Source organism: Actinomycetospora aurantiaca (assembly GCF_037401875.1).
GTDB classification, from domain to species: Bacteria; Actinomycetota; Actinomycetes; order Mycobacteriales; family Pseudonocardiaceae; genus Actinomycetospora; species Actinomycetospora aurantiaca.
The window spans coordinates 1-225,165 of the sequence record NZ_JBBEGN010000006.1; the positions used below are offsets into that span (position 1 = coordinate 1).

The 225,165-nt window shown below is 75.0% G+C and carries 219 protein-coding genes and 1 tRNA gene (1 of these 220 only partly in view); 113 read left to right on the plus strand and 107 right to left on the minus strand.

Annotated elements, in window-relative coordinates; genetic code table 11:
* Positions 1-86: 86 nt before the first annotated feature.
* Together WCD74_RS13830 and WCD74_RS13835 are read right to left on the minus strand one after the other, a co-directional pair.
* On the minus strand, positions 87-407 hold the full coding sequence (locus tag WCD74_RS13830) for a carboxymuconolactone decarboxylase family protein (RefSeq protein WP_337695427.1): 321 nt from the start codon (positions 405-407) through the stop codon (positions 87-89).
* Positions 407-838: a pyridoxamine 5'-phosphate oxidase family protein gene (locus tag WCD74_RS13835; protein ID WP_337695428.1), complete on the minus strand. Its 432-nt coding sequence runs from the start codon at positions 836-838 to the stop codon at positions 407-409. The genes WCD74_RS13830 and WCD74_RS13835 overlap by 1 nt, the downstream gene beginning before the upstream one ends.
* Positions 839-897: 59 nt before the next feature.
* On the opposite strand from WCD74_RS13835, the gene WCD74_RS13840 reads away from it, so the two are divergent.
* On the plus strand, positions 898-1,881 hold the full coding sequence (locus WCD74_RS13840; RefSeq protein WP_337695429.1) for a GlxA family transcriptional regulator: 984 nt from the start codon (positions 898-900) through the stop codon (positions 1,879-1,881).
* Between the two features lie 87 nt (positions 1,882-1,968).
* Here WCD74_RS13840 and WCD74_RS13845 read toward each other — a convergent pair whose 3' ends face one another.
* The 4 genes from WCD74_RS13845 to WCD74_RS13860 all read right to left on the minus strand — a co-directional run bounded on the left by WCD74_RS13845 (position 1,969) and on the right by WCD74_RS13860 (position 5,675).
* Positions 1,969-2,814 carry a 3,4-dihydroxy-2-butanone-4-phosphate synthase gene (locus tag WCD74_RS13845; protein WP_337695430.1) on the minus strand — a complete coding sequence of 282 codons (846 nt, stop codon included), beginning with the start codon at positions 2,812-2,814 and terminating at the stop codon, positions 1,969-1,971.
* A 43-nt stretch (positions 2,815-2,857) separates the two neighbouring features.
* Complete coding sequence (locus WCD74_RS13850; protein WP_337695431.1) at positions 2,858-3,424, minus strand: flavin reductase family protein; 567 nt, start codon at positions 3,422-3,424, stop codon at positions 2,858-2,860.
* A gap of 47 nt (positions 3,425-3,471) precedes the next feature.
* Positions 3,472-4,500, minus strand: coding sequence for an LLM class flavin-dependent oxidoreductase (locus WCD74_RS13855; protein ID WP_337695432.1), 1,029 nt, complete (start codon positions 4,498-4,500; stop codon positions 3,472-3,474).
* Between the two features lie 251 nt (positions 4,501-4,751).
* Entirely contained in the window at positions 4,752-5,675 is a 924-nt protein-coding gene (locus WCD74_RS13860; protein ID WP_337695433.1) for a type 1 glutamine amidotransferase domain-containing protein, read from the minus strand.
* Here WCD74_RS13860 and WCD74_RS13865 point away from each other — a divergent pair.
* The 3 genes from WCD74_RS13865 to WCD74_RS13875 all read left to right on the plus strand — a co-directional run bounded on the left by WCD74_RS13865 (position 5,674) and on the right by WCD74_RS13875 (position 8,962).
* Positions 5,674-6,978: an alpha-hydroxy acid oxidase gene (locus tag WCD74_RS13865; RefSeq protein WP_337695434.1), complete on the plus strand. Its 1,305-nt coding sequence runs from the start codon at positions 5,674-5,676 to the stop codon at positions 6,976-6,978. The genes WCD74_RS13860 and WCD74_RS13865 overlap by 2 nt on opposite strands.
* Positions 6,979-7,034: 56 nt before the next feature.
* Positions 7,035-7,751, plus strand: a complete 717-nt coding sequence (locus tag WCD74_RS13870) for a GntR family transcriptional regulator (RefSeq protein ID WP_337695721.1) — start codon at positions 7,035-7,037, stop codon at positions 7,749-7,751.
* Between the two features lie 362 nt (positions 7,752-8,113).
* On the plus strand, positions 8,114-8,962 hold the full coding sequence (locus WCD74_RS13875; protein ID WP_337695436.1) for a fumarylacetoacetate hydrolase family protein: 849 nt from the start codon (positions 8,114-8,116) through the stop codon (positions 8,960-8,962).
* A gap of 254 nt (positions 8,963-9,216) precedes the next feature.
* Here WCD74_RS13875 and WCD74_RS13880 read toward each other — a convergent pair whose 3' ends face one another.
* The 4 genes from WCD74_RS13880 to WCD74_RS13895 form a co-directional block, all read right to left on the minus strand.
* Complete coding sequence (locus WCD74_RS13880; protein ID WP_337695437.1) at positions 9,217-9,933, minus strand: hypothetical protein; 717 nt, start codon at positions 9,931-9,933, stop codon at positions 9,217-9,219.
* A 62-nt stretch (positions 9,934-9,995) separates the two neighbouring features.
* Complete coding sequence (locus WCD74_RS13885) at positions 9,996-10,145, minus strand: hypothetical protein (RefSeq protein ID WP_337695438.1); 150 nt, start codon at positions 10,143-10,145, stop codon at positions 9,996-9,998.
* Positions 10,146-10,255: 110 nt separating this feature from the next.
* On the minus strand, positions 10,256-10,384 hold the full coding sequence (locus WCD74_RS13890) for a hypothetical protein (RefSeq protein WP_337695440.1): 129 nt from the start codon (positions 10,382-10,384) through the stop codon (positions 10,256-10,258).
* 176 nt (positions 10,385-10,560) lie between these two features.
* Positions 10,561-10,917: a winged helix-turn-helix transcriptional regulator gene (locus WCD74_RS13895; protein WP_337695441.1), complete on the minus strand. Its 357-nt coding sequence runs from the start codon at positions 10,915-10,917 to the stop codon at positions 10,561-10,563.
* Positions 10,918-10,983: 66 nt separating this feature from the next.
* Here WCD74_RS13895 and wrbA point away from each other — a divergent pair, with 66 nt between their 5' ends.
* From wrbA to WCD74_RS13910, 3 genes are read left to right on the plus strand one after another with little or no spacing between them, the layout of a single operon-like run.
* Positions 10,984-11,616, plus strand: coding sequence for an NAD(P)H:quinone oxidoreductase (gene wrbA / locus WCD74_RS13900; protein ID WP_337695442.1), 633 nt, complete (start codon positions 10,984-10,986; stop codon positions 11,614-11,616).
* A 15-nt stretch (positions 11,617-11,631) separates the two neighbouring features.
* Complete coding sequence (locus WCD74_RS13905; protein WP_337695443.1) at positions 11,632-12,855, plus strand: CynX/NimT family MFS transporter; 1,224 nt, start codon at positions 11,632-11,634, stop codon at positions 12,853-12,855.
* Positions 12,852-13,862 carry a glutathione S-transferase C-terminal domain-containing protein gene (locus WCD74_RS13910; RefSeq protein WP_337695444.1) on the plus strand — a complete coding sequence of 337 codons (1,011 nt, stop codon included), beginning with the start codon at positions 12,852-12,854 and terminating at the stop codon, positions 13,860-13,862. Before WCD74_RS13905 ends, WCD74_RS13910 begins: the two co-directional genes overlap by 4 nt.
* A gap of 86 nt (positions 13,863-13,948) precedes the next feature.
* Here the strand turns inward: WCD74_RS13910 and WCD74_RS13915 are convergent, their stop codons facing one another.
* From WCD74_RS13915 to WCD74_RS13940, 6 genes are all read right to left on the minus strand, one after another.
* Entirely contained in the window at positions 13,949-14,503 is a 555-nt protein-coding gene (locus WCD74_RS13915; protein WP_337695445.1) for a hypothetical protein, read from the minus strand.
* Between the two features lie 348 nt (positions 14,504-14,851).
* On the minus strand, positions 14,852-15,439 hold the full coding sequence (gene pth / locus WCD74_RS13920; protein ID WP_337695446.1) for an aminoacyl-tRNA hydrolase: 588 nt from the start codon (positions 15,437-15,439) through the stop codon (positions 14,852-14,854).
* A gap of 2 nt (positions 15,440-15,441) precedes the next feature.
* Positions 15,442-16,134, minus strand: a complete 693-nt coding sequence (locus WCD74_RS13925) for a 50S ribosomal protein L25/general stress protein Ctc (RefSeq protein WP_337695447.1) — start codon at positions 16,132-16,134, stop codon at positions 15,442-15,444.
* Positions 16,135-16,275: 141 nt separating this feature from the next.
* Positions 16,276-17,256 (minus strand): ribose-phosphate diphosphokinase, encoded by a 981-nt coding sequence (locus tag WCD74_RS13930; protein ID WP_337695448.1) that lies wholly within the window; start codon positions 17,254-17,256, stop codon positions 16,276-16,278.
* A gap of 2 nt (positions 17,257-17,258) precedes the next feature.
* On the minus strand, positions 17,259-18,728 hold the full coding sequence (gene glmU, locus WCD74_RS13935) for a bifunctional UDP-N-acetylglucosamine diphosphorylase/glucosamine-1-phosphate N-acetyltransferase GlmU (RefSeq protein WP_337695450.1): 1,470 nt from the start codon (positions 18,726-18,728) through the stop codon (positions 17,259-17,261).
* 108 nt (positions 18,729-18,836) lie between these two features.
* Positions 18,837-20,612 carry a diguanylate cyclase gene (locus tag WCD74_RS13940; protein WP_337695451.1) on the minus strand — a complete coding sequence of 592 codons (1,776 nt, stop codon included), beginning with the start codon at positions 20,610-20,612 and terminating at the stop codon, positions 18,837-18,839.
* A gap of 166 nt (positions 20,613-20,778) precedes the next feature.
* Between WCD74_RS13940 and WCD74_RS13945 the strand changes: the two genes are divergently transcribed.
* Entirely contained in the window at positions 20,779-21,489 is a 711-nt protein-coding gene (locus WCD74_RS13945) for a phosphatase PAP2 family protein (RefSeq protein ID WP_337695452.1), read from the plus strand.
* 7 nt (positions 21,490-21,496) lie between these two features.
* On the opposite strand, the gene WCD74_RS13950 is transcribed toward WCD74_RS13945, so the two are convergent.
* From WCD74_RS13950 to WCD74_RS13970, 5 genes are all read right to left on the minus strand, one after another.
* Complete coding sequence (locus WCD74_RS13950) at positions 21,497-21,955, minus strand: ATP-binding protein (protein ID WP_337695453.1); 459 nt, start codon at positions 21,953-21,955, stop codon at positions 21,497-21,499.
* An 87-nt stretch (positions 21,956-22,042) separates the two neighbouring features.
* Positions 22,043-22,240: a hypothetical protein gene (locus WCD74_RS13955; protein ID WP_337695454.1), complete on the minus strand. Its 198-nt coding sequence runs from the start codon at positions 22,238-22,240 to the stop codon at positions 22,043-22,045.
* A gap of 86 nt (positions 22,241-22,326) precedes the next feature.
* Positions 22,327-22,815 carry a MarR family winged helix-turn-helix transcriptional regulator gene (locus tag WCD74_RS13960; RefSeq protein WP_337695455.1) on the minus strand — a complete coding sequence of 163 codons (489 nt, stop codon included), beginning with the start codon at positions 22,813-22,815 and terminating at the stop codon, positions 22,327-22,329.
* A 43-nt stretch (positions 22,816-22,858) separates the two neighbouring features.
* Complete coding sequence (locus WCD74_RS13965; RefSeq protein ID WP_337695456.1) at positions 22,859-23,272, minus strand: NUDIX domain-containing protein; 414 nt, start codon at positions 23,270-23,272, stop codon at positions 22,859-22,861.
* Positions 23,273-23,295: 23 nt separating this feature from the next.
* Positions 23,296-23,366: transfer RNA gene (locus WCD74_RS13970), tRNA-Gln, on the minus strand.
* 159 nt (positions 23,367-23,525) lie between these two features.
* Here WCD74_RS13970 and WCD74_RS13975 point away from each other — a divergent pair.
* From WCD74_RS13975 to WCD74_RS14000, 6 genes are all read left to right on the plus strand, one after another.
* The gene (locus tag WCD74_RS13975; RefSeq protein WP_337695457.1) at positions 23,526-24,530 is read left to right on the plus strand and encodes an LCP family protein; all 1,005 of its coding nucleotides are present in this window, start codon (positions 23,526-23,528) and stop codon (positions 24,528-24,530) included.
* Between the two features lie 494 nt (positions 24,531-25,024).
* Positions 25,025-26,551, plus strand: a complete 1,527-nt coding sequence (locus tag WCD74_RS13980) for a sugar transferase (protein WP_337695459.1) — start codon at positions 25,025-25,027, stop codon at positions 26,549-26,551.
* On the plus strand, positions 26,551-27,807 hold the full coding sequence (locus WCD74_RS13985; protein ID WP_337695460.1) for a class I SAM-dependent methyltransferase: 1,257 nt from the start codon (positions 26,551-26,553) through the stop codon (positions 27,805-27,807). Before WCD74_RS13980 ends, WCD74_RS13985 begins: the two co-directional genes overlap by 1 nt.
* Before the next feature lie 18 nt (positions 27,808-27,825).
* Positions 27,826-28,653: a sugar phosphate nucleotidyltransferase gene (locus WCD74_RS13990; protein WP_337695461.1), complete on the plus strand. Its 828-nt coding sequence runs from the start codon at positions 27,826-27,828 to the stop codon at positions 28,651-28,653.
* Positions 28,654-28,657: 4 nt separating this feature from the next.
* Entirely contained in the window at positions 28,658-29,299 is a 642-nt protein-coding gene (locus tag WCD74_RS13995) for a PIG-L deacetylase family protein (RefSeq protein WP_337695722.1), read from the plus strand.
* A gap of 25 nt (positions 29,300-29,324) precedes the next feature.
* Positions 29,325-30,350: an NAD-dependent epimerase/dehydratase family protein gene (locus tag WCD74_RS14000; RefSeq protein ID WP_337695462.1), complete on the plus strand. Its 1,026-nt coding sequence runs from the start codon at positions 29,325-29,327 to the stop codon at positions 30,348-30,350.
* A gap of 66 nt (positions 30,351-30,416) precedes the next feature.
* On the opposite strand, the gene WCD74_RS14005 is transcribed toward WCD74_RS14000, so the two are convergent.
* The gene (locus WCD74_RS14005) at positions 30,417-30,956 is read right to left on the minus strand and encodes a dTDP-4-dehydrorhamnose 3,5-epimerase family protein (protein ID WP_337695463.1); all 540 of its coding nucleotides are present in this window, start codon (positions 30,954-30,956) and stop codon (positions 30,417-30,419) included.
* Between the two features lie 48 nt (positions 30,957-31,004).
* Between WCD74_RS14005 and WCD74_RS14010 the strand changes: the two genes are divergently transcribed.
* From WCD74_RS14010 to WCD74_RS14020, 3 genes are all read left to right on the plus strand, one after another.
* Positions 31,005-32,201 carry a class I SAM-dependent methyltransferase gene (locus WCD74_RS14010; RefSeq protein WP_337695464.1) on the plus strand — a complete coding sequence of 399 codons (1,197 nt, stop codon included), beginning with the start codon at positions 31,005-31,007 and terminating at the stop codon, positions 32,199-32,201.
* A gap of 209 nt (positions 32,202-32,410) precedes the next feature.
* Positions 32,411-34,684 (plus strand): O-antigen ligase family protein, encoded by a 2,274-nt coding sequence (locus WCD74_RS14015; protein WP_337695465.1) that lies wholly within the window; start codon positions 32,411-32,413, stop codon positions 34,682-34,684.
* An 8-nt stretch (positions 34,685-34,692) separates the two neighbouring features.
* Positions 34,693-36,933, plus strand: coding sequence for a Wzz/FepE/Etk N-terminal domain-containing protein (locus WCD74_RS14020; protein WP_337695466.1), 2,241 nt, complete (start codon positions 34,693-34,695; stop codon positions 36,931-36,933).
* A gap of 488 nt (positions 36,934-37,421) precedes the next feature.
* Here the strand turns inward: WCD74_RS14020 and WCD74_RS14025 are convergent, their stop codons facing one another.
* From WCD74_RS14025 to WCD74_RS14035, 3 genes are read right to left on the minus strand one after another with little or no spacing between them, the layout of a single operon-like run.
* On the minus strand, positions 37,422-38,483 hold the full coding sequence (locus WCD74_RS14025; protein ID WP_337695467.1) for a glycosyltransferase: 1,062 nt from the start codon (positions 38,481-38,483) through the stop codon (positions 37,422-37,424).
* On the minus strand, positions 38,480-40,462 hold the full coding sequence (locus WCD74_RS14030) for a glycosyltransferase (RefSeq protein ID WP_337695468.1): 1,983 nt from the start codon (positions 40,460-40,462) through the stop codon (positions 38,480-38,482). The genes WCD74_RS14025 and WCD74_RS14030 overlap by 4 nt, the downstream gene beginning before the upstream one ends.
* Positions 40,463-40,508: 46 nt before the next feature.
* Positions 40,509-42,299 carry a flippase gene (locus tag WCD74_RS14035; RefSeq protein WP_337695469.1) on the minus strand — a complete coding sequence of 597 codons (1,791 nt, stop codon included), beginning with the start codon at positions 42,297-42,299 and terminating at the stop codon, positions 40,509-40,511.
* A 120-nt stretch (positions 42,300-42,419) separates the two neighbouring features.
* Here WCD74_RS14035 and galE point away from each other — a divergent pair, with 120 nt between their 5' ends.
* Positions 42,420-43,370 (plus strand): UDP-glucose 4-epimerase GalE, encoded by a 951-nt coding sequence (gene galE / locus WCD74_RS14040; protein WP_337695470.1) that lies wholly within the window; start codon positions 42,420-42,422, stop codon positions 43,368-43,370.
* 42 nt (positions 43,371-43,412) lie between these two features.
* On the opposite strand, the gene WCD74_RS14045 is transcribed toward galE, so the two are convergent.
* Genes WCD74_RS14045 through WCD74_RS14055 form a run of 3 tightly spaced genes read right to left on the minus strand, consistent with a single transcriptional unit; the run spans position 43,413 to position 46,428 of the window.
* Positions 43,413-44,075, minus strand: coding sequence for a hypothetical protein (locus WCD74_RS14045; RefSeq protein WP_337695471.1), 663 nt, complete (start codon positions 44,073-44,075; stop codon positions 43,413-43,415).
* Between the two features lie 26 nt (positions 44,076-44,101).
* Positions 44,102-45,226, minus strand: coding sequence for a glycosyltransferase family 4 protein (locus tag WCD74_RS14050; RefSeq protein ID WP_337695472.1), 1,125 nt, complete (start codon positions 45,224-45,226; stop codon positions 44,102-44,104).
* Positions 45,223-46,428 carry a glycosyltransferase family 4 protein gene (locus WCD74_RS14055; RefSeq protein ID WP_337695473.1) on the minus strand — a complete coding sequence of 402 codons (1,206 nt, stop codon included), beginning with the start codon at positions 46,426-46,428 and terminating at the stop codon, positions 45,223-45,225. Before WCD74_RS14055 ends, WCD74_RS14050 begins: the two co-directional genes overlap by 4 nt.
* 249 nt (positions 46,429-46,677) lie before the next feature.
* On the opposite strand from WCD74_RS14055, the gene WCD74_RS14060 reads away from it, so the two are divergent.
* The gene (locus WCD74_RS14060; RefSeq protein ID WP_337695474.1) at positions 46,678-47,736 is read left to right on the plus strand and encodes a glycosyltransferase family 4 protein; all 1,059 of its coding nucleotides are present in this window, start codon (positions 46,678-46,680) and stop codon (positions 47,734-47,736) included.
* 22 nt (positions 47,737-47,758) lie between these two features.
* Here the strand turns inward: WCD74_RS14060 and WCD74_RS14065 are convergent, their stop codons facing one another.
* Positions 47,759-48,706 carry an aminotransferase class IV gene (locus WCD74_RS14065; protein ID WP_337695475.1) on the minus strand — a complete coding sequence of 316 codons (948 nt, stop codon included), beginning with the start codon at positions 48,704-48,706 and terminating at the stop codon, positions 47,759-47,761.
* 189 nt (positions 48,707-48,895) lie between these two features.
* Between WCD74_RS14065 and WCD74_RS14070 the strand changes: the two genes are divergently transcribed.
* Positions 48,896-49,789 carry a phytanoyl-CoA dioxygenase family protein gene (locus tag WCD74_RS14070; RefSeq protein WP_337695476.1) on the plus strand — a complete coding sequence of 298 codons (894 nt, stop codon included), beginning with the start codon at positions 48,896-48,898 and terminating at the stop codon, positions 49,787-49,789.
* 7 nt (positions 49,790-49,796) lie between these two features.
* Here the strand turns inward: WCD74_RS14070 and WCD74_RS14075 are convergent, their stop codons facing one another.
* Positions 49,797-51,146, minus strand: coding sequence for a glutamate-1-semialdehyde 2,1-aminomutase (locus WCD74_RS14075; protein ID WP_337695477.1), 1,350 nt, complete (start codon positions 51,144-51,146; stop codon positions 49,797-49,799).
* Between the two features lie 446 nt (positions 51,147-51,592).
* Between WCD74_RS14075 and WCD74_RS14080 the strand changes: the two genes are divergently transcribed.
* Genes WCD74_RS14080 through WCD74_RS14090 form a run of 3 tightly spaced genes read left to right on the plus strand, consistent with a single transcriptional unit; the run spans position 51,593 to position 53,815 of the window.
* Complete coding sequence (locus WCD74_RS14080) at positions 51,593-52,030, plus strand: hypothetical protein (protein ID WP_337695478.1); 438 nt, start codon at positions 51,593-51,595, stop codon at positions 52,028-52,030.
* A gap of 28 nt (positions 52,031-52,058) precedes the next feature.
* On the plus strand, positions 52,059-52,856 hold the full coding sequence (locus WCD74_RS14085) for a hypothetical protein (protein WP_337695479.1): 798 nt from the start codon (positions 52,059-52,061) through the stop codon (positions 52,854-52,856).
* 11 nt (positions 52,857-52,867) lie between these two features.
* The gene (locus WCD74_RS14090; RefSeq protein ID WP_337695480.1) at positions 52,868-53,815 is read left to right on the plus strand and encodes a polysaccharide deacetylase family protein; all 948 of its coding nucleotides are present in this window, start codon (positions 52,868-52,870) and stop codon (positions 53,813-53,815) included.
* Between the two features lie 78 nt (positions 53,816-53,893).
* Here WCD74_RS14090 and WCD74_RS14095 read toward each other — a convergent pair whose 3' ends face one another.
* From WCD74_RS14095 to WCD74_RS14120, 6 genes are all read right to left on the minus strand, one after another.
* Positions 53,894-54,874, minus strand: a complete 981-nt coding sequence (locus WCD74_RS14095; protein ID WP_337695481.1) for a hypothetical protein — start codon at positions 54,872-54,874, stop codon at positions 53,894-53,896.
* 241 nt (positions 54,875-55,115) lie between these two features.
* A complete protein-coding gene (locus WCD74_RS14100) occupies positions 55,116-56,819 on the minus strand; it encodes a glycine/sarcosine N-methyltransferase (protein ID WP_337695482.1) in 1,704 nt (567 codons plus the stop codon).
* A 239-nt stretch (positions 56,820-57,058) separates the two neighbouring features.
* The gene (locus WCD74_RS14105) at positions 57,059-58,312 is read right to left on the minus strand and encodes an OmpA family protein (protein ID WP_337695483.1); all 1,254 of its coding nucleotides are present in this window, start codon (positions 58,310-58,312) and stop codon (positions 57,059-57,061) included.
* A complete protein-coding gene (locus tag WCD74_RS14110) occupies positions 58,309-59,355 on the minus strand; it encodes a hypothetical protein (RefSeq protein WP_337695484.1) in 1,047 nt (348 codons plus the stop codon). The genes WCD74_RS14105 and WCD74_RS14110 overlap by 4 nt, the downstream gene beginning before the upstream one ends.
* Positions 59,352-60,083, minus strand: coding sequence for a hypothetical protein (locus tag WCD74_RS14115; protein WP_337695485.1), 732 nt, complete (start codon positions 60,081-60,083; stop codon positions 59,352-59,354). Before WCD74_RS14115 ends, WCD74_RS14110 begins: the two co-directional genes overlap by 4 nt.
* Positions 60,083-61,030 (minus strand): hypothetical protein, encoded by a 948-nt coding sequence (locus tag WCD74_RS14120; protein ID WP_337695486.1) that lies wholly within the window; start codon positions 61,028-61,030, stop codon positions 60,083-60,085. Before WCD74_RS14120 ends, WCD74_RS14115 begins: the two co-directional genes overlap by 1 nt.
* A gap of 306 nt (positions 61,031-61,336) precedes the next feature.
* On the opposite strand from WCD74_RS14120, the gene WCD74_RS14125 reads away from it, so the two are divergent.
* The 9 genes from WCD74_RS14125 to WCD74_RS14165 all read left to right on the plus strand — a co-directional run bounded on the left by WCD74_RS14125 (position 61,337) and on the right by WCD74_RS14165 (position 75,612).
* Positions 61,337-62,371: a glycosyltransferase gene (locus WCD74_RS14125; protein WP_337695487.1), complete on the plus strand. Its 1,035-nt coding sequence runs from the start codon at positions 61,337-61,339 to the stop codon at positions 62,369-62,371.
* Complete coding sequence (locus WCD74_RS14130; RefSeq protein ID WP_337695488.1) at positions 62,368-63,930, plus strand: glycosyltransferase family 4 protein; 1,563 nt, start codon at positions 62,368-62,370, stop codon at positions 63,928-63,930. The genes WCD74_RS14125 and WCD74_RS14130 overlap by 4 nt, the downstream gene beginning before the upstream one ends.
* Before the next feature lie 35 nt (positions 63,931-63,965).
* Positions 63,966-66,731: a glycosyltransferase family 4 protein gene (locus tag WCD74_RS14135; protein ID WP_337695489.1), complete on the plus strand. Its 2,766-nt coding sequence runs from the start codon at positions 63,966-63,968 to the stop codon at positions 66,729-66,731.
* Positions 66,728-68,965, plus strand: a complete 2,238-nt coding sequence (locus WCD74_RS14140; protein ID WP_337695490.1) for a phospholipid carrier-dependent glycosyltransferase — start codon at positions 66,728-66,730, stop codon at positions 68,963-68,965. Before WCD74_RS14135 ends, WCD74_RS14140 begins: the two co-directional genes overlap by 4 nt.
* A 20-nt stretch (positions 68,966-68,985) precedes the next feature.
* Positions 68,986-70,182, plus strand: coding sequence for an acyltransferase family protein (locus WCD74_RS14145; RefSeq protein WP_337695491.1), 1,197 nt, complete (start codon positions 68,986-68,988; stop codon positions 70,180-70,182).
* 77 nt (positions 70,183-70,259) lie between these two features.
* Positions 70,260-71,606, plus strand: a complete 1,347-nt coding sequence (locus WCD74_RS14150; RefSeq protein WP_337695492.1) for a hypothetical protein — start codon at positions 70,260-70,262, stop codon at positions 71,604-71,606.
* A 60-nt stretch (positions 71,607-71,666) separates the two neighbouring features.
* Positions 71,667-72,995, plus strand: coding sequence for a hypothetical protein (locus tag WCD74_RS14155; RefSeq protein ID WP_337695493.1), 1,329 nt, complete (start codon positions 71,667-71,669; stop codon positions 72,993-72,995).
* 82 nt (positions 72,996-73,077) lie between these two features.
* Complete coding sequence (locus tag WCD74_RS14160; RefSeq protein WP_337695494.1) at positions 73,078-74,433, plus strand: hypothetical protein; 1,356 nt, start codon at positions 73,078-73,080, stop codon at positions 74,431-74,433.
* Between the two features lie 87 nt (positions 74,434-74,520).
* Entirely contained in the window at positions 74,521-75,612 is a 1,092-nt protein-coding gene (locus WCD74_RS14165; protein ID WP_337695495.1) for a glycosyltransferase family 4 protein, read from the plus strand.
* Positions 75,613-75,623: 11 nt separating this feature from the next.
* On the opposite strand, the gene WCD74_RS14170 is transcribed toward WCD74_RS14165, so the two are convergent.
* Positions 75,624-76,217 (minus strand): hypothetical protein, encoded by a 594-nt coding sequence (locus WCD74_RS14170; RefSeq protein WP_337695496.1) that lies wholly within the window; start codon positions 76,215-76,217, stop codon positions 75,624-75,626.
* A gap of 123 nt (positions 76,218-76,340) precedes the next feature.
* Between WCD74_RS14170 and WCD74_RS14175 the strand changes: the two genes are divergently transcribed.
* Positions 76,341-77,696 carry a UDP-glucose dehydrogenase family protein gene (locus WCD74_RS14175; protein ID WP_337695497.1) on the plus strand — a complete coding sequence of 452 codons (1,356 nt, stop codon included), beginning with the start codon at positions 76,341-76,343 and terminating at the stop codon, positions 77,694-77,696.
* An 85-nt stretch (positions 77,697-77,781) separates the two neighbouring features.
* Here WCD74_RS14175 and WCD74_RS14180 read toward each other — a convergent pair whose 3' ends face one another.
* The gene (locus tag WCD74_RS14180) at positions 77,782-78,645 is read right to left on the minus strand and encodes an NAD(P)H-binding protein (protein WP_337695498.1); all 864 of its coding nucleotides are present in this window, start codon (positions 78,643-78,645) and stop codon (positions 77,782-77,784) included.
* Between the two features lie 85 nt (positions 78,646-78,730).
* Here WCD74_RS14180 and WCD74_RS14185 point away from each other — a divergent pair, with 85 nt between their 5' ends.
* The gene (locus WCD74_RS14185) at positions 78,731-79,405 is read left to right on the plus strand and encodes a TetR/AcrR family transcriptional regulator (RefSeq protein WP_337695499.1); all 675 of its coding nucleotides are present in this window, start codon (positions 78,731-78,733) and stop codon (positions 79,403-79,405) included.
* On the opposite strand, the gene WCD74_RS14190 is transcribed toward WCD74_RS14185, so the two are convergent.
* Entirely contained in the window at positions 79,397-80,104 is a 708-nt protein-coding gene (locus tag WCD74_RS14190) for a helix-turn-helix domain-containing protein (protein WP_337695500.1), read from the minus strand. The two genes, WCD74_RS14185 and WCD74_RS14190, sit on opposite strands and share 9 nt — an antisense overlap.
* A 137-nt stretch (positions 80,105-80,241) precedes the next feature.
* On the opposite strand from WCD74_RS14190, the gene WCD74_RS14195 reads away from it, so the two are divergent.
* Positions 80,242-80,691, plus strand: a complete 450-nt coding sequence (locus tag WCD74_RS14195) for a serine hydrolase (protein ID WP_337695501.1) — start codon at positions 80,242-80,244, stop codon at positions 80,689-80,691.
* A gap of 10 nt (positions 80,692-80,701) precedes the next feature.
* On the opposite strand, the gene WCD74_RS14200 is transcribed toward WCD74_RS14195, so the two are convergent.
* Both WCD74_RS14200 and WCD74_RS14205 read right to left on the minus strand, forming a co-directional pair.
* Positions 80,702-84,109: a CARDB domain-containing protein gene (locus WCD74_RS14200; RefSeq protein WP_337695502.1), complete on the minus strand. Its 3,408-nt coding sequence runs from the start codon at positions 84,107-84,109 to the stop codon at positions 80,702-80,704.
* A 141-nt stretch (positions 84,110-84,250) separates the two neighbouring features.
* Entirely contained in the window at positions 84,251-85,048 is a 798-nt protein-coding gene (locus WCD74_RS14205; protein ID WP_337695503.1) for a helix-turn-helix transcriptional regulator, read from the minus strand.
* 50 nt (positions 85,049-85,098) lie between these two features.
* On the opposite strand from WCD74_RS14205, the gene WCD74_RS14210 reads away from it, so the two are divergent.
* Positions 85,099-85,515, plus strand: a complete 417-nt coding sequence (locus WCD74_RS14210) for a DUF2000 family protein (RefSeq protein WP_337695504.1) — start codon at positions 85,099-85,101, stop codon at positions 85,513-85,515.
* Positions 85,516-85,613: 98 nt separating this feature from the next.
* On the opposite strand, the gene WCD74_RS14215 is transcribed toward WCD74_RS14210, so the two are convergent.
* Positions 85,614-86,447, minus strand: a complete 834-nt coding sequence (locus tag WCD74_RS14215) for an adenylate/guanylate cyclase domain-containing protein (protein ID WP_337695505.1) — start codon at positions 86,445-86,447, stop codon at positions 85,614-85,616.
* The gene (locus WCD74_RS14220) at positions 86,444-87,049 is read right to left on the minus strand and encodes a TetR/AcrR family transcriptional regulator (RefSeq protein ID WP_337695506.1); all 606 of its coding nucleotides are present in this window, start codon (positions 87,047-87,049) and stop codon (positions 86,444-86,446) included. The genes WCD74_RS14215 and WCD74_RS14220 overlap by 4 nt, the downstream gene beginning before the upstream one ends.
* A 136-nt stretch (positions 87,050-87,185) precedes the next feature.
* On the opposite strand from WCD74_RS14220, the gene WCD74_RS14225 reads away from it, so the two are divergent.
* The 4 genes from WCD74_RS14225 (at position 87,186) to WCD74_RS14240 (ending at position 90,611) form a co-directional block, all read left to right on the plus strand.
* A complete protein-coding gene (locus WCD74_RS14225) occupies positions 87,186-88,754 on the plus strand; it encodes a class I adenylate-forming enzyme family protein (RefSeq protein ID WP_337695507.1) in 1,569 nt (522 codons plus the stop codon).
* A 77-nt stretch (positions 88,755-88,831) separates the two neighbouring features.
* Positions 88,832-89,320 (plus strand): SRPBCC family protein, encoded by a 489-nt coding sequence (locus WCD74_RS14230; RefSeq protein WP_337695508.1) that lies wholly within the window; start codon positions 88,832-88,834, stop codon positions 89,318-89,320.
* A 26-nt stretch (positions 89,321-89,346) separates the two neighbouring features.
* Positions 89,347-90,117, plus strand: coding sequence for a DUF1990 family protein (locus WCD74_RS14235; protein WP_337695509.1), 771 nt, complete (start codon positions 89,347-89,349; stop codon positions 90,115-90,117).
* 161 nt (positions 90,118-90,278) lie between these two features.
* Positions 90,279-90,611: a hypothetical protein gene (locus WCD74_RS14240; protein ID WP_337695510.1), complete on the plus strand. Its 333-nt coding sequence runs from the start codon at positions 90,279-90,281 to the stop codon at positions 90,609-90,611.
* 1 nt (position 90,612) lies between these two features.
* On the opposite strand, the gene tatC is transcribed toward WCD74_RS14240, so the two are convergent.
* Together tatC and WCD74_RS14250 are read right to left on the minus strand one after the other, a co-directional pair.
* Positions 90,613-91,608 carry a twin-arginine translocase subunit TatC gene (tatC, locus tag WCD74_RS14245; protein ID WP_337695511.1) on the minus strand — a complete coding sequence of 332 codons (996 nt, stop codon included), beginning with the start codon at positions 91,606-91,608 and terminating at the stop codon, positions 90,613-90,615.
* 47 nt (positions 91,609-91,655) lie between these two features.
* Complete coding sequence (locus tag WCD74_RS14250) at positions 91,656-92,723, minus strand: endonuclease/exonuclease/phosphatase family protein (RefSeq protein WP_337695512.1); 1,068 nt, start codon at positions 92,721-92,723, stop codon at positions 91,656-91,658.
* A 109-nt stretch (positions 92,724-92,832) separates the two neighbouring features.
* On the opposite strand from WCD74_RS14250, the gene WCD74_RS14255 reads away from it, so the two are divergent.
* The 3 genes from WCD74_RS14255 (at position 92,833) to WCD74_RS14265 (ending at position 95,877) form a co-directional block, all read left to right on the plus strand.
* The gene (locus tag WCD74_RS14255; protein ID WP_337695513.1) at positions 92,833-93,651 is read left to right on the plus strand and encodes a hypothetical protein; all 819 of its coding nucleotides are present in this window, start codon (positions 92,833-92,835) and stop codon (positions 93,649-93,651) included.
* 163 nt (positions 93,652-93,814) lie between these two features.
* A complete protein-coding gene (locus tag WCD74_RS14260) occupies positions 93,815-94,999 on the plus strand; it encodes a hypothetical protein (RefSeq protein WP_337695514.1) in 1,185 nt (394 codons plus the stop codon).
* 47 nt (positions 95,000-95,046) lie between these two features.
* Complete coding sequence (locus WCD74_RS14265; protein ID WP_337695515.1) at positions 95,047-95,877, plus strand: SCO4651 family lipoprotein; 831 nt, start codon at positions 95,047-95,049, stop codon at positions 95,875-95,877.
* 55 nt (positions 95,878-95,932) lie between these two features.
* Here WCD74_RS14265 and WCD74_RS14270 read toward each other — a convergent pair whose 3' ends face one another.
* The 3 genes from WCD74_RS14270 to WCD74_RS14280 are packed head-to-tail and all read right to left on the minus strand — an operon-like array spanning position 95,933 to position 98,739.
* The gene (locus WCD74_RS14270) at positions 95,933-96,955 is read right to left on the minus strand and encodes an endonuclease/exonuclease/phosphatase family protein (protein WP_337695516.1); all 1,023 of its coding nucleotides are present in this window, start codon (positions 96,953-96,955) and stop codon (positions 95,933-95,935) included.
* Complete coding sequence (locus tag WCD74_RS14275; protein WP_337695517.1) at positions 96,952-98,421, minus strand: T6SS phospholipase effector Tle1-like catalytic domain-containing protein; 1,470 nt, start codon at positions 98,419-98,421, stop codon at positions 96,952-96,954. Before WCD74_RS14275 ends, WCD74_RS14270 begins: the two co-directional genes overlap by 4 nt.
* A 39-nt stretch (positions 98,422-98,460) precedes the next feature.
* A complete protein-coding gene (locus tag WCD74_RS14280; protein WP_337695518.1) occupies positions 98,461-98,739 on the minus strand; it encodes a hypothetical protein in 279 nt (92 codons plus the stop codon).
* A 176-nt stretch (positions 98,740-98,915) separates the two neighbouring features.
* Here WCD74_RS14280 and WCD74_RS14285 point away from each other — a divergent pair, with 176 nt between their 5' ends.
* Positions 98,916-100,151 (plus strand): erythromycin esterase family protein, encoded by a 1,236-nt coding sequence (locus WCD74_RS14285; RefSeq protein WP_337695519.1) that lies wholly within the window; start codon positions 98,916-98,918, stop codon positions 100,149-100,151.
* A gap of 83 nt (positions 100,152-100,234) precedes the next feature.
* Positions 100,235-101,731 carry a glucose-6-phosphate dehydrogenase gene (zwf, locus tag WCD74_RS14290; RefSeq protein WP_337695520.1) on the plus strand — a complete coding sequence of 499 codons (1,497 nt, stop codon included), beginning with the start codon at positions 100,235-100,237 and terminating at the stop codon, positions 101,729-101,731.
* Positions 101,732-101,739: 8 nt separating this feature from the next.
* Here zwf and WCD74_RS14295 read toward each other — a convergent pair whose 3' ends face one another.
* From WCD74_RS14295 to WCD74_RS14305, 3 genes are all read right to left on the minus strand, one after another.
* Positions 101,740-101,907: a hypothetical protein gene (locus WCD74_RS14295; RefSeq protein ID WP_337695521.1), complete on the minus strand. Its 168-nt coding sequence runs from the start codon at positions 101,905-101,907 to the stop codon at positions 101,740-101,742.
* A 46-nt stretch (positions 101,908-101,953) separates the two neighbouring features.
* Positions 101,954-102,265, minus strand: coding sequence for a hypothetical protein (locus WCD74_RS14300; RefSeq protein WP_337695522.1), 312 nt, complete (start codon positions 102,263-102,265; stop codon positions 101,954-101,956).
* Positions 102,266-102,449: 184 nt separating this feature from the next.
* Positions 102,450-102,653, minus strand: a complete 204-nt coding sequence (locus WCD74_RS14305) for a hypothetical protein (protein ID WP_337695523.1) — start codon at positions 102,651-102,653, stop codon at positions 102,450-102,452.
* A 287-nt stretch (positions 102,654-102,940) separates the two neighbouring features.
* Here WCD74_RS14305 and WCD74_RS14310 point away from each other — a divergent pair, with 287 nt between their 5' ends.
* Complete coding sequence (locus tag WCD74_RS14310; RefSeq protein ID WP_337695524.1) at positions 102,941-103,483, plus strand: hypothetical protein; 543 nt, start codon at positions 102,941-102,943, stop codon at positions 103,481-103,483.
* A 14-nt stretch (positions 103,484-103,497) separates the two neighbouring features.
* Here the strand turns inward: WCD74_RS14310 and WCD74_RS14315 are convergent, their stop codons facing one another.
* From WCD74_RS14315 to WCD74_RS14325, 3 genes are all read right to left on the minus strand, one after another.
* Positions 103,498-105,333 carry a hypothetical protein gene (locus tag WCD74_RS14315; protein ID WP_337695525.1) on the minus strand — a complete coding sequence of 612 codons (1,836 nt, stop codon included), beginning with the start codon at positions 105,331-105,333 and terminating at the stop codon, positions 103,498-103,500.
* A 188-nt stretch (positions 105,334-105,521) separates the two neighbouring features.
* Positions 105,522-105,677 (minus strand): hypothetical protein, encoded by a 156-nt coding sequence (locus tag WCD74_RS14320; RefSeq protein ID WP_337695526.1) that lies wholly within the window; start codon positions 105,675-105,677, stop codon positions 105,522-105,524.
* A 65-nt stretch (positions 105,678-105,742) separates the two neighbouring features.
* Complete coding sequence (locus WCD74_RS14325) at positions 105,743-106,021, minus strand: hypothetical protein (RefSeq protein ID WP_337695527.1); 279 nt, start codon at positions 106,019-106,021, stop codon at positions 105,743-105,745.
* Positions 106,022-106,318: 297 nt separating this feature from the next.
* Between WCD74_RS14325 and WCD74_RS14330 the strand changes: the two genes are divergently transcribed.
* A complete protein-coding gene (locus WCD74_RS14330) occupies positions 106,319-107,326 on the plus strand; it encodes a potassium channel family protein (protein WP_337695723.1) in 1,008 nt (335 codons plus the stop codon).
* Here WCD74_RS14330 and WCD74_RS14335 read toward each other — a convergent pair.
* Both WCD74_RS14335 and WCD74_RS14340 read right to left on the minus strand, forming a co-directional pair.
* Positions 107,295-107,630, minus strand: a complete 336-nt coding sequence (locus WCD74_RS14335) for a hypothetical protein (protein WP_337695528.1) — start codon at positions 107,628-107,630, stop codon at positions 107,295-107,297. The genes WCD74_RS14330 and WCD74_RS14335 overlap by 32 nt on opposite strands.
* A 130-nt stretch (positions 107,631-107,760) precedes the next feature.
* Complete coding sequence (locus WCD74_RS14340; RefSeq protein WP_337695529.1) at positions 107,761-107,922, minus strand: hypothetical protein; 162 nt, start codon at positions 107,920-107,922, stop codon at positions 107,761-107,763.
* A gap of 223 nt (positions 107,923-108,145) precedes the next feature.
* Here WCD74_RS14340 and WCD74_RS14345 point away from each other — a divergent pair, with 223 nt between their 5' ends.
* From WCD74_RS14345 to WCD74_RS14370, 6 genes are all read left to right on the plus strand, one after another.
* Positions 108,146-109,207, plus strand: a complete 1,062-nt coding sequence (locus tag WCD74_RS14345; protein WP_337695530.1) for an LCP family protein — start codon at positions 108,146-108,148, stop codon at positions 109,205-109,207.
* A 5-nt stretch (positions 109,208-109,212) separates the two neighbouring features.
* Positions 109,213-110,715 carry a mycofactocin dehydrogenase MftG gene (mftG, locus tag WCD74_RS14350; RefSeq protein ID WP_337695531.1) on the plus strand — a complete coding sequence of 501 codons (1,503 nt, stop codon included), beginning with the start codon at positions 109,213-109,215 and terminating at the stop codon, positions 110,713-110,715.
* A gap of 156 nt (positions 110,716-110,871) precedes the next feature.
* A complete protein-coding gene (locus WCD74_RS14355; protein ID WP_337695532.1) occupies positions 110,872-111,087 on the plus strand; it encodes a hypothetical protein in 216 nt (71 codons plus the stop codon).
* 43 nt (positions 111,088-111,130) lie between these two features.
* Positions 111,131-112,411: a PQQ-binding-like beta-propeller repeat protein gene (locus WCD74_RS14360; protein ID WP_337695533.1), complete on the plus strand. Its 1,281-nt coding sequence runs from the start codon at positions 111,131-111,133 to the stop codon at positions 112,409-112,411.
* Between the two features lie 8 nt (positions 112,412-112,419).
* Positions 112,420-112,842: an SRPBCC family protein gene (locus WCD74_RS14365; RefSeq protein ID WP_337695534.1), complete on the plus strand. Its 423-nt coding sequence runs from the start codon at positions 112,420-112,422 to the stop codon at positions 112,840-112,842.
* Between the two features lie 69 nt (positions 112,843-112,911).
* Positions 112,912-113,652: a hypothetical protein gene (locus WCD74_RS14370; protein WP_337695535.1), complete on the plus strand. Its 741-nt coding sequence runs from the start codon at positions 112,912-112,914 to the stop codon at positions 113,650-113,652.
* 12 nt (positions 113,653-113,664) lie between these two features.
* Here the strand turns inward: WCD74_RS14370 and WCD74_RS14375 are convergent, their stop codons facing one another.
* Entirely contained in the window at positions 113,665-114,123 is a 459-nt protein-coding gene (locus tag WCD74_RS14375; protein ID WP_337695536.1) for a universal stress protein, read from the minus strand.
* 182 nt (positions 114,124-114,305) lie between these two features.
* On the opposite strand from WCD74_RS14375, the gene atpF reads away from it, so the two are divergent.
* From atpF to WCD74_RS14410, 7 genes are all read left to right on the plus strand, one after another.
* Complete coding sequence (gene atpF / locus WCD74_RS14380; protein WP_337695537.1) at positions 114,306-114,812, plus strand: F0F1 ATP synthase subunit B; 507 nt, start codon at positions 114,306-114,308, stop codon at positions 114,810-114,812.
* A gap of 182 nt (positions 114,813-114,994) precedes the next feature.
* Positions 114,995-115,597, plus strand: coding sequence for a hypothetical protein (locus tag WCD74_RS14385; RefSeq protein ID WP_337695538.1), 603 nt, complete (start codon positions 114,995-114,997; stop codon positions 115,595-115,597).
* Between the two features lie 142 nt (positions 115,598-115,739).
* The gene (locus WCD74_RS14390; protein ID WP_337695539.1) at positions 115,740-116,285 is read left to right on the plus strand and encodes a hypothetical protein; all 546 of its coding nucleotides are present in this window, start codon (positions 115,740-115,742) and stop codon (positions 116,283-116,285) included.
* An 86-nt stretch (positions 116,286-116,371) separates the two neighbouring features.
* Positions 116,372-117,205 carry an arsenate reductase/protein-tyrosine-phosphatase family protein gene (locus tag WCD74_RS14395; RefSeq protein WP_337695540.1) on the plus strand — a complete coding sequence of 278 codons (834 nt, stop codon included), beginning with the start codon at positions 116,372-116,374 and terminating at the stop codon, positions 117,203-117,205.
* A gap of 144 nt (positions 117,206-117,349) precedes the next feature.
* Positions 117,350-117,802, plus strand: coding sequence for a hypothetical protein (locus WCD74_RS14400; protein WP_337695541.1), 453 nt, complete (start codon positions 117,350-117,352; stop codon positions 117,800-117,802).
* A gap of 709 nt (positions 117,803-118,511) precedes the next feature.
* On the plus strand, positions 118,512-119,279 hold the full coding sequence (locus WCD74_RS14405; protein WP_337695542.1) for an RDD family protein: 768 nt from the start codon (positions 118,512-118,514) through the stop codon (positions 119,277-119,279).
* Positions 119,280-119,490: 211 nt separating this feature from the next.
* Positions 119,491-120,105: a hypothetical protein gene (locus WCD74_RS14410; protein WP_337695543.1), complete on the plus strand. Its 615-nt coding sequence runs from the start codon at positions 119,491-119,493 to the stop codon at positions 120,103-120,105.
* A 12-nt stretch (positions 120,106-120,117) separates the two neighbouring features.
* Here the strand turns inward: WCD74_RS14410 and WCD74_RS14415 are convergent, their stop codons facing one another.
* From WCD74_RS14415 to WCD74_RS14425, 3 genes are all read right to left on the minus strand, one after another.
* Positions 120,118-121,185 carry an endonuclease/exonuclease/phosphatase family protein gene (locus WCD74_RS14415; protein WP_337695544.1) on the minus strand — a complete coding sequence of 356 codons (1,068 nt, stop codon included), beginning with the start codon at positions 121,183-121,185 and terminating at the stop codon, positions 120,118-120,120.
* A 164-nt stretch (positions 121,186-121,349) separates the two neighbouring features.
* Positions 121,350-122,534 (minus strand): PQQ-dependent sugar dehydrogenase, encoded by a 1,185-nt coding sequence (locus tag WCD74_RS14420; RefSeq protein ID WP_373696084.1) that lies wholly within the window; start codon positions 122,532-122,534, stop codon positions 121,350-121,352.
* 73 nt (positions 122,535-122,607) lie between these two features.
* Positions 122,608-122,970, minus strand: a complete 363-nt coding sequence (locus WCD74_RS14425) for a hypothetical protein (RefSeq protein WP_337695546.1) — start codon at positions 122,968-122,970, stop codon at positions 122,608-122,610.
* Positions 122,971-123,088: 118 nt separating this feature from the next.
* On the opposite strand from WCD74_RS14425, the gene WCD74_RS14430 reads away from it, so the two are divergent.
* The 4 genes from WCD74_RS14430 (at position 123,089) to WCD74_RS14445 (ending at position 133,011) form a co-directional block, all read left to right on the plus strand.
* Entirely contained in the window at positions 123,089-124,792 is a 1,704-nt protein-coding gene (locus tag WCD74_RS14430; RefSeq protein ID WP_337695547.1) for a sensor histidine kinase, read from the plus strand.
* The gene (locus tag WCD74_RS14435; RefSeq protein WP_337695548.1) at positions 124,780-125,418 is read left to right on the plus strand and encodes a response regulator; all 639 of its coding nucleotides are present in this window, start codon (positions 124,780-124,782) and stop codon (positions 125,416-125,418) included. The genes WCD74_RS14430 and WCD74_RS14435 overlap by 13 nt, the downstream gene beginning before the upstream one ends.
* Before the next feature lie 292 nt (positions 125,419-125,710).
* Positions 125,711-130,183 (plus strand): hypothetical protein, encoded by a 4,473-nt coding sequence (locus tag WCD74_RS14440; protein WP_337695549.1) that lies wholly within the window; start codon positions 125,711-125,713, stop codon positions 130,181-130,183.
* Complete coding sequence (locus WCD74_RS14445; protein ID WP_337695550.1) at positions 130,180-133,011, plus strand: FAD-binding and (Fe-S)-binding domain-containing protein; 2,832 nt, start codon at positions 130,180-130,182, stop codon at positions 133,009-133,011. The genes WCD74_RS14440 and WCD74_RS14445 overlap by 4 nt, the downstream gene beginning before the upstream one ends.
* A gap of 3 nt (positions 133,012-133,014) precedes the next feature.
* Here the strand turns inward: WCD74_RS14445 and WCD74_RS14450 are convergent, their stop codons facing one another.
* Positions 133,015-133,773 (minus strand): glutaminyl-peptide cyclotransferase, encoded by a 759-nt coding sequence (locus WCD74_RS14450; RefSeq protein WP_337695551.1) that lies wholly within the window; start codon positions 133,771-133,773, stop codon positions 133,015-133,017.
* 53 nt (positions 133,774-133,826) lie between these two features.
* On the opposite strand from WCD74_RS14450, the gene WCD74_RS14455 reads away from it, so the two are divergent.
* Positions 133,827-134,603 carry a DUF3027 domain-containing protein gene (locus WCD74_RS14455; protein ID WP_337695552.1) on the plus strand — a complete coding sequence of 259 codons (777 nt, stop codon included), beginning with the start codon at positions 133,827-133,829 and terminating at the stop codon, positions 134,601-134,603.
* Positions 134,590-137,517, plus strand: a complete 2,928-nt coding sequence (locus WCD74_RS14460; protein ID WP_337695553.1) for a sacsin N-terminal ATP-binding-like domain-containing protein — start codon at positions 134,590-134,592, stop codon at positions 137,515-137,517. Before WCD74_RS14455 ends, WCD74_RS14460 begins: the two co-directional genes overlap by 14 nt.
* On the opposite strand, the gene WCD74_RS14465 is transcribed toward WCD74_RS14460, so the two are convergent.
* Positions 137,514-137,756: a DUF2530 domain-containing protein gene (locus WCD74_RS14465; RefSeq protein ID WP_337695554.1), complete on the minus strand. Its 243-nt coding sequence runs from the start codon at positions 137,754-137,756 to the stop codon at positions 137,514-137,516. The two genes, WCD74_RS14460 and WCD74_RS14465, sit on opposite strands and share 4 nt — an antisense overlap.
* Positions 137,757-137,789: 33 nt before the next feature.
* On the opposite strand from WCD74_RS14465, the gene WCD74_RS14470 reads away from it, so the two are divergent.
* Both WCD74_RS14470 and sfnG read left to right on the plus strand, forming a co-directional pair.
* Positions 137,790-139,226, plus strand: coding sequence for an NCS2 family permease (locus WCD74_RS14470; protein ID WP_337695555.1), 1,437 nt, complete (start codon positions 137,790-137,792; stop codon positions 139,224-139,226).
* 197 nt (positions 139,227-139,423) lie between these two features.
* A complete protein-coding gene (gene sfnG / locus WCD74_RS14475; protein ID WP_337695556.1) occupies positions 139,424-140,545 on the plus strand; it encodes a dimethylsulfone monooxygenase SfnG in 1,122 nt (373 codons plus the stop codon).
* On the opposite strand, the gene WCD74_RS14480 is transcribed toward sfnG, so the two are convergent.
* Complete coding sequence (locus WCD74_RS14480) at positions 140,536-141,027, minus strand: hypothetical protein (protein WP_337695557.1); 492 nt, start codon at positions 141,025-141,027, stop codon at positions 140,536-140,538. The genes sfnG and WCD74_RS14480 overlap by 10 nt on opposite strands.
* A complete protein-coding gene (locus WCD74_RS14485) occupies positions 141,024-142,412 on the minus strand; it encodes a molybdopterin-dependent oxidoreductase (RefSeq protein ID WP_337695558.1) in 1,389 nt (462 codons plus the stop codon). Before WCD74_RS14485 ends, WCD74_RS14480 begins: the two co-directional genes overlap by 4 nt.
* A 160-nt stretch (positions 142,413-142,572) precedes the next feature.
* Here WCD74_RS14485 and WCD74_RS14490 point away from each other — a divergent pair, with 160 nt between their 5' ends.
* Together WCD74_RS14490 and WCD74_RS14495 are read left to right on the plus strand one after the other, a co-directional pair.
* Entirely contained in the window at positions 142,573-142,791 is a 219-nt protein-coding gene (locus tag WCD74_RS14490) for a dodecin (RefSeq protein WP_337695559.1), read from the plus strand.
* An 81-nt stretch (positions 142,792-142,872) separates the two neighbouring features.
* Entirely contained in the window at positions 142,873-144,111 is a 1,239-nt protein-coding gene (locus WCD74_RS14495; RefSeq protein ID WP_337695560.1) for an MFS transporter, read from the plus strand.
* Between the two features lie 82 nt (positions 144,112-144,193).
* On the opposite strand, the gene WCD74_RS14500 is transcribed toward WCD74_RS14495, so the two are convergent.
* Entirely contained in the window at positions 144,194-145,687 is a 1,494-nt protein-coding gene (locus WCD74_RS14500; protein ID WP_337695561.1) for a glutamate-cysteine ligase family protein, read from the minus strand.
* A gap of 350 nt (positions 145,688-146,037) precedes the next feature.
* Positions 146,038-146,580, minus strand: a complete 543-nt coding sequence (locus WCD74_RS14505) for a bifunctional nuclease family protein (RefSeq protein WP_337695562.1) — start codon at positions 146,578-146,580, stop codon at positions 146,038-146,040.
* A 216-nt stretch (positions 146,581-146,796) separates the two neighbouring features.
* Between WCD74_RS14505 and WCD74_RS14510 the strand changes: the two genes are divergently transcribed.
* Together WCD74_RS14510 and WCD74_RS14515 are read left to right on the plus strand one after the other, a co-directional pair.
* Complete coding sequence (locus WCD74_RS14510) at positions 146,797-147,630, plus strand: TrmH family RNA methyltransferase (RefSeq protein ID WP_337695563.1); 834 nt, start codon at positions 146,797-146,799, stop codon at positions 147,628-147,630.
* Positions 147,627-148,310, plus strand: coding sequence for a DUF2537 domain-containing protein (locus tag WCD74_RS14515; protein WP_337695564.1), 684 nt, complete (start codon positions 147,627-147,629; stop codon positions 148,308-148,310). The genes WCD74_RS14510 and WCD74_RS14515 overlap by 4 nt, the downstream gene beginning before the upstream one ends.
* On the opposite strand, the gene sepH is transcribed toward WCD74_RS14515, so the two are convergent.
* Positions 148,307-149,242: a septation protein SepH gene (gene sepH / locus WCD74_RS14520; RefSeq protein ID WP_337695565.1), complete on the minus strand. Its 936-nt coding sequence runs from the start codon at positions 149,240-149,242 to the stop codon at positions 148,307-148,309. The genes WCD74_RS14515 and sepH overlap by 4 nt on opposite strands.
* Positions 149,243-149,332: 90 nt before the next feature.
* Positions 149,333-150,460: a phosphoserine transaminase gene (gene serC / locus WCD74_RS14525; protein WP_337695566.1), complete on the minus strand. Its 1,128-nt coding sequence runs from the start codon at positions 150,458-150,460 to the stop codon at positions 149,333-149,335.
* 139 nt (positions 150,461-150,599) lie between these two features.
* Between serC and pdxH the strand changes: the two genes are divergently transcribed.
* Positions 150,600-151,247, plus strand: a complete 648-nt coding sequence (gene pdxH / locus WCD74_RS14530; protein WP_337695567.1) for a pyridoxamine 5'-phosphate oxidase — start codon at positions 150,600-150,602, stop codon at positions 151,245-151,247.
* 22 nt (positions 151,248-151,269) lie between these two features.
* Positions 151,270-152,571: an MFS transporter gene (locus WCD74_RS14535; protein ID WP_337695568.1), complete on the plus strand. Its 1,302-nt coding sequence runs from the start codon at positions 151,270-151,272 to the stop codon at positions 152,569-152,571.
* A 100-nt stretch (positions 152,572-152,671) separates the two neighbouring features.
* Here WCD74_RS14535 and WCD74_RS14540 read toward each other — a convergent pair whose 3' ends face one another.
* Genes WCD74_RS14540 through WCD74_RS14550 form a run of 3 tightly spaced genes read right to left on the minus strand, consistent with a single transcriptional unit; the run spans position 152,672 to position 155,510 of the window.
* Entirely contained in the window at positions 152,672-154,519 is a 1,848-nt protein-coding gene (locus WCD74_RS14540; protein ID WP_337695569.1) for a serine/threonine-protein kinase, read from the minus strand.
* Positions 154,519-155,304, minus strand: a complete 786-nt coding sequence (locus WCD74_RS14545; RefSeq protein WP_337695570.1) for an FHA domain-containing protein — start codon at positions 155,302-155,304, stop codon at positions 154,519-154,521. The genes WCD74_RS14540 and WCD74_RS14545 overlap by 1 nt, the downstream gene beginning before the upstream one ends.
* Entirely contained in the window at positions 155,301-155,510 is a 210-nt protein-coding gene (locus WCD74_RS14550; protein WP_337695571.1) for a hypothetical protein, read from the minus strand. Before WCD74_RS14550 ends, WCD74_RS14545 begins: the two co-directional genes overlap by 4 nt.
* A 61-nt stretch (positions 155,511-155,571) precedes the next feature.
* Here WCD74_RS14550 and WCD74_RS14555 point away from each other — a divergent pair, with 61 nt between their 5' ends.
* Positions 155,572-156,570: a sensor histidine kinase gene (locus tag WCD74_RS14555; protein WP_337695572.1), complete on the plus strand. Its 999-nt coding sequence runs from the start codon at positions 155,572-155,574 to the stop codon at positions 156,568-156,570.
* Positions 156,571-156,599: 29 nt separating this feature from the next.
* Complete coding sequence (locus WCD74_RS14560) at positions 156,600-157,742, plus strand: sensor histidine kinase (protein WP_337695573.1); 1,143 nt, start codon at positions 156,600-156,602, stop codon at positions 157,740-157,742.
* Here the strand turns inward: WCD74_RS14560 and WCD74_RS14565 are convergent.
* Complete coding sequence (locus tag WCD74_RS14565; protein ID WP_337695574.1) at positions 157,739-158,344, minus strand: response regulator transcription factor; 606 nt, start codon at positions 158,342-158,344, stop codon at positions 157,739-157,741. The genes WCD74_RS14560 and WCD74_RS14565 overlap by 4 nt on opposite strands.
* A gap of 54 nt (positions 158,345-158,398) precedes the next feature.
* On the opposite strand from WCD74_RS14565, the gene WCD74_RS14570 reads away from it, so the two are divergent.
* From WCD74_RS14570 to WCD74_RS14580, 3 genes are read left to right on the plus strand one after another with little or no spacing between them, the layout of a single operon-like run.
* Positions 158,399-158,959 carry a dihydrofolate reductase family protein gene (locus WCD74_RS14570; RefSeq protein WP_337695575.1) on the plus strand — a complete coding sequence of 187 codons (561 nt, stop codon included), beginning with the start codon at positions 158,399-158,401 and terminating at the stop codon, positions 158,957-158,959.
* Positions 158,960-158,987: 28 nt separating this feature from the next.
* Positions 158,988-159,548, plus strand: coding sequence for a dihydrofolate reductase family protein (locus WCD74_RS14575; protein WP_337695576.1), 561 nt, complete (start codon positions 158,988-158,990; stop codon positions 159,546-159,548).
* The gene (locus tag WCD74_RS14580) at positions 159,539-160,504 is read left to right on the plus strand and encodes an aminoglycoside phosphotransferase family protein (protein WP_337695577.1); all 966 of its coding nucleotides are present in this window, start codon (positions 159,539-159,541) and stop codon (positions 160,502-160,504) included. The genes WCD74_RS14575 and WCD74_RS14580 overlap by 10 nt, the downstream gene beginning before the upstream one ends.
* Here WCD74_RS14580 and WCD74_RS14585 read toward each other — a convergent pair whose 3' ends face one another.
* A complete protein-coding gene (locus WCD74_RS14585; RefSeq protein ID WP_337695578.1) occupies positions 160,505-160,930 on the minus strand; it encodes a MarR family winged helix-turn-helix transcriptional regulator in 426 nt (141 codons plus the stop codon).
* Between the two features lie 71 nt (positions 160,931-161,001).
* On the opposite strand from WCD74_RS14585, the gene WCD74_RS14590 reads away from it, so the two are divergent.
* Positions 161,002-162,780 carry an ABC transporter ATP-binding protein gene (locus WCD74_RS14590; protein WP_337695579.1) on the plus strand — a complete coding sequence of 593 codons (1,779 nt, stop codon included), beginning with the start codon at positions 161,002-161,004 and terminating at the stop codon, positions 162,778-162,780.
* 35 nt (positions 162,781-162,815) lie between these two features.
* Here the strand turns inward: WCD74_RS14590 and WCD74_RS14595 are convergent, their stop codons facing one another.
* Complete coding sequence (locus WCD74_RS14595) at positions 162,816-163,598, minus strand: alpha/beta fold hydrolase (RefSeq protein ID WP_337695580.1); 783 nt, start codon at positions 163,596-163,598, stop codon at positions 162,816-162,818.
* A gap of 231 nt (positions 163,599-163,829) precedes the next feature.
* Here WCD74_RS14595 and WCD74_RS14600 point away from each other — a divergent pair, with 231 nt between their 5' ends.
* The 4 genes from WCD74_RS14600 (at position 163,830) to WCD74_RS14615 (ending at position 168,613) form a co-directional block, all read left to right on the plus strand.
* Positions 163,830-164,717 (plus strand): aldose 1-epimerase family protein, encoded by an 888-nt coding sequence (locus WCD74_RS14600; RefSeq protein ID WP_337695581.1) that lies wholly within the window; start codon positions 163,830-163,832, stop codon positions 164,715-164,717.
* A complete protein-coding gene (locus WCD74_RS14605; RefSeq protein ID WP_337695582.1) occupies positions 164,714-165,619 on the plus strand; it encodes a carbohydrate kinase family protein in 906 nt (301 codons plus the stop codon). Before WCD74_RS14600 ends, WCD74_RS14605 begins: the two co-directional genes overlap by 4 nt.
* A gap of 202 nt (positions 165,620-165,821) precedes the next feature.
* Complete coding sequence (locus WCD74_RS14610; protein WP_337695583.1) at positions 165,822-167,126, plus strand: citrate synthase; 1,305 nt, start codon at positions 165,822-165,824, stop codon at positions 167,124-167,126.
* 104 nt (positions 167,127-167,230) lie between these two features.
* Positions 167,231-168,613, plus strand: a complete 1,383-nt coding sequence (locus WCD74_RS14615; protein WP_337695584.1) for a cryptochrome/photolyase family protein — start codon at positions 167,231-167,233, stop codon at positions 168,611-168,613.
* Here the strand turns inward: WCD74_RS14615 and WCD74_RS14620 are convergent.
* From WCD74_RS14620 to WCD74_RS14650, 7 genes are all read right to left on the minus strand, one after another.
* Positions 168,600-169,766, minus strand: coding sequence for an ABC transporter permease (locus WCD74_RS14620; RefSeq protein ID WP_337695585.1), 1,167 nt, complete (start codon positions 169,764-169,766; stop codon positions 168,600-168,602). The two genes, WCD74_RS14615 and WCD74_RS14620, sit on opposite strands and share 14 nt — an antisense overlap.
* Positions 169,763-170,674 (minus strand): ABC transporter ATP-binding protein, encoded by a 912-nt coding sequence (locus WCD74_RS14625; RefSeq protein ID WP_337695586.1) that lies wholly within the window; start codon positions 170,672-170,674, stop codon positions 169,763-169,765. The genes WCD74_RS14620 and WCD74_RS14625 overlap by 4 nt, the downstream gene beginning before the upstream one ends.
* A 569-nt stretch (positions 170,675-171,243) precedes the next feature.
* Positions 171,244-172,272, minus strand: coding sequence for a gamma-glutamylcyclotransferase family protein (locus tag WCD74_RS14630; protein ID WP_337695587.1), 1,029 nt, complete (start codon positions 172,270-172,272; stop codon positions 171,244-171,246).
* 149 nt (positions 172,273-172,421) lie between these two features.
* A complete protein-coding gene (locus WCD74_RS14635) occupies positions 172,422-173,066 on the minus strand; it encodes an MBL fold metallo-hydrolase (RefSeq protein WP_337695588.1) in 645 nt (214 codons plus the stop codon).
* A complete protein-coding gene (locus tag WCD74_RS14640; protein WP_337695589.1) occupies positions 173,066-174,154 on the minus strand; it encodes an S-(hydroxymethyl)mycothiol dehydrogenase in 1,089 nt (362 codons plus the stop codon). The genes WCD74_RS14635 and WCD74_RS14640 overlap by 1 nt, the downstream gene beginning before the upstream one ends.
* A 147-nt stretch (positions 174,155-174,301) precedes the next feature.
* Positions 174,302-175,480: an acetyl-CoA C-acetyltransferase gene (locus WCD74_RS14645; RefSeq protein WP_337695590.1), complete on the minus strand. Its 1,179-nt coding sequence runs from the start codon at positions 175,478-175,480 to the stop codon at positions 174,302-174,304.
* A 161-nt stretch (positions 175,481-175,641) separates the two neighbouring features.
* Positions 175,642-176,901: an alpha/beta fold hydrolase gene (locus WCD74_RS14650; protein WP_337695591.1), complete on the minus strand. Its 1,260-nt coding sequence runs from the start codon at positions 176,899-176,901 to the stop codon at positions 175,642-175,644.
* A 244-nt stretch (positions 176,902-177,145) separates the two neighbouring features.
* On the opposite strand from WCD74_RS14650, the gene WCD74_RS14655 reads away from it, so the two are divergent.
* Entirely contained in the window at positions 177,146-177,877 is a 732-nt protein-coding gene (locus WCD74_RS14655) for a beta-ketoacyl-ACP reductase (RefSeq protein ID WP_337695592.1), read from the plus strand.
* On the opposite strand, the gene WCD74_RS14660 is transcribed toward WCD74_RS14655, so the two are convergent.
* On the minus strand, positions 177,841-178,938 hold the full coding sequence (locus tag WCD74_RS14660; RefSeq protein ID WP_337695593.1) for an alpha/beta hydrolase: 1,098 nt from the start codon (positions 178,936-178,938) through the stop codon (positions 177,841-177,843). The two genes, WCD74_RS14655 and WCD74_RS14660, sit on opposite strands and share 37 nt — an antisense overlap.
* A gap of 498 nt (positions 178,939-179,436) precedes the next feature.
* Here WCD74_RS14660 and WCD74_RS14665 point away from each other — a divergent pair, with 498 nt between their 5' ends.
* Positions 179,437-180,045, plus strand: coding sequence for a TMEM165/GDT1 family protein (locus WCD74_RS14665; RefSeq protein WP_337695594.1), 609 nt, complete (start codon positions 179,437-179,439; stop codon positions 180,043-180,045).
* Between the two features lies 1 nt (position 180,046).
* On the opposite strand, the gene WCD74_RS14670 is transcribed toward WCD74_RS14665, so the two are convergent.
* The 4 genes from WCD74_RS14670 to WCD74_RS14685 are packed head-to-tail and all read right to left on the minus strand — an operon-like array spanning position 180,047 to position 183,082.
* Positions 180,047-180,838: a heparin lyase I family protein gene (locus WCD74_RS14670; protein WP_337695595.1), complete on the minus strand. Its 792-nt coding sequence runs from the start codon at positions 180,836-180,838 to the stop codon at positions 180,047-180,049.
* A 40-nt stretch (positions 180,839-180,878) separates the two neighbouring features.
* On the minus strand, positions 180,879-181,097 hold the full coding sequence (locus WCD74_RS14675; protein WP_337695596.1) for a three-helix bundle dimerization domain-containing protein: 219 nt from the start codon (positions 181,095-181,097) through the stop codon (positions 180,879-180,881).
* A gap of 9 nt (positions 181,098-181,106) precedes the next feature.
* Entirely contained in the window at positions 181,107-181,958 is an 852-nt protein-coding gene (locus tag WCD74_RS14680; RefSeq protein ID WP_337695597.1) for a glutamate racemase, read from the minus strand.
* A 20-nt stretch (positions 181,959-181,978) separates the two neighbouring features.
* A complete protein-coding gene (locus WCD74_RS14685; RefSeq protein ID WP_337695598.1) occupies positions 181,979-183,082 on the minus strand; it encodes an SDR family oxidoreductase in 1,104 nt (367 codons plus the stop codon).
* A gap of 101 nt (positions 183,083-183,183) precedes the next feature.
* On the opposite strand from WCD74_RS14685, the gene WCD74_RS14690 reads away from it, so the two are divergent.
* Together WCD74_RS14690 and WCD74_RS14695 are read left to right on the plus strand one after the other, a co-directional pair.
* Entirely contained in the window at positions 183,184-184,536 is a 1,353-nt protein-coding gene (locus WCD74_RS14690) for an NAD(P)/FAD-dependent oxidoreductase (RefSeq protein ID WP_337695599.1), read from the plus strand.
* Between the two features lie 11 nt (positions 184,537-184,547).
* Positions 184,548-185,417: an alpha/beta fold hydrolase gene (locus tag WCD74_RS14695; protein WP_337695600.1), complete on the plus strand. Its 870-nt coding sequence runs from the start codon at positions 184,548-184,550 to the stop codon at positions 185,415-185,417.
* Here WCD74_RS14695 and aroQ read toward each other — a convergent pair.
* On the minus strand, positions 185,404-185,826 hold the full coding sequence (gene aroQ / locus WCD74_RS14700; protein ID WP_337695601.1) for a type II 3-dehydroquinate dehydratase: 423 nt from the start codon (positions 185,824-185,826) through the stop codon (positions 185,404-185,406). The genes WCD74_RS14695 and aroQ overlap by 14 nt on opposite strands.
* A 176-nt stretch (positions 185,827-186,002) precedes the next feature.
* On the opposite strand from aroQ, the gene WCD74_RS14705 reads away from it, so the two are divergent.
* Positions 186,003-186,605 carry a response regulator transcription factor gene (locus WCD74_RS14705; protein WP_286051912.1) on the plus strand — a complete coding sequence of 201 codons (603 nt, stop codon included), beginning with the start codon at positions 186,003-186,005 and terminating at the stop codon, positions 186,603-186,605.
* A 178-nt stretch (positions 186,606-186,783) separates the two neighbouring features.
* Here WCD74_RS14705 and WCD74_RS14710 read toward each other — a convergent pair whose 3' ends face one another.
* Positions 186,784-187,017 (minus strand): hypothetical protein, encoded by a 234-nt coding sequence (locus tag WCD74_RS14710; RefSeq protein ID WP_337695602.1) that lies wholly within the window; start codon positions 187,015-187,017, stop codon positions 186,784-186,786.
* An 86-nt stretch (positions 187,018-187,103) separates the two neighbouring features.
* Between WCD74_RS14710 and WCD74_RS14715 the strand changes: the two genes are divergently transcribed.
* Together WCD74_RS14715 and WCD74_RS14720 are read left to right on the plus strand one after the other, a co-directional pair.
* Positions 187,104-188,078, plus strand: a complete 975-nt coding sequence (locus WCD74_RS14715; RefSeq protein WP_337695603.1) for a helix-turn-helix transcriptional regulator — start codon at positions 187,104-187,106, stop codon at positions 188,076-188,078.
* Between the two features lie 404 nt (positions 188,079-188,482).
* Positions 188,483-188,791, plus strand: coding sequence for a hypothetical protein (locus tag WCD74_RS14720; RefSeq protein WP_337695604.1), 309 nt, complete (start codon positions 188,483-188,485; stop codon positions 188,789-188,791).
* Here the strand turns inward: WCD74_RS14720 and WCD74_RS14725 are convergent.
* Positions 188,788-190,218, minus strand: a complete 1,431-nt coding sequence (locus tag WCD74_RS14725) for an EsaB/YukD family protein (protein ID WP_337695605.1) — start codon at positions 190,216-190,218, stop codon at positions 188,788-188,790. The genes WCD74_RS14720 and WCD74_RS14725 overlap by 4 nt on opposite strands.
* Here WCD74_RS14725 and eccCa point away from each other — a divergent pair.
* Positions 190,211-194,137 carry a type VII secretion protein EccCa gene (eccCa, locus tag WCD74_RS14730; protein WP_337695606.1) on the plus strand — a complete coding sequence of 1,309 codons (3,927 nt, stop codon included), beginning with the start codon at positions 190,211-190,213 and terminating at the stop codon, positions 194,135-194,137. The two genes, WCD74_RS14725 and eccCa, sit on opposite strands and share 8 nt — an antisense overlap.
* Positions 194,138-194,165: 28 nt before the next feature.
* Here the strand turns inward: eccCa and WCD74_RS14735 are convergent, their stop codons facing one another.
* From WCD74_RS14735 to WCD74_RS14745, 3 genes are read right to left on the minus strand one after another with little or no spacing between them, the layout of a single operon-like run.
* Complete coding sequence (locus WCD74_RS14735) at positions 194,166-194,459, minus strand: WXG100 family type VII secretion target (RefSeq protein ID WP_337695607.1); 294 nt, start codon at positions 194,457-194,459, stop codon at positions 194,166-194,168.
* Between the two features lie 12 nt (positions 194,460-194,471).
* On the minus strand, positions 194,472-194,834 hold the full coding sequence (locus WCD74_RS14740) for a WXG100 family type VII secretion target (RefSeq protein WP_337695608.1): 363 nt from the start codon (positions 194,832-194,834) through the stop codon (positions 194,472-194,474).
* Positions 194,835-194,882: 48 nt separating this feature from the next.
* The gene (locus WCD74_RS14745; RefSeq protein ID WP_337695609.1) at positions 194,883-196,172 is read right to left on the minus strand and encodes a type VII secretion protein EccB; all 1,290 of its coding nucleotides are present in this window, start codon (positions 196,170-196,172) and stop codon (positions 194,883-194,885) included.
* Between the two features lie 130 nt (positions 196,173-196,302).
* Here WCD74_RS14745 and WCD74_RS14750 point away from each other — a divergent pair, with 130 nt between their 5' ends.
* The 6 genes from WCD74_RS14750 (at position 196,303) to idi (ending at position 200,553) form a co-directional block, all read left to right on the plus strand.
* Positions 196,303-197,244 carry a methionyl-tRNA formyltransferase gene (locus WCD74_RS14750; protein WP_337695610.1) on the plus strand — a complete coding sequence of 314 codons (942 nt, stop codon included), beginning with the start codon at positions 196,303-196,305 and terminating at the stop codon, positions 197,242-197,244.
* A 110-nt stretch (positions 197,245-197,354) separates the two neighbouring features.
* Complete coding sequence (locus WCD74_RS14755; RefSeq protein WP_337695611.1) at positions 197,355-197,810, plus strand: hypothetical protein; 456 nt, start codon at positions 197,355-197,357, stop codon at positions 197,808-197,810.
* Complete coding sequence (locus tag WCD74_RS14760) at positions 197,807-198,805, plus strand: hypothetical protein (RefSeq protein WP_337695612.1); 999 nt, start codon at positions 197,807-197,809, stop codon at positions 198,803-198,805. The genes WCD74_RS14755 and WCD74_RS14760 overlap by 4 nt, the downstream gene beginning before the upstream one ends.
* Positions 198,802-199,452, plus strand: a complete 651-nt coding sequence (locus tag WCD74_RS14765; protein WP_337695613.1) for a hypothetical protein — start codon at positions 198,802-198,804, stop codon at positions 199,450-199,452. Before WCD74_RS14760 ends, WCD74_RS14765 begins: the two co-directional genes overlap by 4 nt.
* 61 nt (positions 199,453-199,513) lie before the next feature.
* Complete coding sequence (gene cynS, locus WCD74_RS14770; protein WP_337695614.1) at positions 199,514-199,969, plus strand: cyanase; 456 nt, start codon at positions 199,514-199,516, stop codon at positions 199,967-199,969.
* Between the two features lie 5 nt (positions 199,970-199,974).
* Positions 199,975-200,553 carry an isopentenyl-diphosphate Delta-isomerase gene (gene idi / locus WCD74_RS14775; protein WP_337695615.1) on the plus strand — a complete coding sequence of 193 codons (579 nt, stop codon included), beginning with the start codon at positions 199,975-199,977 and terminating at the stop codon, positions 200,551-200,553.
* On the opposite strand, the gene WCD74_RS14780 is transcribed toward idi, so the two are convergent.
* Entirely contained in the window at positions 200,550-200,969 is a 420-nt protein-coding gene (locus tag WCD74_RS14780; protein WP_337695616.1) for a VOC family protein, read from the minus strand. The genes idi and WCD74_RS14780 overlap by 4 nt on opposite strands.
* A complete protein-coding gene (locus WCD74_RS14785; RefSeq protein ID WP_337695617.1) occupies positions 200,966-201,796 on the minus strand; it encodes a helix-turn-helix domain-containing protein in 831 nt (276 codons plus the stop codon). Before WCD74_RS14785 ends, WCD74_RS14780 begins: the two co-directional genes overlap by 4 nt.
* 45 nt (positions 201,797-201,841) lie before the next feature.
* Here WCD74_RS14785 and WCD74_RS14790 point away from each other — a divergent pair, with 45 nt between their 5' ends.
* Positions 201,842-202,165 (plus strand): putative quinol monooxygenase, encoded by a 324-nt coding sequence (locus tag WCD74_RS14790; RefSeq protein ID WP_337695618.1) that lies wholly within the window; start codon positions 201,842-201,844, stop codon positions 202,163-202,165.
* Positions 202,165-203,583 (plus strand): amidase, encoded by a 1,419-nt coding sequence (locus WCD74_RS14795; RefSeq protein ID WP_337695619.1) that lies wholly within the window; start codon positions 202,165-202,167, stop codon positions 203,581-203,583. Before WCD74_RS14790 ends, WCD74_RS14795 begins: the two co-directional genes overlap by 1 nt.
* Before the next feature lie 352 nt (positions 203,584-203,935).
* Here the strand turns inward: WCD74_RS14795 and WCD74_RS14800 are convergent, their stop codons facing one another.
* On the minus strand, positions 203,936-205,396 hold the full coding sequence (locus WCD74_RS14800) for an MFS transporter (RefSeq protein ID WP_337695620.1): 1,461 nt from the start codon (positions 205,394-205,396) through the stop codon (positions 203,936-203,938).
* A gap of 78 nt (positions 205,397-205,474) precedes the next feature.
* On the opposite strand from WCD74_RS14800, the gene WCD74_RS14805 reads away from it, so the two are divergent.
* Complete coding sequence (locus WCD74_RS14805; protein WP_337695621.1) at positions 205,475-206,014, plus strand: TetR/AcrR family transcriptional regulator; 540 nt, start codon at positions 205,475-205,477, stop codon at positions 206,012-206,014.
* A 12-nt stretch (positions 206,015-206,026) separates the two neighbouring features.
* On the opposite strand, the gene WCD74_RS14810 is transcribed toward WCD74_RS14805, so the two are convergent.
* From WCD74_RS14810 to WCD74_RS14820, 3 genes are read right to left on the minus strand one after another with little or no spacing between them, the layout of a single operon-like run.
* Positions 206,027-206,821, minus strand: coding sequence for a carbohydrate ABC transporter permease (locus WCD74_RS14810; protein ID WP_337695622.1), 795 nt, complete (start codon positions 206,819-206,821; stop codon positions 206,027-206,029).
* Entirely contained in the window at positions 206,818-207,711 is an 894-nt protein-coding gene (locus tag WCD74_RS14815) for a carbohydrate ABC transporter permease (RefSeq protein WP_337695623.1), read from the minus strand. Before WCD74_RS14815 ends, WCD74_RS14810 begins: the two co-directional genes overlap by 4 nt.
* On the minus strand, positions 207,708-209,009 hold the full coding sequence (locus WCD74_RS14820; protein WP_337695624.1) for an extracellular solute-binding protein: 1,302 nt from the start codon (positions 209,007-209,009) through the stop codon (positions 207,708-207,710). Before WCD74_RS14820 ends, WCD74_RS14815 begins: the two co-directional genes overlap by 4 nt.
* A gap of 76 nt (positions 209,010-209,085) precedes the next feature.
* Here WCD74_RS14820 and WCD74_RS14825 point away from each other — a divergent pair, with 76 nt between their 5' ends.
* Positions 209,086-209,430, plus strand: a complete 345-nt coding sequence (locus WCD74_RS14825) for a DUF3040 domain-containing protein (RefSeq protein ID WP_337695625.1) — start codon at positions 209,086-209,088, stop codon at positions 209,428-209,430.
* 6 nt (positions 209,431-209,436) lie between these two features.
* Here WCD74_RS14825 and WCD74_RS14830 read toward each other — a convergent pair whose 3' ends face one another.
* The 3 genes from WCD74_RS14830 to WCD74_RS14840 are packed head-to-tail and all read right to left on the minus strand — an operon-like array spanning position 209,437 to position 211,899.
* Positions 209,437-210,315: an alpha/beta fold hydrolase gene (locus WCD74_RS14830; protein WP_337695626.1), complete on the minus strand. Its 879-nt coding sequence runs from the start codon at positions 210,313-210,315 to the stop codon at positions 209,437-209,439.
* Between the two features lie 47 nt (positions 210,316-210,362).
* Positions 210,363-210,836 (minus strand): DnaJ family domain-containing protein, encoded by a 474-nt coding sequence (locus WCD74_RS14835; RefSeq protein ID WP_337695627.1) that lies wholly within the window; start codon positions 210,834-210,836, stop codon positions 210,363-210,365.
* Between the two features lie 34 nt (positions 210,837-210,870).
* Complete coding sequence (locus WCD74_RS14840; protein ID WP_337695628.1) at positions 210,871-211,899, minus strand: hypothetical protein; 1,029 nt, start codon at positions 211,897-211,899, stop codon at positions 210,871-210,873.
* A gap of 445 nt (positions 211,900-212,344) precedes the next feature.
* Between WCD74_RS14840 and WCD74_RS14845 the strand changes: the two genes are divergently transcribed.
* The 3 genes from WCD74_RS14845 to WCD74_RS14855 all read left to right on the plus strand — a co-directional run bounded on the left by WCD74_RS14845 (position 212,345) and on the right by WCD74_RS14855 (position 214,726).
* Complete coding sequence (locus tag WCD74_RS14845) at positions 212,345-212,881, plus strand: recombinase family protein (protein WP_337695724.1); 537 nt, start codon at positions 212,345-212,347, stop codon at positions 212,879-212,881.
* Between the two features lie 73 nt (positions 212,882-212,954).
* On the plus strand, positions 212,955-213,410 hold the full coding sequence (locus WCD74_RS14850) for a MaoC family dehydratase (RefSeq protein WP_373696085.1): 456 nt from the start codon (positions 212,955-212,957) through the stop codon (positions 213,408-213,410).
* Positions 213,410-214,726: an LLM class flavin-dependent oxidoreductase gene (locus tag WCD74_RS14855; protein WP_337695630.1), complete on the plus strand. Its 1,317-nt coding sequence runs from the start codon at positions 213,410-213,412 to the stop codon at positions 214,724-214,726. The genes WCD74_RS14850 and WCD74_RS14855 overlap by 1 nt, the downstream gene beginning before the upstream one ends.
* 9 nt (positions 214,727-214,735) lie before the next feature.
* Here WCD74_RS14855 and WCD74_RS14860 read toward each other — a convergent pair whose 3' ends face one another.
* Entirely contained in the window at positions 214,736-215,422 is a 687-nt protein-coding gene (locus tag WCD74_RS14860) for an SDR family oxidoreductase (protein WP_337695631.1), read from the minus strand.
* A gap of 277 nt (positions 215,423-215,699) precedes the next feature.
* On the minus strand, positions 215,700-216,329 hold the full coding sequence (locus WCD74_RS14865; RefSeq protein ID WP_337695632.1) for a L,D-transpeptidase: 630 nt from the start codon (positions 216,327-216,329) through the stop codon (positions 215,700-215,702).
* Between the two features lie 90 nt (positions 216,330-216,419).
* Here WCD74_RS14865 and WCD74_RS14870 point away from each other — a divergent pair, with 90 nt between their 5' ends.
* Together WCD74_RS14870 and WCD74_RS14875 are read left to right on the plus strand one after the other, a co-directional pair.
* Positions 216,420-217,676, plus strand: a complete 1,257-nt coding sequence (locus WCD74_RS14870; RefSeq protein WP_337695633.1) for an NAD(P)/FAD-dependent oxidoreductase — start codon at positions 216,420-216,422, stop codon at positions 217,674-217,676.
* Entirely contained in the window at positions 217,673-218,284 is a 612-nt protein-coding gene (locus WCD74_RS14875; protein ID WP_337695634.1) for a VOC family protein, read from the plus strand. Before WCD74_RS14870 ends, WCD74_RS14875 begins: the two co-directional genes overlap by 4 nt.
* Before the next feature lie 33 nt (positions 218,285-218,317).
* On the opposite strand, the gene WCD74_RS14880 is transcribed toward WCD74_RS14875, so the two are convergent.
* Both WCD74_RS14880 and WCD74_RS14885 read right to left on the minus strand, forming a co-directional pair.
* Positions 218,318-218,698 carry a hypothetical protein gene (locus WCD74_RS14880; protein WP_337695635.1) on the minus strand — a complete coding sequence of 127 codons (381 nt, stop codon included), beginning with the start codon at positions 218,696-218,698 and terminating at the stop codon, positions 218,318-218,320.
* 12 nt (positions 218,699-218,710) lie between these two features.
* Positions 218,711-219,154 (minus strand): Lrp/AsnC family transcriptional regulator, encoded by a 444-nt coding sequence (locus tag WCD74_RS14885; protein WP_337695636.1) that lies wholly within the window; start codon positions 219,152-219,154, stop codon positions 218,711-218,713.
* Positions 219,155-219,312: 158 nt separating this feature from the next.
* On the opposite strand from WCD74_RS14885, the gene ald reads away from it, so the two are divergent.
* A complete protein-coding gene (gene ald / locus WCD74_RS14890) occupies positions 219,313-220,413 on the plus strand; it encodes an alanine dehydrogenase (protein ID WP_337695637.1) in 1,101 nt (366 codons plus the stop codon).
* Here ald and WCD74_RS14895 read toward each other — a convergent pair.
* A complete protein-coding gene (locus tag WCD74_RS14895; RefSeq protein ID WP_337695638.1) occupies positions 220,359-221,246 on the minus strand; it encodes a hypothetical protein in 888 nt (295 codons plus the stop codon). The genes ald and WCD74_RS14895 overlap by 55 nt on opposite strands.
* A 102-nt stretch (positions 221,247-221,348) precedes the next feature.
* Positions 221,349-222,440 carry a branched-chain amino acid aminotransferase gene (locus WCD74_RS14900; protein ID WP_337695639.1) on the minus strand — a complete coding sequence of 364 codons (1,092 nt, stop codon included), beginning with the start codon at positions 222,438-222,440 and terminating at the stop codon, positions 221,349-221,351.
* Between the two features lie 64 nt (positions 222,441-222,504).
* On the opposite strand from WCD74_RS14900, the gene WCD74_RS14905 reads away from it, so the two are divergent.
* From WCD74_RS14905 to WCD74_RS14925, 5 genes are all read left to right on the plus strand, one after another.
* Positions 222,505-223,065, plus strand: coding sequence for an RNA polymerase sigma factor (locus tag WCD74_RS14905; RefSeq protein WP_337695640.1), 561 nt, complete (start codon positions 222,505-222,507; stop codon positions 223,063-223,065).
* Entirely contained in the window at positions 223,062-223,640 is a 579-nt protein-coding gene (locus WCD74_RS14910) for an Asp23/Gls24 family envelope stress response protein (RefSeq protein ID WP_337695641.1), read from the plus strand. The genes WCD74_RS14905 and WCD74_RS14910 overlap by 4 nt, the downstream gene beginning before the upstream one ends.
* Positions 223,641-223,726: 86 nt before the next feature.
* Positions 223,727-224,458, plus strand: a complete 732-nt coding sequence (locus WCD74_RS14915; protein WP_337695642.1) for a pirin family protein — start codon at positions 223,727-223,729, stop codon at positions 224,456-224,458.
* A complete protein-coding gene (locus WCD74_RS14920; RefSeq protein WP_337695643.1) occupies positions 224,458-225,027 on the plus strand; it encodes a VOC family protein in 570 nt (189 codons plus the stop codon). The genes WCD74_RS14915 and WCD74_RS14920 overlap by 1 nt, the downstream gene beginning before the upstream one ends.
* Positions 225,028-225,029: 2 nt before the next feature.
* Positions 225,030-225,165: the 5' end (the start) of a MarR family winged helix-turn-helix transcriptional regulator gene (locus WCD74_RS14925; protein ID WP_337695644.1), read on the plus strand. Its footprint extends 326 nt past the window's final position; only the first 136 of its 462 coding nucleotides appear in the window; its start codon is at positions 225,030-225,032; the stop codon falls past the right edge of the window.

Sequence of the window (225,165 nt, forward strand, 5' to 3'; positions counted from 1 at the left end):
TAGTTGAGCAGGGAAGGGCGGACGTCGGTGGTCGGGAACCGTCCGTCTGGAGGACTGCCTTCATGACCGCACAGCAGGATATGCCGTCAGCTGGTGCGGCCGTCGAGGATGGCGCGCAGCTGCTTGGCCGCGGTGACCGCGCACGGCCATCCGGTGTAAAAGGCGAGGTGGGTGATGGTCTCGGTGAGTTCTTCGGCGGTGACGCCGTTGTCGAGAGCCAGGCCCAGATGCAGGTCGAGCTCGTCGGCGCGATAGAGCGCGACCAGCGCGGCCACGGTCGCCAGGCTCCGGTCGCGCTTGCTCAGTTGTGGACGTTCCCAGACGTCGGCGTAGAGCACGTCGTCGGTGAGCTCCGCGAGTTTCGGGGTGATGTCGCCGATACTGGTCCTACCCGGGGTTGCGGTCATCACGCGTCCATCCAAGGTCCGACGCCGCCGATGCGACGAATCGTTGTGCGAATGACGTAGCCGGGAGGTGGTCCCGGTGGCAGTTGATAGTCGAAATCCGGCGAGACATAGACCTTGCCGAGTCGGCTCACCAGTTCGGGCGCGCCGCCTTCGGTGACCTCGGCGGTGCCGTGAACGACGAGGTTGGGATGCATCCCGTTCGGGAGTGGGGTACCGCCGGCGAAGGAGAGGGCGATGCGCGAATCCCGGAGTAGATTGGTGATTTTCCGGTAGCGACCGAAGTGCCCGGTGATGATGGTGTCGCCATCGAGTCCGGCCCAGACGGTGCTCACCTGGGGTGACCCATCGGGATTGAGGGTGATCATGTGCGCGAGAGCTGTCCCGCTGAGGATCAGCTCTCGGGCTGAGGGGGGAAGCACGGCATTCAGCATCGTCCGCCCGGGAAGGCGGCACGAGCCGCCTGGGGGACAGATCGTGGAAGGATCGGGCCATGGAGCGGCATCGGATCGCGATCCTCGTTCGCGACGGGGTCCTGGCGATGGAGCTCGGGATCGTGCATCGCGTGTTCGGCGAGGCGCGCGACGAGCAGGGGCGGGCGTTGTACGACGTGCTGACCTGCGCGCTCAGGGCGGGCTCGGTCCGCACCGATGGCGACTTCACCGTCGAGGTCGAGCACGGACCCGAGTCGCTCGCCGAGGCATCAACGGTGATCGTGGCGGCGACCGACCACGATGCCGCCGACACTGCAGCCGTCGAGGACAGCGGGCTGGCCGACGCGCTGCGCCGCATCCGCCCGGGGACACGGCTGGCGTCCATCTGTACCGCCGCCTTCGTCCTGGCCGCGGCGGGTCTGCTCGACGGTCGACGCGTCACCACCCACTGGGCACAGGTGGAGGCGTTCCGCGAGCGCTACCCCGCCGTGTCGGTCCGGTCGGACGTGCTCTACACCGATGACGGTGAGGTCTTGACCTCGGCCGGAGTCGCCTCCGTCACGGACATGTGCCTGCACATGGTTCAGGCCGACCACGGCATCGCCGTCGGAACCGCCGTCGCTCGCCGCGTGGTGACACCCCCTCACCGTGGAGCCGATGAAGCGCAGTTCATCCAGCGACCGGTAGCCGAGCCCGGCATCGCCGGAACGGCCCGTGCGCGGCGCTGGGCGCTCGAGCACCTCGACACGGTGATCACGCTGCGCGACCTAGCGGAGCGCGAAGAGGTCAGCACCCGCACGTTGACGCGCCGTTTCCGGGAGGAGACCGGGACGTCCCCGACGCAGTGGCTGCTGGCGCGTCGACTCGATCGAGCCCGCGAACTTCTGGAGACGACCGATCTCGGCGTCGACGCCATCGCCTCCCGATGCGGATTCGGGAGTGCCGCCGCCATGCGCTTGCACATGCGCACCATCCTGCGCGTCTCCCCGTCGACCTATCGGCAGGCTTTCCAGCTCCTCCAGTCCGACGGGACGCACACCTGAGGTGACGAGAACCGCCATTCTCGAAGTCGACCGGTTGCCTGATGGGGAGCAGCCGGCCTCGCGGTCAGGACGTCGAGGATGGGTGCCTCAGCACGCGATGTCCCGGTCCCGGAGGGCGGCACGCTGCTGCTCGTCGTCGCCCCGCAGCTGCACGCGACGCACGTGGAGATCCTGGAGCATGGAGGCGACGAGGTGTGCGCGTCGCTCGTCCAGACGGGGTTCGGGGTGCCGGAGTCGGGCTGCGGTGTCGCGCAGGTAGACCGTGATGCCCGTACCGGAGGTGGCCATCTCGGCGAGTGCGGTGTCCAGCTGGGCGCGACAGGAGCACGTCAGGGCGCCGAAGACGTCGCCGGCCGGACAGTGCTGGTGCACGTGGACGGCAGGTACTCCCGCCGGGTTGGTGTTCGGACCGCGGAGGACGAGGTGCTCGGCGCCGGAGTGGCTGTCCCGGTAGCCGGTGGCGAGCAGGACACCCTGTTCGGTGGGTAGCGCGATCTCGGGTCCGCGAATCGCGAGAGGCCAGGTGCGCAGCCGCTCGGCGACGATCAGGTCGCTGCTGACGATCTCCAGACCGTGTCGCGCGGCGAGGTCGCCGGCGCTGTCCGCGCCGGACTCGTCAGTCCTGACGACCTCGGTGACGAGGGCGACCTCCCCGAGACCGGCACCGCGGACCAGGTCCACGGCGAACTCGGCGACGCCGGGGGCGGCGGCGAGAACTCCCTGGGGCGTCGCGGCGTGCACCGGGATTCCGGCACGTCGTGCCATTCTGACGTCGAAGATGCGGTGTGCGGCGAGCTGCGCGATGACATCGGCTCTCTGCGCGCTGGTGCTGGGCACGGCACCCGGCGTCGTCGGGACGGGGTTCGGTGGCTCGGTCGTCACCGGCGCTGCCAGGAAGAACTGACCTGCGGCGATGCGCGCCATGGTGGCCATCAACCGGAGGGTCGCGTGGCCTGCCCAGGAGACCAGGTACGCCTCAGTGTCGGGCGGGCCCGGTATCTCGAGGAGGACCGGCGTGCCCGTCCGCAGCGCCGACGAGACCTGCGACAGGAGCGGGAGCCGGGCAGGGAGAAGCGAGCTGGGTGAAGGAACTGCGGTGGAAGACGAGGGGACGGGCGTCGGGTAGATGGTGCACCTCCAGGACAGCGAGCAGCGCGATGAGGTGATCGCCGGCGTCGAGCTCGTCCTCGATCGCACACTCGAACCAGGCGCACGCACCGTCGATCAGGACGGCTCCCGAGGAGCGGGTCGTGACGGCCGTGCCCGCGAAGCGGTCGCCGTCTCTCGCCGAGAGACGGCGAGCCACCTGCTCGTGCTCCTCGGCCAGCACGCTGACACCCAGCCCTCGTGAGGCGCGCAGTCGTGGCCAGGTGCGCGAGGAGCGAGCTACGCAGACCGACACCAGCGGCGGGTCGAGGCTGGCCGGCGTGAACGTGCTGGCCGCCATGCCCTCCCGGAGCCCGCCGACGTCCGCGGCCAGGGCCACCAGTCCCTCGGGGCGGGCGCTGAACGCGGTGCGGAGCCCAGCAGCGTCGAGCGGCACCGCCGCAGGTTCGGGGACGGGTCGGGGAGGCATGGCGGCCGGGCCCATCAGGAAGCCGTGGACAGTGCGGCGACCGGCTCGCGCACGCCCGCCTTCTCCAGCAGCGGGACCACGTCCGCGACGAAACGCTCGATGCCGGAGATGAAGTCGACGAAGGACAGGGAGACGCCGGTGACGCCGGCCTCGCTGAGTTCGATCAAGCGCTGAGCGATCTGTTCGGCCGTTCCTACCAGGGGGTACCCGCCGTACCCGGCGCGCAGGTGGAGCTTGAACTCCTCCCACTGGTCAGGCGCCATGGCCGAGGAATTCAGCCCCAGGTAGTGGGCGGCGGCCTGGCCTGCGCTCTCGTCCACCTCGTCGACGAACACCTGCTGGCGGTAGGCCTCGGCCTCCTCGACGGTGTCGCGCTGGATCACGTAGGCGGTCGTCCAGGTGTCGACCTCCCGCCCGTAGGCCGCGGCCTCGGACCGGCGCTCCTCGACCAGCGCGCGGGTGGAGGCGAGGTCGTAGCCGGCGAGCAGGGCATATCCGGAGTCGGCGAAGCGGGCGACGAAGTCGCGGCCGGTCTTCGACCCCCCGGCGTTCATGATGGCCGGCTTGGGGAGCTGGATGGGCTTGGGCAGGGAGTAGCCACCCTCGATGGTGAAGAACTCACCGCGGAAGTCGAATTCGTCCTCCTCGAGCCAGAACCGCTCGAGCAACTCGAACCACTCGCTGGTGTAGCGGTAACGCTGGTCGTGGGGCAGGAAGGCCCCGCCGAGCATTTTGAACTCGGGTTCGAACCAGCCGTTGACGATGTTCAGGCAGGTCCGACCCCCACTGATGTGGTCGATGGTGGCGACCTGCTTGGCCGCGACCGCCGGGTGCGAGGCCTGCACGTGTGCGGTGGTGACGAGCGTGATGCGGTCCGTGACCGACGCCAGCCCGGCGGCCCAGGCGTAGGTGTCGAAATTGCGCCCGTTGAAGCCGTTGTCGCCGATCTGCTTCCACCGGGCTACGGGCACGAGTGCCTCGAACCCGGCACGGTCGGCGAGTTGGGCGATCTTCTTGGTGTAGGCCCAGGTCAGCAGCGGCACGTCGTCGGAGAGGGTCATGGCGCACCCTCGGTCGCAGTTGGGGCCGAAGAGTCCGAGCTTGAGGGGGTTGCTACCGAACAGGGCGTTGGTGGTCCGCCGATCCCGACGCTCGTCGGCGGGGGCGTGGTTGGACATGCGGAGTCCTCTCGGTGGTCGTGGGATGCCGGTGACGGCGCGCTGGCGGCCCCGCGCGGCATGATGGGCGTGCGGCTCTCGGAACCTGGGGAGAACCGAGTGCGTCGGTCGAGCGGCTATGGCGTGGCCGCGGCACGGTCGGCGACCAGGCGTCGGACGAACGCCTCGGCGTAGCGCGGCGCGTCGAGCGGGTAGCGCGCGCTCAGGAAGTGGCCGTCCTCGACCACCATCGGCTCGTCGTGGACCAGCGAGTACCCGAGAGCGCCGAAGCGGGTGTCGCCGCGCTCGATCGAGCCGGACGGCCCCACGGCCTGCCGCACCTCGGTCTCGGTGTACTTCCAGTAGGTCCGGTACCTGCGTCCCACGCGGAACCAGGTGGAGCGGAAGGCGAACTTCTCGATCGGCAGGGTCAAGGTGGTGAAGCGACGGCCCTCGATGATGCTGGCCCCGGTACGGGGGTCGATCGTGCGGGCCGGGATCAAGGAGCCGTGACAGATCGCTCCGATGAGCTTCTCCGCCTGGTGGAAGCCGAGTACGCGGTCGCGCAGAACGGCGCTGTCGAGGTACTGCCGCATGCCCTGCGCGTGGCCCCCGCCGAGGTGGACGGCGTCGTAGTCGGCGGGATCGATGTCGCGATAGGTGATGGGGGAGCGGAACGCCGGGGAACTCGACATCGCTCGGTAGGCCTCGACGGCCTCTGGGCCGGCCGGGAACCAGTTGAAGAACCCGGAGCGCAACAGGCGCTGGTCGCAGGCCGCGACGCGGCCGGTCTCGGTGGCGAAGGTGACCTCGATCCCGGCATCGACGAAGGCTCGCCAGGCGATGGACGACTCCGTGGTGTCGAACTCCCGGTCGGGTAGGGGCACCAGGACCGACGATGGACGCGATGACACAAGCTCCTCCTTGGGTGAGTGGATGCAGGTGTAGTCGGACCAGCGTGATCCAGTCAACAGCCAGTCGCACTGAACCGGGGTTGGAGCGAATGACTGGATGCAGCGAAGGTTGACGAGGCGCCGGTCTGAATGCAAGCTCCTGGTCATGGGTTCGACAGGGTTGACCGGCTCTCGGCGCATGCCGCGGGTGTCGGAGTTCGCGGATCTCCTGCGCCCCCGCCCGCTCGTCCTCGACGGGGACCGGCGGCGGTCCGCGCGGGCGGCCAGCGTCGGGGACTTCCGTGAGATGGCGCGCCGACGGGTGCCCCGAGCCGTCTTCGACTACGTCGAGGGTGGCGCCGAGTCCGAGCGGTCGCTGGCACGCGCGCGGGAGGACCTCGACTCGCTCGACTTCGTCGCACGGGTGTTGCGGGGTGTGTCCGCGGTTGACACCCACACGTCCATCCTCGGACGACCCAGCGCGCTCCCGATCGCGTTCGCCCCGACAGGATTCACCCGGGTCCTGCATCGGGACGGTGAGCTCGCGGTCGCCCGGGCGGCGGGCGCGGCGGGCGTGCCCTACGCGCTCTCGACGATGGGCACCTGCTCGGTCGAGGAGGTCGCGGAGGTGATCCCGGGCTGCCGGCGGTGGTTCCAGCTCTACCTGTGGAGCGATCGCGGACGTAGCCGGGAGCTCGTCGACCGTGCTGCTGCGGCGGGGTACGAGGCCCTCGTCCTGACGGTCGACACGCCGGTCGCGGGCCGGCGGCTGCGCGACGCCCGCAACGGCATGACGCTACCGCCGTCGCTGGGTCTGCGTACCTTCGTCGATGGCGCGCGCCACCCGCACTGGTGGTTCGACCTGCTCACGACGCGGCCGTTGACGTTCGCCTCGCTGAACTCCTGGCAGGGCACCGTCGCGGAGTTGGCCGCCACGCTGTTCGACCCGGGCGTGAACTTCGAGGACCTGGCCTGGCTGCGTGAGCAGTGGGCCGGGAAGCTGGTGGTCAAGGGAGTGCAGTCGCCCGAGGACGCAGCACGGATCGCCTCGGCCGGCGCCGACGCGATCGTGCTGAGCAACCACGGTGGACGCCAGCTCGATCGATCAGTGACCCCGATCCGTCAGTTGCCCGGCGTGCTGGGTCGACTCGAGGGCCGCTGCGAGGTGTTCGTCGACGGGGGTTTCACCTCGGGCGCCGACGTCGTGGCCGCGCTCGCACTCGGCGCGAACGGGGTCCTCGTCGGGCGGGCGTACCTCTACGGCCTCATGGCAGCCGGCGAACTGGGGGTGCGCCGCGTCGCGGACCTCCTGGGCGAGGAGATCGCCACCGCGATGACTCTGCTCGGTGCCCGCTCGATCGAGGAACTCACCCCCGACCTCGTTCGACTCGCCCCCGAGCACGACGCGGCGGCGACGCATCGTGGGTGGGCCGACCTCTCGGGGGCCGGTTTCCCCGTCCCGAGTCGTTAGTGTCGTTGGCCCGCCACCCTGAGCAACACCGAGCGAGAGGGCCCCCTGTGACCTCCATGGATGCCAGCCCGGACGGCGGCACCGACTCCCTCGCCGACGCTGCCTACGGTCTGATCAGGAACCGGGTCCTCGATGGCGACCTCGAGGTCGGGGCTCCCGTCAGCGTGCTCGCGCTCGCCACCGACCTCAAGATGAGCCGGAGCCCGGTGCGATACGCGGTCGAGCGACTGCTCTCCGAGCGGCTGCTGCGACGCGTGTCGGGGACGATCACGGTCGCCGCGCCGGACCGCTACGAACTCCTCGACTCCCTGGCAGTACGGACCCAGCTCGAAGCGCTCGCCGCGCGGCTGGCCGCCCCTCGTGTCGACGAGCAGACGCTCGCCGAACTGACGGGCATCCACGACAGATTCCGTCAGGCGGTGCAGGACAGGGACCAGGACGCGGCCCGGCGGGCCGATGCCGACTTCCATTCCGCGATCCAGGAACTCGCAGGCAACGAGTGCCTCGCCGAATCGCTCGAGCGTGTCCGCACACAGGTGATCCTCGCCGCGTACTCCACCGCGTGGATCACCAGTCGCGGACCGGCGTTATTGGAGCACGAACGGGTCCTGCGCGCGTTGCAGGATCAAGACGGGCAATCCGCGGAAATCGCGATGATTCGACACCTCAACAACCTCACCACACGCATCACCAGCGAGTGGCGGGCACAGGACACGGCCGAGGAGGCGACGGGTAGGCGTCGCGCTGCTCCTCGAGCCTCGGGAGCAAGGTAGCCAGCCACGCGCTCGTAGTGCTCGCCCGGCCCACTCGGTTCGAAAGGCGCCCTCGCGGATGCCGCCTCCCTCGGCGTCCCCGGCGCCCTCGGGCAGCTCGGTGGTGATGGCGGGGATGTTGCGTGCCGCAGCGACATCGTGGTCGACGTCTCGATCGGCTCTGGGACGCCGGCGAATTGGCTCGCCGCTGGTCGGTGACCGCCGACCCGCACCGCGAGATAGCCGGAGAACACGCCGCCCTCGAACAGGCCGTGCTCGACCCGGACCCCGACCGGGCGGCAGACCCGCTCACCGCACACCCGGGGGCACACCGCAGCCGTACTGCGCACCGAGCACCACGACACCACACGGGAAGGCTCCTGATGCACATCGGACAAATTCGCGGCCGCGCGGCACTCGTCGTCGACGACCGAGCCCTCGACATCGCCACCGCCAGCGACGGCGCTTTTCCGTCGTCCGTCGACGACCTCTACTCCCGATGGTCGGAGTTGACCCTCTGGGCGTCGAACTGCCCGCTCGGATCGGCGCAGCCGTTCAACATCGAGGACCTCGGTGCACCCGTCCGGTTCCCCCGCCAGATCATCGCCTTCGGACTGAACTACCGCGACCACGCCGCCGAAGCAGGCTTCGGGGTCCCCGACGGACTCCCGCCGGTGTTCACCAAGTTCGCCTCGGCGATCACCGGCCCGAACAGCACCGTCGCGCTACCCCAGGGCAACGTCGACTGGGAAGTCGAACTCGCCGTCGTCATCGGCGCCTCCGCCCGCCACATCACCCCGGCCCAGGCCTGGGACCACGTCGCCGGGGTCACCGTGGCGCAGGACATCTCCGAACGCGTGCTGCAGATGTCGGGACCCGCACCGCAGTTCAGCCTCGGGAAATCCCACCCGGGGTTCCTGCCGCTGGGGCCCACCCTCGTCACCCCCGACGAACTCCCCGACCGCGATGCACTGGACCTTCGTACCACCCTCAACGGCGAGACCGTGCAAGCCGGGAACACCCGCGACCTCATCGTCCCCGTCGCCGAGGGCATCGCCCGCCTCTCCGACATCCTCGAACTGTTTCCCGGCGACCTCATCCTCACCGGAACACCCGCCGGCGTCGGCATGGGCCGCACCCCGCAACGGTTCCTGGCCCCCGGCGACGAACTGATCAGCGCCATCACCGGCGTCGGGCCGATCCACCAGCACCTCGTCGCAAGCGACCGGTGACCCCCCAAGCCCAACTTCGGACTCCGGCACGTGTGCACCGCCGACGACAGAACCACCCGAGACCGTCGGCTTTCGATGGCTCCCTGATGACGACCTCTCACCAGGGCTGCGGACGTTGCGGACCGAGGAGGTCGAGCGCGTCCTCGATTGCTGGCCGCGGGGCTGCATGCGCCGCGACCTCATGGTCGACGCCGGCGCGGTGACTCGGTGGGGTATGAGTGTGCGATCGATACGCCGCTGCGGTCGACGGCCGTTCACCATGACCTCGATCGGGCTTCGATCTCGAGTCGTCGGTGGGCCTGGAGGACCGTGACCGCGCCGCCGGGCCCGAGAATTCGCGGGAGCATGCCGATGGCGCGCGGGCCGTCGGGAAGGGACAGCTTCTGCAGTGACCACTCGATGCCGTCGGCGTCGACGAGGACCGCGCCGGTGCGGTTCACGAGGTAGGGCCGTCCCTCGATGCGGAGGTGCGCGTATCCGTGTCGTGAGGTGTGCACGACGTCGTCGCGTGCCACCGGGTCGGTCGTCGAGCGGGGCTGCCAGGAGGGGTTCCGGGTCGGACGCCAGGTCCCGGCGGGGATGCCGTTCCACGCGACCTGTGCGACGTCGCGCTCGAGGTTCCAGGACAGCCCGAGGACGGCGTCGGCGGGCTCCTCCGAGGGCTGCCCACGCTCGGTGAGCAGGTCGGTGAGCGCTGCGCTCCATGCGACTCGGTCGGCGCGCACCGCACCGGTGGCGCGCAGCACGGCGACGACGATCAGGCCGAGGACGATCAGCAGCAGGGTCCACGTCCAGGAGTCGATCTGCGGGTCCTCGCGGTCGGCGAACCAGAACGCGGCGGCGATCGTGGCGGCGCCGAGGGCGGTCCCGGTGCTCCACCACAGCGCCCGGAGGGCGGCGCGTCGGTTCCGGGCGGCCTGGGCTCCATGGGTCGTGTCGGGCGGGTAGGGCGCTGAGCGGTTGGTGGACATCGTCGGCCTCCTGCTTCGTGGTGCGTCCGTAGACGGGCTCCGGGCCGCCGACGAGGCGCCGCTCAGAACCCCAGCTGCCCGTGGGCGTTGAAGCCCTTCGCGCGCACCCGGCCGTCCGGGGTGAGCAGCAGCAGATGCTGGTCCCCGTGGGCCACCATGGCGGCGCCGGCCAGGTCCGGGACGGGCGTCCAACCCCCGGGGGCCGACCTCACCAGCGCCGAGTCCCTCGTAGGTCCGCATCAGCACACTGCCGTCGGCGCAGGCGTATCCGCAGTCACCCGGGGGCCGGCCTTCGAGCCGCCCGCGCACCCACACCGACCCGTCACGGCGGCAGCCCAGGGACGTCGCCCCACGTGTCGCGGGACGCGAGGTCGCGGTCGGGCTTGTAGTACGTGCACGACGTCAGGACGACGAGCACCAGCCCGAGCAGGACGGCGAGGCGGAAGGTCATGGGCGGAAGTCTCGGACGCTCCACCGCTCGGGTCTGCCTCCTTCCCGACGACCGGTGTGTCACGGTCGCGACACTCGTCGGGCAAGGCGCCCGGTCGCTCCAGGCGGTCGGGCGCGTGGTCGAGTGCAGTCCGACTGCAGCAGGCTGATCCCGCCGCGGCGACGAGCGTCAGCCGGTCATCGCGCGGGTGGGGCGTTGTCGGGGTCGAGTTGTTCGACGTGGTCGTCGGCCCAGGTACGGAGCACGGTGAACGCGGCGAAGAAGCTGTGCCCGAAATCCGTCAGCTCGTAGGTGACGGATACCGGGACGGTGGCCTCGACGGTGCGGGCGACGAATCCGCGGCCCTCGAGGCGGCGCAGGCAGGCGGTGAGGACCTTCTGGCTCACGCCGTCGACGGCCCGCTCGAGGTCGGCGCTGCGGGTCGGGCCGTGGTCGCCCAGCTCGATCAGGACGAGCACCGACCAGCGGTCCCCGATCACGCCGATGAGTTCGTGGGTCGCGCACGCCAGGCGCGATCGGGAGGGGGTTACCACCAGGTACCGATAGCACGGGAAAGTGCGATCTTCCGAGGTCCGGCCCGGGTTCCTAGCGTCGGGGTCATGATCGACGAGAGCACCGGCGGCCCCCGCGTCGCCGTCGTCTACTACTCCTCCACCGGCACCGTGGCCGGTCTCGCGCGGGCGGTCGCCGAGGGGGTCCGAGAGGCCGGCGGCACGGTCGTGCTGCGGCGGGTCGCCGAGAGCGCGCCCGACGAGGCCGTCGCGTCGAACGAGGCGTGGGCCGCCCATCGCGCCGCGGACGCCGACGTCCCGGTCGTCGAGGTCGCGGACCTCCTGGCGGCCGATGCGGTCGTCCTCGGCACGCCGACCCGCTTCGGGAACGTCTCCTCGCAGCTCAAGGGCTTCCTCGACACCCTCGGCGGGCCGTGGTCGCGGGGCGAGCTCGCCGACAAGGTCTACTCGGTATTCGTCGCCTCCGACACCGCCCACGGCGGGCAGGAGTCGACCCTGCTCGCGCTGTACCAGACCATTCACCACTTCGGTGGGGTCCTCGTCGCGCCCGGCTACACCGACGCCGCCAAGTTCGCCGACGGCAATCCCTACGGCACCGGCCACGTCACCGACAACGGCCCGCTCGGCGAGACCTCGCTCGAGGCCGCGCGGGTGCAGGGCCGGCGGGTCGCCCGCTTCGCCCGCGCCGTCGCCGCCGTCACGCCCGCCCGGGCCGCCTGAAGGGAGCTGATCGTCATGGCGACCCCGGAGCGCTCCACCGCGACCCGTCGCCGCCCGCACGCCCCGACCACGGCCCTGCTCGTGGTCACCGTCCTGGTCACCGCGCTCAACCTGCGCCCCGCCGTCGTCGCGGTGGCTCCGCTCATCGACGAGGTCCGCGCCGACCTCGCGATCAGCGCCTCCACGGCCTCCCTGCTGACCACGCTGCCGCTGCTGTGCTTCGGGCTCGGCTCGCTGCCCGCCGCGGGGCTCGTCCGCCGCCGGGGCATGACCACCGTCCTGCTCGCAGCCACCGTGGTGCTGGTGCTGGGCATCGTCGTCCGCCTCGTGCCCTCGACCGTGGTGCTGTTCGCCGGCACCGTCGTGGCGGGCCTGGCGATCGCCCTGGGCAACGTCCTGGTCCCGGCGCTGATCAAGCGTGACTTCACCGGACCCGCCGTCGGGCGGATGCTCGGCGCGGAGACGGTGATGATCAGCCTCGGCGGCGCGATCGCGGCCGCGGCGATGGTGCCCGTGCAGCACGCCCTGGGCTGGTCGTGGCGGCCCACGCTGGCGCTGTGGGCGGTGCCCGCCGTCGTCGCGGTGGGGCTGTGGCTGGTCCTGCGCGCCCAGCGGCGCGAGGCTCCGGCGGTGGTCCCGACGACGGGTGCCCGCGGGCTCTGGGGCTCGCCGTTGGCCTGGCAGGTCACGCTGCTCATGGGGCTGCAGTCGCTGCACTTCTACGCGGTGACCACCTGGGCGCCGACGTTGTTCGTCGAGCAGGGGTACTCGCCCACCCAGGGCGGCCTGCTGCTCGCCCTCGCCGGGTTCGTCTCCCTGCCGGCGAACTACCTGACCCCCGTGCTCGCGGAGCGGCGCGCGACCCAGCACCACCTCGTCGTCGCGCTCGTGGTCCTGCTCGGCGTCGGCTACGTCGGCATCCTGCTCGCGCCCGGGTTCGCCGTGCTGTGGATGGTGCTCGTCGGACTCGGGCAGGGCGTGGGGCTCAGCCTCGGACACGCGTTCTTCGCGCTGCGCACCCGCGACCCGCAGGCCACCTCGCAGCTCTCCGGCATGGCCCAGGGAGCCGGCTACTGCATCGCGGCCCTCGGGCCGCTGGGACTCGGGCTCCTGCGCGACCTCTCGGGGAGCTGGACCGTCCCGCTGGTCGCGCTGCTCGTCATGATCGTCCCGATGGCCGTCGCCGGGTTCGGCGCCGCTCGGGACCGCACCGTCACCACCCCAGGAGCACCGGCATGAACCGCCAGGTCCACCCGGACACCCGCGCGGACGGCACCTACGCCCGCGACCAGCGCTACCTCGCCACGCGCATCACCGCCGACGGCCGCGACGGCTACCACGTCGAGCCGGGCCGGTACCGGCTCGTCGCGGCCCGGGCGTGTCCGTGGGCGAACCGGGCGATCATCGTGCGGCGCCTGCTCGGACTCGAGCCCGTCCTGTCGATGGGGCTGTGCGGGCCGGTGCACGACGAGCGGTCCTGGACCTTCGACCTCGACCCCGACGGCCTCGACCCGGTGCTGCGGATCCCTCGGCTCCGCGACGCCTACCTCGCCCGGGACCCCGCGTACGAGCGGGACATCACGGTGCCCGCGATCGTCGACGTGCCCACCGGGGCGGTGGTGACCAACGACTTCAGGCAGATGACGCTCGACCTGTCCACCGAGTGGACCGCCCACCATCGCCCCGGCGCTCCCGACCTCTGCCCCCACGAGCACCGCGACGAGATCGACGAACTCAACGAGGTGGTGTTCCGCGAGGTCAACAACGGCGTCTACCGCGCGGGCCGCGCCTCGACCCAGCGTGCCTACGAGGGGGCCTTCCGGGTCCTGTTCGACCGGCTCGACGCCCTGTCCGACCGGCTCGCGCGGCAGCGGTTCCTGCTCGGCGGCACCATCACCGAGGCCGACGTCCGGCTCTTCACCACCCTGGTGCGCTTCGACGCGGTCTACCACGACCACTTCAAGGTCAACCGGTCGACGCTGACCGCGATGCCGGTGCTCTGGGCCTACGCCCGCGACCTGTTCCAGACCCCCGGGTTCGGCGACACCGTCGACCTCGAGCAGGCCAAGGCGCACTACTACCGCACCCAGCCCGAACTCAACCCCTCCGGCATCGTCCCCGTCGGGCCGGCCGACCCCGGCTGGACCACCCCGCACCACCGCGAACAACTCGGTGGCCGGCCCTTCGGCGACGGCACCCCACCAGGACCACCGCCACCGTCCACCGAGGCACTCAGCGCTCGATAGCGCGTTCTGGAGCCCACCGCGCCGAACACCACACCGGGCGGTCAGGTCAGCGGGGGGGGGGGGCGCCGCCGAGAGCCACGGGCGGCTCAGGTGATCTGGATGTCGCCGGTGGTGAGAGTTCCGGCCAGCGTCCGGCCGGAGATCCGGACGGTGACCTGGTCGCGTCCGCCGGGCTTGTCGACCACGGTGACGGTGACGCTCGTCGGCCTCCCGGTCGCGGCGACGGCGGTGCCGGTGACGGTGGCGCCGGTCGAGGTCCGGGCGACCGACGTGAGGGTGCGGGAGGCGGCGGTGGTGTCGGCCCCGCCGCCGGAGAGCGCGAATCGTCCGGAGGTCGTCCCCGCGGTGGTCGTCCTGGCATCGACGGCGATCGAGTAGCGCTGCCCGCCGGCCGTCAGCGTTCCGCCGCCCCTGACAGCCGCCGCGGCGCCGGCGCCGGGACCGCCGGTGGGGGCGGGCGCACACAGCCGCTCGGTCGCTCCCTGCCGTGTCGCCTCGAGGAGCGCCTCGAGGACCTCGACCTGCAACAACGCCGGGGGCCAGATCTGCGCGAAGAGTCGCGCATCGTCGAGCTTGCGTTCGACCTCCGATACCTTGAGGTCGCTCTCCACGGCCTTGTCGCACGCGGCGGAGCCGGCCACGGGACGATCGTCCTGAGCTGAGGCGACGACGGGGACGCCGATCGCCACGGGGGCGGCGAGTGCCGCGCTCGACGCGGTCAGCGTCAACGCCCCTGCCAACGCGACAGCGAGCAACGACGACACACCCACGACGACCTCCGAGGAGCGGGACCAGACCCTCGCGCGGAGCGACCGGCAGACCTGTGCCCCGCCGCGTTGGGCCGAACGGGCTAGCAGTCCGTTCGGAAGGTGGTCGCTCGGCGCTGCCCGGACGTTTCCTCGACGGACCCCGATGCCAGGAATCATCACTCCGTCGGGGCTATACGACGGGTTCGACCGAGGTGGCCGGTCCGGCGAACAGGGCGATCGCTAGTGGAAGCGGTTCTGCGCCGGTTCCAGGCCGTCGGTGAGCAGCGCCTCCACGGCGTCGGCGGCGAGCTCGAGCGAGACGTCGAGCTCCTTGCGCTCGGTCGAGCCCCACCGCTTGAGGACGTAGTCCGCCGGGTCCTGCCGACCGGGCGGGCGGCCGATGCCGAACCGCACGCGCAGGTAGTCCTTCGTCCCGAGCGACTTCGAGATCGACCGCAGGCCGTTGTGGCCGCCCTCGCCGCCGCCGCGCTTGAGGCGGACGACCCCGAAGTCGAGGTCGAGGTCGTCGTGCACCACGACCAGGTCCTCGACGGGCACGGAGAAGAAGCGCAGCGCGTTCGTCACCGGCCCGCCGGAGAGGTTCATGTAGCCGCGCGGCTTGACCAGGATCGCCTTCCGGCCGACGAGACGCCCCTCGGCGACGTCCGAGCCGGTCTTGCGGTGCGCGGAGAAGCGGCCGCCGACGCGCTCGGCGAGCACGTCGGCGACCGCGAACCCCACGTTGTGCCGGGTGCCGTCGTACTCGGCCCCCGGGTTGCCCAGCCCGGCGACGAGCACGGGCCCCGCGCTCGTCGTCGGGAAGGACATCGTCAGCTCTCGTCCGAGGTCTCGTCGGAGGTCGCGCCCTCGGTGGCCTCGGCGGACGCACCGGACTCGGAGTCCTCGGCGGCCTCGTCCTCGGGGGCGTCCTCCTCGACGCCGGCACCCTCGGTGTCGATCTCCTCCTCCATGGCGTCCTCGGTCGGCGCCTCGGTGACGTTGACGACGAGGAGCTCGGGGTCGGAGAGCAGCGTGGAGCCGTCGGGCAGGCGGATGTCGCCGGCGAGGAACTGCGTGCCGATCTCGGCGTCCTCGATGACGACCGAGATCTCCTCGGGGATGTTCAGCGCGTCGGCCTCGATCGAGAGGGTGTCCTCGTTCTGGAAGACCAGCGTGCCCGAGGCGGCGTCCCCGACGGTCACGACGCGGACGTCGACGGTGACCTTCTCGCCCCGACGCACGACGACGAGGTCGACGTGCTCGATGAAGCCCTTGATCGGGTCGCGGACGACGCTCTTGGTCAGCGCCAGCTGCTCCTTGCCGACCCCGGTCACCGTCAGGACGGCGTTGCGGCCGTTCTCACGCATCACGGCGGCGAACTCGACGGTGTCGAAGGAGAGGTGGACCGGGTCCGTGCCGTGCCCGTAGAGGACGGCGGGGACGCGGCCGGACCGGCGGGTGCGGCGCGCCGCCCCCTTGCCGAACTCGGTGCGGTTCTCGGCGGCGATCTTGACGTCGGCCATGGCTCGTTGCTCCTGCGGTGGTGCGGCACGGCGGACGACGCCGGGCACCACGGCGGATCACGCCGGGATGCTCACCGCGTCGATCACGGCCGGGTGGTCCCGGCCCTCGCCGAAGTGGATCGGGGTCAGTCTACGGGTCGGTCAGGCGTTGCCGTCGAAGAGGTTCGTGACCGACCCGTCCTCGAACACCTCGCGCACCGCCCGGGCGATCAGCGGTGCGATCGAGAGCACCGTGAGCCCCGGGAACCGCTTCTCGTCCGGGATCGGCAGGGTGTTGGTGACGATCACCTCGCGGGCCCCGCAGGTGGAGAGCCGCTCGACGGCGGGGCCGGAGAGCACGCCGTGGGTGGCGGCGATGACGACGTCGGAGGCACCGTCCGCGAGCAGGGCCTCGGTGGCCTTCGCGATCGTGCCACCGGTGTCGATCATGTCGTCGACGAGGATGCAGCAGCGACCCTCGACGTCACCCACCACGCGGTTCGCGACGACCTCGTTCGGCCGGGTCTTGTCGCGGCTCTTGTGGATGAACGCCAGCGGGACGCCACCCATGGTGTCGGCCCACTTCTCCGCGACCCGCACGCGGCCGGAGTCGGGCGCGACGACCGCGAGGTCCTCGCCCGAGTAGGCGTCGCGCAGGTGCTCGGCGAGGACCTTGTTGGCCAGCAGGTGGTCGACCGGGCCGTCGAAGAAGCCCTGGATCTGGTCGGTGTGCAGGTCGATCGTCATGATCCGGTCGGCGCCCGCGGTCTTCAGCAGGTCGGCCACCAGGCGCGCCGAGATGGGCTCGCGGCCGCGGTGCTTCTTGTCCTGGCGCGCGTAGCCGTAGAACGGCACGACCGCGGTGATCCGCTTGGCCGACGCCCGCTTCAGCGCGTCGATCATGATCAGCTGCTCCATGAGCCACTGGTTGATCGGCTGCGTGTGGCTCTGCAGGACGAACGCGTCGCACCCGCGGACGGACTCCTCGAAGCGGACGAAGATCTCGCCGTTGGCGAAGTCGTACGCCGACTGCGGGGTGATCGTGACGTCGAGCTCCTTCGCGACCTGTTCGGCGAGCTCCGGGTGGGCCCGGCCGGAGAAGAGCATGAGGCTCTTCTTGGGGGTCGACGAGACTGCGCTCACGGTCACTGCTCCTCCTGGTCGCGGCCCTCGGGTGCCGCCGCCTGCGCCCGGCCGGCGGCCTCGGCCGCCGCGGTCCCGGGACGCCTGCGCTCCACCCAGCCCTCGATCGTCCGTTGCGGACCCGAGGACACCGCGAGGGCGCCCGCCGGGACGTCCTCGCGGACCACGGTGCCCGCTCCCGTGTACGCGCCGTCCCCGATGGTGACGGGCGCCACGAAGGTGTTGTCACTGCCGGTCCGGACGTGGTCGCCCACCACGCTACGGTGCTTGGCCACCCCGTCGTAGTTGACGAAGACACTCGACGCGCCGATGTTCGACTGCTCGCCGATCGTCGCGTCCCCGACGTAGGTCAGGTGCGGCACCTTCGACCCGCGGCCGATGCTCGAGTTCTTGACCTCGACGAACGTGCCGATCTTGCCGCGCTCGGCCAGCTCCACGCCGGGCCGCAGGTAGGCGAACGGCCCGACGGAGGTCTCCGGCCCGATCGAGGAGTTGCTGCCGTGGGTGCGCACCACGGTGGCGCGGGCCCCGACGGTGACGTCGGTGAGGGTGGTGTCCGGCCCGACGGTGGCGCCCTCGGCGACGGACGTGGTGCCGTGCAGCTGGGTGCCGGGCAGCAGCGTGACGTCGCGTTCGAGCCGCACGCCCACGTCGATCCAGGTGGTGCGCGGGTCGGTCACGGTCACCCCGGCGCGCATCGCGCGCTCGACGACCCGGCGGTTGAGCTCCGCACCGAGCGCCGCGAGCTGGACGCGGTCGTTCACGCCGGCGACCAGCCACGGGTCGGCGAGCTCGACGGCGCCGACGCCCAGCCCGTCGCGGTGGGCCGTGGCGACCACGTCGGTCAGGTAGAGCTCGCCCTGCGCGTTGTCGGTGCCCAGCTCGGCCAGCGCGCGGCGCAGCACGGCGAGGTCGAAGGCGTACACCCCGGAGTTGACCTCGGTGATGGCCAGCTCGTCCAGGGAGGCGTCGGACTGCTCGACGATCGCCGTCACGCCGCCCTTGTCGTCCCGGACGACGCGTCCGTAGCCGGTGGGGTCGTCCATCTCGGCGGTGAGCAGGGTGACCGCGTTGCCGGCGTCGTCGTGCTCGGCGACCAGCGCCCGCAGCGTCGTCGCGTCGAGCAGCGGGACGTCGCCGTAGGAGACCAGGACGGTGCCGGTGGCCGCGGCCGGCAGCGCGTCGACGCCGCAGGAGACCGCGTGCCCGGTGCCGCGCCGCCGGTCCTGCACCGCGGTGCGCACCTCGCGGCCGAGCTCGGCGCCGACCTGCTGGCAGTGCGTGCCGACCTCCTCGCGGCCGTGCCCGACCACGACGACGAGGTGCTCCGGGACGGCGCCGGCCGCCGCGTGCAGGGCGTGCCCGAGCAGGCTCCGGCCCCCGACGGGGTGCAGGACCTTCGGGGTGGCCGACCGCATCCGGGTGCCCTCACCCGCGGCGAGGACGACGACCGCGGTGGGGGTCGGCGGCATCGGCTTCCGGCTCCTGGGGGACGGGGGTGATCGAGGAGCTCCGGTGCACGGGCACCGGGCATCACCGAGTCTCCCACCCGGCGCGGGGCCGGGGGCGCTCAGGGGTGCTCAGCCCCCGACGACGAGGCCCTCCGCCGGGGTGTCGGTGTTCTCGTCGAGCACCACCGCGTTGCCGCCGCCGTGCTTCGCCTCGTACATGGCGCGGTCGGCCCGCGCGAGCAGCGTCCCGGGCGTGACCCCCGAGTGCACCGTCCCCGCGACCCCGACCGACAACGACACCCGGGACCCGTCGCCGACCTCGACGCCCGCCACCGCGAGCGCGGCCCGCTCCAGCGCGGCACGCGCGTCGGACTCCGAGCTCCCGGGCAGCACCACCACGAACTCGTCCCCGCCGTAGCGGGCCACCAGGTCGTCCGCCCGCAGGCAGCGCCGCAGGGTCTCCGCGACCAGGCGCAGCACCTCGTCGCCCCGCGCGTGCGAGACGCGGTCGTTGATCGTCTTGAACCGGTCCACGTCGACCATCGCGATCGCGAGGGCCGACCCGGCCCGGCTGGCGACGGTGGTGAGGTGGTCGGCCAGGGCGTCGTCCAGGGCCCGGCGGTTCGGCAGCCCCGTCAGAGGGTCGGTGCGGGCCTGGGCGGCGACCTCGCCGTGCTCGCGGCGCAGCTGCTCGTGCGCGATCCGGGTGCGCAGCGACAGGACCCGGGCCTGCTGCAGCGTCCACAGCTCGCGCTCGAGATCGGCGGTGTAGTCGCGCAGCGCCCGGCGGCCGGGGACACCGCCGAGATGGTCGGTCGCGACGTGCACCAGGTCGCGGCTGACCGCCAGCGCGAGGCCGGGCTCACCCCGTGGCCGGCGGTCGCGGACCCCCGCGAGGCCATGTGCGGCCTCGTCGGGTCGTCCCGCCCGCACGAGCGCCCGGGCGCGGGCGAGGGCGACGAGCAGGTGGTCGGCCAGCCCGACGCACGGCCGGTCGGGCGGCCCGAGGGCCTCGACGTCTCCCCGGGCGAGCGCCGCCGCCTCGGCGGGCGGGCGGAACGGCTCGCCGTGGCGCACGAGCGAGACCACCGCGCGCAGCGCCCGCCGGTGCTCGCTGCCGAGCAGGGCGGGTTCGGCGTGCAGCGCGGCGGCCCGCCGCCCGGCCTCGGCGAGCAGCGGCGCCCCGTCGCGCCCGGCCCGCGCCAGCCGCAGACCCCAGGCGGCGAGGACCCGGATGAGCTCGTGCTCGCAGCGCGCGGCGGCCAGCAGGTCGCCGTCGTCCTCGGCGATCACCCGCGCCCGGATCAGCAGCGGCTGGGCGTTCTCGTGCAGCCCCAGCGCCGCGAGGGTGGAGGCGACGAGGCGGTACGTGTCCTGGAGGTTCCCCCGGTGCTCGCGGGAGGTGGGGGCGTGGTCGACCGCGGCCTGCTCGTCGAGCCGGGTGAGCGCGCGGGTCGCCGCCGCCAGGGCCGACTCCTCGTCGTCCGCGAGCAGGGCCCGGCGGGCCAGCAGCGCCTCGGCGTCCACCGCGAACAACGTCAGCCCGTGCTCGGACACGACCGCGACGAGCTCGTCGAGGGTGCGCTCCGCCGCGTCCGTGTCGACGGCCGACGGCGCGGCCTCCGGCGCCGTCCCGCTCCCACGGACCGCGAGCAGGGCGGCCGCCGACTCGCGCAGCAGCACCGACCGCGTCGCCGGGTCCCGGCCTCGGCTGCGGTCCACGAGGTCGGCCAGGGTCGCGAGATCGGCCGCCGCTCGCACGTGCGGCACACGGGCGGCGCGCGCGCCCGTGGCGCGTGCGTGCGCGAGGACGCTCTCCCGCGGGGCGCTCTCCGGCCGGGCGAGGGTGCCCCCGCGGAGCGCGCCGCCGGGCGGGGTGCGCCCACGCTCGTCCGTCCGTGCCACCCCCGCACCCCCTCGACCCCGGCCCGACGACCCCGGTGCGGTGAAGTCCACACTCTCGGTCACGGAGCGCGGACCGGTCGTCGCTCGTTGTCACCGGGGATTCTGCACATGCGGACGCCGTCGGCCCCGTCCGGGTCCGTCGGTGCGACGAGAGAGGGGCCGGTCCATGGCGAACGGTCGCGCAGGGGTCGGCATCCGGCTGATGTCCGCCCGCGCCCGGCGGATGGTCGGGCCGGTCGTCGGGGTGGGGATCGTCGTGATCGGCGTGCTCGCGGTGCACGCCGCGGGCCGGAGCTCCCCCGGCCGGACCGACCGCGCCCTCGCGGCCCTGGTTCCGATGCACCACGGGTCGTCGGCCGCCGTGGGCGACGCCCTCGCCGCGCTCGGCGACCCGGTCCCGGTCGCGGTGCTGCTGGTGCTCGGGGCGGGCGCGGCGTGGTGGACCCGGGGCGGGCGCGGACTCGCCCTCGTCCTGGTGGCACCGGCCGCGGCCATGGTGACCACCTCGCTCGTGCTCAAGCCGATCGTCGGCCGGACCCGCGGCAACGAGCTGGCCTTCCCGAGCGGCCACACGACCGCGGTGGCGGCGCTCGCCGCGGTGGCGGCGGTGCTCGTGGTCTCCGCGGTGTCCCTGCGCGCCCGCACCCGGGCCGGCACGGTCGTCGGGCTCGGGGTCCTGGTGCTCGCCGTCGGGGTGAGCCTGGTCGGGCGCGACGTCCACGACCCCAGCGACGTCCTGGGCGCCCTCGGCGTCGTGGCGGCGGTGGTCCCGCTCGCGGCGCTGGCCGTGGACGCCTTCGCCGATCTGGCCGAGCCGGAGCGGACCATGGGCGGTCCCGACGACGAGGCCACCCGGCGGTTGCCCGCCCTGCGCTGAAGGTCCGTCAGGCCGGGGCGGCCGAGCGGTCGTGCGCCCCGGAGGGCAGCCGGCGGCGCAGGGTGACCACGGTGCCCGGCTCGCCGCGGTCGACGCTGGTCTCGGCCAGGCTCTCCATCATCGCCAGGCCGCGACCCCGCGAGGACGGTCCAGACGGCGGGTCGCGCCAGCGGCCGCGGTCGGTCACCACCACCGCGACCGTGCCGTCGCGCACCTCTGCCCGCAGCGCCATCGGCCCCGGGTCCTCGCGCGCGGCGTAGGCGTGGTCGACGACGTTCTCCAGCGCTTCGCTGGTCGCGAGCACGAGGTCGTCCGTCAGGTCGGCGAGCTCGTCCTCGGTGCCGGGCGGGGCGGCCACCTCCAGCGCCTCGCCGAGCCACCGGCGCAGCGCACGGCGAAACGCGCCGACCTGCGGCGGCGCGGCCTCGGCGGTCAGGTCGAGGTCGGGCGGGGCCTGCGGGGACACGGGTCTGTGGGCTCCCGACGGCGACGGAGGCGGGCGTGGTGACCCCGTCTCATACCCCGCCCCGGAACCCGGGAAACCGCGGCGGGCTCACGCGCCGGCGGTCCGCACCCGTTGCTCGACGGGGAGGTAGCCGGTCCGGTCGTCCAGCGGCGTGCGGACGTCGTAGCGGCACTGGTCGTGGACCACGGCCGGTCCCCACACCCACAGCCGCGGCGCCTCCCGCGGGGCCAGGCCCACCACGCGCACCATGCCCTCCGCGTCCGGGAGCACCGGATGCGCGCACACGGGGCAACGGGCGGTGGGCGACACCCGATCAGATTGCCCGCGACCGATCCCGCTGGCAAGGCCCGCGCGGGACGATCGGCGCGGGCTCAGGCGCCGGCGGCCCGCTGCTCCTGCAGCGTGGTGGCGACCCGCAGCCGCTCGGCGAGCTCGTCGAGGCGGTGGCGCAGGTCGGCGAGGTCGGACCCGTCCATCCCGGTGGCGCGCTCCACGTCGCGCTGGACGAGGCGGGCGCGGTCGTAGAGCTCGCGGCCCTCCTCGGTGCAGGCGATCTCGAGGGTCCGCTCGTCCTCCGGGCGCCGCCGACGGGTCACGCGGCCCTGCTTCTCCAGGCGCTTGAGCAGGGGCGAGAGCGTCCCGGAGTCCAGGTGCAGCTGCTCGCAGAGGAAGCCCATCGACACGGCCTCGTACTGCCAGAGCACGAGCATCACCGCGTACTGGCTGTACGTCAGCCCCAGCGCGTCCAGGCCCTGCCGGTAGCACGCCGTCATCGCCCGGGAGGCGGAGTGCAGGGCGAAGCACAGCTGCCCGTCGATCGTGAAGGGCTGCGTGCCGGTACCGGAGGCCGCGCTCGTCATCCCACCAGGGTAAACGTAAGCGGGCCGTCACGGGGCGTCCTCGTCACACCGGGTCGACCGGGAGCAGGCCGGCGCGGTCCAGGATGTCCAGCAGGTCCGTGGTCAGGGGGAGACCGGCCAGCTCCGCGCGCGTGAACCACCCGACGTCGGCGGCGTCGTCGCCCGCGCGCAGGCGACCGCCCACGGCGGTGGCCACGAAGTCGTGGATCTCGAAGAGGACGCCGTCGGGTCCGGGCCGGTCCAGGACGAGCCACTCGCGCCCGATCTCGACGACGAGGCCGGTCTCCTCGGCGACCTCGCGCGCGGCCGCCCGGGCCGGGGACTCGCCGTCCTCGACCCGTCCACCGGGCAACGTCCAGCGACCGGCCTGCGGCGCGCGGCCGCGCTGCACGAGGAGGATGCGGCCCGCCTCGTCGTGGACGACCGCACCTGCGGCCGCGACCCGGGTGGGCTCCACGAGGTCGTCCTCCCCTCGTGCTGCTCCGCCGCCTGGATTCGAACCAGGATCATCGGAACCAAAATCCGAGGTGTTGCCCTTACACCACGGCGGATGAGGGCCGACGTGGTCGGGCCCGCGCTCATGGTGACACGGCGGCCGCCGGTCTCCCGCGCGAGCCGCCCCACCCCCGACGTCACGAATCGTGACCTCACGAGACGTCATCGTTGCGTCACCCGCCGTCAGGAAGGCGCCGGGGCTCCGTCCTCGGGGCGTGACCAACACCACCGTCAGCCGGCCGGGCGCCTCCCGCGAGCGCCGCCGCCGTCGTCAGGCCCGCACCGCGCTGGTCGTGATCGCCGTCCTGGCGGTCGCGGTCGTCGTCGCCGTGCTCGCGGTGGGGACCCACGTCGTGGGCCGCACCGTGCGCTACCCGGACGTGTTCGGGCCGATCCCGGAGAGCTCGCGGCCCGCGCCGGCCGCGGACGGCGCGCAGACCTACCTGCTCGTCGGCACGGACGACGGCTCCCCGGTCCGGGCGTACTTCGGCAGCCCGATCGCCGGCTCGACGATCCAGGTCGTGCGGCTGGCGCCGGACGGGGAGAGCGCCCAGGTGGTCGGGATCAGCCGGGACACCCCGGCGCCGGTGGAGGGGGGTGCCGGAGGCACGGCGCCGCTGGGGTCGGCGCTGGCGACCGGCGGCCCGACCGGCCTCGTCCGCGCCGTCGAGGGGCTGACCGGAGTGCGGGTCGATCACTTCGCCACCGTCGACTTCCCCGGGTTCCGCGGCCTGGTCGACCGGTTCGGCGGCATCGACGTGGGCGTCGCGGCCCCGACGACGGGCGGGGCGCCGCTCGAACGCATGGACGGGGCGCAGGCGCTCGCCTACCTGCGCGCCGCCGATCTCCCGGGCGGTGAGGCCAGCCGTGTCGCCCGGGAGCAGAACGTGCTGCGCGGCCTGCTCTCCGGCGCCGCCCAGGCCTCCCCGCTGGCGCTCCCGGGCACCGTCGCGGACCTCTCGCACGTGGTCGGCTTCGACGACACCATGGGCGTGGTGTCGATCCTGCGGCTCGGCGCGGACCTGGCGACGATGCGCGGTGAGGCGATCACCTTCGTCACCGCCCCCATCGCCGGACCGGGTGCGCCGGGTGACCGCGGCCGGCCCGCGCAGCTGCTCGCGCCGTCCGCGTCGACCCTGTTCACGGCGCTGCGCGACGGCCGGGTGGGTGACTGGGTGGCGCAGAACCGGCCCTCGCAGGCGGTGACGGCGCCGCGCTGAGGCGTGACCGCGGGCGGCCGCGCTCGTTGATCCCCACCAGGAGCCGAGCCGATCTCGTGCATGACGAGACTCACGCCCGGGATCGGCGCGCAACCCGTCCGGCGCACGCGCGTCCTTCGTGGTGGAGGACCCGATCCGCCTGCCGAGGGTGGACGCCGTGCGAGGGAGGTGAGCGGGTGAGCGAGCCGGGATCGACGCGTTCGGACCCGTCCACCCCCGGACACCACCGCACGGGCGACGAGCGACGTCGGGCGACGGTGACGCGGTCGGTGGACCGCGTCCCGGCGCTGGAGAGCAGGGGCGAACGCGTGAGCGGCACCGGACTCGACGGCCGGACCGATGCGGGCGACACCGGGGAGATCCCGGCGGGCCCGGAGACGCAGCGGAGCGGAGCTCGACCCGCGACACAGGAGACGCAGCGGAGCGGAGCTCGACCCGCGACACAGGAGACGCAGCGGAGCGGAGCTCGACCCGCGACACAGGTCGGTTCGACCGTGAACGACACGAACGGCGCGGCTGCCCCCGAGCCGTTCGTCGACCCGGACCCCACCGCGCCGGGCTTCATCCGCATCTGGGACGACGAGGCCCCCGGTCAGCCGGGCAGCGTCGCCACGGCGACGAGCTGGCAGTCGAAGTTCGCGTTCTCGGTCGCGGCGAGCGACCTGCTGGTCCTCGCGTTCTGCGCGCTGCTCGGTGCCCTCGCGGGCTTCGGCGCGGGCTCCGGGACCACGGGGACGAACCCCTGGGCCCTCGCGGGCGTCTCGATGGTGCTGGTCCCGATCGCGATCGGCGCCGCGCGCGCCTGGGACCCGCGCGTGCTCGGCCAGGGCTCCGAGGAGTGGAGCCGGCTGATGCGCGCGTACGTCAGCGCGGCGATCATCCTGGCGCTGGCCGGTCTCGTGCTCGAGCGCACCGGCGTGCGGCCGTGGGTGTTCGGCATCCTGCCGGTCGCGGGGCTGCTGTCGATGGCCGGCCGCTACACGCTGCGCCGCTGGCTGCACCAGGCCCGCAAGCGGGGCCGCGGCCTGCTGCCGGTCCTCGCGATCGGCACCGAGGAGTCGGTCCGCGACCTCATCGAGCGGACCCGCCGGGTGGCCCACATCGGCTGGGTGGTCACCGGCGCCTGCACGCCCACCGGGCTCGGTGAGGACGGCCAGGGCCATGTCGCCGGTGTGCCGGTGATCGGCGACCTGGACTCGCTCCCGTCGTCGGTGCGCTCCGGGCGCTTCGGGGTCGTCGCGGTCGCGCAGACGCCGGGCTGGAGCCCGAAGCGGCTCCACCGGCTCGCCTGGGACCTCGAGGGCACCGGCTCGGAGCTCGTCGTCGACCCCGGTCTCATGGAGGTCGCCGGGCCGCGCCTGCACGTCGCCCCGGTCGACGGGCTCCCGCTGCTGCGCCTGACCGAGCCCCGCCTGTCGGGCATGACCCGGATCGGCAAGCTGCTCTTCGACCGCGCCGCGTCGAGCGCCCTGGTGCTCGCCCTCGCGCCGGTCTTCCTGCTGATCGCGCTGTTCGTCAAGCTCGACGGCGGGCCGGTGTTCTACCGGCAGACCCGCGTCGGGCTGCGCGGGAAGACGTTCCGGATGGTGAAGTTCCGCTCGATGGTCCCGGACGCGGACCGGCTGCGTGCCCAGGTGGTCGCGGGCGGTAACGACGGGTCGGGCCCGCTGTTCAAGCTCCGCCGCGATCCCCGGGTGACCCGCATCGGCTCGATGCTGCGCCGCTACTCTCTGGACGAGCTCCCGCAGCTGTTCAACGTCGTCGGGGGCTCGATGTCGCTGGTCGGGCCCCGCCCGCCGCTGCCCGGAGAGGTCGACGCCTACTCCGACGCCGCCAAGCGCAAGTTCCTGGTGCGGCCGGGCATGACGGGACTGTGGCAGGTCAGCGGCCGATCCGATCTGTCGTGGGAGGAGTCGGTCCGGTTGGACCTGCGGTACGTGGAGAACTGGTCGCCCGCCATGGACCTGGTCATCCTGTGGAAGACGGTCTCGGCCGTCTTCCGGGGTGACGGGGCCTACTGATGGGGACGCCCGCCCTGGCCTGTCGTCTGTGCGGCTCGACGGAACTGGAGAGCTTCGTCGACCTCGGGGCCACCCCGCCCTGCGAGCTGTTCCTGACGGCGGACGCGCTCGAGGCCCCCGAGCCGACGTTCCCGCTGCACCCCCGGGTGTGCCGGAACTGCCTGCTCGTGCAGCTGCCCCCGCTGATCGACCCGGACGAGACGTTCACCGAGTACGCCTACTACTCGTCGTTCTCGACGTCGTGGGTGGAGCACGCGCGGCGCTTCGTCACCGCGGCCACGGCCCGGGCCGGGCTCACGTCCGACTCACTGGTCGTCGAGGCCGCGTCGAACGACGGCTACCTGCTCCAGCACGTCGTCGCCGACGGGATGCGCGCCCTGGGCGTCGAGCCCAGCGTCAACGTGGGCCAGGCCGCGCGCGACAAGGGCGTCCCGACCGTCACGGCCTTCCTCTCGCCGGAGTCCGGCGCGGCGGTGCGGGCCGAGCACGGCCCGGCCGACCTCGTCGTCGCGAACAACGTCTACGCCCACATCCCGGACCTCGTGGGCTTCACGAAGGGCCTCCGCGCGATGGTCGCGGACGACGGGTGGGTGTCGATCGAGGTGCAGCACCTGCTGACCCTCGTGGCCCTGCGCCAGTTCGACACGATCTACCACGAGCACTTCCAGTACTACACCGTCGGCACGGCGATCCGGTCGCTCGCGTCCGGCGGGCTCGACCTGGTCGACGTGGAGCTCGTCCCCACCCACGGCGGGTCGATCCGGCTCTGGGCACGCCCGAGCGAGCTGGCCGAGCCGGCCTCGCCCGCCGTCGCGCAGGTGCTCGCCGAGGAGGCCAAGGCGGGCCTGGACACCGTCGAGGGCCACGCCGGGTTCGCCCGCGAGGTCTCGCGGATCCGCAACGACCTGATGCGGTTCCTCATCGACGCGGCCGACGCCGGCAAGACGGTCGTCGCATACGGGGCCCCGGGCAAGGGCAACACCCTGCTGAACTACTGCGGCATCCGCCCGGACCTGCTCGCCTACACCGTGGACCGGAACCCGTACAAGCACGGGCGCTACACGCCCGGCACCCGGATCCCGATCCACCCGCCGGAGCGCATCGACGCCGACCGGCCCGACTACGTGCTCGTGCTGCCGTGGAACCTCCGCGACGAGATCACCGCGCAGCTCGCGCCGGTCGCGGACTGGGGCGGCAAGCTCGTCTTCCCGATCCCGACCCTCGAGGTCGTGGAGCCCGGCAGCACCCCTGCCTGACCCGAAGGAAGTTCTGCAGTGAAGGTCGTCCTGTTCTGCGGCGGTTTCGGCATGCGCATGCGGGATGGGGACTCCGACGTCCCCAAGCCGATGCAGATGGTCGGTCCCCGCCCGCTGATCTGGCACGTGATGCGCTACTACGCCCACTTCGGGCACAAGGAGTTCATCCTGTGCCTGGGCTACGGCTCGCATCACATCAAGGACTACTTCCTCAACTACCGCGAAACCGAGTCCAACGACTTCGTGCTCCGCGAGGGCGAGGTGGAGCTCGGCGGCTCCGACATCGCCGACTGGACGATCCACTTCGTCCACACCGGCCTGGAGTCGCCGATCGGGGAGCGGCTGCGCCGGGTCCGCCACCTCGTGGCGGACGAGGAGATGTTCCTCGCCAACTACGCCGACGTCCTCACCGACGCCCCGCTCGACCAGATGGTCAAGCGGTTCGCCGACTCCGACGCCGAGGCGGCGCTGCTCGCGGTGCTGCCGCAGGCGGTGTTCCACATCGTCGAGTCCGACGACGAGGACCGGATCCACTCGATCCGCCCGGTCACCGACATGGGCGTGCGGGAGAACGGCGGCTACTTCGTGCTGCGGCCGTCGGTCATCGACCGCATCCCGGAGAACGGCGATCTGGTCGGCGACGCCTGCACCGCACTGGCCGCCGAGGGCAAGCTCATGGGCTACCCGTACGAGGGGTTCTGGCTCCCGGCGGACACGCTCAAGGAGCGCAACCAGCTCGAGGCCTCCTACCGGGCGGGCAGCCGCCCGTGGATGCTGTGGGAGAAGGAGCGGGGGCCCGACCTCCCGCCGCTGGAGAGCCTCGTCTCGCAGCAGCTGCAGTCCTGACGTGATGCAGCGGCTGGTCCCGGAGCGGCTCGACGAGATCGTCCTGCTCGGGGCGCACTGCGACGACATCCCGATCGGCGCGGGCGGCACCGTCCTGACGATCTGCCGGGCCCGACCCGGGGTCCGGGTCCGGGCGCTCGTGCTGTCCGGGGCGGGCACCGACCGGGAGGCCGAGGAACGCAAGGCCCTGGACGCCTTCTGCCCGGGCGCCGACCTCGAGGTCACCGTGCTCGACCTGCCCGACGGCCGGCTGCCCCACCACTGGCAGTGGGCCAAGGAGGCGCTGGAGTCGTTCCGGCGCACCTGTGAGCCGGACCTGGTGCTGTGCGGTCACCGCGCCGACGACCACCAGGACCACCGCGAGCTCGCCCGGCTCGTCCCGACCGTGTTCCGGGACCACCTCGCGCTCGGCTACGAGATCCTCAAGGCCGAGCCGGACCTCGCCCAGCCCCCGCTGCTGTGGCCGCTGTCGCAGGAGGCGGTCGACGACAAGATCCGCCTGCTGCACGAGCACTACCCCTCGCAGACCGGCCGGACCTGGTTCGACGACGAGGCCTTCCGCGGCCTCGCGCGGATCCGCGGCGTGCAGGCCGGTGTCCGCTACGCCGAGGGGTTCCACCCGACCCGCCTGCTGGTGGGTGTCTGACCGTCATCGATCGGAGCTGTCAACCGTGCGCGTCCTCCTGACCGGCCACCAGGGCTACCTGGGCACCCTCGCCGCCCCGATGCTCGCCGCGGCGGGCCACGAGGTGACGGGGCTGGACTCCGGCCTGTACGCCGACTCGATCCTGGGCGAGCTCGAGCAGCCCGACCCGCCGGCACTCGCCGTCGACCTGCGCGACGTGACCGTCGAGCAGCTGCAGGGCTTCGACGCCGTCATCCACCTCGCGGCGCTGTCCAACGACCCGCTCGGCTCGCTCGCCCCGCAGCACACCTACGACATCAACCACCACGCCTCGACGCGGCTGGCGCGCCTGGCCAAGGAGGCGGGCGTCGGCCGCTTCGTCTACGCGTCGACCTGCTCGGTGTACGGCGCGTCGGGCACCGACGACGTGCTCGACGAGGAGGCCCGGATGAACCCGGTGACCCCCTACGCCGAGTCCAAGGTGCGCGTCGAGGCCGACCTGGTGGACCTGGCGTCCGAGGAGTTCGTGCCGGTGTCGATGCGCAACGCGACCGCGTTCGGGTTCTCCCCGCGGCTGCGCGCCGACATCGTGCTGAACAACCTGGTGGGGCACGCCGTGCTCTCCGGGCGGATCCTCGTGATGAGCGACGGCACCCCGTGGCGCCCGCTGTGCCACGGCCGCGACATCGTCTCCGCCGCGATCGCGGCCATGGAGGCCCCGGCCGACGTCGTGCGGGCCCAGGCCTTCAACGTCGGCCGCACGGACAACAACGTGCAGGTCCGCGACATCGCCGAGGCCGTCAAGGTCGCCGTGCCCGAGGCGGAGCTGATCGTCACCGGCGAGACCGGCGGCGACCCGCGCTCCTACCGCGTGGACTTCACCAAGATCGAGAAGATGCTGCCGGAGTTCCGGTGCGCGTGGTCGGTCGCCGACGGCGCCGCGGAGCTGCTGCGCGAGTACCGCGCCCGCGGGCTCACCCAGGAGACGTTCGACCAGCGCTTCACCCGGCTCGCCGTGCTGCACGCCCGGCGGGAGGCCGGGACGCTGGACGAGACGCTGCGCCCGGTCTGAGGGTCCGACCCACCCGCGCCGTCGTGAGGGGAACCCTCACGCGGTCGGGGCGGGCGGATCTTCCCCTCACAGGCTCGCCAGCAGGTCCTTCCAGGAGCCGGCGGTGCGGTCGCGCTCGGAGATCGCGGTGACCTCGACCGGCCAGGAGATGGCCAGGTCGGGGTCGTCGTGGGCCACCCCGAGGTCCTCGCCGGGCGCGTGGGGCCGGTCGATCCGGTAGCAGACGTCGGCGTCCGTGATCGCCTGGAAGCCGTGCAGCAGCCCGGCGGGGACGTAGAGGTGGTGGAAGTCGACGTCGTCGAGCCGGAAGGACGCCACGGTGCCGAAGGTCGGCGAGTCGCGGCGGGCGTCGACGAGGACGTCGTGCACCGCCCCGTGGGCGACGCGGACGAGCTTCGCCTCGCCCGCCCCCCGGCGGCCGTGCATCCCGCGGATCGTCCCGGCCCGCGAGCGCGACTGGCTGTCCTGGGCCAGCGCACCCAGGTCCACCCCGTGCTCGGCCCCGATCGCCGCGTCGAACGTGCGGGTGAACAGCCCGCGGTCGTCCCGGTGCGGGGTGGGGACGAACACCAGGACACCGTCGATCGCGCTCGTGCGAACCTCCATGCGCCCCACCCTGTCAAAGCCGATCGACCCGTCGTCAGGAAGGACCCCATGACCCGCGAGGTCTCCGACTCTCATGGTCGAGCTCCGCTGCGCTCCGTCTCCGAGCCTGTGACCTGCCGCTGGTGCGGCTCGACCGAGGGCACGCTGGTGCTCGACCTCGGCGACCAGCCCGCCGCCGACCACTTCCCGGCCGCGGACGACCCGGGCCCCGATCCGGTGCACCCCCTGCGGATGTGGATGTGCGCCGGGTGCGGGCTCGCCAACCTGGCCGAGGACCCCACCACCCCCGAGGAGCCCCGCGGCGCCGAGCCGCAGGCGATGGTCGACCAGGCGCGGGACGCGGTCGCCCGGGTGCAGGCGGCCGGCCTGCTGAACGGTCCCGACGGCGGGTCGCGGCGCACGGTCACGGAGTTCGGCAGCCCGCACGGCGGGTCGTGGCTGGACCTGCTCGACGCCGTGGGCCTCGCGCCCGTCGCGGAGGGGGACGGCGCGGACCTCGTCATCGACTGCTTCGGGCTGATGCACGACGCGGACCAGGCCGCGGGCCTGGCGCGGCGCGCCGACGCGGTGGCCCCGGAGGGCACACTGCTGCTGCAGTTCCACACGCTCGCGGCGATCGTGGCCGACGGCGGGTGGAACGCGCTGCGGCACGGCCACTTCGCCTACTACTCGACGCCCGTGCTGGTGCGGATGCTCGCGGCCGTCGGGTTCGAGCCCACCCACGCCTTCCGGTTCGACCTCTACGGGGGCACCGTGCTCCTCGCCGCCCGGCGCACCGGGGTGGGCGGGCCGACCGACCTGCCGTCGGTCGAGCAGCTGGTGAGCGCGGAGCTGGCGGCGGGCGTGCTCGACCCGGAGGTCGTCGGGCGCCTCGAGGCGGCGACCGCCGCCAGCGCGGACGCGCTGGCCTCCCACCTCGCCGCCGCGCGCGACGCCGGACGGTCCGTCCTGGGATACGCGGCGGCCTCGCGCGCGGTGCCGCTGCTCAACCGGGCCCGGATCGGGCCGGACCTGCTGCCCGCCGTCGCGGACGGGTCGCCGGGCAAGCAGGGCCGGCGCTTCCCTGGGGTGCCGGTGCCGATCGTCGCCGTCGACGAGGTGGTGCGCCGTGGTCCCGACGAGGTGGTGCTGTTCGTGACCGACCTGCTCGACGAGATGCGCGGGCGCATCCCGGAGGTGGAGGCCGGCGGCGGGCGCTGGGTGGTCGTGGACCCGGCGGTCCGCGAGGCGGAACCACGCGCCTGAGTGAGACCCACGTCACCGCGGCCGCACCCGTCGTCGCGGCGCGGCGTCTTGCGGAGCGGTGGCCGCGATCGGCCCTGCTCAGCGGCGGGTGACCGGCGTGTCGGGGGTCGGCTCTAGACTCCCGGGGCGGAACGGCCGACGCGGCGGTGCCGACGTGTCACGTCGAGCCGACGGCCGACCGCAGACGATCGAAGGATGGGACGCGACGCATGACGGCAGTCGAGGCCCCCCGGGTGCCGGGCCCCCCGCCCGGACCGCGGGTCCCGCCGCAGCAGGCCGGCCCGCCGCCGCCCCGGCGACGCACCCCGCACCTGCGCGTCGCGGTCGCCGTCGTCGTGCTGACCACGCTGGTCGCCGGCGGCGCCACCTTCGCGGGGGTGTTCGCCTCGGTCGGCCGGTGGCAGAGCACCGCCGAGGTGGTCTTCAACAGCTCGATGCCCAACGACGAGAACATCGCCCGCGGCTCGCGCTACGTGCAGGACCGGCTGACCACCTGGGAGGCCCTCGGCGGCAGCGAGGCGGTCGCCCGCCGCGCCACCGAGCTCGGCGCCCGTCCCGGCGGCACCCCGTTCGACCCGGCGCAGGTCCAGGTCATCGCCAAGCACCTGACGGCCACCGAGATCCTCGAGGTCACCGCCACGTCGGACGACGAGGGCACGGTCTCGGCCGGCGCGGGGACCGCGGCACAGGCCCTGGCCGACGTCGTGCTGGCCAGCGAGCGCTACCCCGGCTCCACGAACTCGAAGGTGACCGCCCGGGTCGTCAGTACCGGGGGTCCGGCGGTCGACCACGGGCTCCAGGTCGCCCGGTGGTGGGGCATCATCGGCGCGGTCGCCGGGTTCGTCGTCTCGCTGCTCGCGTGCTCGCTACTGCGTCCCGGTCGCTGGTCGCGCGACCTCGCGCCGTTCACGATCCGGTCGCGGCGCCGCATGGTCGAGCTGAACCAGGCGGTGATGCACGAGGCGCTGCGCGACCTGGTCGTCACCGGCCTCCGGTCGCCGCCGGGCAAGATCGCCGTCGGTGTCGCGGCCCTCTCCGTCGCGGGCTACGGGATCACCGGGCTCGCGGTGTTCCCCCTGATCCCGGTGCTCGCCGCGGCGGTGTGGACGTGGAAGAAGGCCGACCCGCGCTGGTCGTCGGCGGCCCTGCTGTTCACCGGGATCGGCGTGTTCCCGGAGAAGGTCGACCTGGTCAAGCTCGGCCCGGTCACGCCCACCGTGCTCGAGGTGGCGCTGTTCCTCGCGTTCGTGCTCCTGCTGCGCGGCCGCGGGATCGCGCGATCGCCACGGCCGGTGTTCACCTGGCCGGTGATCGCCATCCTGGTGGCCGCCACCGTGGGCGCGGTGTCCGCGCTGGCGGTGGGCGGCGAGTTCAGCCTGATGATCGACAACTACCGGGCGCTGCTCATGGTGGCGGCGTTCTTCCCGGTGTACTTCGCCTTCGCGCGCCGCCCGCACCAGCTCATCGCGGTGCTGCTCTCGATCGCGGGCGTCTGCAGCTCGATCGTGCTCGTCGCCGCGGCGGCGGGGTGGTCGCGCCTGCTGGTCGACGAGCGCAGCTCCATCATCACCGGCTCGGACACCTCGGACGTCTCCCGCCTGTCCGGCCCGTCGCTCGACATGTGGGCGCCGCTGCTGATCCTGCTGCTCTCGGCGCTCATGCCGCGCAAGCCGCGGTGGCTGTGGGTCGGGCTGGTGCTGATCGGGATCGCCCACGAGGCCGCCAGCTTCAACCGGTCGACCTGGGCGCCGCTGGTCCTGCTGGTGGTCGCGGTCGCGGCGGTCACCCACGGTCCCAAGGGGCTCGTGCGGCGGTCCGCCGTGCTCGTCGTCGTCGGCGCCATCGGGCTCAGCGTCGCCCTCACCGGTCTCGCCGGCGGTCAGGCGAAGGCCATCGCCCTGCGCGCGACCAGCGTGGTGACCGGGCAGGCCTACGGCGAGGACAGCCTCCCGGACCGGCTCCGGGAGAACGCGGCCGCGTACGCGACCCTCGAACGCCAGCCCTGGGTGGGCGTCGGGGTCGGCCAGTACTACGGCGGGGAACTGCCGCAGTACGACAACGACCTGAGCCGCCCCTACGTCGACCCGCGGCCCTACATCCACAACCAGTACCTGCGCATCTGGCTCTACATGGGTGTGCTCGGGTTGTTCGCGTACGCCTTCGCCGGGACGCGGATCCTCTCCGCGACCCTGCTGTCCTGGCGGCGACGATCACCCGGGGCGCCCATGGTGGTGGTCGTCGGGATGGGCCTGGCCTGTCTCGCGGCGCAGTCGAGCCTGCAGACGATGCTGGTCGACCGGCCGGCCATCATCACCACGGTCGCGTTGATGGCGGCGCTCTCGGCGTTCGCCTCGTGGTCGCCGTGGCCGGTCCGTCGCCCCGACCCGCGCCGACCCGTGCCCCCACCGCGGAGCGCCCCGATGCGCCCCGCGCCGGGTCCGCCGCGACGGCCTGCCGCCCCCGCAGGCACCATGGAGGAGTGAGCTCACCGATGACCGTGACGTCAGCGCTGCGCAAGGCGTGGTGGGTGCTCGTGCTCGGGGCCGTGCTCGGCGCCGTCGTGGGGCTCGTCGTCGACCTGCGGGTGTCCGGGCAGGGGTACACCTCCTCGTCCCAGGTCCTGATCTCCGGGGGCGGGGGGCAGGACCCGGACGAGATCTACACGGCGAACCAGTACGTCAACCAGCGGATGTCGACGTACGCGGAGTTCGTGACGAGCGACCAGGTCCTCGGCCCGGCCGCCCAGCAGCTCGGCATCGCCGAACCGGACCTCGCGTCCCGCGTGACGTCGAGCACGAGCAGCGAGACGACCGTGCTCACGATCGACGTCCAGGGCGCGAGCCCGGACGACGCGGTGCGGTCCGCGCGGGCGGTCACGGAGTCGTTCACGCAGGCGGTCGGGGTCCTCGAGACGCCCGCGCCGGGGCAGCCGCCCCGCATCACCACCGACGTGACCGGCGACCCGTCCACGCCGACCCAGAGCCAGTCCAGCTCCGTGCTCCGGGTCGCGGGCGGTGCGATCGCCGGCCTGGTCCTCGTGCTGGTGGGCGTGGTCCTGTACGGGTCGCAGTTCGTGCGGCGCACGGGTGGTCGCGTCTACGCCTGGATCTCGTCCGACCCCGACGGCGCGCGGCCCCTCATGGGCCCGCCGACGGGCGCGAACCCGGCCGTCGGTCCGCCCCCGGGCTACTTCCCGCCCCCGGGCCGGCCGCTCCCGCCGCCCCCGCGGCCGGCCGCGGCCCAGCCGCCCGGTCCGGCCGTCGACCCGACGCCGACCACCCCGGTCTCCGCGGCGATGCTCGCCGAGGCCCGCGCGGCCGCCGGCGGTCCCGGCTCGGCGGAGGCCACGCACCGGGTGCAGCGCGACGGCGAGGGGTCCGGCTCGTCCACGGGAGCGGCCTCCGGGTCGTCCGAGGCGGGTGGACAGTCGGCGGCCGCGGCGTCCGGCGGTTCGACCCCGGCGAGCTCGTCGGGCACGGCCGGCTCCGGGCCGAAGCCGTCGACCCCCACGAACGGTCGTCCCGGGCCCGGGACCGGCTCGACGGGTGGTTCGCAGCCCCAGCAGTCCTCGACCCCGCCCGGGTCGGCGTCCGGCAAGCCGTCTCCCGGTGCGTCCGCGAAGCCGTCCCCCGGTGCTGCGGGGGCGGCCGCCGCCGGTGCCGCTGCGGGAGCGGTGGCCGGTGCTGCGGCGACCCGCGGGCAGGGGCCGAAGCCGGCGGGGCAGGGCGCCCCGACGCCCGGCCAGTCCTCGGGACCGGGGCAGACCCCGGGCGCGCCGAAGGCCGGTCAGAACCAGGCGGCGGGCCAGCAGGGCGCGCCGAAGCCTGCCGGTCAGGCCGTGTCGCAGGGGGCGCCGAAGCCGACGGGGCAGGGCGGCCAGCAGGCCGGGCCGCAGGGCGCGGCGAAGCCCGCAGCACAGGGCGGGCCCACGCAGTCGGGACAGGGCGGTCAGCAGGCCGGGCCGCAGGGCGCGGCCGCCAAGCCCTCGGGCCAGGGTGGCCAGCAGGCGGCCGCGAAGCCGGCGGGCCAGGGCGCGCTGGGTCAGGGTGGCCAGGCCGGTGCGAAGCCCAGCGGTCAGGGCGCACCGGGCCAGGGCAACCAGGGCAGCGGCTCGAAGCAGCCGCAGCCCCAGGGCAACCAGGGTGGCGGCTCGAAGCAGCCGCAGCCCCAGGGCAACCAGGGTGGCGGCTCGAAGCAGCCGCAGCCCCAGGGCAACCAGGGTGGCGGCCCGAAGCCGAGCCCGGGTCAGGGGCCGAAGCCCGCTCCGTCCGCGGGGGCACCGAACGGTGCTGCGGCCTCCGGCGGCACCGGCCAGAACGGTCAGTCCTCCGGCACGCCGAACGGAGCGAGCCCGAAGCCGGCGGCCGCCAACGGCGCGAAGCCGGCCACGAACGGGTCCGCGTCGAACGGCTCCGGTCCGGCGACGTCCACCCCGCCCGACGCGCCGACCAGCACGGTCAAGCGGCCGTCCTCGCCGACGCCCCGGCGCCCCTCGCCCGGCAAGCCGGTGTCGATCAAGCCGAAGGGCTCGTCGGCCGCGCCGACCGTGGCGCCGGGCGGCCATACTCCGCCGGCCCGCAATGGAGGGCTCGACGCGGACACCGTGGCGGTCGACATGCGGCGCACGGGTGGGCCGAGCCCGACTCCCCGCCCGCGCGCCAACGGCACGTCGAACCGCGTCGGTTCTGCCGCCTCCGGCGACACCGACCGTGGTGGCTCGCGCGGCACCTGATCTCGACGGAACGACCCTCGGCCCGGCTGCGGACTCCCGCGGCCGGGCCGTCGTCGTCTCCCGAGTGCTGCTGGGCCCGCCGACCCGGGTGGGTTCGCACTCGGCGCGGGACCGGGCGGTCGTCGTTCGCCGAGTGCTACCTGGGGCAGGTTCCGGGGCCGGTAGACCTGCGTGGTGTCGCATTCGGCGTGGGGCGGGACGGTCGTCGTTCGGCGAGTGCTACCTGGGGCAGGTTCTATGCCCCACGGACCTGCGTCACGTCACACTCGGCGCGGGACCGGGCGGTCATCGCTCGCCGAGTGCTGCGCGGGCCCGTAGACCTGGGTGTCGCGCTCGGCGGGTGACCGGGCGGTCGTCGTTCGCCGAGTGCTACCTGGGGCAGGTCTTGCGACCCGCCGACCTGCCCGGTGTCTCACTCGGCCAGGGGCGGCGCGGTCGTCGTTCGCCGAGTGCTACCTGGGGCAGGTTCTACGGCCCGCCGACCTGCGTCACGTCACACTCGGCGCCGGGGCCGCAGCGCGCCGGGTCCCCACGCGGGCGAAGACCCGGGTCCACGCCTCGGCGGCCCGGGCGGCGGAGAAGTGCGCCAGGTAGTGCTCGCGGGCGGCCGCGCCCAGCTCGGCGGCGACGGCCGGGACGGCGAGCCGGCCGAACACGCGTGTGAGCCCCGCGACGTCGTCCACCCCCAGCGGCGGCAGCGACGGCGGGCAGAACTCGGGCAGGCCGCCGGAGTCGGAGACGATCGTCGGGATGCCGAGCTGCATGGAGAGGACCTGCACGCCGCTCTGGGTCGCCAGCCGGTAGTGCGCGAGGGAGCCCTTCGCCCGGGCGAGGTCGGGGAGGACGTCCGCGTACGCGAAGTGCTCGCGCCGCCACTCGACGTGCTCCGGCAGCCGGACCGACTCCAGCGGGCCGTTCCCGAGCAGCAGCAACCGGTCGCCCCGGTACTCCGGCGACGCCACGTGCGCCGCCCACGCCTCCAGGGCCACGCCCACGTTCTTGTACGGCGACATCCGCCCGAGCAGCACGAAGTCCCGGCGCTCCACCGACGGCACCGGGGGCAGCGCCGCCTCCGGGACGTCCGAGGTCAGCGGCACCACGTCGACCCGCCGGCCGAACCGCGCGGACAGCACGGCCGCCACGTGGGCGCTGGGCGCCACGACGGCGGCCGCGGACCGCGTCTGGTGGTCCAGGACCGCGCGGCGGTGCCAGGGCCGTTCCTCGGTGGCGTCGTGCGGGCGGTCGTCGTGGACGACCTGCACCAGCGGCGCGAGGCGCGTCATCGGCAGCCACCGCGGGTCGTGCATCAGCTCGGAGACCACGACGTCGGGTCGGAAGCGCCGGGCCTCGGCCGTCACCCGGGCGAGCGGGGGCAGCGTGCGGGGGTCCTTGATCGCCGGGTCCAGGACCCGCTCGTCGGGCCGGGCGGCGACCTTCTCGTAGTGCTGGTCGGTGGTGACGACGAGGCACTCGTGCCCGGCTGCGGTCAGCGCGTCCACCTGCACCCGGGTGAGCGTGCGCAGCCACGGGGAGAGCCAGAGGACCCTCACAGCACGTCCGCCGGCTCCGCGGGGCCACCCGGGATCGGGCGGCCGAGCAGGCGGGCGAACGCGCGCTGGTAGGCGTCCGCCATGGCGGCGTCGGTGTAGTGCGCCAGCGCGCGCTCCCGACCCGCCTCGCCGAGGGCGGCCAGCCCGTCCCGGTCGTCCAGGGCCGTCGTCAGCGCGGCGGCCCACGCCTCGACCGTCGCGGGCGACACCACCACCCCGCCCGCGCCGTGGTCGAGCATCTCCGGGACGGTGCCGCTGGCCGACGCCATCACCGGCACCCCCCGCGTCATCGCCTCCACCATCACCAGCGGGAACGCCTCGAAGTCGCTGGGCACGCAGAGCACGTCGGTCTCCGCGAACGCCGCGGCGGGACCCGAGACCTGGCCCCACCAGCGGACCCGGTCGCGGACCGCGGACGGTGTCGCGGCCTCGAGACGCTCCCGGTCCGGGCCGTCGCCGAAGACGTCCAGCGTCCAGTCGTCGCGCCCCAGGGACTCCAGCGCCCCGATCAGCAGCAACGGGTTCTTGTACTCCAGCAGACGCGTCAGCATCGCCAGGCGCAGCGGGCCGGTCCGGGCCCGGAACGGCAGCGGCTCGGCGGCCGGGATGCCGTTCGGCGCCGCCATCACGAGACCGGTCAGCCGCTGGTGGCGGGACAGGTCAGTGTGGTGCTGGGCGGAGAGCACGATCAGCCCGTCCGCCGTGCGCAGCTGCCGGGCGATCGCCTCGGAGTAGGTGGGCCGGTCGAGCGGCGCCGGGTCGTGCGTCGCGGGCATCCACCGACGGCGCTGCCCCGCGGCGCGGCCCAGCGCCCGCCAGGCCCGGGCGAACGCCACCTCGGTGTTGGTGACCCCGCCGAGGATGATCGCGTCGTCGCCCGCGACCTCCACCGTCGGCTGCCAGAACGGCACGAAGGCCAGGCGCACCCGCGGGTCGAGCTCGGCGGTGTAGAGCCCGAGGCGCTGCAGGCACACCAGCGTCACCGGGTGCCCGCGGTCGACCAGGGCGTTGGCCAGCAGCACCCGCTGCCGCTCGGCGCCGCCCAGGGTGAGCTGGTTGGTGGTCACGACGATCCCGGGGCGCCCGGCCGCCCGCTCGGTCTGCGCGTCCCGACGACGACGGCGGGCGCTGCGCTTGGACCGCTGCACGCGGTCGAGGACCGCGGAGCCCAGCGCGAACACGGTGCCGGGTCCCCGGTTGCGGTCGTTGCCCAGCGCCATGACCTGGGCGGCGCGCAGGAGGTCGTCGCCGCGCTGGGAGGCCAGCGGGTCGTCGGTCTGGGTGCCCGCGGCCGCGTGGCGGACCTGCGGCCCGTCGTCGTCGACCAGCGTCAGCGTCCAGCCCGCGCGCCGGGCCGCCGGCTGCCACGTCGCGTCCTCGCCGTAGACGAAGAAGCGCTCGTCGAACGGGCCCAGGGCGTTCCACGCGTCGCGGGAGATGAGCAGGCAGCACCCGGCCATGTAGCCGTCGACGTCGTGCGGGGCCGACGGGTAGAGGTCCGAGAGCCGCGCCAGCCGCGGGTGCTCCCGCAGCCGCTTCGCGTAGCCGGCGGCGTTGAGCAGGTTGCGCAGCACGCTCTGCTCGCGGTGCGCCACGTCCCAGGGGAGCTCGCGGCCCTCGGGGTCGAGCACCGTGGGGGAGACCGCCGCGGCCCGGGGCCGCGCGAGGGCCGCGCGGGCCGCCGTCAGCGGGCCGATCAGCTCCGCGTCCGGGTTGAGGTGCAGCATGTCGGCGTCCGGGCACTGCGCGGCCAGCCGGTTCATCGCCGCGATGTAGCCCAGGTTGCTCTCGCAGAAGGTCCACCGGACGTCCGGCCAGGCCACTGCCAGCTCCCGCACTTCGGGCGAGCCGGAGGACGCGTTGTCCCAGACGTACACCGCCGCGTCCGGGAGGTGCTTCTCGACGCTGCGCAGCGCCCGGTCCAGCAGGTCGGCCCGACGGTAGGACACGATCAGGACCGCGAGCTCACGCACTGGCACGCCGCGATCGTGGCACGACGCCGAGAGTGACCCCGCCCGGGCCCGGTCAGCCCTTCCGGATCACCCGCATCTCCACGAACTTCCCCTGCTGGCGCATCCGGATGGTCTGCAGCGCGGCCATGTCCAGCTCCATCGTCGGCACGTCGGTGATGTCCGACAGGTCGCGTCCGCGCCCGGTGCTGCGGGTGCCCGCCGCGACGGTCGGCCGCAGCTGCGTGGTCTCCGCGTCCAGGGCGCTGCGGACCTCCGGGACCGTCCCGGCGCCCGGGAGCACCGTGGTGGCGGCGTCCAGCCCCACCCCGGCCGGGTCGATCCGCGGGTCGACCTCCGGGGCGGACGGCGCGACGCCCAGGCCCTCGTCGTCTCGGCCGGCCGCCGCCTCGGCCTCCATGCGGTCCAGGCTCTTGGGCCGCAGCGCACCGAGCAGGGCGTCGCGCATCGCCGCCGGGATGGCGCCGACCAGCAGCGCGCCCCCGACGTAGGCGATCCCGCCGGCGGCCATCGGGACGATCAGCGGCAGGTCGTAGGTCAGCCAGATGGCGCCGAGCGCGAGCAGCCCGGCCGGGACCAGGCGCGCGAGGTAGCCGAACGGCAGCGGGTGCACCCCGTGCCGGCGCAGCCGCCACTGCGAGGCCAGCACGCCGATCGTCTCGGTGACGATCAGCATGATGCCGCAGGCGACGGCGCCCAGGCGGGGGACGAGGATGATGTTCCCGACGATGTTGATGCCCAGGTTGATCGTCGACATCGTCGTTAGATAGCGCTGCTCGTGGGCGGCGATGAGGCCGTCGGAGACGATCGCGGACAGGAACGTCATCGCGACGGCGATGAAGAAGAACTGCAGCGGTGGCCCGGCGAACGCGCCCACGCCGTCCTCGCCGCCGACGACGTCGGCCATCCGTGGGGCGAGCGGCCAGCCGATCACCGCGATCGGGAAGCCGACGAGCAGCAGGAAGCGGTAGCCCTGGTCCACCGCGCGGGCGAAGCGGTCGCGGTCGGAGTTGTAGGTCTCGTTGATCGTCGAGAGGACGGAGCGCTCGAAGACCTGGGAGATCAGCGTGAGCGTGAAGGCGATCTGCAGGGCGGCGTAGTAGCCGCCGATCTGTTCGGGGGTCCCGAGGACCGACAGGATGAGGCCGTCGGCCCGCCAGTAGAGCACCGCGATGATCGAGATGATCGTGAGCGGGAAGGCCTCCTTGAGCAGGTGCCACATCTGCGGCCAGTCGACCACCCAGCGCAGCTCGGCCAGCCGCCGCGCGCCCCACCACTGGATCACCAGGCGCAGCGCCTGCGGGATGATCTGCACCGCGCACATCGCGAGCAGACCCCAGTCGAACCAGGCGACCGCCGCCGCCGTCGAGAGCGTCAGCACGCGCGAGAAGAACTCGGCGGAGGCCGCCGAGGAGTACCGCACCTTGACGTCGAACACCGGCTCGTAGCACGACGAGATCGTGGTGAAGACCAGCCCGACGGCGAGCACGCAGACCGCGGCCTGCTGCTGGAGGTCACCCCAGTAGACGCCGATCCCGGCGACCGCGGCGATGACCGCGAGCGGGACCGCGTACATCGTCGAGAAGGAGATGTTCATCCCGACGAGGCGCTCGAGGTGGCCCCCGAGGCCCGCGACGCGGCGCACGATGATCGTGCCGATGCCGAGCTCGGTGAACGCCTCGAACGTCTGGGCGAACACGACCGCCGCGGCCAGGACGCCGTAGCCGCCCTCGCCGAGGTATCGGGTGGCGATGCCGAGCGTCACCATCGACAGCGGCAGCGCGGAGAACTTGGCCAGCACCTGGATGACGACGCCGCGCGCGATCGCCGTGGACCGGGTGCTCATCGTGCGCCGATGCTACTCGCGCGGGTCCGGACGACCGCCCGGTCGCACGGCCGGGCACGGGTCCTGGCGGGTCGCTGACTAGGGTGACGCCCCGATGACTGCGACGACTCCGGTGCCGGTGTGAGCACCTGGCTGCTGACCGGCGGGGCCGGCTACATCGGCGCCCACGTGCTGCGGGCCCTGCGCGCGGCGGGTCACGACGGGGTCGTCCTGGACGACCTCTCGACGGGCCTCGCCGAGCGGCTCCCCGACGACGCCGAGCTGCTGCGCCACGACCTGCTCGACCCCGACCTGGGGAAGGTCCTGGCCGACCTCACCCGCCGTCGGGACGTCGCCGGGGTGGTGCACCTCGCGGCCAAGAAGTCCGTGCCGGAGTCGGTGGCGCTGCCGCTGACCTACTACGAGCACAACGTGGGCGGCACGGTCGCGATGCTGCGCGCCGCGACCGCCGCCGGGATCGGGCGCTTCGTGTACTCCTCGAGCGCGGCGGTGTACGGCGAGACGTCCGCCGAGCCGGTCGCCGAGGAGCACCCCACGCTGCCGACGAGCCCGTACGGCGAGACCAAGCTCGCGGGGGAGTGGGCGGTGCGGCGGCACGCCGAGGCCGAGGGCCTGTCCTGGACGGCGCTGCGCTACTTCAACGTGGCCGGTGCGGCGTCGGCGACGCTCGCCGATCGCGGCGCGACGAACCTGCTGCCGCTGGTGATGCGGGCGGTCGACACGGGGACGCCGGTCAAGGTCTTCGGCGACGACTGGCCGACCCCGGACGGCACCTGCCTGCGCGACTACGTGCACGTGGACGACCTCGCGGAGGCCCACGTCGCCGCGGCGGCGGCCCTGGAGGAGGGCCGCTCGCCGGGCGCGCTGAACGTGGGTCGCAACGAGGGCACGAGCGTGCTCGAGGTGATCCGCGCGGTCGAGGACGCCCGCGGTCGGCCGGTGCCGCACGAGATCGTCGGCCGGCGCCCCGGGGATCCGGCGCGCGTGGTGGCCGACGCGTCCCGCATCGCGACGGTGCTGGGCTGGCGGGCGAGCCGGGGCCTGGCCGAGATGTGCGCTGCGCGCTCGTGAGCACTGAGTGGGGCGATAGGCCCACTCAGTGCTCACGAGCCGTCAGGCACCCAGCGTGCCGTCGGCGCTCAGCTTCCGGTAGTAGCCCGACAGGTCCATGCGGCGCTTGGCGTTGACGGTGGACTTGCCCTCGTCGACGAACAGGCGCAGCGGGATCGCGCGGAAGTCGAAGCTCACGCGCGAGGTGTCGGTGTCGTTCGGGTAGTTGCCGTGGCGGTTGTTCACCGCGTCGAACCGGAACACCTCGCCCGGCTCGACCACGGCCGGCGAGAAGGTGTCGCTGCCCGGGCTGTCCTCGATCCACATCGAGTTCGTGCCGTAGGCGCGGGTCAGCGGCAGCCAGTAGTTCAGCGTGGCCGGCTGGTGGTTGTAGTCGGAGTCCTTGTGGAACTCGGACACGGCCACGCTGCCGGGGCGGTGCACGCGGAAGGTGGGCACCCGCTGCACCGCGAGGTCCTCACCGTACTGCGGGAGGATCCACTCGACGAGGAAGCGGTCGTAGAGGTCCCGCACCTGGTCGTACTCGCGGTAGAACAGCGAGTGGTCGTCGGAGTCCTGGTCGTGGTTGTCCACGTCCGCCCGCCGGCCCAGCTCGTGGATCTTCTCGAGGTCCGGGGTGTCGAGGATCTTCGCGACGACGGTCGGGAACGGGAACTCGATCGGGTCGTAGGTGAGCACGGTGCCGTGCTCGCTGCGGTCGGCCATCGTCGAACCTTTCCTTCTGCGGGGAGCTAGGGGGAGCGGAGTTCGCGGTAGAGGTGCACGAGCCGGTCCGCCCAGACGTCGGCGCCGAACGGCGCCACGGACTCGCGGGCGCGGGCCCCGAGCTTGACCCGCACCTCGTCGTCGGAGAGCAGCTTGTCGAGCGCCGCCGCCAGCGCGGCCGGGTCGTGGACCCCGACGACGACCCCGTTGTCGCCGTCGCGGACGAGGGTCGCCAGCCCGCCGACGGGGGTGACGACGGGGCACAGGCCCCACGCCATCCCCTCGAGGACCGACATCGGCAGCCCCTCCCACCAGCTGGGCAGCAGGAGCAGCTGCGCGTCGGTGAGGAGTTCGTCCCGCTCCTCGGGGCCGATGAAGGTGCGCACGTCGACCGTGCTCCCGAGCCCGGCGGCCGCGACCGCGCGGCGCACCGCCTCGACGTCGCCGTGGCCGGCCAGCGTCAGGTGGAGCCGGGCCCGGTGGTCGGCCTGCAGCGCCGCGACGGCCTCGATCAGGTCGAAGACGCCCTTGCGGTCGATGAACCGGCCGAGGAAGACCCCGCTGACGCGCTCGGCGTGCGGATCGCGCTCCGGGATCCGGTCGGGCAGCTCGACCGGGTTCGCGAGCACGACCACGCGCTCGTCGGGCAGGCCGAGGCGCGCGGTGTAGGTCGCGCGGGCGTCCTCGGCGAGCACGACGACGCGGTCGGCGCGCAGCATCCGGGCGACGACGGGGCGCAGCGGGCGGGGCAGCCCGTCGAACCACTCCGCGAACGCGCCCGCGTGGGTGTGCAGCACCGTCGGGACCCCGCAGGCCCGGGCCGCCGTCACGATGACGCCCTTGCGCAGGGCCGACAGGCCCTTGGCGACGTGCAGGTGCACCACGTCGACGCGGCGGCCGGCGACCAGGGCGACCGCCCGGAGGATGCCGCCGACCATGAGCCGGAGCCGGCGGGCGGGCCCGGCCTCGTCGTAGGTCGTGACCACCCGCACCGACACGTCGTCGCGCGCGCCCAGGAACCGCACGTGCAGGCGCTGGACCGACGAGATGCCCCCGGGGGTGCCCTCGGCCTGTCCGACGACGAGGACGCGCAGCGGAGCGGAGCCGGACCGTGGAGCGGAGACACGCAGCGGCGGTCGGGTCGAGGTCACCGGAGGGCGGCCGCCGGGTCGACGGTGCCGTAGGCCGCGAGGAGGGACTGTTGGGAGTGCGACCACGACAGTGCGCCGGCCACGCGCTCGCGCCCGACCTCGCCCATCTGCTTGCGGCGCACCGGGTCGTCGAGGAGGTCCGAGACCAGGGCCGCGTACTCCTCGACGTCGTTGGGTCGGGCGAACAGCGCCGCGTCGCCCGCGGAGACCCGGCTCTCGGTGAGGTCGAACGAGACCATCGGCAGGCCCATCGCCATGTACTCCATGATCTTGTTCATGGTGGACACGTCGTTGAGCGGGTTCAGCGGGTCGGGAGCGAGGCCCAGGCACGCCGTCGAGAGGTAGCGGCGCACGTCGGGGGTGTCGGCCATGCCGGTGAAGGTGACGTGGTCGTCGAGCCCGAGGCGGTGCGCCAGGTCGACCACGTCGTCGAACGCGTCGCCGCCGCCGAGGAACGCGGCGTGCCAGTCGTCGCGGCGCTCGGCGAGCCGGGCGAGGGCCCGCACCGCGTAGTCGACGCCGTCCTGCGGGCCCATCACGCCGAGGTAGACCAGCAGGTGCTCCTTGCCGTGGGCCAGCTCCGGCTCCGGCGGGACCTGCTTGAAGCGGTCCAGGGCGGGGGCGCTGCGCACGGTGAAGGCGCGCTCCCCGCGGACCCGGCCGCGGCCGACGGCCTTCGACCGGTAGCTCTCGTTGGTCGAGATGACGACGTCGGCGGTGCGGTAGGTGAGGAACTCCATGAGCCGCAGGCCCCAGTAGAGCGCGTCGCGCTTGGGCCGGAAGCGGGAGAGGTAGAGCTCGGGCACCAGGTCGTGCTGGTCGAAGACGACCTTCGTGCGCCCGCCGCTGAGCACCTTGAGCACCAGCGCGACCACGAACAGCAGGTCCGGCGGGTTGCAGAGGTGGACGACGTCGACCGGCTCGCGCCGGTGGATCGCGAACGCCAGGCGGATCGAGTGGAACAGCGCGGTCGCGTACTCCTTGAGATAGCCCTGGGGACCGCCCGACGCCGCCTGCAGCGGGTAGCGGTGGATGCGGACCCCGTCCACGGTCGCCCGGCGCTCGGTGTCCCGGTCCGTGCCCCGCGGGCAGATCACCTCGACGTCCCAGCCGTGGTCGCGCAGCGTCGTGGCCTCCTGCCAGACACGACGGTCGAACGGCACCGAGAGGTTCTCGACGAGGATGAGTGCTCTTCCGGGCAAGATCTCGTCTTCCGTCCTGTCGGGGGCCAGGGCCGGCCCGAGCGGGAACCCGTTCGGGCTCGGACCACGGTAGCGATGCTCCCCGCGCGCCCCGTCGGGTGCCCGGGGCGCACCGGTCGTGCGCCACTGGTGAGAGGACGTCCGGGAGGCCCGCGGGTTGCCGTGACGGGGCCGACGGGTCGGATCGGTACCGTGCGCACGGACCCCCGGACGGGGGAGTGCGGGTGACGAGGGAGCGCGGGAGAGAGCATGCACGTGCACGTGGAGCTGCCCGAGGAGCTCGACGTGGAGTCCTACCGGCTTCGCAACGCCCGCGGCGAGATCCCGGACCACACGCCCTACGGACTGCACCACATCGGCGACGACGGCGACGTGGTCACCTTCCGCCGCCCGGCGGGCGGTCTGCTCGCCTACGCGTCGCGCAAGGTGCGCAACCGGCTCGACGGGTACGAGGCGGTGACCGCGGTGACCGGCGCCGTCCAGCGCCGCGGCGCCGACGCGATCCTGTGCATGGACGAGCGGACCGGGGTGCCGGCCCTGTTCACCTCGCCCCGCCGCCCCGTCGTCACCGGGATCGGGTGGCTGGAGCGCCCGGACATGCTGCCGCCGGCCGAGCGGCGCGCCACCACGACGGCGCTGCGCCGCTGCGCGGGGATGTTCAGCCAGTCGCCCGGCGTCGTGCCGATCCTGCGCGAGCACTGGGGCGTCGACCCGGAGTGGGTGCACGGCGTGACGCTCGGGATCGACCCGGAGTTCTACCCCGAGCAGCCGTGGGACGGCCGCGACCCGGGCGGGGTGACCGTCACCAGCGTCGGCGACGACCGCAACCGCGACCACCCGACCCTGATCGCCGCCGTCGAGCAGGTGCGCGCGGGCGGGGTGCCGGCGTGGCTGGAGCTGGCGACGACGATCCCGGTCACGCTCGCGCCGGACGCCGGGGTGGTGCACGCCCGCCGGATGAACGCCGCGATGCGCGGGCTGTACCAGCGCTCGACGGTGGTCGCGATCGCGCTGCGCCCCAACCCGGTCGGCGCCGGTCTCACGGTCGCCCTGGAGGGCCTGGCGAGCGGGCGGCCCGTCGTCGCGACCGACAACCCCGGAATGGACCACTACGTCGACCACGGCCGCACCGGCCTGCTCGTCCCGCCCGGCGACCCGGCCGCGATGGCGGCCGCGATCGCGGAGCTGCTCTCGGACCCCGAGCGGGCCGCGGCCATGGGCGCCCAGGGGCGCAAGGACGTCGAGTCGCGGTTCACCTCCGCGCACATGGCCCGCGAGCTCGCGGCCATCGTCCGCGGCACGCTCTGACGCCGCCCCGTCGGGAGGGGCGCTACGGCGCGACGAGCGCCCGCCCGGCGTCGGTCGCGACCATCTCCACGCCCTCGACGACGTCCTCGCCGCGCATCACGCGCAGGTAGGCCGCCCGCAGCCGGGCCAGCAGGCCGTCGACCGGGAAGACGAAGCCGTCGATCTCGGAGACCAGCGTGAGCTCGGAGATCGTGCCCGCGATCCCGACCTCCTGCGCCGCGAGCAGCTCCGTGCGGTCGATCGGACGCCGGACGAGGCGGACGCCGTCACGCTCGCAGAGGCGCTCCAGGATGCGGACGGTGAGGCTGTCCAGGGCGCCCTCGGACGACGGCGGGACGACGACCTCGCCGTCGACGACCGCGAGCACGCAGGCGCCGGTGGCCTCGGCGACCCGGCCCTCGCGGTTGAGCAGGATCGCGTCGTCGTAGCCCAGGCGGCGTGCCTCGATGCGCGCCAGGCGGGCGACGACGTAGTTCGCGCTGCTCTTGACCCGGGTGGGGAGGTCGACGTCCGTGCCGCGCCGCCAGGTGGAGACGCCGAGGCGCATCGGCTCGCCGGACTCCTTCTGCTGCGTGAACGCCGTGATCACCAGCGAGGCCCGTGTCCCCTCGCCCCAGTGGCCCTCGGTGACGTAGAGCGTGGGGCGGAACCAGAGGTCGCGCTCGCGGACGAGGAGCTCGGCCGCGAGCTGCTCGAGCCGGCGCAGGAACTCGGGGTAGTCGAAAGCGACGGGGATGTGGAACAGCTTCGCGGAGCGGAGCAGGCGCTCGTAGTGCTCGCGGGGCGAGCGGATGGAGAACGTCTCGGACGCCGGGTCCCAGTAGCCCTTGACGCCCTCGAAGACCGACAGGGCCCGCGTCAGGGCCTCGGCCGAGACGTGGATGCGCACGTCGGAGTACGGCACCAGCTGACCGTCGACCGACGCCCAGGGCGGCGTCTGGAGCTGCGAGAGCGACGCGATGTGCGCCATGTGTCGTTTTCCTCCCAGGAGGTACGTTCTGGAAACCGTCCGTAGGCGAACGGTACGCGCCGTTCGCCCGGACGATCTTTCTTTCCTCCCCCACGTGAATCCGATGGCTCAACCTACGGCTACCGTGCGGCGTCTCGGTATCGGGTGGCCTTCCCTGACGGTGGGACGGCCGACGCGAAGGGGGCCCACGTGACCAACGTTCTCTCGAACCCGTCGTTCGACGACGCGACGCGGAGGGACGCCCTGTACCGGGGCGACGTCATGGTCTACGGCGCGACGCCGGCGACGCTCGCCCTGGTGCAGTTCACCCGCGAGCTGGTCGAGCAGGCGTTCGCCGGCCGCGACCCGCAGGTGGCGCAGTACGAGATGGACGTGGCCGAGTTCGCGGCGCTGCTCGCGGACCTCAAGCCGCGCTTCATCCACCACCCGCGCTGCAAGGAACTGCTGCCCGCGATCCTCGAGGAGCGCGGCTGCGACCTCGACCGCACCTACTTCGACGTGCCGCGCCTGCGCACCTCGACCTCGGACGACTACCTGACGACGGGGATCGCGTTCGCGTTCCACCCGCACCGCGACACCTGGTACTCGGCGCCGATGTGCCAGACGAACTGGTGGATGCCGGTCTACCCGGTCACCCCGGACAACGTCATGGCGTTCCACCCGAAGTACATGACCGAGGGCGTCCGGAACGGCTCGCGCCGCTACGACTACGACGAGTGGAACCGGACGAGCCGGTTCGCGGCCGCGTCCCAGATCGGCAAGGACACCCGCGACCAGCCGACGCCCGAGGAGCCGGTGGAGCTCGACCCGCAGGTCCGGGTCGTGCCGGAGGTCGGCGGGATGATGGTGTTCTCCGGCAACCAGCTGCACTCGTCGGTGCCGAACACCTCCGGGCGCACCCGGTTCTCGATCGACTTCCGCGTGGTCGACATCGACGACGTCGAGGCGCACCGCGGCTCGCGCAATGTCGACTCCGAGTGCTCCGGGACGTCCCTGCGCGACTTCCGGCGGTGCACCGACCTCGCGCCGATGCCCGAGGAGCTCGCCGCGCAGTACGACGGACGGGCCGTGGTCGGGGTCTGAGCGCTCCTCAGCGCCGCCGCGGGGCGGCGTGGGTGCGCAGGGCCGGCGCGACGGGGCGTCCCTCGAGCAGGCCCGCCGTCGAGCCGTGCTCGAGGGCCTTGCGGTAGGTCGGGAGCGCATCCGCGACGGCCTGCACGGTCTGGTCGACGTCCGCGTCGGTGTGCGCCGCGGAGACGACGAACGACTGCCCGAGCACCCCGCCGCGCAGCAGCTCGGCGAGGAAGAGGGTGCGGAACTCCTGCGAGGGGGTGCCGTCCGGGCCGCGGGTCAGGAAGACCAGGCAGTTCGGGTGGCCGGCCACGCGCAGGTGCTCCTCCAGGCCCTCGGCCTCGATGGCCGCGTTCGCACCCGCCGCCAGCCGCTCGCCGGCGTGGCGCATGGCCGCGACCGGGTCCTCGGTGCGGTAGGTGCGGACGACCGCCCGGAAGGCGGTGAGGCCCACCGTCTCCGGGCCGTTGGTGGTGGAGAGCAGGAAGACCCGCTCCGCGTCCGTGGCCAGGCCGCCGAGCTCCATCAGCTCGCGCTTCCCGGCCAGGGCGGCGACCGGGAAGCCGTTGCCCATCGCCTTGCCCCAGGTGGACAGGTCGGGCACGACGCCGTGCACCTCCTGCGCGCCGCCGGCCGCCCAGCGGAAGCCGGTGATCATCTCGTCGAAGACGAGGACGGCGCCCTCGGCGGTGCACAGGTCGCGGACGGCCTGCAGGAAGCCCGGCGCCGGGGCGACCATGCCCGTCGCGGCCTCCATGAACACGGCCGCGATCCGCCCCGGGTGGGCCGCGAACAGGGCCCGCAGCGAGTCGACGTCGTTGTAGGCGAAGCGCAGCGTCGCGTCCCGCGTGGCCGCCGGGATGCCGGCGTGCATGCCGGTGGTGCCGATGAACCAGTCGTCGACGGAGAAGAACGGCTGGTCGGCGACCGCCACCAGGTCGCGACCCGTGGCGGCCCGGGCGAGCCGCAGCGCCGCCGTCGTCGCGTCGGAGCCGTTCTTCGCGAACTTGACCATCTCCGCGCCCGCGACGGTCCCGAGGAAGTCCTCGGCCGCGTCCACCTCGAGGGTGGAGGGCCGGGTGAAGCTGATGCCGCGGTCCAGCACCCCGTGCACGGCCTCGAGGACCGGGGCGTACGCGTGACCCAGCGTGACTGCCCGCAGACCCATGCCGTACTCGACGAACTCGTTGCCGTCGGCGTCCCACACCCGGGCTCCGAGGCCCCGGTCGATGATCGGCGCCATGCCCTCGGGGTACTGGTCGTCACCGCGGGCGTAGGTGTGGGCGCCCCCCGGGACCATCGTGTGCAGACGGTTCTGCAGCTCGGTCGAACGGGTGAAGATCGGCGCGGGCCTCTCCAACGGGAGCACCTCCGTGGCGCAGTGGCGGACATCGTCGTCACGAGCCGTGGTCGGAATCAGTGGCGTCGGACGACGTCGTCCGTCACCGGATCGTTCTCGGTGGCATCCGAAGACTAGACGATTCGTCCCCGACGTCCCATCCGTCCCGAGTGGCTCGTCGCCGGACGGTCGGTGCCGGGAGCGCCCCGTCCACCCGGCCGCCCGAGCGGGGAACGGGCCTCGCGGTCCTCGGTAACGCGGGCTGTCGTGGGGTCCCTTTGTACGCTCCGTCACCGATCTCGCCGGTGGGTGGGGGTGGGTTCGGCCGCCCCGCGGGGGTCCGCCCTGATCGGCGGTGCCGCGTGAGGCCTGGTGGTCGCGGTGCCGCGACCACGTGCGGCCGGAGGGCGTACGCGCGGCCCCGGAGCAGGTCCCCCGACCGAGACTGGTCCGCCCTGCTGCTCAGAATGGTCCACATGGCGGAGCGTGGTTCCTGCGGAGCGGGCAGTGACACCGTGGCGGCGGACGGCGAGGTGGGCATGGGCTCGGTGAGTCGGATGGTGACCCTGCGGCCGGCGCCGCGTCCCGGGACGTCGGCCCCGACGTGGGCGGCGGGCCCGACGACCGGTGCCTGGCGGCCGGAGGCGACCGGGGCCGCGTCCGTGGAGTCGGTGGAGTCCCTGGAGCTCGTCGCATCGGCCGCACCCGTGCTCCCGCCCGGCGTCGAGGTGCCGTTCGAGCCGGACCCGGAGGCGGCGGCCTTCCTCAACGCCCCCCGGCGCCCGCTGAGCTTCTACGTCGCACCGTTCGGCACGCCGCCGTTCGGCAACCCGCCGCCCCGCGTGGTGCCGGGGAGCGGGTCGGCCGCGCGGGGCGGGGCGAACTGGGGCCCCGCCTACCCGGCCGGAGCCTGACACCTGCCGTCGGGAAGCATCCCGGGGTGTGACCTCCCTGGGGGGACTGGTCGACCGGTACACCGCGGCGCTGCGGATGGACGGGCCGCACCGGGCCCCGGACCGCGACGAGCGCGCGGCAGCCGACGTGCTGGCGGCCGCGATCGCGACGGGCACCGACGTCACCGCGCCCGCCGTCGCCCTCGGGTTCTCCGTGAGCGAGGTCGCCGGGCGGACGGTGCTCGCCTCGGACCCGCGGACCGAGCGCTCCTGGGGCCTGCTCGTCCTCCCGGTCGGGGAGCCGTCGGCCGTCGTCGAGGTCCCGCACCCGGGCTCGGACCTGCGGACCGAGGAGGTCGGCGTCGCCGTCCTGGAGCGCTGCGCGTCCGCGCTCTACCTGCAGGCGGGCTCGCACCGCCGCGCCGGGGCGCCACCGGACGCACGGCGCCACGGCGACTTCCCGGCCGACGTGGCGCACCGCCCGGACTCGGTGTTCGCGCGGGTCGCCGCCGGGCTGGTCGCCCGCCGCGGGCTCGCGCAGGTCCAGCTCCACGGGTTCGCCGACCGGCCCGGGTTCGACGTCGTCGCCTCCGCGGGGGCCGCCGCCGGCTCGACGCTGTTGGAGGAGACGGTGCGGCGGCTCGGGGCGGCGGGGGAGGTCGTGCGGCGGGGCGGGGAGCCGGGGTGCGACGACCTGTCGGGCGTCCTCAACACGCAGGGGCGCGATGCGGCGCGGCACGGGACCGCGTTCGTGCACGTCGAGCTGTCGCGGTCGCTGCGGCGCTCGGCGGTGCGCCGGGACCGGGCGGCGGAGGCGGTCGCCGGGGCCGTGGCGGCGGCCACCTAGCATCGGCGGCCATGGGCAACCGGCTCCTCGTGCTCGGCTGGCACAACATCGACCCGACGCCCGGCTTCCCGGACCCGCCCGGCGTCGGCCGGCTCGGGTTCGCCAAGCAGCTGCGGATGCTGTCGCGGTTCGCGAACGTGCTGCCGCTGCAGACGGCCCTGGGGCTGATGGAGGCCGGGGAGCCGTTGCCGTCGCGGGCCGTCGTGCTGACCTTCGACGACGGGTACCGGGACAACCTCGAGCTCGGGGTGCCGATGCTGGAGCGGCACGGACTGCCGGCGACGTTCTTCCTGGTGCCCGGCTTCCTGTCCGGGACGGTCGGCGCGTGGTGGGAGGACCTGTCCGCGGCGTTCGAGCGGGCGCGGGCGTCGTCGCTGCGGTTCGGGGGGACCGTGTACCCGCTGGGGTCGCCGGCCGAGCGGGAGGCCGCGCACGGCGCCGTGCGGGCGTCGCTCAAGACGCTGGACCACGCGGCCCGCGTCGCCGAGGTGGCCCGGGTGTCGGCGATGCTGGACCCGGCTCCGAGCTCCGTCGGCGAGGGCCTGTTCATGGACTGGTCCGGGGCGAAGGCGCTGCTCGCCGCCGGCCACGAGGTCGGGTCGCACACCGTCTCGCACGCGATCCTGGAGCGGGAGTCCGAGGCGGGCCAGCGGGCGGAGCTCGGTGAGTCCCGGGCGGCCCTGGAGTCCGGGCTCGGGATCACGGTGGACACGCTCGCGTTCCCCAACGGCTCGAGCGGCGACTACTCCGACGTGACCACCCGCGTCGCGGCCGACGCCGGCTACCGGTGCGCGGTCACCACCACCGCGGGCCTGGCGTCGGGGAAGGACTCGCCCTACGAGATGCGCCGTGTCGTCGTCACGCCGACCACCGACCTCCCGAGCGTCGCCGAGAAGGGCTGGCGGAAGGCCCGGGGTCTCGTCGGCCGCCGGGTGGGCGCGCTCACCGGTCGGCGGTAGCACCTCCCGGGTGCCAGCAATGCCGGGGTGTCAGCAATGCGGCCATGCTGACACTGGACGTCACATTCGTGGGCGGTATCAGCGGCGTCGGCCCGTCGGCGGCTCGCCGTAGACGACGTCCGGGTCCGGCATCCGTGAGGCGATCTCCAACCCCTTCTCGATCTCGCGGCGGACTCCCCGGGGGTCGGTCCGCCGCTCGCTCGGGCGGGTGCTGACCACGTAGACGTTGCGGTCGAAGAGACGCTGTCGCCGGCGCTTCGTCGCGAGGACCTGCTGGATCGTCGCGAAGTGCTCCTCCACCGAGTCGATCTCCCAGGCGAACCCGACCTTCCGGACGACGGCGTCCGGGACCGCGATCAGGGACAGGTCCTCGGGATCGAGGAGCGGGATGTTCCACTCCGCCGGACCGAGGCCCAGCGAGTCCCAGAACTCGAGGGCGTCGAACTCCGCGGGCGACCGCACTCCCCGTGCGACCGCGCCCAGGACGGCGCGAGGCGCGGCCGTACCTCGTCGGCAACCGGCGTCGAGCTCCTCACGGATCTCGTCCACGAGGAGGAGCCGACGCTGGACCGGCTCGGTGAGGAGTGCCGAGAGGGCGTTCTCGTTCTTGATCCGCCGGACCGTGTCGGTGAGGCACCGCACCAGGGGCGCGACGGCGAGCCCGTCCCGTTGCTGGGGCTCGGGCAGGCGCGACGTCCGCTCGATCACCGCGAACCCGGTACTGCGCACCTGCCGGGACCAGTCCACCAGGACGTGGACCGTGTCGGTCTCCTCGGCCCGGCGCATGCCGTGGAGCCGGAGGCCGCCCGGACCGGTGATCATCGCCCCCTCGCCGGCGTGGAGCAGGGCGGCGATCTGCCGCTGCCGGCGTGTCGGCGGTCCGGTCGTCAGCTTGAGGATGCCCGGCAGCATCGGCAGCCACGGCCCGTCCTCCTGACACCGCCGGTAACTCGTCCGCTGCGGCACCCCGAGCTTCTCGAGCCGGAGGACGGCGATCACGTCGTCGTCGGCCGCCTCCCGGATGGCGGCCATCTCCCGGGCCCAGTCTCCACGTCTCATGCCCCGACGATGCGACGGCGCGGCCCGCCCGGCGATCATCCGGGACGAGGCTGGGGACAGGTCGGGGTCGCGCTGCCACTGGGGACGTCCGGCAGGCGTTCGACGTAGCGATCAGAACGACGAACGGCCCATCCCGCAGGGCTGGATGCGCCTGCGGGACGGGCCGGACTCGTCGTACACGGCACTTCTGTGACGTCCAGTGTCAGCATGGCCGCACTGCTGACAGACGGGGGGAGGTGCCTCAGCGGCGGATCCGGAAGATCCCCCACGCCAGCTGGCCCGACTTCCCGCCGTTGACCCAGTTCCGCAGGCCGGTCTTCATGTTCGAGATGTACTCCTCGGAGATCTTCCCGGCGAACGCCTTCTCCGCCTTCTCGAGCTCCTGGAGCACCCGGCCGTAGTGGGTCGTGAGCTGGTCGGTGTGGTCGGTGAAGGAGCAGTCGTTGAAGCCGTGCTTCGCGAACTCCGCACGGTAGAACCCCGGCGAGCCCAGGGTGTCCAGGTGCAGGCGCGCGAGGATCGGCGTCAGGGCCGAGACGTCCGCGCCGTCGGCGGCCATCGGGTCGGTGAACACGACCTGGCCGTTCGGCACGAGGACGCGCGCGATCTCGGCGACCACGGTGGAGCGCTCGCCGGAGTGCAGGAACGCGTCCTGCGACCAGACGAGGTCGTAGGCGTTGTCTTGGATCGGCATGCTCTCGAACGAGCCGTCGACGACGTCGACGAGGCCCTCGAGTCCCTGCTCGCGGGTCTTCTCCCGGTTCCGCTCGTTCTCGACCTCGGAGAGGTTCAGGCACGTCACCTTGCAGCCGTACTTCTTCGCCAGGTGCCGGGCGGCGCCGCCGTAGCCGGCGCCCATGTCCAGGATCCGCGTCTCGGCGGTGATGCCCGCGGTCTCGGCCATCTGCTCGACGGTGCGCGCGGAGGCCGGCGCGATCGCCTCGTCGGGGGTCGCGTACAGCCCGACGTGGATGTCCTCACCGCCCCACACCTCGTGGTAGAAGGTGTCGGCGTCCGCCGAGTTGTAGTAGTCGCGGGCGGTGTGCACCGCCGTCGAGTACGACTCGGTGAGCTCGTCGTCGGTGCGGTAGGTCTTCTCGGCCACGTGGATCCAGAAGTCGGGGGTGTCCTCGCCGTAGGTGTCCTGGAAGTCGCCGTAGGTGTCGATCTTCTGGAACCCGACCTCGCGCATGAGCCGCCGCACGTAGTCCTTGCGCAGCGGGAACATGTTCAGGTGGTACACGGACCCGTCGTCGTGGAACGTGTACCGGAACCGCGCGAGACCGTCGTCGAGATACTCGGGCTCGGCGGTGACGGTGTCACCGCTGTAGTAGTACTTGTGCTTCGACGAGAATCCGTCGTCGAGGATCGAGTCGTAGTTGCGCTGATCGAGGATCAGCACGCCGTCGTGCGAGAGCATCGCGTAGAACTCGGCCAGGGCCTTGCGGCGGTCACGCTCGGAGAACAGGTGCGTGAACGAGTTGCCCAGGCAGATGATCGCGTCGTACTCGCCGTGCACGTCGCGGTTGAGCCAGCGCCAGTCGGCCTGCACGACGCGCAGCACGTGACCGCGCTCGCGGCCGTTGTGGAAGGCCCGGGCGAGCATCTCGGCGCTGCCGTCGGCCGACACGGTCTCGAATCCGGCCTCGAGCAGCTGCACGGAGTTGAAGCCGGTCCCGGTGGCCACGTCGAGGACCTTCTCGACGCCACGGGCACGGAGCTGGTCGATGAAGAACGACCCCTCGCTCGCGGCCCGTCCCTCCCAGCCAATGTAGTCGTCCCACTTGTCGACGAATCCCTTGATGTACTCGTCCTGGTAGTGGTTCGTGTCGCGCACCTCGTTCGGGTTCTCGCCGAACTCCTGGTGCACCTCCTCGGGGGAGTACGCGGCCTCGGTGTCGAGGCCAGCCGCGGTGTCGGGGCTCCGGTCTGCGGCTGTCGTCATGTAAGTGTCCTCCGGACGTCGTTCGCTGACGCTTCCGGAGAGGAGACGCTAGAGCGGTTCGACCACGATGGACACCGCACCCGGTCACGCTGCGTGTCACGAACGATTCAGTGGACCGATTCGGACGGGGCCGTACTCGTCCGATCAGCCCTGTTGGGAGGGGTCGTACGGCGCGCGACGATCAGGTTGCCGGACCGTGAAGAGATGCCGGTCACTAGCCAAGGCGCCCGGAACGTGCTTCACGCCGTCGGCTCGACGATGACCTTCCGGTTCGTCGACGCCGGCCCGGGCAGCTGCCTCCCGCCGGGCCCGACGTCGTTGACGTAGCCGGGGAACTGGCTGCCGACGCCCGTCGTCGTGATCCGGTCGGCGGCGGCCCCGAGCGAGACCAGCAGTCCCTTCACCGCCTCCGCGCGCCGCGTGGACAGGTCCACCTGCGAGTCGGGGCTGCCCGCCCGGGCGGTGGTGCCGGTCAGCGCCAGCCGCCGGGTCGGGCCCTGCTTCACGAAGTCCGCGAACGGCGCGAGGACGCCCCGCGCGGCGTTCTCGTCGCGGAACTCCGCGGTGTCCGGCCGGAAGCCGACCGACCCGTCGTCGGGAAGGGCCGTGGCCTGACCCGGGGTGATGGTGGGCGGCGGCGGCAGGGCCACCGTCGAGACCGGTGGGACGTCCGAGGGCGCCTCCCCCGACCGGGGCTCGTCGACGACCGCGACGCACGCGGCGCCGCCGGCCTCGGCGATGCCCTTCCACAGCGCGACCAGCGACGCGCGCTGCGAGGTGTCCAGGGGTCCCTGCGGCTCCGCGACGTCGCCGATCCCGGCCAGGATCACGGTGGCGCCGTTCAGCGTCGGCAGGGCGTTCGCGTCGCGCAGCGAGCCGACGACCTCCGCCACCGGCGCGGCCAGCAGGCCCTCGGTGCGGAAGTCCAGCGGGGCGACCGTCGAGAGCCCGGAGTCCACGAGCACGACGGTGCCCGGCCGCGCCCCCTGCACCGACCGGCCCGCGAGGGTCAGCGCCCCGAGCGTGTCCGCCTCCGGGGTCTGGGCCCGCAGCCCGGAGATGGCCTCGCCGAGCCCGGAGAGGAACGCGTTCTGGTCGTCCTGCGCCGCGATCGCGTTCCCGGCGTCGGTCCGGTAGGTGTCGCTGCCCGCGACGGACGGACGGCCGTCCACGTTCACGACGGTGAACTTCGGCTGCACGTCCTGGTCGGAGGCGCCGGAGACGACCGAGATCGCGGCCTGCTGCACCGCGCCCGGCAACCCCGGCTCGGGCTCGTTGGCCCGGCCGCCGACCGCGATCGCCATCGGGCCGACCGGCACGGGGCAGGACAGCGGAGCGCCGCCGCCCCCGCCGGAGGCGAAGCCCCCGGACGAGTCGTCCCCCGAGGAGCACGCCCCGAGCGCCAGGACCGCGGCCAGGCCGAGCGCGACGGCAGGGAGACGGAGCGCAGCGGAGCTCGACCGGATCGTGAGGCGGGGACCCGGACGACTCACGAGTGCTCTCCGTTCGTGGTCGGGGCACGGTGGTGCCCGTTGCTGCCGTTCCGGTGCCCGTTCACGACGGCGGGTGCGGGCGCCCGGTGCGCCGGCGGCGGGTCGTGGCGCACCGGCGGCGGTGCCGCCTCGCGGCCCGGCTCGACCGCCCGCGCCGGGGTGAACAGCGGGTACGGCGCGTTCTCGACGAGGCCGTCGGTGACCGACGGGTTCTGCTTCTTCGACGCGATGAGCGTGCGCGCGTAGTTCTGCAGCTCCACCATCTCGGCGATGACCTGCTGGCGGGCGGCCTTCCACCGGTCGTTCTCGCGGTCGCGCTCGTTCTGCTGCTGGCGCAGCGCCTCCCGGGACCGCTCCAGCTCCGCCCGGCTCGCCCGCTCCGCGGCCGTGGCGTCCTCCAGGCGCCGCTCGGCACGGCGCAGGGCGCCCGCGACCGGGTTGAACGACACGAACGTCGCCACCATCGCGGCGACGCCGCTGGCGAGGAAGAGCGCCCCGAACAGCATCGCGGGCAGCACGGCCGAGGAGTCCAGCGCGGCCGAGGACCCGGAGCCGAACCCCGATCCGCCGCCCGACCCGAAGCCGGATCCCCCGCCCGAGCCGAAGCCCGATCCCGACGACGAGCCGAACGGGTTCGACGAGGTCGACGACGGGGTGAGCAGCCGGGTGACGAACGAGGCCACGCCGAGCACGAGCCACGTCGCGAAGGCGGCCGCGGTGAGCAGCGACGACGCCCGCGGGTCGCCGCAGCGGCGGCGGGCCAGGCCCTGTCCGACGAGGTGGGCGAGGCCGACCGACGCGGCCGCGAAGCCGACGGTGCCGATGACGATCAGGAACGTCGAGCCGCGGAACACCCGGGCGAGGACGACGTAGAACGCGGCGATGTCCCCGCCGATGGCCAGGACGATGATGCCGAGCGCGAGGTAGTCCTCCCGCGACCGGTTCACCAGCATCGTGGAGTCGCGGTAGGAGCCGACGGTGCCCGGTCGGAGGCCCCGGCGCAGGGAGAACCGCGAGCGCGGGGACGACGGGGTGGTGGTCATCGGGTCTCCTGCTCGGTGACGGCGTCGTCGTCGGCGGGGGCCCGGGTGCCCGGGGCGGTGCGCACCCGCAACGGGGACGTGACCGGCTCGGGCTCGTCGGTGCCGGCCCGCCGCACGGTCAGGGCCTGGCGGGCCGCGCGGGGTCCGCGGGCGGCGCTGCGGCGGGGGTCGTCGGCCACGGTCGCGTCGTCCTCGGCGACCCCGGGAGCGACCGCGGGGCTGCGCGGGGACTCCATCAGCCGGTCGCGGGCGTCGGCGTAGTCGCTGCGGGCGACGTCCAGCGCGCGCCGGTCGCGCTCGTGGGTGGCCTCGGCGTCGGCGAGCTGCTGGCGAGCGCCGCCCACCAACCGGTCGATGACCGCGTGGTGGTCCGCGTGCTCGGAGTCGATCCGGGCCAGCCACCCCGACGCCCACGAGGCGATCAGCGGGTCGAGGGCCGCCCCGGTGCCCTCGTCGACGGCGTTCGGGAGGAGGTCGTTGACCAGGCTGCGCACCCGGCCCCGGGCCGCCGCGACGTCCGGGACGGCCTGGTTCGGGTAGGGCATCGGGCCCACCCGGTCCTCGGCGTAGACCTGGGAGAAGCGCTTCTCCTCCGGGCTGCCGGGCGCGCGCAGCCCCGGGCGAGGCGGGGTGTCGGGGGCGCCGGTGACGGCGCCCGCGCGGTGGGTCGCCGCCCGGCCGGTCGCCCCCGCATCGTCGGCCCGCCGGCGGCGCAACCACTGGAACATCAGGACTCCTCGCGCTGGCCGTCGGGCCGGTCGGGTCGGTCGGCGGGGGCGGCGCCCTGCTCGGCCGCGAACACCCAGCCCGGGATCCTCGGGTGCTGGGCGGCCAGCCACGGCCCGATGCGGTCGCCCGCCGGGTGGTGGCGCACCAGGTGGCGCTCGTAGGCCGAGATGCGGCGCATCGCGAGCGCGTGCAGGCGGCGCACCCGGGTCGCGCCGACCACCTCGCGGGCCCGGATCGCGGCGCGCACCCGCGCGAGCTCCTCGCGGGCGGCGCTGCCGGCCTGCTGCAGCCGCGTGATCTCGTCGACCATCGGGCGGCGCAGCGCCTCGTACTCGCGCGCGCGCCGGGCCCGGACGACGTCGTCGGCGGTGCGGGTCTCGCCGCCCCGGCGCAGGCCGAGCTGGCCCTCGTCGAGCAGGGCCGGCCAGGACGCGACGTCGGACCGCGCCCGCTCCCACGCCCGGTCGGTCTCGCCGATGCGCACCACGAGCGCCGCCTCGGTCTCCAGCAACGGCGCGAGCTCGACGTCGAGGCGGAGCCGTTCCCGGTGGCCGCGGGCGAGGAAGTCCTGGGCGAGCTCCTCGATGGTGGGGGTCCCGGACTCCCCGCTGGGCAGCGCGGCCCGCCCGTCGGTGCGCGCCCGCCGCCAGTCGGCGATGCGGTTCGCGACGGTGTACGGCGGCACGGCGCCCACGGAGGCGTCCGCCGCCGGGATGCGCGGGGAGGACGCGGCGGGCGGGGGACCCGCGGCGGGAGTGGCCGGGGCGTCGTGCGGACGGCGGGGCGCGGGCGGGCGCGGGGCGGGCGCCCCGATCACCGGGGTCCCGGCGGCGGGCGTGCCGGGTTCCGGAGCGCGACGGGATCCGGTACCGCTCGGGCCGCCGGTGACGGCGGGGTCGACGCGGCCCGGGCGGCCGCCGCCACCCCCGTCGACCGACCGGGTCATGGGACCTCCTGCTCGCGGCCGCGCGCGGGCCCTGCGCGGGACTCTCGGCGGGCAGTGTAGGTGGCGTCCCCGGACGGCCGAGCCGCGCGTGCCCTCCCGCCCGCGGACCCGGACTCCCGACGCGACCCGGACACGGTCGCCGACACGCCGACGATCACGTCACCCGACGGCGTGAAAGTCGCGCCCCGTCGACACGGCTCGATGCGGTGGTCCGTGGCCCTCGACCTGCGGCGTTTCTCCGTACTGCTCTGTATGGTCGCGAGGCGAAAGGGTTAATCATTGCTCTGAACGGTCGATTCTAGGGGCGTGCAGAACGTGATGGACGGCTCAGGGGACGCCCTGTCCCCGCACCCGGCGCTGCGTGGAGCGGCCGACCTCCGCCCCGCCGACCTGATGGAGACGGTACGGAGTACCGAGCTGGTGGACGTCGTCGACGACGCGGTCGTCGCGGCGGTGGCGCGGGAGGTCTCGCGCGCCACCGGGGAGCTCACCGGCCGGACCGACGTGTCCACCGCCGAGGCGGGCGCGCGCACCCCGGTCGACCTCGAGGTGATCATCCCGGCCTACAACGAGTCCGGCCGGCTCCCCGCGACGCTCGCGGCCATGACCGCGTTCCTGTCCGAGCAGCCGTGGACCTCGCGCATCGTCGTGGTGGACAACGGCAGCGTCGACGACACCGCCGCGGGGGTCCTGCACGTCACCGGCCGCGCGTGCAACGTCGCCACCGGCTGGTGCGTGGAGGCGGTGGCGATCGGCTGCTCGCAGGCGGGCAAGGGCGCTGCGGTCATCCGCGGCCTGCGGACCAGCCGGTCGCGGGTGGTCGGGTTCACCGACGCCGACCTGTCCACCCCGCTGGAGACCTTCCTGCCGGTGATGGGGGCGCTCGACCACGGCGCGGCCGCCGCGATCGCCTCCCGGCACGCACCGGGCGCCTCGATCGCGACGAAGCAGCCGCTCGGCCGGCGGCTCGGCGGCAACGCGTTCCGGATGCTGTCGCGCCCGCTGCTGCCCGGCATCCACGACACCCAGTGCGGCTTCAAGTTCTTCGACCGCGAGGCGGTGCAGAGCGCGCTGTGGAAGTGCCGCTCCACCGGCTTCGCGTTCGACGTCGAGCTGCTGCGCCACATCCGCGACGACGGCGGCCACATCGAGGAGGTGCCGGTCACCTGGACCGACACCACCGGCTCGACGCTGCGTCCGGTCCGCGACGGCCTGGCCGCGTTCACCGCGGTCGCGAAGCTGCACCGCGAGCTCAGCCGCGGCAGCGGCCCCGCCCTGCCCGGCCGCACCACCTCCCCGGCCACCGCGAACGACACCGCCACCATCGGGAGCGCCCCGTGACGACGACCCTGCCCCGGCCCGAGGAGACCCTGCCCCCGGTCCGCCTGATCCCGGTCCTCGGGCGCGCGACCGCGCAGCTCGCGGGCTGCCGCATCCTCGTGCTGAACTGGCGCGACGTCCGGCACTCGCAGGCAGGCGGCGCCGAGGCCTACGCCCACGAGATCTCGAAGCGTTGGGTCGCCGCGGGCGTGCACGTCACGTGGCTGACCGCGCGCGACGCCGGGCAGAGCGCCCGCGACGAGATCGACGGCATCGAGATCCGCCGCGCCGGCGGCACCATGGGCGTCTACCTGCGCACCGCCGCGCGCCTGCTCCGCGGCGGTCGGCGCTACGACGCCGTCGTGGACTGCCAGAACGGCATCCCGTTCTTCTCCCCGGTCTTCACCCGCAACGCCGTGCCGGTGGTCCAGGTCGTGCACCACGTCCACCAGGACCAGTTCTCGACGAGGTTCTCCGCCGGCGGGGCCCTCGTCGGCCGGCTGCTCGAGGGGCGCGTCGCGAAGCGCGTCTACCAGGGCAAGCGCACCGTCGCGGTCTCCGCGTCGACCCGCCAGGAACTGCGGCGGCGGCTGCGCTTCGACGGCCCGATCGACGTGGTGCCGAACGGCATGAACACCGCGATCTCGTCCGGCGTGCGCCGCCGGGCGGAGCGGCCGACCATCGTACTGACCAGTCGTCTCGTGCCGCACAAGCGGGTGGACCTGCTGCTGCACGCGGTGTCGGCGGCGCTCCCGGACATCCCGGACCTGCAGGTCGAGATCATCGGCGACGGCCCGGACCTGACGGCCCTGCGCCGGATGGCGGTCGAGCTCGGACTCGGCCGCGTCGTGCGCTTCCACGGCCGCCTCCCCGACGCCGAGCGCGACGCGCTGATGGAGTCCGCCTGGCTGACCACCTCCACCTCCGACGGCGAGGGCTGGGGCCTGGTCGTGCTCGAGGGCGCCGCGGCCGGCGTCCCGTGTCTCGCGATCCGCACGACCGGCATCCGCGACTCCGTCCTCGACGGCGTCACCGGGTGGCTCGTCGACGGCATCGACGATTTCGCGGCCGCCCTCCCGCGGACGATGGCCGAGCTCGCCGACCCCACCCGCGCGAACGACGTCGCCGAGGCCTGCCGCACCTGGGCGGGCTGCTTCTCCTGGGAGCGCTCGGCAGAGCTGCTCGCCGGGTCCGTGCTCTCCGAGATGCGCGCGTTCCACCGCACCCAGACCGACTCGAACCTCCCGCCCGCGGACCGGTCGGCGCTGCACCGCGCCGCCACCCGCCGCCGGGCCCGGTCGGACATGACGGTGCTCGCCCGGTTCACCCACGACGAGCCGACCGAGGCCGCCGCCACCCTGCGCCTGACCGACGAGGTCTCGATCTGCCTGGGCCGCAACCAGGTCCTCGCCCTGCTGCGCGGGTGCGACGAGGTGGACGCGCTCGGCGTCGTCGGGCGGCTGGGGGCCAAGGACCCGCACGTCCGCCTGGCCAGCCGACCCGAACTGCTCGGGGGACCGGCCATCGTCGGCATCACCTCGGGCGAGACCCTGCCCTCGGACGTCGTCCCGGCGCGATGAGGAGACGGAGCGCAGCGGAGCTCGACCCGGGGGAGATGACCGCGGCCCGGGAACGGGGCGGTCCCCGGCACGCGGCTCCGGACACCGGGCCCCTCGAGGTCGGCACCGCCGCGCTGCTCGCCACCGAGGGGGCACCGCCTCCCCCACCCACGTCCGGGAGTCGCGCCACCGGCGGGACCGCGACGATGCTCTCGGCCTCCGGCGGGCTCGTCGGGCTGCTGAGCTACGCGGTCACGCTGGTGATGGCCCACCTGCTCGACGCCGCCGCGTACACCGCGTTCGCCGCGGCCGTGGCGGTCGTCGGGACGGCCGGGGTGGCCTCGGCGGCCCTCATCCCGTTCCCGCTGGCGCACGTGGTGCGGGCCCACCCGGCCGGCGACCCCGAGCGGCGCGCCGCGACCGCCTTCGCGGTCGGGGTGTCGGTCCTGGTCGGGCTCGTCGCCGCCGTCGTGCTCGGGCTCGTCGTCGGGCCCGTGTCGGACGTGCCGACCGCGCTCGCCGCGGCGGTGTCGGGGCTGGCCCTGTTCGCGGTCGCCCCGATCTGGGGGTTCCTGCAGGGCGAGGACCGCTTCGGGCGCTACGCGGCCCTCACCGTCGGCGAGGTCGCGGTGCGGCTCGTCGCGTCGGTCGCGGCCGTCGTCGTGGGCGCCGGGGCGTGGGGCGCGGTCGGCGGGTTCGCGATCGGTGCGATCGCGATCCTCGCCGTGTCGATGACGCCGTCCACCGGCCCGTTCCGGGGCCTGTCGGTCGGTGCGGTCCGGCGCGCCCTCGCCGACCGCGCCCGGTGGGCGGAGACCGGCGGCGTGGCCGTGACCCAGGCCGTGTTGTCGGCCCTCGCCGCCGCGGACGCCGTCGTCGTGGCCCTCGCCGTCGCCGACTCGACCGCCGCGGCCGGCTACCAGGCCGTGTCGACGCTGGCCAAGGCGCCGGTGTACGTCGCGGTCGGCACGGCCCTGGTCAGCTTCCCGGTGCTGCGCGTCGCGCACGGGCGGGACCGGGAACTGCGCCTGCGCGAGGCCCTCGTCTCGTTCGTCCGACTGGTCGTCCCCGCGGCCGCGGTCGTCGCGACCGTGCCCGTGGCCCTCGTCGGGATCGTGCTGCCCGGGCGCTACCTGCCGTCGGTGGCCCTGCTGCCCGTCCTGGCGGTGCTCGGCGTCGGCCTGGGCGCGACGACGGTGCTCGCGAGCCTGCTCCTGGCCGTCCGGGCCCGCCGCGCGCTGGCCGTCTCGCTGACGATCGCCGTCGCCGCCCTGGCCGCCGGGCTCGCCCTCGGCGCCGCCGGCACGCTCGCCGGGCTCCCGCTCGTGCCCGACGACCCCGCCGGGCCGCTGGCCGCCGGCGCCGCGGCGGGCGCGCTGGTCGGCGCCGTCGCCGTGGTGGTGTGCGGGGCCGCCCACCGGCCCCGACGCGTCGCCCCCGACCCGGGCCTGGGCCGGGCGGCCGCGGTCGGCGTGCTGTACGCGGTCGTGGTGACGCTCGTCCTCGGCCTCACCCGACCGTCCGTCGCCCTGTGGCTGGTCGCCGTGGTGGTGCTCGGCGCCGGGCTGGTCGCCCTGCCGGTGCTCGGCCGTCGGGTCGCCCCGGGGCCGGACGCCGCGCTCGCGCCGCCCGACCGGGAGCGCGGCGGGCTGCACGTGCTCCACCTCGCCTTCGAGGACCCGGCGATGCCGGGGTCCGGCGGCGGCGCGCTGCGCACCGCCGAGATCGACCGCCGCCTCGCCGCCGCCGGGCACCACGTCACCGTCCTCACGGGGCGGTACCCCGGGGCGGAGGACCGCGTCGAGCGGCACGGCGCGGGCACGGTGCACTGGGTGCACCCGCACGTCGGGCGCGGCCGGACCCGGCTGACCCGCCTCGTGGCCTACATGGCGGCCGCGTTCCTCACCGCGCGGCGGGCCGGGCGCCCGCACCCCGGCGACGACGCGGGCCCGGGGCCGGTCGACCTCGTCGTCGAGGACTTCTTCGCCCCGATCTCGTCCATGGCGATCCCGCGGTGGACGCGGCGCCCCGTCGTCGGGGTGGTGCAGTGGCTCAACGCGCGGGAGAAGGCCGAGCAGTACCACGTGCCGGTGCACTGGGTGGAGCGCCTCGCGGTGCGCACGCACCGCCGGATCGTCGCGGTCTCGCACGGCGTCGGCGCCGCCACGCAGGCGCTCGCGCCCCGCGCCGAGGTCGCGGTCATCGGCAACGGCGTCGACCCGGTGGCCTTCACCGTGCCGCCGGCCCCGGTCGCCGAGCGGCGCGACGTGGTGTTCGTCGGGCGGATCGAGATCGCGCAGAAGGGCCTCGACCTGCTGCTCGAGTCCTGGGCGGCCGCGGCCGGGAGGATCGGGGGCTGCCTGCTGCTCGCGGGGACCGGCCCGGACGAGGAGGTGCTGCGCGGGCGGGCCCGCGAGCTCGGGATCGCCGACCGGGTGCGCTTCCTCGGGTGGGTCGCCGGGAAGGACAAGGCCGAGCTGGTCGCCCGCGCGCGGGTCGCGGCCGTGCCGTCGCGGTTCGAGACCTTCGGGATCGTGGCCGTCGAGGCGCTCGCCGTCGGGACCCCGGTCGTCGCCTACGACATCGACTGCCTGCGCGAGGTCGTGCCGGCCGAGGGCGGCGTCCTGGTCGGGACGCGCGACGGGTTCGACGCCGCCGCCTACGCCGAGGCGCTCGTCGAGCTGTGGCACGACGAGCCGCGCCGCGCCGTCACCGCCCGCCGCGGCCCGGAGCTGGCCCGCATCCACGACTGGGACGCGCTGGCCGCGACCCAGGACACCTTCTACCGGCGGGTGGCCGCGGAGGGCCGGGGAGGCGCGTGACCGGCAGCTCCCCCCTCGTCCCGCTGGACCGCGTGCCGTGGCGGGTCCGGACGGCGGGTCCCGACGGCCGGTGGGACCCGCCCGGCACCGCCGCCCTCCGCACGGACGGCGGCCTGCTGACGCGGCCGCCCGCGCCGGCCCGATCGGCCCACCGCCCCGACCCGCGCGGCCGGCACGGGCACCGCGCCCGCGAGAGCTACCGCGTCGAGGACTCCCGGACCGACGGCGTGCCGTCGTCGGGGGGCCGCCACGCCGCGGGCGACCCGGGGGACGGTCCGCCCGGCGAGCGCCCGCCGTCGGACGACGACGACCGGACCCCGCGCCGGGGCCGGCACCGCGCCTCGGGGGCGCACCGCCGCGCCGGGGACGCCCCGCCGGCCGCGTTCGCGCCGCCGCGGCACCGGCGCCGGCGGCTGCCCGCGGGCGCCGCCCCGCCGCTCGGCCGGCTCCTCGTCACCGCGCCCGGCCCGCAGCGGCACCGGCCCGGCGGCATCGCCGGGATCGAGTGGCGGGTCCGCGACCTGCTCGCGGTGCTGGGCACCTTCCTGCTGCTGCACCGCCCGACGGCGGGGCTGGTCCGCCGGTTCTCCCGCGAGCCGGGGGCCCCGCTGACCGCGGTGCTCTACCGCGACCGGCCGTTCGGCGGCGCGCTGCCCGGGCGCCGGCCGAGCGTGGTGTTCCTCGGCGCCTCGCTCGTCCTCGTGGCGGCGGCCGTGGTGCTGCGCGGTCTGCACCAGCACACCGCGTACGAGCTGTTCATGGACGAGGTCCAGTACGCCGACGTCGCGAACTCGTTCGTCGAGGGCAACGGGCCGCAGCTGTTCGACGCGCCGTTCTTCCTGCACCCGCCGCTGGCGTTCCTGTACTTCAGCCGGTTCATCGCCGCGGCGCAGACGAGCATGACCGTCGAGTTCGTCCTCTCGCTGCGCCCGGCCGTCCTGCTCTTCGCGGCCGCCAACACCGCGCTCGTCGTCGCCTGCGCCCGCCGGGTCACGCCGCGGTGGGCGGCCCTGGTCGCGGGGGCGTTCTACGCGCTGGACCCGTTCGTCATCCGCTTCGACACCCGCCTCATGCTCGAGGCGCCGATGCTCTTCGGGGTCCTCGCCGGGCTGCTGTGCCTGCTGCTCGCGGCCGAGTCGCCCACCGGCCGTCGCCGGTGGGTGCTGCTCGTGGCGGGCGGCCTGCTGTGGGGCCTGGCGATCACGACGAAGACCAACGCCGGGCTGATCACCGGGCTGCCGCTGCTGATCATGATGGTCTGCTCGTGGGGCCTGCGCCGCCGCGAGGCGGTCACGGTGTTCGGCTGCGAGATCGGCTTCTACCTCTGCTACGTGACGTGGACGCTCGCCACGGGCCGGTTCCTCGGGTGGGCCGACCAGACCCTCGGCGGCGTGGTCCGCGCGATCGGGCTGGTCAAGGAGACCGGCTTCCACTCCGCGAAGGCGCCGTCGTTCACCAGCCGCATCGCCGCGAACCTCACGCTCACGGGGACGTCGTACGTCCTCATCGGTGCGGCGTCGATCTTCGCGGCGTGGTTCGTGCTGATGTCCTGGCGGTCGCTGCGGGTGCGCGGCGCGCCGGGCGAGCGGTTCGCCGACCCCCGCGACCTCGGCGGCCGGGAGCGCACGCCGGGGGAGGGCGCCCTCGGGCTGATGGCCTGCTGGATCGCCGGGGTGCTGGGCGCGATCGGCTACACCGCGGGGCTCGGTGAGCTCGAGGAGCAGACGTTCTACCTGCTCGCGGTGCCGCTCTCGGTCGTGACCGGCCTGCTCGTGACGCGGGTGGTCCGCGCGCGGCGGTGGGTCGCGGTGGCGGCCTCGCTCGCGGTCGTGCTCGTGCTCGCGGGGTCCGCGGCGATCTGGTGGAGCATCCGGTCGCAGACCGACGACACGTACAGCCGCTTCTCGGCCTGGCTGTTCGCCACGGTCGACCCGAAGACCACGCACATCGCGCTCGGCGACCACACCGCGCAGTTCGTCATGCCCGGCTACGGCGTCTTCCCGCTGCGTGACGCGCAGGACCCGCGGGCGTCGAACTCGCGCTACGGCGTCGTCTCCACCCAGCTCTCCGAGCTCGGACTCGCCGACCTGACCCCGGAGACGATCGCGGAGTTCGACCGGCGCTACCCGGTGGTCTTCGTCGCGCACGGCCGCACGGCCGGCGACCTCAAGGTCTACGACTTCAGCCGGCCGCTCGACGGCTCGGCCCCGATCGGTGTCGGCCCCCAGGGCTAGGAACAAGGCTAGGAACCACGATGACTGAGCAACCCCGCCCCGCCGCGCCGACCGGGCTCATCCCGAGCCTGGTCGGCATCCGCGGCTACCTCGCGCTGATCGTCGTGGTGGTCCACCTCGCGCCCTTCGCGGTCGCCCTGGTGCCGGCGACCGAGGCCTTCTTCCTGCCCTTCTGGCACCACGGCTACGTGGTCCTGGACCTGTTCTTCGTGCTCTCGGGCTTCGTGATCAGCTCCGGGTACGCGCGGACGTTCGCGCGGTGGCCCGGGTGGCCGACCTTCGGGAAGTTCCTGTGGGCGCGGCTGTCGCGCTTCTACCCGGTGCACCTCGCGGTCCTCGCGGTGATGGTGGCCGCGGTGCTCGGGTCGCGGGCCGTCGGCCGCGAGATCCCGCACGGCGGCGACCTCACGTGGGACCTGCTGCGGCAGGTCACGCTGACCTCCGGCTGGGGCGGCGCGGACGCCCTGACGTGGAACGGCCCGGTGTGGTCGCTGTCCGCGGAGTGGGCCTGCTACCTCGTGCTGCCGGTGCTCCTGCCGCTGGTGCAGCGCCTGCGCACCCCCACCGCGGCCGTGCTCGGGTACGTCGTCGCCTGCGCGATCCCGCTGGTCTGCTACTCGTTCCTCGGGTTCGACGACGGGACGATCACCTACGGGATGCCCCTGCCCCGGGCCTTCGGGGCGTTCCTGGCCGGGTGCGCGCTCTACCAGCTCGCCGCCGTGGGCTCCCGCATCCCGCAGTGGCTGGGGCGGGTCACCGGGCCCGTCGTCGCGGTCGCGGTGCTCGCGATCGTCGTCGCCGCCTCGCTCGGGTACCCGAGCATGCTCGCGCTGCCCGTCGTCGGGCTGGTCGTGCCGGCCCTGGCCCAGCGCCACGGCCTGGTGGACCGCTTCCTGTCCACCCGCGTCTCGCTGCTCGGCGGGGAGTACAGCGTCGCGCTGTTCCTGGTGCACGTGCCGTGGATCCTCGCGGCCTCCCTCGTCGTGAACCCCCGCACCTTCCCGGGACCGGCCTGGGGCGTCGTCGGGATCCTCCTGCTCGTCGCGGGCGCCTTCGTCCTCGCGTGGCTGGCCTACGTCGTGGTGGAGCGCCCCGCGCAGCGGTGGATGCGCCGCCTCGTCCGGCGGGCCCCGGCGGCCCCGGCCCGGCCCATCGAGGAGCGGGTGGAGGAGCGGGTCGAGGCGGCCCCGAACGGCCGAACCGACACCTCTCCGTGATACGAAGAGGGCTGTAGTACCTCCGATCGAGTGACAGGCTGGGTGCCCCTCGCCCGGCCCTCGCGATCGGAGCCCCCGTGGCCCCTCACGTCCGCCCAATGCCCGGCGCGGTCGTCGCCGTCGTCCTCGGGGTCGTCGTCGCGCTGGCGGTCTCGACGGCCCTTCCGACCGGTCGGGCCCAGGCCGCCGCGGGGCCGGCGTGGGGCGTCGTGGCGTCCTCCTGCACCGCGGCCTCGGTCGCCGCCAACCGCGCCGTCGGACTCACCGTCGTCGAGGTCGAGGCGTACTGGGACCGCTACATGCCCGCGCGGGCGGGTGCGGTCGACGCCGGCTACGTCGCCGACCTCCGGGCCCGCGTCACCCGCTGCCTCGACGCCGGTCTGCGCGTCGTGCTCGGGCCGGGCATGCAGTACCCGCCCGCGTGGGTGCGGGCGCTGCCCGGCGCGGCGCTGGTCGACCAGCGGGGTCGCACGGCGGCCACCGGCGCGCTCGACACGGTCTTCTCCGCCGCCGTGCGGTCCGCGCAGGCGGACTACCTGAAGCGGCTGCTCACGGACCTGCCCGCGGCGCGGATCGAGGCGGTGCGGCTCGGGACGAGCACCGAGGGCGAGATCGGCTACCCCGGGCCGAACGCGGCGCACGACGGATTCCTGCAGAGCTGGTGGGCCTTCTCGCCCGCCGCGCAGCAGGGGACCGGGCTCGCCGCCGGCGCCGTGCGGACGCCGATGCCGGGCTGGGTCCCCGGACAGCGGACCTGGCAGGGCCGTCCCGTCACCGCGGCCGCGGCCCGGGCCTGGTTCGGGTGGTACTCCCGGTCGCTGACCTCCGCGATCAAGGGCCAGTACGACGCCCTGCGGGCCGCCCGCTTCACCGGCCAGGTCCACCTGCCGGCCCCTGGCCGGGGCGTGCTGCCGGCCGACCTGACGGCCGCCGCGAACGCGCTGCTGAACGGCACCGGCGACCGCGACGGGTCCCTCGGGCGGGGGTTGGACTACGTCGACCAGTTCCCCGTGCTGGCGCGCAGCGTCCCGAGGCTCGTCGTCGACCTCAGCGGGGTCGACGACGCGTCCGCCGTGCTCGCCCGGCGGCAGTCCCCGGCCCAGGACGCGTGCCGGTCCACCGACCCGGCGGCGAGCGTCGCCGCGGGCACCCCGGTGCACCTGTGGTCGAACCTGCGCTTCGCCCGCGCGCAGGCGACCCGGGCCGGCCTGCCCGCGGTGGGCGAGAACCCCGGACCGCCCGCGGCCCAGACCGGGGGCACCCCGGACTCCGACACCCTCGCCGAGCAGGTGCGCCGCGCGCCCGGCTACGCCCGCAGCTGCGGGCTGTCCGCCCTGCTGGTCGCGTTCGAGTGGGCGCTGGACGACCCGCGGTGGGGCGTGACCCGCGACGACTACCGCCGGGCCGTCCTGGGCGGGCCCTGATCGGGCGGTTTCCGGCGGCCTTCCCGACGACGGGGGCGTCCGGTCGGCCACGCTGGCCCGGTGAGGGCCGGTGCGGGGCGACGAGCGCCGGCCCGCGCGTTCGTCGTCGTGCTCGCCCTCGTCTCGTCGTGCGGCGCGGCGCCCGTCTCACCGGACGCGCCCGTCCCGCGGGCGGACCCCGCGTGGGGCGTCGTCGACTCGACGTGCGCCCCGGACCGGCTCGCCGCCCGCGTCCCCGGCGTCGACGTGGCCGTGGTGGAGGCGCACTGGGACCGCCTGGAGCCCACGCCCGGCGTGACGGACGCCGGCTACGCGGCCGCGCTGCGGGAGACGGTCGGGCGCTGCGCCGCCGCCGGGGTCCGGGTGGTCCTCGGCAGCGGGCTGCAGTACCCGCCGGACTGGGTGCGGGCGCTGCCGGGCGCCCTGGTGCTCGACCAGGCCGGACGGTCCCCGACGACCGGCGCCGTCGACACGGTCTTCTCGGCCGCCGTCGCCGCCGCGGCCGACGACCACCTGCGCCGGCTCGTGGGCGCCGTCGGGGTCGAGGACCTCGTCGGGGTGCGCGTCGGGACCTCCACCGCGGGCGAGCTCGGCCACCCCGGCCCGGAGGCGTCCGGCGCGGCGTTCGACAGCTGGTGGGCGTTCGGGGACGCCCCGCAGCACGGGATCGGCCTCGCCCCCGGCCAGGTGCCCGCCCCGTTGCCGGACTGGATCCCCGGGCAACGGACGTGGCAGGGCCGGGCGGTGACGCCGGACGACGCGCGGGCGTGGTTCGCCTGGTACTCCGGGGCGCTGGTCCGCGCGGTCGCCGGCCGCGCCGCCGCCCTCCGGTCCGCCGGCTACGGCGGACCGGTCCACGTCCCCGCCGCCGGGCGCGGCGTGCTGCCCCGCGACCTGGACGCGGCGGTCGCGGTGGTGCTGGACACCGCGGTGCGGGACGGGGCGTTGCGCCGCGGCCTGGACTACGTGGGCGACCTCGGGACGCTGGCGGCCACCGTGCCCGGCGCGGTCGTGGACGTCACCGGGCTCGACGACGCGACCGCGGTGCGCGCCCGGCGCCTCGACCCGCCGCAGGACCGGTGCACCCCGGGCGACGCGGAGGCGCTGGTGTCCGGGGACGCCGCCCTCGACGACTGGCCGAACCAGCGCGTCACCGTGGCGGCCGCGGCGCGGGCGGGGCTGCCGACGGCCGGGGAGAACCCCGGACCGCCCGGGCCCACGACCGGCGGGGACCCGGACTCCGACAGCGAGGCCGACCAGGTCCGGTACGCCGTGGACTACGCCCGCGGGTGCGGGCTGTCGGCCTTCCTGCTCGCCTTCGAGGACGACCTGTACACCGGCCGCAGCGGCATCACCCCGGAGGACTACCGGGCGGCGATCGGGCGCTGAGCACTGCGCCGAGTGCGTGGAATCGCTGAGCCATCCGGACGGTCGGGCCGCGAACCTGTGCCATCCGGGGCCGGACGACGCGATGTCAGGGATCGTGCTCACCCTCCTGCGTCACTCCCGTTCCCGGGCCGCCCTCGTGGTCCTGGCCCTCGTCCCCCTCCTGCTGCTCGCCCACCGCGCCCCGGCGGCCCACGCCGCGTCCGGGCCCGCGTGGGGCGTGCTGGCCTCTGGCTGCACCGCCGCCGACATCGCGGCCAACCGCGCCGCCGGCATCGGCCTCGTCGAGGTCGAGGCCTACTGGGACCGGTGGCTCCCCACCTCCGCCACCGCCGAGAACACCGACTACGTCGACGACCTCGCCGCCCGCGTCACCGCCTGCCTGGATGCCGGGATGCGGGTCGTGCTGGGGACCGGCACGCAGTACCCGCCGTCGTGGGTGCGCGGTCTGCCCGGCGCGACGCTGGTGGACCAGCGGGGGAACAGCCCGGCGACCGGCGCGGTCGACACGGTCTTCTCCGCCGCGGTGAGGGGCGCGCAGGACGACTACCTCCGCCGCATCGTCGCGGCCCTGCCGGTGTCCCGGCTCGACGGCATCCGCGTCGGCACGAGCACCGCGGGCGAGATCGGCTTCCCGGGGCCGAACGAGTCCGGCACCGGCTTCCTGCAGAGCTTCTGGGCCTTCGGGGCGGACGCGCAGCAGGGCACCGGTCTCGCGGCCGGGATGCCGCGGTCCCCGATGCCGGGCTGGATCCCCGGGACGCGGACGTGGAACGGGACGGCCGTCACCGCGGCCGCCGCACAGAACTGGTTCCTCTGGTACGAGCGCTCGCTGATGTACGCGGTCAAGGGGCAGGCCGACACCCTGCGCGGGGCGGGCTACGGCGGCGCCGTGCACGTCCCGGCGCCCGGCAAGGGCGTGCTGCCCGCGGACCTGACGGCGGCGACGAACGCCCTGCTGAACGGCACCGGCGACCGCGACGGCTCGCTGGGCCGCGGCCTGTACTACGTCGACCAGTTCCCGGTGCTGGCCGGGAACGTCGCGAGCACCGTCGTCGTGGACCTGACCGGCGTCGACGACGCCACCGCCGTGACCGCGCGGCGCCTGAGCCCCGCCCAGGACATGTGCCGGGCCGACGACGCGAGCACCAGCACCCGTCCCTCGACGCCCGTCGCGACGTGGTCGAACCTCCGGTTCGCCCGCGCCCAGGCCGCCCGGGCCGGCCTGGCCGCCGTCGGGGAGAACCCCGGCCCGCCCGCCGCGCAGACCGGGGGCACGGCCGACTCCGACTCCGAGGCCGAGCAGATCCGCCGCAGCCCCGGCTACGCCCGCGGGTGCGCGCTGGCCGCGTTCTTCCTGGCGTTCGAGGACGTGCTCGACGACCCGTCGTCGGGATCGGACCGGCAGGACTACGTCGACGCCGTCACCGGGGCGAGCTGACCCCGTGTCCCGGCCGCGGTGCACGCGATCCGGTGGTGCTCCGCCGGACCGCGCGCGGTCCCCCGGACGAGAGGGTGGAATGTCGGGATGGGCGGTTCCGGGGCCGATGCGCGTCGGCGGGTCGTCCTCTCGATCTACGACGACCTGGACAACCCGCACTACGCCGGCGGCGGCCCCGCCGTCGTGGCCCGGGTGGCGCAGCGTCTCGTGGCGGAGGGGTACGCGGTCACGGTCTACTGCGGGTCCTACCGCGGCGCCGTCTCCGGGGACCGCGGCGGCGTCCGCTACGTCCACCTGCCCGTCGGCTGGGCCGGCCCCCGTGGCGGCCAGATCCTGTTCTGGCTGCTCCTGCCGCTGGTCGCCCTCGTGGTCCGTCCGGCCGTGTGGATCGAGAGCCTCACCCCTCCGGTCTCGGCGAGCCTGGTGCCGCTGACCGCGCGCTGTCCCGTCGTCGGCCTCGTCCAGATGCTCTGCGGCGCCGACATGCAGCGGCGCTACCACCTGCCGTTCGAGGCGATCGAGCGCCGCGGGCTCGCGCTCTACCGCCACTACGTGACGCTGAACGACGTCGACGCGGACCTGGTCGCGGCGGCCGGCCCGCGCGCGACGGTGCGGGTGATCCCGAACGGGGTGGAGCTCCCCGAGCGGGCCACCCCCGCCACCGGGATGGTGCTGCTCTACCTGGGGCGCATCGACGTCGAGCAGAAGGGCCTGGACCTGCTGCTGGAGGCCCTTCCCGACGGCGGGTCGCTCGAGATCGCCGGGTCCGGCACCGCGGCCGAGGAGGCGAAGCTCGCCGCGCTGGTCGACGGCGACCCGCGGGTGCGGATGCTCGGGCGGGTGCAGGGGGCGGCCAAGGAGGCCGCCCTGGCGCGCTGCGCGGTGGTCGTCGTGCCGTCGCGCTACGAGACCTTCAGCCTGACGGCCCTCGAGGCGATGTCGCACGGCCGCCCGGTGATTCACTTCGACCTCCCGCGGCTGGCGTGGATCGGTCGCGAGGGCGGGATCGCGGTGCCCTCGTTCTCCGTGCCGCACCTGCACGACGCGATGGCCCGGATGCTGGCGGACCGGGAGGGCCGTGTCGCGATGGGGCGCGCCGCGCGACGGCACAGCCTCGGCTACGACCGCCGCATCACCGAGGAGCGCTACGTCGACCTGGTCGCCGGGCTGACCGGCTGACCCGACCGTCGTCAGCGGAGGGGGCGGACGCCGGCGCGGATGCGGCGCCGGGCCCACACCACGCCGCCGAGGTCGCGCCCGTCGTGGCGGACCGGGGCGGTCGCGGCGACCTCCGCGCCGCGGCCGAGCAGGGCGTCGACGACGTCCCAGCGGTCGTGCTCGGGCCCGTGCACGACGAGCACGAGGTCCTCCGGTGCGACGTGGACCGGGTCGTCGCCGACGCGCAGGTCGACGCGCACCGTGGGCACGCGGCACCGGGCCGCGATGCGGTCGGCCAGCGTGCGGTGCGCGTCGGGGCCGTCGGTCGCGGCGTGCCCGACCGCGAGGGTGCGTGCCATCCCGGCACGGTGCGGTGTCCCCGTCGCGGTCCTCAGGAGACCACCGAACTGCACCACGGCGGGGCGGAACGGGCCCCCGACGGCGAGTCGGCGGGCGGCCTCGACGGTGTGGTGGCAGCTCGCCTCCGTGACCATCCCGACCACGCCGTCCTCGGCCCCGCCGGGGATCGGGACCGCCGCGACCGGGCCCGGCATCCCGGCGTCGTGCCACCGGCGTTCGAGGAGGAGGGGGTCGGGCGGTCGCACCCGGGGCGAGGCGGCGGACACGGCGCGACCGTACAGACAGGACGAACCGGACACCAGGGCGTCCGCGGGGGCGCAGTCAGCCGCTCACTGACGGTGATCTGGCAGCGTGAGCGCCGGATCGATCCCGATGGAGAGGTGTCAGGGATGTTCGCACGGCGGGTCATGGTGGTGGGGACGGGCTACGTCGGGCTGACGACGGGGGCGTGCCTGGCGTCGTTGGGTCACGAGGTGGTGTGCGCCGACATCGACGAGGCGAAGGTGGAGCGCCTGCGTCGGGGTGTGGTGGACATCGTGGAGCCGGGGCTGGCGGAGCTGGTCGCGGAGCAGACCTCGGCGGGTCGGTTGTCCTTCGTGGTGGGCGCGGGGGCGGCGCTGGACGGGTTCGAGGACGGTCGGCGGGCCGAGGTGCTGTTCCTGTGCGTGCCGACGCCGATGGGCGCAGGTGGGGTGGCCGACCTGCGTGCGGTGGAGTCGGTGATCGAGGAGGTCGGGGCCGCGCTGGCGCCGGGCACGGTGGTGGTGAACAAGTCGACGGTGCCGGTGGGGACGGCGGCGCGGACCGCGGAGCTGCTGGAGCGCACCGACGTGGCGGTGGTGTCGAACCCGGAGTTCCTGCGGGAGGGGTCGGCGGTCAAGGACTTCCTGGGCCCGGACCGGATCGTGGTGGGTTCGGACAACCAGGACGCCGCGGAGCGGGTGGCGGCGCTGTACGCGCGGCTGGGGGCGCCGACGGTGCTCACCGACGCGGCGTCGGCGGAGCTGATGAAGTACGCGGCGAACTGCTTCCTGGCGATGAAGCTGTCGTACGTGAACGCGATGGCCGAGCTGTGCGAGCGGGTCGGGGCGGACATCGGGGACGTGACCGAGGGGATCGGCTACGACCGGCGGATCGGGCAGGCGTTCCTGTCGCCGGGGCCGGGCTGGGGCGGGTCGTGCCTGCCGAAGGACACGCACGCGTTGCTGCAGGTGGCGGACTCGGCGGACTTCGAGTTCCGGCTGCTGCGCGCGACGATCGACACGAACACCCGGCAGCGGCAGCGGATCGTGGACAAGGTGCGCCTGGCGGTGACCGGGAAGCGGACCGGGTCGTTGTCGCGGGTGCGGCTGGCCCTGCTGGGGCTGACGTTCAAGGCCGGCACCGACGACCTGCGGGACTCGCCGGCGTTGGCGATCGCGGCGCTGCTGCGGCAGGCCGGGGCGGAGCTGGTGGGGTTCGACCCGGCGTTCGTCGAGGGGAAGGACGGGGCGTCGGCGCCGACGGAGATCGACGGGGTGCCGCTGGCGGGCGACGCGGTGTCGGCGGCGCAGGGGGCCGAGGCGGTGCTGGTGCTCACCGAGTGGCCGATGTTCCGCACGCTGGACTGGGCGCAGATCGCCGCGGCGGTGAAGCGGCCGATCGTGGTGGACACCCGCAACATCGTCGACCCGGCCACCCTGCGCCGGGCCGGCCTGACGGCGGTCGGCCTCGGTCGCCGCGGTCAGGGCGACGTGGCGGAGTAGCCCCTGATCGCGGCGTCGTGAGCGACACGCGCAAGCCCTGCTGCGACGCGCTCACGACGCCGCGATCACGGGTCGCCGGGCGGGCTCAGGACGTGGGCACGAGTGCGGCCCGGAGCACGTCGGCGATCGGCGTGGCGGGCCGCCCGACCAGGTCCGCGAGCGTCGGGTCGGCCGGCGCGAAGTCGCCTCGACGGGCGGCTGGGAAGAAGCCGAGCAGCAGATCGGCGGCGGGCTCGGGCACGCCGCGGCCGATCAGCAGCTCGCGATACTCCTCCGGTCCGACGACGACCCGCCGCACCGACCGGCCGGTCAGCTCGCCGACCACGGCCGCCACCTGCGTGAAGTCCACCACCTCCGGGCCGGTGAGCGGGGCGGTCGGCCCGTCGGGGGCGCCATCGACGAGCAGGCGGGCGGTCGCCGCCGCGAGGTCCTCGCGCGTGGTCCAGGCGACCGGCCCGTCGTCGGGGAGGCGCAGTTCGCCCGTGTCCGCCGCGTCGGCCAGGAACATCGGCACGGTGTTCGCGTGGAAGCCGTTGCGCAGCGACGTCCACGGGACCCCGCATCCGGCGAGGACGTCCTCGGTGGCGGCGTGGTCGGCCGCGGCGGCGAACGGCGAGTCGGGCCGTGCGCCCTGGTGGGCGGTGTAGAGCACCCGGCCCGCCCCCGCGGCGACGGCGGCGTCGATCGCCGCGCGGTGCTGCGCGACGCCGTCCGGGCCCAGGGTGTTCGCGCTGACGACGAGCACCTGGTCGGCGCCCGCGAAGGCCTCGGTGAGGGTGCCCGGGTCGGTGAAGTCCCCGTGGCGCACGCGGACGCCCTGATCGGCGAGATCCCGGGCCTTCTCCGGGGCGCGCACGCTCACCCCGATCCGCTCGGCGGGTACCAGCTCGAGCAGCCGGTCGACGACGAGACGGCCCAGCACGCCGGTGGCGCCGGTGACGACGATCATGCGGTCCTCCTGAACAGTGCTAACGCTTGGACGCTAGCACTGGAATCAGTAGGTCGCTAACCAGAACCTGTTATCGTCGCTACCCGTGGAGTCCCGCGCACGGATCGTCGCCGCCGCGGGCCGGCTGCTCGAGGAGGGCGGCGAGGACGCGGTGTCGACCCGGGCGGTCGGTGCCGCGGCCGGCGTGCAGGCGCCGACCATCTACCGGCTCTTCGGGGACAAGCAGGGCCTGCTGGACGCGGTCGTCACGCAGGGGTTCGAGGACTACCTCGCCGAGAAGACCGTGCGGGAACCGTCCGACGACCCGGTGGCGGACCTGCGCACCGGGTGGGACCTCCACCTCGGACTCGCCCGGGAGCGCCCCGCGCTCTACCGCCTGATGTACGCCCGCCCGCAGGCCACCGGATACTCGCCCGCCGCCCGGGCCGCGTTCGCCGAGCTCGCGGCCCTGGTCCACCGCATCGCCGTCGCCGGCCGGCTGCGGGTGCCGGAGGGGCGGGCGGTCGGGATGCTGCACGCGACCGGGTCGGGGGTCGCGCTGTCCTCGATCGCGGTCCCGCCCGAGAAGCGCGACCCCGGGCTGGCGGACGCGGCGCGCGAGGCCGTCATCGCCGCGATCACCACCGAGGAGACCGTCCCGACGACGGGTCCCGACGCCTCCGCGGTCGCCCTCCGCGCCGCGCTGGACGACCTCGACGTGCTGACCCCGGCGGAGCGGGGGCTGCTGGGCGAGTGGCTCGACCGGATCGCCTCAGGGTGAGGCCGCCGCGGCCCGCATCAGCCGGCGGGCCTCGTCGGCGGCCGCCGCGATCCGCTCCGCGACGACGGCGGCGCCGGTCGCGGTGGTGGCCAGGCGTGCTCCGGCCACGGTGTCGGGGCCGAACACGTCCACCCCGCGGCCGGCCAGCGCGCCGAGGTCGGCCGTGGCCCGGGCGCTCGCCATCGCGGAGCGGTAGAGGACGTCGTCGTCGACGACGTACCGGTCACGGCGACCGCCCTCGCGCTCCCGCCGGATCTGGCTCTGGCGTTCCAGCAGCGTGACGGCCTTCGAGACCGACGCCGGGCTGATCCGGAGCAGCCGGGCGAGGCCGGCCGCGGTCATCCCGTCCGCCTCGGCGGTGTAGAGGCAGGCCAGCACGCGGGCGGCCGTGCGCGGCAGGCCCGCGTCGACGAAGACCCCGGCGAGGCCCTCCCGGTAGCCGGCGACGGCCGGGTCACCCGGGTCCGCCGACGGCGGTGTCCCCGACCGCGACGGGGCCCGGCGCCGGCCGCGCAGCCGGCTCGCGTACTGGGCGAGGTCGGCGCGGTAGGCGGTCGCGCCCCCGTTGCGCGCGACCTCGCGCGTGACCGTGGAGGTCGGCCGGGCGATCCGGCGGGCGATCTGCGCGGACGTCAGGTCGTCCCGCAGCCCGGCCGCGATCGTCCGGCGCTCCTGCTCGGTCAGTCGGCCGCCCGGCATCACGCCTCCGTAGCGTTCCCGTCGCACCCGTTGCAACAAGTCGTTGCGTTGCGTGGTGGTGTCGCTGCAACGCGGGAGCACTCTCGACCACCGAAGACGCCCCGCGTTGCCCGATGTCGTCTGGTCCACCCGCTCGGGTGCAGCACGCGCACGGCTACTACCGCTTCACGGCCGACGACGCGTGGCGGACCGTCGACACCACGGAGTTCGACCCGACCTGGATCTCCGCCGCCGGCGACATGATCTCGACGACGGCGGACCTGCACACCTTCGTCTCGGCCCTGCTCGGCGGGCGGCTGCTCCCCGACCGCCTCCGCGCGGCGATGCTCGAGCCGGACCCGACCCTCGGCTACGGGCTCGGCGTGTTCGTGGAGCCGACGCCGTGCGGCGGCTCGGTCGTGCACCACCACGGCAACTTCTGGGGGTGGGCGACCGTCATGGCGAGCTCGCCGTCCGGCGACACCACGGTCACCGCCTCGGTCACCACGGGCGAGGCCGACCTGGACCTGGTCGCCCAGAGCCAGGCGTTCGCGGCCTTCACCGCCGGCCTGGTGTCCGAGGTGTTCTGCGACGGCCGGACCGGATGATGCTGTCCCGTCAGTCCCGGAACAGCACCGGCTCGCTCTCCCCGGCCGCCGCCCCGAACGATCCGAGGAAATGGGCGGTCGCCTCCAGCTCCCCCTTCAGCGCGCTGGAACCCCACTCCACCCCGAACCGCCCCTGATGCACGACCGTCGTCTCGGACGTACGCGCTCCGAAGAGGTCGGTCTCCCGGATCTCCACGAGCACGGTGCCGCCGTCGACCGGGCCGTCCGGGGTGGTCACGGTCCCGGACACGAAGCCCGGACGCGCGTCGTCGATCCGTACCTCGGTCGCGACGCCGGCAGCCACCTCGATCGTCACGCCACCGGTGAGGACGGGAGTGGCGCAGTCCGCAGCGAAGGGCGGCACGACCCAGCCCTCCAGACTGACGCGGTTGGGTTCGCTCCAGGTGCGTTTGCGGACCTCCCCCTCGCCGAACGCGCCCTCCTCCGGGAAACCCACGAGGGCCTCGTCGAAGAGCATGACGGGGACGCTCGAGCGGCCGTCGACCCGCATCCACCGGTGCTCGACGTAGACCCGGTGGAACGGATGCGTCTGACGGACGACGGCATGGACCAGCGCGGAGGTGTCGAAGGGATTGGCCAGTTCCACCGGGGTCCCGACCCGCGTCGACGGTGAAGCAGAGGCGGAGACGAACTTCGTGTAGTTCGACCGGGCCTCGTTGTTGAAGATGTCGTTCTCGACGACGTTCGCGGCCGTCGGGTCTCGGTAGAGAGGGATCCGGACGATCACGCAGGCATGCTGGTCGGAGGGCGGGGACCACAGCGTGCTGAACTCGACAGTCGCGCCGGCTGCGATGTCGTGCGTGTCGTTGCCGAGGAAGACCATCGGACCGTCCCCGGTCGTGTAGTTCACGACGAAGAAGGACACGGTCACCGCTGTCGCGTCGCGATCACCGTGATTGGTCACCTTGGCCACGATCGTGTTCTGGTGGCCGGTCCACGGGGTGTTGAACCAGGCGGGGTCGGCCTGCGCCCGCTCGTTGCGCACCTCGATGTCGGGGCTCTGCCATGCCGGGGCGCCCTGCCACGGTCGGAGCCCGGGATCGGGCAGCCCGTTCGAATCGTATTCGACGGTGATCTCGGCCGACGTCGCGTCGGTGGCGCCCACGGTCACCGTCAGCGTCCGCTGGTTGCCCGGGTCGACGTCCTCGAAATCGCCGGACGTCGTGAGGACGGGGCCGTCTCCATCCGGGTCGGTGTGGACGAGCAGCACGGGGGCGCGGGAGATCGGTGTCGCGAAGCCGTCGGAGGTCACGTCGGTGATCAGGACCCGCTGGTCCACCGGAAGTGTGTCCCCGACCTGCCCGGGCTGCTTCGCGCGGTACTCCGCGTACAGGTTCCACCCGTCCGAGAGTCGCAATTCAACCCCGCGCTTCCGCCCGGACGGCGGCGTGCCGAACTCGGCCGCGTGCAGCGTCACCTTGCCGCTGGGGACCCCTCCCGCCGCGAAGTTGAAGGTGCTGACGTGCTCGGCGCGCACCCAGCCCATGCGCATCTTGTTGGAGAGCGAGAAGTGCGGCAACGCGTCCCGGCTGCCGGCCATCATGTCCCACCCGCCGGTGAGGCGGCCCGTCACGTCCGGGGTGTACGACGGGAACGCGTAGAGGTCCGGCAGCCCCAGCGTGTGTCCCAGCTCGTGCGAGAGCGTCGTGTGCACCTGGCGTCCGTCGTGTACCGCGAAGTCCCGGGGCACGAAGGTGAACGCGAAGCTGCGTTGGTCGGTCATGACGTCGGGTCCCGCGAGGAAGTGCACCTTTCCCAGGCTCGCGTGGGGCCAGACGAACCTCTTGGTCGTGGTGCCCGACGTGGTGTCCGGGGAGAAGAGGACCATGACGAGGACGTCGATGCTCGACAGGTCCGTGGTCGTCAGTACTCCGTCGTTGACCGCGCGGGTCACGATCGTCTGGGCCGTCGCCCCCAGCGAGGTCCACCGGTCGTCGGTGACGGTGCCCGCCGCGTCCTTGCCCTGCGCGAAATAGCTGCCCCAGCCGTCGGGCAGGGAGACCGGACCGTGCACCTGGTCGCCGTGTGCGGCGATCGTCAGGCCGGCGTTGGTGGCAGGGTCCCAGCCCGAGTTCTCCTCGTAGTAGTGCCGTGCGGACCGGGTCGTCCCCGAGAACGTGACGCCGTCCTGGACCTCGCCCAGGATCCGGGTCCGTTCCTGCGTCAGGGACGCCCCCGGGTACCGCCCGTCCGCCGTGTCGACGAGGAGTACTGCAGTCCGCCACGTGCCGGTGTGGGGCAGAGTCGCGATGTTCTGCGGGGTTGCCGGCCCGCCTCCCCAGTCGCCGGCCGGTCGCGGGCCGCTCTCCCCGACGAGCATCTGCGACGGTCCGTGGTCCGGGTCGCGCCAGTGGTCCGTGACCTCGAACGCCGCGCTGGCGAGGACGGTGCCGGACCCGACCTCCTGCATGTCCACGCGGAACTGCCCGAGCAGGCCGCCCGCCACCAGCATCGGGACCGGAGCGCCGCCGAGGGCCGGGGAGAACGTCGTGTGGGAGACGAGGCCGGCGACGCTGCCGTCCGGCACCACGAAGGTGACGTCGGAAGGGGTCAGGCCCGTCCCTGCGAGGTCGTAGCGCAGGGGAACCCATGACCCGACGAACAGAGCCTGGTCGGGCGGGGCGAGCACCGGGCGCGGGGCGAGGTCGGAGAGGTCGTCGCACCGGAAGAGTCCCACGGTCGTCAGGACGAGCACGCTGCCGTCATCGAGCAGGTGCAACTCGACGACGTCGCCCGGCACGTCGTCGGTCGCGACCGTCTCGATCGTTCCTGCGGCCGGGTCGACGACGCTCGCGCGACGCAAGGAGGGGTGGGCGACGGCGAGACGGGTCCCGTCGCCGGAGGCCGTCAGCCGACCGGTGGGCAGGAGGTCGGTAGCCAGGGCCGGCGTGGCTCCGGCTCGCGACTCCACCACCCGTCCGCGCCCGTCGGCTCCGACCGCCGCGGCGAAGACCCGCGTTCCGCGCGCGACGACGCCGGTGATTCCTGGCAGGACCCCGCCCGGGCGCACGAGGCCGTCCTCCAGGCGGACCGCCACGAGCCGCCCCGACGTGGGGGCGACGCCGACGACGTGCATCGCGCCGGACGCGGACGTGGTCAGCCCGATCTGTCCGAGGGGCTCTCCGACGGCGGCGAGGTCCGTGATCGTGTCCGGTGTGTCGGTCGGGAGCAGGCGGACGACGCCGTCCTCCCCGGCGACCACGAGCGTGCGCCCGTCCACGGTCACCGCCAGCCCCGTGACGGGGACCGGCAGGCTCGCATGGTCGTCGACCGCGCCCGTGGCGAGGTCGACGCGGACGACGAGCCCGTCGGTTCCCGGAGCCGTCCACGCGACTCCGGCGCCGACGTCGATCACCGATCCGTGGGCGTCGGCGATCGCGGCAATCTCGGTGATCATCGCACCGGTCTCCCCCCATGAGCGGCCCAGGCGCGCCGCGGTCGTGCCATTGCACCGAGCAGGCCGGGTGGGGAGGAACGGGGTGACCGAGAATGAGGTAGTGCACCGGGCGGAATTGCGTAGTGAGAGCGCGGTGGGTTCTCAAGGACGTGTCGATCGACCCGCCGCGTACCGGCCCGGCGGCACCCCGAGCAGGCGGCGGAAGTGGCGCGTCAGGTGCGCCTGGTCGTGGAAGCCGGACTCGGCCGCCACCCGGGCCGCGGGCACGCCCGCGAGCAGTAGTCGCCGCGCGAGGTCGACCCGACGCCCGACCAGGTACCGGTGCGGCGGCAGCCCGAACTCCGCCGAGAACGCCTTGACCAAGAAATTCGGCGTGACGTGGAGCTGCTCCGCGGCGTCGTCGAGGGTCAGGCCGTCGACGACGTGGGCGTCGAGCAGGTCGCGCAGGCCCGCCGCCGCGCGCGGGTCCCGCACCCGCTCGTCGTCGGGAACGCCTCGAGCGAGGTGATCGGTGAGCCGCTGCGTGACCAGCGCCAGCCCGGACGACGCCGCCAGTTCGTCACCGGGGTGCTCGAGGACCCGGTGCAGCCGGTCGACGGCGCCGCGCAGCGCCTCGTCGACGACGGCGGGGGAGTCGACGGCGCGACCGACGAGCGTCTCCGGGAAGTCCGACAGGTAGAGGACGCGCTTGCGGAACCCGGACGGCGTGGCCGACCGGCCGTCGTGCGCGACCCCGGGCGGGAGCAGGGTCACCGCCCGGCCGAGCGCGCCGTGCTCGGAGCGGTCGAGGTCGTAGCGGACGGCGCCGTCGTCGACGACGAGCAGGGTCCAGGTGCTGTGGGTGTGCGGCGGGTAGGCGTGCTCGACGAACCGGGCGTGGAACACCTCCTCGATGCCGCGCACCCCCGGGTTCCACGCCCGCACCCGCTCCGGACCCACCCCAGGAACGTACAAGAACCGCTCGCGGGTGGACGGGGATCGTCAGGGCCATGAGCAGCCGGTACGACACGAAGATCGTGATCGTGGTCCGCGACGACCTGGCGCCCTGGCAGCGCAGCAACGTCGTCGCGTTCCTCGCCAGCGGCATCGCCGCGACCACCCCGGAGCTGATCGGGGAGCCCTACGCCGACGCCGACGGCACGCCCTACGCACCGATGTTCCGCCAGCCCGTCGTGGTGCTGGAGGGGGACGCCGGGACCGTCCGCGCCACGCACCGGCGGGCCGTGGACCGCGGCCTGCGGGTCCCGGTGTTCACCGCGGACCTGTTCGCGACGGGCGGCGACGAGGAGAACCGCGCGGCGGTGGCCGCCGTGCCGCGGGAGGAGCTGGACCTCGTCGGGATCGCGGTGCACGCCCCGCGCAACGCGGCCGACAAGATCACCAAGGGCGCACGGATGAGTTCCTGACGGCGTCCGCGGCCGCGAGCCCCCGCCGGAACCGATTCCACCGGAATCGGTTCTCGGGCACGGGCCGGGACCGCAGGTCACGCGGGGTGACCGACCGGTCAGCCGTCCGTCGGCTCCAGGGCGTAGACCTCCAGGCCGTCCGGCACGCCCTTGAGGCTCAGCCGACGACGGCGGCGCGCGGACACGGTCCGCGCGTCGAGCCGGGCCAGGAACTCGCCGCTGCCCAGGATCTCGTCGGCGCGCCCGGCGTCGCCCAGCCGGGCGGCCACGTTCACCGCGACGCCGAGGTAGTCGCCGCCGACCCGCCGCGGCCACCCCACGTGCAGCCCGGCCCGCATCCGCGGCGTCCAGCCGGGAACCTCCAGCCGCCCGAGGCGCCGGCGGGCGTCGACGACGGCGTCGAGCGCGGCCCGCGGGTCCGCGAAGGCGACCATGAGGCCGTCGCCCAGTCGCTTCACGACGGTGCCCGCGCGCTCGGTCATCGGCGGTTCCCAGGCCTCGCCGACCCGGCGCAGGACCCGGAGCACCTCGTCGTCGCCGGCCGCGAGCGAGAAGCGGGAGAACTCGACGAGGTCGGTGAACACGAGCACCACCTCGTGCTCGCCGCCGCCCCGCCCGAACCGCTCGAGGACGGACTGCCACAGCTGCACCCCGCCCAGCCCCAGCTCCCGGGTCACCCCGGGCCGGTCGCCGGTGAGGCCGACGATCGCCCGCCCCGCGGCCTCGGTGTGCCGACCGCCGCCGAGGGAGAGCGGGTCGCCGAAGTGCGCGTCGCCGGGCAGGACGTCGCGCAGGCGCTTCACCACCCGCTGCAGTGCGGGCGACCGGTCGAGCTCCTGCGCCTGTGCCGCGCTGCGCGCCGCCGCGGCCCGCAGCCGGTCCATGCGGGTGGCGTCCGGCTCCGCCCCGTCGTCGGTCCCGGGGCCGGTCATCGGCGCAGTCCCTCGAACACCTGGCGGTCGACGGCGTCGACCAGGTCCGCCAGCGGCACCCGGCCCGGTCGGTACCACTCGATCAGCGAGTTCACCGTGCCCGAGAGCAGCCGCGCGGCGACGACCGGGTGCACGTCCGGGCGGACGGCGCCCGCGTCCACCGCGGCGGCGACCAGGCCCGCCACGGCCTGGTCGAACTCGCGGCGGCGGGCCAGCGCCCAGCGCTCGGTCTCGGTGTTGCCGCGCAGGCGCAGCAGCAGCGTCACGTAGGGCAGCTCGGTGGCCAGCACCTCGACCTGGCGGCGGACGATGTGGCGCAGTCGCTCGAGCGGCTCGCCGTCGACGGCGCCGGGCTCGCCGAGGATGCCGAACAGGCCGTCCAGCGCGCGGTCGAGCGCGGCGCGCAGCAGCGCCTCCTTGCCCGCCACGTGGTGGTAGAAGGACGACTTGGTGATGCCCGCGGCCCGGGAGAGGTCCTCCATGCTCGTCGCGTCGTAGCCGCGCTCGTTGAACGCCCGTGCCGCGACCTCGACCAGCGAGGCGAGCGTGTACGGCTCGGGGTTCCCGGAGCGCCGCCCGGCGCGGCGCGCATCGCTGGCCATGATCCGCGAACCCTAGCGTCGAGGACCCGGATGGTTGACGCTGTCGACCGGGACGGGTGTCCGCGGTCACGTGGCGCTGCTAGAGTGCCGTTCCGACCGAACGATCGTTCGGCTGCGCGACCACCTCGGAGAGGCCATGACGACGACCGCGACGACGCCGCTCCTCGCGCCCGCCGGCGATCCCCGCAACGCGACCCGGACCGTCGGGGCGCCGCTCGCGCGGGCCCGGGCGACCGCTCCCGGGGCCACCGCCGTGGTGTGCGACGGGGTCGAGCTCACCTACGCCGAGCTCGGCGCCCGGGTGCGGCGCCTGGTCGGGGCCCTCGCGGGGCTGGGCCTGCGGCGCGGCGACCGCGTCGCCGTCCTGGGGGCGAACGGCCACCGCTACCTCGAGCTCTACCTCGCCGTCCCCGCGGCGGGCCTGGTGATCGTCCCGCTCAACACCCGGCACTCCGACCCCGAGCGCTGCTACGCGGTCGCCGACTCCGGGGCCCGGGTCCTGGTGACCGACCGGGACGTGGCCGGGCTCGACGCGGAGGTCCGGGTCGTGGACCTGACCTCGGAGTACGACCGGCTGCTCGCCGAGGCCGACGAGGTCGACCTCCCCGACGGCCCGGACGCCCCCGCCGAGCACGACCTCGCCGGCATCTTCTACACCGGCGGCACCACCGGGGCGGCCAAGGGCGTCATGCTGACCCACGGGAACCTCGTCGCGAACGCCTTCCACTTCATGGCGTGCTGGCCGTTCTCCGAGGACACCCGGTTCATGGTCGTGGCGCCGATGTTCCACGCCGCGGGCACCATCGGCACCCTGGCGACGATCTGGGCGGCCGGGACGCAGGTGATCGTCCCGGCGTTCACCCCGGCCGGGGTGCTCGACGTCGTCGAGCGCGAGCGGGTCACGGCCACCCTCGTCGTCCCGACGATGATGGACGCGCTCGCCGTCGAGCAGCGCGAGCGCCCGCGCGACGTGTCGTCGCTGCGCCGGCTGTCCCACGGGTCCTCGCCCGCCGCGCGCGAGCTGCTGCGCCGCACGCACGCGACGTTCCCGGACGCGTCGATGCTGCACATCTACGGCCTGACCGAGACCTCGCCGATCGTCACGCTGCACCCGGACGAGCAGCTCCGGCTCGACTCCCCGCGCGCGATGTCGTGCGGGCGGCCCGCGGTCGGGGTGGAGGTGCGCGTCGAGGACCCGGTCGAGCGTGCGCCGCTGCCCGCGGGGCAGGTCGGGGAGGTGGCGATCCGCGGCGCCAACGTGACGCCGGGCTACTGGCACAAGCCCGAGGAGACCGCGAAGGTCCTCGACGGCGGGTGGTTCCGCTCGGGCGACCTGGGCTATCTCGACGAGGCCGGCTACCTGTTCCTGGTCGACCGGGCGAAGGACATGATCGTCTCGGGCGGGGAGAACGTGTACTCCGCGGAGGTGGAGAACGCGCTGTACTCGCACCCGGCCGTCGTCGAGGCGGCGGTCTTCGGGATCCCCGACGAGCGCTTCGGCGAGGCCGTGCACGCCACGGTCCAGATCCGGACGGCGGTCACCGGCGACGAGCTCGTGGAGCACTGCCGGCTGACGATCGCGGGCTACAAGGTGCCCCGCTCCGTGCGCCTGACCGACGACCCGCTCCCCAAGTCCGGGGCGGGCAAGATCCTCAAGCGGTCCCTGCGGGACGCCTACTGGGACGGGCGGGAGCAGCGGATCTAGGGCCCTGCCGTTCCCGACCGGCGGGTACGGCACCTACGCTCGGCGGCGGGGAGCGGACCACGACGAGGAGGCCCCGCGTGCACCAGCACCTCGAGGTCGGGATCGGCGCGTGCCCGGACTACGTGTGGGCGGTGCTCACCGACGTCGAGCGGTGGCCCGGGTTCGCGCCCTCGCTCCGCTCGGTGGAGGTCTTCGACGGTGGGCCGCTCGTGGTCGGCGGCGGCGTGCGGGTCCGCCAGCGCGGCCTGCCCGACCGGGACTGGCGGGTCACCGAGCTGCGCCCGCACCGCGGGTTCACCTGGCAGGGCGGGGGACTCGGCTCGGCGTCGTCGCTGCGGGTGCGCCTCGGGCGTGCCGCGTCCGGTCGCGGCACCGACCTGGTGGTCGACCTCGACCGCTCCGGCTGGGTCGGCGCCGCCGTGGGCGCGATGACCGCCTCGACGTCCGCGTCCCACCTCGAGGAGCTGTTCGCGGGCCTGCGTCGCCGGTGCGAGGCGGGGCAGTGCGCCCCGGACGGCCGGGACGCGGCGACGACAGCGTCCCCGGCTGTACGTCACGGGTCCTGACCGCCCGGTTGCGGGTATCCGGGGACGTGCAGCTCGTTCCCGGTCCTCGTCAGGTCGTCCGTGAGGCGCGCATCCTCTCGTCGGCGCCCCGCGGCCTGCTCGCGCTCGGCCGCATCTGGGGGCTCCCCGGCGTGCGGGTCAACCACCGCGAGGAGCCCGGCGACCCGGTCACGGACGCCCCGCCGCCGCTGCCCGCGCCCGGCCCGCGCGACCAGACGCTGTTCGACGGGCACGGGCCGATGCTGCACCGGGTCTTCACCGTCCACGTGCCCGACGCCCGGATCGGCCCGCGCGAGCTCGTCGCGGTGCTCGTCGCGGACATCAACGCCACGATGATCCCGGGCGTGGCCCGCTTCGACCGCACCACCGGGTCGGGCCACGCGCTCGGCGTGGGCGACGAGTACGTGGTGCGGATGCCGGGGCCGTGGGACGGGCCGGTCCGCGTCGTCGACCGGACCGACGAGGTGCGGCGCTCGTCGTTCCGGCTGGCCACCCTGGCCGGTCACCTGGAGGCCGGCCAGATCGAGTTCGCGGCCGAGGGCGCCGGCGACGAGGCGGGCGGCGACCCCACGCTGCAGTTCACGATCACCACCTGGGCGCGCGCCGGGGACGCGCTGGCCGACCTGATGTACAACTGCCTGCGCGTCGCGAAGAACGTCCAGTTCCAGCTGTGGGTGCACTGCTGCGTGCGCGCCGCGGAGCTGGCCGGGGGCTCCCCGGAGAACGGTGTCGAGGTCGTCACCCGCACCGTGGCCTGGACCGACGAGGTCGCCGAGGAATTCTCGCCGGCCGGGTAACACCCGCGGGCCCGCGGACGAATGAACCGGTGGCCCCGGCGGGCCGCGGGACCCCCGACCTCGCGGCTCACCGGGGCCGTCGTCATGACGGGCATGATCAGCTCCCGGACGACCGGCGCGCCTGCGCCGTGTGCCCGGACCGTGGCCCTAGCCTCGATCGGGTGTCCTCCGGTCGAGCCCGCATCCCCGTCCCGGGTGGCGTCATCGGCGTGGTGATCGCGCTGTGCGCCGTCCTGCTGCTCAAGTGGCTGGCGATCGTCGCCCTGGTCGTGTGCGGCCTGACCCTGCTCGCGCGCTGGGGCTGGCGCCGCCGACGGGCCGGCGCGGGACCCGTCGTCGGGACGCCCGGCCTCACCGGGGACGTCGGCCTCGAGCTCCTGGTGCCCGTGCCGCGACCGGCCCCGGTGGACGACTGCACCTGGTGCGGACTGGCCGGCGGGCACCGCGACCTGCGCGGGCGGCCGGTGCGGCCGCGCCACGCGCACGTCGGCTAGCTCAGGTCACGTCGTCGAAGTCGGCCCGCGACGGGGAGCCGGTCGGGGAGGCCGGGGGCACGGCCGACGCCGCCACCGGCGCGGAGGCGGTCACGGTGCTCGCCTGCTCCGGCCCGCCGGCGACGGGTGACGGCCCGGCCTCGTCGTCGTCCAGGCCCGCCCACGGCGACGCCTTCGCGGCCCGCTTGTCGTGGATGCGGCACACCTGCGCGGCGATCTCGAACAGCACGACCAGGGAGAGCCCGAGGGCGAGCATCGAGAACGGGTCCTGGCCCGGCGTCACGACCGCGGCGAACACGAAGATCGCGAAGATCAGTCCGCGACGCCACGCCTTGATGGTGGCGTACGGGAAGATGCCGACCCGGTTGAGCATGATCATCAGCAGCGGCAGCTCGAAGCTGACCCCGAAGATCACGAGCAGGGTGATGAGCAGGTTGAAGTAGTCGTCGCCGCGCAGGGCGGTGATCTGGATGCCGCCGCCGACGGTGACCAGGAAGTACAGCGCCTTCGTCAGGACCAGGTAGGCCATCACGGCCCCGCCGACGAACAGGATCGTGCCGGTGCCGATGAAGACCCGGGCGAACTTCTTCTCGTGCGCGTGCAGCCCGGGCGTGATGAAGCCCCAGATCTGGGAGAGCCACACCGGGCTGGACAGCACCACCCCGGCCGCCACGCCGACCTTGATCAGCAGCGTGAGCTGCTCGAACGGCGCGAAGGCCACCAGCTGGCAGCGGTTCGGGTCGCCGAGGGTGAGCCGGGCCCCCGGCGGCAGCGCGCAGTAGGGCTCGGTGAGCAGCTCGCCCAGCGACGGCAGCCCGAGGACCCCGAACTGGTACCAGAGGACCCCGAGGATCGTGGCGAGCACGATCGCGATGACGCCGATCATGAGGCGGCGCCGGAGCTCGTGGATGTGCTCGAGCAGCGTCATCGTGCCGTCGGGGTTGCCCGCGCGGGGGCGCAGCCAGCGGGGGACCCGCATCCACGACGGTCGTGCCACGGACGATCAGCCTAGTGGCGCCGTGTGTACCCCCGGTGACCCGGGAGCTACAGCCGCAGGTGCACCACGAGGCCGCGGTGGTCCGTGCCGGGCAGGTCGACGACCTCGAGCGACCGGGCCGCCGGCCCGGAACCGTCCGGGGCGGCGCGGGTGAGCACGTGGTCGATCTGCGTGCCCAGCCACCGGGGCAGCCCGGCGAACCAGGTGCCGGCGAGCGAGCCGCCGGTCGCGGTGCCGGCGTCGACGCAGCCCGCGGTGCCCGCGCGGAACGCGGAGTGGTCGGGCGAGGCGTTCAGGTCCCCGACGACGAGCGCCGGGCCGGGTGCGGCGCACCAGCGCCGCAACGACTCCAGCTCGCCGGGCCAGTGCGCGATCCACCGGGGCACCGGGGAGACCACGTGCACCGCGACCAGCCGGGTGGGGCCGAGGAGGCCGCCGGTGACCTCGGCCCACGGGTAGCGGGTGCCGCCGTCGAGCCGGCGGGCGGTGGTGTCCCCGGCCCGCGGTGCACTCGCGACGACGATCCCGCGGACCTCCTCCGCCGCGGGCGGCACGTTCGTCCAGGTGCGCCACCCCGGCAGGAGCGCCGCGAGGGCGCGCCGCATCCGCTCCCCGGCCTCGGGCAGGACGACGAGGTCGGCGCGGGCGGCCAGCGCCGCGGCGGCGATCGCGGCCGGGTCCGCCCGGCCCTGGAACGCGTTCAGCTCCAGCACGACGAGCTCGGTCCCGCCCGGGGGCGGACCGGGCTGCGGCACGGCGCGGGGGAGCACCACCGCGACGGCGGCCACGGCGGCGGCGAGCGCCGCGGCGAGCGCGGGCCACCAGCGCGGCCGCAGCGCGAGCAGCCCCAGCCCGACGACCCAGGTCGCCACGGCGAGCGGCAGGCGCAGGGCGGCGGTGACCGCGAACGGCAGCACGCGGTCGAGCCCGAAGGCGTCGGGCAGCAGCACGACGACCGCTGCCACGGCGACCAGGGCCGCGGCCAGGAGCCGGCGCGCGGGACGCCGCCGCCGCCGGACGGCGGACGGCGGCACGCGGTGCCACGGGGCCGAGGTGGGACGGGAGCTCCACCCGTCGTCGGGACCCGGGGCGGGCCGGCGGACGGTCGTGGACACCCGGTCCAGCGTAGGTGGGTCACGGGGCCGCGAGGTCGGGCGTGGGGTCGTGGTGAAAACGCCGGCGATCGGGTATTGCTGGGTCTCACGGACGAGGGGACACGACACGGTGGGCGATCGGCGGGCCGCGGCGCAGGCGTTCCCCCTGCCCGCGGGGATCGACTGGCGCGCAGTGGGCGACAGCGACGCCGACTCGGTCGAGCTGAAGATGCTGCTGGCCGCCGACGGCGTCCCGGTCCCCGTGGAGCCCTCCCGGCGACGCGGGGCACGCCGCGTGTACCTGCTGGACACCCCCGACCTCGCGGTGTGCCGGGCCGGGGTGCACCTGCGGGTCCGGCGCCGCGGCACCCGGCGCGACGAGCTCGTGGTGCGCGTGCGCGACTGCGGCCGGGTGAACGGGCGGCGGGGCCCGCGGGAGGCACGCGTCGAGCTCGACCTGCTCCCGGGCAGCCTGCTGCGCACCACGCAGCTGCGGGGCGTCGTCGACCCGGCGACCGCCGCGGCCTGCCTCGACGACGGGGCACCCCTCGGCGACCTGCTCTCGGACGGCCAGCGCCGCTGGCTGTGCTCCCTGCTGCCCGACGACGTGCCGGAGGACGTGCTCGACGACCTCGTGCTCCACGGGCCGCTCACCACCCACCGGTGGCGGGTGCCCCGGGCGGGCTTCGCGGTCGGGCGGGCGTTCCTGGAGCACTGCCGGTACCCGAGCGGGCGGGAGCTGCGCGAGCTGTCGGTCAAGTGCCGCCCGCCGGACGCGCCGCGGGCCGCCGTCGCGCTGGCGGGCTTCCTCGCCGACCACCGCATCGAGCCCGCCGCCGGCCACCGGACCAAGACCGCCCTGTGGATCGAGGAGATCCGGGGCGCGGCCGACGCGACCGACGCGACCGACCCGGACCGACCGCTCGGCGATCGCCGACACGCTTCCTGAGAGGCCCGGCGGGCGAGCCCGCGGGTCCCCGGCGGCGCGACTGCTCCGGACGGACCAGGGCCACGACCGGTGGGCGCGTCACGGCCGCCCGTGGTCGCGTCGATCTCCGGGTGCTCTCAGATTGGACACGGGGTGGTCACGACGACCCCTAACTTCCTGCGCCGTGAAGACCACGGACGGTGCTGCGCTCCCCGCGCCCCCGCTGACCCCGGTGACCCGGCGGGGCCTCCTGCGGGTCGGCCTGCACGTGCTCCTCGCCGCGTTGCCGCTCCTCGCGATCTCGGCGCACGTGTTCGGGCTGATCACGATGAACTGGTCGGCGGCGCTGCTGGTCATCCCGCTGGCGGTGACGATCCTGGCGCTGTCGCTGTTCGACCCGCACCCCGAGGACCGGGTCATCCTCCACGGCTTCGTGTGGGGGATCGTCGCCTGCGCGCTCTACGACGTGTTCCGGCTCGACACCGTGTACATGCTCGGCTGGTGGGCGGACTTCATCCCGACCATGGGCACGTGGATCATCGGTGACGGGTCCTCCACCGCCGCCGGTGCCTGGGTCGGCTACCTGTGGCGCTACATCGGCGACGGCGGCGGGATCGGCGTGACGTTCTTCGTCGGCGCCGCCTTCCTCGGCCTGCACCGCCGACCGGCCGGGGTGGTCGTCGCGTCCGCCGTGGCGTTCGCGGTGTTCCCGGTGTGGTCGGGGCTGATCGCGACGGTGTGGCTCGCCCCGCGCGGCCAGCGGATGATGTTCCCGCTGACCCCGACGACGCTCACGCTCTCGCTGATCGGCCACCTGATCTTCGGGCTGATCATGGGTCTCGGCTTCGTCCGGACCCGCTCCGCGCACCGGTACTGGCCGTGGACGCCGGTCGTCGACTGGTTCGTGCCCGCGGAGCCCCGGGCGGAGCGGACCCTGCGGGTCGCGCACCCGGCGGCAGCCCGGACCCCGGCGCCGCGCCCGTCGCTCTCCGGCCCGCAGCCCGTCGTCCGCGCGGCGGCCCCGGCCCGGGAACGCCCGCACGTGGTCCCGCCGCCGCCCCTGCCGTCGGGTCACCCCTCGGCGCCCCTCCCGCGCCAGCACCCGTCGGGGCCGCTCCCGGTGTCGACCGCGTCCCCGGCGACGACGGGCCCGCACCCGCGGACCGGTTCCGGGCCGCTCCCGGTCGCGGCGGCGGCCCGGTCGGACGGCCCGTCGACCAGCTCGCAGCCGCGGCCGGGGCAGACCCGGACCGGGACGTCGTCGGGACCCTCCACGGGGAGCACCACCCTGGACCCGGAGACCTGGGCCCTCTGGCAGCGGCAGCTCGCCACCACCGTCAAGGGGCGCCGGACCCACCGCTGGCGCTGACGGACCCGGAGCACGGTCCCGCCGCACCCACCGGTCACGATGGGACCGTGATCCACCGACTGCTCCCCGTGCTGCTGCTCGCGGTCGTGCTCGCCGGGTGCGGCACGTCCGCCACCGACGGCGGCGACGCCCCGGCGAGCCCGGTCGAGCGGGTCCGGGAGGCGATCACGACGACGGCGGCCGCCGGCCCGTCGCGCGTGACCCTCGGCGGACAGACGGCCGCCGCCGGGCAGGCGACCCCGCTGCAGGGCTCCGGCGTGCTCGACCCCCGGGCCCAGACCGCGGACCTCACCCTGCAGGTGCCCTCGCTCGGCGACGTCCGGGTGGTCTTCACCGGCGGACGCCTCGACGCACAGCTGCCCCCGGCCGCCGCGGGCCTGATCGGCGCGTTCGCGGGCGGGAAGCCGTGGGTGTCGATGGACGTCGACCGGCTCGCGCGCTCGAACTACGGCACGCTGCTCGGGGTCGGCACCGCGCAGAACCCGGCCCGCCAGCTCGCCTACCTCGAGGGCCTCCGCGACGACGTCCGCGAGATCGGCCCGGACCCGGTCGGCGGGGCCCCGGCCACCCACTACACCGGCGTCGTGGACCTCGACCGCGTGCCCGCCGCGCAGGACCCGGCGGCCCGTCCCGCCCTCGACCGCCTGAAGGCCCAGCTCGGCACGGCGACGCTCCCGGTCGACGTGTGGGTGGGGCCGGACGGGAAGCTCGTGCAGGTCGCCCAGACCGTCACGGCCCCGCCGCAGCCGGGCGCGCCCACCCCGCCCACGTCGGCGACCACGCGCCTCGCCTTCACCCAGGTCGGCGGCGCCCCCGCGGTCGTCGGGCCGGCGCCCGACCAGGTCGCGGACCTCAGCGCCCTGCTCCCCGCGAGCTGACCGGCACCGGTACCGGTCCACGCACCGGTCGAGCTCCGCTGCGCTCCGTCTCCCGTCACGCCCGCGCGTGCACCGTCACGAGCACGCCGCGGTGGTCGGTGCCCGGCACCTCGACCACGTCGAAGCCGTCCACCCCGACGCCGCCGGAGACCAGGACGTGGTCGAGCTGCGCGCCCAGCCAGCGGGGGAGGGCCTGCGGCCAGGTCGCGAGCAGGCCCTTGCCCGCCGCGTCGCCGGCGTCGGTGCACCCCGCCGTCCCGGCGCGGAAGGCCGCGAGGTCGAGCGTCCCGTTGAGGTCCCCGACGACGACGGCGGGTCCGGTGCCGGGCGCGCACCAGCGCGCGAGCGAGGCGAGCTCGGCCGGCCACACGTCGATCAGTCCCGGCACCGGTGAGGCCAGGTGGGCGCCGACGAGCCGCGTCGGGCCGAGCGCGCCCCCGGTGACCTCCAGCCAGGGGAAGCGGGCCGGGACCGGGCGCACGCGGACGTCGCCGAGCGAGGGGCCGGCGAGGATCGCGGTGCCGCTCGCGTCCGCCTCGCTGGCCGGCACCGACGACCACGACCGGTAGCCCAGCTCCGGGATCGCCGCGACCAGGCGCTGGCGGAACGGCTCGCCCGCCTCGGGCAGCACGACGACGTCGGGGCGCCGCTCCCGCAGGATGGCGGCCAGCGCCGGCACGTCCGCGCTGCCGCGGTCGACGTTCTGGACCATGACGACGATGTCCGGGCCGTCGTCCGGGGCGGGCCCGTCGGGCACCAGCCGCGGGACCAGGGCCGCCGTCGAGACCCCCGCGATCACCAGCACCGGCACGATCGTCGGCCACCAGCGGGCCCGCACGGCCAGCGCCAGCAGCCCGATCACGACCACCGCGAGCGTGGCGGGCGCCCGCACCAGGACGAAGCCCACGAACGGCAGGAACCGGTCGAGCCCGAGGCGGTCGGGCACCAGCAGGACCGCGACCGCCACGACGACGACGAGGCCCGCGGCGACGCGGGACGCGCGCGGCAGGCGGCGCCGCCGGGGGACGGTCACGGGACCGGTGGTCGGGTCGTCCAGGCCGGGCTCGGACCGGCTCACGCGCGGCTCACCGTCAGCGTCGCCACGCCGGAGTTGGTGCGGCGACCGAGCCAGGAGTCGTTGGCGAACGCGTAGAGGTAGCCCGGTCGGGGCACGTCGAGCACCCCGCCGGTGACGGGGACGGTGGTCCCCCGGGTGATCGCGCCGTCCGGGTCGAGCCGCGCGTTCGCGACCGCGGCCACCATCTCCATGCGCCGCGCCTGCGCGTCGCGCGGCGCGAGCGGTGCGTCCGCGACGCGGGAGGTGACCCGGCGGACCACGGTCCGGTAGCCCTCGGCCACCGCGCCCAGGGCGTAGTCCGGCCACGTCCGCAGCGGCCAGCGGCGGAACCCGGAGGGCGTGGTGGACGCGCCGTGGTCGGACCATCGTCCGGTCGCGTCGAGCACGTACCGGCCGGCCTCGAGGTACAGGCCGGTCTCGGCCCAGGCGACGTCGGCGGGCACGGGACCGGACGCGGGGGCGTCGCCGACGGGGCGGCCCGGCCGGTAGTCGCTCCCGGCCCGGCGAGCGACCGCGGACGGGTGCACGTCGGGCGCACCCTCGACGACGTGCGGGACGGACCGCGGCTGCGGGGCGAGCACCGCCCACGGCCCGGAGGGGTCGCGGTCGAACGGGCCGAAGGGGTCACCCGTCGTGGTGACCGGTCGCGTCCAGGTCAGCCCGACGGCGGCCGTGGCCTCGTCGGCCATCCAGCGCAGGGTGATGTCGGAGAGCCCGCGCGGCTTGTCGTGGGAGCCGCCGACGTCGCCGTGCGTGCCGACGAACCAGAGCTGGGCGAAGGAGTCGTGCACGCCCGGCTCCGGCGTGACCCACACCGCGGGCACGAACGGGCCGCGGCGCTCGTCGAGAGCGAGGGCCTGCCGCGCGTGGCGGACGTCGGGGGTGAGGGTGAGGTCGTGGAAGCCCTGCACCTGGCGGGAGAGCACGGAGGAGAGCAGGCCGAAGGTCCGCGGCACGCCCAGCGCGCCGACGGTGTCGAAGACGCCGAGGAAGGCGATCGGCGCCCGGTCGTCGGGGCCGAAACCGGGGGCGTAGGTCAGGTCGTCGATCCGCTCGCCGCGCTGGTAGCCGTCGAGGAAGAGGCGCCGGACGACCCGGTTGCGCTCCCGCCGCGGCGCGCCGGGCGCGAACGCGACCAGGCCGGTCGCGGCCAGCATCCCGGCGAGGCTGCGCACGGTGAACGCGCCTCGGCTGAAGCCGAGCAGCACGATCTCGTCCCCGGGCCGCCAGGTGTCGGCGAGCCAGAGGTACGCCTCGCGCACGCGCTGGTTGAGCCCCACCCCGATCGCACCGCCGAGCAGGCGGGTCAGCGGGCCGCCGGTGGCGCCGACGCCGGGGAAGTACTGCACGACCTGCCCCGCGTCACGCGTCAGGGCCTCGGCGAGCAGGGAGACGTTCGTGCGGTCCGACGGGGAGTCCCAGGTGCCGTCACAGCAGAGCACCAGGCGTCGCGGGGAGTCGGCCATCGACGCCGGAGGCTAGCGGACCCCGGGACCGCCGGCGGCTCACCAGGTCAGCGGCGACCGCTGCGGCAGGTCCCCGGAGCGCGGCTCGGGGATCGCGGCCATCGCGGCGCGCACCTGGGCCTCGCGGACCCGGGCACGGCGCAGGGCGGCCCGCTCACGGGCCTCGGCGTCGGACCAGTCGATCCGGGACTCGCCGCGGATCGCGGCGATCTGCTGCTCGGTCAGCGTGCCCTTGCGGCGCATCGCCACCATCGGGACGGCGAGCCACGCTCCCAGCGCGGCGACGGCGGCTGCGGCTCCGGTCGCTGGCTTCGACATGCTGGCGTACCCCCAAGACGTGGACCGGCGTCCGCGGCTGCGGACGCGCTCACCCGGGGTGTCGTGTCACGGAGGACGTTCGTTAGGCCACTCGGCGTAATGTCACTCGACGGGGTGACGAGGGTCGGTTCCCGACCCGACGTCGGGCCGACCGGCCCGCTCCGTAGGGTGCGGCCATGGACGAGGGGGTCGCCGGCGAGGTCGCCGCGCGCGCCGTGCCGGTCGACGCCGTCGGCCTCGACGCCTGGGCGCCCGCGCTGCGCGGGGTGCGGGTCGTGGGCGTGGGCGCCGCCGCCCACGGGGCCCGGGAGCTGCTCGAACTCGGCCGGCGGGTCGTCCAGTGGGCGGTCGACGAGCTGGGGACGCGGGTCGTCGTGATCGGCGCGAGCGAGGCCGGGGCGACCGGCCTCGACGCCGCCGCCCGCGGGCTCGGGTCGCCGGGGGACGCCGTCGCGGCCCTCGGCGGGTGGGAGTACGACACCCGCGAGGTCGTCGACCTGGTCGGGTGGCTGCGCGACCGCAACGAGATGGTCGCCCCGGACGACCGGGTGCGGGTCGTGGGCGCCGACCCGGTCCGGCCGGCCCGCTCGGTCAAGGCCCTCGGCGCCTTCCTGCGCGCGGTGGCCCCCGACCTGCTCCCCGGGGCGCGCGACGGCCTCGCCGAGCTGCTCGACCGCGAACCCGACGAACGCCCCCTGCGCCCCGCCCACCGCGACGCCGTCGTCGGGCTCCACCAGGAGATGGTGGCCGGCGAGGCGCGGCTGGTCGCCGAGAGCACGCCCGCGCGCTACGCCGAGGCGCTCGACCACGCCTGGATCCTGGCGCGGGCCGCGGAGGTCGCCGCGGCCCCGCGCGGACGGCCGTTCCCGTCGGCCGAGGAGGCCGAGCAGCTCCCCGACACCAGCGCCCCCGTGCTGCGCGCCCGCCTGGTCGCGGAGGCGGTCACCCGCGCCGCCACCGCCGGCCCGGACGCCCCGGCGGTGTTCTGGGCGCACGACGACCTCGTCCGCGTCGGCGACCCGACCACGGCGGGCCGGCACCTGCGGGCCGCGCTCGGGGAGGCGTACTACGCGGTCGGCGGGCTGTTCGCCCACGGCAGCGTCTCGGCCGTGCGGCGGCGGCTGCTGCGCCCGATCCACCCGCGGCCCACGACGCACCGCCTCCCGCTGCTGGCCGGCACGGCGGAGGCGGGACTGCACGACGCGCTGGGCGGCGGAACCGACGAGCGGCTGGTCGACCTGCGGGACGCGCCCGGCGAGCTCGCCGACTGGGCCGCCACCCCGACCACGACACGCCGGCTCGGCAGTGTGGTCGACTCCGGGCAGCTGCGGGCCCGGACGCCGGTGGTCCCGGCGCGCGAGTACGACGCGCTGGCCCTCGTGCCCCGCGTCCACCCCGCCTGGATCCGCTGACCGCCACTGCGCACGTCGGCGACACCCGCCCGTCACCGAACCGGGCTACGGTCCTCCCGGCACTCGACGAGCGGGAGGCTCCGTTGTCCGAACGCAATTCCGACATCGCCTATCCCGGACCGGGCTCGCGGCCGTTCCGCCGCGACCTCGACCCGATTGCGCCGCACGTCATCGTGCTGTTCGGCTGCACCGGGGACCTGGCGAAGCGCAAGCTCCTGCCGGGGCTGGCCTACCTCGCGGAGTCCGAGCTCGCCCCGGACATCCGCGTCGTCGGGACCGCGATGGAGGACCTGTCCACCGAGGACTTCCGCTCCCTGACCCACGACGCGGTCTCGAACTTCGGGATGCACCGGCTCGCCGAGGACGACTGGCAGGACTTCGCCGACAAGCTCACCTACGTCCCGCAGAGCGAGGGCCCCGAGGCGCTCGCCTCCGCGGTGAAGGAGGCCGCGGCGGACCTCGGCGACGGGGTGCGGCTGCTGCACTACCTCTCGGTGCCCCCGAAGGCGGCGACGTCGGTCGTCGCGATGCTGCGCGACGCCGACCTGGTGACCGGTGCGCGGGTGGTCATGGAGAAGCCCTTCGGGTACGACCTGCCGTCCGCGGTGCAGCTCAACGACTTCGTCCACCAGGTCTTCGACGAGTCCCAGGTGTTCCGGATCGACCACTTCCTGGGCAAGGAGGCGGCCCAGAACGTCCTCGCCTTCCGGTTCGCCAACGGCCTGTTCGAGCCGATCTGGAACCGCAACTTCATCGACCACGTGCAGATCGACGTGCCGGAGTCCCTCGGGCTCGACCAGCGGGCGAGCTTCTACGAGGCGACCGGCGCGTACAAGGACATGGTCGTCACGCACCTGATGCAGGTGATGGCGTTCGTCGCGATGGAGCCGCCGACGGCGCTGGAACCGCGGGCCATCAGCGAGGAGAAGAACAAGGTCTTCCGCTCGCTGCTCCCGATCCACCCCACCGACGTCGTCCGCGGCCAGTACGGCGGCTACCGGGAGGAACCGGGGGTCGCGAAGGACTCCGACACCGAGACGTTCATCGCGCTGCGGGTCGGGCTGGACAACTGGCGCTGGGCCGGCGTGCCGTTCTACCTGCGCACCGGCAAGCGCCTGGCCGAGGGCCAGCGCATCGTGTCGATCGCCTTCAAGGAGGCGCCGCGGACGATGTTCCCGCAGGGATCCGGCGTCGGGACCCAGGGGCCGGACCACCTGACGTTCGACCTCGCCGACTCCTCGCGGGTGTCGCTGTCGTTCTACGGCAAGCGCCCGGGCCCGGGCATGCGGCTGCAGAAGCTCTCGATGCAGTTCTCCACGCAGGAGACCGAGGAGGCCGACGACGTCCTGGAGGCCTACGAGCGGCTCATCCTGGACGCAATGCGCGGCGACCACACGCTGTTCACCACCGCCGACGGCATCGAGTCGCTGTGGGACCGCTCCACGCCGCTGCTGAACGACCCGCCACCGGTCAAGCCCTACCCGGCGGGGTCGTGGGGTCCGAACGCGATCCACCAGCTGATCGCGCCGAACGCGTGGCGGCTGCCCTTCGAGCGGGCCTGGCGCGAGAGCCGGGGCTGACCGGCGGCTCAGTCGGTCTGCTCGGCGGCGGCCTCCGCCGTGCCCTGGTCCTCCGGGTCGAGGTCGATGTCGAAGGCCGGCTCGGCGTCGTCGTCGTCCGGCCCGGCGTGCGCCGGTGGGTCGGCGGGGGCGTTCGCCGTGTCCTCGGGGTCGGGCCGGGCGTCGGGATCGATCATGACGGCGGGGTTCCCCCCGACGGCCCGGTCGATGCCCGGACCCGCCTCACAGCACCCCGGCCGCCTCCGGCCGCCGCCGGTGGACGGGGAGCGGCGCGGACGGGGCGCGGCGGGCGCCGGGCAGGGACGGGGCCGCGGGCAGGGGGCGGGTCAGCGGGTCGCGCCGGGCGATCGCGTTGTCGATGACGTGCGGGCGCGGGGCACCGCTGCGCTGGGCGGGCGTGCCGTCCACGGGGGTGCTCGCACCGACCTGCTCCGCGCGGCGGTGGGCGCGGGCCACCCGGGCGAGCTGCAGGCGGGCCTCGCTGCGCTCCCGCTCCAGGTGCGAGCGGTGGTGACGACCAGCGGTGCGGGACATCGCGATCACGTCCTCGACTCGGAACGGGCGCCTCGGTGGGCTTCTCCTGAACACATCGCCCGCGACACGGCCGAGCTGGTTCCGCCGTTCCGGTCACCTGCGGTGCGGCCGACCGCTCACCCGGGGCGACCCGGACGGGGGTCCGGGCGCGAACGGGTGACGGGCCGCGTGACCGCCCCCGGGGTCAGGCGTGCCGGGCCGGCGCGTCGTACCCGCCGTCGCGCCGGTCGTCGAGCCGGGGCAGCGGGATCGGTCCGGTCTCGTCCTTCCACGACGCCAGCGTGCGCTGGTCGGTGGTGCCGTGGACGGCGGCACTGACCAGCGGCGCGGTGAGCCAGGCCGCGACGGACGAGCCCGCGGCGATCAGGGCGTTGCTGGCGAAGGACATCCGGGACTCCTCGAGGGTTCGTCGGCGGGGAGTGCGGCATCAAGATAGGGCTTCTGCAGGCTCGTGTCCTAGGCCGTCCGGGTGAGAGCGCGGGTGGTTGCGGCGAATCGCATCACGATCAGGTCACGGCGGGGCGGTTTCGGCTCCCGTGATGGGTCGTCCGGATACGCCCGAACGGGCGATGAGGGTCGCGGTCTCGTAACGATGACGTCTCGGCCGACGACGATGGCGTCACAGGGCGTGGTGGCATCGGGGCCACCCGCTCCCGCCGGCCGAGGGGGCCAGTCATGGGGATCGTCGGGATCGTCGCCGTCGTCGTCGCGTTGATGGTGGTCGCGCTCGTGTTGCGGGCCGGGCCGGGGGCCGAGCAGGTCGCGCCGCGCCTGTCTCCGGGGTACGCGCCCACGCTGCTCGCCCGCGCCGGGTTCCCGGCCACCGCGCACAACGTCGCGATGCTGCACGACCACCTCGGCGCCGCCTTCCTCGACGCCGCCCGCGCCGCACTGTCCGCCGACGCGTTCGCCGCGCTGCGGAGCCGGTGCGCGGGGTCGCGGGGCGGGGTCCCGGTGGTCGGCGGTTCGTCACGGTCGTGGCCGCAGCGCGTGCTCGACGAGATGGCCGCCGGCGGCATGACCGGCACGGACGTCGCGACCCTGCCCCGGCAGGCGCAGGACGCGCTGCTCGCCACCGCCGGCACGGGCCACGGACTCTTCGGCGGGTCGGTCTTCGCCCCGCTGCCCGCACTGCCCGGTCAGCTCTTCCCGACGGCGGGATCGGTCCCGGCGCCGCGCCCGGCGCCCGCTGCGGCCCCCGTGGTGGCGGCCGGCTGAGCTGCGTCCCGGGTTCAGCCGGGCGGGCTCGGCGCCCGCGGCGGGACCGCCGGGCGGTCGGACGGACCCTCCAGCGGACCGCCCGGGTCGGTCGCGTCGTCACCGCCCCGGGGGAGGGGCGGGCCGGCGGAGCCCGCCCGCTGCTCGGGCAGGGGGTCGGGGACGAAGCCCGCGTCGGCGGTGTCGGTGTCGGTGTCGGTGTCGGTGTCGGTGTCGGCCCTGTCCAGGTCCGCGACCGCCCGTGCCGCTGCGAGCGCGGCCGGTCCGTCGGGCCCGACGAGGTCGACCACCCGCTCGTAGCCCTCGCGGGCGTGCGCGGTCCGCCCGCTGTGCCGATCGAGGTGGGCGAGGTCGAGCGCGGCCTCGGCCTCGCGTCCCGGGTCGCCCGCCGACCGCGCGGCGGCGACGGCGGCCCGCAGGCACCCGCGTTGCGCGTCGAACCGTCCCGCGTCGCGTTCCAGGCCCGCGAGCAGCAGCGCGGCGTCCGAGGCGTCGCGCGGTGGACCGTCGCGGACGACGAGCTCGAGGTGGCGGCGGCGGTCCACCGGGTCGGCGTCCCGGTCGAGGCCCAGCCAGAACGCGGCGCGACCGCGCAGCTCCCGCCAGGACCCGTCGTCGGGGGTGGCGTCCAGGACGGCGCCGAACCACCGGCGGCCCTCCGCGGCTCGGCCGGACTGCAGCGAGGCCACGCCGAGCCGGTAGAGCTCACCCGGCGCGAGCGCCTGCGGGGCGTCCGGGGCCGACGGTGGCCGCAGCAGGGCCGCGGCGAGGTCGTCGAATCCACGGGCGACCGCGAGGACGCCGACGGTGCGCCGCTCCGCCCGGTCGGCGGCGGTCCCGAGGAGGTCGCCCACCACCTCGCGGAGCCGGTCCGGCGGCTCCCAGCCGTCCCGGCCGAGCCGGTCCGCGGTGACCGTCAGCAGGGCGTCGGGCACGTGGTGCACGCCCTCGGGCAGGCGCAGCCGGCGCAGCGGCCGTCCCGGCCCGCCCTTCCCGACGAGCTCCTCCACGGCCCGGGTGAGGTCCTCCACCCCGGGCGTCGGCACGGTGTCGGGCATTGTCCGCGCGTAGGCGAGCGCCAGCCGGGCCAGCAGCGGGGTCGGCAGGGCGTGCGGCACGCCGAGCCGGCTCCAGTCCACGGCGGCCCGCAGGACGGCCGCCCGGGCCGGCGCCGGCACCCGGCGGCTCGGGCGCCCGAAGCGGGGACCGCCCGCGGTCCGGCCCAGCAGCAGGTCGCGGGCGGCCCCGACGTCCACGGAGCCGCCGAGCGTGCGCGCGCCGGCGCGGGCGGCCTCGGCGGGCGTGAGCTCGCCGGCGAGCCGGAGCAGCGCGACGTCCGGTCCCGGGACCGTGCGGGTCACGTCCGGGTGGAGCAGCGCGTCGTCGACGGTGGCGAGGATCCGGACGCCGGCCGGCGGGCGGGCCGTGAGCAGGGCGGCGAGCAGGGCGGGGCCGACGCCGTCGAGCCACACCACCGACCCGTCGTCGGGACGGTCGTCGAGGAGCGCCAGCAGGGCGGGGTCGGCCGGGCCGGAGAGCGGGGCGGAGCCCGCGAGGGCGGCCGGGTCGGGACGGACGACGCGGTGGTCGCCCAGGAGTACCCGGGCGGCGCGGGCGAGCGCGAGGGTCGCCCCGGCCAGACGGGGTGCGGCGACCAGGACCACCGGGGCGTCCCCGCCCACGGCGGCCTCGATGCGGTGGTCGGCGTCGCGCTCGACCGGGACCTCGGGCACCGGCGGGTGCACGCCGAGGGCCGCGAGGTCGACCTCGCACAGGCGCGGGAGGGGCTCGGCGGCACCCTGGTCCGACCGTGTCGCACCGGGCGCGCTCCGGCGGTTCGCCGCGGTCATCGCCTCGACCCCCCGCCCGCTCCGATGTCTCGACACCCACACGGGTCGTCGACGAATCGGTGTTCTACCGGGGGTCGTGGCCGCACGGAAGTCTCGCGGCGGCGTGGCAGCGCGAGTTCCGCCGGACGGTCGACATGGCCAGGGTCACTCACGCCGGCCCGGGTCGGGCGGGGAGGAGTGCGGGCAGGTCAGCGCGGACGGGGTCCGGCGGAGGGGCAGCGTTGCGCCGGCACGAGGGCGGCGGCGAGGTGGCGGACGCGGGCGGCGGCCTCGAGGCGCTGTTCGCCCGCGGAGTCGCGGCCCACCTGCGCGGGCAGCCGGCGAGCGGCGTGGTCACCCATCATGTCCGACACGTCGTCGCGGGCGCCGCGAACGTTTCGTCCTCACCCGTCCGCGCGGCGTGTCGCGCTCAGGCGGCGTCGGCGGGCAGGTGCAGGCGCACGATCCGGACGACCACGTCCTCCAGGCCCTCCGCGGTGAGCGAGGTCCGCAGCGAGTCCGCGGCGATGGCGGCCTCCGGCCCGCCGTACGGGCCGTGCGCGTCGACCTCGGAGGTCTGCGGGTCGACCATCAGCACCACGTAGCCGTCGCACTCGTCGAGGGCCGCGAGGGCCTCGACCCAGTCCGGCCCGCCGTCGACCTCCTCGTCGAGGTCGGTGAGCGGGTGGCTGGCGAACCGGTCTCCCATGACGTCGGGGCTCCTCTCGTTCACGGCCAGTGATCTCCGCGGGCACGCTCCGTGTCCCGGGAGGGTGGTGTCGCCGGCCTTGTCACCAGGAGTGACCCGAATCCGCAGGGTTCCTGACACAGCGAGGCGCGTCTTCACTCGATCGTGGCAACGATCGCCGGTCTGCGGGTCGTCCGGATCACCGCGGATACGCTGCGCGCCGTGTCTGTGACCAGCGGCCCGCACGACCGGGTGGTGCGCCGCGGACCGCTCGCCCGCGAGGCCGCCGAGGCCTCGGGCAGCGGCGTCACGGTCGTCATGCCGGACCGGCGCGTCGGGCCGCTGATCGCCCTGGCCCGGCGGCTGTTCTTCGCGGTCGGGGCCCTGGCGGCGGCCGCGATGATCGTCTACCTGCAGCGCGACGGCTACGTCGACAACAACACCGACGGCCCCATCGGCCTCATCGACGCCTTCTACTACGCGACGGTCTCGCTCTCCACGACCGGCTACGGGGACATCGCCCCGGTCACCGACTCGGCGCGGCTCTGGACGATCCTCGCCATCACGCCCCTGCGTGTGCTGTTCCTCATCGTCCTGGTGGGTACCACGGTCGAACTGCTGACCGAGCGGTCCCGGCAGGCGTTCCGCATCCGTCGTTGGAGGTCCCGCGTGCGCGACCACGTGGTCGTCGTCGGCTTCGGCACCAAGGGGAAGGCCGCGGTCGACACCCTGCTCGGGGACGAGGCGGAGCCCGAGCACATCGTGGTGGTCGACACCGACCGCTCCCGGCTCGACGCCGCCTCCGCGATGGGGCTGGTGACGGTGCGCGGCGACGCCACCCAGTCGTCGGTGCTGCGTACCGCGGGGCTGCCGCACGCCTCGTCGCTGATCGTGGCCACCAACCGCGACGACACGGCCGTGCTGGTCACCCTCACCGCCCGCGAGATCGCGCCGCGGATCACCATCACCGCCGCGGTCCGCGAGACCGAGAACGTGCACCTGCTGCGCCAGTCCGGGGCCGACTCGGTGGTGGTGTCCGCGGAGACCGCCGGCCGCCTGCTGGGCACGGCGACCTCGAGCCCGAACGTGGTCGCGGTCGTCGAGGACCTCCTCACCCCGGACGCCGGGATGAGCCTCTCCGAGCGCGACGTGGAGGCCTCCGAGCTCGGTGGTTCCCCCCGTCACCTGCGCGACATCGTGCTCGGCGTCGTGCGGGACGGCGAGATCCACCAGATCGACTCGCCCGAGGTGGACGCCCTGGAGCGGGGCGACCGGCTGCTGTTCGTCAAGCGCGTCAGCGCGACGAAGCCGTCCAAGGCCCTGTGAGGCGGCACTCCGGGCAGTCGGCCTGATCGGCCCGAAGCCCGGGCACCACCTGCTCGACGGGTGCGCCGCAGCGCGCCCGCAGCCCGGTCGGGTCGCCGGCCTCGCCGAACGGCACGTCGACGACGTGGCGGCGCCCGTCGTCCTTCCCCACCGCCACGAACCGCCCCTCCCGACGGCGAGTGGGGTCCGGGATGTCGTCCGGGAGCTCGTGCGGCGGCGGGTCGCCGGGCAGCGGCGGCCGCGGTCGGCGCTGCGGCATCGGGTCCATGCCCGAGGTGGGGCGGGACGGGTCCGGGATGGTCATGGCGCCCTCCTTCGTCCTCGCCGCCCACTGTCCCCGCGGTGCGGACGGGGCGCCAGGCGTGCGAGCGGCGCCATCCTGACGTCGGGTGTCAGCAACGGACCATCGCTGGCACCACGGGGCGGCGTCGGCCTCAGTCCCGGGAGCGCCGCCGGGGCAGCGGGACGGCCGCCGCCGCCGGCTCCGACCCGCCGTCGGGAACGCGCCGGGTCTGCTCCGGGAGCGAGCGCAGGCCGTCGAGCACCCGCTCGAGCACGGCGGCGTCGGGCGTCTCGGGCAGCTCGGGGGCGCTCATGGGACTCGACGCTAGGAGCCTGCCGGTCGGCGGGCGAGCGCCCGGGCGGGTAGCGGTCGACGCGGAGCGACGAGCGAGCACCACGGAGTGACGTTCACGGAACGTCGGAGTGGTGTTAGGCCGTTCGGGCTACGCGCCGTAACATCGACCGTCGGGCGCACGACAGCGTTCACACGACCCGGTGATGCCGGGCCGCGTCGGGGGATGAGAACAGAGGGATCGCATGAGCGTCGACGCACTGCTCCGTACCGGGGACCCGGAGCCGCCGGAGAACCGCCGTCGGCGCGGCCTGCGGGCGCTGGTCTACGTGCTGGTCGGCGTGCTGATCCTGGTGCTGCTCGCCGCGGCGGGCATCGTGCTCGTCACGAACAAGCTCGGTGACCAGGTCGGCCGCTACCCGTCGGTGTTCGTGGGCCTGGACCAGACCCAGCGCCCGGCGGGCAAGCTCGGCCAGACCTTCCTGCTCGTCGGCACCGACTCCCGCTCGCCCGAGGCGACGACCGGCTCCGACGCCACGGCCCCGGACTTCGTCTTCGGCGCCCAGCGCAGCGACGTCATCATGCTCGCCACCATCGCCGACGACGGGCGGAGCGCGAGCGTCGTCTCGATCCCGCGCGACTCCTGGGTGGACATCCCCGGCCGCGGGATGAACAAGATCAACGCGGCCTACTCGTTCGGCGGCCCGACCCTGCTCATCAACACCGTCGAGCAGCTGACCCGGGTGCGCGTCGACCACTTCGCGGTCATCGACTTCGCGGGCTTCCAGCAGATGACCGACGCCGCCGGCGGCATCGACGTCAACGTCGGGCAGCAGACCGAGCGGGGCGGGGTCGTCGTGCCCGCGGGCCCGCAGCACCTCAACGGCGAGCAGGCCCTGGTCTACGTCCGCGAGCGCAAGAGCCTCGCGCAGGGCGACTTCGACCGCGTGCGCCGGCAGCAGAACGCCCTGCGCGCCCTCGTCTCCCAGTCTCTCTCGGCCGGGACGCTGTCCAGCCCGACCCGGGCGTACGACCTCGTGAACACCGTGACCCAGCACGTCGGCGTCGACGACTCGCTGTCCAACACCGGGCTCGCCGAGCTCGTGTTCAACCTGCGCGACCTGCGGGCGAGCAACATCGAGTTCCTGACGGTGCCGACCACCGGGACCGGCATGGAGGGCGCCGCCTCGGTGGTCTACCTCGACCGGCAGGCCGGCGACGACCTGTGGTTCGCGGTGAACAACGACAAGGTCGGCGAGTGGGCGGCGGCGCGGCCGAGCGAACGGCTCTCCGACACCCCACGATAGGGCCGGTGGGGCGAGCGGAGCGACGGGGGCGAGCCCCGGCCTGGGACGTCGTCGTCGTCGGAGGGGGCTCGGCCGGCTGCGCGCTGGCCGGGCGGCTCTCCGAGGACCCGCGGCGGCGGGTCCTGCTGCTCGAGGCCGGACCCGCCTTCCCGGACGCCGGGTCGTACCCGCCCGAGGTCCTCGACGTCGCCTCCCTGGGCTGTGCCTCCGCCGACCACGCGCTGAACTGGGCGTTCCCCACCGAGCTCGCGACCGGGCACCGCTCGACGACCGCCCGCGGCCGGGTGCTGGGCGGGTCGTCCGCGATCAACGGCGCGAACTTCCTCCGGGCGACCCCGGCCGACGTCGACGCCTGGCCCGGCTGGTCGTACGACGTCGCCCGGTCCGCCTACGTGCGCGCCGAGGACGACCACGACTTCGACGGCCCGGAACACGGGCAGGGCGGCCCGGTCCCGGTCGAGCGGCCGGCCGGGGAGCTGCTGGCCGGCCTGACGCAGCGGGTGATCCGCGGCGCCGCGGGGCTCGGGGTGCCGGTCGAGCGGGACAAGAACGCGGGCGGGCCGCCCGGGGTGGGGCTGGTCCCGGCCAACGCGGTGCGCGGGATCCGCGTGAACGCCGCGATGGCCTACGTCCTGCCGCACCTGGGGCGGGAGAACCTCACGGTGCGCGGCGACAGCCCGGTCGCGCGGGTGTGCCTGGACGGGACCCGGGCGGTCGGCGTCGAGACCTGCGGGGGCGAGCGGATCGAGGCCGACGAGGTCGTCCTCTGCGCCGGGGCGGTCAAGTCGCCGCAGCTCCTGGCGCTGTCCGGGATCGGCCCGGCGGACGAGCTGCGGGCGGCCGGCGTCCGGGTGGTCGTCGACCGGCCCGGCGTCGGGCACGGGTGGAGCGACCACCCCTCGGTGTTCCTCGGCTTCGGCTACGACGAGTCGCTGCACCCGCAGGCGGTCTCGACGCAGGCGGTGGTCCACCTCGACGCCGCGACCCTGGACCCCGCCCTGCCGTCGGACCCGGCCGGCGACCTCGAGGTGCTCCTGTTCTGCCGGCCGTTCGCCCCCGGCGGGCCGCGGCACCTGATGTGCGCGCTGCAGCAGCCCGAGAGCCGCGGCGCCTCGGTCCTGGTCAGCGCGGACCCGACGGAGGGCCCGCGGATCGCCCACCACTACCTCGCCTCGTCCCTGGACCGTGCGCGGATGCGGGCCGTGGTGCGGTTCGCCGGGGACCTGCTGTCCTCGGACGGGATCGCGATCCCGGTGACCGCGGGGATGTCCGACGCGGAGCTGGACGCCTGGGTGGCGGGGTCGCTCACCACCTCCTCGCACCTGTGCGGCAGCGCCGCGCTCGGGGCGGCGGACGACCCGGCGGCCGTGGTCGACCCGGAGTTCCGGGTGCACGGGACCGCGGGCCTGCGGGTGGTGGACACGTCGGTGATCCCGGTCGTGCCGCGCCGCGGACCGGCGGCGACGGCGCTGATGCTCGGGGAGCGCGCGGCCGCACTGATGCGGTGATCGGGGTGGACGGCCGGTGACGTCCGGGTCACGTCACGGTTGCGACACGATGGTGTGGTTCACGGCGCCGATCCGGCGTGCCGGGCGGACACTCTCCGATGGCCGTGCTGCGGGGGGCGGGCCGCGTGGTCCGACGGGTGAGAGGCAGGCCTGGCGATGGGGCTGTGGGGTCGCAAGAGCGAGAAGGTGCTCCGCCTGACGCGCAGGGAGCGCAAGGAGCTCCGGGCGCGCGCCCGGGAGGACGCCGAGATGCTCGCGCGGGTGCAGCGCGCGCAGCGCCGGCTGGCGCAGGCCACCGGGCCGCTGCCGGTCATCGCGCCCCGCGAGTCCGACGAGGCGCCCGCCCGGCGCTCGGCGATCGTCGAGCACTGACCCGCCCCGTCCGGGCGCCGACGGGGGCTGCGACGCTGGGGTCGTGCGCCGGGTCGGGGTCCTGCTCGTCGGACTGACCGTGCTGCTGGCGGCGTGCTCGGGCTCGCAGGCCCCCGCACCGCCCCCGGCCCACGACCCCCCGACCGCCTTCGGCCCGTCCTCGGGCACGCTGCTGCGCGGCACCAGCGGATCGCTCACCGGCTCCTACGGCGCCCGGCCCGAGCTGCCGGTCGCCCTGGACGGCACCACGGTGTGGGTCGCCGACGCCGGCGGCCTGTCCCGGGCGGACTCCACCGGGGCGGCCACCGCCGTCGCGGTCCCGCCCGGGCGGTGGGTGAGCGGGGCGCCGCGTCCGGTGCCGGGGGCGGGCCTGGTCCTGGCGGGCTCGGCGAGCGTGGTCCCCGGGTCCGGGACGACCCCGCCCGGGCTGGCGGTCGAGCTGCTCGCGGTCACCCGCAGCCGGGCCGGCGAGGCGGACCCGGCCGTGGCGTGGACGGCGGCGGCCCCGCTGCCGTGGACGGAGGCCCCGCGGTCGGTGCGCGTCGCGGTGGCCGGGGTCGCGTCGGTCGGCGACGGCCGCCGGGTCGCGGTGCTGACGGCGTCGACGGGCACGCGCCGCAGCACGGTCGCGGTCGACCTCGACGCCCGCCGGGTGCTCTGGGTGGCCGACGGCGTCCTCGCCGGCGCGGTCCTCGACGGCCGCGACCCGGACGGGGTGCCGGTGCCGGGCGCGCTGCTGCCCGGCGAGCCGGTCGTGGTCGGGGCCGCGGTGCCGCCCGGGGGCGGGTCCGGCTACTCCCCGTCGGCGACCGTGGGCCTGGACGTCCTCACCGGCGCGCGCCGCTGGTCCGCCGACGACGGGTCCACGGCGCTGTCGGTGCACCGCGCGGGCCCGGCCACGGTCACGGTGGCGGGCCGCCGCCCGACCTCGGCGAAGGCCTTCCTCACCGTGTACGACGCCGGGGGCGGGACCCGCAACGCGGTCGACCTCGGCACCGCGACCGCCCCGCCCGAGTGCACCTGGGACGAGGCGGCCACCGCGGTGTGCTCGGGCTCCGACCGGGCCTTCGCGCTGGACGCCCCGACCGGCGCGCTGCTGTGGTCGCTGCCCGCCGGCGGGCGCGTCGCTCCGGCCGTGACCACCGCGTGGCACGGCGCGGTGTACGGGACCACCGTCAACGGCCCGGTGGTCGTGGACGCCCGCACCGGACGCGACCGCAACGCGGCGCCGGGGGCGGCGCCCGTCGTCGTGAACGCCTACCTGGGGGTGGGCGCCGGGACGGGCCTGCTCTCCGGCGTGGTGGTGACGCCCGCCACCGGGTAGCCGGGTCGATGGCCGACTACGAGCACACCGCCCACCTCGAGACCGACCCCGACACCGCGTTCGCCTATCTCGCCGACGTCACGCACCTGCCCGAGTACTTCTCCGGCCTCGAATCGGCGCGGTCCACCGGCGGGGAGTCGGTGCACGTGGTCGCCGTGGTCGAGGGAGAGCGCTACGAGGGCGAGGCGTGGATGCACAGCGACCCGGGGTCGCGGGCGCTGCGCTGGGGCGCGGACCGGCCCAGCGGCTACCACGGGGAGCTGTTCGTGCGTTCCGTCGGCGACGCGGCGTCGTCGGTGACGGTCTCCCTGCACACCGAGAAGGCCGACGGTCCGGGCATCGAGGCGGGCCTGGCAGACACGCTGGCGCAGCTGAAGAAGGCCCTGGACGGACGGACCACCGATCCGGCGGAGGGTCGTTCCACCTCCTGACCGATCCACATGAGCAGCGTCACTCTGGCACACTGGGGTGATCCTGCTCACGTCAAGGGTCCGGTGATCATGCGCAATCCCCTCGCCGTCCTCGCACCGCGTCGGTTCGGGTCGGCCCCCACCGGGGTGGACTCCTCCCCGCACGTCCCCGCGCCGCGGCACGTCCCCGCGCCGGACGTGCTGGCCGGTGTCGAGTTCCTCCAGCACAGCTGCACGGGGGAGGGCGAGGACCACGCGCCGGAGGTGTCCGTGCGCGGGATCGACCCGCGCAACGACCGGGGGCCGGCGGCGGCGTCGGTGCACCTCGCGGCGCGGACCGACGGGCCGTGCCCGGACACCGTCGAGGAGCTCCTGGCCACGGTCCGGCCGGGGGACTTCCGGCTGCGTCGTCTCACCTTCGACGTGCGCACCCTCGACGAGGTCCTGGACGCGCGCGGCGGCCGGACGGTGCTCGAGCAGCTCGTGGCGGCCCCGGCGGACCGGGTCACCAACGCCGTCTTCCGGGCCTCCGTCGGCTCCGACCCCACCGGCGACCTGGACTGCGACGTGCGGCTGGTCGGGGAGGGCGACTCGGTCGCCGGACGCTGCCGGGTGGACCTCGGCAGGGCGCGGCTGACCATCACCCCGCTGCTCACGTCCTCGGAGCGGCTCGCGCGGCGGCTGGCCGAGGCGCGGGCACGGCCGCGCGACCGGGCGGTCCGCCGCTGCCTCGAGCACGCCCTGGCCTGCGAGCTGACGGCCCTGGCGCTGCCCGACCTGATCGGGGTGCACCCGGACGCGCCGGCGTGCGCGGTGCCGCTCGCGCGGTGACCGCGCCCCGACTCAGACGGTGTGGACGATGAGGACGTCGGTGCGCGAGCGCCGGGACACGCCCTGCGGCACCGAGCCCAGCAGGCGGCCCGCGAAGCCGGCCAGGCCCTTGTTGCCCACCACGACCAGGTCGGCCTTGTAGAGCTCGGACTTCTCGATGATCGCCTCGGTGGGCTCGCCCTGGACGGCCACCGTGTCGACGTTGCGCGCACCCGCGCGGATCGCGTCGTCGCGCGCGCCGCGCAGCGTCTCCTCGGCCGGGCTCGCACCGATGATCTTGTAGGCCTCGTCGCCGAGCGCCCGCTCGGCCTCGGCCTGGTCGCGGTTCCGGGACGCGTCACGGGTCTCGTAGGCGCAGATGATCATCAGGTGGGCACCGGCGTCGGCGGCCACCTCGGCCGCGCGCACCACGGCCTTCTTCGCCGACGACGAGCCGTCGGTGCCGACGGTCACGACCCTGTAGTCACCCATGTCCGCTCCCGACGCCTCCGGTCCGTACAGCGCGCCCACCCTAGTGACCCACCGGTACGCCGCCGATCGCGACACCCCGGGCTCGCCACCCCGCCGAGGATCCGACAGACTGTCATCACCCGGACGGCGGCGACCGCCGCACGCAGGGGAGAGACGTCCAAGAGGGGCAGGTGCGCGGGCCCATGGTCCTGGCGAGCGGCAGCTACTTCGTGCTGACTGCCATCCCCCACGAGATCGTCGTGGGGCTCGTGGTGTTCGCGGTGCTGTTCTTCGTGCTCAGCAAGGTGCTGCTGCCGAAGCTCGACGCCGTCTACGCCCAGCGGCACGACCGGATCGACGGCACCCTCGAGCGCGCCGAGCAGGCCCGCGCCGAGGCCCGCCGCGCCGACCAGGAGTACCGCACGCGGATCGGTGAGGCCCGCGAGGAGGCCGCTCGCATCCGCGACGCGGCCCGCGAGGAGGGGCGCCGCCACTCCGAGGAGGTCCTCGCCGAGGCCCGCGAGGAGGCCGCGCAGCTCGTGGCCGACGGGCGCGGCGAGCTCGACGAGGAGCGCTCGCGGCTGCGGTCGGACCTGCAGCCGGACATCGCCCGCCTCTCCCGCGACCTCGCCGGGCGCATCCTCGGCCGGCAGGTCGGCGAGGACGAGTACCGCGACACGGTGGACTCCTACCTGGCGCAGCGCGCCTGATCCACGCCCACGACGACGGGGCGTCGTCGGCCACCCGGGTGGCCGACGGCGCCCCGTTTGTCGTCCCGGGGTGTCCGGTCCGTCCGGTTCCGGTCACGGTCCGGTCTCGATCCGACGTCCGATCTCGCGAACCGGTCGAGAACCGGTAACGGAGACCACACTTCGCGGCGATCCCTGGACGAATGGCTCGGGGAGAGGCGGACGCGATGGTGCGGCGGGTGGGCGTGGGCAGGCTCGTGGGCAGGGTCCTGGTGGGGGCGTTCCTGTGCGTGCTGGCGGCGTTCGGGACGGCGGGCGCCGCGGCGGCGCAGTCGGTCCCGGCGCCGCCCGTGCCGTACGGCGGTCAGCTGGGCAACATGGACCCGGGCGACGAGATCAGCTCCGAGCAGGTGCTCGAGGTCGGCATGCTGACCCTCGGGACCATCAACGGGCTCGCGTTCGTGGTCGCGATGGTCGCGAGCCGGCTCCGGGGGCCCACGACGGCGCAGACCCGCCGTGCGCTGGTCAACCGCACCGGGGCCGGTCGGGTGTCCGAGTCCCGCCGGGAGCGCCGCGCCCGGGGCAGGCTCATGCCGATCGGCCGTCCGGCCGCCGTGCAGGTGGTGCCCCAGCCCGAGCGGCCCGCTCCGCACGCGCCCGCCGGCGCCGTGCCCGAGCAGGCGGGACCTGCCGGTCCCGCGGCCCCCGAGGGCCTCGTCCCCGCAGCCCGGGCGGTCACCCCCGCGGGTCCGCGGCCCGCGCCGATGTCCCCGCCCGGAGGCGTGCGCAGCCCGGTCCGGCACTGAGCGGCGCGCCGGACTGCGACGGGTGGAGCATCCCGTTGCTCTGCAGGGCGCCTGACGCCGGGACGTGCCCCGGCTACCCTCGGTAGGATCGCGGGCGGCCCGCCTGGTCGTCCCGCCACCGTCCCCGTTCGAGGAGCGTCGCTTGACCGGCAACCTGGCCACCCGACGACCCGAGACCGACGAGGCGTCGGCCCCGCCGGAGGCGTTCGAGGCCGAGCTCTCCCGCCACGTCGTGGAGGCACGGACCCGCCTGGATCCGCCCGCGGTGTCGGTCCCGGCGCCCCGGAGTGCGGACGGCGTCGCCGTGCCCGCGACGCTGCGCCCCGACCGGGACGCGCCGTCGGCCGAGCTGCTCGCCGAGCTCGACGAGCTGGCGGGGGCCGTGCGCGCGATCGAGGCCGCGGGCGAGGACGACCGCACGCACCAGGTGCTGTGCCGGATCGCCGCGCTGGTCACGACCGGCGTGCCGGACGCGGGCTGGTCGGCCGCCGAGGAGATCGACGTCGAGGTGCTCCGTGCGGCCTCGGACGCCGCCCGCGGCCTGCAGGAGCGCGTCGCGAAGCTGGTGGAACGCCTGGACTCCGAGGACCGTCCCGGGCCCGCCGCCGCCCTCGGCTCCCTGGCGACGACGCTCCAGGTGGTCGTCGTGGTGGCCGACCTCGAGCTGTTCGCCCGCGCCCGCCGCTGACCGCGGCTGACCGCTGCACCACCCCGCGGTGGTGATCTCCGGCGCCCGACTCGCATCCGGGGCACCGTTTTGGGACGATCGCGCCCATGAGTGCTGCCACGGAGGGGTCGCCGGAGGTCTTCCGGCTGCTCTTCGTGTGCACCGGGAACATCTGCCGGTCGCCGTTCGCCCAGTTCCACACCCGGTTCCTGCTCGGCGCCCGGCTCGGGCCGTGGGCCCGGGCGTTCGCGGTGCACAGCGCCGGGACGTCCGCCGTGCGGGGCCACGGCATGCACGACGACTCGCGCGCCCAGCTCACCACCCGGCGGGACCACCCCGACGTGGCCGCCTTCGCGGCCCGTCAGCTGCCTGACCGTGACGTCCTGCTGGCCGACCTGGTGCTGACCATGACGCGCGAGCACCGGTCGACGGTGCTCGGTGACGTGCCGAAGGCACTGCCGACCACGTTCACCCTGCGCGAGTTCGCCCGCCTGCTCCGCGCCGCCGGCCCGGCCGAGCTGGGCGCCCTCCCACGCCACCCGGTCCTGCGGGCGCACGCGCTGGTCGACCTCGCGCGTGGCGCCCGGGGGACGGTCCCGGCCGTGTCCGCCGACGAGGACGCCGTGCCCGACCCGGTGTCCGGCGGGCCGGAGGCGCACGAGGCGGCCGCGCAGGTCATCGACGAGTCCCTCCGGGTGTTCCTCGACCTGCTGGTGCCACCGCCGCCGCCCCGGCCGCCGATGCCGCCCGGCCCCGGTCGACCGGGGCCCGGCGCGATGCCCCCGGGTGCCGGTCCTCCCGCCGGGCGACCGTGGCCCGGGCCCGCAGGGAGTCCCGGACCCGTGTCGCCGCCGGCCCCCACGCAGCGCACCTCCGAGGAGAGCGGCGCCCCGGCGCGTCGCCCGGAGCCGGCGGAGGGCCTGGTCGCCGACCGGTCCTGACCGATCGAGCTGGTCCGAACAGGTGAGCGGCCGGCCCGACGAGCACCGGGTGCAACGTCAGGGGCCCTCGCGGCGATGACCCGGGGGTCGGAGAGCACGGGCGGGACCCGCCGCGGGACTCCGGGCGAGCAGGGAGTGGCGCGCATGGACGGGGGTGCATCCGGGCCGGTGGTGCCGACGTGGCGCTCGTTGCCGGTCCGGGCGCTCGAGGCGCTCGCCGAGGCCCGTGGCGCCGACCAGGGGTGTGCGGCGCCGGGCGGACCGCGGCTCGACGCGCCGCTGGTCGTCGTCCTGGTCCGGGGGGTGGAGGCCCTCGCCGGTGCGCTCGGCCGGGCCGTCCCGCCGTGGTGCGGGTCCGACCGCGACCGGGCGCGGGCGGCGCTGGCTGTGGCCGCGGAGCTGACCGAGGGCCTCGCCGAGGCCGCCCGGCAGGTGGCGTGGACGGCCGGGTCGTCGGGTCAGGAGCAGGCGGCCGAGGTGGCCGACGCCGTCATGACGGCGGCGTGGACGCTCCGGATCCTCGCCGAGTTCGGGCTGCGCGTCGTGCCGGCGCCCGACGGCGGGGAACCGCGGCCTCCTCACGATCCCGCGCCCTGACCAGCAGCGCCCGCCACGTCGCGGCGGCCTCGAGGTCGCCGCGCGTCGCGGGCAGGCCGGACGCGTCCGCGACCGCCTCGACGAACGCCGCCCCGGGCTCCACGGCCCCGGGCGGGCGGACGACGTGGACGCGGAGGCGCTCCCCGCCCACCGTGACGCGGATGCCCCCGCGGCCGCGCCACGGCAGGCCGATCCCCAGCCGGGGTGCGTCGACGTCCTCGTCGAACACCACACCGCGGCTGGACAGGAAGCTCAGCCGCCCGCGCACGAGCCGGAGGATGCCGGGCACGTGGGTGACCTCGCGGACGATCCAGGCCGGCCCGATGCACCCGGGCTCCGCCGGATCCACGGACCTCGCCTCGTCCGAACCGCGCGGGAGCGGCAGGGCCACCGGCACGCGGGAGGCCGGGTGCGAGACGACCGGGTGCGCGCGGGACACGGACGGGTGCACGGGTGTGCCTCCCTCCGCGTCCCGGGTGCCGGGGCGCAGTGTGGCCGCCCGGCCCGAGGGGTGTCCATCCATCGCCCACTCAACGCCCGACCGGGGGGTGGTGTCATGCTCCGGCCGGGGGAGGGCGGTGCGGCAACCGTGTGGACCTCACCGATCACGAGGTGCGTGACCGCGACGCACGGCCGAACGGGTGGCGGGGAGGACACGAATCCGCAGCAACCCTCCCGATGGTCACGCTGTGCTGGCATCATCCCGCCCATGAGTGGACAAGGTGCTCCGTACGGCGCTGGGCCGGCGGAGGGACAGGGCGGCGCCCCGGGCTACGGACCGCCCGGTGGTTACTCGTCGCAGCCGTCGTCGGCGTCCGGCCCCGGCACCGGTGGGCAACCCGCCTACGGTCCGCCGTCGGGCGGCTCCTACGGCCAGCCGGGCTACGGCGCGCCCCAACCGGGCTACGGGGCTCCGCAGCAGGGCTACGGCGCGCCGCAGCAGGGCTACGGCCCGCCCGGGTACGGCCAGCAGCAGCCGCCCGGCTACGGGCAGGGCCCCGGCTACGCGCCCGGCTCCGGGTACGGCGTGCCGGCAGGTGCGCCGGGCTCGGTCGAGGTGGTCGGGCTGCGGGTCGGCCAGTACCTGCTGGACGCGGTCTGCATCGTCGTGCCGCTGCTCGTGGTGGCGTTCATCGGCGGCTTCCTCGGCGCGATGGTCGACGGCGGCTACGGGTTCGTCAGCCTCCTGGTGAACCTCGTGGTCTGGGTGATCGCGATCGGCGGCTCCTTCGGGGTGTACGCGTGGTGGCCCTCCACCCACGGGGGCCAGACGCCGGGCATGGGCTGGCTGGGGCTGCGGATCGTGCGGGAGGCCGACGGCGGCGTGCCGAGCCTGGGCGAGTGCGCCCTGCGCTGGGTGCTGCTGATCGTCGACGGCGCCTTCGCCGGCATCGTCGGGCTCATCATCATGTCGACGTCCCAGCGCAAGCAGCGGCTGGGCGACATGGCGGCCCACACCCTCGTCGTCAAGGCCTGACCCCGGACCCCCGCGGGCGGCGTGTCCACTCCGCCGCCCGCGCGGGCACGCCGGGAGGGGCGCCGGTGGGTGACGCCATCGCCCGATCGGTCCGTTACCGGACGGTCAGGAAACGGACACGCGTCCCGTGACGACGACGGAGACACGAGAGCGCCCCGTGGCACCTCGTGAACAACGGTCGAGGCCGGCGTGCCGCCGGGCGAGGAGAACGATGGACGGCAGCGGAGACGGAACGCAGCGGAGCTCGAGCACTCCGGGAGCGGGCCGCCCCGCACCGGCGGGCGGGTACGCCGCGTGGGTCGCGTGGATCGACGCGTTCCGCCGGGGGGACGACGGCGGGCTCGAGGGCCTGGCGCCGATCGACGGGCGGATGGGCACCTACGTGGAGGCCCGGCTCCTCGAGCGCCTCTCGCTCGCGTTCTCCGAGCGCGTGCGGGCGTGGCAGGGCGCGCTCGGCGAGCGCATCGTCGCGCGGCCCCCGGCCGACGACGCGGCCGTGGCCGCGCTCCTGCGCGAGGCCCTCCCCGCGCTCGGGCCGCTGGTGCGGGTCGCGGACTCGCCGGTGCTGCCGCACGCGGTCGCGGCCGCGATGCACGACCTGGTGGCCCAGACGCGCGCCGGCGCCGAGGACGCGGTCCGCGAGAGCGCGCGGCGGCTGCGGGAACCCGAGCTGCAGCCGCGCCTGCGCCGTTCCCCGCGATCGCGTACCGAGCCCGCTCCGGCGACCCCGCCCGCGGGATCGCGGGTGCCGGCCCCCCGCACGCCCGGGGCGGTGGGTGCGGTCCGGCCCCCGGCCCGCCCGGCCACCCCTCAGCGGGTCCCCTGACCGACCGCCGGCTCAGCCCGGTCCGAGGCGGGCGAGCACCGCGCGGTGGTCGGTGCCCGCGACCCCGACGACCTCGAAGCCGCGGGGCTGCGGGCCGCCCGTGACCAGGACGTGGTCGATCTGCGCGCCCAGGAATCCCGGCGCCCACGAGGGCCAGGTGCCGACCAGGCCGTCCCCGGTCGCGGCGCCCGCATCGGTGCAGTTGGCGGTCGAGGAGCGGAACAGGACGTGGTCGGCCGTGGCGTTCATGTCGCCCGCGATCACGGTGGGCCGGTCCGCGTCGCACCACTGCGCGAGGCGGCCCACGTCGCGGACCCAGCCGTAGGTGTCGCCCGGCCGGGGTGAGCGCGGGTGGTCGGCGACGAAGCGCAGCCCGGAGGCCACGCCTGGGGCGGACCGGGGCAGGTCGACCACGATCGCCGGGTACGTCCCGGCGCGGTCCTGGGTGACGCTCGGCCGCCCGAGCGAGGACCGCACGAACACCGTCATGCCGGACGCGTCGTCGGCGTCGTCGGCGGAGTAGGAGCGGTAGCCCGATCCGCCCTGCCCCTCGTCGAGCCGGGACTCCAGCCGCCGGCGGAGGTCCCCGCGCGCCTCCGGCAGGGAGATCAGGTCGGGGTCGCGGTCGCGGACGAGGTCGGCGAGGGCGTCCGGGTCGGCGTCCCCCTGGTACGTGTTCAGGGCGAGCACCACGATCCCGTCGGAGGTGTCGTCCACCGAGGCGGACCCGACCGCCCGGGGAGCGGTGTCCACGACCCCGGCACCCCCGGCCACGCCCACGGCGAGCGCGACCACCAGGAGCCCGGACGCGGCCCGCCGCCACGCCCCGAGCGCGGCCAGGGCCGCGACGACGAGGGCCACGGCCGCGAGCTGCGGGCGGAAGGCCACGACCTGCACGAACGGCGAGCGCTGGTCGAGGTCGAGCGCCTCCGGGAAGAGCACCACGGCGACGATCCCGGCCAGGACGAGGGCACCGACGATTGCGGCCGCCCCGGGGACGCGCCACCGCGAGGTCCGCCGTCGACGCGGCGCGGCCGGGGGCGGCCCGCTGCGGGGCGGCGCCGACGGCGGAGGCGGCACGTTCCAGCCCGGGGGTCCGCCGTAGCGGGCGGTCGGGGCCGGGCGGGGCCGCGGCGGCGGTCCCGGTGGTGGGCCCGCCGGGCGGGCACGGGGTGGTCCGGGCGGGCCGGGGCGTCCCCGGCCGTCGTCCGGCCCGGGGCCCTGCTCCCACCAGGCGGGTCGGGTCACCCTCGGGTGACGCGCAGGACCACGTCGTCGTTGCCGTTGTCCGTGGTCAGGTACAACGCGCCGTCGGGCCCCGAGCGGACGCCGCGGATGCGGCCGAACTCGCCGTCGAACTCGCGGGGGGTGGAGACGGACACGATGCGCTGCGCGTCGGGCCCGGTGCCGGGACGCATGAACAGCAGCTTCTCGTCCTTCTGCACCCCGACCGCGAACACCCCGTCGAGGTCGCCCCACGCCGGCCCGGAGACGAAGTCGCCGCCGCTGGGCGCGATCGTCGGGTCGCCGGAGCTCCAGGCGGCGGGCACCGCGTCCGGGTAGCGGTCCAGGTCGGTCATGGGCACGGACTCGTCGTACCCGCCCGGCGTCTCGCCACCGCGCGCCGGGTCCCAGCCGTAGTTGCGGCCCGGGATCACCACGTTGACCTCGTCGTCGACGTCCGAGCCGTGCTCGACGGTCCACCCGGTCCCGGTGCCGGGCTGGAAGGCCACCGCCTGGACGTTGCGGTGCCCGTACCCGGAGATCAACCGCTCGGCGGCGCTGCCCGACGAGGCGAACGGGTTGCCCGGGGCGGGTCCGCCGGTCTCCGGGTCGACGCGCAGCACCTTGCCGCCGAGGGCGGTGCGGTCCTGCGGGATCGTCGCGCGCGCGGTGTCGCCGGTGCCGATCCACAGGGCACCGTCGGGCCCGAACGTGGGCCGGCACCCGCTGTGGCGCCCGCTCGGGTTGATCGGCAGGCCCCCCACCAGCGGGTCCTTCGTGCGCGTCGCGCTCGCGCCGTCCGCGGAGAGCTGCCAGGAGACCACCCGGATGTCCACCGGGCGCCCGCCCTCGGCGTGGGTCTGGCAGGTGACGAACCGGCCGGAGCCGTCGGGGAACGCCGCGATGCCCATCAGCCCGCCCTCGCCGCGCGCGTAGACGTCGCCCAGGTCGGCCGTGACCGGCCGCACCTGCCCGTCCGCGACCGTCGAGAGCGTGCCGTCCCGCTGGGTGACCAGCATCCGGTCGCGCGCCCACGCCACGTCCCACGGGTGGTCGAGGCCCTCGGCGACGCGCTCCACCCGCAGGGGGCCCGTCGCAGGGGCAGCGGTCGGTGACGAGGTGCCCGGGACGGACGTGCCCGTCGACGCGCTGGGCGAGACGGGCGCGGAGGAGCACGCGGTGAGGACGGCGGCCGCGAGGGCCATCGTCGTCAGCAGGGGAGCGGCACGCACGCCGACGATGATGCCCCGCCCCGCGTGGGCGTCCGGTATGGGCGTCTCAGCGGGGGGACGAGCGGTAGGCGAACACCGGTGGGAGGCTCGACAGCGTCGCGGCGACCTCCTCGGGCCGGAGGTAGACGCCCGCCGGGAGGGCCACGAGCGCGTCGCGGGTGACGAGGTCGACGCCGCACCCGTCGGCGCGCGAGAGCAGCTGCCAGAGCCGGGCGGGCCACGCGCCGGCGGTCCACAGGTGGCCGAACCACGCGTCGATCTCCCCGGCCCGCCGCCCGGCGGGCCCGACCTGCACCCACCCGGCGTCGGGAACGCCCCGGAGGCTCGCGCGCTCCGGCCGACGGCCCCACGGCGCGGTCTCGGGCGTGAAGAGCAGGCCCCCGCGGGGTCCCGGACGCGAGACGGTCACGGCTGGACGACGCTAGGAGCGTCGCGAGCCCCGGGCCAGGGAGTCCGGTCCCGTCGGGGGAGGGGACCCAGGTCCCGTCGTCGTGGACCCTGACCAGCAGTTCTGCCAGCCTGCTCCGGTGCCGAGACCCGCCACCGGAGCGCCCACCACGGCGTTGTGGCAGCTCGGTGCCTTCGGGGTCGCGTTCGGGCTGGTCGAGGCGGCGCTGCTGTCCGGCGGTTCGTCGATCCCGGTGGCCCACGCCCTGCTCTACACCGCGACCGCCTGGGTGTACCTCTTCGCCGGGATCGTCGCCTGGTCGCGGCGGCCCGGCAGCCGCGTCGGCCCGTTGCTCACCGCGGGCGGCGGCGTCTGGCTGGGGTGCGCCCTGCTCTGGACGACGGTCCCGGTGCTGAGCGGGGTCGGGCTCGTCGTCGCGACGATGCCCGTCGCGATCGTGCTCCACGTGCTGCTGTCGTTCCCGTCGGGTCGGCTCCGCGGACGGACGGACCGCGCCCTCGTCGTCGGTGGCTACCTCACGACGACGGTGCTGCAGGCCCCGCTGTGGTTGTGGTCGGCCGACTCGCCCTTCGCCGTGGCGGACCGGCCGGACCTCCTGCACGCCGGGCGCGTGGTCAACTCCACGTGCGCCTTCGTGGCCATCCTCGGTGCCGCCGCCGTGCTGGTCCGGCGGCTGCGGACGGCGCCGAGGGCCGACCGGTCGCTCCTCGCGCCGCTCTACCTCTACGGCGGCGGTGCCGCGGTGATCGTGGTCGTGGCGGGCAACCTGTACCGGGTCGTGCCCGTCGACGGGCTGGTGGTCGACCTGGTGCAGGTCGCGTTCCTGACCGGCATCCCGATCGCCTTCGCCGCCGGGGTGCTGCGCGGCGGCTTCGCGCGCACGGCGGCCATCGAGGAGCTCGGGGTGTGGCTGGGCGCGGCGGAGCGGGGTCGGGGTGAGGTCGGGCCGGCGCTCGCGCGGACCCTGGGGGATCCGTCGTTGAGCCTGGCGTTCCGCGGGGACGACGGGAGCTGGGTGGACGGGGAGGGCCGGCCCGCGGTGGTCCCGCCGGGGCGCGAGCTCGTCCCCGTCGAGCTCGCGGGGCGGGCGGTCGGCGCGATCATCCACGACCCGTCGTTGCAACCCGGGCCCGAGACGGTGCGGGCCGCGGGCCGCGTCGTCGCGATCGCGGTCGACCGGGAACGGCTGACCGCGCGGCTGCTCGCCGAGCAGGAGCAGCTGCGGGAGTCGCGCACCCGCCTCGTCGAGGCCGGCGACCGGGAGCGGCGCCGCCTGGCCCGCGACCTGCACGACCGGCTGCAGAGCCGGCTCGTCCTGCTCGCCCTGCGCGCCGGGACCTCCCGGCCCGAGGCCGCCGACCTGGAGGCCTTCCGGCGCGACGTCGACGAGGTGGCCGCGGAGGTGCGCCTGATCGTCGCGGGCGTCATGCCCGCCCTGCTGATCGAACGGGGTCTGGCGGCGGCCGTCGAGGACATGCTCGCCCGGACCCCGCTGCGCACCGACCTGGAGGTCGGGGACGACAGCGGCGGGGTCCGCCTGCCGCCGTCGGTGGAGGGCACCGCGTTCCACGTCGTGGCGGAGGCGATCACGAACACCGTCAAGCACGCCGGGGCCACCCGGCTCGAGGTTCGCCTGCACCGGCGTGCGAGCGAGCTGCGCGTCTCGGTGCACGACGACGGGTGCGGCGGTGCGGCGGCCACCGGCGGCACCGGGCTGCGGGGCCTGGCCGACCGGGTCGAGGCCCTCGGGGGCCGGCTCGCCGTCGAGAGCCCGGACGGTGTCGGGACCACGCTGGTGGCGGAGGTCCCGTGCGCGTCGTGATCGGCGAGGACGAGGCCCTGCTGCGGGAGGGCCTGTCGCTGCTGCTGCGCCGGGAGGGGTTCGAGGTGGTGGCGGCGGTGGGCGACGCCCCCACGGTCGTCGACCAGACGCTGCGCCTCGCCCCGGACCTCGTGCTCACCGACATCCGGATGCCCCCCGACGGCGCCGACGACGGGTTGCAGGCCGCGATCCGCATCCGGGCGGCCCGACCCGGCGTCGGGGTCGTGGTGCTCTCCCAGCACGTGCACGGGCAGTACGCGGTCGAGCTGCTCGGTGCCCGGCCCCGCGGGGTGGGCTACCTGCTCAAGCAGCGGGTGGCCGACGTCGGGAACTTCGTGCGGGAGCTGCGGCGGGTGGCGGCGGGGGACGTCGCCCTGGACCCGGAGGTCGTGACGGCGATGCTCGCCCGGCGCGACGACGGGGTGGAGCGGCTGTCGGCCCGCCGTCGCGAGGTGCTGGGGCTCGTCGCCGAGGGGCGCAGCAACGCCGCGATCGCCCGGCGGCTCGGGATCACGGAGAAGGCCGTCGTCGCGCACGTGTCGGGGATCTACGAGGCGCTGGGCCTCTCGGACGACGCCGACGACCACCGGCGGGTGCTGGCGGTCGTCCGGTATCTGACCCGCTGAGGTCCGCCCACGGCGATCCGTGCCGCGGAGCGAGGCTCGAGACCATGATCACCGAGCACTTTCGGCGGGGCACCGCCGGCACGGACCGTCGACGGTGCTCGTTGATCATCGACGATCGTGGATCACTCTTCCGGCTTGGAGGGGGGAGACCTGGGTCGATTGTCGATCGCGTTGTGTGACTCGATTCTTGATCGCGATGCGGTGGGGTGGTCGGGGGACCGGGCCTGCCGCGAGCGGATCACGAGGAGTAGTCGCTGTGGCTGGTCGGCATCGCAGGGGTTCCCGTCGTCGGGTGGCGGTGGGGTCGTTGGTGGGGGTGCCGGCGGCGCTGGCGTTGGTGCTGGGGGTGGCGCCGTCGCCGGCGGGCGCGGGGGTCGCGGGAACGGGGCCGGCGCACGCGGTCGCGGTGGACCCGGCGTCGGGGACGGTGTTCCAGGCCGATCCCGTGCTCTCGGCGGTGCGGGTGTTCGTGCCGGACGGGCGCGGCGGCCTGCGTCAGGTGCAGTCGGTGGGCGTCGGCGCGACGCCCGTGGCGGTGGTCTACGACGCGGTGTCGAAGCGGGTGCTGACCGCGGACAAGGGCTCGGGCACGGTCTCGGCGGTGGTGCGGTCCGCGAGCGGGGGCTGGACCTCGGGTGGCTCGGTGCCCGTGGGCTTCGCGCCGTCGGTGGTGGCGGTGGACCGGGCGGGGTCGGTGCACGCGGCGTCGTCGGGGTCGGGGACGGGTCCGGTGGCGACGCTGGCGCGCCCCTCGGGCACCTCCGGTGCGAGCAATGCGTCACTGCTGGCACCCAGCGCCAGGAACGCCGCACCGTCGGCCGCCGCGAAGCCCGTGGCGGCGGCGCCCGCGCTGCCGGCGGCTCCGGCGGGATGGCTGCCGAAGTCCTGGGCGGGCTACACGGTGACCCGCGGCGAGGGGTTCGTGAAGTACAGCTCGCGCACCGGGAACACTGAGTTCTGCTTCGGCACGTGCACCGACGTCGCGGTCGGCCAGGCCGGGGTGAACGGCGGTCAGGGCGGTACGGCGTACTGCATCGGGATCTGCACGAACCTGGCGACCGGGGCGAACGGCGGCGCCGGGCAGAACGGCGGGAAGGGCGGGACCGCCTACTGCCTCGGGGTCTGCACGAACGTCGCGGGCGGCGGTCGCGGCGGGGACGCCACGGGTGCGTCGGCGGCCGGAGGAAACGGTGGCGCGGGCGGCACCGCGGTCTGCCTGGGTGACTGCCGGTCCCTGGCGGTGGGTGGCCGCGGCGGCGACGCGACGGCGGTCGGTGCGGAGGGCCTCGACGGCACGACGGAGGCCGCGGACGGCACTGCCGGACAGAGCGTGACCGCGGTCGGTGGGCAGGGCGGCGACGGCGGCTCGACGGTGACCGTGCGCGGGATCGGTCGGGGCGCCGGCGGACTCGGCGGCAACGCCGCCGCGGTCGGCGGCACCGGCGGCGACGGTGCGGATGTCACTGCGATCGGGCAGGACGGAGCCCCAGGCCAGACCGGTCAGAGCGTGACCGCTGTCGGCGGCGCCGGGGGTAGCGGCGGGAACGCCGCCGCGACCGCGGGACGGGGCGGCACCGGGGCGGGTGGCCGGGCCTCCTCGGGCACCGCGACCGCGCAGGCCGGCGTCGGCGGCGTCGGCGGGGACGCGACCGCCACCGGCGGCGGCTCCGCGACGCAGCCGTCCGGCACGAACGTCGTCGGCGGCGCGACGGGTGCCGTCGTCGGTGGGAATGCCGGCGCCGGCGGGGCGGCGAGCGCGACCGGTGGCCGTGGCGGGGCCGGTGGGACGGGCACCGCGACCCGCGACGGCGCCGTCACCACGACGACCGGGGCCGGTGGGGACGGTGGCACTGCCACCGCCACCGGTGGGCGTGGCGGCGACGGGGACGACGTCGACGGAGCGAACGAGCAGGCGGGCGGCACCATCGAGGTCGTTGCCGGCGCCGGTGGCACGGGTGGCGCCGCGAGCGCGACCGCGGGTCAGGCGGGTGGCCCCGGCGGCAGGGACGGGGCGGCGACGGCCACCGGGGGCGCGGGCGGGCCCGGCGGTGACGCGACGGCGACGACCGTCGACGGGGTGGCGGGCACCGTCGGCTCCGAGGACGGCGGGAACGCCGGCAGGGCGACGGCCGTCGGCGGACTCGGCGGGAACGGCGGCGCGGCGACCACCAGCCCGGGCGGGACGGCCGCTCAGGGCGCCGGCGGCGTCGGCGGCAGCGCTACCGCACTGGCGGGCGACGGCGGCGCCGGGCTCGACTCGACCGTCGTCGGCGGCGCCGGGCAGGCAGCGACCGCGACCGGTGGTACCGGCGGCACGGGTGGTGGCGCGAGCGCGACGGCGGGCCGCGGGGGTACGGGCGCCGCTGGGCAAGCCGCCTCCGGCACGGCGACCGCCGATCCTGGTGTCGGCGGTGCGGGCGGAGACGCCACCGCGACCGGCGGCGACGCGGTCACGGTGACCTCCGCGCCCGTCGTCGTCAGCGGCGGGGTCGACCCCGTCGTGGTCGGCTCCGGCGGCGCCACCGGTGGCGCCGCGAGCGCGAGCGGCGGACGCGGCGGCGCCGGGGGAAGCGGGACGGCGACCCGGGACGGCGTCACCACCACGACGACCGAGGCCGGCGGTGACGGCGGCACGGCGACCGCGACAGGGGGCCGGGGAGGCGGCGGGGTCGACGTCGACGGGACGAACGACCGGGCCGGCAGCAACGTCCGGGTCATCGGCGGTCGCGGGGGCGCGGGTGGGGCATCCTCGGCCACCGCGGGCCTGGCGGGCGGCCCGGGCGGCGAGGACGGGGCGGCGACGGCGGTCGGAGGCGCGGGAGGGTCCGGTGGTGACGCGACGGCGACGACCGCCGACGGTGTCGCCGGGACCAGGGGATCCGCGGACGGCGGGGCAGCCGGGACGGCGAGCGCGACGGCCGGGACCGGTGGGAACGGCGGCGCGGCGACGACGAGCCCGGGCGGATCGGCCGCGCACGGCGCCGGCGGCGTCGGCGGCAGCGCGACCGCGAATGCGGGCAACGGCGGCGCCGGGCTGGACGCGTATGCCGTCGGCGGTCCCCTCGAGGACGCGACCGCGACCGGCGGTGCCGGCGGGGCCGGCGGCGGAGCGGTCGCCACGGCGGGGCGCGGGGGCCAGGGTGCCGGAGGACCGGCAGCCTCGGGGGCCGCGACGGCGAACCCCGGCACCGGTGGCGCCGGCGGGGATGCCACGGCGATCGGCGGCGTGGGCGGCACCGGACAGGGGAGTTCCTCGCAGGGCGGCGGTGTGTTCACCGCGACCGGCGGCGACGGCAGCGCGGGCGGTGCGGCCGCGGCGACCGGCGGCCGGGGTGGCGCCGGCGGGACGGGCACGCAGACCCGGGACGACGTGACCACGACCGTCACGGGCATCGGCGGGAACGGCGGGACCGCGGACGCGACCGGCGGCCAGGGCGGCGCTGGCGGCTCCGCAGAGGTGGTTGACCTGACGTCCACCGTGGGCGTCGCGGTCACCGGCGGGGTCGGTGGCGCCGGGGGTACTGCGATCGCGACGGCCGGTGAGGCCGGCGGTCCGGGCGGACTGAACGGTACGGCGACGGCCACCGGCGGCGCAGGCGGCACGGGTGGTGGCGCCCGCGCTCAGACCGCCGACGGACGCGACGGCACGAACGGGGCGAAGAACGGCCGGGACGCCGAGGACGCGACGGCGACCGGCGGGGCCGGTGGCGACGGAGGCCTGGCGACGACCTCGCCCGGCGGCACGGCCACCCGCGGAGCCGGTGGCACGGGCGGCAGCGCCACCGCCGTGGCCGGCGACGGCGGCAACGGCGTCCTCCCTCTCCCGGAGGCGTTCTCGGGAGCCCCGGTCGGCGGCGACGGCGGCGACGGCGGGAACGCGGCGGCGACGGCCGGGCGGGGTGGACTCGGCCCGGACGGGCGCCGCGGACGGATCCGTGTCGGCCACCGCGGGCGGCGGTGGGGACGGCGCGGACGTGACGGCCCGGGGCCAGGGCGGTTTCGCCGCGGGTCTGGGCGGTCAGTCGGTGAGCGCGACCGGCGGCAACGGCGGCAACGGCGGGACCGCCGCCGAGAACGGTCGGCAGGTCGGGCAGGGGACGGGCGGCGACGGTGGGGACGCCGTCGCCGTCGGTGGCGGAGGCGCGACCGGCGCGTCGGGGGGCTTCCCCTCCAGCGGCGGCACGGGAGGCAGCGCGACCGCGACGGGCGGCACCGCCGGCTCCGGGAGCTCGCCGGGCTACAGCGGCAACGCGACCGCGAGCGGCGGTTCCGGTGGACGGGGCGTCGACGGGGTCCTGTTCGACTTCGGGGACTTCAGCCTGCCCACCGCGGGAAGCGGCGGGGGCGCCGGCGGCGCCGCCACGGCGACCGCCTCGGGAGGCGGTGTCTCCACCAGCAGGGGCGGTTCCGGCGGCGACGGCGGCAACGGCGTCGACGGGAACGGCGGCAGCTCCGGCGGCGGGGGCGGTCGGGGCGGGGACGCCACGAGCGAAGGTTCCCGAGCGACCAGCCGGGGCGGCAACGGCGGCAGCGGCGGGGACGGCCGGGGCACCCGCGGGAACGGCGGGAACGGCGGCGACGGCGGGAACGCGACGGGCGGCGACGCCCAGGGTGGCTCCGGCGGCAGCGGCGGGTCGCCCGGCGGCTCCGACGGTGCCGACGGGACCCCGTCCTCCGACGACTAACCGGACCAGCACCCGCCGTCGGGAATCCCCTTCCCGACGGCGGGTGTTCGCGTGTCCGGGGTGCGATCCTGGACGGGTGACGGCCACCACCACCCTCGCCGAGTCGCTGGCCCGGGTCATCGCCGACCCGCAGCGGATCAAGCACCGTCCGATCGACCTCGCCGCGCACGCCAACGACGCGAGCCACTATCTGCTGCACCCGCGGGCGGTCGTGCTCCCGGCGGACGCGGCGGAGGTCGCGCAGCTGCTGCAGCTCGGCGTGCGGGACCGGCTGAACCTGACGTTTCGCTCGGGCGGCACGAGCCTCTCGGGGCAGGGCGTCACCGACGGCGTGCTGGTGGACACCCGTCGGTTCTTCCGGGGTCTCGAGGTCCTCGACGACGGGCGCGCGGTGCGACTGCAGCCGGGGCTCACGGTCAACGAGGTCAACGCCCGCCTCGCCCCGTACGGCCGCAAGATCGGGCCGGACCCGGCGTCGTCGGCGGCGTGCACCATCGGCGGAGTCGTCGCGAACAACTCGTCCGGCATGAGCTGCGGCACCGAGTTCAACACCTACTCGACGCTGCGCAGCCTCACCCTCGTCCTCGCCTCGGGCACCGTGATCGACACCGGGCGGCCGGACGCGGACGACGAGTTGCGCCACCGGGAGCGGGAGCTCTACGAGGGGCTCGCGAGACTGACACGGCGTGTCCGGGACGACGCGCACTCCGTCGAACGCCTGCGCCACCTGTTCTCGATGAAGAACACGATGGGCTACGGGCTGAACAGCTTCCTCGATTACGAGCGCCCGATCGACGTGCTGGCCCACCTGCTCGTCGGCTCCGAGGGGACGCTCGGGTTCGTCGCCGACGTGGTGCTGGAGACGCTGCCGATCCTCCCGCACGCCGCGACCTCGATGCTGGTCTTCGCGAACACGAGCGATGCCACCGATGCGCTCCCCGCGCTGCTCGACGCCGGGGCGAAGACCCTGGAGCTGCTCGACGCGCGGGCGCTCGTCGTCGCGCAGTCCGACCCGCGGGCGCCGTCGACCGTCAAGGAACTCGACGTACAGAGCCACGCCGGCCTGCTCGTCGAGTTCCAGACCGCCACCGCCGACGAGCTCGATCACGTCCAGACCGACGCCGAGCCGGTCCTCGCCCAGCTGCCGCTGACGAGGGACGCCGGCCTGACCCGCGAGCCCGCCGCCCGCGCCTCGCTGTGGTCGCTGCGCAAGGGGCTCTACACCGCGGTCGCGGCGGCCCGCCCGAGCGGGACGACGGCGCTGCTCGAGGACATCTCCGTCCCGGTCCGGACGCTGCCGTCGACCTGCGACGGGTTGACCGAGCTGTTCGACCGCCACGGCTACGAGGGCTCGGTGATCTTCGGGCACGCCAAGGACGGCAACGTCCACTTCCTGGTCAACGAGCGGTTCGACGACCCCCGCGAACTGGAGCGCTACCGCGTCTTCACCGACGAGATGGTCGACCTCGTGCTGGCCCAGGACGGCACTTTGAAGGCCGAGCACGGCACGGGCCGGATCATGACGCCGTTCGTGCGCCGGCAGTACGGCGACGAGCTGTACGGCGTGATGCAGGAACTGAAGCGTCTCTGCGACCCGACCGGGCTGCTCAACCCCGGGATCATCCTCTCGGACAAGGCCGACGCCCACCTGCGCGACCTCAAGACGGTCCCGACGGTGGATCCCGAGGTCGACGCCTGCGTCGAGTGCGGCTACTGCGAGCCGGTCTGCCCCTCGCGGCGGGTCACGACGACCCCGCGCCAGCGCATCGTCCTGCGCCGCGCCGCCGCGAAGGACCCGGCGCTCGCCGCCGAGATCGAGGCCGACTACGCGTACGACGCCGTCGACACCTGCGCCGCCGACGGCATGTGCGCGACGGCCTGCCCGGTGCGCATCAACACCGGCGACCTCATGAAGCGCCTGCGCTCCGAGCGGCACTCTGACCGGGCGCAGCAGGCGGGGAAGGCCGTCGCGCTCCGATGGCAGGGCGTGTCCGGGACGGCGCGCGTGGCCCTGCGGGCTGCCTCGGTGGTGCCGGGTCTGGCCTCGGCGGCCTCGGCGGCGGCCCGGAAGGTGCTGCCGACCGACCTCGTCCCGCTGTACACGCGGGCCGTGCCCTCCGGCGGTGACCACCGGCCGGGGCCGGTCTACCCGGCGAACCCGGACGTCGTCTTCTTCCCGACCTGCCTGCACCAGGTGTTCGCGCCCGCGAAGGGGGAGCACGCCGATAGTGGGTCCGCGCACGCGTTCCTGCGCCTGGCCGAGCGCGCGGGCGTCGTCGTGGCCGTGCCCGAGGGGATCGGGTCGATGTGCTGCGGCGTGCCGTGGGAGTCCAAGGGCTTCACCGAGGGCAGCCGCGCCATGGCGGCCCGGGTGGTCGACGGCCTGTGGGCGTCGACGCAGCAGGGCCGGCTGCCGGTGGTGGTCGACGCGTCGTCGTGCACGCACGGCCTCGAGGGGCTGGGGAAGCTCCTTCCCGACGACGGGCGGGTGGCGTCCCTGCGCTTCGTCGACGCCGTCTCGTTCACCGCCCACGAGATCCTGCCGAAACTTGCCGTCGGGACGAGGGCGTCGTCGCTGACACTCCACCCGACCTGCTCGACGACGCACCTCGGCATCGGCGACGACCTGCGGCTGCTCGCGGAGGCGGTGGCGGACGAGGTCGTCGTGCCGAAGGCCTGGGGCTGCTGCGGCTACGCCGGCGACCGCGGGATGCTCCACCCCGAGCTCACCGAGGCCGCGACCGCCGAGCAGGCCGCGGAGGTGCGCGCCCACCCGACGGAGCTCTACGCGAGCTGCAACCGCACGTGCGAGATCGGCGTCTCGCAGGCCACGGGCGCGACGTACCGGCACGTCCTGGAGGTGCTCGAGGAGCTTGTGAGTACTAATCCGTCCGTGGACACGGATTAGTACTCACGAGGCGAACGCCACCTTGTACGTCACCGGCCAGCGCTTGCCGGTGACGAGGAACTCGTCCGTCCCCGGGATCGCCGCGATGCCGTTCAGGACGGCGTCCGGGTCGCCCCGGGTCTCCGCGGGCCGCAGCGCGGACGCGTCGACGACGCTGGTCACGCGGCCGGTGGCCGGGTCGATCCCGACGATCTCGTCGGTCTGCCACACGTTCGCCCAGATCGTGTTCCCGGTGCACTCGAGCTCGTTGAGCCGCGTCACCCCGGTGTCGACGGTGCGCCGCGGGGCGAAGGTCACGGGGTCGCGGAACACCAGGGTCGAGGAGCCGTCGGAGGTCACCAGGTCGGTGGGGGTGTCGCAGATGCCCCAGCCCTCGCGGTCGAGCGGGAGGGTGCGCCGGACGGCGAGCGTGGCCGGGTCGCGCTCGTACACGACGCCGTCCTGCCAGGTCAGCTGCCAGATGCGGTCCGGGGTCACCGTGATGCCCTCGCCGAACTGACCCGGCGGGAGGTCGACGGCGCGGCGCACCGCGCCCGTCGTCGGGTCGGTCTCGCGCAGCTGCGACCGGCCGCGCAGCCCGGTGCCCTCCCAGAGCGACGCCCCGTCGATCTCGAAGCCCTGGGTGAAAGCCGCCGGGTCGTGCGGCATCGTCCCGAGGACCTGCACCGTGAGCCGGGCGACGCCACCGTCGGGAACGCCCGGCCCGGACGAGGCACAACCGGTCAGGCCGACGACGAGGACGAGCGCGAGGAGCCACCGCACCCGGTGAGACTCCCACGACGGGGGCGGGTCCCCCGTGCGGCACAATCGGGGGCGTGCAGGACCTCGCTGACGGAGCAGCTCCCACCACCGTGCTCGCCGACGCCGTCGACCTGGCGCGCGACGCCGCGGTCGAGGCCGCCGACGGCGAGGCCGCGCAGGTCGGCGCGCACCTCGAGGTCGTCGCCGAGGACGCCACCGCCGCCACCCACTACTTCGCCGCCGACAAGCCCGGCTACCGCGGGTGGACGTGGGCGGTCACCGTCATGGGCACCGACGAGGTCACCCTCGGCGAGGTCGCGCTGCTGCCGGGTGCGGGTGCGGTCGTCGCACCGGAGTGGGTCCCGTGGAACGAGCGGGTCCGTGCGGAGGACCTCGCGCCCGGCGACCTCCTGCCGGTCGACGAGGACGACGAGCGGCTCGTGCCCGCGCACGCCTCGCTGGACGACGACGAGCCCGGCGTGGAGGAGGTCCGCGCGGTCGCCGACGAGCTCGGCTTCGGCCGCCCCCGGGTGATGAGCCCCGAGGGCCGGTTCGACGCCGCCGAGCGCTGGACCGGCGGCGACTTCGGGCCCACCGCCGAGATGGCCCGGGCGGCCTCCGCGCACTGTGGGACCTGCGGGTTCTACCTGAGCCTGGGCGGATCGCTGCGCAGCGCGTTCGGGGTGTGCGGCAACGGCAACGTCCCCGCCGACGGGCACGTGGTGCACTGCGAGTACGGCTGCGGCGGGCACTCCGAGCTGCAGGTGGACACCGGCTCGGTCGTGATGGTCGCGGAGCTGGTCTACGACGACGGCGTCGACATGGAGCCGGCGTCGGATGGGAACGCCTGACCCGTTCGGCACGGCCGCGCTGCGCCGCGCGGTCCTCGAGGCCTGGGCCGCGTCCCCCGCGCGGTTCCGGGAGGACGCGAACGCCGAGGAGGATCTCGTCCGCGGCGGCTACCGGGGGCGCTGGTTCGTCGAGCTGGTCCAGAACGCCGCCGACGCCGGAGCGGCCGCCGGCGAGCCGGCCCGGGTGCGGGTCACGGTGCACGACGACGAGCTGCGCGTCGGCAACACCGGTGCGCCCCTGGACGCCGCCGGCGTCGCCGCGCTCGCGTCGCTGCGGGCGTCCGCGAAGCGGGCGGGGGACACCGTCGGCCGGTTCGGGGTCGGCTTCAGCGCGGTCCTGGGCCTGACCGACGCCCCGCGGGTCCTGACGAGGCGGCCGGACGGCGAGGTCGCGGGCGTCGCGTTCGACCGCGCCCGCACCCACGAGGCCGTCACGGCGCTCGACGGTCCCGTCGCGGAGGAGGCGCGACGGCGAGGACCCGACGGCGTGCCGGTGCTGCGGCTGCCGTGGCCGGTCGACGAGGACCTCGACCCCGCCGTCACCACCGAGGTCCGGCTCCCGCTGCGGGTGCCCGGGGGCGAGGTGCTGGGCGAGGTCCGCGACCAGGCCCGCGACCTGCTGCTGGCCCTGCCGTGGCTGGCCTCGGTGGAGGTCGACGGTCGCACGCTGGAGCGCGTCGACGCCGGCGACGGACGGGTCGTCGTCGGCGGGGTCGGGTGGACGACGCTGCGCTGCGGCGGTGACCTGCCGCCGGAGGTGCTGCGCGAGGACGACGGCCGGGCCGCGCTCGCCGTCGAGGACCGGATCCGTACCACGTGGGATGGGCTGTGGGCGGTCCGCGACAGCCCGGGCGCCTCGGCCCGCGAGTCCCTGCACGCCCCGACCGCCACGGCCGAGACGACCACCCTGCCCGCCCGGCTCGTCGTCACCGTGCCCCTCGACGCCGACCGCCGCCACGTCCGCCGCGGCCCGGTGACCGACCACGTGCTCGCGGCCGCCGCCGGCGCCTACCCCGGCCTGGTCGCCCGCGTCGACCCGGACCGCCGGACCACCCTGGTGCCCGCCCCCGGCCTCCCCGCCTCGGCGGTGGACGCGGCGCTGCGCGAGGGCGTGCAGGACGCGCTGCGCCACGCCCCGTGGCTGCCCGGCGCGGCCGGCCCGGACGTCGTGCCGGCCCGCGCGGTCGCCCTGGACGTCCCGACGGCGGGTCTGCTCGCGGCGCTCGCCGACACGGTCGACGGGCTGGTCGTGCCCGCGTGGAGCCCGGCGCTCGGCGACCTCGGGGTCACCCGGCTCGACCCGGCCGGGCTGGCCGACCGCCTGGCCGGGCTGCGCCGCCCGCCGTCGTGGTGGCACGGCCTCTACGCCGCGCTCGCGGGCCTCGAGGCGCTCGACCGCGCCGAGCTCGCCGCCCTGCCCGTCCCGCTCGTCGACGGCCGCCTCGTCATCGGCCCCCGCGGCACCCTGCTGCCCGGACCCGGCGTCGCGAAGGCCGGTCTGGGCGGTGGCCTGGGCCTGCGGCTCGTGCACCCGGACGCCGCCCACCCGCTGCTCGCCTCCCTCGGCGCCCGCGCCGCGGACGGCCCCGACCTGCTCGACGAGCCCGAGGTCCGCGAGGCCGTGGAGCGGTCGGTCGACGACGCGGAGGCGGGGCTGGACGTCGGCCCACTCGCGCGGCTGGTGCTGGCGTTCGCCCCCGGCCGGGACCCGGCGGGCTCCTCGGTGCTCGGGGCGCTGGCCCTGCCCGACGACGACGGCGGGTACCGCCGCGCGGACGAGCTCGTCCTGCCCGACGGCGCGCTGCGTGCGGTGCTCGGCGACGACTCCCCGGTCGGGGTGGTGGCCGACGCGGCCGTCGCCGAGCACGGCCGCGCGGCGCTGCACGCGGTCGGGGTGCTGGACGGGTTCGCGATCGTGCACGACGACGCGCCGACCGGCCCGGACCACGACCTCGACGACGAGGAGACGTGGTGGTCCGAGGCCGTCGACCCGGAGCCGGGACGCGGCGCGGAGCCACCGGACCCGCCGGGCGCGCTGACCGCCGTCCGCGACCTGGAACTGGTCGCCGACTGGCCCGCCGCGTGGGGTCTGCTGGCGGCCGACCGCGCGGTGCGCGCCGCGCTCGTCGCGCTGCCCGGCGAGCCGGTGCCCTACACCGCCTGGTGGCTCGCCCGGCACGGCCGCCTCGCCGGCCACCGGCCGGGCCACTGGCGGCTGCCGGGGGCCGGCGCCGATCCGGCCGTCGCGGCGCTCTTCGACCCCGCCCCGGTCGACCTCGACGGCGGGTTCCTGACGGCGGTCGGGGTCCGCACCGATCTGCGCGTCGCCGACCCGGCGCAGGCCGCCGACCTGCTCGCCCGGCTGGCCGACCCGGCCCGCACCGTCCCGCCCGGGGTGGCACTCGCCGCGTACGGCGCGCTCGCCGCGGCCGTCGCCGGGCAGCGGGTGGACGTCGCCGACGTCGAGCCGCCGCCGCGGGTGCGGACCGCGGGCGGCGGGGTCGTGGACGCCGACCCGGCCCGCGACCCGGCCCCCGTCGTCCTGGACCGGCCGTGGTTGGCGGCCGCGCTGGACCCGGCGGTCGTCGTGCCGGTGGCGCCGGACGGGGCGGCGGCGCTCGCCGAGCTGCTGGACCTGCCGGTCGCCTCGGAGACGGTGCACGGCGAGGTCCGCTCGCCCGGGACCGCCACCGCGTGGACCGCGGTCGCCGACGTCGCGGTCTGGGCGGCCGCCGTCGGGCGGGAGCTGCCGCCCGGCGAGGTCGTGGTGCACGAGCGCCTGCGGGTCGCGGCCACCGTCGACGGGGAGACCCGGGACGTGTTCCCGGGCGTGTGGGTCGAGCTCGGGGTCGTGCACACCGACGACCCGGTGCGCGCGCTGCTCGCGGGCTGGACGGGGACCGGCGGGATCTAGAGCTTCTGCGCGCCCTTCGAGCCGCGCGCCGCCGCCGCGCGCTGCACGGCCAGCACCGACAGGCCCACGACGCCGAGCCCGACCCCGACCACGCAGGCCCACACCCACGGCGTCGACCCGCCCGCGAGCAGCACGACCACCAGCGCCACGACCCACACACCCATCCCGACGAGCACGGGCCGGACCGGGTCGGTCAGCCGACGCGGCAGGGGCGGGGGCTGCCAGTCCGGTTCGACCACACACCGAGCCTACGACCCCGCTAGCCTGCCGCCGTGCTGCAGCGACTGTTCCGGCTGGACGAACGGGCGACGACCATCGGGGCGGAGGTCCGCGGGGGCCTCGTCACGTTCGTGACGATGGCCTACATCGTCGTGCTGAACCCCCTGATCCTGGGCAGCATCGACCCGGCATCGGCCAGCGCGAAGCGCGACGTCCTCGGGGCCACGCTGTCCGTGCCGCAGGTCGCGGCCGTGACCGCCCTGGTCGCGGGGGTCATGACGATCCTGTTCGGGCTGATCGCGAACTTCCCGTTCGCGCTCGCCACCGGGCTCGGCATCAACACCCTGGTCGCGGTGAGCATCGCCCCGCAGATGACGTGGCCGGAGGCGATGGGCCTCGTCGTCATCGAGGGCGTCATCATCGTGATCCTCGGTCTGACCGGCTTCCGGACGGCGGTGTTCGCGGCCATCCCGGACGCCCTGAAGATCGCGATCGCCGCCGGCATCGGGGCGTTCATCGCGCTGATCGGCCTGGTCGACGCCGGGTTCGTCCGCCGCATCCCGGACGCCGCGAACACCACCGTGCCGGTCGGGCTCGGCATCGAGGGCTCCATCGCGAGCTGGCCGACCGCGGTGTTCTGCGTGGGCCTGCTCCTGACGGCGGTCCTGGTCGCCCGCGGCACGAAGGCCGGCATCCTCATCGGCGTCGTCGCGACGACCGTGCTCGCGATCGTCGTCGAGGCGATCGTGCAGGTCGGCCCGTCCAACGGCACGAACCCGCGCGGCTGGAACCTCGGCTACCCGGGCCTGCCGTCGTCGGTGGTCGGCCTGCCGGACCTCTCGCTGGTCGGCGACGTGTCCTTCGGCGCGTTCGCCCGCCTGCCGATCATCGCGGTGACGCTGCTGGTGTTCACGCTGGTGCTGGCGAACTTCTTCGACGCCATGGGCACGATGACCGGGCTCGGCCGCCAGGCCGGGCTGGTCGACGAGAAGGGCCAGCTGCCGAACATCGGCCGCGCGCTGGTCGTCGAGGGAGCCGGCGCGGTGGCCGGTGGTGCGGCGTCGTCGAGCTCGAACACGGTGTTCGTCGAGTCGGCCTCCGGCATCGCCAGCGGCGCCCGGACCGGCCTCGCCAACGTCGTCACGGGCCTGCTCTTCCTGGCCGCCATGTTCTTCACCCCGCTCTACGAGGTGGTGCCGGTCGAGGCGGCCGCGCCCGCGCTCGTCGTCGTCGGGGCCCTGATGATGGGCGGGGTCCGCGACATCGAGTGGGGCGAGTTCCGGGTGGCGCTCCCGGTCTTCCTGACGATCGTGACGATGCCGTTCACGTACTCGATCGCGAACGGCATCGGCGTCGGGTTCATCAGCTGGGTGGTGCTGCATGCGACGACCGGGCGGGCCCGCACGATCCACCCGCTGATGTGGGTGGTCGCGGTCGCGTTCGTCGCCTACTTCGCGGTCGGGCCGCTCCGGGCGGCCCTCGGCGGGTGAGGTGTGAGCCGGTCGTCCCTCCGGTTGACAGGCCGTCGGGGCGCCGGAACGGTTGTGCCCGATGGGTAACGGAGCCACCACGTTGACGCGCCGTCGGCACGTCGACTTCGGGCTGTGCTCCACCCAGGCGTGTCGAGGCTGAATCTCCACGCCCCCGTCGTCTCGCACGTTCCCGCACGCCTCGAGGAGGCACCCCCATGTCCGTCGGCACCCCGTCCGACCCCCTGAAGTTCGCCTACTGGGTCCCCAACGTCTCCGGGGGCCTGGTCACCAGCGGCATCGAGCAGCGCACCGACTGGAACTGGGACTACAACCGCGAGACCGCGATCGCCGCCGAGAACTCGGGCTTCGAGTACGCGCTCTCCCAGGTCCGGTACATGGCCAGCTATTCGGCCGAGTACCAGCACGAGTCCACCTCGCTGTCGCTCGCCATCATGATGGCCACCGAGCGCCTCAAGGTCATGGCCGCCGTGCACCCCGGCATGTGGCACCCGGGCGTGTTCGCCAACTTCGGCGCCACCGCCGACCACCTCACCGGCGGCCGGTTCGCGACGAACGTCGTGTCCGGCTGGTTCAAGGGCGAGTTCACCGCCTTCGGCGAGCCGTGGCTCGAGCACGACGAGCGCTACCGGCGCACCGAGGAGTTCATCGCCTGCCTCAAGGGCATCTGGGAGCAGGACAACTTCGAGTTCAAGGGAGACTTCTACCGCTTCCACGACTACTCGCTGAAGCCCAAGCCGCTCAACACCCCGGAGCGTCCCCACCCCGAGATCTTCCAGGGCGGGAACTCGACGGCGGCGCAGAAGATGGCCGGCCGGGTGTCGGACTGGTACTTCTCCAACGGCAAGGACTTCGACGGGGTCACCGAGCAGCTCGACGTCATCAACGCCGAGGCCGCCGCCCACGACCGCAGCGTCAGGTTCGGGCTGAACGGCTTCATGATCGTCCGGGACACCGAGACCGAGGCCCGCGACACCCTGCGCGAGATCGTCGACAAGGCCAATGTCGAGCAGGTGCAGGGCTTCCGCGACGCCGTGCAGCAGGCCGGGAAGTCGGCCTCCGACGGCAAGGGCATGTGGGCGGAGTCGTCGTTCGAGGACCTCGTCCAGTACAACGACGGCTTCAAGAGCCAGCTCATCGGCACCGCGGAGCAGGTCGCGGACCGGGTCATCGAGTACAAGAAGCTCGGCGTCGACCTGAACCTCCTGTGCTTCCTGCACGTCAAGGAGGAGATCGAGCAGTTCGGCGAGAAGGTGCTGCCGATCATCCGCGAGAAGGAGGCCGAGCTGGCCGAGCGCCCGCTCGCCGCTCAGGCGTGAGTCGCCGGTCGGGCCGTCCCTCGGGCGGCCCGGCCGAGCCGGACCGCGTAGATCACCGCGCTGCCCAGGAACAGCACCCCGGTGACGAGCAGCCAGTTCTCGAGGATCCCGGCGGTGCCGAGGCCGGAGGTGAAGCGCAGCGCGTCCTCGCCGTGGCTCGTGATCGTCGGCAGGTAGATCAGCCCGAGCACCGCCGACCCGAGGACCGGCGCCCGCACGTGGTTGACCGCGGGGACGAGCACCGGCCGGTCGGCCCGCCGCCGGGCCCACCGGGCGAGGCGCAGCGGCTGGTCGGCCAGGGCGTACAGCGGGTAGAGCACCAGGTCGTGGCCGATCACGGCACCGAGGAACCAGATCAGCAGCGCGAGCCAGGTCGGGTCCTCCCACAGCATCGACACCACGTAGCCGACCAGCGCGAAGCACGCGATCAGCACGAGCAGGTGCAGCGGGTTCGCGCCGTACAGGCGTCGCCAGAGGCTCATGTCGCGCCGGTCCGGCGGAAGTCGATCGACGCGACCCACTTCGTGTTGTGAACCCCGGGCAGCGCCGGGACGATCACGCGCGCCGGGAAGCCGTGGTCGGGCGACAGGTCGGCCATCGGCCCGCCGTCGTCGTCGCCGACCCGCAGGGCGAGCAGTGCGTCGGGGTCGAGGACCTGGTTGGCCTGCAGGGTCGCGCGGGCGAAGGCCCCCGAGGTCTCCACCGACTGCACGAACGCGTTGTCCGGGGCCGACACGCCCGCGAGCGCCGCGAGGTCGCGCAGCCGCACGCCGCTCCACGTCCGGGTCGTCGACCAGCCCTCGACGCAGGCGATCGGCAGGACCGCGGTGTGCTGGGGCATGGCCGCGAGGTCGGAGCGCGACAGCGACACCTCGCCGGTGCCGCCGGTCAGCCGCAGCCGCCAGCCGTCGCCCAGGGCCGCCGGGTCGATGCCCGAGCCCGCCAGCGTGCGGTTGATCTGGAAATCGTTCGGCCCGTCGCCGTAGGACTGCCCGCGCGGGGAGAGCACGGCCAGGGGCCGCAGCGCGTCCCAGGTCTGGCCGATACTCAGCACGCCGACCAGCGCCGACCCGCCCCCGACCAGCCCGAGCAGCCCCCGTCGGGACAGGGTCGGCCGGCCCGGGTCGACCGGGGCGAGACCGTGCGCGTCCACCGGTTCGGGCTCGGTGGTGGCGGGGGAGTCGTGCAGCCAGCGGTCGAAGGCGCCCGTGCCGTGCGGGCCGCGCCGCAGCGCGCGGACCATTGTCGGGAACTTCAGGACGACGTGGGCGACGAAGCCGCCGATGAACACCCACGCCCCGTAGTAGTGCGCGGTGTAGAAGCCGAAGCCCCACGAGTAGTCGTACTGCGCGTTCATCAGCCCGGTGACGAACTCGAACAGGATGCCGCCGACCAGGGCGAGCAGCGAGATCCGCTCCAGGAGCTGCGCGACGCTCGTCACCGGCGGCCAGGCGAACAGCTTCGGGACCACCGACCACAGCTTCGCCAGCACGACCGGCGTGAGGACCATGCCGCCCACCACGTGCAGCCCCTGGGTGAGCCGGTAGAACCACGACGGGTCGGTCGGCCAGTCGAAGAAGGGCAGGTGCAGGCCACCGACGTCGGCGGGGATGGCCTGGCCGAACTGCGGGCCGTAGGCGATGTAGGACATCAGCCCGGTGAGCACGACGATCGTCAGGCCCACCAGCAGGACGGCCCCGAACACCGAGGTCAGCCAGGTACCGCGCAGCGGGCTGCGCCAGGTCCGCGGGTGGAAGGGCGGCGGCACGGGGATCCTCCCGAGCCCGCGCCAGAGGCCGGCCGGGAAGCCGTAGGTGGGTTCCGGGGCGGTGCGCGGGGGAACCTCGTCGCGGGTCGCCTGCGCCATGCCGCCCTCCTCTCCGTCCGTCTGCCGGTCCACTCTCCCCGACGGCGGGTCCCCACGCCGTGAGGGCCTGCACCGGGTGCCCGAGTGGGTGTCCGGACGAGAACGGGTACCGGTTCGGTGGGTGGGCGGACCCCCACCACCATCGAGCGAGGAGGCCCGCGTGGCGGACAACATCTACCGGAAGACCGAGATCGTCGGGACGTCGGAGAAGGGTGTCGACGACGCCATCGCCGGCGCCATCAAGCGCGCCGCCGAGACCCTCCGCCAGATCGGCTGGTTCGAGGTCAAGGAGATCCGCGGCCACGTCGAGGACGGGAAGATCCAGCACTACCAGGTGACGATCACCGTCGGGTTCGCCCTCGAGGACACGAAGTCGTAGTCGGCCCGGGTCGGCGGCCCCCGGGGTTCTCGGGGGCCGGACCCAGGATCGTTAGGTAAACTCACGACACGTGATGGCCCGGTGACCGCGCAGGCGACGATGTTCGCGTCGCTGCGGGTGCGCAACTACCGGCTCTTCGCCGGCGGACAGGTCGTCTCCCTGGTCGGCACGTGGATGCAGCGCGTCGCCCAGGACTGGCTGGTCCTCAACCTCTCCGGCGGGAGCCCGGTCGCCCTCGGCGTGGCCGCGGCCCTGCAGTTCGGCCCGACCCTGTTCCTGTCGCTGGCGGGCGGGGCGATCGCCGACCGCTTCGACAAGCGCCGGATCCTCATGGGCCTGCAGGTCGGCATGGGTGCGTGCGCGCTGGTGCTCGGCCTGCTCGACGTCACCGGGACCGCGACCCTCGGCGTCGTCTACGTCCTGTGCTTCCTGCTCGGCTGCTTCTCCGCGGTCGACGCCCCCGTTCGGCAGTCCTTCGCCGGGGAGATGGTCGGCCCGGACTCGCTGACCAACGCCGTCGCGCTGAACTCGATGACGTTCAACACCGCGCGGATCGTCGGGCCGGCGGTGGCGGGCCTGATGATCGCGGCGGTCGGCACCGGCTGGGTGTTCCTGGTCAACTGCGTCACCTTTGCGGCGGTGCTCACCGGTCTCGCCCTCATGCGACCGGGGGAGATGTTCGCCTACGAGCGCGCCGGCCGGTCCCGGGGCGCGGTGCGCGACGGGCTCCGCGAGGTCCGCCGCCGCCCGGACCTCGTCCTGCTGCTGACCGTGGTCTTCTTCGTCTCCACGTTCGGCATCAACTTCTTCATGACCCTCGCCATCACCGCCCGCCTCGTCTTCGGCCGTGGGGCGGAGTCCTACGGGCTGCTGACCTCGGCGCTCGCGGTCGGCTGCCTGCTGGGGACGTTCGTGGCCGCCCGCCGCGTGGGGCGCCCACGGCTGCGGACGGTGCTGATCGCGGGCCTGTTCTTCGGCGCCGCGGAGCTGTTCACGGGCGTCATGCCGACCTACCTGCTCACGGCGCTGCTGCTCGTCCCCACCGGTCTCGGCCAGCTGGTGTTCACGACGGCGGCCAACTCGGCCGTGCAGCTCGGCGTCTCGGAGTCGATGCGCGGGCGCGTCATGGGGCTCTACGTCCTCGTGCTGCTCGGCGGGACCCCGCTCGGCGGCCCGGTCCTGGGCTGGATGGCCGACACCTGGGGCGGACGAGCCCCGCTCGTCGTCGGCGGGGTGCTGACGATGGCGACGGTGGTCGTGGCGGCCGGTGTCCTCGCCTGGCAGGCCCGCCGCGCCCGGTCGGTGCCGGCGCCGGCCTGACATCCCCGTCGAGTGCTCCATCAGGCAGGTTCGCGGGGTCCACGACCTGCCGGGTGTCACACTCGGCGGCTCAGGAGCCCGGTTACGTCAAGGGCCAGGCGTGCACGGGGATGTTCTCGGCCATGTTGCTCACGTAGCGCTCGAGCATCCGCGCCATCGCCGTGGGCCGCGTGCAGCCGTCCTTCTCGAGCGCGTGCACCATCGAGGTCTGCCACGAGGCGCCCGTGCACCCCGTCCGGCACCGGGCCTCGATGACGGCGAGGTAGCGCTCGGCGACGTCCGGGTCGACCCCCCACGCCTGGAGGCCGGAGCGGGCGAGCGGCAGCAACCGGTCCAGGACGAGCCGGTCGACCGGGACCGTGCCCTCGCCCGGCCAGAACAGCTGCGCGTCCAGCCCGTGCTGGGCGCCGGCCACGAAGTTCTCGTGCGCGGCCGCGAAGGTCATCGAGGTCCACGGCGGGTGCTCCAGGGCCACGAGCGCCCGCACCAGGCCGTAGAAGAACAGCGCGTTCGCGACGGCGTCGATGGCGGTCGGGCCCGCCGGGAGGACGCGGTTCTCCAGCCGCAGGTGGGCGACGCCCTCGGCGACGTCGTACACCGGCCGGTTCCACCGCCAGACCGTCCCGGAGTGCAGCCGCAGCTCGTGCAGCTGCGGGGCGCCGCCGTCGTCGAGGACCGCCAGGGGGTCCTCGTCGTCGGTCAGGGGCAGCAGCGCGGGGAAGTAGCGGACGTTCTCCTCGAACAGGTCCGTGACCGAGGACGCCCACCGGTCGCCGAACCACACGCGCGGGCGGACGCCCTGGTTGCGCAGCTCGACCGGGCGGACGTCCACCGACTGCTCGAACAGCGGGACCCGGGTCTCGGCCCAGAGTCGGTGGCCGAGCAGGAACGGCGAGTTGGCGGCCAGGGCCACCTGCACCCCGGCGATCGCCTGCGCGGCGTTCCAGTGCGCGGGGAACGTCTCCGGGGTGAGCTGGAGGTGCAGCTGCAGCGAGGTGCACGCGGCCTCGGGCGCGATCGAGTCGACGTCGAGGACGAGGTGCTCGGGCGGGTGCGAGGCGGCGCGGTCCGGCTCGGCGATGTCGAGGTGGAACGGCTCGCCGCGGGCGCCGACCATCTGCCGGTTCAGCAGGTCGTAGCGGGGGTCGTCGGTGAGCTGGTCGGAGTCCAGGTGCTCCGGGCGCAGCGTCGGCAGGATGCCGATCGTCACCGGTGTGGCCCCGACGACGGCGGCCGAGCGCCGGGCGCAACCGATGGAGGCGACGACGTCGTCCTCGAGCTCGCAGGCCGACGCGCCGGGCAGGGTGCGCGGGGGCAGGTTGATCTCGAGGTTCCAGCGGCCGAGCTCGGTGGTCAGCAGGTCGGAGGCCGACCGGTCGAGCACCGCGTGGTTGAGCATTGCGGGGCTCATGCCCTCGTCGACGAGGGCGAGCTCGAGCTCCACCCCGGTGCGGAGCTCATCGGCGGCGAAGCGGCCCTCGGCGACCATCCGACGCAACGCCTCCAGGCAGCGGTGGACCTTGCTGCGGTAGGCGTCGCGGTCGGACAGGACGGTGCGGGCGACGACCCGGCCCATCAGTGCCGGGTCCCGGCTCCCGTCGTCGGACACTCCGGTGGTGGGCTGCCGACCCGGTCGGAGTCGCCGGGAACGTGCGCCGAGCTGGTCGGTACGGCGGTCGGCCCCATCAGTGCCCGGCTCCCTCTCTCGACCCGCGCTCCCGACGGTCGGTCCCGTCCGGGAGCCGGTACGCGCTCGTCCCCGACCCGGCAACGGTGACACAGCGCTGTGTCACGCACCAGGGCCCGACACCGTTCGCCTCGTCATAGCGTCCGTTCAGCGGAGACACTCGGATCTCCGCCGCCGTTGGGCGCACATGCAGATGCGGTGACCGCAGACGGGAAGCGAACAGGTGTGGACGAAAGGCGTCACGAACCGCGGCCGAAGTCCTCGGGCGAGACGTTGTCGAGGAACGCCCGGAACCGGTCGACCTCCTCCTCGTCGGGGACCCCGGAGTCGCCCTCCGCGCCGGACGCGCTCTCCGACTCGTCGTCGTCGACCAGCACACCGGCCTCGACGAGCACCGCCTCGGTGGCGTGGATCGGCACGTCGACGTGCAGGGCGATCGCGATGGAGTCGCTGGGGCGCGCCGAGACGCGCAGCCCCCGGTCGAACACGAGGTCGGCGTAGAACGTGCCGCCGCGCACCTCGGTGATCTCGATCCGCTCCAGGGTGCGTCCGAGGGCCGACACGACGTCGGCGATCAGGACGTGCGTGAGCGGCCGTTCGGGCAACCGGCCCTGCTGCTCCAGGGCGATCGCCTCGGCCTCCGCCAGGCCGATCCAGATCTGCAGGCACCGCTTGCCCGTCGTCTCCTGGAGGAGCACGACGGGGTGCCGGTTGGCGTCCGACGCCGCCTGTTGCGCCGCGTCGTCGACGGCCAGGACGCCGACCACCCGCATCTCGCTCACGTCTTCGCCTCCCGTGACCGGGATCGGTCCGCCCGTCCCCGGTCGAGCTCCGCCGGAGTCTTCCCGGCCGAGTCCATCCTGTCAGCCACGGACCGCGCCGTCTCCGGTCGAGCGCGCCCGGCGGGTCCCACCCGGGCATGCCCCGTGCCCCCGCCCGGCACACCACGGACGGGCCGGGGCCCGTCCCACCCGTCACGGGAGATCACATCTGGAACGATGCGGCCCGTGGTGCGGATCGTGGACCTCGGGGCCGTCGGCGTCCCGGCGTCGCCCTCGCTGCTGGACGACTTCCGCGACCTGTCCCGCGCCGACCGCCGGCCGGACCGGCCCGGCGGGAGGGGCCTGGTGCTCGCGGAGGGCACCGTCGTCGTGCGTCGCCTGCTCGCCTCGCCCTACCCGCCGCGGGCCCTGCTCGGCGTCCCGCGGCGCATAGACGAGCTGGCCGCCGAGCTGGACGGGCTCGACGTCCCGGCCTTCGTCACCGACGCCGCGACCATGGCCGACGTCGTCGGGTTCCACCTCAACCGCGGCGTCCTCGCGAGCGCCGACCGGGCACCCGTCCCGGACCTGGGGGCGCTCCTCGCCGCCGCGACACGGGTCGCGGTGCTCGAGGGGGTCAACGACCACGAGAACCTCGGCTCGCTGTTCCGCAACGCCGCCGCCCTGGGCGTCGACGCGGTGCTCCTGGCGCCCGGCTGCGCCGACCCGCTCTACCGGCGCAGCGTCCGCGTCTCGATGGGGCACGTCCTGCGGGTGCCGTTCGTGGCCGGGACGTGGGAGGAGCTGGTGTCCGCGCTGCGGGCCCACGGCTACGTCCTGGGCGCCCTGACCCCGGCCGGTGACGTCGGCCCGGCCGCGCTCGCGGACCACCCGCGGGTCGCCCTGCTGCTCGGCGCCGAGGGGCCGGGCCTGTCCGCCGAGGCTCTCGCGCTCGCCGACCACCGGGTCCGCATCACGATGGTGCCGGGCGTCGACTCGCTCAACGTCGCGACGGCGGGGGCGGTCGCCTTCCATGCCGTCGGCAGCCCGAGCACGGCGGGGTGCGGGTGAGCGTTCTCGAGGTCGCCGCCCGACGCGGCCGCGCGCTGGTGGGCGGCCATCCCGTCGGGGGGTCCGCCGCCGACGAGGGCTGGGGGTACTACGCCGCCGGTGCCGACCTGCCGCCGGCGCTGGTGGAGGAGCTGGACGCCTGGGCCCGGGCCGCGGACGCCGCGGAACGGGCGAGTGCGGGCCCGCGCTCGTCGGAGGCCGTGCGCGTGAGCCGGACCGGGCGGCACCTGGCCGCCCGGGTGTCGGTCGCCCTGCGGGTCCCGGTCGACTACCGCGACCCGGTCACGGGGCTGCGCATCCCGCTGCGCGCGGTCACGACGGCGCCGCGCGTCCCCCCGGTGCCGCTGCCCGCTCGACGCCGGGGCAGGCGGACGCCGGGTGGCACCGTCTCCACGGTCTTCACCGAGCCCACACCGTGGGCGACGGGGCTGACCCTGGCCGCGATCGTGGCGGGCCTCGTCCTGGCGGCGAACCTGACCCTCGCGCTGCCGCTCGTCGCGGGCCTCGGGTGGTTCGGCGTGCTGATCGACCTGGTGGTCGTCGCCGGGCTGCTGCCGGCGCTGTGGCTCAACCGCGGGGTGCCCACGTGGCGGTGGGCGGTCTGGGGAGCGTTCGTCGGGATGGGGTTCGCCGTCCCGCCGCTGGTGGTCGCGGCCCTCAGCGCGACCCTGGCGGTCTAGCCGCGGGGCGAGCGCACCCCGAGCAGGACGTCCTCCCACGAGGGGACGATCGGGTGCGACTTCTGCCGGCCGCGTGCGCCTCCACCGCCGTCGTCGCGCCCGGGGTCGGTGCGCCCCTGGTCGCGCGAGCGCGGCGTGCGCGGGGACGACGGCCGTTCCGGGGCGCGCTGGTCGGGCACGCTGCGCGACCCGCGTCCGCCGCGAGGCGCACGGGGAGCGGGCCCGCCCCCGACGGCGACGGCGGGTGCGTCCGGTTCCTCGGCGGGCTGCTCGGGCTCGACCTCGGGGGTCTCCTCGGCGACCGGCCGGGCCGCGCGGCCGTCGGCGCGCCGCGGGCCGGAGGCGGGGGCGAGCCCCATGACGTCGCGGGCGGCCTCGTCGCGCGGCGCCGCCGCCCCCCCGGCGGGACCGGGCGTGTAGGTCCAGTGCGCGAGGTGGTCGGAGTGCCCGGCGCGCCAGGCCATCGCCACGACCCAGGCCCCGTCGTCGCTCTTCCAGGCGTCCCAGGTGGCCTCCCCGGCGTCCTGGCCGCGCCCGGCCAGCACCCCGGAGATGATCTCGCCGAGGGTGCGCGCCTCGGTCGGGGCGCCGCCCTCGGGCGGCACCGGTCGGGCCCGCCGCGCGATCTCGGCGACCCGCGAGCGCTCCAGCAGGACCGGGTAGGCGAACCGCTCGACGTGCGCCGCCGGGACCCCCGCCCCGGCCGCGACGTCGGCGACCGACTCGCCCCCGCGGATCCGCGCCTGGATGTCGCGCGGCCGCAGCGGCGAGGTCGTCTCGATCTCCATCTGGCCGAGCCGGCGCACGTCACCGCGCGCGGCCGCCCGCAGCCGCTCGTCGGAGGGGACGGTGAAGCGCTCGTGCCGGATCGGATCCTCGAGGATCACCGTGGACGTGTCCTCGCCCAGGCCCACGACCCGGAGCTCGCGCATGTCAGGCCTCCCCGTCGGCGATGTGCAGCCACCGCGGTCGACGCTAGGCGAGCACCTGCCCCGGTCGAGGGAGGCGCGCCGGGACGAGGGTCACGCGCCCGTGAGCGCCCCCACCACGTGGTCGATGCACTCGGTCAGCTTCGACACGTCGTCCGGGTCGACCGCCGGGAACATGCCGATCCGCAGCTGGTTGCGGCCGAGCTTGCGGTAGGGCTCGGTGTCGACGACCCCGTGCGCGCGGAGGATCCGCGCCACCGCGGCCGCGTCGACCTCGTCGGTGAAGTCGACCGTCCCGACCACCTGCGAGCGGTGCGCGGGCTCGGCGACGAACGGCGTGGCGAACGACGACTTCTCCGCCCAGGCGTAGAGCCGGTCGCTCGAGTCCTTCGTGCGGCCGGTGGTGAAGTCCATGCCGCCCGCGGCGTTCATCCAGTCGACCTGCTCCGCGAGCATGATCAGGGTGGCGACGGCGGGGGTGTTGTAGGTCTGGTCCTTGCGCGAGTTGTCGATCGCGGTCGTCAGGGACAGGAACTCGGGGATCCAGCGGTCCGTCGCGGCGATCTCGTTCACCCGCTCCAGGGCCGCCGGGCTCATCAGGGCGATCCACAGCCCGCCGTCGGAGGCGAACCCCTTCTGCGGGGCGAAGTAGTAGACGTCGGCCTGCGACACGTCCACCGGCAGGCCGGCCGCCCCCGAGGTCGCGTCGATCGCGACGAGCTTCCCCTCGCTGCCCCGCGGCCGGGCGACGGGGACGGCCACCCCGGTCGAGGTCTCGTTGTGCGCCCAGGCGATCAGGTCGACCGAGGGGTCCGAGACCGGCTCGGGCGCGGTGCCGGGGTCGCTCGGGACGATGATCGGGTCGGTGAGGAACGGGGCGCCCGTCGCGACCCCGGCGAACTTCGAGGAGAACTCGCCGTAGGTCAGGTGCAGGGACCGCTCCCGGATCAGCCCGACCGCCGCGGCGTCCCAGAACGCCGTCGACCCGCCGTTGCCGAGCACCACCTCGTAGCCCTCGGGCAGGGCGAAGAGTTCCGAGAGCCCCGCCCGCACCCGCGCGACCAGGTCCTTCACCGGCTTCTGCCGGTGCGAGGTGCCCATGACGTCGGCCGCGTCGGCCACCGCGCGCAGCTGCTCGGGACGCACCTTCGAGGGCCCGCAGCCGAAGCGTCCGTCGGCGGGCAGCAGGTCGGCCGGGATCGTCACTGATTCAGCGGTCACGCCGCCCATCCTCGCAAGCCCGCCCGAGGAGTTGCTGTGCCCTGGCGCACCCCGCGCCGCGTGCTGCTCGGAGTACCTGCGATTTGTCCCATCTCTCACGGTCTTCCCGACGAGCGCCGGTGCTGCCTACCGTGGCCGGGTGAACGCACCGATCGCGAATCTGCGTGTCGACTATCGCGCGGGCGAACTCGAGGTGAACGATCTCGCGTCGACCTGGCACGAGCAGCTCGCGGGGTGGCTGGAGGCGGCCCGCGGCGCCGAGCTGCCCGACCCGAACGCGATGGTGCTCGCGACCGTCGACGACGAGTACCGCGTCACCACCCGCACGGTGCTGGCGAAGGACATCGACGCCCGCGGGGTCACGTTCTTCACCAACTACACCTCGGAGAAGTCCCACCAGCTGCGGCAGACGCGGCAGGCCTCGGCGACGTTCCCCTGGTACGGGCTCCAGCGGCAGGCGACCGTGATCGGCGCCGTCGAGCTCCTGGGCAAGGAGGAGACCGCGGAGTACTGGCGGGGCCGTCCGCGGACCTCGCAGCTCGGGGCGTGGGCGTCGCCGCAGTCGGCGACCGTGCGCGACCGGCAGGCCCTCGAGGACCTGTACGCGACCGTCGAGGCGCGCTTCGGCGACGGCGAGATCCCGCCGCCGCCGCACTGGGGCGGGTGGCGGCTGACCCCGACCCACGTCGAGTTCTGGCAGGGCCGCACCTCGCGCCTGCACGACCGGCTGCGGTTCCGGTTCGAGCCGGTCCGCGGCGCCTGGGTGGTCGAGCGCCTGGCGCCGTGAGGTCGGCGTCTAGGATCGTGAGGTGAGCGAACGATCCCGGGGCCTGTTCGCCGACACCACCCCGCTGCGGACGCCCGCCTTCCGCCGGCTCTGGACGGCGGGGGTGGTCACGGTCGTCGGCGCGCAGCTGACGGTGGTGGCGGTGCCGTTCCAGCTGTACGAGATGACGGGCTCGTCGGCGTGGGTGGGGCTCACCGGTCTGTTCGGCCTCGTCCCGCTCGTGGTCTTCGGGCTCTGGGGCGGGGCGATCGCGGACGCGGTCGACCGCCGGATGCTGCTCGTGGTGTCCGGGATCGGCATCGCGGTGACCTCGGCCCTGCTCGGGGTGAGCGCCCTGACCCACCTCGGCGGGCCGTGGACGGTCCTGGTGATCTTCGCGGTGCAGACGGCCTGCCTGGCGGTGAACCAGCCGACCCGCTCCGCCGTCCTGCCCCGCATCCTGCCGCTGGACCAGCTCCCTGCCGCGAACACGCTGTGGTTCACGGTGCAGCAGATCGGGGCGTTCGCGGGTCCGCTCGTCGGCGGCGTGGCCCTGGCCTTCATCGACGTCGGGGTGCTCTACCTCGTCGACACCGTCTGCCTGACGGCGTCGATCTGGGCGGCCTACCGGCTCCCGCGCCTGCCGGTCTCCGACGACGCGCAGGGCGGGGTGCGCGGCGTCCTGCACGCGATCCGGACGAGCGCCGGGCTCCGGTCGGTGATCGACGGGTTCCGGTACGCAGCGATGTCGAAGGTGCTGCTGGTCAGCTTCCTCGCCGACCTCGTCGCGATGGGCTTCGGGATGCCGCGCGCCGTGTTCCCGGAGGCGGCGATCGAGACCTACGGCGGCGGCCCGGCCTACGGACTGCTGTCCGCGTCGATCGCCGGCGGCGCGGCCCTCGGCGGCCTGCTCTCCGGGCGGCTGCACGGGATCGCCCGGCAGGGGATCGCCGTGACGGTCGCGGTGTGCCTGTGGGGGGTGGGGGTCGCGCTGGCCGGGCTGACCTCGATCCTCTGGCTCGCCGTCCTGCTGCTCGCTGCCGCCGGCGCGGCGGACCTGGTCAGCTCGGTCTTCCGGTCGACGATGCTGCAGACCGTCGCCACGGACGAGATGCGCGGCCGCATGCAGGGCGTGTTCGTGGTCGTCGTCGCGGGAGGCCCGCGTGTGGCCGACCTGTGGCATGGCTGGGCGGCGGACGCGGTCGGGACCGGTGCCGCGACCGCGATCGGTGGCGTCGCGGTCGTCGTCGGGATGCTCGCGGTCGTCCTGGCCTTCCCCGCCTTCTGGCGCTACCGCGCCCCGACGGCGGGGACGCCGGAGGACGCACCGACGAGCCAGGCCTGACGGTCAGGCCCGGGGGCCGTGACGAGCGGACCCTCACATGGCTCCGGAGCCCCTCGCGAGCCCCGTGAGGGCCCGTTGATCACCCGGACACCGGTCGCGATCAGGCCGGGGGGAGCCGGTTCGCCATCCCCTCCGCGAGCGTGCGCGCCTGGTCGCAGCGCACCTCCGACGGCCCGCCCGCGACCGAGGCCGACGTCAGCTGCCCCGGCCGCCCGTCGCGGGGCGGGCCGAGCCACACCCACACCCGGCAGCCGCTGTCCGTCGAGCTCGCCCAGGCGCTCCGGCCGCCCGCCGGCGGCAGCGGTCGGCCGTACTGGGCGGGTGTCGCGTCGTCGGTGGTGAAGTAGAGGTCGATCTCGCCGCCGCGCCCGAAGGAGCACGACCAGCGGGCGAACCCGGCCCCGCCGCGGGTGGGCGCGACGTCGGGGACGGCGCGGCCGAGCTCCTCGGACGGGAGCAGGGCGCAGGCGTCGGCGTCGGCGAAGACGAACCGCTGCGGGCGCGCGGGGTCGGCGACGATCCCCTCGGCGTCGAGGGTGCGGGACACGACGGCCGTGCCCGCGTCCGCGAGGCCGCACGTGCCACCGGCGAGGCCGGAGGACGACGCCTCGACCCGGACCTGCGTGCCATCGGCAATCGTCAGCACCCGGGGGCAGCCGTTCGAGGCCGCGCTCTCCGGTGTCCGCGCGAGCGTGGCAGCGCCGACCACGCCGGTGGTCGTGTCTGGCGGCAGGGTCGTCCGGGGGGAGTAGAAGGTCGCGGTCACCGTCCCGGACCCGCCGTCCTCCCCGCGCAGCGTCGCGGTGCACCCGCTCGGGTTGTAGGCCGGGCCGAGCGTCACGGTGCCGAACGCCCCGAGGGCGTCCGGGTCGAGCAGGGCGCAGGGGTCGGCCTGGTCGGCGGGCACGTCGAGGGTGCGGGCGGCGATGCTCGCGGGCATCGTCAACGGGTCCGGGGCCGCGAGGCGGATCGCGACGAGGACCCCCGCTGCCACCAGCAGCACCGCTGCGGCCGCCCCGGCGAGCAGCCACCACCGCCGTCGGGACGGAGCCGGGGCCTCACCGGTCAGGGTCGGGGTCCCCGGCCCCGACGACGGGGCCGGGTCCGGCCCGGTCCGCACGGTCGGCTCGGAGGGCCGCCGGGCGTGCGCGTCGAGCAGCTCGGCGGCCGTGGCGGCGTCCGGGCGGGTGGACGGGTCGTCGGCGAGCAGGCGCAGCAGCAGCGGCCCGAGGGTGTCCGCGTGCTCGGGCGGCCGGGGCGGCTCGGTGGCGACCCGGTACATCAGCCGCAGCGCGTTGCCGTCCGTGCCGTGCGGCGGGGCGCCCTCGAGCGCCCGGTAGAGCGTGGCCCCGAGGGAGTAGACGTCCGCGGCCGGCGTCGGGTCCTCGCCGCGGGCGACCTCGCGGGCCATGTAGGCGGGCGTGCCGGAGACGACGTCGGTCGCGGTGAGCTTCGTGGCCTCGCCGGTGCCCCGGGAGATGCCGAAGTCGGTCAGCTTGACCGTCCCGTCGTCGGCGAGCAGGACGTTGCCGGGCTTGACGTCGCGGTGCAGCACGTCGTTCGCGTGCGCGGCCGCGAGCGCCGTGGCCACCGCGGCCCCGATCCGCGCCACCTCGACCGTGTCGAGCCGGTCGTCGAGCGCGTCACCGAGGGTCCGCGACGGGACGTACTCCAGTACCAGCCACACATCGTCGCCGGACTCGACGACGTCGTAGGTCGCCACGACCTGCGGCACCCCGCGCAGCCGCGCAGCGAGTCGGGCCTCCCGCAGCACGCGCGCCCGGGCCACAGAGGCCTCGTCGTCGGGAAGGCCCGCGAAGCCCACCCGCTTGAGCGCGACCGTCGTCTCCAGCGTCTCGTCTCGGGCCTCGTAGACCTCGCCCATCCCGCCGCGGGCGACGAACCGGACGATCCGGTATCGGTCCGCGAACAGCTCGCCCGGCTCCATCACCCCTCCAGCAGACGCAGATCCGGCGGGACGATCGTCGTCGAGACCAGCAGCTCGGTGACGAGGTTGTGGTTGAGCGCGTTGCCCACCGGCTCGCCGACCTCCTCGCGGGTCAGGCTCCGTACACCGGCCGCCGCGAGCCGCTTGCGGACCCCGACGACGCACCACTCCGCCTTCTTCGCGGTCCACCCGGCGGCCGGACGGAGCTCGGCGAGCTCGGCGGCGACCCCCGCCCAGGTCTCCGGCCGCGGGTGCGCCTCGTGGCGCAGGTAGCGCTGGCCCATTGACACGAGCGCGAGACGCTCGTCGTCGGTCAGCTGCCACACCGGCGGCGCGGTCGTGGCGTCCTCCGGCTCCGCGCTGTTCCCGACGACGGGTCGCCCGGCCACGCGGACCTCCACGAGGTGCTCGCGGTCGGGCCCGGTGCGGATGAACAGCGGCGTGTAGACCGCCCCGAGGGGCTCCTCGTGCCCGGCGAGCAGGAGCGCGGACCCGGGCAGGCGGATCGGCAGCGAGCCGGTGTTGCGCAGGGTCCAGCGGTCGCGGTCGTAGCAGAGGACGCCGTGCCGGCGGCTGACGCGCGGGTCGCCGTCGCCCACGCAGACGTGCACCTCGGGCTCGTTGCGGCCGAAGACCACCGGGAACCGCGGCCGGGGCTCGACCCGGATGCCGCCACGGCCGCCGAGGACGAACAGGGTGCCCGGCACGGCGTCGGGCACCCCGCGCGCGAGGCTGCCCGAGCCCGGGGGCAGCAGCTCGACCGGCGCCACGAGGTCCCCCCTCATCGGTCCGCCCCGGCCGTGATCGGCCGCGATGTGGTCACCATTCCCCCGATCGGAGTGCGGTATGCCGGGTCGTCCGGTGGCCGGGCGACGTCCGTCAGGGCGACGACCAGCGCCACGGCGGCCATCAGCGCCAGCGCGCCGAGCCCGGCGAGGATCACGATGCCGAGCCGGTGGCGACGGTGGGCTGCGTCCGCGTTCTCGTCCATGCCGGCGAGCCTCGCGCCGGTGCCCCGGGACCCCTCCCGGGCGTCTCGTACCCTCCGCCGGGTGACGACCCCGACGCGCGCCGACCGCTCCGTCCCCGCGCTGGTCGTGGCCGTCGTGGTCGGGTACGCGGTGCTGTCCTACGCCGCGATCGCACCGGGGCTGAACCTCGTCGGGGCGCTGCTCGCGCTGGTCCTCGCGGTCGGGATCGTCGGCCTCCAGCTCGGCTACGTGAGCCGGCCGGGGGTGCGCCGGACGCGGGAGGGGATCGCCGTCGCGCTGCTGGCGATGGCGTGCCTGGTCTCCGTGCCCCTGGTCGCCCTGAGCTTCGGGTGGATCGCCTTCGCGGGGTTCCTGGCGGGGAGCCTGCTCGTCCTCCTGCCGTCGCGGGCCGGGCTGGTCGGGGCCGCCGTCGTCGTGGTGGCGGTCGGCCTCCTCGTCGGACCCGTCGCGGGCGCGCCCGTGCTCTCGGCGGTGGTGTCGGCGGTCGGGGCCGTCGTGACGGCCCTCGTGATCGACGGCCTCACCCGGCTGCTGCACCTGACGTGGACGGCCCGGCCCGCGGTGCGGGAGGCCGCGCCGGCGGCGGCGATCGAGGCCGCGCCGACGGAGGAGCCGGCCGAGGAGCCCGAGGGAGAGTCGGCTGAGGAGCCCGCCGAGGAGCCGGCGGAGGAGCCGGCCGGTGAGTCGGCCGTTCCGGCGGCGCTGGTTGCCGCGCTCCGTGCGGCCCGGGCGGAGCTCGCGGAGAAGGAGGTCGAGCTCTCCGTGCTCGGCGAGGACGTGGAGCTGCCCGAGGACGTCGGCGAGGACTTCGCGGCCCTGGTGCGCGTCGCCTCCGCGCACGCGGCCCGTCACGACGGGGCCTCGTCCTGTCACGTGACGATCGCCCGCCGGGAGACCGAGGCGCGCATCGTCGTCACCCACGACGGCGCGACCGACGACCCCGCCCCGGCCGACTTCGAGGCGCTCGGCGAACGGTTCGACGCCCGCGACGGGTCCGTGCTGGCCGAGCGCGACGACGAGCAGTTCACCGTCGAGGGGCGACTCCCGATCGCGACGTGACGCCCGGTCGGCGCCCGTAGGATCGCCGGGTGACGTCCCCGGGGGTCGAGGAGGCACGGGCGTCGGGGCTCTACGTCTCCGACACGGCCGCGCGGCTCTCGCGGGCCGTGGTCGTGACCGTCTGCGCCGCGTACGCCGTCGTGAACCTCGCCGGCGCCTACACGAACTACCGGGGCGTCGACGCGGTGGTGTGCACCCTGTGCGCGGCGGCGATCCTGACCCTGCAGCTGACCTGCTTCTCCCGGCTCGGCGCTCCCCTCGGGTGGGCGGGTCGCGCCGTCGCCCTCGCGGCGATGGCCGTGCTGGTCTACCTCCCGGCCGTCTGGCTGGGGGTCCCGTTCCTGGCCTTCGGTGGATTCCTCGCGGGCAGCCTGCTGCTCGCCCTGCCCTCGTGGGCGGGGGTGCCCGCCTACCTCGCGGTCACGGCGGTGGCCGGGGTCCTGCAGCGCCGGGTGGAGGGCCTCGAGCCGGACTCGCTGTACTCGATCTTCTACTCGATCTCCGCGACCGGGCTCACGGGCCTGGTGATCTTCGCGCTGAGCCGGCTCGCCCGCTTCGTCCGGCAGCTCCACGACGCCCGCGACGAGCTGTCCCGGATGGCCGTGGCGCAGGAGCGGCTGCGGTTCGCCCGGGACGCGCACGACCTGCTCGGCCTCAGCCTGTCGGCGGTGACGGTCAAGGCCGAGGTGGTCGACCGGCTCGTGGACACCGATCCCAAGGCCGCGCACTCCGAACTGCGGGAACTGCTCGCCGTGTCCCGGCGGACGCTCGGCGAGGTGCGGATGGTGGTCGCGGGCGCCGCGGAACTGTCGCTGCCCGAGGAGCTGCGCTCGGCGCGGTCGGTGCTCGACGCCGCCGGGGTGGACGTCTCGGTGCTGGGGGAGGACGTCGAGCTCCCGGACGCGGTCTCCGCGCTGTTCGCGACGATGCTGCGCGAGGCGGTGACGAACGTGTTGCGGCACGCGAAGGCCGGGTCGTGCCACGTCGCGATCGCCCGCCGTGGGGACGAGGCCCGCCTCGTCGTCACGAACGACGGGGTCCAGGAGGCCGCGGACGACGCGGGTGGAGCCGGGCTCGAGAACCTGCGGCGACGGTTCGGCGGGCTCGGCGGGTCCGTGGTCGCCGAGCGGGACGTCGACGAGTTCAGCCTGGCCGGGCGCCTGCCGGTCTAGATCCAGCCCTGCTCGGCGGCGATCCGCACGGCGTCGACGCGGCTGCGGGCGTCCAGCTTGCCCACCGCCGACGTCAGGTAGTTGCGGACCGTCCCGGCCGAGAGGTGCAGGGTGCCGGCGACGTCGTCGACGGTGTCGCCGCGGCCGACGAGGCGCAGCACCTCCAGCTCGCGGGCGGCCAGGGGACACCGGTCGGCGTCGTCGGCCGCGCGGGCGAGCTCGTCGGCCACGACCCGGCGCCCGACCGCCACCTCGCGGATCGCGGCCGCGAGCCGTGCCGGCGGTGCGTCCTTGAGGACGAACCCGTGCACGTCGGCGTCCAGGGCCCGGCGTACCACGGCGGCCTGCCCGAGGCCGGTGAGCACGAGGATCCGGCAACCGGGCAGGACGGTCCGCAGCTCGGCGGCCACGGAGAGCCCGTCGCGGCCGGGCAGGTCGACGTCGAGCACCGCGACGTCCGGCACGACCTCGCGCGCCCGCGGAACAATTGCCGTCCCTTCGGCCAGCTCGGCGACCACCTCCAGATCGGCCTCCGCGGAGAGCAGCGCCACCAGGGCCCCGCGGATCATGTGCATGTCCTCGGCCACCAGCACCCGGATCACGGTCGTGAATTCTTCACTACCGCCGCGGCTGGGCGGTTCGCGAACCTCGACGGCATGACCCGACGGATCGTGATCACGCAGAACATCACCGTCGACGGCGTCGTCGAGGCGCTCGACTGGTTCACCCCCGAAGGCGACGGCGACGTCTCCGACCTCATGCCGCTGCTCGCCGAGGCCATGGAGCGGGAGGTCGGGTTCCTCGTCGGTCGCCGCACCTTCGAGGACATGCGCGGCTACTGGCCGCACCAGACCGACGACACGACCGGTGTCACCGCGCACCTGGACGCAGTGGAGAAGTTCGTCGTCTCCTCGACGCTGACCGACCCGGCGTGGGCGAACTCCACGGTCCTGCGCGGCGGGGAGCACCTGGCCGACGAGATCGCCGGGCTGCTGAAGGAGGGCCCGGACGGCGACGTCGGCGTCACCGGCTCCATCGAGCTCTGCCACGCCCTGCTGGCGGCCGACCTCGTCGACGAGCTCCGCCTCTACACCTACCCGGTCGTGCTCGGCCGGGGCCGCCGGCTCTTCCCGGACGGTGTCGAGCTCCGCCCGACGCTCGTCGACGCCCGGGCGTTCCGCTCCGGCGTGAGCCTGCAGACCTACCGCCTGCACTGACCCACCCGCCGCACCGAGAGGAGCACCGATGACCCGCCGACTCGTCCTCACCGCCCACACCAGCCTCGACGGCGTGGTCGATCCCGTCGAGGACCTCCTCGCCCTGGACGACCACGACGGCGACGAGCTGCAGGACGTCCTGCTCGAGGCCCGCGCCACCGAGGTCGGCCTGCTGATCGGCCGCCGGACCTTCACGACGCTGCACGCCGACTGGGCGTCCCTGCCCGCGGACCCGACCGGCACGGCGCGCCACCTCGCCGCGATCGACCGGTACGTCGTCTCGACGACCCTGGACGACCCGCCGTGGGCCACCGCGGTCCTGCGCGGCGGCGACGGTCTCGCCGACGACGTCGCGGAGGTGCTCAAGGAGGGGCCCGACGGAGACGTGGGCGTGGTCGGCAGCGTGGGCCTCGGCCACGCCCTGATCGCGGCCGACCTGCTCGACGAGCTGCGGCTCGTCGTCCATCCCCGCGTCCTGGCGCGCGGCCGTCGGCTGTTCCCGGCCGGCCACTCGGCGCGCGGGCTGCTGCTCGCCCGGAGCCGCGTCCTGCACTCGGGCATCGCGGTGCAGGAGTACCGGTGGCGGTGACCGCGCCGTGGGAGCGTGACGCCGTGGCGATGGACGACGACGCACGGGCGGACCGGACGGCGCGGGCGGTGGCGGCGGCGCGGGCCGTCGCCGCGGAGCACGGGGTCGCCGCCGGCGAAGCCGTCGTGCTGCACGACCTGTTCTCGGTGGTCGTGCACCTCGCGCCCGCGCCCGTCGTCATGCGGATCCCGACGGTCCTCCCGCCGTCGCGTCGGGCCGACCCGGCACGCACCCTGGCCGAGCGCCGGGACGAGATCGCGGTCTCCGTGGCGCTGGGCGACCTCGGCTTCCCGACGACGAAGCCGTCCCCGCTGCTCCCGTCCGTCCCGTTCGAGTGCGACGGCTTCGTCATGACGGCGTGGGAGCACGTCGAGGTCCTGCCGGACGCCGAGCTCGACGACCCGCCCGGGTACGTGGCGGACCTGCACGCGGCGCTCCGGGGCGTCGACCTCCCGTGCTTGCCCTTCCTCGTGTTCTGGGACGACTGGCTCACCGAGACCCTCGACCTGCTCGCCGACCTCCCGGAGCTCCTCGCCCCCGCCGACCTCGCGCTCGCCCGCCGCGAGTACCAGCGCGTCGACGAGGTGTTCGGTTCCCCGGAGGCGTTCGCCGCCGCGTTCCCGCACGCGGGGGTGCAGCCGATCCACGGCGACGGGCCCACGCACAACGTGCTCGCGACGCCCGCCGGCCCCGTCGTCACGGACCTGGAGCACGCCTGCCTCGGGCCCGTCGAGTGGGACCTGGCGATGACCGGGCCGGAGTTCGTGAGCGCCTACGACGCGGCGACGGTGCTCCGGGGCGGACGCCCGGCGGACCGGGAGCTGCTCGCCCTGTGCGAGTCGGCGCGGTGGCTGCAGATCGTGTGCTGCCTCGGCCTTGCGCCCTGGTCCCCGCCGGACCTGGTCGACGGCATCCTCCCGCTCGTCGACGTCTGGCGGGGCACCATCGGCGACTGATCAGACGTCCTGGGTGAGCAGGAGCCGCAGCAGCCGCTCCAGGTCCGCGCGGTCGTCGTCGCCGAGCCCTGCGAACACCCGGTCCGCCTCCTGGGCGCGCGCGTGACGGATCTCCCCGGCGAGGCTCACGCCGGTGTCGGTGACGACGACGAGGGTGGCGCGCCGGTCCGCGGGGTCGGTCTCGCGGCGCACGAGGCCGCGCTCCTCCAGCGCGTCGACCACCTCGGTGGCGCTCCGCGGCGCGATACCGAGGTGCTTCGCGAGGGCGCCGGGGCGCACGGGGCCGTGGCGCATCAGCGTGCCGAGGGCGCGCAGCTGCGAGGGCGTGACGTCGTAGGGCGCGAGGGCATCCCGCCACGAGTGCCGCAGCCGGCGGGCGACGGCCCAGAACAGGTCCCCGACCGAGGTGGGTTCGCCGTCCTCCACGGGAACACCGTAGCGGAAGACGCTGTTGTAGCCTCATGATGAGGTTACCTCAGTAATCGAAGGAGACGCCCTTGCCCCGCCCCTCACAACTCTCCGCGGAGGAACGCCGGCGCGACCGCGAGCAGGCCAAGCAGGTCTCGCTGCGCCGCATCGCCCGGCTGTTCGCCCCCCACCGGTACTCGCTCGCCGTCGTCATCGCCGTGATCGTGGTGTCCTCGATCGTCGGGCTGGCCTCGCCGTTCCTGCTGCGCGAGGTCATCGACGTCGCGCTGCCGCAGCGCGACGTGCGCCTGCTCGTGTGGCTCGTCGTCGGGATGGTCGCGGTCGCCGCGGTCACCGCCGCGCTCGGCGTCGTGCAGACCTGGATCTCCACCGCGGTCGGCCAGCGCGTGATGCACCGGCTGCGCACCGACGTGTTCGCCCACCTGCAGCGGCTGTCCCTCGGGTTCTTCACCCGCACCCGCACCGGCGAGGTGCAGTCGCGGATCACGAACGACATCGGCGGCATGCAGTCCGTCGTCACCTCCACCGCCACGTCCATCGCGGCCAACCTGACGACGGTGGTCGCGTCCGCCGTCGCGATGGTCGCCCTGTCCTGGCAGCTCTCGCTCGTGACGCTGCTGGTGCTGCCCCCGGCCGTGCTGCTCTCGCGGCGCGTCGCCCGGCTGCGGCGCACCATCACCGCGCAGCGCCAGCGCGAGCTCGCCGACCTCAACGTCACCATCGAGGAGGGCCTGTCGATCGACGGCGTCCGCCTCTCCCGCACCCTCGGCACCGGCGACGCGCTCGTCGACCGGTTCACCACCTCGTCGCGACGCCTGACCGACCTGGAGCTGCGCAGCCAGCTCGCCGGCCGCTGGGTCATGGCGACGATGTCGATCGTCTTCGCCGCGATCCCCGCCCTGATCTACCTCGGCGCGGGCCTGCCCTGGACGGCGGGCGCGCTCTCGATCGGCACCCTGGTCGCGTTCACCACCCTGCAGGCCGGGGTGTTCCGCCCGCTGTCGGCGCTGCTCGACGTCGGGGTGAACGTGTCGGCCTCGCTGGCGCTGTTCGCGCGCATCTTCGAGTACCAGGACACGGTGATCGAGGTCAGCGACCCCGACCACCCCGTCGACCTGCCTCAACCGCGGGGCGAGCTGCGCCTGGAGCACGTGACCTTCGCGTACCCGGGCGCCGATCGTCCGGCGCTGGACGACGTCTCGCTGCACGTGCCGGCCGGGACGACTCTGGCTCTCGTGGGGGAGACCGGCAGCGGCAAGTCCACGCTCGGCTCGCTGGTCGCCCGCCTGCACGACCCGGACGCGGGCCGCATCACCATCGACGGCGTCGACCTGCGTGACCTGCGCCTGGACGACCTCGCTGCCGTCGTCGGCGTCGTCAGCCAGGAGACCTACCTGCTGCACGACACCGTGCGGGAGAACCTGCGCTACGGAAAGCCGGACGCCACCGACGCCGAGATCGAGGCCGCGACCCGGGCCGCCCAGGTGCACCACGTCATCGAGGCGCTGCCCGAGGGCTACGACACCGTGGTCGGGCCCCGCGGGCACCGGTTCTCCGGTGGCGAGCGCCAGCGCCTGGCCATCGCCCGCACCCTGCTGCGCAACCCGCGCGTCCTGGTGCTCGACGAGGCCACCTCCGCGCTGGACACGGCGACCGAGCGCGCCGTCCAGGAGGCCTTCGACGCCCTCGCCGTCGGCCGCACGACCCTGACGATCGCGCACCGGCTCTCCACCGTCCGCGACGCCGACGCCATCGCGGTGCTCGACCACGGCCGGGTCGTGGAGTCCGGGACCCACGCCGACCTGGTCGCCGGGCACGGCCGGTACGCGGAGCTGACGGCCGCCTGAGGATGTCAGCGATGGTCCGTTGCTGACATCTGACGTCAGGACGGCGCCACTCGCACGTCGTCCAGCACGTCCACCAGCGGGCCGGGCCGCAGCTGCACCCCGAGGTGGCTGGTCGGCAGGTCGACGACGCGGAAGGGCAGGCCGAGTGCCTCCGCGTCCGCGACGAAGCGGTCCTGCAGCGCCGGCATGAGCGCGCGGTCCGCGGTGAGCCGCACGTAGGTGTGCGGCACCCGGCCCCAGCACTCGGGGTCCACCGTCACCGCCGCCTCGTCGACGACCAACGACTCGCGGCCGTCCATCGTCGCGAGCATCGCCAGCAGCTCGGTGCGCGTCCCGTCGGCGAGCAGGGCGTCCTGCAGCTCGTCACGGGCGTCGGGTGCCGTGAAGTCCACCCGCAGCTCGCCGACCTCCGCCGGGTCGGCGGTGAGCAGGCGCGGCGCCAGCGCGTCGAGCGCCGACGGCGCCACCGAGGCGTAGGTCGACGGCCCGCCGGTCACGCAGCACCAGGCCGACACGTACACGACGTGCGCGAGCAGCTCCGGCACCGCGTTCGCGACGGCCGTCACCGTCAACCCGCCGCGGCTGTGCCCGACGAGCACGACGGGCCCGTCGAGGGCGCGGACCACGGCGGTGACCGCGGCGACGTCGTCCGCGGTGGAGATGCCGGCCATCCCGGTCTCCCGGGCGTCGAGGCCGTGCCCGGGCAGGTCGACCGCGAGCGCCCGGTGCCCGCGCAGCGTGAGCTCGCGCGCGGTCGGGCCCCAGGCGGCGGCGGTGGAGAACGCCCCGTGGACGAGGACGTAGGTGATCGATGACATGGGAGCACTCCCGGGGGTCGGACGGACACGACGGCGGGTGCTCAGATCACGCCGCGGACGATAGGGCCCGTCCCGACGACGGGTCCACCGGGATTCGGCCGCCGCGAGTGCGCCATGACGCAGGTCCGGCGCGTCCGGGACCTGCTCCACGGAGCACTCGCGCCGTGAGTCCCCGGGCAACCGGTTGCGCGGACCGCCCCGGCGCCCGCCGCGACCCACTACGGTGCCGCCATGGCGCCGAGCGAGTTCGAGATCCGGGCCGGGGACGCGCGCGCCGTCGTGACCGGCACCGGTGCCGGGCTGCGCCTGTTCACCGTCGGCGGGGCCCACCACGTCGAGACCTACGAGGGCGATCCGCCGATGGGCGCCGGCTGCGTGCTCATCCCGTGGCCGAACCGCACCGCGGGCGCCCGCTTCGACTGGGACGGCACGACCCGGGAGCTCGACGTCACCGAGCCCGCGCGGAGGAACGCCATCCACGGCCTCGTCCGGAAGCGGCCGTGGTCCCTCGTCGAGCACGCGGATGACGCGGTCACCCTGGCGATCGACGTCCCCGCCGAGCACGGGTGGCCGCAGCCGCTGCACGTCGAGACGACGTACGCGGTCGAGCCGACGCAGCTCACCGTCACCCACGTCGTCACGAACACCGGCGACGGCGACGTGCCCGCCGGCGTCGGCACCCACCCCTACCTGCGCGCGGGCGACCATCCCAGCGGCGAGTGCACGCTGACGGTCCCGACGGCGACCGTCCTGGACGTCGACGACGCCCAGATCCCCGTCGGAGCGGCCCGCGAGGTGACGGCCGAGGAATCGTTGCGCCGGGCCCGCCGGGTCGCCGACCTCGACCTCGACACCTGCTTCGGCGTCCGGCCCGGTGTCGCCGGCGTGCTGGCCGAGCTCGTCGCGCCCGACGGGACCGGCACCCGGCTCTGGGGCGACCGCAACGTCGCCTGGGTGCAGGCGTTCACCCCGGACAGCCCGTTCGGGCGCCCGGGCAAGGCCGTGGCGGTGGAACCGATGACCTGCCCGCCCGACGCGCTGAACTCGGGGACGGACCTCGTCGTCCTCCAGCCCGGCGCGACGTGGACGGTGCGCTGGGGACTGGAGGCGCTGTCGTGATCGTGTCCGGAGGCGAGGCCCTCGTCGATCTGGTGCCCATCGAGCGGGGTCCGCTCTCCCCGCTCGCGCCGCGGCTCGGCGGCGGCCCGTACAACGTCGCGGTCGGGCTCGGACGGCTCGAGGTCCCCACCGCGATGCTCACCCGCCTGTCCACCGACGCCTTCGGCGACGCGCTGCTGGCCCGGCTGGTGGAGTCCGGCGTCGACACCGGCCTGGTGCAGCGCGGCGAGGAGCCGACCACGCTCGCCGTCGTGACCGTCGACGAGGCCGGCCACGCCCGCTATTCCTTCCACGTCGAGGGCACCGCGGACCGGCTGGTGACCGATCCGGGACCGCTCGAGGTGGACGCGCTCGCCGTCGGGACCCTCTCGTTGCTGCTCGAGCCCGGCGCGTCGGTCTACACCGAGCTCGCCCGTCGCGGCGCCGAGCGCGGCCTGTTCGTGAGCCTCGACCCCAACATCCGCCCCGCGCTGGTCGGTGACGCCGACGAGGTGCGCGGCCGGCTGGACGCGATCGCCGCCGTCGCGGGCCTGGTGAAGCTCTCCGACGAGGACGCCGCGTGGTGGGGCCGCGAGCCGGAGGAGCTGCTGGCTGCGGGAGCCGGCGCGGTGGTCGTCACGCGCGGCGCCGAGGGCCTCCGCGCGTTCACGACGGCGGGTGTGGTCGAGGTCCCGGCGGACACGTCGCGACCGCTGGTGGACACGATCGGGGCGGGGGACTCGGTGCACGGCGCGCTGCTCGCCCACCTGCACGACCACGACCTGCTGGACCGTGCCGCGGTCGCCGACCTGGACGCCGACGGCTGGCGGGACGCGCTGGGGTTCGCCGCCCGCGTGGCGGGGTGGACGTGCTCGCGGGCGGGCGCGGAGCCGCCGACGCGGGCCGAGCTCGCGCAGGGGTGACCGGTTCCACTGCGGTCGGCGGCGTTTCCCGTGCTGCGGTGATCGCGGCGCGGGCGCTACGGTTCGCGCAGCGTACGACGCCCCACACCCGCGGGAGTTCGCCCCGGGAGTGACGCCGCTCCGGCGCGGTGACCGACCGTCCCCGTGTGCGGTCCGGCGCCGCCCCCTCTCCCGCACGAGAAGCGTGAGAGGGATGCATTCGATGGCCGACGACGGCGAGAAGCGCACCGCGACCCTGTCCTACCCGGGCGGGGAGCACACGATGGAGATCGTCGAGGCCACGGAGGGCTCGTCCGGGATCCAGCTGGGCAAGCTCCTCGGCGAGACCGGTCTGATCACCCTCGACCCGGGCTTCGTGAACACCGGGTCCTGCCGCTCCGACATCACCTACATCGACGGTGACGCCGGCATCCTGCGCTACCGCGGCTACCCCATCGAGCAGCTGGCGAAGAACTCGACGTTCGTCGAGACCAGCTACCTGCTCATCTACGACGAGCTCCCCACCAAGACCCAGCTCGAGAACTTCACCGACCAGATCCAGCGGCACACGATGCTGCACGAGGACCTGAAGAAGTTCTTCGACGGCTTCCCCGCCGACGCGCACCCGATGCCGGTGCTCTCGTCCGCGGTCTCGGCGCTGTCGACGTTCTACCAGCGCTCGCTGGACCCGTTCGACGAGCCGAACGTCGACCTGTCGACGGTCCGCCTGCTCGCGAAGGTCCCGACGCTCGCGGCCTACGCCTACAAGAACTCCATCGGGCAGCCGTTCCTCTACCCGGACAACAACCTGTCCCTGGTGGAGAACTTCCTGCGGATGACCTTCGGGCTGCCGGCCGAGAACTACGACGTCGACCCCGAGATCGCCAAGGCGCTCGACATGCTGTTCATCCTGCACGCCGACCACGAGCAGAACTGCTCGACGTCGACGGTGCGGCTGGTGGGCTCGTCGCAGGCCAACCTGTTCGCGTCGATCTCCGCGGGCATCAACGCCCTGTTCGGCCCGCTGCACGGCGGCGCGAACGCGGCGGTCCTGACGATGCTCGAGAACATCCGGGACAACCACGGCAACACCGACGACTTCGTCGCGAAGGTCAAGAACAAGGAGCCCGGCGTCCGCCTCATGGGCTTCGGGCACCGGGTCTACAAGAACTACGACCCGCGCGCCGCCATCGTCCGCGACACCGCCCGCGGCATCATCGAGAAGCTCGGCGGCGGCGACGAGCTGCTCGAGATCGCGACCAAGCTCGAGGACTACGCCCTCAACGACGAGTACTTCGTCGAGCGCAAGCTCTACCCGAACGTCGACTTCTACACCGGCCTGATCTACCAGGCCATGGGCTTCCCGACCGAGATGTTCACCGTCCTGTTCGCGATCGGGCGCCTCCCGGGCTGGATCGCCCACTGGCGCGAGATGATCGAGGACCCGGACACCCGCATCGGCCGCCCGCGGCAGGTCTACACCGGCCCGACCGAGCGCGACTTCGTCCCGGTGGACCAGCGCTCGTAGTCCCGAGTTGAGCGAAGGGCCCCTTCGGTCGATCTACTCGACCGGAGGGGCCCTTCGCTCGGTCCGCGACGCTTCCCGACGGCGGGTGCGGGTACCTGGGACGCATGGCTTCCGAGGAGACCGCCGTCATCTGGTTCCGCCGCGACCTCCGCGTGCGCGACCAGCCGACGTTCCTCGCCGCGAAGGAGCGCGCCGGGCGGGCGCTGGCGCTGTTCGTCCTCGACCCGACGCTGCTGGAGCCGGCCGGACCGCGGCGCACCGCGTTCCTGTACCGCAGCCTGCGTGCGCTCGACGACGACCTCGGCGGGCGGCTGCTCGTGGTCAAGGGCGACCCCGCCGAGGTGGTGCCGAAGGTCGCCAAGGCGGTGGGCGCGAACTCGGTGCACGTCGCCGCCGACTTCGGTCCGTACGGCCGGCAGCGCGACGAGGCGGTGGAGAAGGCCCTCGGTGACGTCGAGTTCGTCCGGTCGGGCTCGCCGTACCTGACCGTGCCCGGCAGCATCACGAAGTCCGACGGCGACCCGTACAAGGTGTTCACGCCGTTCTCGCGGGAGTGGGCCAAGCGGCTCGGGAAGGACACCGAGCCCGCGGACACGGACGCGAAGACCTGCACCTGGATGGACCCGTCGGACAAGGACGGCGGGCCGCGCGCGGTCAAGGTCCCCGACGACCCGAAGGTGGACGCCGAGCTGCCCGAGGCGGGGGAGAAGGCCGCCCGCGAGCAGTGGGAGGCGTTCGTCGACGAGCACCTGTCCGACTACGACGAGATGCGCGACCGCCCCGACCGGCCCGGCACGAGCCGGATGAGCGTGCACCTGAAGTACGGCACGGTGCACCCGCGCACCCTGCTCGCGGACGCGACGGGCAACGGCCAGGGTGCGACGTCGTTCCGCAACGAGCTGTGCTTCCGCGACTTCTACGCCCACGTGCTCTGGTGGTTCCCGCGCAGCGCCCGCGAGAACTTCGACCCGAAGTTCGATCCGATCAAGCTGGACAGCAACAAGGAGGCTCGGCAGCGCTTCGAGGCCTGGCAGGAGGGCCGCACTGGCTACCCGGCGATCGACGCCGCGATGCGACAGCTGCGCGGCGAGGCGTGGATGCACAACCGGATGCGGATGGCCGTCGCGTCGTTCCTGGTCAAGGACCTGCACCTGCCGTGGTGGTGGGGCGCGACGCACTTCATGAACCTGCTCGTCGACGGCGATCTCGCGTCCAACCAGCACGGCTGGCAGTGGGCCGCCGGGACGGGCACCGACGCGGCGCCGTACTTCCGCGTGTTCAACCCCGTGACCCAGGGGGAGCGGTTCGACCCGCAGGGCGACTACGTGCGGCAGTGGGTCCCGGAGCTCGCCGACGTCGACGGCCTCGACGGCAAGAAGGTCCACCAGCCGTGGAAGCTCGACGAGCCGCCGGCGGACTACCCGGCGCCGATGGTCGACCACAAGGCGGAGCGGCAGGAGGCGCTCGACCGGTTCAACGCCCTGTGAGCGCGTCCCGCCACGACACCCGCGCACCGGTCCGTAGGACGGACCGCGCGTAGATCCGGCCGGCCAGCCACAGCACGCCCGCGGTGAACGCGAGCGTCAGGGCGTAGGCCAGCACGACCTGCCACACCGGGACGTCACCGAGCGCGATCCGGGCGGGCAGGATCAGCGGGGTCCACGGCGGGACCAGCGACAGGACCGCGAGGGCGGTCGAGGTCGGCGCCGAGAGGACCAGGTTGAAGCCCGCCACGAAGCCGATGAGCACGACGATCGACACCGGGGTCAGCACGCTCTGCGTGTCCTCCTGGCGGGAGACCAGCGAGCCGAGCGCGGCGTAGATCGTGGCGTAGAGCGCGAAGCCGATCAGGTACCAGGTCAGCACCGACACCAGGGTCCCGGTGAGCCCGGCCCCGGCGACCAGCAGCCCGGCACTGCCCGCGACCGCCAGCCCGACCCCGCCGAGGATCACCAGCTGCGTCAGCCCCACCGCCCCGAGCCCGAGGACCTTGCCCAGCAGCAGCTGCCAGGGGGCGACGGTCGCGAGGACCAGCTCGACGACGCGGCTGGACTTCTCCTCGACGACGCCCTGCGCCACCATCGCGCCGTAGGTCTGGATGGAGAAGAACAGCAGGAACGCGCCGAACGCGCCCAGGCCGATGCGCAGGCCGGACGCCGGGTCCTCCGGCCGGGCGGCCACGACGACGGGTTCCGCGGCCGCGACGGCGGCGTCCGCTGCGGCGGGGTCGGGCAGGAGCTGCTGCTGGGCCACCAGGCTGGTGGCCACGGAGACGATGCTGCCGGTGCCACTGCCCAGCGAGCGCTCGACGTCGACCCGCGGACGCGTCGGCGGGCCGGACAGCGCGGCGTCGGCCTCCCCGGAGGCGACGAGGGCCTGGCCGGCGGCCGCGTCCGGGACCGGGAGCACGCGCACGATCCGTGCCTGGTCGTCGGCCGCGGTGCGCAGGGCCGGGGCGATCGCCTCGGTCTCCGCGGCGACGGCCACCGTCGAGGTGCCGGAGTCCCCGCCCGCGATCGAGCTGACGAACAGCGAATAGCCGACCAGGACCAGCAGGATCACCGCGGTGGACACCACGAACGCCCGCCCGCGGACGCGCGACAGGAACTCGCGGCGGGTGATCAGCAGGATCGTCCTCACGCGGCGCTCCCCTCCGCGTGCTCGCCGTGGTCCATGGCCTCGCGGAAGAGCTCGGCGAGGGACGGCCGGGTGCGGGTGAACTCGTGGACCGGCCCGGTGGCGAGGGCGGCGTGCAGCAGGGCCTGGTCGTCGGCGCCGGGCGCGAGGGTGACGACCGTGCGATCGTGCTCGGCGCGGCTCGCCGTCACGCCCGGGACGGTGTCGGCCCAGCCGGCCGGGGCGTCGGGGGCGTGCACGACGACGCCGCCGTTGCCCGCGCGCAGCTCGTCCACCCGGCCCTGCACCACCATCGTCCCGTCCCGCACGATCCCGACCCGGTCGCACAGCCGCTCGACGAGCTCGAGCTGGTGGGAGGAGAAGACGACCGGCGCGCCTGCGTCGCACCGCTCCCGCAGCACCGCGCTCATGACGTCGACCGCGACCGGGTCGAGACCGGAGAAGGGCTCGTCGAGGACGAGGACGTCGGGCTCGTGCACGAGCGCGGCCGCGAGCTGGACCCGTTGCTGGTTGCCGAGGCTGAGCTTCTGGACCTCGTCGCCGACGCGGGTGGCGACGCCGAGCCGCTCGGTCCAGCGGGCGGCGGACGCCCGCGCGTCGGCGGCGGACAGGCCGTGCAGCTCGGCCAGGTAGCGCAGCTGCTCACCGACGGCCATCCGCGGGTAGAGGCCGCGTTCCTCGGGCATGTAGCCGATGCGCCGGCGGCGCGCGGCGTCGACCGGGCGGCCGTCCAGGCGCACCTCGCCCGCGTCGGCGGTCAGCACCCCCAGGACGATCCGCATCGTCGTGGTCTTCCCGGCGCCGTTCGCGCCCACGAAGCCGAACAGCTCGCCCGGTCGGACGGCGAACGTCATGTCCTGCAGCGCCCGGACGGTGCCGTAGCGCTTCGAGACACCGTCGACCTCGAGCATCTGATCACTGTCCCGTCCGCCCCGGTGGCTGTCCACCGGAGGCGGGTCGGGGTGCGATCACCCGATCGTGATCAGGTCGAACCCGGCCGGGCCTGGAGCCGCGGACCCGCGACAGAGCAGCATGGCGGTCGGATCGGGGCCGGGTTTGCTGGCGGGCTGGGGGTGCGGGTGCGGCTGCTCGTCGTCCTGGTCGTGACGGTCGCCCTGCTCGCCGCGGCGGCCCCGCTCGCGATCACCCAGGCCCCGCGCCTGCACTCGCCGGGACTCGCGCTCGTGGCGTTCGCCGTCGCGGGCCTGGCGCTGCTCGCGGGGCTCGCGCTGCTCGTCCGCGCCGCCGTGCTGCTGCGGCGGGACCGCGGCCCGTCGGACGCCGCGCCCCACCCGGCCGCGGTGGCCCTCGCCGACCAGCCGCCGGCAGACGACGCGGTGACCGACCCGCGCCCGGGCGCCGACCGGATCGTCCTGGTCCAGACCCGCGGCCGGGTCGCCGTGTCCGTCGCCGCCGCGACGAGCCCGCCCCGGCACGCGCGCCCGGAGCACCCGGAGGACCTGGACGACCCGGCGACCGCTCAGGCCGGGTCGGACCAGGAGTCGGTCACGGTGGGCCAGTCCGCCGGCGGCGCGGAGTCCCACAGCCAGGCCCACGCGAGCTCGGGCGTCGAGGCGGCCGCCGCGGCACCATCGGGGGCGCGGTCCGCGTCGTTCGCCGAGCGGTACACCGCGACCCGCTCGCGCCGGTAGTCCGGCCCCTCGTAGGCGTCCAGCGCGGGCATCGCGCCCGCGGGGTCGGCGAGGGTCACGACATGGCCGCGCACCGTCCCGGGGCCCGGGACGAGCGCGGGGTAGCCGCGGCCGGTGTCGTGCACGATCCCGGTCCCGACGGCGGGTGCGGTCGCGACCGCGTGCGGCGCGAGCCGCCACCACGCGGACGCACCGGGCTGCAGGGTGCCGTAGACGAAGACGCGGTCGGGCCACGTCCGCGGGTCCGGGCACCCCTCGACGACGTCCGCGGCGTCGTCGGGCACGCCGCCCGGCACGCCGGTGAGGTGGCGGGCCGCGTCCTGCGACACGTCCCGGACCCGGACCGGCGCCCCGTCCACCAGCAGCGGCGACCGGTCGGTGCGCGGCGGCTCGTCCGGGCGCCGCGGTGCCGGCCAGTACCCGAGCACCGGGTCCAGCCGCACCCCGCGCTCGTCGACCACCGTCGCGGCGTGCAGCCACGCGAGGTCGTACCGGGTGCCACGTCCCTCGCAGCGGTCGAGCACCGCGACCTGGTCCGGGGTCGCCAGCCAGACGTGGTGCACCTCGCCCGCCGTCGTACCACCCGCCTTTGTGACGTCCAGTGTCAGCATGGCCGCACTGCTGACACACGGGGAACCCGGGACCACCGCCAGCGTCGCCGGGCGCGCGTCGTCCCGCACCCGCAGGCCCGCCGCCCAGACGGCGGCGACGCCGTGCACGCCGACCCGCAGGGCCACCACCGGACCCGGCAGCCCGAGCTCCCGGCGCAGCCACGTGATCTTCGACGGGCACGCGTTGGAGCCGAAGGCGAGGACCGGCAGACGGCCTGCGAGGGGCACGTCGAGCAGCTCGTCCACGCCGGTGGAGCCGACCCGCCAGCCGCCGCGGGCCCCGTCGTCGGGAACGAGCCGGTGGGTCAGCCCGTCGGCGTGCAGGAACGAGAAACCCGGCGCGACCCCGGGGTAGGGGTCGGCCGGGTACTCGTCGTCGTGATGTGCGGACGGGCTCAGTAGCCGCGCTCGCGGTACTCCTCGAGGCGCGCGGCCTCGTCGCCGACCTTCGTCGTGTCGCCGTGCCCGGTGCGCACGATCGTGTCGCCGGGCAGCGAGAACACCTTGTCGGCCAGCTGCTCGATGAGCACGTCGAAGTCCGAGTACGACGGCCCCGTGGCGCCCGGGCCCCCGTTGAACAGGGTGTCGCCGGAGAACAGGGTGCCGATGTCGGGCGCGTAGAACACCGTCGAGCCGGGGGAGTGCCCCGGCGTGTGGATCGCCCGCAGGTCGATCCCGGCGATGGTGAACGTCTCGCCGTCGGTGATCTCGCCGTCCGGCTCGCGGTCGGGGTAGGTGAGGTCCCAGACCACCCGGTCGGCCGGGTTGAGCAGGATCGGCGCGTCGAACGCGGCCGAGATCGCTGGGGCCGCGTTGACGTGGTCGTTGTGCGAGTGGGTGCACAGGATCGCGACGACGTTGCGGTCGCCCACGGCCTTCTTGATCGCCTCGGCGTCGTGCGGGGCGTCGAGCAGGATGACCTCGGAGGAGTCGCCGAGGATCCAGACGTTGTTGTCGACGTCGAAGGAGTTGCCGTCGATCTGGAACTGTCCGGACGTCGTGATGTGCTCGACGCCCTCGCCGATCTTCTCGGCCGCCATCAGAGGACCACCACCGAGCGCAGCACGTCGCCGTGGTGCATCTTGTCGAACGAGGACTCGACGTCGTCGAGGGAGATCCGCTCGGTGACGAACTTGTCCAGCGGGAAGCGTCCCTGCAGGGCGAGGTCGACCAGCATCGGGAAGTCCCGGCTGGGCAGGCAGTCGCCGTACCAGGACGAGGACAGCGACCCGCCGTGGGAGAAGAACGGCTGGAAATCGGCCTCGAGCTTCATCTCCGGCGACGGCACGCCCACCAGGACCAGGCGGCCTGCGAGGTCGCGCGCCTCGAACGCCTGCTTCCACGTGGCCGGGATGCCGACCGCGTCGATGACGACGTCGGCGCCGAAGCCGTCGGTGAGGTCGCGGATGCCCTGCACCGGGTCGGTCTGCTTGGCGTTGATGGTGTGCGTGGCGCCGAAGCCCTTCGCCCACTCCAGCTTCCGGTCCTCGGTGTCGACCGCGATGATCGTGGTCGCCCCGGCCAGCGCCGCGCCCGCGATCGCCGCGTCACCGACGCCGCCGCAGCCGATGACGGCCACGGTCTCGCCGCGCGCGACCTTGCCGGTGTTGATCGCCGCGCCGGCGCCGGCCATGATCCCGCAGCCGATCAGCCCGGCCTGGGCCGGATCGATGTCCGGGTTGACCTTGGTGCACTGCCCGGAGTGGACCAGCGTCTTCTCCGCGAACGCCCCGATGCCCAGGGCCGGCTTGAGCTCCTCGCCCGTGTCCTTGAGCGTCATCGCCTGCGCGGCGTTGTGGGTGTCGAAGCAGAGGTGGTGCTTGCCCTTGCGACAGGCACGGCACACGCCGCAGACCGCGCGCCAGTTGAGGATGACGTAGTCGCCGACCTCCAAGCCCTCGACGCCCTCACCCAGGGCCTCGACGGTGCCCGCCGCCTCGTGGCCGAGCAGGAACGGGTAGGCGTCCTCGATGTTGCCCTCGCGGTAGTGCAGGTCGGTGTGGCAGACCCCGCACGCCTGGATCGCGACGACGGCCTCACCGGGACCCGGGTCCGGCACCACGATCGTCTCGACGGTGACCGGCTTGCCCTTCTCCCGGGACACGACGGCCCGGACCTCCTGCGGCATTCTCGCCCTCCACGTCGTCGGCTGATGCGCTCATGCGCGCCTGTGCAGGGTTCCACGTGACGCCGGGCACTACGCAAGACCTCGGAACGAAAGACGGGCGACCACCTCGCGTGAGGTGGCCGCCCGTCGTCGTGCGGAGCGATCGATCTACACGTGCAGGATCAGGCCCGAGCCCTGCCCGCCGCCGCCGCACAGGCCGGCGGCACCGATCCCGCCGCCGCGGCGCTTGAGCTCGTGGGCGAGGTGGATCGCGATCCGGGCGCCGGACATGCCGACCGGGTGGCCCAGCGAGATGGCCCCGCCGTCGGGGTTGACCCGGTCCGGGTCCACGCCGAGCTCCTGGGTGGACTGCAGCGCGACCGCGGCGAACGCCTCGTTGAGCTCGAGCATCTCGAGCTGGTCGGCCTTGAGGCCCTCGCGCTCGAGCGCCTTGAAGATCGCCCGCGACGGCTGCGAGAGCAGCGAGTTGTCCGGGCCCGCGACCCAGCCGTGGTGGCCGATGCGGGCGAGGACCTCGAGGCCCAGCTCCTTCGCCTTCTTCTCCGACATGACGACCGTCGCGGCCGCGCCGTCGGAGATCTGCGAGGAGGTGCCGGCGGTGATGATGCCGTCCTTGGAGAACGCCGGCCGCAGCTTGCCCAGGCCCTCGGCGGTGGTGTCGCCGCGCACGCCCTCGTCCTCGGTGACGACCACCGGGTCGCCCTTGCGCTGCGGCACGGAGACCGGGGCGAGCTCGGCGTCGAAGCGCCCGTTCTTCGCCGCGTCGGCGGCACGCTGGTGCGAGGACGCGGCGTAGGCGTCCATGGCCTCGCGGGTCAGCCCGATCGCCTTGGAGAACTTCTCGGTGGACGCGCCCATCGACTCCTGGTCGTAGACGTCGGTCAGCGCGTCGTACTCGGTGGCGTCGAGGATCTGGCCGCCGCCGTACTTGTAGCCGCGGCGGGCCTTCGGCAGCAGGTACGGCGCCGCGGTCATGGACTCCATGCCGCCCGCCACGACGATGTCGTAGTCGCCCGCCTGGATCATCTGGTCGGCGATCGCGATCGCGTCGAGGCCGGACAGGCAGACCTTGTTGAGCGTGAACGACGGCGTCGACATCGGGATGCCGGCGTCGGTCCCGGCCTTGCGGGCGGGGTTCTGGCCGGCGCCGGCCTGGATGACCTGACCCATGATCAGGTACTCGACCTGGTCACCGGTGATGCCCGCCTGCTCGAGCGCCTTGGCGATGGCGGTGGAGCCGAGCTGCTGGGCGGACTGGTCGGCGAAGGCGCCGGACAGCTTGCCGATCGGCGTGCGGGCGCCGGAGACGATGACGGAGCCGGGCATGGACTTCCTCCTGGTCGGTGGCAGGGGTTCTCACGATCACGACGGGGCAGGTTCACCTGAGGACCGCGACGACCGCCGGGTCCTCGAACCTACCCGTGTCGGGCCCCGCACCCCAGGGCCGAAGGTGCCCCCGAGGTGCAGGACCGCTCACGAGGATCGGTTCAGTGCGCGGTGACCCCGGAGTAGCGCGCCACCTCGTCCAGCAGCGGGGGCCACTCCTGGCGCAGCGCCTGGTTGCCCATGAACAGGCCCAGGTGCCCGCCCGGGGCGGTGCGCTTCCACACCTGGTCCGACGGGGTCGACACCGCGTCCGCGGCCCGGAAGACCTGGACCGGCGGCGTGATGTGGTCGGTCGCGCCGCCGAGCAGGAACAGCGGGCAGGACAGGTCGGCCATGTCCAGCCGCTTCCCGCCGACCTCGAGGCGGCCCTCGATCAGCTCGTTGCCGGAGAACAGGTGCTCGACGAGCCAGAGGTAGAACGTGCCGGGGACGTCCTGCGTGTGCTTGAACCAGTCCTCGAAGGCCTGGTAACGCGCGATGGCCACGGGGTCGTCGAGGTGGCGCAGCAGGTCGACGTGCTTGGCGATCTCCGCGTCCGGGCTCATCGCGATGAAGCCGTTGAGCACGAACTGGCCGGGCATGTTGCCGCGGCCCATGGCGACCATGGTGCGGTACGGGAGCTTCCCGTAGCGCCGGGTCATCACCCGCGACGAGGCGCCGATGGCGGTGTCGCCGGCGTGGAAGTCGATCGGGGCGCCGGCGAGGGTGAGGGTGTTGACCCGCTCCGGGTGCACACAGGCGTAGATCGTCGAGAGCCATCCGCCCTGGCAGTCGCCGACCAGGTTCACCGACGTGTGGCCGGTGCCCTCGAGCGCGGAGTCCACGGCGCGGTCGACGACCGCCACGTAGTCCTCGATCGTCGTGCCCTTCGTGGCCTGGGTGGCGCCGACCCAGTCCAGGGTGAACGCGCGCGTCAGGCCGGCCTGCCGGATGACCTGCATCTGGGACTGGGTGGGCTGGAAGTCGACGATGCAGGAGTCGTGCCCGGCCTGCGGCGGCAGGACGAGGGTCGGCACCACGTCGTCGGTGGCGCCGGCGCTGAAGTCGCGCAGCCGCGCGATCGGGGTCTCCCAGACGACCGTGTGCTCGTTGGACCAGGACGGCTTCCGGCGTCCGAGCACGTGCCGCCACCAGCGGGCGGCGTCGTAGACGGTGCGGTGCGGGGTGGCGGCCTGGGCCAGGGCGCGCGTGGTGACGTAGGCCCCGCCCTCGACGAGCGCGGTGGTCGCCTTCCGCAGCGTCTCGCCGCGGAAGGTCCGGAGGTAGGCCGCGGGGTCGACCGGGTCGACGGCCGGCGCGTCGGGCGCGGTGGCGGCGTCGTGGATGGCGTCGTGGACGGCGCCGGTGGTGGGGGCGGTCATGGGACTCCTCCTCGGCCGGCCCGGCTCCTCGTGGGTCCGCCGGGCGCCGGGACGGCCCCCGGCGTCGTCGCCAGGCTGCTCGGTGAACCGTAGGTGCGCTCGGCATAGTTCGCAACGAGGCGGTCTCCGGCCATCACGAGTGTGTCCCGGACCGCACGAACGGGTGTGACCGCGGCCACCAACGGGCACGCAGACCATCGGGGGAGCCGAGACGACGAACGGGAAGAGGACTTCGATGGCGGACATGACCGGACAGGTCGCCGTGGTGACGGGCGGCGCGCGAGGCATCGGGAAGGCGATCTCGGAGCGCCTCGCCAACCGTGGTTGCAAGGTCGCCGTCGGCTACTCGAGCGGGCGGGACGCGGCGGCCGAGCTGGCCGAGAAGTACCCCGGCATGACGATCCACCAGGGCAACATCGGAGCCCGCGAGGACTGCGAGCGGGTGGTCCAGGAGGTCTACGACCAGCACGGCCGCATCGACATCCTGGTCAACAACGCCGGCATCACCGCGGACAAGATGCTGCACAAGATGGAGGTGGACGACTGGGACAAGGTCGTCCAGGTCAACCTCTCGGGCACCTTCTACATGTCGCACCTGGTCTTCCAGCACATGCGCGAGCGCCAGAGCGGGCGCATCGTCTCGATCTCCTCGGTGATCGGCGAGCGCGGGAACGCCGGGCAGGCCAACTACGCGGCCACCAAGTCGGGCCTGTTCGGCCTGACGATGTCGCTGGCCATGGAGGGCGCGAAGAAGGGGATCACCGCGAACTGCGTGGCGCCCGGCTACATCGAGACCGACATGGTCGCGGGCGTCCCCGAGTCGGCGCTGGAGAAGATCGTGGCCCAGGTGCCGGTGGGGCGCCTCGGCCAGCCCGACGACGTGGCGCGGGTCGTGGAGTTCCTGTCCGACCCGGACTCGAACTACATCACCGGGCAGGTCTACTCGGTCAACGGCGGGCTGTTCATGTCGTCCTGACCGATGCCGAAGGTGCTCGCGAGCTCGTCGCAGATCTCGTCGAGCGCCGCGCCGGCCGCCCGGCACATGCCGGGGAACGTCATGAAGCCGTGCACCGCGCGCGCGTGGTCGGAGTGCCGCGTCGGCACCCCGGCCGCGCGCAGCCGGTGCGCGTAGGCGACGCCGTCGTCGTGCAGCGGGTCGACCTTCGCGGTGATCACCAGGGCGCGCGGCAGCCCGCGGTGGTCGGGCGCGAGCAGCGGCGAGCAGAGCGGGTCCGACGCGTCCCCGTCCGGGCCGAGGTAGTTCGTGCGGAAGACGTCCATGTCGGCGCGGGTCAGCAGCGGGCCGCGCTCGAAGGCGGCCGTGGACGGCGCGTCCAGGGTCAGGTCGACGACGGGGTAGATCAGCACCTGCGCGTCGACGCCCGGCCCGCCCTCGCGCGCCATCATCGCGACGACGGCGGCGAGGTTGCCGCCCGCGCTGTCGCCCATCACCGCGACCTGGTCGGTCCGGCCCCCGAGGGCGTCGGCGTGGCGCACCGCCCAGACCAGCGCGGCGTACCCGTCGTCGCGGCCCGCGGGATAGGGGTGCTCCGGGGCGAGCCGGTAGTCCACCGACAGCACGAGCGCCCCGACGCGTGCGGCGACCTGTGCGCAGAGCCAGTCGGACTGGTCGAGGTTCCCCAGCGACCCGCCGCCCCCGTGGTAGTTCACGACGACCGGCAGGCCGTCCTCGCGTCGCCGACCCCCGGGCAGCGGACCGTGCGGGCGGTAGAGGCGCACGGTCGTGGGGTCGGGGGCGCCGAGGTCCACCCGCAGGTCGGTCAGCGAGACGTCCGCGGGCATGGGGCCGAACACCCGCGAGGTCACGACGTTGTGCGACAGCCGGCGGTTGCGGGCCCGCGCGAGGGCGCCGGCGTCCATGCGGCTGATCGCGATGACGCCGGCCCGGTCGGTGAACCAGGTGAAGACCCGGGTGCGGACGTCGATGTCGACGGCGGCCGCGTGCCCGCTGACGTCGCGGTCCTCCCGGGGCGGCCGGAGCCGGGCGAACACCGGGTGCATCGTCGGACCCGTCATCACGCCTCCTCTCGCTGCGTCGCGATATCGCCGTCCGCCCCGTTCGGCGGTCGACAACGGCATCGTTGCTCCGTTCGAGAACGTGACATCGATCATGTCCGGCGGTGCTTCACGACGCCAGGCGCTTGCGGTCCCCCGATGGTGGTCGCTCGGTGACCGGCGTCCGGGAACCGTGCCCCTGGACGGGTGACGGCGCGTCGAGGCGGCGACATGCCGTCACACCCGGACGGGCGGTGCGGCACCGTGACCCAGGTCGCGACGGGCGGTCACGACGGTCCGACCTGCTAGTGTCTGGATCGAACGAGGGGGAGTAGCTCCCAACACCGCGGTCGACACACTGATCGCACCCCGGACCCGTCCGGGTGTGCATCCGGTCGCGGCGGCCACCGCGCGGCGGTGGCGGGCGAGACCTTCGGTTCCGATCCGTTGCACGTACGGGTCGGGCCGGAGACCTGCGCCCAGGCCCTCCGGCCCGAGCCGGAGGACGAGAGGACCCTCGTGAGCCCCATCGTGGCCACGTTCCTGGCCGCCACGGCCGTGAGCTTCGCCGTGATCTTCGTGGCCGAGCTCGGCGACAAGAGCCAGCTGATGGCTCTCACCTTCGCCACCCGGTACCGGGCGCTCCCGGTGCTGATCGGGATCACCGTCGCCACCGCGGTGGTGCACGCGGTGTCCGTCGGCGTGGGCTACCTGCTCGGCGCCGCGATCCCGACGTTCTGGATCAGCCTGGTCGCCGCGGTCGCCTTCCTCGGGTTCGGTCTCTGGACCCTGCGCGGCGACGAGCTCACCGCGGACGAGCAGACGAAGGCCCGTCGCTCCGGCGGTTCGGCGGTCGCCGCCGCCTCGGTGGCGTTCTTCCTGGCCGAGCTCGGCGACAAGACGATGCTCGCCACCATCACCCTGGCCACCCAGTACCAGGGGTGGGGCGGGGTCGTCGGCGTGTGGGCCGGCTCCACGGTCGGCATGGTGGTCGCCGACGGTCTCGCGATCGCCGTCGGGCGACTGCTCGGGCGCAACCTGCCGGAGAAGGCGATCCGCATCGGGGCTGCGGTGCTGTTCTTCGCCTTCGGGGTGTGGCTCGGCGTGGAGGCCTTCCTGACGCGCTGACTCACGAGCCGGAGGCCAGCGACGAGGCCGCCTCCCGGCTGGTGGCGATGACGACGTCGTCGTAGACGACCGAGGCCCCGGTGTCGAGGTCGGAGGAGCGGTACAGCCCGGTCTTGAGGTAGGAGACCTCGTCCGGGTACAGGGTGCCGCCGCGGGGGCGGTAGTCCGACACGACCTCGCGGCCGTCGAGCAGGACGTCGACGCTGCCCTCGTCGGGATCGTCCGAGAAGTGCACGCGCAGCACGAGGTCGGTCCGCGCGCCGGCCCGCGCCGGGCCGATGTCGCGCGTCCAGTGCTCCCCGATCCCCTCGCCGCCGTCCAGCACGAATCGGCCGTCGCGGACCTGCACCGCCAGGGGCGGGCTCCCGTCCCCGGAGTTCTTCCACTGCGCGATGACCTGCCAGTCCGAGGCGTCCACGGGGAAGTCGCCGGGCAGGTGGACCGCGAGACCGAACCAGTACTCGTCGCCCGGCCGGAAGCTGCGGTACGCGGGCTCCAGTTCGGAGCGGGTGCCGCCGGCCGGGACGGAGTACTCCACGGCCGCACGCCCGGGCACGTCGGGCGAGGACACCGCCCGCGGGTCCTCGGCGTCCTGGGTGTTCCAGGGCGTCACCCGGTAGGAGTCCAGGACGGACGCCCGGTCGGTCCCGGAGCGCCACACGACGCCCTCGCCGGTCGGTCCCGACGACGGGCCGCGCGAGGAGGACGTGGGTCCCGCGCACCCCGCGAGCAGGAGCGCGAGCACCGTCCCGACGACGAGCGTGAGGGCCGCGGGGCGGCCGGGGGAGCGCACGTCCCCGAGGCTACGGACGCGCGGTGAACGCCGGGTGCGCTCAGGCGGTGCCGGTGATGCGCAGGCGCACCGAGCGCTCCACGAGGATCGGCAGGAACGACCGGACGCGGGCCCCGGAGAGCCGGTCGCGGGCCTCCGCGACGGCCCCGCGCACCGTGTCGGGCGAGACGCCCTCGGCGGTCCAGCGGGCGACGAGGCGCTCCTCGGTCTCGGCGAACCCGGCGTCGTCCGTGCGGGTGGTGGTGGACGCGGTCAGCATGTCCGGTATTCAACGACCGGACAGCGGCCGGGCACCAGCGATCGACGCGCGGCTCACATCAACAGGATCTCTGATGGCCGGCGGGAGGACCGCCGCCTCGATCCGGCCGCCGGCGGCGAGGGCCGCGCCGACCGGGTAGGTCCGGGCGGGCGCGGGCAGCGGGCCCTCGTCGCCGGAGAGCACCACCGAGACCGGGGCGGGCTCGGCGCCGGGGGCGGGGTCCAGCCCGAGGCGGCGCAGGGTCTGACCCGCGACCGCCCCGGCGCTGTCGTAGAGCCGGACACCGGGCAGCGCCGCGGCGATCTCGTCGGAGACCATGGGGTAGTGGGTGCAGCCCAGGACGATCCCGCCCACGTCCTCCGGTGTCCGGGCCGCGGCGGCGTCGACCGCGGCCGTGATCGCGGCCGGGTCGGCGGTCTCGACGGCCCGCGCCAGGCCCGGGCACGGCACCGGCGTCGCCTGCCCGGGTGCGGCGAACAGCGACACCAGGTCGGCCTGGTAGGCGCTCGCGCTGGTGGCCTCGGTCGCCCACACGCCGAAGGGGGCACCGGACGCCGCGGCGGGCTTGATGGCGGGCACGGTCCCGACGACGGGCCGGGCCGGCTCGAGCTCGGCCCGCAGCGGCACGAGGGCGTTGACGCTCGCGGTGTTGCACGGCACCACGACCGCGTCGGCGCCGCGGGTGAGGGCCAGCCGGGCGGCGGCCAGGACCCGCTCGACGATCCACTCCCCGGGCCGGGCGCCCCACGGCATGCCGTCCGGGTCCATCAGCAGGTCCAGGTGCGCGTCGGGGCGCAGGTGCCGCAGCCAGCCCGCCGTCGGGAGCATGCCGAGGCCGGAGTCGATGAGCGCGATGCGCACGCCTCCAGGGTAGCGGTGGGTCACACCATCGCGGCGCTGCCCACCTCCGGGTGGGAGCGGAAGAACTCCACCATCGGGCCCACGTGGTCGGCGAAGCGCGGGCACGACACCCCGACCTCGGCGAGCAGCGCGGTGGTGGCCGCGGTGTCGTAGAGCGTGGGGTGGGTGAGGTACTCCAGCGTCGACGACGGGACCTTGAACAGGCGGCCGACGCCGGGGACGTGGTCGATGCCGAAGGCCGCCAGCGACGTCGGCATGGGGACCGGCCGCAGCCGCCGCCCACCCTGCGCGGCGAACGCCTCGCTCATCTCGAGCACCGTCGGCGGGTCCGGCTGCGCCAGGGCCACCGTCCGCCCGATCGCGGCCTCGTGGCCGGCCAGGGCGGCGATCCCGTCCACGACGAAGTCCGAGGGGACCAGGTTGAAGGCCACCCGGTCGGCCCCGTGCGGCAGCGGCATCAGCGCCGTCGAGCCCTGGCGCAGGAGCAGCTGCAGCACGTAGTACGGGCCGTCGAACTTCTGCGTGCGCCCGGTCACCGAGTCCCCGACCACCACCGACGGCCGGTAGATCGTCACCGGCAGCCCGGCGTCGCGGGCCTTCGCGACGACGCGCTCGGCCTCGTGCTTGGTGTGGTCGTAGTGGTTCGCGAACGGCTGGCCGAGTTCGAGGTCGTCCTCGTAGAACACGCCGTCGTAGCGCCCGGAGACGTAGCAGGTGGACACGTACTGCAGGCGGCGCAGGCCTCCGGCGCCGGCCGCGCGCCGCGCGAGGTCCACGACGTGGCGGGTGCCGTCGACGTTGACCCGCCACGCGATCTCCGGGGCCACCGAGAGGTCGTAGACCGCGGCCAGGTGGAAGATCTCCAGCTGCTCGCCGAGCAGCCGGTCGATGACCGCGGGGTCGAGGCCCAGACCCGCCGTCGTGATGTCCCCGACCACGAGGTCGGTCCGGCCCGCGATCGACGGGTCGGAGCGCTCGAGGTCCGCCAGCGCCTCGCGGGCGGTGCCCAGCCAGCGCTGCTGCACCAGCGCGACCGCGCGGGCATCCGGGTCGCGCCGCAGGGTGCGGGGGAGCAGGGCGGAGCCCAGGAAGCCGGGGAACCCGGTGAAGAGGACGGCGGTCACGGGGGCGAAGGGTGTCATCCCGGGCGTGCGGGGGCATCTTGCGCGGCAAGGGACGTCGAGCACCGCTGCCGGCGTGACGCAACGCGCTGGAGAGGGACGAGATGGCAGAGCGGATCGTGGTCGTCGGAGCGGGGTTCGCCGGTCTGGAGACGGTCAAACGTCTCGAGAAGGTGCTCCGCGCCGAGATCGCCGACGGGTCGGTCGAGGTCGTCCTGGTGGCGCCGAACGACTACATGCTCTACCTGCCGCTGCTGCCGCAGGTCGCCGCCGGGGTGATCACGGCGCAGTCGGTGACCGTGCCGCTGCCGCGGGCCGTCCGGCGCGCCCACCGGCTCCCGGGCACCGTCGTCGGGGTCGACCTGGAGCGGAGGACCTGCGTGGTCCACAAGATCTCCGGGGAGGAGGTGGACCTGCCGTTCGACCGGATCGTCCTGGCCCCCGGCAGCGTCACCCGCCAGTTCGACATCCCCGGGCTCGAGGAGCACGCGCTGGGGATGAAGAACCTCGCGCAGGCCGCCTACCTGCGCGACCACGTGATCTCCCAGCTCGAGCTGGCCAACGCCGCGACCGACGACGCCGAGCGCGCGGCCCGGTGCCGCTTCGTAGTGGTCGGCGGCGGCTACGCGGGCACGGAGACCGCGGCGTGCCTGCAGCTGCTCACCGAGTCCGCCCTCAAGCGCTTCCCGCGCCTGGACCCCGGCATGGTGCGCTGGACGCTGGTGGACATCGCGCCGCGCCTCATGCCCGAGCTCGGCAAGCGGCTCGGCGAGCAGGCGCTGGACCTCCTGCGACGCCGAGGGGTGGAGATCCGGCTGGAGACCGGGGTCTCCGACGTCACCGACGAGTCCGTCACCCTCTCCGACGGCGAGACCATCGCCTGCCGCACGCTGGTGTGGACCGCGGGGGTCACGTCGAGCCCGCTGGTGAAGAACCTCGGCGTCGAGCTCGTCCGGGGTCGGGTGAAGGTCGGCGCGGACCTGCAGGTCGAGGGCCACCCCGGGGTGTTCGCGCTCGGCGACTGCGCCGCGGTGCCCGACCTCACCCAGGAGGACGCGGACGCGATCTGCCCGCCGACCGCCCAGCACGCGACGCGGATGGCGACCACGGCGGCCGACAACGTCGTGGCCTCCCTGCGCGGGGAGCCGCTGCGGCAGTACAAGCACCACGACCTCGGGCTGGTCGTCGACCTCGGCGGCACCCAGGCCGTGGCGCACCCGCTCAACCTGGAGCTCAAGGGCGCGCCCGCCCAGCTGGTCACGCGCGGCTACCACCTGTTCGCGCTGCCGCTGATGCGCACGCGCGCCCGGGTCGTCGCCAACTGGATCCTGCACCTGTTCGGCGGGGACGACTTCATCCGGATCGGCTTCCTGTCCGACCGGCGGGCGACCGTCGACGAGTTCGAGGGCACGCGCTCCTACCTGTCCCGGGAGGAGATCCGGGCGCGCGCCTCCTAGGGTTCCCGGCGATGCCCCACCTCGACGACGTCGTCTCCGCCGACGGCACCCGCATCCGCTGGTGGGACAACGGCTGCACCGGTCGTCCGGCGCCGGACGTGGTGATCTCGAACGGGCTCGGGGCGTCGCCGGCGGCGTGGCCGTGGCTGGGGGGCGACGGCCGTCCGTCGTCGGACGCGCCGCGCGCCGTCACCTGGCACCACCGCGGGCTGGGGGGCTCGGAGCGGCCCGCGGACCCGGACCGGATCACGATCGGCGACCACGTCGACGACCTGTTCGCGGTGATGGACGCGGCGGGGATCGCCTCGGCCGCGGTGGTCGGCTGGTCGGTCGGGGTGGCGGTGGCGTTCGAGGCCGCGCGGCGGGCCCCGGAACGGGTCTCCTCGCTGCTGGTGCTGGGCGGGGTCGCGGGCGGCGGCTTCCGCGGCGGGCCCTCGTGGATGCCCGGCGTCGTCTCCCGCGGGATCTCGACGGCGAGCGCCTGGTCGCTGCGCCTGGTGGGCCCCCCGGTGGCGGGCCTGATCTCGCTGCTGCCGCGCAGCCTCGACGCCGGGGCGGCGGCGCCGGTCGGCGTCTTCGTCCCGCCGCCCCTGCAGACCCTCGCCGAGGTGGCCCGGGAGTTCTCCCACCACGACTGGACGTGGTTCTCCCGGATGGTCCTCGCGGCCGGCCGGGAGCCCGCGATCGACGTGTCGGGGATCCGCGTGCCCACGACCGTGGTGGCCGGCGAGTTCGACACGATGGCCCCGGTCGAGGACATGGTCGCGCTCGCGGACGCCGTCCCCGGGGCCCGGCTCGTGCGGGTGCCGGGGACGCACTTCGTCCCACTGCAGTTCCCGGACCTGCTGGCCGCGGAGCTGGACGCGCTCAGATCCGCGTAGCGACGAACCGCAGCGCGAGGTCGTAGCCGAGTGTCCCCGCTCCGGCGATCACCGCCGTGGCGACCGGCGAGACGTAGGAATGGTGCCGGAACTCCTCGCGGGCGTGCACGTTCGAGATGTGCACCTCGACGACGGTGCCCGGGATCGCCGCCAGGGCGTCGCGGATCGCCACCGAGGTGTGCGTGTACGCGCCGGGGTTGATGACGACGGCGCCGAAGTCGGTCATGGCCTCGTGGATCGCGTCGATGAGGACGCCCTCGTGGTTGCTCTGCCGGGCGTCGACCTCCAGCCCCAGCTCGACGCCCAGCTCCCGGGCCCGCCGGTCCACGTCGGCGAGGGTCTCGGTGCCGTAGACGTCGGGCTCGCGCCGGCCCAGCAGGTCCAGGTTGGGGCCGTGGAGCAGGAGCACCCGACGCGGCTCTTGCGCTTCACGATTCTGCGACACGGACACTCCAGACGATCACGCAGCGATAACAACAGGGGTGTGATTCGAGGGTCAAGGTCCCGGGCGGGGACGCCGATGGAAGGACAGCGCCCACCGTGGGCGGTCCGCCGTACGAGGAACTACCTGGGACTGGAGTCTGTATGAGGACGGTTCTGATCTGCGACGACCGGCGCAGTGTCCGCGAGGGCCTGACCCGTGTCATGTCGGCCGTGCCGGGGGTGCAGCGCATCGACTGCGTCGCCACCCCGGAGGACCTGCTCGCGAGGTACGCCCGCCAGCCCGTCGACGTGGTCTTCGTCGGCACGCAGCGCGCGGTCAGCTCGGGGGCCGAGGCCACGCGCCGGCTCGTCGCGGCCCACCACCAGGCGAACGTCATCGTCTTCGGCGCGCCGGACGATGCGGGCAGCATCGCCGCCGCGATCGCCGGCGGGGCCCGCGGCTACCTGCGCTGGGACGCCTCGCGGCCCGAGCTCGTCGCCGCGCTCGCCTCGACCACGATGGGCGACGTCTTCCCCGCGCAGCGCCAGTCCTCGGAGCCGGGTGCCGGCATCAACCTCACCGAGCGCGAGATGCAGGTGCTCCGCGGGATGAGCCAGGGCAAGAGCAACGGTCAGATCGGCCGCGAGCTCTACCTGTCCGAGGACACCGTGAAGACCCACGCACGCCGGCTCTTCCGCAAGCTGTCCGCCTCGGACCGCGCGCAGGCGGTGGCCCAGGGCTTCCGCTGCGGCCTCGTCAGCTGACTCCCGCACGCCCGCGCAGGCACACCGGGACGACCCGCCGAGTCGGAGGCGGCGGCGTCGGACCCTCGGGCCGGCGACGGGTGGGAGGGGCAGGTCTCCGCGGGGCCACCCCGCGGCGTGGGAGCACGTCCGACCGGGCAGGGTCCGGACGTGCTTCCTGACGGCGGGTCCGGCGTGCTCAGCGCGCCAGCGGACCGACCGTCGCGGCGATGCGGTCGTCGCGGATCTCGGTGCGACCGCGCCGCACGGCGCCGAAGCGGTGCCGGATCCCGTCCGGGCCCGCCAGCCAGCCCTGGTAGGCCTCGAGGCGGTGGTCGGAGCGCTCGCCGTCGTCACCGGTCACGGTGACGAGGTAGCGCGTGTCGCGCTCGAAGCGGTAGCGGGGCGTGGGTGGGGTCTTCGGCGCGGCCATCAGCACTGATCGTACGGCCCCGGACGGTCCCCCCGCCGTCACCGACCCGGTCGATTCCTGACCGCCACGTCCTCCACACTGCGCGGGTGCTCGAGACGTCCGCCCGCCTGCTGCGCCTGCTCTCGCTGCTCCAGAGCCGACCCGAGTGGTCCGGCCCGGAGATCGCGGAGCGGCTCGGCATCTCGGTCCGCACCGTGCGCCGCGACGTCGACAAGCTCCGCTCCCTGGACTACCCCGTCGAGGTCGACCTCGGCCCGACCGGCGGCTACCGCCTCGGGGCCGGGGCCGCCCTGCCGCCGCTCCTGCTCGACGACGATGAGGCCGTCGCGGTCGCGGTGAGCCTGCAGACGGCGGCGGGCTCGGGCGGAGTCGGGATCGCCGGTCTGGGTGAGACCGCGGTCGCCGCGCTGGTCAAGCTGGAACGGATCCTCCCGGAGCGGTTGCGTCGGCGGATCGCCGCGGTCGGGGTGTCCACGGTCGCGCCCGTGCGCGCGACACCGTCGGTCGATCCGGGCACGCTGGTCGCGGTCGGGGCCGCGTGCCGCGACCGCCGCGTCCTCGAGCTGGACTACACCGCCTTCGACGGGACCGCGTCCCGCCGCCGGGTCGAGCCGCACCACCTCGTCTCGTGGGGTCGGCGCTGGTACCTGCTCGCCTACGACCTCGGCCGCGACGACTGGCGCACCCTGCGCCTCGACCGGGTCGTCCCGCGCGTCGCCCCGGACGGCCTCGCCACCGGCCCGCGCTTCACCCCGCGCGAGGTGCCCGGCGGCGACCCGGCCGAGTACGTCTCGTCGAAGGTCCGCGACGTGCGGCCGGTGCGCTGCCGGGTCCGGGTGCAGGCGGGCGCCGACGAGGTGCGCGCCCGGATCTGGACCGACCAGGTGCGCCTCGAGGACCTCGACGACGGCACGTGCCGGGTGCACCTCTCCGTGGACGAGCTGCAGGGCGCCACGATCATCCTCGCCGCGCTGGGCCTCGAGCTCGAGGTCGAGGAGCCGGCGGAGCTCGCCGCCGCGTTCCGGGAGCTGGGCGAACGGTGCCTGAGGGCGGGTCGCTGAGGATTTTCCGCCCCGGGGTTGCGCATCGCCGCCGCACTTAGGCTAGGCTCACCTCAGCGAGATCGACCGAGCGTCGAGACTCCGCACAGACCGGCCGCGAGGGTGTTGTGGTGGCGCCCGAGGTGGCTGCGCAAGAGGAGGGCGCCGGGCTCGAGGGACGAGCCCGGCGCCGTCCTCGTCATCGTAACCCCTGTGTCGGGCCCGTGCGCCGCGCGTGACGTCGGCCGCGCGGCGAGTGCGACGCCAGGCAGGTCCGGCGGCCCGGGATCCTGCGCCGTGTCGCACTCGGTCTCGGACGAGCCTCGTTGTCTCCGCGCGCCGGGATTTCCCGAACCGCACCCACGGCCCGCGCCGCCCTCCTACCGTCGTCGACGTCGATCGTCCGACCACGGGAGGAGCCGGGGATGTCCCAGCCGTTCGACGCCAGCACCGGGGCGATGCAGGGCGGGGCCGCGCAGCTCTCGGCGGCCGGGAGCCAGATGGGCGCCGCGGGCGGACAGGCGGCCGGCGCGGCGTCGTCCGCGGGCGGCGGGGTCAACGGCGGCGCGCTGGCCGGGGCGCTGAGCGCGCTCGGCGCGGAGCTCGCGGCGAAGGCCCAGGAGCTGGCCGCCGCGGCGTCGGCGAGCTCGGCGAACGTCACCGCGGCCGCCGCGAACTACCAGACCTCCGACGCAGCCGCGAGCCGCACGATCGACGGCGCGGTGCCCGGTTAGAAGCGGGCGCCCGCGTCCGCCGCGGCGGCGTAGACGCCCAGCACCCCGGCCAGCAGGGGCAGCACCGAGACCGCGGCGACGGTCTCGAGGCGGCCCAGCAGCCGCCGGGTCCGCGGCCGACGCCACCACGCGAGGACGCCCTCGTCGGTGACCGCGGCCGAGCGCAGCGCCCCGCCGAGCCCGACGAGCGCCCCGACCAGCGCGACCCCGACCGCCACCACCACGGCCCGTCCCCCCGGGCCGCCGGCCGGCACCACCGACCACGCCACCGCCGCCAGCCCGGCCACCCCGGCGCCGAGCGCCGACGCCGACTCCACCACGAACACCGACCGCCGCGCCCGCAGCACCGCCGTCGCCGACACGGCCGCACAGAGACCGAGGACCATGCCGCCCCCCGACGAGGTCGCGAGGACCCACAGCCCCGACGCCGCCACCAGGCCGCCGGCGAGGGCCGCCGCGTCGACCGTGCGGCGGGTGGCGGCGGCGTGCTCGACCAGGTGCTCGGCGTCCTCGCGCGGCTCGAGCCACGTGCGGCTGCGGGTGACGAGCCACGGCAGCGCCAGCACGAGCACCAGCCACAGCGTCAGCCCGACGGCGACCGCCCGGCCCGTGGGCAGCACCCCGCCGGCCACCAGCGCGGACGGCAGCGAGACCCCGAGCCCGGCCGTCCCGGCCGCCGCCCACCAGGGTCCGTGCTCACCGACCACCGTCCAGGCCGCCGCGGCCCCGACGGCGAGCGCGGAGCCGGCGAGCGTCGCCACGAGCGGGAACCCGCCGCGCGCCAGCAGTCCCCCGGCGACGCCGGCGGCGGTCCACGCCGTGAGCGACGCCAGGCCCGCTCCCAGCGTGGGGAGGTCGGGCCCGGGCTCGCCGCCGTCGAGCGGCACCGTCGGGCGGGACCGCCGCTGCAGGGCGGCCAGCCCGAGCAGCAGCAGCGCCAGCACCAGCGGCACGAGCGGACCGCCCGGCACCGCCAGCGCCAGCGACGAGGCCACCGCCGCCACCGCGACCAGCAGCACCGTCACCAGCACCCCCGCCCGCCGCGCGGTCCACCGCGGCACCCGCGCCGCGCCCTCGGCGAGCGCGACCAGGCCGTCGTCGACCGGCTGGGCGGGACGCGGCATCGGCCAGGGACCCAGGTGCAGCACGTCCCCGTCGCGGACCCCGGCCGCCTCCAGCGAGATGCCCGGCGGCATCGGCCCGGCGCCGGTGCGGTGCAGGTACCACGGCCGCCCGTCGGACCCGCGCACGAGCGGCGCGCCCGGCAGCAGGCGACCGGCCAGCTCGTCGACCACCTCGGCCACGCTCGCCCCGGCCGGCAGCGCCGCGTCCACGGCGCCCTCGGGCCCCCGGACCCGCACGGTGCACCACGCGCCCTCGGGCGCGTCCCGGGGCGCGGGCGGGGAGGGCTGACGGGCCATGGCCATGAACGACATCCTGGTCCACCGCCCCCCGCGCGGTGGGCCGGTTCGCCCAACTCCCGAGCCCGTCCGGCTCGTCGAACCACCCGCCTCGACGGGCGGCGGACCGCCCACCCCGTGGACCTACGCGCTGTTCCCCCTGCTGGGCAGCGGCGGGATCCTGGTCTTCGCGATCGTCAACCGGAACCCGATCTACTTCCTCGCGGGCGGGATCTTCGTCATCGGCGCGCTCGGCATGGGCGTCATGATGTACCTGCAGACCCGGGGCCGGACCACGGAGCAGGGCACGGACGCGCGGCTGCGCTACGTCGCGCACCTCGCCGACGTCCGCGGGCGGCTGCGGGCGGCCGCGGACGACCAGCGGCGCGTCGCCGAGGAGCAGCACCCCGACCCGCCCCTGCTGCTCGGGCTGCCGGAGCGGGCGGAGCGGCTGTGGGAGCGGCGCCCGGACGACCCCGACTTCCTGGTGCTGCGGGTCGGGCGGGCGCGGATCCCCGGGGTCGCGGCGCCGGTCCTGCCCGAGGCCGACCCGAACCAGCCGCGCGACCCCGGCACCGAGGCGGCCGCCGCCCGCCTCGTCGACCGGTTGGGGCCCGTGCCCGACGTGCCGGTGGGGGTCCCGCTGCGCGGTGCGGTCGCGGTCGTCGGGGACCCGGTCCGCGGGCGGGCGCTCGCGCGGGCGGTGCTGGCGCAGCTGGCCGCCCTGCACGCCCCGGACGACGTCCGGCTCGCGGTCTGCTGCCCCGACGGGCCCGACGCCGCCGCGGCCCGCGCGGCGTGGGACTGGGTGAAGTGGCTGCCGCACGCGCGGCACCCGTCCGGCGGCGGCGCCGACGGCACCGGGCTGCTGGTCGCCGAGCACCCCGAGGGGCTGCTCCACCTGCTCGGCGCGGAGCTCGACCGGCGCCGGGGCGGGCGCCGCGGACCCGTCCCGACGGCGGGTGCCCCGGCGGGGCCGGCCCTGGTCGTCCTCGTCGACGGGCCGCTGCCCGTCCCGGACCCGCTCGGTGAGCTGCCCGGCCTCGGCGTCGGCGTGCTGCACCTCGTGCCGGACGCCCTCGACCGCCCGGCCGCGGTCGACGTCACCGTCCACGTGGGCGGGCACCCGGGCCTCGAGGTGCGCCGGGACCGCGACGGGGCACCGCCCGCGGAGCTCGCGCCGCTCGCTGTCGTCACCGGCCTGGTGCCGGACGTGCTCGGCCTCGCGGAGGCGGAGACGCTCGCCCGGCGCCTGGCGCCGATGCGGCTCTCGCGGCGCGCGGGCCGCACCGCCCTCGCCGAGGTCAGCGGCCTGGCCGACCTGCTCGGGGTGGACGACGTGGCCGCGCTCGACCCGGAGCGCACGTGGGCCCGCCGGCCGGAGTCGCAGCTGCTGCGGGTCCCGCTCGGGGTCGACTCCGCGGGGACGCCCGTGGAGCTGGACCTCAAGGAGGCCGCGCTGTCCGGGATGGGGCCGCACGGCCTGGTGGTCGGGGCGACGGGCTCGGGCAAGTCGGAGCTGCTGCGCACCCTGGTGACGGGGCTCGCGGCCACCCACCCGCCCGACGACCTGGCCCTCGTCCTGGTCGACTACAAGGGTGGCGCGACGTTCGCCGGGATGGCGGCGCTGCCGCACGTCGCGGGGTCGATCACCGACCTCGAGGACGACCCGGAGACCGTGGAGCGGTTCGGCGACGCCCTGCGCTCGGAGCTGCGCCGCCGCGAGCAGCTGCTGCGGGACGCCGGGAACCTCACCGGCATCCGCGAGCACCGGCGGCTGCGCCTGGCGGGTGGGGACGGGCCCGGGGTGGGCCCGCTGCCGCACCTGCTCGTGGTCGTCGACGAGTTCTCCGAGCTGCTGACCGCGCAGCCGGACTTCATCGAGCTGTTCGTCCAGGTCGGCCGGGTCGGGCGGTCGCTGGGCGTGCACCTGCTCCTGGCCACCCAGCGGTTGGAGGAGGGACGGCTGCGCGGGCTGGACTCGCACCTGTCGTTCCGGCTCGCGCTGCGCACGTTCTCGGCGGCCGAGAGCCGCACCGTCATCGGCAACACCGACGCCTTCGACCTGCCGCCGGTACCCGGATCCGCGTACCTCAAGGTCGACACCAGCGTGTACCGGCGGCTGCGGGTCTCGACGGTGTCCGCGCCCTACGTCGAGCCGGTGCGGGGCCGGGTGCGCCACCCGCACGCGCGGGTGTTCCGGGCGTTCGACGGGCGCGGGGACGCCGTCGGCGACGACCTGCCCGCGCTCGGGCTGGACCTCTCCGACCCGGCCCGGCGGTCCACGCTCGACGTCGTCGTGGACCGGCTCCGGGCGGCCGCGGAGCCGGTGCACCAGGTCTGGCTGCCGCCCTTGCCGGCCGCCCTGCCGTTGACGGCCGTGCTGCCCCGTCCGGCGCTGACCTCCGGGACCGGCCTGCTGGCCCCGCGGCCCGGGCGGCTCGCGATCGGGCTCGGCATCGTCGACCGGCCCGACCGGCAGGCGCAGGAGGCGCTGGTGGTCGACCTGTCGGGGACCGGTGGGCACCTCGGGATCGTCGGGGCGCCGCGGACGGGGCGGAGCACCGCGCTGCGGACGCTGGTCACCGCGGCCACTCTCACCCACACCCCCGCCGAGCTCGCGGTCTACGCGATCGACCTCGGCGGCGGCACCCTGGCCGGGCTCGAGCGGTGGCCGCACGTCGGCGGTGTCGCGGGCCGGCAGCGCCCGGAGGTGGTGCGGCGGCTGGTCGCGCAGATGGAGTCCCTGGTGGCGGGGCGGGAAGGGTCGCCCGCGTCGGGCGGCGCGGCCCTCGCGGTACGCGACGGCGAGCCCGAGGTGCTGCTGCTGGTCGACGACTGGGGCGCGCTGCGCGCCGAGTTCGAGGACCTCGAGCCGCGGCTGACCGCGCTGGCCGCCCGCGGGCTGGGACACGGCCTGCACCTGGTCGTCACCGCCGGACGCTGGTGGGACATGCGCCCGGCCCTGCGCGACGCGCTCGGCACCCGGATCGAGCTGCGGCTCGGCGACCCGGCGGACTCCGTGATCGACCGCAAGGCCGCGCGCACGGTGCCGCCGACCCCCGGCCGGGCGCTCGTCGGCGCCGGCTACAAGGCCCAGCTCGCGCTCCCCGTGATCACCGACGACGCCGGCCGCACCGAGGACGCGGCCACGACGGCCGACCGCGCGGCGGCGGCCTGGCCGGGAGCTGCCGCCCCGCCGATCCGGATGCTGCCCGGCCGGGTCCCGCTCGCGGAGCTGCCGCCCGGGGCGATCGGCCTGCGGGAGAGCGACCTGACGCCGTTGTCGCTCGACCTGCTCGGCGGCCGGGACCCGCACCTGCTGGTGTTCGGCGACGCCGGGTCGGGGCGGACCGCGACGCTGCGCGCGGTGGTGCGGGCGTTGTGCGCCGCGCACCCGCCCGAGGAGCTGCGCGTCCTGGTCGTCGACTACCGCCGCACCCTGCTGGACGCGGTGCCGCCCGAGCACCTGTCGGTGTACCTCGGGTCGGCGCCCGCGGCGGCGCAGACCCTGCCGGCGGCGGCCGCGAAGATGACCGCCCGCCTGCCCGGGCCCGACGTGACGCCGGCGCGGCTGCGCGCCCGGGACTGGTGGCAGGGCCCGGCCATGCTCGTCGTGGTCGACGACCACGACCTCGTGGCCACGCCGGGCGGGGACCCGCTCGCGCCGCTGCTCGACCTGTTGCCGCAGGGCCGGGACATCGGGCTGCACGTGGTGCTCGCGCGGTCCGCGGGCGGGGCGTCGGCCGCGATGATGCAGCCGGTGCTGCGCCGGCTGCGGGAGCTCGGCGGCCCGGGACTGCTGCATTCCGGGCCGCGCGACGAGGGCGCGCTGCTGCACGGCGTGCGGGCCGCGGACCTGCCGCCCGGCCGCGCGCAGTACGTCACGCGGCGGGCGGCGCCGGAGCTGGTGCAGATCGGGTGGGTGCCGGAGGCGGCGGACTGAGCGGGGGGACCGCCGCCCCGGCCGTGACCTACACCTGGAACGACTGCATCGCCGCCCGCTCGGTGTCGTTGTAGCCCTGGTTCGCGTTCGCCGTCGACTGCCCGAGCTGCGCGAGCGCCGCCTGCAGCTCCTGCCAGCCCTGGTCCCACTGCGCCTGCGCGGCGGCGTAGGACTCCCGCGCGGCGCCGTCCCAGGTGGACAGCATCGGGGCGATGTCCGAGCGCAGCTGCTGCATGCGCTGCTCCATCGCCTGGGCGCCGCCGTTGACGTCGGCGACCGCCGTGTCGAGCGCGCCGAAGGAGACCTTGATCCGGTCGGCCATGGTGGTTCCTCCCTAGAAGCCGGGGACGGGGACGTCCATGCCCGCCCCGGACTGGTTCAGCCGCGCGCTCGCGTCGGCGTCGCTGGTCTCGTAACCGCCCTGCGCGCGCTGCACGAGGCCGGCGATCGTGTCGAGGGCCGCGTTGAGCTTCTGGTTCGCGGCCTCGTAGCGGGCGTGGGCGCCGGCGAAGGCCGTGTTCCCGTCACCCATCCACTGCCCCTCCAGCCCTGCGAGCCTTCCGCGCAGCGCGCTGAGCTCGGAGCGGATGTCGGCCACCCCGGCCACCATGCGCGCCTGCGACTGCGCCATCGTCGCCGTCGAGACGTCGTACTGCCCCGCCATCAGGGCCCCCTCCCGGTCGGGTACCGCGGACACCCGAACCATGACCGACCGCGCGGGCCCGTGGGTGCGCTTTGGCGAAAGTCAGTCGGCGACCTCGAGCCGCGGCCCGGCGGCGAGCAGCGCGAACCATCCCCGCCCGAGCGGCAGGACCTGCTCGCGCGCATACCCGAGCGCCCGCAGCGCCTCGTCGTCGCGCACCCCGAACCCGAGCCCGCCGTCGACCAGGACCATGCCCTCGTCGACGTCGCGCCCCGCCGGCCGCGCCGCCGCGTCGAACTCCGGCGGCGCCAGCAGCGCCCCACCGCCGGGCGGGACGTGCCAGGTCACCCGGGCCGGGCGCTCCCCGCCCGCGAGCAGCCGCTCCGGGCCCGCCGCGAGCCCGGGAGCGGCGACGGCGCCGAACACCTGCAGCGTCGGCGAGTCGCCGCCGCGCGTCACGCACGGCACGACCGTGTCCTCCGGCGCCGGGACCACCGGCGGGCTACCGGGCACGTCCGCGATCCCGACGACGGGTCCGGCCGGCAGTCCCAGCACCTCGTCCGGCCCGACGGTGCGCACCGGGGCGGGCAGCAGCCGGGCCGTCGTCTCGTCGGCGACCGGCCGGGCCCGGCCGCGGTCGAGGACGTAGCGGACGCCGTCGGCGGTGGTCACCACCGGGCCGGGGGCCGCCCGCGCGGACAGCGTCCCCCCGCGGGGCAGCAGCCCGAGCCACGGCCCGGGCACCTCGCGGACGTCGCCCGGCGACCAGCCCAGCAGCCCCAGCGCGCCCGGGTCGACCGGGTGGGTCCGCCCGCCGGCCACCAGCACCGTCTCCGCGGTGCCCGTGGCCCGGGCCAGGAACCCGGTGAAGGCCGTGGCCGGTCCGGCCACGGGGCCGGCGTACACCGCGACCTGGTCCCGCGCTCCGCGCTCGGGCCCGGTGGCGCACGCGGTGAGCGGCACGGGGCCGCCCAGTGCCGGCGGCAGCTGCGGCAGGCCGCCGTCGGGCAGGGCGGTGCCGACCGGCATCGTCAGGACCCGGGAGTGCGCGACGAGGACCGGCTCGCCGCGCCGCCCGCCGGCCAGCAGGGCCGCGGTCAGGGTGGGGGCCGGGCGGAGCAGGCCCTCCGTGGCGAGGTAGCGCGCCCCGGTGTCGCGGTCGACGACGACGGTGCCCTCGTCGCGCCAGCCGTCCGGGGCCCGGTCGGTGAGGAACGCCGAGGCCACCGACACCGCAGCGACCAGGACCACCACCACGACCCCGGCGAGCAGCGCGGCGTTCGGGCGGCGCGGGACGTCCTCGATCGCGAGGTCGTCCCCGCGCAGCAGGGCGGCGACGCCCCGGCGGCGCTGGAAGTCCTCGGACTCGATGAGTTCCCGTCGGCTCGCCACGCCGCGAGATGCTGGTCGAACGCCGGGTGCGGTGGGGGCGGAACGGGAGAACCCGGTCGCACCACCGCCCGCACGATCTCGATCTCTGTTTAGGTGAGCCTCACCTGTCCCGGCTCTCGAGGAGGCGACCGTGCGCGTGGTGTTGTTCGGCTACCAGAAGTGGGGATCGAGGCTGCTCGCGACCCTGCTGGAGAGTCGCCACGAGGTGGTGCTGTGCGTGAGCCACCCGGAGAGCCTCGGGGGCCACGAACCGGCGATCTTCCAGGAACCGGTGGCCGACCTCGCCCGCGAGCACGGCATCCCGGTGCTCTACCGCGACAAGGCCGTCGACGACGAGCTCGTCGCCGCCATCGGTGAGCACGATGCCGAGATCGGGGTGGCCTGCAACTGGCGGACCTGGATCTCCCCGGAGGTGTTCTCCGCCCCCACCCGCGGCACCGTCAACACCCACGACGCGCTGCTGCCCAAGTACGCCGGGTTCTCGCCGCTGAACTGGGCGCTGATCAACGGGGAGTCGCAGGTCGGCATCACCGCGCACTGGATGGACGCCGACCTCGACCGCGGCGACATCATCACCCAGCGGACCGTCCCGGTGACGCCCACCGACACCACCGAGGACCTGTTCCACCGCACCGTCGAGCTGTTCGGGCCGCTGACGATCGACGCCCTCGACCGCGTCGAGCACGGCCCGCACGAGTGGCTGCGCCAGGACCCCGCGCACGCGAGCTTCTTCCACCGGCGCCAGGACCCGGACAACCGGATCCACTGGGACCGCTCCGCGTCCGACCTGGTCAACCTGGTCCGCGCGCAGACCGGGCCCTACCCCAACGCCTGGTGCGAGCACGAGGGTCGGCGCCTGCGGGTGCTCGAGGCGAGCGTCTCGACCAACCGCTGCGGCGGCACGAACGGACGGGTCTTCGCGCGGGAGGGCTCCGGGGTGATCGTCGTGGCGGGCCCGGACGCATGGCGCGGGAACCAGCACGGCCTGGTGCTGCAGCGGGTCAAGGACGACCAGGACGTCGAGCACGTCGCCGGCGAGTACTTCCGGCGGATGGGCGACTACCTCGCCTGAAACATCCGCCACACCATGTGGTGACGCAGCGTCACGAGTCGATCACCCCGGGGTCGCCGTCACAAGGACGTGACCGTCACGTCCCCGACGACCTCGGGGGATCGATTCCCATGACCGCCAACCGCAGGCGACTCGCCGTCCTGGGCGGCATCCTGCTCGTGCTCGCCGGCGCGGGCGTCGCCTTCGCCGCGTACCTCTCCACCGGGACCGGCACCGGTGCCGCCGCGTCGAGCGTGGCCGTGAACTCCACCATCACGCCGAACACGCCGGGCGCGCAGCTCTTCCCGGGCTCGACCTCGACCTACACGGTGACGATCAACAACCCGAACCCGTACCCGGTGAAGGTCACGAGCATCAGCGCGAGCACCTCGGACAAGACCAGCGGCAACTGCCCCGCCGGCACCGTCACCAGCCCCGCCGTCACGAACCCGACCGGGACCATCGCGGCGAACGGGACCGGGTCGTACTCGCTGACCGCGACCATGATCGCGAACCCGGACAACAGCTGCCAGGGGCAGTCGTTCACGATGCCGCTGACCGCGCAGCTCGCCTCCGCGGCGGGGTGAAGGTCGACTCGCTGCTCCAGCGGGAGGGGCGGGGCCCGGTCGAGCGCACGGGCCCGATCCCGCTGCCGGGCAGGCGTCCCCGCCACTCCGCGGGCGCCGGGCGACCCGCCCACCCGGCGCACCCGGACGACGTCACGGCACCGATCGCGGTGCCGTCCGCCTTGACGACGGGTGGGGGCGGGTCCCGGCCCGGTGCCGCGTTCGCGGTGCCGTCCGGGGCCTTCCCCGCCGTCGGAGGGCTCGACGCGGCGACCGGCTCGCTGTCGGGCACCGACCCGGTCGGGCCGGCGCCCGTCGTGCGCCGCACCCGCGAGCCCCGCCCGACCCCTCCGACCGGGACCCCGGCCGGTCCCGCGCTCGTCCGGGCGCGCGGTGCCCGGCCGGAACCCCCGCGCCGAGGAGACGAGGAGCCCCCTGCCGTGCGACACGTGCAGCCCGCCACCGGGTCCCCGGACCCGGACGAGACCCCGCCGCGCCCGATGCGGCGCCGGCGCCGGTTCCTCCGGGGCGCGGGCCGTCGGGGCCGGACGTCGGTGATCGTCGTGCTGGCCCTCCTCGCCGCCGCGCTCGCGGCGGCCGGGGTCGCGGTGGCCGCCTACCTGGCCTCCGGGTCGGGGTCGTCGGGGGTGACCGGCGGGACGGCGCTGGCCCCGACGACGTCGGCGGTGGCGGGCAGCGCGGTCACGACGGGGCTGCTCTCGCCCGGGGCGACCGGTACCGCGCTGCTGTCGGTGACGAACCCGAACCCGTACACCGTGCGGGTGGCCACGGTCGCGCCGGCCGGGGCCGCCACCGCGAGCGGGGGCGTCGGGACGTGCGCGACGACGGGCGTCTCCTTCACGGCGCAGAGCCCCTCCGGGGTCACCCTCGCGCCGGCGGCCGGCACCACGCTGACGCTGGCGAACGCGGTCGCGATGTCGACCGCGTCGGAGTCCGGCTGCCAGGGGGCCACCTTCTCGGTGCCGGTCACGGTGTCGGTGGTGAGCGCGTCGTGACCCGGCGCGCGCTGGTGGCGCTCGCCGTCGTCACCGGGCTGCTGGCCGGGGGCGGGGTCGCGTGGGCGGCGTGGACGAGCAGCGGCCCGGGCAGCGCGACCGCCCGGGCGACCGCGCTCGGGACGCCGACCGCGACCGCGTCGGCGTGGACGTGCGGGACCACCCCGTCCGGCTTCACCGGGGCCGGCCGGGGCGTCGAGTCCTTCCCGGAGCAGGTCCCCACCACCACCACGACGACCCCGCCCGCGGCCACGACGACGACCACCACGCCGCCGGCGCCCACCACGACCACCCCGTCCGTGACGACGGCGGCGCCGACCACGACCAGCAGCGCGGCCCCGACCACCACGACGACCGTCCCGCCGACCACGTCCACCAGCGGCGGGGCCACGGGCCTCGGCGCCGCGGCGGCGACGCTGCGCTGGTCGGCGGTCCCCGGGGCCGCCGCCTACCAGTTCCAGGCCGCCCCGACGGCCGACTTCGCGGTGCCGTCCACCGGCGGCACCACGAGCACGCTGTCCTCGACCGTGACCGTCCGCACCCTGCTGCTGCGGGCCACGGTGCACCTGCGCGTCCGGGCGATCTCGGGGGCCTGGACCGGCCCGTGGAGCCCGACCCTGACGACGTCGGCCGGGCCGTGCCTCTGACACGTGAACGTCGCGTTTCCGGTACGGGTCCGCGGGGTCGGACGTGGCAGGGTCGACGTCCATGAGCCTCCCGGAGCACGACCGCCTCTCCGCCGGCCGCGAGGTCGTGTACGCCAAGGACGCGAAGGGGCTGAGCTGGCAGCAGCTCGCCGACGCCCTCGACCGCTCCCTCGTCTGGACGACGTCGGCGTTGCTCGGCCAGCAGCCCCTCGACGCCGAGCAGGCGCAGCGGGTGGGCGGGCTGCTGGGCCTGGACGACGACACGGTCGCCGCGCTCACGCTCCCGCCCGTGCGCGGCGACGCCGCCCTCGACCCGACCGAGCCGGTGACCTACCGCCTGCAGGAGGCGCTCCAGGTCTACGGCAGCGCGCTGCACGAGCTGATCCGCGAGGAGTTCGGCGACGGGATCATGTCGGCCATCGACTTCTCGATGACCTTCGAACGCGAGGAGGACCCGAAGGGGGACCGCGTCAAGCTCGTCTGGAGTGGCAAGTTCCTGCCGTACAAGGTCTTCTAGGCGGCGTGACCGAGCTCGTCGTCCTCCTCGATCCTGACGGTGCCGCGATCGGCACCGCCGCCAAGTCCGAGGTGCACCACGGACAGACCCCGCTGCACCTCGCGTTCTCCTGCTACCTCGTCGACGACGACGGGCAGCTGCTGATGACCCGCCGGGCCGCGCACAAGCGCACCTTCCCCGGCGTCTGGACCAACAGCTTCTGCGGCCACCCCGCCCCGGGCGAGGCGCTCGAGTCGGCGGTGCGCCGGCGCGGTCGTCAGGAACTGGGTCTCGATGTCGGGGACGTGCGGCTCGTGCTGCCCGGGTTCCGCTACCGCGCGGAGCAGGACGGCGTCGTCGAGCACGAGATGTGCCCGGTGTTCGTGGCGACCGCGTCCGGTGACCCCGCCCCGGACCCCACCGAGGTCGACGAGGTCCGCTCCGTGCCGTGGAGCACGCTGTCGGCCGGGGCCCGGGAGGGGTCGTGGCCGGGTCTGTCGCCGTGGTGCGTCGAGCAGGTCGCCCAGCTCGCGGTGCACGGCGACCCGGCGCTCTGGCCCACCGGCGACCCGGCCGCTCTCCCGCCCGCGGCGCGCATGGGCTAGCCGGTCGGGTGCCCCGGGTAGGTCCCGAACTGCCACTGGTTGCCCTCGGGGTCGAGCAGCGTGCAGTCGTGCGAGCCGTAGTCGGTGTCGTACGGCTCGGCGACCGGCTTCGCCCCCGCGGCGACCGCCCGCGCGAAGATCTCGTCGGTGTGCGCGGCGTCGCGGGTGACGGCGTAGCCGCCGAAGGTGCCCGGCGTGTGCGTCCACGCGCGGCCCGGGGTGTCGCGCTCCTGGCCCATCATGAGGCCGCCGCCGGGCGGCCAGGCCAGTTCCGCGTGCTGGATGACGCCGTCGTCGCCGGCGTACGCGACGGTCTCGGTGAACCCGAACGCGGAGACGTAGAAGTCGATGAGGGCCCGGGCGTCGCGGGCGCTCAGGGTCGGCCAGACCTGGGGCGGAGGTGTCGTGTCGCTCATGCCGCCGAGGATGGCGCGTCGTCGTCCCCGTCCGCTTGGACGAAACCGACCAGCCCGCCGTGCACCTCCTCGGCGACCCACTGCGACGCCGAGCAGCCCGCGAGGGCCCGGAACTCGCGGGCGAGGTGGGCCTGGTCGGCGTAGCCGAGGTCGGCCGCGACGGCGGCGAGGTCGAGCGTCCCGGCCACCGCCCGCGCCGCGATCACCCGGCGGGCGCGGTCGAACCGCGCCATCCGGCCAGCCACCTTGGGGCGCACCCCGAACTCGGCGGCGAAGCGGCGCGTGAGGTGGTCCGGGCTCCACCCGACCTCCCGGGCGGTCGCGCCCACGCCCTGGCCGCCGACGATCCGCCGCCAGGCGTGCCGCACACCGTCGTCGGCGCGCGGCCCGTCGCCGTACCGGGCGTGCAGGCGGGCGAACACGTCGTCGAGGGCCGCGAGCCGGGCCGGCCAGGTGCGCTCGTCGTCGATCCGCTCGGCGACCTCCGCCCCGATCCGGCCGATCACCTCGGCGGCCTCGTACGACCGCCCGCCCAGCGCCGCGGCCGGGACCCCGAACAACGACCGTGCGGCCAACGGGTGCACCGCGACGTGGATCCCGACCTGGTGGCCGGGATCGAGGATGTGCTCCGGGGTGTCGTGCAGCCCGCCCAGGCACGCCCGGAACCGGGCCGGCCCGCCGTCGGGACGGGCGAGGAGCAGCGGCCCGGACACGGTGACGACGAACGTCAGGTACGGCGAGGGCAGGCCGCGGTGCACGCCGGGCGCGCCGGGCGCGCCGGAGTGCACCTCGTAGGGGTGGCACTCGACCATCCCGGGCAACGGCATGCAGCGAGTGTGGCGCGCGCCCCGACGATCAGCCAGGATCCCCGCATGATCTTCATCGCCGTGAAGTGGACGATCAAGCCGGAGTACGCCGAGCGCTGGCCGGAGCTCGCGAAGGAGTTCACCGAGGCCACCCGCAACGAGCCGGGCAACATCTTCTTCGAGTGGAGCCGGTCGCTCGAGGAGGAGAACACCTACCAGCTCGTCGAGGCGTTCCAGGACGACGCGGGCGGCGACCACGTCAACTCCGACCACTTCCAGAAGTTCGTCGCCGAGGCGCCGGACTACGTGGCCTCCACGCCGAAGATCGTCAGCATCTCCGGCGTCGAGCAGGACGGCTGGGGCGAGATGGGGGAGGTGCAGCCCCGCTAGTGCTCAGCGTCGAGCTCTCCGTACTCGGCCTCGTCGACCTCGCGGCCGAGATCCGGGCACGCCGGCTGTCGAGCGTCGAGGTCGCCCGGGCGACGCTCGGGCGGATCGACCGCACCGACCGGCTGGTCAACGCGATCGTCGCCCGGCGCGCCCCCGAGGTCGTGCTCGCCGAGGCGGCCGACCTCGACGCCGAGGCGGCGGCCGGTCGGTGGCGCGGGCCGCTGCACGGCGTGCCGCTGGCCGTGAAGGACCTCGCCGAGGTCGCGGGCGAGCCCTTCGTGGCCGGGTCGCCGGTGTTCCGCGACCGGGTGGGCGCCGTCGACGCCCCGCACGTCGCGCGGATGCGGGCGGCCGGCGGGGTGTTCGTCGGGCGGACCAACACCCCGGAGCTCGGCTTCGGCTCGCAGACCTACAACCCGGTGTACGGGACGACCCGCAACCCGTGGGACACCTCGCGCACCGTCGGCGGGTCCAGCGGCGGCGCGGCCGCGGCGCTCGCGTGCCGGATGCTGCCCGCGGCGGACGGCAGCGACTACATGGGCTCGCTGCGCAACCCGGCGGCCTGGTCCTCGGTGTACGGGCTGCGGCCCTCGCGCGGCCGGGTGCCCGGCGTGCCGGGCTTCGTCGCGCAGATGGGCGAGGCCGGGCCGATGGCCCGGTCGGTGGCCGATCTCGCGGCGCTGCTGGGGGTCATGACGACGGGTGGCCCCGTCGGGCCCCTCGACCGCGCGGACCCACTGGACCTGACGGACCTCCGCCCGGCCGACCCGTCGTCGTTGCGGGTGGGCTGGCTCGGGGACCTGGGCGGGCGGCTCGCGTGCGAGCCCGGACTGCTCGATCTCGCGCGGGCCGGGTCGGTGGACGTGCTGGCCTCGCTCGGCGCCCACGTCGAGGAGGTCGTCCCGGCGTTCGACCTGGACGCGCTGTGGGACGCGTTCCTGGTGTGGCGCTGGTGGAACGCCGTCGAGATGGCGCCGCTGCTCGAGCTCGACGAGCCGCTCAAGCCGGAGCTCGTGTGGGAGATCGAGCAGGGCGTGGGGCTCACCGCGGTGCAGGTCCACCGGGCGGCGGCCGTGCGCGCGGAGTGGTTCCGGGTCGTCGTGGACCTCTTCGGCCGGTTCGACGTGCTGGTCGCCCCGGCCACCCAGGTGCACCCGTTCCCGGCGGACGTGACGTGGCCCCGCGAGATCGCGGGCCGCACGATGGACACCTACCACCGCTGGATGGAGACGGTGGCGCCGTGGTCAATGGCGGGCGTCCCGGTGCTCGGCACGCCCGCGGGGTTCACGCCGGGCGGCCTGCCGGTCGGGGTGCAGCTGATCGGTCCGCCGGGGGCCGACCGGCGCGTCCTCGAGGTCGCCCTGGCCCACGAGGCCGCCACCGGGTACGCCCGGGCGGTCCCGGCGCTCGCGGCCTGATCACCGCGGCCGTGTGTGTCCCGCACACGGCCGGCGGCTTCGGTGCCGGGGCGGGCTGGCGTTGCGACCCGCACACGGTTGGTGGCTTCGGTGCCGGGCCGGGCTGGCGTTGCGCCCAGCACTCGGTCCCGACGACCCGGCGCCGCGATCAAGGACTCCGGAGCACGGACGGCCGCACTCGCGCGAATCGAGCGTTGCGCGACGCAACGCGTCCCTGACGGAGAACGAACACGCCTGGCCGTGTGCGGGGCGCAACGTGCGTGCGGCGGGGGATGAGCTCGACCGGCCGTGTGCGGGGCGCAACGCGAACCCGGTCCGCTCCGCGACCGTGTGCTGTTCCTGACGTCCAGTGTCAGCAGTGGGCCACCGCTGACGTCGGCGCCACGGACTCCTCCTCCACCGGGCGCAGGAACCGGGCCTGCCAGGCGGCGTAGGCGACCACGACGCCCGCCACCAGGCCCGCGACCGCCAGCGCCGTCGTGAACGCCGCGCCCGCCGCGACCGCGTCGCCGCCGGCCACGATCGTGCCGCCCAGCGTCGACCCGGGGGTCCCCGCCGGCAGGCCCGCGCGGTAGACCGCCGCCGAGACGCTGCCCAGCACGGCGACCCCGAGCGCGCCGCCGAGCTCGAACCCGGTCTCGGAGATCGCGGAGGCGGCGCCGGCCCGGTCGGTGGGGGCGGACTCCAGCACGAGGTCGGTGGTCAGCGTCTCGACCGTCGCCACCGCGAGGCCCGCGACCGCCATCCCGACGACCGCGGCGACCGGGCCCGCGCCGAGCCCGAGGACCCCGAGCGATGCGAACCCCGCCGCGGCCACCGTCAGGCCGACGACGACGATGCGGCGCACGGCGAACCGGCGTGCCAGACGGGCGGCGACGAGCGCGCCGACCACGCCCGCCAGGCTGCCCGGCAGCATCCACAGCGCGGCGGTCAGCGGCGACATCCCGACCGCCAGCTGCAGGTACTGCGGCACCAGCACCAGCAGCCCGACCAGCGCGAACACGCACAGCAGGTTGGTGGCGACCGACACCGAGAACGCCCGGCGGGAGAACAGGGTGAGGTCGATCAGCGGGTCGGGCAGGGTCCGCTGCCGGCGCACGAACACCGCACCGGCCGCGAGACCGACGACGGCGGCCGCGAGGCCCGTCGTCGAGAACCCGTCCGTGGCGACCGACTTCACCGCGTAGACCACCGGCAGCATCGCGGCGAGGGCGAGGGCCGCGGAGGGGAGGTCGAACCGGCCCGGGTGCGGGTCGCGGCTCTCGGGCAGCAGCACCGGCCCGAGGACGAGCAGGGCCACGCAGACCGGGACGTTCACGAGGAACACCGAGCCCCACCAGAAGTGCTCGAGCAGCCAGCCGCCGATCACCGGGCCCGCGGCGGCCCCGCCGGAGAACATCGCGGCCCAGACCCCGATCGCCCGGCGGCGGGCGCCCGGCTCGGGGAACACGGTCTTGATCAGCGACAGCGTCGACGGCATGAGGGTCGCGCCGCCGAGCCCGAGGAGGGCGCGCGCGGCGACCAGGGCCCCGGCCGAGGGCGCGAATGCCGCCGCGATCGACGCGACACCGAAGGCGGCCGTGCCGATGAGCAGCAGGCGCCGCCGCCCGATGCGGTCGCCCAGCGACCCGGCGACCACCAGCAGGCCGGCGAGCACGAACGAGTAGACGTCGACGATCCAGAGCTGGGTCGCCGCCCCGGGGCGCAGGTCCTCCGAGATCGCGGGCAGGGCGGCGCCGAGGACGGTCATGTCCAGCGTGATCAGCAGGACGGGCGCGGTGAGCACCAGCAGCGCGAGGGCTCGCCTGGACATGGCGCGACTCCTGTTTCTCGACAGTCCGGACGGTACAGTTACGAAACTGTACCAGCTGGACGGTGTACGGTCCCGCCCATGCCCCGACCGTCACAGCGGGACCGGATCGTCGACGCCTACGTCGACCACGTGGTAGCCGAGGGGCCCGAGACGGTCACCCTCGACGCGATCGCGGCGCGGGCCGGCGTCTCCAAGGGCGGACTGCTCTACCACTTCGGCTCCCGGGAGGCGCTGCTCGCGGGGATGCTCGAGCGGGTGCGCGCCCTCACCGAGGCCGACATCGCGGCCGCCCGCGCCGCGGCCGCGGAGGGCACCGAGACGGTCGCGCACTACTACCTGCGCACCTCCGCCGACGATCCCGCGCGGGACAGTGCCTTCTTCCGCGCCATGGTCGCCGTCCTCAAGGTCGCCGGCACCGAGGAGGCGGCGGCGGCCACGGCGCGGGCGTCGATGGCGGCCTGGCAGGAGGCGCTCACCGAGGAGACCGGCGACGAGCTGACCGCCGACCTCGTGGCCGCCCTGGGGGACGGCATCTACCTGCGGGCCATCGCGGGGGAGCGGTCCACCCCGCTCACGCGCGACTGGGACGCGACGCTGCGCCGGCTGCTCGGGTGCTAGCTCTCACGACACCTAGCGCTGCGCGCCGAGGCCGGACACGAAGGCCCGCTGCGCCGCGACGAACAGGACCAGCACCGGCAGCACGGAGAGCACCGCGCCGCTCATCAGCGTCGGGTAGTCCGTCGCGTACTGGCCCTGCAGGAACGACAGGCCGACCGGCAGGGTCGCCCGGTCCGGATCGGGCAGCGCCGTCAGCGGCCACGCGAACTCGTTCCAGCGGTACATGAACGAGACGGTCAGGATCACCGCGATCGTCGGGCGGCACACCGGCAGGACGATCTCGGCCAGGATCCGCAGCTCCCCGGCGCCGTCGACGCGGGCGGCGTCGATCACCTCGTCCGGGATCGCGAGCATGGCCTGTCGGGCGAGCAGCACCCCGAACGCGTCGGCCGCGCGCGGGACGATCACCGCCCAGAACGAGTTCACCCAGCCGATCGAGGCGATCAGGTCGAACTGCGGGATCAGCAGCACCTCGGCGGGCACGGTCAGCGTGGCCAGCACGAACACCGACGCGGCCGCCCGGCCCGGGAAGCGCCGCTTCGCCAGCGCGTAGCCGGCGAGCAGGCTCATGACGAGGTTCGCCAGCACCGCGACGACGGCGACCGCGGTCGAGTTGGCCACCCACGTGAGGAACGGGAACTCGCCGACGGCGGTGCGCAGCCCCTGCAGCGTGGGCGCCCCGGGCAGCACGGGCTGGCGGCCCGCCGCCACGGCCCCGGGCGCGGACAGCGCCGTCACCACCATCCAGTAGAGCGGGAACAGCCAGGCGACGACGAGCACCGCCACGACGACGCGGGTCCGGGTCACCGTTCCACCACCGCGGTGTCCTCGGTGCGCGCCTGCACCCGCCACCAGAGCGCCGTGCCCAGGCCGACGACGGCGAGCACCACGAGCCCGATCGCGGTGCCGTAGCCCTGGGCGCGGGCGTCGAACCCCTGCGCGTAGGAGTAGGTCACGAGCAGCTCGGTCGCGTGCTGCGGCCCGCCCCCGGTCATCACGTAGACCACGTCGAAGGTCCGGAAGGTCTCCACCACGACGACGACGGCGAGGAACACCGTCGTCGGGCGCAGGTGCGGCAGCAGCACGTGCCACAGCCGGGCCCACGGGCCGGCGCCGTCGAGCTCGGCGGCCTCCAGCTGGCCCCGCGGGGCGTCCGCCAGCGCGGCGAGGTACACCACGACGGCGAGCCCGCTGCGCGCCCAGACCAGCACGACCAGCACGGACAGGCCCGCCGCGGTCGGCGAGGACTGCCACGGGACACCGTCCAGCCCGACGCCGCGCAGCGCCCGGTTGACGACGCCGACGTTCTCGTCGAACACCGTGCGCCCGAGCAGGGCCACCACCACCCCGGAGACCACGTACGGCGCGAGGAACACGGCCTGCAGCAGCGCGCGCCCGCGGGTCAGCCGGCGCAGGAGCAGCGCGATCCCGAGCCCCGAGCCCAGCACGAGCGGGACCAGCAGCACCGTCAGGCCGACCGTGTTCGCCGTCGCCCGCCAGAACACCGGGTCGCCCGCCAGCTCGCCGTAGTTCGCGAGGCCGACGCCCCGCGCGTCGCCCAGCCCGCTGTCGCGGGTCAGCGACGTCGCGACCGCGCCGATCAGCGGGTAGGCGACGAACACGGCGACGACGACGAGGACGGGCGCGAGCATGGCCCAGGCCGAGCCGTGCCGGCGGATCGCGGTCACCGCGCTCACCGGCGCACCGCCCGGTCGACGGACCCGGCGATCGCCTCGGCGAGGTCGGCGGTGGGCGTCGCGGGGTCGCCCAGGAACGCCCGCTCGAGGCCGTCGCCGAGCTCGGCGGTCACGGCCGCCGCCCGGGGGACCGTCACCTGCTCGACCAGCGGCCGGCGCACGGTCGCGGCCTGGGCGACGTAGCGGGCCATCGCGTCCGGGGCGGTCGGGTAGCGCAGCGCCGCGGCGGGCACGTCGGTGCGGGTGGGCAGTGCGGACGCCGCCGAACAGAACGCGGCCATGTTCTCCGGCGTGACGCACCACCGCAGGAACGCGTGCGCCTGCTCGGTGCGCGGGCCGGCGGTGGCGGCCAGGGCGTTGCCGCCGAGGTCCGCGGAGGCCCGGGCGGCACGGGGGAGCGGGACGGCGGTCCACGCAGGCGCGCCCTCCAGGTCGCCGAGCGAGAAGTTCGCGACGAAGGCCGTCGCGACCGTGCCCGCGGTGAACAGCTCGTCGGTGGTCACGCCGCCGGAGGTCGAGGTCGAGCGGGGGACCAGCCCCTCGGCGAACAGCCGGCGGGTGAGGTCGAGGGCGGCGCGCAGCCCGGCGTCGGGTGGTCGGAGCGCGCCGTCCAGGGTCGGGGTCAGCAGCCGCCCGTCCGCCTGGTCGACCCAGTTCAGCCAGCGGTAGGCGCCGTCGGACTGCCAGTTGACGGCCGTGGCGGCCCGGCCGGGGCGCAGCGCGGCGAGCCGCCGGCAGGCGTCGACGAAGCGGTCCCAGTCCCACGCGCCCTCCGGGTCGGCGGGCAGCGGACCGAGCCCCGCCGCCTGCGCCGCGGCGGTGTCGACCAGGAGCATGGTGGTGTCCGTGTGGTGGGGCACCGCGTACGCGGCACCGGTCGGGTCGCTCACCGCCGCCCAGAACTGCTCGGCGAAGGCCGGGCGCAGTGCGGCGGCGTCCGGGAGCGGGGCGAGGACGCCGGCGTCGCGGTAGAGCCCGACGTCGTTGTAGGTCACCCGGAACACGTCCGGCGGGGCCCCGGCCCGGATGCCGGTGTCCACCGTGGTGCCGCGCCGCGAGAACGGCACCGCCTGCAGGCGCACCGCGACGCCGGTGCGGGCCCGGAACCCGTCGGCGAGCGCGGTGAAGGCGCGCCGTTCGGCCGCGGTGCCCCAGAGGGTGACCAGCAGCTCGTCGTCGGCGGCCGGGCGCACGGCGTCGAACCCGAACCCCTGCCAGACCGGCGCGGCGCAGCCGGCCAGGGAGGCGACGGCGCCCGTCGCCAGCGTCCCGAGCGCCCAGCGGCGCGACACCCCCACGGGCCGGGGGTGCCCCGAAGCCGCCGTGTCCGACCCCACGGTGTGCTCATGGGACCCCGGAGGCCACCCTGGACCGGTGAGCCCCTCCGACGAGGACGACCAGCGCCCCGACGCCGCGCACCCCGACGCCGGGAGGGCGCCGGTCGACCGGCGGTTCGCGGCCCTCGTCGGGGCCCTGCGGGCGGCCGACCCCCGGTTCGCGCGCCGGGTGTCCGAGCCGCGGCGCCTGCGCGGCGCCCACCTCATGACGCTGGTCGGCTTCGTCGCGACCCTGGTGCTCGGCGTCGTGCCGCTCGCCGTCGGGATCCACCTGCAGGCGGCGGGCCTGCTCACGCTGGGGGCGGTCGGCACCGCGTTCACCCCGGTCGTGGTGCCGCCGCTGGTCGGCCTCGTGCTGGGGCGGCTGCGTCCCCTCTGGTGAGCCCGCTCAACGCCGGATCGCGCGGGTGATCCAGGCGATCAGCTCGTCCTCGACGTCGTCGCGGTCGATCTCGTTGAGGATCTCGTGGCGGTCGCCGGGCCACACCCGGAACGTCACGTCGGTCATCCCGGCCGCCCGGTAGCGGTCGACGAGCGCCTGGGCGACGACCACCGGCCCGCCGACCGGGTCGTGCTCGCCCACGGCGACGTACACCGGCAGGTCCTTCTGCATCGCGTCGAGGCGTTGGCGGTCCGCCACGTCGCGGCCGCCCGCGAACATGCCCGCCGCTCCGGCGGGGTCGAGCCCGAACCCGCACCGGCGGTCCGCCACGTACGCGTCGACCTGGGCCTCGTCGCGGGAGAGCCAGTCGTAGTCGGTGCGGGCGGGGGCGAACGGCGCGTTGAACGCGGAGAGGTCCATCGGCACGGAGGTGTCGATCGCGGGCTCGAGCTGGTCGAGCAGCGTCGTGCCGGTGAGGACCGCCGCGTCGACCTCGGCCGAGTGGTCCAGCAGGAACTGCTGCGCGGCGAACGACCCCATGCTGTGCCCGAGCAGCACCACCGGCACGCCCGGCACGTCCTCGCGGCCCCGCTCGAGGACGCGGCCGACGTCGGCGACCAGCTCGGCCCAGCCTCCCTCGCCGAGGACGCCGGGCTCCGTGCCGTTCTCGTCGGCGGTGGCGCCGTGGCCGCGGTGGTCCTGGCCGTGCACCAGGAACCCGAGGTCGGTGAGCCGGTCGGCCAGGTGCTGGTAGCGGCGCACGTGCTCGCCCATCCCGTGGGTGAGCTGCACGACGCCCCGGGCCTCGCCCTTGGGCAGCCAGCGGAACGTGGCCAGGGTCAGTCCGCCCGCGGACGGCAGGTCGACCCGGGTGGGTTCGGTCATGGGCGCGAGTCTGGCCGGACCGTCCGGCGGGCGCCACCGTGGACCGGTCAGCCGTCCCGGCGCCACCATCTCCGGCGCCGCGGCGGGGACGGGGCGACGGCCGGGGCGGGCGGGTCGCTGCGACCGGCCCGCCAGCGCTCGACGACGGCGTCGGCCGACGGGCGCCGGATCGGCACCCGGGGCCCCTGCGGGGAGCGCAGGAACGCGACCACGCGGCGGTCGAGGTCGGCGACGACGGCACGGACCGCGGCCTCGTCGGGCAGGTCGCGCACGTCGTCGTGGAGGCGCTCGACGTCCTTGCGCAGCCGCAGCGATGGCGGGAGCAGGGCGTCGGTCGACACGCCCTCCGCGCGCATCTTCGAGCGGACCCACCAGTGCTCGTCGTCGCGCGCGGGCAGGTCCAGCGGCTTGCCGGCGCCGGGGAGGTCGTCGAAGGCCCCCTCGGCGGTGGCGCGCCGGATCTGCTCGTCGATCAGCGACTCGTAGCGCTCCCAGTAGGTCTCGCCCGGTTCCCCGCGCACGACCCCACGGTGCCCGACGTCGCGCGCGGGCGCACTACTCGGCGGTGAGGACCACCGTCTGCGTCGCCCAGGCGCCCAGCGGGGCCGAGGGCGTCACGGAGACCGGCGCCGCCGGGTCGGCGTCCAGCGCGGGCCGCACGACCAGCGCGGTGGTGGCCTTGACCCGGTCGTCGGCCTTGACCGTCCACGCATCGGCCAGCGGCTCGGGCGGGACGATGTCGGCCACGTTGGTGCCGGCGACGAAGTAGAGCACCTGGGTGGCGCTGTCGGCGGGGGCCGGGGCGGCGGTCACGGCGCCACCGGTCCCGGTGGCCTCGCCCGGGGCGCTGACGGCGGCGACGTGCGACCAGCCGCCGATCCCGCCGAGCAGCGTCGCGGGGGTGTCGGAGGTGAAGGTGACCGGGCCGGCGGCCTCCGGCGCGGTCGTCGTGAACAGCGACACCGAACCGGCCCCGCCGGGCAGCGGCGTCGTGCGCAGCACGGTCCAGCCGGCCGGCGGCCGGACCTCGCCCACCCCGGAACGGAAGACCTGCGCGACCAGGACGTCGCCCTCCTCGACCCCGCCCGGGGTCGACAGCGTCACCTCGGTGGCCGCGTCGGCGGTCGTGTAGCCGACGGCCCGCGACAGCGGCAGGAAGGGCACGCTCAGCGCGACGACCAGGCCGGCCACCAGCCCGATCGCGGCGACGGCGGCGGCCCCGCCCCACAGGGCGGCCGGCGCCGGCGCGGTGCGCGCGGCCGCGATGCCGGCCACCACGAGCAGCGCGCCCAGGCCGGCGGCGAGCCCGAGCAGGGCGGCGGTGGAGTCGGTGCGGAAGCCGCGCACCGCGAACTCGGCGATCGCCACGGCGATCGCGACCAGCCCCAGCACCGCGCCCAGGATCACGAGCACCCGCTGCAGCGAGGGGGGGAGCGTGACGACCGCGACGACGGCGGCGGTGACGACGACGAGCACCGCGGCGAGGGCCCACGCCACCGGGCTGCCGAGCGCTCCGGCGGCCACCACCGCCAGCACGGCGGCCACGACGGCCAGCACGATCGCGACGGTCTTGCGCACGTCCACCCACTCCTCCTCAGGGCCGGTCCGGCCCTAGTGCGTCCGGCCGAACCGCACTGTGGCGGTCGGCGGTACCCCTGCTGGTGCTCCCTGAGCGTGTCGTTCCGGCAGGCTCCACCGTTTCGGACGTGTGGGCGTGGACCAGGAGGGTCGAATCAGGTCACGGTTGCATCACGAAGTCGCGCGCGACCGGTCCCGCGCCCAGCCCCACCCCCGTCGTCGTCACCGAGCGTGCCCACCGCGTACCACCCAGTAGGAGACCGTGACCTGCGCCGTTCCGGGGTGCTGAGACGACACGGAAGCGTTTGCCTCGTGCGCGACCCGACGGAGCGCCCGGTGGGAGCCCCGTCACGAGCGCGCTCCGTGGCGTTACGCAACGTGGTTCCGCGGCGATGCCCCCTCCGGAACGCCGAGCGACGGGGGGTCGAGGGTGCTGCGGGGCTACGCACGGGTGGTGTCGGCGACGGACGACGCGGGGGACCAGGTCGCGCGGCTGGTGGCCGCGGGCGTGCCGGCGGGAGCGATCCGGGTGGACACCTCGCTCGGCACCCGGGGCGCCCGCCCGGAGCTGGAGGCCGTGCTCGGTGAGCTGGGCGCGGGCGACGTCCTGGTCGTGACCGGGCTCGACCGGCTGGCCTCGTCGGTCCTGCACCTGGTGCAGGTCGGCCAGCGGCTGCGGGCGATCGACGCCGACCTGCGGTCCCTGGACGAGCGGGTCGACACCGCGGCGGAGGGCGAGGCCGGCGTGCTGCCCACCCTCGAGATCCTCGCGGGGCTGCAGCGCACGCTGGTCTCGGCCAGCACCCGCGCCGGCCTCGACGCCGCCCGGGCCCGCGGGCGCCGGGGCGGCCGCCCGCCGCGGCTGACCGCGGACGCCGCCGCCGAGGCACAGCGGCTCTACGACGAGGGCCGCTCGGTCACCGAGATCGCCGAGCACCTCGAGGTGCCGCGCACCACGGTGTACGGCCACCTGCGTCGGCCCTCCTGAACCGCGGCCCGTCCGGCGTTAGGGTCGCCCCAGCGAAGAGTCGATCGACGGTGCACGGGCGATGGAGGTGGACGTGGAGGTCCTGGCCGGCGCGGACGGGGTCCGGGAGGCGATCGGTCGCGAGCTGGGGCCGGGTGACTGGTTCACGGTGGACCAGGCGCGGGTCGACGGCTTCGCCGACGACACCGAGGACCACCAGTGGATCCACGTCGACCCGGAGAAGGCCGTGTCCAGCCCGTTCGGCGGCACGATCGCGCACGGCTTCCTGACGCTGTCGTTGCTGCCGCACCTGGCGAACTCCGCCCGCCGCCTCGACGGCGTGCGCATGGGCGTCAACTACGGCCTGAACAAGGTGCGCTTCCCCTCGCCGGTGCGCGTCGGCAGCCGGGTCCGGGCGACGGTGACGATCACCGAGGCCGAGGACCTCCCGGACAACGGCGTGCAGGTGGTCTCGAAGGTCACCGTCGAGATCGAGGGCATGCCCAAGCCCGCCTGCATCGCCGAGTGGGTCACGCGCGCGTACTTCTGATGCCCGGCCGCCCGAGAATCCACCTCAACGCCTTCGCCATGATGTGCGCGGGCCACCAGTCGCCCGGGCTGTGGCGGCACCCGTCGGACGAGGGGTTCCGCTACACCGACCTGGACCACTGGACCGGTCTCGCGCGCCTGCTCGACGACGCCGGGTTCGACGCGCTCTTCCTCGCCGACGTCCTCGGTGCCTACGACGTGGCCGGCCGCTCGCGCGACGCCGCGGTGCGCGCGGGCATCCAGATCCCGCTGGGCGACCCGATGATGCCGGTGTCGGCGATGGCCGCGGCGACGGCGCACCTCGGCTTCGGGGTGACCGTCTCGACCTCCTACGAGCACCCGTACGCGCTGGCCCGCCGCTTCACCACCCTCGACCACCTGACGAAGGGCCGGGTCGGCTGGAACGTCGTCACCGGCTACCTGGCGAGCGCCGCGGCCAACCTCGGGCTGGGCGACCAGCTCGCGCACGACGACCGCTACGCCCAGGCCGACGAGTACCTCGAGGTGTGCCGGCGGCTGTGGCGGGAGTCGTGGGAGGACGACGCGGTGGTCCGTTCCGGGGGGACCTACACCGACCCGGCGAAGGTGCACGACATCGAGTTCCACGGGCGCTGGTACGACGTGCCCGGCCCGTTCCTCTGCGAACCCTCCCCGCAGCGGTCCCCGGTGATCTTCCAGGCCGGTGCGTCACCGCGCGGGCTGGAGTTCGCGGGACGGCACGCGGAGGCCGTGTTCGTCTCCGGCCCGTCGACGGCGGTCGTGGCGGGCCAGGTGGACCGGCTGCGCTCCGCGGTGTCGGACGCCGGCCGGGACCCGGCGTCGGTCACGGTGTTCTCCCAGCTCGCGCCGGTGGCGGCGGCGAGCGCGGACGAGGCGCACGCGCTCCACGCGGAGTACCTGGAGTCGTTCTCGCTCGAGGGGGCCCTGGCCCTGTTCGCCGGCTGGACGGGCCTGGACCTCACCGGCATCGACCCCGACCAGCCGCTGCGCTACGTGGAGTCGGACGCCGGACGGTCCGCCATGGCCTCGTTCACCACCGACGACCCGTCGCGCGAGTGGACCGTCGGGGAGGTCGCGCGTCACCTCGCCGTCGGGGGCCGCGGGCCGGTGGCCGTCGGGTCCGGGGCCGAGGTCGCCGAGCAGATGATCGACTGGATCGACGGGACCGGGGCCGACGGGTTCAACCTGGCCTACGCGGTCACGCCGGGCACCTTCGCCCAGGTCGCGACGCACGTCGTGCCGGAGCTGCGCCGCGCCGGGCGGATGCCGGCGGACCCGGTCCCGGGGACCCTGCGGGAGCGGCTGGCGCTGCGCTGAGCGCCGGCGTCAGCCGGCCGGCCGGACGACGAGGTCGGTGAGGTGCGCGTCGCGGGACGCGGTGACGGCGGCGGTGACCGTCGCCGCGACCGACTCCGGGCGCAGGAAACGCGACCCGTCGTAGGTCCCGCCCTCGTGCGCGACGACCTCGCGCTGCATGTCGGTGTCGGTCCGGCCGGGGTGCACCGAGCACACGCGCAGCGCGGGCTCCTCGCCGCGCAGCGCGTCGGCGAACGCCCGGAGGGCGAACTTCGACGCCGCGTAGGCGCCCCACCCCGGCCGTGCCGCCAGCCCGGCCCCGGAGTTGACGCACACGACCGTGCCGCGCGCGGCACGCAGCGCCGGCAGCAGCAGGCGGGTCAGCTCGGCCACGGCGACCACGTTGACCTCGTACTGCCGGCGCCAGTCCTCGGCGCCGAGCTCCGCGACGGTGCCCAGGGTGCCCACCCCGGCCGAGTGGACCAGGACGTCGAGCTCGTCGATCCGCTCGGTCGCGCCGGCGAGGGCCGCGCTGTCGGTCAGGTCCACCGGCCAGGGGAGGGCGCGGTCACCGAGACGGGCGGCGACCGCGGCCAGCGCGGCGGCGTCCCGGCCGCCCAGCAGCAGGTCGTGGGTGGGTGCGAGGGCCGCGGCGACCGCTGCCCCGATGCCGCGCGAGGCGCCCGTGACCAGGGCGAGAGGACGCTGCGAGCTCACGCCGGAGACCCTAGCGACGCGGCGCTCGGCGTTCTCACACCTGGATCCGGACGATCCACCCCACCGTGTGCTCCGGGGACGGATCGCGTCACGGCGACCGTGTCGCCCCGTTGGGCAGGGCACCTCTCCGGAGCACGGAGGGTGACGAGCACCGGCGTGGCGTTTCGTTCCCCAGCTGGCCCACGCCCGCTCGTCGGGGGCTACCCCGAACGGTCCCCGGGACGGCCCGGCGCCTCGCCCCACGAGGCGCCGGGTCCTCTCACCGGGTCCGCCGGCCTCAGCGGACGACGACGACCGTGTCGCCCACCGACAGCGTGCGGAAGAACTGCCGCGCGACGGAGTCGGACAGGTGGATGCACCCGGCGGACTGCCGCGACAGGCTGCCGGTGTGGAAGGCGATGCCGCCGTGGAAGAACACCGACCACGGCATCGGGGCCTCGTCGAACTCGCCCGACCGGTGGTCGGCGTCCTTCCACGTGACGTGGAACGTGCCGGTCGGGGTGCGCTCGCCGGGACGGCCGCTGGTGATCGGGGCACTCGTCACGACCTCGCCGTCGCGCACCAGCCACGCCCGCTTCGCCGAGAGCGACACGCAGGCGCCGTCGCCGTCGATCGAGCAGGGCATGCGCGACGACGAGCCGCGGGAGGCCGGCGTCGTCGTGGGGCGGGTCGCGGGGCGGGTCGTGGTGGGACGGGTGGCGGGTCGCGACGGGCTGGTCGTCGGGGCGCTCGTCACGTCGGCCAGTACCGGGACGACCGGGGGCGCCGCCGCGAGCGGCGCGGCCGGCGTCGAGATCGCCGCAGGGCGCTCGAGCGACGCGTCGGTGAGGCCGAGCCCGGCCGTCACGCCGACCGTGCCCAGCGCCACGACGGCCGCCCCGGCCGCGCCGATCCTCGTCATCCGCATGCCGGGAGATCGCGCGACTGGGCCACTCGCGTTAGCGCACTGCCCCGAAGGGATGATCACGCCTCGATCGAGCGTCGTTAGGGTCGAGGCGTGGCCGATCTGGTGGTGGTGGGTGCGTCGCTGGCGGGTCTGCGGGCGGTCGAGGCCGTCCGCAACGACGGGTTCTCCGGGTCGATCACCCTGGTGGGCGCCGAGGAGCACCTGCCCTACGACCGCCCGCCGTTGTCCAAGGACCACCTCGGCGACGATCCGCGCGACCCCACCTACCGCGAGCGCGAGAAGCTCGCCGAGCTGGACGTCGAGCTCCTGCTCGGGGCGCCCGCCGAGGCGCTGGACACCGGCGCGCGCACCGTGACCGTCGCCGGCCGCGAGATCGACTACACCGGCCTGGTGGTCGCGACCGGCGCCCACGCGCGGCAGCTCCCGGCCGCGGTGTGCCGGCCGGACCTGGCGGGCGTGCTCACGCTGCGGACCCTCGACGACTCGCTGGCGCTGCGGGGCCTGCTGCAGGCGGGGACCCCGCGGGTGACCGTGGTCGGGGCCGGGTTCATCGGCTCCGAGATCGCCGCGGTGGCCCGGAAGCGCGGCCTCGAGGTGACGATCGTCGAGGCGCTGCCGGTGCCGCTGGTCCGGGGCGTGGGCGAGCGGATGGGCCGGGCCCTGACCGCGCTGCACGAGCGGCACGGCACGCGGGTGCTCACCGGGGTCTCGGTGGAGCGGGTCACCGGCACCGACCACGTCGAGTCGGTGGTCCTCGCGGACGGGACGGAGATCCCGACCGACGTCCTCGTCGTCGGGATCGGTGCGGCCCCGAACACGAGCTGGCTGGAGTCCTCGTCGCTGACGCTCGACGACGGCGTGGTCGCGGACGAGACGCTCGCGGCCGCGCCGGGCGTGTACGTGGCCGGGGACGTCGCCCGCTGGCCGAACGCGCTCTTCGACGACGTCCTGACGACGCCGATGCGCCTGGAGCACTGGACCTCGGCCTCCGACCAGGGCGCTCTGGCGGCCCGCAACGCCGTCGACCCGGCGTCGGCGAAGGCCTACGAGACCGTCCCGTACTTCTGGTCCGACTGGTACACCAGCCGCATCCAGTTCGTCGGGGTCTCCCGCGCGGACGAGGGCCGCCCGGAGGTGGAGACCGAGGTCGTCATGGGCGCCGAGGACGGCCCGTTCGTGGCGCTCTACCGGTGCGGCGACCGGCTGGCCGGGGCGCTCGCCGTCGACAAGCCCGCCGAGGTCATGCAGTACCGGCGGCTGATCATGAAGCGGGCGAGCTGGGAGGACGGCCTGGCCAAGGCGGAGGAGCGCCGCGAGCGGGCGGCGAAGAAGGCCGCCGCGTCGTGAGGACGCCGGGCGTCGACCACCTCGTCGTCGCCACCTCCTCGCTCGGGACCGGTGTCCCGTCCCTGACGGAGCGACTCGCCGTGGGTCCCTCGGGGGCGGGCCGTCACGAGCGCTTCGGCACCCACAACGCGCTGTGGAACCTGGACGACGGCACCTATCTCGAGCTCATCGCCGCCGACCCGGAGGCGCCGGCTCCGGGCCGCCCGCGGTGGTTCGGCCTGGACCGCTTCACCGGCCCGACGCGCCTCGTGCACTGGGTGCTGCGGCTGCCGACGATCCCGACGCGGGACGGACCGGTGCTCCACCTCGCCCGGGACGACCTGTCCTGGTCGCTCACCGTCCCCGACGACGGGTCGTTCCCGGTCGACGGCACCGGCGTCTGGCCGTCGCTGATCGCCTGGGACGGCACGCATCCGTCGGCGGGCCTCGGTGACGACGGGCTCGCGCTGCGTCGCCTCGTGCTCTCCACGCCGTCGGCCGACACCCTCCGCGCCCGGCTGGTGGCGGCGGGGATGACCGGGCACCTGGGGAACCGGGTGACCGTGACGCCGGGGCCGGTGGCGCTGCGGGCGGAACTGTCGACGCCCGGTGGCCCGGTCGTTCTCTGAGGTGGTCTGGCGTGTGCGGGACGCACGAGGCGCTCAGCGCATCAGCCCCACGACCGCCGCGCCGACGAGGCCGCCGCTGGTGAGCGTGAACGAGAGGATGCTGAGCACCTGGAACCACGGCCGCGACGCCGCCCGGGGCGAGAAGGCGAGCGGGAGGAACAGGGTCGGGTTCAGCCAGGTCCCGACGACGATCGCCACCGCGAGCCACGTCGGCAGGCCCGGCACGGCGAGCCCGACCGCGATCAGGATGATCCCCATGATCACGTAGTCCAGGTGCGCCTGGAGGATGCGGCGGGGCTTGCGGACCCCCGCGCGCTCGACGAGCTGCGGCGTGATCATCGTGGCCGCCACCGCCCACCCGAGCACGGCGCCGAACGCCAGCTCGACCAACCCGATCCGCGTCAGCACGTCCACGAGCGGTGATCCTCACACGCCGTGGGCCGTCCGGATGTGGTCGAAGATCAGGCTCGTGACGGTGCCCGCGACGTCGCGGTGGCCGTTGAGGGTCGCGACCAGGTCGCGCAGCGCGCCCGTGCCGGCCACCGCGACGTGCAGCAGGTAGTCGTCGGCGCCGGCGACGAAGTAGACGTCCCGCACCGCGGGGAGGCGGCGGACGAGGGCGGTGAACTCGCCGAGGCGGTCCCGCGCGTCGCTCTGCAGGCGCACCGAGATCATGGCCTGCAGCGGCAGCCCGACGGCCGCCGGATCGACGTCCGCGTGGTAGCCGCGCACGACGCCGCGCTCGCGCAGCGACCGCACCCGCGCGAGACAGGTGGACGCCGCGATGCCCACCTTCTCGGCCAGCGCGGCGTTCGTGATCCGTGCGTCCGCGACGAGGTGGGTCAGCAGCGCGCGATCGGTCTCGTCCACCGGTCGCAGATCGTGCGGTGACAGGCCCGTCGAGGCCACGGTATCGTCAGGAAGTTCACTCATAGGCGTAGGTTACAGAACCTTCTTCAGGAATCTACCGAGAAAACAACAGGACGTTCATCATGGTGACGGGAGCGGACGACGGACGGAGGACGATCATGAAGGTCGCGGTACCCACCGAGGTCAAGGACAACGAGTTCCGGGTGGCCCTGACGCCCGGGGGTGTGCGCGAGCTGGTCGCCCACGGCCACGAGGTCGTCGTGCAGGAGGGCGCGGGCGTCGGCTCCGCCTTCGGCGACGACGAGTACAAGGAGGCCGGCGCCCGGCTCGTCGCGGACGCCGACGCCGTGTGGGGCGAGGCCGAGATGGTCGTCAAGGTCAAGGAGCCGGTGGCCTCGGAGTACCACCGCCTGCGCTCCGACCTGACCCTCTTCACCTACCTGCACCTGGCCGCCTCGCGCGAGTGCACCCAGGCCCTGCTCGACGCCGGCACCACCGCGATCGCCTACGAGACCGTCACGCGGGACGGGGCGCTGCCGCTGCTCGCGCCGATGAGCGAGGTCGCCGGGCGGCTCGCCCCGCAGGCCGGGGCCTACCACCTGATGCGCTCGCACGGCGGTCGCGGCCTGCTGCTCGGTGGGGTCCCGGGCGCTCCCGCGGCGCACGTCGTCGTCATCGGCGGCGGGGTCTCCGGCGCGGCCGCGATCCAGATGGCCGTCGGGATGCACGCGCGGGTCACGGTGCTCGACAAGAACCTGGACACCCTGCGCGCGCTGGACGCCCGGTACGCCGGCCGCGTCCAGACGCTGTACTCGAACACCGACAACCTCGAGCGCGCCGTCCTCGACGCCGACCTCGTGATCGGGGCGGTGCTCGTGCCGGGCGCCCGGGCGCCGAAGCTGGTCGGCAACGACCTGGTGCGGCGCATGAAGGCGGGCGCGGTGCTCGTGGACATCGCGATCGACCAGGGCGGCTGCTTCGCCGACTCGCACCCGACGACGCACTCGGACCCGACGTTCGCGGTGCACGACACGCTCTTCTACTGCGTGGCGAACATGCCGGGCGCGGTGCCGAACACCTCCACCCACGCGCTGACCCACGCGACGACGCCGTTCGTGCTGGCGCTGGCCGACCGCGGCTGGCGGCAGGCGATCGCCGACGACGCCGGGCTCGCGGCGGGCCTCGCGACCCACGCGGGTGAGCTCTACAGCGCGAGCGTCGGCGAGGCCCACGACCTGCCGGTGTCGTCGCTGGGCTGACGAGGCGCGGGCACCCCGGCCGGGCCGGCCAGGCGCTGCGCCCGCCGGTCGTGGGCCGCCGTCATCCCGCGCAGGGCCGCCGCCGTGGCGCTCGCGGCCTCCACCGAGGCGAGGTCGAGCACGGTGACGATGCCCGCGGCGCGCAGGGTGAGCCGGCCGAGCCGCCCGCCCTCGGCCCGCTCGCGGCCCGCGACGTCGACCTCGAGCGCGTCGTAGCCGACGACCGTGTGGAACCGGCCGTCGCGCAGCACGACGCGGTCGGGCAGGAAGGCGACCTCGCGCCGCGCCGTCGAGAAGGTCGGCACCGGCAGGTCCGCGCGCAGGTGCCGCGGGCCGTCGGTGCGGCGTGCCACCGGGCGGTGCGCCCGGCGGCCGGGCCCGGTGCGGACCTCCCAGACCGCGGGCTCCCACGAGGTCGCCGCGCAGCGCAGGCGCTCCCAGGTCGCGACGAGGTGCTCGAGGCGCGCGGCGCGGTCGCGGTCGGCCATCTCGTGGGTGGCGACGACGGTGCGGCGGACCCGGTCGTGCAGGGCGGCGAGGGCGACGACGACGCCCGCGACGACGAGGCCGGCCAGCAGCGCCGGGACGGGTGCGCCCAACACCGCGGCGACCGCGAGCACGACGAGCCCGCCGGCGGCGGCGAACGGGGCGCGCGCCCGGGCGCAGGCGGCGCGGTCGAGGCTGCGGCGCAGCGCGTCCGGACCGACCGGCTCCAGGTCGCCCCGCGCGTCGGCACCCGCCAGGTAGTGCACCCCGCCGGCCTCCAGGCAGGCGTGGTGGCGGGCGCGCCGGGGACCGGTGAAGGTGGGTGCGGCGTCCGGGACGGTCGTCACGGTCGGCCTCCGCTCGTCGGGGACTCGTCACCGTGTGTCGCCGTTCCGCCGCGAATCGTTACGTCAGGTGGCGTCACCCGATCGGCTGTTCGGCCCAGCGCCTCACACCGGCACCCGCCAGCCCCGCGGGTCCGGCACCCGCCCGAACTGGACGTCCAGCAGCTCCGCGTGCAGCGCGCGGGTGTGCGGGCCCGGCGTGCCGTCGCCCACCGCGAAGTCCCCCGCGGTGGACCGGAAGGCGACGATCGGGCTGATGACCGCGGCCGTGCCGGTCGCGAAGACCTCGGTGATCGAGCCGTCCGCGCACCCGGCCCGCAGCTCCTCCACCGAGATGGGCCGCTCCACCGGCGTCAGCCCGTGCCCGGCCGCCAGCTCGAGCACGCTGCGGCGCGTGACGCCGTCGAGGATCGTGCCCAGCGGTGGCGTGGCGAGCTCGCCGTCCGCGGTCACGACGAGGACGTTCATGGTCCCGGACTCCTCGAGCCACCGGTGCTCGCGGGCGTCGAGGAACAGCACCTGGTCGCAGTCGTGGGAGCGGGCCAGCGTCTGGGCGGCGAGCCCCGCCGCGTAGTTGCCGCCGCACTTCGCGTCGCCGGTCCCGCCCTGGGCCGCCCGGGAGAGCTCGTCGGAGATCCACAGGGTCACGCCGGCCTCGCGCCCGGCGAACAGCGGGCCCGCGGGCGACGCGGCGACCAGGAAGCGCGCCTCCTCGGCCGGCCGGACGCCGAGGAAGGCCTCCGTCGCGACGGTGAACGGGCGCAGGTAGAGCGAGGCCGGGGGCTCCGGCACCCACGCCTCGTCGGCCCGGACGAGGGCGGACACCGCCGCGACGAACGCCTCGGGCGGCAGCTCCGGCAGGGCCAGCCGACGGGCGGAGCGGGCGAAGCGCGCGGCGTTGAGGTCCGGGCGGAAGAGCGCGACGCTCCCGTCCGGCTGCCGGTAGGCCTTGAGGCCCTCGAAGACCTCCTGCGCGTAGTGCAGCACGGCGGCAGCGGGGTGCAGGGTCAGCGGCTCGGCCGCCCGCACGGCGGTGTCGTGCCACCCGCGGCCGGCGGTCCACGTCGCGGTGGCGACGTGGTCGGTGAACACGCGGCCGAACCCGGGGTCGGCGAGCAGCCCGTCCCGCTGGGCGGCGGGGGTGGGGTCGGGGGAGGGCACGTGCGGGAAGTCGACCCGGGCGGCGGAGGTGGTCACCCCGGCACGGTGACACCCGGGGGCGCGCGGATGCCAGGGCCACGTCGGGGGTAGTGGCAGGGACGTGACCGGCACCGACGTCGAGCGCGACCGCGACGCGCAGATCGACCGGTGGCTCGTCGGCCGCGCCCGGGACGGGGATCCGGCGGCCTACGAGGAGCTGATCCGTCGGCACCGCGACCGCATCTACCGCATCGCCCTGCGCATCACCGGCGACACGGCGGACGCGGACGACGTGACCCAGGAGGTCGTCATCCAGCTCTGGACGGCGCTCGCCGGGTTCGCCGGGACCTCCGCGTTCACCACGTGGCTCTACCGCGTCGTGGTGAACCGCAGTCTCGACCACCGTCGTCGGCACCGGCCGCAGCCCGAGCCGCGCGAGGCGGACCTGGCGCCGGTCGCCGGGCCGGAGCGGTCCGTGGTGGCTGGGGAGGCCGTGCGCGCGGGCCTGGCCGCGATCGCGCGGCTGCCCGAGAACCAGCGGGTCCCGCTCGTGCTGTGCCAGATCGAGGGCCTGTCCTACGCCCAGGCGGCCGCGATCACCAAGACCTCCGAGGCGACCGTGCGCGGGCGCCTCGCCCGCGCCCGCGCGACCCTGCTCGCCGAGATGAGGAGCTGGACATGACCGAGACCCTCGCGTGCGGCCGCCCGACCGCGCCGCTCGTCGAGCAGGTCGCCGAGGGCCGCGGCCAGATGCTGGACGAGCACCAGGCCCGCTGCCCGCACTGCCGGGCGGCGCTCGGGGAGATCGAGCGGTTGTGGGAGCCCGTGCGGGCGGTGGCGGCCGAGCGTCCGCAGGCACCGCGGTCGCTGGTGGAGTCCGCCCTGCGCTCCGTGCGGTCCTCGCGCGACGACGTCGAGTACGGGCGCATCGAGACCCCGCAGGGCCACACCCGGGTGGCCGCGCGGGTGGTGGTCGCGCTCGCGCGCCACCTCGCGGCGCAGGTGCCGGGGGTGGAGGTGGCGCTCGGCCGGCTGGCCGCCGAGGGGCACCGCCCGGGCGGGGAGCTGGTGCCCGACGTCGAGGCCGGGGTCGCGGGCGGATCCACCGCCGTGCAGGTGACGCTGGCCGCGGCCTACGGGCAGGATCTCCAGGCTCTCGGCGAGCGCATCCGGACGGTGGTCGCCCGCGGGGTGCGCGAGGCGACCGGGCTGGAGCCGGTCGACGTGACGGTGCACGTCGACGACGTCTTCGACTGACCCGACCGGGTCGCCGCGGGTGACAGCCGCCACGATCGCGGGCACGATGGGTGAAAGCTCAACGAGCCCCGGGGAGGTGGACGGCGGTGGTCACCGTCGACGTGCGGCGCGCCGACGCGCGCGGCGCGCTGGAGAGCGCGCCCGGCGTGACGTCGCTCCACTCGTTCTCCTTCGGCGCGCACCTCGATCCGGGCAACACCCACCACGGCCTGCTGCTCGCCCACCACGAGGACCGCATCGCCCCCGGCGCCGGGTACGACGACCACCCGCACCGTGACACCGAGATCGTGACCTGGGTGCTCGACGGGACGCTGGCCCACGACGACGACGCCGGACGCTCCGCCCGCGTCGTTCCGGGCACGGTCCAGCGCCTGTCCGCGGGCCGCGGCGTGACCCACCGCGAGCGCAACGCCTCCGACGACGAGCCGCTGCACCTGGTGCAGATGTGGCTGGTCCCGGACGAGGCGGGCGTCGACCCGGTGCACGAGACCGTGGACGTGTCCGCGGCGCTGCGCGGCGGCGGGCTGGTCCCGGCCGCCGGGCGGGGCGCCGCGGTCGGCCTCGGCATCGCCGACGCCGTCCTGCACGTGGCGCGGCCCCCCGCCGGGCACCGGCTGGACCTGCCGGCCGCGCCGTACCTGCACGTCTTCGTCGCGCGCGGGGAGGTCGAGCTCGACGGGCACGACCTGGCCGCCGGCGACGCCGCCCGCGTCGTCGAGGCCCCGGCGACGATCGCGCTGTCCCTGGACGCACACACCGACGCCGAGGTCCTGGTGTGGGAGATGCACTCCGACCTCGCCCCCACCGGAGGAGACTGATGACCACCGCCGAATCGCAGACCCCCGAGCCGACCCGCGACGAGTACACCCGTGAGGACAAGGCGTCGCTGATCACCGCCGAGCAGCGCCGCGAGCTCGAGGAGATCCGCGACCGGGTCCGCGCCGAGTTCCTGTTCTCCAAGGAGAACCGGCCGAAGAGCTACGGCCAGGGCGTGCACCACGTCGCCCTGATCTGCGCGGACGTGCGGCGGACCACGGAGTGGTACCAGAACGTCGCCGGGTTCCCGGTCACGGTGCTGTTCGAGAACCGCGACCTGGCCGGGTCCACGCACTTCTTCTTCGACGTCGGGAACGGCAACCACCTGGCGTTCTTCGACCTGCCGGGCGTCGAGCCGGGGCCGTACCAGGAGGTGCTCGGCGGGCTGCACCACCTGTGCCTGTCGGTGTCCGAGGAGCACTGGCACGAGATCAAGGGCCGGCTCGACGAGCGCGGGATCGAGTACATGCTCGAGTCCGGGACGTCGATCTACACCTTCGACCCCGACGGGGCGCGCATCGAGTTCATCCACGACCCGCTCGGCCGGATGTACGGGCACGACACCATGTAGGGGTGCGACCCACCGACCCCGAGGAACGCGCCGCCATCGTGCGGGCCCTGCAACGGCTCACCGCCTCGGCCCGGCACCTCTCCGACGCGTTCGCCGCGCGTCAGGGACTGCACCCGACCGACCTCGAGGGCCTGCTGC

What these genes read in the sequence shown, in the direction of transcription:
- WCD74_RS13830 (WP_337695427.1), bottom strand. Translation starts at nt 407, where the DNA reads ATGACCGCAACCCCGGGTAGGACCAGTATCGGCGACATCACCCCGAAA.
- WCD74_RS13835 (WP_337695428.1), bottom strand. Translation starts at nt 838, where the DNA reads ATGCTGAATGCCGTGCTTCCCCCCTCAGCCCGAGAGCTGATCCTCAGC.
- WCD74_RS13840 (WP_337695429.1), top strand. Translation starts at nt 898, where the DNA reads ATGGAGCGGCATCGGATCGCGATCCTCGTTCGCGACGGGGTCCTGGCG.
- WCD74_RS13845 (WP_337695430.1), bottom strand. Translation starts at nt 2,814, where the DNA reads ATGGCCACCATGGCGCGCATCGCCGCAGGTCAGTTCTTCCTGGCAGCG.
- WCD74_RS13865 (WP_337695434.1), top strand. Translation starts at nt 5,674, where the DNA reads ATGGGTTCGACAGGGTTGACCGGCTCTCGGCGCATGCCGCGGGTGTCG.
- WCD74_RS13860 (WP_337695433.1), bottom strand. Translation starts at nt 5,675, where the DNA reads ATGACCAGGAGCTTGCATTCAGACCGGCGCCTCGTCAACCTTCGCTGC.
- WCD74_RS13870 (WP_337695721.1), top strand. Translation starts at nt 7,035, where the DNA reads ATGGATGCCAGCCCGGACGGCGGCACCGACTCCCTCGCCGACGCTGCC.
- WCD74_RS13875 (WP_337695436.1), top strand. Translation starts at nt 8,114, where the DNA reads ATGCACATCGGACAAATTCGCGGCCGCGCGGCACTCGTCGTCGACGAC.
- WCD74_RS13880 (WP_337695437.1), bottom strand. Translation starts at nt 9,933, where the DNA reads ATGTCCACCAACCGCTCAGCGCCCTACCCGCCCGACACGACCCATGGA.
- WCD74_RS13890 (WP_337695440.1), bottom strand. Translation starts at nt 10,384, where the DNA reads ATGACCTTCCGCCTCGCCGTCCTGCTCGGGCTGGTGCTCGTCGTCCTG.
- wrbA (WP_337695442.1), top strand. Translation starts at nt 10,984, where the DNA reads ATGATCGACGAGAGCACCGGCGGCCCCCGCGTCGCCGTCGTCTACTAC.
- WCD74_RS13905 (WP_337695443.1), top strand. Translation starts at nt 11,632, where the DNA reads ATGGCGACCCCGGAGCGCTCCACCGCGACCCGTCGCCGCCCGCACGCC.
- WCD74_RS13910 (WP_337695444.1), top strand. Translation starts at nt 12,852, where the DNA reads ATGAACCGCCAGGTCCACCCGGACACCCGCGCGGACGGCACCTACGCC.
- pth (WP_337695446.1), bottom strand. Translation starts at nt 15,439, where the DNA reads ATGTCCTTCCCGACGACGAGCGCGGGGCCCGTGCTCGTCGCCGGGCTG.
- WCD74_RS13925 (WP_337695447.1), bottom strand. Translation starts at nt 16,134, where the DNA reads ATGGCCGACGTCAAGATCGCCGCCGAGAACCGCACCGAGTTCGGCAAG.
- glmU (WP_337695450.1), bottom strand. Translation starts at nt 18,728, where the DNA reads ATGCCGCCGACCCCCACCGCGGTCGTCGTCCTCGCCGCGGGTGAGGGC.
- WCD74_RS13945 (WP_337695452.1), top strand. Translation starts at nt 20,779, where the DNA reads ATGGCGAACGGTCGCGCAGGGGTCGGCATCCGGCTGATGTCCGCCCGC.
- WCD74_RS13960 (WP_337695455.1), bottom strand. Translation starts at nt 22,815, where the DNA reads ATGACGAGCGCGGCCTCCGGTACCGGCACGCAGCCCTTCACGATCGAC.
- WCD74_RS13985 (WP_337695460.1), top strand. Translation starts at nt 26,551, where the DNA reads ATGGGGACGCCCGCCCTGGCCTGTCGTCTGTGCGGCTCGACGGAACTG.
- WCD74_RS13995 (WP_337695722.1), top strand. Translation starts at nt 28,658, where the DNA reads ATGCAGCGGCTGGTCCCGGAGCGGCTCGACGAGATCGTCCTGCTCGGG.
- WCD74_RS14005 (WP_337695463.1), bottom strand. Translation starts at nt 30,956, where the DNA reads ATGGAGGTTCGCACGAGCGCGATCGACGGTGTCCTGGTGTTCGTCCCC.
- WCD74_RS14010 (WP_337695464.1), top strand. Translation starts at nt 31,005, where the DNA reads ATGACCCGCGAGGTCTCCGACTCTCATGGTCGAGCTCCGCTGCGCTCC.
- WCD74_RS14015 (WP_337695465.1), top strand. Translation starts at nt 32,411, where the DNA reads ATGACGGCAGTCGAGGCCCCCCGGGTGCCGGGCCCCCCGCCCGGACCG.
- WCD74_RS14020 (WP_337695466.1), top strand. Translation starts at nt 34,693, where the DNA reads ATGACCGTGACGTCAGCGCTGCGCAAGGCGTGGTGGGTGCTCGTGCTC.
- WCD74_RS14035 (WP_337695469.1), bottom strand. Translation starts at nt 42,299, where the DNA reads ATGAGCACCCGGTCCACGGCGATCGCGCGCGGCGTCGTCATCCAGGTG.
- WCD74_RS14045 (WP_337695471.1), bottom strand. Translation starts at nt 44,075, where the DNA reads ATGGCCGACCGCAGCGAGCACGGCACCGTGCTCACCTACGACCCGATC.
- WCD74_RS14060 (WP_337695474.1), top strand. Translation starts at nt 46,678, where the DNA reads ATGCACGTGCACGTGGAGCTGCCCGAGGAGCTCGACGTGGAGTCCTAC.
- WCD74_RS14065 (WP_337695475.1), bottom strand. Translation starts at nt 48,706, where the DNA reads ATGGCGCACATCGCGTCGCTCTCGCAGCTCCAGACGCCGCCCTGGGCG.
- WCD74_RS14080 (WP_337695478.1), top strand. Translation starts at nt 51,593, where the DNA reads ATGGCGGAGCGTGGTTCCTGCGGAGCGGGCAGTGACACCGTGGCGGCG.
- WCD74_RS14090 (WP_337695480.1), top strand. Translation starts at nt 52,868, where the DNA reads ATGGGCAACCGGCTCCTCGTGCTCGGCTGGCACAACATCGACCCGACG.
- WCD74_RS14095 (WP_337695481.1), bottom strand. Translation starts at nt 54,874, where the DNA reads ATGAGACGTGGAGACTGGGCCCGGGAGATGGCCGCCATCCGGGAGGCG.
- WCD74_RS14100 (WP_337695482.1), bottom strand. Translation starts at nt 56,819, where the DNA reads ATGACGACAGCCGCAGACCGGAGCCCCGACACCGCGGCTGGCCTCGAC.
- WCD74_RS14110 (WP_337695484.1), bottom strand. Translation starts at nt 59,355, where the DNA reads ATGACCACCACCCCGTCGTCCCCGCGCTCGCGGTTCTCCCTGCGCCGG.
- WCD74_RS14115 (WP_337695485.1), bottom strand. Translation starts at nt 60,083, where the DNA reads ATGTTCCAGTGGTTGCGCCGCCGGCGGGCCGACGATGCGGGGGCGACC.
- WCD74_RS14120 (WP_337695486.1), bottom strand. Translation starts at nt 61,030, where the DNA reads ATGACCCGGTCGGTCGACGGGGGTGGCGGCGGCCGCCCGGGCCGCGTC.
- WCD74_RS14135 (WP_337695489.1), top strand. Translation starts at nt 63,966, where the DNA reads ATGACCGCGGCCCGGGAACGGGGCGGTCCCCGGCACGCGGCTCCGGAC.
- WCD74_RS14145 (WP_337695491.1), top strand. Translation starts at nt 68,986, where the DNA reads ATGACTGAGCAACCCCGCCCCGCCGCGCCGACCGGGCTCATCCCGAGC.
- WCD74_RS14160 (WP_337695494.1), top strand. Translation starts at nt 73,078, where the DNA reads ATGTCAGGGATCGTGCTCACCCTCCTGCGTCACTCCCGTTCCCGGGCC.
- WCD74_RS14165 (WP_337695495.1), top strand. Translation starts at nt 74,521, where the DNA reads ATGGGCGGTTCCGGGGCCGATGCGCGTCGGCGGGTCGTCCTCTCGATC.
- WCD74_RS14175 (WP_337695497.1), top strand. Translation starts at nt 76,341, where the DNA reads ATGTTCGCACGGCGGGTCATGGTGGTGGGGACGGGCTACGTCGGGCTG.
- WCD74_RS14180 (WP_337695498.1), bottom strand. Translation starts at nt 78,645, where the DNA reads ATGATCGTCGTCACCGGCGCCACCGGCGTGCTGGGCCGTCTCGTCGTC.
- WCD74_RS14190 (WP_337695500.1), bottom strand. Translation starts at nt 80,104, where the DNA reads ATGCCGGGCGGCCGACTGACCGAGCAGGAGCGCCGGACGATCGCGGCC.
- WCD74_RS14200 (WP_337695502.1), bottom strand. Translation starts at nt 84,109, where the DNA reads ATGATCACCGAGATTGCCGCGATCGCCGACGCCCACGGATCGGTGATC.
- WCD74_RS14210 (WP_337695504.1), top strand. Translation starts at nt 85,099, where the DNA reads ATGAGCAGCCGGTACGACACGAAGATCGTGATCGTGGTCCGCGACGAC.
- WCD74_RS14215 (WP_337695505.1), bottom strand. Translation starts at nt 86,447, where the DNA reads ATGACCGGCCCCGGGACCGACGACGGGGCGGAGCCGGACGCCACCCGC.
- WCD74_RS14220 (WP_337695506.1), bottom strand. Translation starts at nt 87,049, where the DNA reads ATGGCCAGCGATGCGCGCCGCGCCGGGCGGCGCTCCGGGAACCCCGAG.
- WCD74_RS14225 (WP_337695507.1), top strand. Translation starts at nt 87,186, where the DNA reads ATGACGACGACCGCGACGACGCCGCTCCTCGCGCCCGCCGGCGATCCC.
- WCD74_RS14275 (WP_337695517.1), bottom strand. Translation starts at nt 98,421, where the DNA reads ATGGCCGACTCCCCGCGACGCCTGGTGCTCTGCTGTGACGGCACCTGG.
- WCD74_RS14280 (WP_337695518.1), bottom strand. Translation starts at nt 98,739, where the DNA reads ATGTCGAAGCCAGCGACCGGAGCCGCAGCCGCCGTCGCCGCGCTGGGA.
- WCD74_RS14285 (WP_337695519.1), top strand. Translation starts at nt 98,916, where the DNA reads ATGGACGAGGGGGTCGCCGGCGAGGTCGCCGCGCGCGCCGTGCCGGTC.
- WCD74_RS14295 (WP_337695521.1), bottom strand. Translation starts at nt 101,907, where the DNA reads ATGATCGATCCCGACGCCCGGCCCGACCCCGAGGACACGGCGAACGCC.
- WCD74_RS14300 (WP_337695522.1), bottom strand. Translation starts at nt 102,265, where the DNA reads ATGTCCCGCACCGCTGGTCGTCACCACCGCTCGCACCTGGAGCGGGAG.
- WCD74_RS14305 (WP_337695523.1), bottom strand. Translation starts at nt 102,653, where the DNA reads ATGTCCTTCGCCAGCAACGCCCTGATCGCCGCGGGCTCGTCCGTCGCG.
- WCD74_RS14310 (WP_337695524.1), top strand. Translation starts at nt 102,941, where the DNA reads ATGGGGATCGTCGGGATCGTCGCCGTCGTCGTCGCGTTGATGGTGGTC.
- WCD74_RS14315 (WP_337695525.1), bottom strand. Translation starts at nt 105,333, where the DNA reads ATGACCGCGGCGAACCGCCGGAGCGCGCCCGGTGCGACACGGTCGGAC.
- WCD74_RS14320 (WP_337695526.1), bottom strand. Translation starts at nt 105,677, where the DNA reads ATGATGGGTGACCACGCCGCTCGCCGGCTGCCCGCGCAGGTGGGCCGC.
- WCD74_RS14325 (WP_337695527.1), bottom strand. Translation starts at nt 106,021, where the DNA reads ATGGGAGACCGGTTCGCCAGCCACCCGCTCACCGACCTCGACGAGGAG.
- WCD74_RS14330 (WP_337695723.1), top strand. Translation starts at nt 106,319, where the DNA reads ATGCCGGACCGGCGCGTCGGGCCGCTGATCGCCCTGGCCCGGCGGCTG.
- WCD74_RS14335 (WP_337695528.1), bottom strand. Translation starts at nt 107,630, where the DNA reads ATGACCATCCCGGACCCGTCCCGCCCCACCTCGGGCATGGACCCGATG.
- WCD74_RS14340 (WP_337695529.1), bottom strand. Translation starts at nt 107,922, where the DNA reads ATGAGCGCCCCCGAGCTGCCCGAGACGCCCGACGCCGCCGTGCTCGAG.
- WCD74_RS14345 (WP_337695530.1), top strand. Translation starts at nt 108,146, where the DNA reads ATGAGCGTCGACGCACTGCTCCGTACCGGGGACCCGGAGCCGCCGGAG.
- WCD74_RS14355 (WP_337695532.1), top strand. Translation starts at nt 110,872, where the DNA reads ATGGGGCTGTGGGGTCGCAAGAGCGAGAAGGTGCTCCGCCTGACGCGC.
- WCD74_RS14365 (WP_337695534.1), top strand. Translation starts at nt 112,420, where the DNA reads ATGGCCGACTACGAGCACACCGCCCACCTCGAGACCGACCCCGACACC.
- WCD74_RS14370 (WP_337695535.1), top strand. Translation starts at nt 112,912, where the DNA reads ATGCGCAATCCCCTCGCCGTCCTCGCACCGCGTCGGTTCGGGTCGGCC.
- WCD74_RS14375 (WP_337695536.1), bottom strand. Translation starts at nt 114,123, where the DNA reads ATGGGTGACTACAGGGTCGTGACCGTCGGCACCGACGGCTCGTCGTCG.
- atpF (WP_337695537.1), top strand. Translation starts at nt 114,306, where the DNA reads ATGGTCCTGGCGAGCGGCAGCTACTTCGTGCTGACTGCCATCCCCCAC.
- WCD74_RS14385 (WP_337695538.1), top strand. Translation starts at nt 114,995, where the DNA reads ATGGCTCGGGGAGAGGCGGACGCGATGGTGCGGCGGGTGGGCGTGGGC.
- WCD74_RS14395 (WP_337695540.1), top strand. Translation starts at nt 116,372, where the DNA reads ATGAGTGCTGCCACGGAGGGGTCGCCGGAGGTCTTCCGGCTGCTCTTC.
- WCD74_RS14400 (WP_337695541.1), top strand. Translation starts at nt 117,350, where the DNA reads ATGGACGGGGGTGCATCCGGGCCGGTGGTGCCGACGTGGCGCTCGTTG.
- WCD74_RS14405 (WP_337695542.1), top strand. Translation starts at nt 118,512, where the DNA reads ATGAGTGGACAAGGTGCTCCGTACGGCGCTGGGCCGGCGGAGGGACAG.
- WCD74_RS14410 (WP_337695543.1), top strand. Translation starts at nt 119,491, where the DNA reads ATGGACGGCAGCGGAGACGGAACGCAGCGGAGCTCGAGCACTCCGGGA.
- WCD74_RS14420 (WP_373696084.1), bottom strand. Translation starts at nt 122,534, where the DNA reads ATGGCCCTCGCGGCCGCCGTCCTCACCGCGTGCTCCTCCGCGCCCGTC.
- WCD74_RS14460 (WP_337695553.1), top strand. Translation starts at nt 134,590, where the DNA reads ATGGGAACGCCTGACCCGTTCGGCACGGCCGCGCTGCGCCGCGCGGTC.
- sfnG (WP_337695556.1), top strand. Translation starts at nt 139,424, where the DNA reads ATGTCCGTCGGCACCCCGTCCGACCCCCTGAAGTTCGCCTACTGGGTC.
- WCD74_RS14480 (WP_337695557.1), bottom strand. Translation starts at nt 141,027, where the DNA reads ATGAGCCTCTGGCGACGCCTGTACGGCGCGAACCCGCTGCACCTGCTC.
- WCD74_RS14485 (WP_337695558.1), bottom strand. Translation starts at nt 142,412, where the DNA reads ATGGCGCAGGCGACCCGCGACGAGGTTCCCCCGCGCACCGCCCCGGAA.
- WCD74_RS14500 (WP_337695561.1), bottom strand. Translation starts at nt 145,687, where the DNA reads ATGGGCCGGGTCGTCGCCCGCACCGTCCTGTCCGACCGCGACGCCTAC.
- WCD74_RS14510 (WP_337695563.1), top strand. Translation starts at nt 146,797, where the DNA reads ATGCGGCCCGTGGTGCGGATCGTGGACCTCGGGGCCGTCGGCGTCCCG.
- sepH (WP_337695565.1), bottom strand. Translation starts at nt 149,242, where the DNA reads ATGCGCGAGCTCCGGGTCGTGGGCCTGGGCGAGGACACGTCCACGGTG.
- WCD74_RS14540 (WP_337695569.1), bottom strand. Translation starts at nt 154,519, where the DNA reads ATGGAGCCGGGCGAGCTGTTCGCGGACCGATACCGGATCGTCCGGTTC.
- WCD74_RS14545 (WP_337695570.1), bottom strand. Translation starts at nt 155,304, where the DNA reads ATGAGGGGGGACCTCGTGGCGCCGGTCGAGCTGCTGCCCCCGGGCTCG.
- WCD74_RS14550 (WP_337695571.1), bottom strand. Translation starts at nt 155,510, where the DNA reads ATGGACGAGAACGCGGACGCAGCCCACCGTCGCCACCGGCTCGGCATC.
- WCD74_RS14570 (WP_337695575.1), top strand. Translation starts at nt 158,399, where the DNA reads ATGACCCGACGGATCGTGATCACGCAGAACATCACCGTCGACGGCGTC.
- WCD74_RS14575 (WP_337695576.1), top strand. Translation starts at nt 158,988, where the DNA reads ATGACCCGCCGACTCGTCCTCACCGCCCACACCAGCCTCGACGGCGTG.
- WCD74_RS14595 (WP_337695580.1), bottom strand. Translation starts at nt 163,598, where the DNA reads ATGTCATCGATCACCTACGTCCTCGTCCACGGGGCGTTCTCCACCGCC.
- WCD74_RS14600 (WP_337695581.1), top strand. Translation starts at nt 163,830, where the DNA reads ATGGCGCCGAGCGAGTTCGAGATCCGGGCCGGGGACGCGCGCGCCGTC.
- WCD74_RS14610 (WP_337695583.1), top strand. Translation starts at nt 165,822, where the DNA reads ATGGCCGACGACGGCGAGAAGCGCACCGCGACCCTGTCCTACCCGGGC.
- WCD74_RS14615 (WP_337695584.1), top strand. Translation starts at nt 167,231, where the DNA reads ATGGCTTCCGAGGAGACCGCCGTCATCTGGTTCCGCCGCGACCTCCGC.
- WCD74_RS14625 (WP_337695586.1), bottom strand. Translation starts at nt 170,674, where the DNA reads ATGCTCGAGGTCGACGGTGTCTCGAAGCGCTACGGCACCGTCCGGGCG.
- WCD74_RS14635 (WP_337695588.1), bottom strand. Translation starts at nt 173,066, where the DNA reads ATGGCGGCCGAGAAGATCGGCGAGGGCGTCGAGCACATCACGACGTCC.
- WCD74_RS14640 (WP_337695589.1), bottom strand. Translation starts at nt 174,154, where the DNA reads ATGCCGCAGGAGGTCCGGGCCGTCGTGTCCCGGGAGAAGGGCAAGCCG.
- WCD74_RS14645 (WP_337695590.1), bottom strand. Translation starts at nt 175,480, where the DNA reads ATGCCCGGCTCCGTCATCGTCTCCGGCGCCCGCACGCCGATCGGCAAG.
- WCD74_RS14650 (WP_337695591.1), bottom strand. Translation starts at nt 176,901, where the DNA reads ATGACCGCCCCCACCACCGGCGCCGTCCACGACGCCATCCACGACGCC.
- WCD74_RS14655 (WP_337695592.1), top strand. Translation starts at nt 177,146, where the DNA reads ATGACCGGACAGGTCGCCGTGGTGACGGGCGGCGCGCGAGGCATCGGG.
- WCD74_RS14660 (WP_337695593.1), bottom strand. Translation starts at nt 178,938, where the DNA reads ATGACGGGTCCGACGATGCACCCGGTGTTCGCCCGGCTCCGGCCGCCC.
- WCD74_RS14675 (WP_337695596.1), bottom strand. Translation starts at nt 181,097, where the DNA reads ATGCTGACCGCGTCCACCACCACCCGCACGGACGACGCCGGGTTCGCC.
- WCD74_RS14690 (WP_337695599.1), top strand. Translation starts at nt 183,184, where the DNA reads ATGGCAGAGCGGATCGTGGTCGTCGGAGCGGGGTTCGCCGGTCTGGAG.
- WCD74_RS14695 (WP_337695600.1), top strand. Translation starts at nt 184,548, where the DNA reads ATGCCCCACCTCGACGACGTCGTCTCCGCCGACGGCACCCGCATCCGC.
- WCD74_RS14705 (WP_286051912.1), top strand. Translation starts at nt 186,003, where the DNA reads ATGAGGACGGTTCTGATCTGCGACGACCGGCGCAGTGTCCGCGAGGGC.
- WCD74_RS14710 (WP_337695602.1), bottom strand. Translation starts at nt 187,017, where the DNA reads ATGGCCGCGCCGAAGACCCCACCCACGCCCCGCTACCGCTTCGAGCGC.
- WCD74_RS14720 (WP_337695604.1), top strand. Translation starts at nt 188,483, where the DNA reads ATGTCCCAGCCGTTCGACGCCAGCACCGGGGCGATGCAGGGCGGGGCC.
- eccCa (WP_337695606.1), top strand. Translation starts at nt 190,211, where the DNA reads ATGGCCATGAACGACATCCTGGTCCACCGCCCCCCGCGCGGTGGGCCG.
- WCD74_RS14725 (WP_337695605.1), bottom strand. Translation starts at nt 190,218, where the DNA reads ATGGCCATGGCCCGTCAGCCCTCCCCGCCCGCGCCCCGGGACGCGCCC.
- WCD74_RS14735 (WP_337695607.1), bottom strand. Translation starts at nt 194,459, where the DNA reads ATGGCCGACCGGATCAAGGTCTCCTTCGGCGCGCTCGACACGGCGGTC.
- WCD74_RS14755 (WP_337695611.1), top strand. Translation starts at nt 197,355, where the DNA reads ATGACCGCCAACCGCAGGCGACTCGCCGTCCTGGGCGGCATCCTGCTC.
- cynS (WP_337695614.1), top strand. Translation starts at nt 199,514, where the DNA reads ATGAGCCTCCCGGAGCACGACCGCCTCTCCGCCGGCCGCGAGGTCGTG.
- WCD74_RS14780 (WP_337695616.1), bottom strand. Translation starts at nt 200,969, where the DNA reads ATGAGCGACACGACACCTCCGCCCCAGGTCTGGCCGACCCTGAGCGCC.
- WCD74_RS14785 (WP_337695617.1), bottom strand. Translation starts at nt 201,796, where the DNA reads ATGCCGTTGCCCGGGATGGTCGAGTGCCACCCCTACGAGGTGCACTCC.
- WCD74_RS14790 (WP_337695618.1), top strand. Translation starts at nt 201,842, where the DNA reads ATGATCTTCATCGCCGTGAAGTGGACGATCAAGCCGGAGTACGCCGAG.
- WCD74_RS14800 (WP_337695620.1), bottom strand. Translation starts at nt 205,396, where the DNA reads ATGTCCAGGCGAGCCCTCGCGCTGCTGGTGCTCACCGCGCCCGTCCTG.
- WCD74_RS14805 (WP_337695621.1), top strand. Translation starts at nt 205,475, where the DNA reads ATGCCCCGACCGTCACAGCGGGACCGGATCGTCGACGCCTACGTCGAC.
- WCD74_RS14830 (WP_337695626.1), bottom strand. Translation starts at nt 210,315, where the DNA reads ATGACCGAACCCACCCGGGTCGACCTGCCGTCCGCGGGCGGACTGACC.
- WCD74_RS14855 (WP_337695630.1), top strand. Translation starts at nt 213,410, where the DNA reads ATGCCCGGCCGCCCGAGAATCCACCTCAACGCCTTCGCCATGATGTGC.
- WCD74_RS14865 (WP_337695632.1), bottom strand. Translation starts at nt 216,329, where the DNA reads ATGCGGATGACGAGGATCGGCGCGGCCGGGGCGGCCGTCGTGGCGCTG.
- ald (WP_337695637.1), top strand. Translation starts at nt 219,313, where the DNA reads ATGAAGGTCGCGGTACCCACCGAGGTCAAGGACAACGAGTTCCGGGTG.
- WCD74_RS14910 (WP_337695641.1), top strand. Translation starts at nt 223,062, where the DNA reads ATGACCGAGACCCTCGCGTGCGGCCGCCCGACCGCGCCGCTCGTCGAG.
- WCD74_RS14920 (WP_337695643.1), top strand. Translation starts at nt 224,458, where the DNA reads ATGACCACCGCCGAATCGCAGACCCCCGAGCCGACCCGCGACGAGTAC.